The following is a 230,686-nucleotide window of genomic DNA, read 5'->3' on the forward strand; positions in this document are numbered from 1 at the left end:
TCGTTGTCGGGGACAGTGCCGTTGCTTTCCCTCCAGAAGGCGGCCGTCCATACGCTCCTACTGCTCAAAATGCTTGGCAAATGGGTGAGCTTGTTGGTTACAACCTATTTGCAGCCTTTGAAGGCAACAAACTTGAAGCATTTTCGCCTGTAAACTCAGGTACGCTTGCGAGCCTTGGCCGTAAGGATGCGGTGGCAACGGTTGGGGCCAATAACACGTCCCTTAAAGGCCTTCCGGCTACATTGATGAAAGAAGCAAGTAATGTTCGCTATCTATCGCACATCAAAGCCCTATTCAGCTTGGCTTATTAATTTTTAAGATAAAGCACTCATTGAATTTAAAAGGACCATTCATCATTTGGATGAATGGTCCTCTTTTGCAATTAAAGGGCTGTATTTATCAAAATTCAAATGTTAACCTGGTTGATGCTGAATCTAAGGAAAAATCCCTCAGGTAATTTTGCATTTGTCAGGATCCGGGTTTCTTTTAAACGTTTATCATTATATGAGGAGACTTCCATTAATTCTTCATCCATATAAGCAGGGTGTGTCATTATCTCCACGCTCGCCCCATCCATTACCCTCCCCTTCAAGTTTTGAAAGTAATCTTCAACCACCATTTCTCCATAAAAATCATCCAGGAATACATCTGTAACGGTTTGAATCCCAGCAAGGTGCCTTCCGGCATTACGCACTGGCAATCCATATTTATCTGACAGCTTTTTAATAACCGATAGAAATGCTGTGATCCCATGTACATGATGATGGCTGTCAAAATGAGTCGGGAATAGACCAAATTCCAAGAATCTTTCGATTTGTGCTGACCACTCCCTCTCCAATTCGCTCAAGGAAATACCGGCAGGATCCCCATATACCAACCCTTGCTTCTTAAAGAAACCAGCTTCATCAACCAAACTCGGAACATCACTCAACAAAGGTTTCCCCCATGTCAGCACTAAGTGTATACCTACCTTCAACGATGGTGTCTTCTTTGCGATTTCGATCGCATGCTCCGTTGCTTGCGCATTCATCATGATCGTTGCCGAATTGACAATTCCATATTTGTGGCTATCCAAAATCCCATAATTCACCGCTTTAGTTAACCCGAAATCATCTGCATTTACAAGGACTTCAATCATGATAAATTATCCTGCAACTCCTTTTTTTCAAAAAACTGCGGCAGATAATCTTTATGTGCCTCCAGCATTTCGTCTAAGATAAGTTTTGCAACCCGGTCACTTGGAACGAGTGGATTGATCGTCATGGCAAGCAACGCAGTATCATAGTCCCCCGAAATTGCAGCTTCGATGGCTACCCTTTCAAAGGATTTGATTTGCTGAATTAATCCGCGGACAGCGACAGGAAGCTCTCCTACGTTGATTGGCTTAGGTCCATCCTTAGTTATCACGCAACTGGTTTCAATCGCCGAGCCGTAAGGGATGCCTTCTATCGCACCATGGTTGACCGTATTTACCGCTTGAATATCTCGCTTATCCGTATGCATCGAGCAAATCAACCGTACAGCCGCATCGCTGTAGTACGCACCTCCGCGCTCTTCAAGCTGCGGCGGCTTGATAGCCAGATCCTGGTCTTTGTATAGCTCGAATAAACCTGCTTCAAGTCTTTGAACGACCTCTGCACGTGTTTCCCCTTTTTCTGCATCCTTCAATTCTTGGGCCAGCACATCCCCCGTTTTGTAATAGTAGTTGTGGTATGGACACGGAAACAAATTTAACGCTCTAAGGAATTCCGGCTCCCAGCCCATTGCATGGATATTCTTCATCGTGACAGCTTTAGCTGGATCAGTAATCAAATTGATGATTTGATCTTTGACACTCTCCCCATCAACAAATACATCCAATCCGTAAACCATATGGTTCAAGCCGGCAAAGTCGATCCGGACTCTTGATGGCTCTACATCCATTAAATCCGCAACACCTCGTTCCATACCAATCGGCACATTGCAAAGTCCGATGATTTTGGAAATATTACTGTGACGCAGAACTGCTTCAGTTACCATTCCAGCAGGATTCGTGAAGTTAATCAGCCATGCTTCCGGACATAATTCCTCCATTTCATGAGCAATATCCAGAATGACGGGAATCGTTCTAAAAGCCTTGAAAAGCCCACCAGGCCCATTCGTCTCCTGTCCGATCACTCCGTGTTTCAATGGAATCTTTTCATCAAGTGCCCTTGCTGCGAGCTGGCCAACCCGCAGCTGGGTTGTTACATAATCTGCGCCTTTAAGCGCTTTCTTTCTATCTAGCGTGAGGTGGACATCAATATTCACACCAGCCTTTTCAATCATCCTTCTTGCCAGATTCCCGACAATTTCAAGCTTTTCCTTTCCCGCTTCGATGTCAACGAGCCAAATTTCACTCACGGGAAGTTCTTCATGATATTTAATGAATCCTTCGATCAGTTCTGGCGTATAGCTCGATCCTCCACCAATCGTGACAATTTTCAGCCCCTTGCTCATTCGGCAGCCCTCTCCTTCACAACATTTGCATGTAAGAATTCTTCGCGTAGATCGATCATTTCCAGTGCAAGATCCTTTACTGTCATCGCCGTCATTAAATGATCTTGTGCATGCACTAGGATGATGGGAAGATCAAAATGGTCCCCGCCCGCCTCGGCATGAATTAATTGAGTTTGGTATTTATGGGCCTGCAGTAATTCCGTTTCCGCCTCGGCGATTTTCAATCGTGCAGAATCAAAATCCTTTTTCTTTGCTTCCTGCAACGCTTCCATTGCAAAGCTTCTCGCATTCCCACTATATAAAATCAATTGAAAGGATAGCTGGTATAATTCTTCTTTTTCCATTTTTCATCACTACTTTCTTAAAGGCTTAGCGTTTCTGAATCTTTTGTAAGCTTTGTTTCATTTTTGGTGTCTATCTTCACTTGAGCATAAACGAATGGTAAATAAATAGCTGTTGAAATGACTAGATTGATTGCAGCCAAAACCGCTCCAGATACATGTCCGCCTGTGGCCAGGAATCCACCCACAATCGGCGGGGTAACCCATGGAATCTTAGCGACGATCGGGAAAACCATTCCGCTGCTTACCGCGATATAAGAGATCACCGTTGTAATTACCGGGCCGAGAACAAATGGGATGAACCACATTGGATTCAGAACGATAGGCAATCCGAAAAGAATGGGTTCGTTAATCTGGAACACTCCTGGTGCCCCTCCGAGTGCAATCATCTGTTTATACCGTTTCCGGCCGGCAATGATCATTGCAATGATTAGGCCCAATGTTGCACCAGATCCGCCTAAATAAACAAATGCATCCAGGAAAGAACCCGCCAATACCCCGTATTGGTCCATGTCTTTGACGCCTTTTGCATATAAATCGATATTTTTCACTCCTGAACTTTCAAAAAGCGGTGTCGTTATCCCACCAAGGATATTGGGTCCATGCAAACCGATCATCCATAATAAATGAACAAGAAATACTAGTAAAATAGCGAATGGCAATGAATCTACTGCACTTTGTAATGGAGATACGATCACTTTACTCAACCAGTCATTCAATACCTGCCCATCCGTAGCTTTACGGAACAGCAGTCCGAATATACCAGCGATAAAGATCGTTGCCATACCCGGCACTAACTTTGCAAATGAACGGGCAACCGCAGGAGGTACTCCATCAGGAAGCTTGATGACTAAATACTTCACTCGGGAAAGTCTCACAAATATTTCAGTGGCTATCAAGGCAACGACAATTCCTGTAAAGAGGGCTGTAGCATTAAAATAGTTTACGCTTACAAAACCCCAGGCCCCGCCAGTAACATCCTTATCATCGATGGTTAAAGTGACATTTCCGATTTGAGGCAATAGTAAGAAGAAACAGGCTGCGGATACCAGCATCGCTTCAAAACCATCGTCACCGTATGATCGTGCCAATTTATAAGAAATGCCGAATACAGCGAATACCGTCATGAATGCAAAGGTTCCAAACCAAATATCACCGCCGAGCGTATTCCATGCAGGACCGAAGATGGCCTCCATCATTCTTCCGTAAGGCTTGATGACTTGCCCTAGATTATTAAACAGGACGGCGAATGACCCGATCATTGTAATCGCTATCATTCCAATCAATGCGTCACGAATTGCAAGCAAATGCCGGTTATTTCCTACCTTTACCGCCCCAGGCATAATATACTTATCAATAAAAGTCATCATATCCTTATTCTCCTTTTATTAAAGTAGTGGCTTGTTTTAGCACTTCTTCACCATTACATAGTCCATAGAACATCGGATTGATGGTTGCGACTGGAATTCCCTTTTCTTTCCCCGCTTCCTGTAGCTTGGAAAGAAGATATCTAACCTGCGGCCCTAATAAAATAACATCTGCCTTATCTATTTCATTGTTAACTTCTGTAGAACCAACTGCCCATATATGACACTCTACCCCTTGTTTTTTAGCACTTTCCTCCATCTTGGTAACTAATAAACTAGTAGACATCCCTGCAGAACAACATAATAAGATATTCATTGAAATTACCCCCCTTTTTAATGATTGATTATTCAGTATTTTCAAGTAAGTCTAAACCGCATTTTTTATAATCGATGTTACTTTTATCACTTCCCTTGAATATGAAATGGGTATTATTGCCTCCATACATACATTGTAGTTACAAATCAAAAAAATATCAACACAATTTTTAATTTGTTACTACAAATTTGTGAATTAAAGTTGATTATTGAACTTATCCGAGATAATCTATATGTATATATTGGGAATGAGCATAGGAGGAATCACTGTGGAGACCATGAATAAAGAAGCGGCATTGCATTCCATAGTTAAGGAATCAATTATCGATCTCATAAAAAATGGCGAATATCAAACAAATACAAAATTACCGACTGAGGCAGAATTTTGTAAAATATACGGAGTAAGCAGGACAACAGTTCGCACGGCCTTACAGCAATTGAACGTCGAAGGCTACATCTACCGTGTTCAGGGCAAAGGTACTTTCGTTTCGGAAAATAAAGTGAAGCAATTTCTTTCAAGCACGGTTGAAAAGTTCTCTGAGCAAGTCACGATGCAAGGAAAAAACCCTTCTACAAAGGTCATTAGCTTAAAGGTGATCGAAGCAAACGCTACCCTTGCCAAGCTTTTTAAACAAAATATTGGAGACCCCGTAAATAAACTGGAACGGATACGTTACGTAAACGATATCCCCCTTCAATATGAAATTGCCTATCTCCCTTGGTATAAAACACCCGGGCTTAATATCGAAGCCTGCGAAAAATCACTCTTTAAAGTACTTGAGACACAATTCAATTTAAAAGTAAAAAAAACGGTCGAACACTTGGAGTTTTCACTTGCCGACGATTCCATTTCTGACAAATTGGACGTACCGAACGGCTCACCTTGTTTTTCATTGGAAACTTACACATATGAGAATGACGGATCGGTCATTGAATTCTCTAAAACTCTCTTTAGAGGCGATCGCGCGCACTTTGTCATCGAGCGTAACTATTGAATATTATTATATAAAATAAGACGGGCTGCCTTATTAATTAAGGCAGCCCGGACTGTAAACATACTCGATTTTTTTAGGGTTTTGTAAGATTGGAACGTTGAATTCCACTCCAGGCACTCGCCTTCCGCAGGAGGCTCGGAAGACTTTGTTACCCTTCATGTTTTTTACTTTTTTAATGGGTGAAACGTCATTGGATTGAAGAAATTTGCGCCACTCCTCCGAATAACTAGCTAGCCGAGACCCCACAGCCGCTTGCATTGATGAGGCTTTGCAGAAAAAGGGAACGGATTTCTGAAATCAACTGAAACAAACTTCATGCAAACTCGTTTTTCTTCTTGAGAGAGGCAATCATAACGATTGCCTCTCTTTTCGTTGTGTGTCCGGATAATTATTTACATACTTACAAATACACTCATTAAATGAGTGAATTTACAAATATGCATATATTAAACAAATAACGCCAAAGCAATAATCAGGACCGGGGAGGTGTGGTGCTTGTCGTTTAGTCTACATCCCCCCCTTTTTCCGCATACCGGATCCCTTTGCTTCATTGTTTCCAAGACCAAATATTATTCGGTATGAAAATGCCCCCAATTAATTCATTGAGGGCATCTCTACATAATCTTAGAATAACGGGTCCTTTTTCTCATGGCTCAAGCTGAATTTTACTTACTCCCCATTCTGATTAAGCCATTTTTTTGTGACAACTATCATTTCTTCTTGTTGTTTCTTAGCTGAGATAGTCGCTTCATTATCTCCCTTTTGCTTTCCGTATACACCAAATTGACCGTGGTTTCCCCCCGCTATCTTATGCATGTTAGCCTGTTTAGATAGTAAGTGCTTTGTCTTCACAATCTTCTTCACTGTAGATAGCCCATCATGTTCTGCATATAACGATAGCATAGGAACCTTCATTTTTGAAAAGTCATTCGAGTTACTGGGATATGAACCGAGGAGGATAATTCCTTCCACCTCTTTTGGATTTTCATAAGCATATGCGGAGGCGGCTACTCCTCCTAACGAGTGTCCAGCAACGTACCATTTCTCCACATCTGGATATGCATCTTTAGCTTCCACCGCTTTATTTTTATCAAACAAAGCGAAATTGAACCTCACATCCGGGATAACGACTGTATATCCCTCTTTCGATAATTCTTTTGCATAATATCCGTATGCTTCCGGCTCAACCTTGGCACCTGGATACAGGACAATGCCCACTTTCTTAGTTTTTGTTGGTTCGAATGTGACAAACCCATTTTCCTTTTTTATATTCCCCTTTCCAACTAACGCATACAATTCATCTGATGGCTTGTATGTTTGTTTTGACCATATGTAAAAGCCGCCGAAAGCGATAATCATTAATGCAATTATACTAACGAGAATATATTTAATAACTTTTTTCATTTTATACCTCACTATTCATAAAATTTGATGTTATGGACACACACAGCTACTAGTATTGCTTTTCATTCACCCTGTCCTTAAACTTTACATCTAACTTCCTTCTCTTTTGAATATTTTTATGACAAAGGGGGATTATCTCCATCATTTTCAAGTCTCTTGGATTATCACATATTTAATTACTTGCTGTGCTATATCTCACCTTATTAGGCGTAACCACCCTGTACGAATCCTCTCTCTTTGTTTGGATGCCAGCTATCGAACATTGCCACATGTTTTCATCTGAGTCCACATTGAGAGTTATTACGCAATCTGTGCACGTATTTCAGTGGCTGCTTATCAGTAATATCGCTATTTATGGGCATTTTTCATGCAATGCTTCCATCCTTGTTTAAATATAAAGTTTCTTATGTAGACCTTTGATACTTATAAAAACCACATATAAAGCCTACCCATTATATTCTCCGTATAGGTATTTACAATCTTTCCTGAATATGAATTTCACATTAAATTAAAATTATATTTAAAGTTATTTTTTGTGATATGTTTTGTTCTATTATAGTATGGAAAAAAACAATATAGGGGGTGAATTAGTTGGATACTATTTTATATTTTTGTTATTCAATCATTTATATTATTCTTCTTATCATGGGAATGATGTTACTTCGACAGGACCGTAAACTCTTTTCGTATTCAAGCTTTCTTCTTCTAGTTACTTTCGGGCTTATCGTGGATAACTTAATTATTGCCTCTGGAAAGTTCATTGGTAATGGCCCTTTGTTGGAGTCGTTAAATGCATTACGTTTCTGGAGTCATGGATTTATCACTCCCACATTGATTTTGTTTGGATGGGGAATGGCGAAAAGGATACATATTCCTTTTACAAAGAAAATGATAACACCCTACTTTTTCCTTTTCCTTACAGCTGGGCTTATCATCTATGAATTTATTGAAAATATGCATAAGACATTTGTACCAATCTACGAGTATGGTGTTTTAAGATATGTTAGTGAGGAATCTTCAGGCCCACCTTTAATGGTGCTTATTGTTACCTTTATATTATTGGTGATTAGCATCTGCATATTTATAAGAACACGTTGGATTTGGATGCTTTTAGGAGTTATAGTCATGATAGTTGGAAGTGCCATCCCTATTCCCATAGAAAGTTCGGCTGTTACCAATGCATTTGAATTAATTTTTTTATGTTTACTATGGCTTACAAACTATAAACTAGAACCTCGCCCACAAACAAAGTGATTCATCCTTAGAAATAGAAGAGCATAAAACTAAAAGATAAAAAATGGAATAGGAGCATGCAAAAAAGTAAGGATTTTACAATACACTGTAAATTAAGTACCCACCACGGTTCGTTACTCATTGCACCCAAGCATCAATGAAATATCGCTTGGGTGCATTTAATATTTGCTTGATTATCACCAAAAAACGAGTATCCATTCAAATTAACAATTGGTATATGACGAATTTTTCAAAAGGATTAGATTCTGTCAAGCCAGGTAACATCACCTCGTCTTTCAGTTCGAAGGCGGTTTGGTTTTCGAGGAAAAAAATATAATCCTGTGAAGCATAAAATAAAATCAGTTCGATTTGGCGCGGTTCTTTTTCAAAGGAAAGCAATATGTTATTGATGATTTTCATGAAGATCTGTACCGAGAACGGGTTAAAGAAATAAAAGCGATTGTCATTCGTATCAATATCATATTCTTCCGCCAAACAGCAGTGGAATTCTATATTGCCATAGTTGTTGTTCCTTTTCTTCAAGTAGCCATTCAGATTCTCGATCGCTTCTTTATAGAAACTTTCATTCATCTCCACGCCAACCACAGATGATTGATATAAATGATGGATGAAAAAATTCAAGCGTCCTTTACCGCATCCAAAATCCACAATGCGATCATTTCTTTTCAGTGCATATTTTTTGAATAAATGTTCTAATGCGCTATAAGGCGTAGGTTCGTATCGGTGATAATGCAAAGAATCATTGAATTTTTTTTGTTCACCTTCCGTTTTGATGTTCAGCATTTCGTCATAATTCGTTTCTTCCATTGTTAATGCACCTGCTTCATGTTTTTTAAATAAAGGGCTTCCTAACTAAAAACCCCGGATAAGATTGATCTTTTCCAGGGTAAGGTTTTGTTATATGAATGTCCAGAAAATTAATTGGATTTTGCTTTCGTTACATAATCATTAAAATCAGAGATGCTTGGGTTGGCCATATAATGACCGCCTTCCACTTGGATCGTCTGTCCTGTAATGAATTTGGACTCGTCAGATGCAAGGAATAGTACGGTATAACCGATATCATCCGCTTCACCATGATATGGCAATGCATTGAATTTAGCAAAAATATCGAGTACGGCCTGAGGCATATTATTTTTCGCTGCAGGAGTTAAAATAAGACCTGGTGCCACTCCATTACAACGAATATGATCTTTACCATACTGTGCAGCGATATAACGAGTCAAATTCACTACCCCCGCTTTGGACGCGCCATATGCAGATCGTACGGAGTCACCTGTAAATCCAGCCATGGAGGCCGTATTGATTATCGAACCTCCTCCCGCTTTAATCATGTGAGGAATCGCAAACCTGCTGCCCAATAGCACACTTTTTAAATTCACATCCATAAGTCGGTCCCATTCTTCCAAATCTAAATTCACGACATCCAGATCTTTATGCAGGTTAGTTGACCCCACATTATTAACAAGTACCGTAACCGTTCCATATTGTTCAATGGTAAAGTCGACTGCTGCCTGGATGGAATCTGCTTGTCCGGCATCCAAGAACACTCCAGACGCTTCCCCACCTTGTTTTTTAATGTTTTCAGCCGCTTCTTTCGCTCCTGTTTCGTTAAAATCAGCAATCACGACTTTTGCGCCTTCTTTAGCCATTAGTGTGGATATGGATAACCCTATACCTGAAGCTCCACCTGTAACTAATGCTACTTTTCCTTGTACTCTTCCCATAATAATCCACCTGCTCTTCAAAATATGAATATTTTATCCTGACTGACAGTGCAAGAATACAACATATATAAATCAGTTACAAATAATTATACTCAAAGTTCATTTTTGTAAAAATGTAGATTATTAGAATGTCGTAAGCCTGTGAAAATTTTTGATTTCCATCAAATTTAAAACAGAAAAAAGCTGAAGCATCAAAAGAGCTTCAGCTTTTTTCATTTTTTTTCTTCATCATTCCATATGATCCAATCATGAACCTCTAGAATTTCCAGGAATTTCATCAACCTCGGTAAAGCTGGTTCTGCTTCCTCTCCAAAATGTTCACTCATCGCTTCAGAAATCTGATTTACATTTCTTTGGAACTCCATCTGTTTAATGGCATATGCCCCAAACTTATCAAGCTTGATTTTGCGGACTGATGGTTGTTTAAAGAAACGAATTGTAATTCGTTCCACAAAATTGGTCCTTTGAATGACTAAAAAAGTTGCTTCCGAAGATTCTTGTACCATAGTGACGCGTTTTTCCAAAAGGGGAACCATGGTTAACAGGTTCCTCTTTTTTGATTGGCTTTTACGAAGCATCTTCTTTTTTCCCTTTGCTGGATACGAACCATAGCAATCCAGCTAGAGCAAGGAATAATAGGAAAGGTAGCAAATTGCTGGCTAATTTAGCCGCAGCCGGAACTTGGACACCTGCTGCGATCAATATGGCAATAAGAACACCAATCAATGATTCACCCGCTATTAAACCAGATGCAAATAATACACCTCTATCAACCCGTGCTTTAAGCGCTTCTTTTGTTTTCGAGAAAAACTCAACGAAGAAACGAATAAATCCACCGATCATGATTGGGGCACTCGTATGAACCGGCAAGTAAATGCCGACAGCAACAACAAGTGAATTTAGACCGAAAAATTCTAATGTGATCGAAATAGCCGCACCGATAAAGATGAGTGTCCAAGGTAAATCTCCCCCAAGAACACCTTCAGCCAGTATTTTCATTAGTGCCGCTTTAGGTGCAGGCAGTTCTGCAGATCCCATCGTATATGCGTTATCCATCAGAACCAGGATAAAACCAATGACAGAAGCTGACGCAACAACACCGATCATCATGGCAACTTGTTGTTTCCATGGTGTTCCGCCGACGATATATCCTGTTTTTAGATCTTGAGAAACATCACCTGAAACCGCAAGTGCAGTACAAATGATCGCAGCGACGGTTAAAGCGGCTACCATTCCCGTCGTACCAGTAAAACCAGTAGCTTTATAGACAATCGCTACAATCAATAGTGTGGCTATCGTCATTCCTGAAACTGGGGAAGAAGAACTTCCGACGATCCCAACAACCCTTGAAGCCACTGTCACGAATAAAAACCCAAAAATCGCAATTGCAATCGCACCGATGATTCCTACATCCGTGATAGGTGTGAAAGCAATGATTAAAATAACGATGATCGTTCCCAGCCAAACGTATTTAGCCGGTATGTCTTGTTCTGTACGGATCGAACCTGATTTTAGTTGTCCTTTATTGGCTTTAACACCTTTAAGAGTATCGAAAACTGAACTGAAAAGTATTGGTAATGTTTTGATCAATGTGATCAATCCGCCAGTTGCAACGGCACCAGCACCAATGTAGCGTATATAATTATCCCAAATTCCCCATGCATCCAATTCACCGATCGGTACCTCGGAAGGGAAAATGGCTGTTCCATTGCTTCCGCCAAAAAAGCTGATGGCCGGTATTAGAACGACCCAGGCTAATAAACCCCCACCTAGCATTTGTCCTGCAACACGCGGTCCAATAATATAACCTACACCCAAAAGGGAAGGAAAGGCATCAAGACCAACCACTGCATTTTTAAAATTCGTGATTCCTGTTTCAACCTCAGTCTTGAAAAGCTTAAACCCATCACCAAGCCCTTTAACCACACCGCCGATAACCAAGCCGGCTCCGATCAGCTTGGCGCTTGTACCACCCTTTTCTCCTGATTTCAGGACCTCGGCACATGCCGTACCTTCAGGATAAGGTAATGTTTCATGTTCCCTTACAATCAAAAGCTGGCGAAGTGGAACCATCATGAAGACCCCTAAAAAACCCCCAGTTAATACAACGAAAATGATGAATGCTTGACTCACGTCCATGTCCCACATGAATAATGCTGGAATGGTAAATACAGCACCGGCACCAATAGCCTCACCTGCTGTGGTCATCGTTTGCACAATATTGTTTTCTAATATTGAATCCCTGCGAAAAACCCCTCTTAATATAGCCATTGAAATTACCGCCGCGGGTATTGAAGCAGAGACAGTTAAACCAATAAGTAGGCCTAAGTATGCATTTGCCGCCCCGAATACGATTGCAAGAATGATCCCTAGAATGATTGCAGTTGCAGTCAATTCCGGTAAAGATTTAGATGCAGAGACGTACGGGACGAATTTACTCTCTTTTGAATTGTTCGACAATTTAGCCACTTCCTATGTTAAACTTTAAAATCACAGAGAACATTATATCACTGTAATTTAAAGTCATGCAATGGGAAAATTACGCTAATCAAAAGTTTGATTATATCAAAAATTCAGTTTAGTAGTTTCAGTTTTAAAATATATAAAATAATATTGATATAATAACCATAACTATTCGTTACTCTAAGTCACTGCCTATCACAGCATCATCAGCAACCCTTATCAGTTCCATAGGCAATAAACCCACTGGGTTATTGCACATTAAAATGAGATTTTACATATCCTGAAAAATCAAGTCTTAAAAAAAGGAATGATAATTTCATGGTCTCCTATATGGACTATACCTCACCATCCACACAATACTTTTTCGATATTAATAAAAGCAATTTAATGAAAAAAGACAATCAAAACTATATCAATATATTAGGTATCAAACAATTGAACACACTCGAAAATGTTTCATTATTAGATATTTACCTTAGTACAGACAATGTCGTAGAACCGCATTATCACCAAAATGCAGCAGAGCTCGTGTATTGCATTTCTGGAGCGGCAACCGTTTCATTACTGAATCCTTTTACAAAACAAATACAAAATTATCCCATTAAACCCGGTCAAGTAGCCAATGTCCCACAAGGTTGGTGGCATTATGAAGTGGCTAATACGGATAATACTCATTTGCTTGCCATTTTTAATGCACCAACACCTGAGGTGATCCTCGGTTCGGATATCTTGAAATTGACGCCGGCAAATATTATGGCACATACTTATTGCATGGATGAAAACCAATGGAAAAAAGCAATTGCACCGGTTCAGCCATCAACATTCATCGGTCCGCCAGTCAACTGCCATCGAGCCGATGAAGAGATGCAGCAATATCCTCAATATATTAATCACTATGATAACCAACTATATACTGCCCCGGCATACAACTATCAATACCAGCCCAATCCCCCATATTATTATTGAAGATAGATGTTGGGAACATGATTAACGCTGTTCAAGGCCTATACACCCTTCATGGATGACGTCTAAGGGAGAACCTCTCATTACATAAGGGTTCTCCATTGCTTTTTATTACATGACCCGTTTAAAATGTCGAATTCATTTTACTGCGCAACATCTTATATTATGGTGTCCACCCAATGTGGTTTATGGGTATTTAAAAATCCATAACACGCTTGGATACAATTATCAGTTATATAATCCCCATATATTCTACCGAGTTTCTTCTTATAATATAAGAGATTCATATTGAATCCCCTCTATAACAACAAAGCATTCACTTCAATTTTGCGGTTGCCCAGAACTTTTAAAGGAACCTCCCCATATCAAAGTGTTCAATCCTAATACTTTGTATCTTTCTGGAATTTGGTTTTTTATATTTTCATAAGTCCTTTAAACTTCATCAACTGACCGATTTGCAATGGTATTAACTATTTAGTTTTTTTGAAGTGGAGTGACCAAGACCAATACTTGATTCGGGCCGGTACGCTTTAATACAAAATATCCTTTCTCCGCTTTTGTTGCGACTCCATCATCATTTGGCCAGCAATATCCATGAGTTTCACATGTTCCATCATCTCGAACCCGTATTTGACCAATTAGCCCTACAGCCACCCATTCTTGTCGGTTTACACGAGAAACGTATTCTTGGTTAGGGTTCCAATCCGGATTAAGGATGGGTTGCTTTACTGTACTTTCTGGAATAATCACATTCCCTTTTTTGTCTTTTTGGGGTGGAAGAGTGACATCATGGTATTTTTTTCTTCCCCATTCATCGATTTGATATTTCCCTTGCCAGCGCAAACCTCCACTATTCCCCAATACACCAGGTGTTGCACTAGTAATGCCCAAAATAAAAGGGGCGGTTGAAGTGGCTTTCTGAATTTTGTCTTCATTTGATGCTACAACAAAGTAGCCAACATCAATTGGGTTTCCATCAGCAGTTTCAAACATCTCTGCGTAATCACCCGCCGGAGTGCCATATGCCCCATCAATGAACATATTACCGTTATTCAGAAGTTTTCCAACTAGTCCTGTAGTGTCATACGGCTCTGCTCCGAAAGCTACATTCCACGAAAAAGTTGGGTCACCATCTAAATCGTTAACAGCTCCGTTTCTTCCCATAATATGGGCTCCTTCAAAACCATTTGTTGAGGTAAAGTTACCTTCAGCATGGGAGGTATCACCACTGGCGATTGTTCCTACTCCCTCTGCATGTGAAGTAAGGCCGCTGGAGAATGTTGCAACGCCTTCTGCGTGGGAAAAGTTTCCGCTTGCTACCGGTCCTGGTAAAAAGGTTATGTCTGGAGTTCCCCCTTCCGCATGAGACGCAAATCCACTTGCTGTTGTACCAACTCCTTCCGCGTGAGCACTATTCCCACTGGCCAACGTTGGAGCTGGATTACCTACTTGATCAATTGCTCCACCCTCAGCGTGTGAGGCCCTTCCACTAGCCGTTGTACCTTCCCCTTCGGCATGGGCATTCAACCCCAGTGTCGAATCATTTGCATTTCCCGTAGTGGTCAGGAAGCCTTCTGCATGCGAATTTTCCCCAAATGCCCTTGTTTCTCTCCCTTCGGCATGGGAAGCTGATCCAATGGCGTTTGTAGCAACCCCCTCGGAATGAGAAGCTTCTCCACTGGCAGATGTACTTTGCCCTTCCGTGTGAGAACGATTTCCACTGGCTACTGAACCCTCCCCTTCGGCATGGGAAGCATTTCCACTGGCCGTTGTACTTAACCCTTCCGCGTGGGAAGCAAATCCACTCGCAGTTGTATTGACGCTTTCTGCATGAGAACCAATTCCACTGGAAATTGTACTAATTCCTTCAGCATGGGCAGCAGGATTACTGGCAGAGGTTTGGAAGCCTTCTGCGTGTGCAGCAGGTCCACTAGCTGTTGTCCCTATGCCTTCTGCGTGAGCACCATCCCCGCTTGCTAAGGTGGGAACTGGATTACCCATTTGATCTACTCCGCCTCCTTCCGCATGGGAGGCCCTGCCGCTTGCTGTATTTCCTTCTCCTTCCGCATGTGCGTTAACACCGCTGATTGTTGTTTGCGTATTCAAACCTTCTGTATGTGAATTAGCTCCGGCTGCTGTTGTATTGTTACCTTCTGCATGCGAATTATCTCCACTTGCATTTGTTGCAAAACCTTCCGCATGTGAGGCAACTCCGCTTGCTGTCGTAGTAGTTCCCTCTGCGTGTGCCGTATTAGCTGTGGCCGTTGTCCGAAACCCTTCCGCATGGGAGGAGTTTCCCGTCGCAATTGTTTCACTTCCTTCCGCATGGGAAGTATTTGCACTAGCGGTAGTCAGATATCCCTCCGCGTGGGAAGCTACCCCGCTTGCTGTCGTAGTAGTTCCCTCTGCGTGTGCCGTATCAGCTGTTGTTTCGGTATCATACCCTTCTGTGTGTGCAGCATTACCACCTGAAGTTGTGGTACTTCCTTCCGCATGAGAAGCAGTCCCGTTAACAATTGTATTCATTCCTTCAGCATGAGAGGCTGTCCCATTAGCAGTTGTATTGATTCCTTCCGCTTCCGAACAAGTCCCTATCGGATTTTGGTTACATCCATTTGCCATTATCGTTCTCCATTCTTATAAAATTTTTTCATATTAAAAAATCTATATTATGTTATGCATATTCCAAAAAAATGGTATAGACAAGCTTCATTTACTAAATAGCCCATATAGGATTCTGACTTGATAATTGCGTTGTTGTAATAATTAGTGGTCTATCACGGAGATTATATCTTGAATACAGGACTCTTCAGCAGAAAGGTTTTCAAACGCTTTGTTTTAAAGATTATGACCCATAAATGTAATCATTTAACGAAAAAAGCAAGGAGAACTCTATTACTTTAATGTTTATCTATTGCTTTTAATTACATGATCCGTTTTTTACTTCGCCACATCCTTACATTTGGTGTCCACCCAATGTGGTTTATGGGTATTTAAAAATCCATAACACGCTTGGATACAATTATCCGTTATATAATCTAAATATATTCTACCGAGTTTCTTCTTATAATATAAAAAATTCAAATTGCTCCCCCTAATACAGCAACAGATTATTCAGTTTGCGGTTGGCTCAGAAGTACTCCTATCTTTAAAAGAACCTCACCCTATCAAAATGCTCAATCTAGTTCTATAAAATTTAATCATCTGTGGCTTAATAGTGCATCACAGGTTCTATCTAAAAAGGAATTATTGAAATTTTATAAATGCAAATAAATTAAAACATTTTTTTGGATAAATATGAGAAATCACCTTACAATTGAAAAAGCCTATAAATAGTTGAGATTTTACTGTTGGATGATTTATTTGAGAAGAATGAAACTAAGTAATATGGAGAGTGTGATACTTGGAGTCTATTTTTGAAGAATTCGAAGATATGGATTTTGATGAATATAACCTAAATGAATTAACAGAAGGAGATATCCTTGATGCTGAAACAAATTTAAACATTAAACTCCCAAAAGAATATATTGAACTATTAAAAATTCAAAATGGGGGATATTTAAAATACAACGCATTACCAGTGAGTTTTAAAAATTCCTATGCTGATAATCATATTGCTGTAGACTTTCTGTTTGGAATTAAAGAGAATGAAGGAATTTACAAATCAAAATACCTTCTTAATGAATGGGGAATTAAAGAAAAAGATTTTGTAACAATCTCCGGAGATGGACACACGTGGATTGTATTAGATTATAGAAAAAATAAAGATGAACCAGAAATAACTTTTATAGACACTGAAGAGAATAGAACTTCTGTTATCTTTAAGACTTTTAAAGAAATGATTGAAAATTTATATGAACCGCCAACAGAAGATTTGTCCGATTACATTGGTGGATATGAGTTATCCGTTGAACGTGCAAAAGAGTTGTGTAAAAGTATAGATACTGAGGACATTTTAGATGGTATAAGCATATGGGTATGTAGTTATAAAGATTTAACAGAACTCGCATCTACACTGATTATGTTCCTTGAAACTAACTCAGATATATATATTCAAGAAAGCGCATCTCAAAATTTAGTTGAATTAATCAGCGATGAGTTTGTAACTGATGAAATCATAATAAAAAAAGCGTTGCATATTTTAGGCTCTGTAGAAGATAGTGAAATCAATAGTGATATAAAGTATTCACACAAGTTATTACTTGACTTTATAAACAGGAACTAACTCAGTTACTTCGAATATACAGGTCTCTTATGCTGAAAACGTTTCAAAAGCACTAGAAAAAAGAGCATGGACCAATAAATGTGGTCATTTAACTAAAAAAGCAATGGAGAATCCCATTACATAAGGGTTCTCCATTGCTTTTAATTACATGATCCGCTTGAACATTTTCTCCATTTCATAAATGGAATATGAGATGATGATAGGCCTTCCATGAGGGCATGTGAAGGGATCGGTTGTGCGCCTTAGTTCATCCAAAAGTGCTTGGATTTCATCATTGCGCAGATGACGGTTTGCCTTTATGGAGGCTTTACAGCTCATCATGATAGCTGCTTCTTCACGCAATTTCTTGATGTCGACCTTTTTCATCGAGAGCAATTGTTCAATCATTTCTTCAAGGATTTCCTGTTCAATTCCTTTAGGGAACCATTGTGGATGCGATCGGACAATATAGGCGTTGTAGCCAAACTCCTCTAAATAGACGCCGACTTTTTCCAACTCATGCCGATATTCATTTATCCGAATACATTGGTCTGTTGAAAATTCAAGGGTGATGGGAACCAGCATGTCCTGCAGCTCGTTTTCAACACGTCCGACCTTCTCTTTAAAATATTCGTATTTTATTCGTTCCTGGGCAGCATGCTGGTCTATGATATATAAACCTTTTTCGTTTTGAGCGAAAATATATGTTCCATGCATTTGCCCAATCGGGTACATGGGAGGGATGCGGTTAGCCTGTTCATTCGCCTCGATTTCTTCCTCTTGTTCGACAGTGTAGGTTGTATACTTTTCAGCTGACTCGAAATATGGTTTGCTTTCATCATCTTGTAAGACCGGTACATAGACATCTTCCATTTGCTGCTGTTCATTGCTATAGATTATTTCCTTTATTGGTTCAAAATTGAAATCTTCATGCTCCACATAACTCTTTTGTTCCTGCTTTTCCCGAATCAAGGTATCCTTCAAGAGTGAAGCTTCTTTCTTGGCTTCTTCAAGGACCCGCTTGCCGCTTTCCACAACATGGTCCAATTCCAGCGTAGTTTGCTCACTTTTCGCCTGTTCCGGCTTTGGTGTAGGTGTATATCCACTTGGAATTAGAGACATCTTTTTAAACGAAGATTTAATCGTTTCCGATACAAGACTGAACAATTCCTGTTCCTTGCTTAGTCTTACCTCCATTTTGGACGGATGTACATTGACATCGACAAGAATCGGGTCCATTTCAATATTCAACAAAGCAATTGGAAAACGCCCAATTGGTAGAAGTGTATGGTAACCATCCAGGATTGCTTTCACGAGCGCATAGTTTTTAATGAAGCGGCCGTTTATCATGGTCGAAATATAATTCCTTGAAGCCCTGGTGACTTCGGGCATGACGATATATCCGGATAATTTGAAGTCCAGGGAGCTTGCCTGAACCGGAATCATCTTTTTGGCAATATTCGTCCCATAGATAGCGGCTAGCACCTGCCTGACATCGCCGTTACCATTCGTGTGCAGGATACGCTTCTCATTGTGTGTTAACCGTATTGAAACATCCGGGTGCGAAAGTGCGAGCCTGTTAGCGACATCCGTAATATTTCCTAACTCGGTATGAATGGTTTTCATATATTTCAACCTTGCAGGAGTATTGTAAAACAAATCGGAAACAAGGATATCCGTTCCTTTACGGCTGGATGAAGCCTCGAGTTCCTTAACCATGCCGCCTTCAAGAAGTATGCGCGTTCCTACACCTTCGCCAGTGCTGCTTTTCATTTCAAAACGGGAAACTGAAGCAATACTGGGCATTGCTTCACCGCGGAAGCCGAGTGTTCGGATTCGGAAGAGATCATTTTCATCTTTTATTTTACTTGTGGCGTGACGTTTAAATGCCGCCTCTATGTCATCAGCCAAAATCCCATCGCCATTATCCACGATCCTGATGGAACCAAGTCCAGCCTCCACCAATTCAATCTCTATAATGGTACTGTTTGCATCTATTGCGTTTTCCACAAGTTCCTTAACGACTGAGGCTGGGCGTTCAACAACTTCGCCAGCTGCGATTTTATTAGATAAAGCCTCGTCGAGCTGTTTGATTTTCCCCATTTTTATCGCCTCGCTTTATTATCTCATTTAAGTTTCTTTTGTAATTTATAAAGGGTATTCATCGCCTCAAGCGGCGTCATTTCAAGGATATCCAGTGATTTTATGTCATCGAGCACCTTTTTTTCCTTAGGCGAGGAATTCACTTTTCCATTAGGAGCCTCTTCCCCAAAGAAGGAAAGCTGTGCCTCATTGACGGATGTCACCGGGGCTACTCCGGCAATAGGTGCTTTTACAGCAGCAGCCTGTTCAGGCATCGCCTTTGCCTGTCCATTTTCATTTTCCAGCTGCGCTAAAATGGCGGCAGCCCGATCTATTAACTGCTCCGGTAAATCAGCTAGCTTTGCCACGTGAATTCCATAGCTTTTATCTGCTGGACCTTCTTTAATTTTATGAAGGAAAACGACATTTCCATTTTGCTCAATGGCACTGACATGGATATTTTTCAATTTTGGCAGTTCCGCTGCCAGCACTGTCAATTCGTGATAATGAGTCGAAAAGAGAGTCTTTGCCCCAATTTCCTCATGAATATATTCAATTATGGCCTGGGCAAGCGCCATCCCATCGTAAGTTGATGTTCCCCGCCCGATCTCATCAAATAATATCAAACTGTTTTCTGTCGCATTCATGATGGCATTTCTTGCTTCAAGCATCTCGACCATGAATGTACTTTGACCGGAAATCAAATCATCTGCCGCCCCTATCCTAGTAAATACCTTATCAAAAATAGGCAATTCAGCTATACTTGCGGATACGAAGCATCCAATTTGCGCTAGAATCGATGTTAGCGCTATCTGACGCATATACGTACTTTTACCCGACATATTGGGCCCTGTGATCAAGAGTAACTCCCGGTCTCCATCCATGAAGCAGTCATTGGGGACATACTCCTGTGATTGAAGGACTTTCTCGACCACTGGATGTCGGCCTTCCTTCAGTACGATTCTTCGATCATCAGAAAAGACAGGCTTCACATAATGGCGTTCTTCGCTAATCGTCGCAAAGCACTGCAAGACATCCAGTTCACTGACACCTTTCGCTAAATCCTGTAAGCGCGGGATATAGCTTTTGACCTCTTCACGAAGATTGAGGAATAGGTCATATTCCAAACTGATGCTTTTTTCCTCTGCTTGTAAAATCAAAGCTTCCTTCTCTTTCAACTCAGGTGTGATATAACGTTCGGCATTCGTTAAAGTTTGCTTCCGTTCATAACGGCCTTCTTCAAGCAGATGCAAATTGGCTCGTGTGACTTCAATATAATAGCCAAAAACACGATTATATCCGATTTTCAAAGATTTGATCCCTGTGCGTTCCCGCTCTTCCCGTTCAAGCTGTGCAATCCAAGTTTTCCCGTTTCTGCTGGCATCCCTGTATGTATCCAGCTCCTTATGGAAACCGTCCTGAATGATATTTCCTTCCTTCACGGACAATGGCGGGTTTTCTACAAGCGCCGTTTCAAGCAAATCCGTCACTTCTTCGCAAGGATCCAATTTATCGGCCAGAATTGAAATATCCTGATTTGAAGCCATTGACTTCACGATTTCACGAATGATCGGCACCTGTTGCAATGAACGTTTCAGTTGAATCAAGTCCCGAGCATTTACATTACCGAAGGCCACCCTTCCGGCAAGCCGCTCCAAATCGTACACTTCCTTCAGGCGTTCACGTAAGTCCTGCCGTTCGAAGTATTGATTTTTTAGGGTTTCAACAAGGCTTTGTCTCCGCTCGATCTGTTTTTTATTAATGAGCGGTCTATCAATCCATTGTTTCAACATTCTTCCGCCCATGGCTGTTTTCGTTTCATCAAGCAGCCATAATAATGAGCCTTTTTTACCTTTGGAACGAATGGTTTCAGTTAATTCCAAATTACGTTTGCTATAATAATCAATTTTCATATATTGAGATGTTTCATATGCAAGCACTGGCTGTAAATGATCCAGGCTGCGTTTTTGGGTACGGTATAGATAATTCAATAAGCGTGAAGTCGTTGTCGCCAGTTTCTGGTCTTTTAACAAATGAAGCAGTGCAACGAATGACTCGCTTTGATCCGAATTATTCTCTAGGGATAGAGCGGCAGCGCCCCGTTCTTGCAGCTTTTTTTTCCATTCTTCATTGAAATCCTCGGCAATGACCACTTCACTCGCACCGAGGATGGCAAATTCATTCAGAACTTCCTCGAAACTCTCAATCAATGTGACCTTATTTTCCCCTGTCGATAAATCATTGTATCCAAAGCCAAACTGACCATCAGTGAAATAAGTGATCGTGGCAATATAATTATTTTCCTTTTCACGAAGACCCTTACTATCCATTTTCGTTCCCGGAGTAATCAGCTGGACAACTTCCCTGCGTACCACGCCTTTGGCTTGCTTCGGATCTTCGGTTTGTTCACAAATAGCTACTTTAAAACCTTTTTCTATCAATATATCAATATAATTAGCAGCCGAGTGATACGGAATGCCGCACATCGGAATTCGCTCTTCACTACCGCCTTCTCGGCTTGTTAATGTGATTTCGAGCTCTTGAGATGCATTCAGAGCATCGTCAAAAAACATTTCATAAAAATCGCCTAAACGAAAAAATAAAAAGGCATCCTGATACTCTGCCTTAATTTTTAAATATTGCTGTATCATTGGAGTATATCCAGCCATTCCTTCAAAACCTTTCCAAACTATAATCTATTACACATTTATGTCCTTCATTATAACATACGGGAAAGCAACATTGCCTGTATTCGAAATTGCATGGTAAATCAATTATCCTTTAAATTGTGAGCTAGCTGTATCTGCAAAGCCTTACGCACGGATATAGTAACATTGCATTCCTATTTTTTTCATTCCCAGCCCTGCAAGGTACTTGTCCCGCTTCAAATTAAATAAGACCGGATGAAGGGAATGTCATCCGGTATTAATTTCTATATTCTATTCGTCTTCGAATTCATCAAGGAAATCCGGATCTAAATCTTCGAAATCCTCATCATCGAAATCAGAGCCCCAGTCATCCTCACAGCGGCCATCTGGACTTACAGCGACACAAATTTTCGTTTCGCCGACGACTTCCACAAAGAATTCCCTTTCCACATGGACAATGATTTTTTGTCCACATGGGGAGATGCAAGCTTCTAAACAATTCGGCTGTTGGACAGCTTTTGCAACGATTTCATGGTCATCAAGACAATCGGGATCACGGTATTTCAGCGAAATAACGTCGGTATATTGCACTTTTTCAGTTACAACTTCCGTTTTTGAATTTTGGTTATAGGAATACCAGACGTTGATTTCGTAGCTGCCGTGAATTTCTACCTTTTTGCCGACTTTCTTTGCATCGTATTTATGGTTGATGATCCAACAACCTAGAATGCTAGAAGGATGATGAGCCGGGCAAATGGTGTGAGAGGACTTTGTGAATTTGCGTCCTTTTGCCACCACCGCTTTAGTAATTATCTCTCTATATTGTGACATGCTAGCGAACCCTCCTCATACAGTTTCCATTCATCCTATGCGTGGTAAAAGTCTAGTGTGCGTAGAATTTTAATTGTTTGAAAACTGCTGTAATGTTTTAAACCTAGGTTATTTTATGCGCATGTTTTGGGATATGTGTCACGAATGGGCACTGTATAAGGATTTCCGCATCTAAAAAAGCCCTTCTGAAATCAGAAGGGCTTTTTTAATATTTATGAACAGCTTCCGCCGCCTGCTTGTACCTTTGAACCTGTCTCACCGCGAAGGACGTCTCCCTCAGTCGATTCAATAATCAGGTCCGTCACCTTATTCGATACCTGTGATGAAACCATTTGTAAAAGGTCATTTACATCCACTTGGGATTGTTTGAATTCTTGCACGATCGGAAGTTCATCCAATTGTTTTTCCAGTGCATCAATCTTGGCCTGAACTTGACTGTATGCTTTTTCTTTGCCGTAATGCTGGAAGTTTACTGCCTGTTTTTGTAAGCTCTTGATACTGGCGATCATTTCACGGATTTTTTGGTTTTCATTGATGTGTGCTTCTGCCCGTTTAAAGAAATCGACTTCTTCCGTGCTTGCGATCATTTCAGCAAGCTCGGCAGCTTTGTTCAGAATGTCATCTTTAGTATATTTCGTCATATTACTCCACCTCAATCGCCGTTGCTTCTTCAACCATATCCCCATTCAGTGACCATGTTTTCGTTCCGGTGATTTTCACTTTTACGATTTGGCCAATAGCGGATTTTGGTCCTTTGAAGTTCACGAGCTTATTTTTCGTTGTATAACCTGCTAATACTTCCGCATTCTTCTTGCTTTCGCCTTCAACGAGCACTTCAACAATCTGCCCATCATACTCCTTCATTTTCAATGCACACGTTTCATTGACAAGGGCGTTCAAGCGTTGCAGACGTTCCTTTTTCACTTCCATCGGTACATTATCCTGCATTTTCGCAGCCGGTGTTCCCTCACGTGGTGAATAGATGTAAGTATATGCTGCATCGAAACCAACTTCACGGTATAAGGACATCGTTTCTTCAAAGTGCTCTTCCGTTTCATTCGGATAACCTACAATGATGTCAGTGGTTAGCGATACACTTGGGATAGCTTCCTTGATTTTTTTTACTAGCTCTAAATATTGTTCACGTGTATATTTACGGGCCATGATTTTAAGTGTGTCCGTACTACCCGATTGAACTGGAAGATGAATATGGTCAACGAGATTACCGCCCTTAGCCAATACTTCAATCAAGTGATCATCGAAATCACGGGGATGACTTGTCGTAAAACGAATACGCGGAATATCGATTTTGCGGATTTCATCCATCAAATCACCGAAACGGTATTCGATATCCGTAAAATCTTTACCATAAGCATTCACATTCTGTCCAAGCAGAGTTATTTCCTTGTAACCCTGTGCAGCTAAATGACGGACCTCCTGTATAATATCTCCAGGCCTGCGGCTTCTTTCTTTTCCTCTTGTGTACGGTACGATGCAGTATGTACAAAACTTATCGCAGCCATACATGATATTGACCCATGCCTTCGTTTTTCCTTTACGCACTTTCGGAAGGTTCTCGATTACATCACCTTCTTTAGACCAAACCTCAATGACCATTTCCTTGGAAAGATAAGCTTCATTAAGAATTTGCGGCAGGCGGTGGATGTTATGCGTTCCGAAAATCATATCTACAAAATGGTGCTTCTCTAGGATCCGCTTTACAACTGACTCCTCTTGTGACATACAACCGCAAACCCCAAGCAATAGATCCGGCTTTTCCAATTTCAATGATTTTAAATGCCCCAATTCACCGAACACTTTATTCTCTGCGCCTTCCCGAATCGCACAAGTGTTAAGTAAAATGACGTTAGCATCATCCACGGTGTCTGTCGGCCGATAACCAAGTGCCATAAAGATGCCCGCCATGACTTCTGTATCATGTTCGTTCATTTGACAGCCATAAGTACGAATGTAAAACTTTTTACCTTCTCCCATTCCACGGAAACCTTCAGGAATGGCAAAGTCATCATGATATTCTACTTCTTCTTTTCCTCGCTTTTTCGCATCTTTTAAGGAAGGCGGAATATAAACGGCTTGAAAGTATTTACTGAAGTCCTTTTCGGATTTTTTGTCCGCTGGATTCTCAGCCTGTACTTGTTGTGATTCTAATCGTTGTTTCTCGTTCATAGTTAATCTCCTTTCAAAATAGTTAGTTTATTTCTTTCACCAACTATTTCAAGACCTATCTTCTAATGGTTTTATACGGATTCCTTTTTAGGAATTACCAGTAAATATTTGTTTTTAAGTGTGATATATCCACATTATTATAGTATAAAGCTTTTAACAGCAAGAAACAATCATTCTGTCATGGCTTCTTGAATTGTAAGAAATTTTTCACAAATTCGGAAAATAAGAACAGGAAAGAAGAGGCTAATTTCGTCTTAGCCTCTTCTTATCATTTTGTGGATGACGCCTTCCCCTTCAAAATTTTTCAATTGCTGACATTGTAATTTCACTTTTTAAGATGATGTTTAAGGTATCAGGAGTACCTTACCACATTGACCTTTGATCATCAGTTCAAATCCCTTTTCAAAATCGCTTAGTGGAAAACGGTGGGTAATCATTGGTTTTACATCAACCTTGCCACTTTCAAGCAGGCTTGAAACCTGTTGCCAGGTTGAAAACATCTTCCTTCCTGTTATTCCTTGGACAGTAAGGCCCTTGAATACTATATCCTCCGTTATATTAAGGGTGACGGGCTTTGAAGGCAGACTTAAAATTGATATTCTACCACCATTTGTCGCCATCTTAAACCCTTGTTGGATAGCAGCGGGATTACCGCTCATTTCGCAAACGACATCCACCCCATCGGCATTTGTGAGGCTTTTCGTGATTTTCAATGGATCCTGTTTAATTGAATGAATGAGGTCTGTCGCACCCATCTTTTTGGCCAGCTGAAGTCGATAATCATTAATATCAAGAGCGATTACTTTATCAGCACCTGCGGCCTTTGCTACAGCAATCGCCATCAGCCCGATTGGACCACAGCCGATTATTGCCACCGTTTTACCCAGCACCTCGCCAGCTAGCACGGAATGGACCGCATTGCCCATCGGTTCTTGTATGGTAGCCATATCAAGTGGCATATCACTTGGATTTTTCCATAAATTTTTGGCGGGCAGAGCTATATACTCTGCAAAGCATCCTTGTTTATCGACACCGATAATGTTTGTTTTTTTACAAATATGGAATTGCCCGGTTAAGCACTGCCTGCAAGTGCCGCAAACTATATGTGTTTCTGCAGATACGCAATCACCAACCGAAACATTGCTTACACTTGCTCCTATCTCCATTACTTCCCCAGCAAATTCGTGCCCAAATACGTATGGTGGATTCACTCTTCCTTGCGACCATTCATCCCAGGTGAAAATATGAATATCCGTTCCACATATCGAGGTCATCTTCACTCGAATCAATACTTCGTCATCACGGATATCCGGAATATCGACATTTTGTAATTGAGCCCCATAACCTCGGTGGTGTTTGACAACGGCTTTCATTTTCCCTCTCAACATGTACACTCCCCCTGAACTAGGGCTGCTACTTTTATCTTCCTTAATATGTAAAGATATGAAAAACTAAATAAAAAAATACCATAATCGCTTTTGTACCGACCTTTTCACATTAATAATGATGATTTTTAGGGCATTCGTACATTTTTGTTAAATGGGTCATGTTTCTATAGCATCTTGTCCGCTCTCGAATAAGATATCTTGTAAGACAAAATTATGAAGGAGTGACTTATATGTCATGTGGATGCAATAATCACGATCATCATGATCGGGACCGCGATCGGGACAGAGATCGGGACAGAGATCGGGACAGAGATAACGATAGAATCGCAGACGATTTTTGTCGTGCTGTGAGGGGCTGTAATAGGCGCGACCGCGATCGGGACCGCGATCGGGACCGTGATCGGGACCGTGATCGGGACCGCCATCACAATTGTTGTCGTAGAAGGAATCGTTGCAATTTCTTCGGCTGTGGATTCAATAACGGTTGGTGGTAAGCTAATTTAGAGAGTATAGTGATTCTCTCCACTTGAGCTTTCCAATTAATCACAAAAAAAGGTTCACCCCATCTTTAGGGGTGAACCTTTTAACTTTTTACATAAATTCAGCAACAAGCTTATCAAAGTGCGCTTGATCCAGTGTCAGATCTGATTTATTTAACGCTTTTTCAGCATACCCTGGCACTAATTCCTGGTACGAAGGGCGTGAAGAGTCTTGATAAATGATCCCTGTTACAAGGCTGTCATGCTGCATCAAAGTCTGCATGGCCTGTTCTTTATTTGATGAATCATAGCCTTCAATCGTGTTCAATTTAGTTAAGTTTTGTTTAAACCAATCATACGTATTGATTTTATTATATGTTACACAAGGAGAGAAAACATTGATAAAGGAGAACCCTTTATGGTTTATCCCTGCTTCAATGATCGCCGTCAGGTCTTTCAAGTCAGTGGAAAAGCTTTGGGCGACAAACGTAGCGCCAGCTGACAATGCTAATTCCATAGGCGAAACAGCCTGTTCTATTGATCCTTCTGGAGTGGATTTCGTTTTGAATCCAGCAGCGGATCTAGGAGAAGTCTGGCCTTTTGTCAATCCATAAATTTGGTTATCCATAACAATATACGTAATGTCGATATTACGGCGGATCGCATGGATGGTGTGACCCATCCCGATTGCAAAACCATCTCCGTCACCGCCTGAAGCTATAACGGTCAATTCACGGTTGGCCATTTTTACTCCTTGGGCAATTGGCAGTGAGCGGCCATGGATACCATGGAAACCATAGGACTTGATGTAACCGGATATACGACCTGAACAGCCGATACCGGAAACAACGGCCAAATTTTCCGGCTCCAATCCTACATTGGCTGCCGCACGCTGCATGGCAGCCTGAACGGAGAAATCTCCACAGCCAGGACACCAGTTAGGTTTTACATCATTCCGAAACTCTTTAAACGTTGCCATATTCGAACATCTCCTTGCATTGTGTGTGAATTTCATGCGGGAGGAATGGGTTGCCATCATATTTTAGGATGCTTTTAATTTTATTAACATGTCCGACATTCATCTTGATGATATTAGCCAATTGTCCAGTCGCATTATTTTCAATAACTACTACTTTCTTAGCACTTTGCACCAATGATAGGACTTCATCAGCTGGGAAAGGATGAATCAAACGGATTTGCGCATGATTCACTTTCATTCCATCCGTTTCTAACCGGCCGATCGCTTCATCAATCGTCCCGCGTGTTGAGTTAAAGCCAAGAATTAATAAATCCGCTTCTTCATGCGGTGTGTTTTTGTATACTGGTGTTTGGAATGTGTTAGTTAAATTATTCAGCTTACGCATCCGTTTATCCATTTGCAATTTACGATTCAAAGCCGTCTCGGAAGGTCTGCCCGTTTCATCATGTTCTACACCAGTAACATGGTGAATCCCATTTTTCATACCAGGCACTACACGCGGTGAGACTCCGTCTTCCGTTACTTCATAACGCTTGAAGTAAGATTTGTCTTCAGCCTCTTCAATTTCAAAGTCCACCAATTTCCCGCGTCTTATCTCCACTTTGCCGTAATCAAGCGGCTGAACCGTTTGTTTACCTAATGATAGCTGTAAGTCGGATAGAACGATAACTGGACATTGATATTCCTCTGCAAGGTTGAATGCTTCCGCCGTATCATAAAAAGCTTCCTCAACAGTACTCGGAGCCATGACGATTTTAGGTATTTCACCATGTGTACCATAAATCATGGCCATTAAATCGGATTGCTCCTGTTTTGTAGGAAGACCCGTAGATGGACCGCCACGTTGAGTATCGACGATGACAATTGGCGTTTCGGTAATGCCCGCTAAACCAATCGCTTCCATTTTCAAGGAAAGTCCAGGTCCAGCTGAAGCTGTGATGGCACGTACACCGCCATAGTTTGCACCGATTGCCATTGTTGCCGCCGCGATTTCATCTTCAGTCTGGATGACCGTTCCTCCAAATTGAGGAAGTTTTTTAATTAAGTATTCCATAATTTCCGAGGCAGGAGTAATCGGGTAAGCTGCCATAAAGCGGCAACCGCCTGCAACTGCTCCTAAAGCGATAGCATCGTTTCCAATCATGAACATGCGTTTTTGGCCGTCTGCCTTTTCCAGCTCCATTGCGCCCAGTTTTTCTCCAAGCAACACTTCCATTGCCTTATAGCCAGCAGTAATGGCATCCATATTCTTTTTGACGATTTCTTCACCCTTACGGCCGAATATTTCATCAACCACATCGTTGAATACGGAAATTTCCATGCCTAGGACAGCACATGTCGCACCGATGGCGACCATATTTTTCATTAATGATGTTCCTAATTCGGCTGCTATTTCCGTAAAGGGAACAATATATAATTCTGCCTTTGTATCTTCTGGGCAGACAGGTTTGAATTTTGCATCTGCAATTATGATGCCACCCTCATGTAATTCTTTATAATTGACGTCAATTGTTTCTTGGTCAAAAGCAACTAAGATGTCTAAATCATCAGAGATAGCACGAGTTTCCGTAGTACTTACACGAATTTTGTTATTCGTGTGTCCACCCTTGATTCGGGATGAGAAATGACGGTAGCCATACAAGTAATAACCTAAGCGATTGAGGGCAATACAGAATATTTCTCCTGTACTTTCAATACCTTCACCTTGTTGTCCGCCAACTTTCCATGAAAGTTGATTGATCATGTCTTACACTCCTTTAGGACGTTCGTATATAAATGCATTTAACCGCACCTCTCTTCAGAACATTCAACTATGTAAAATTATCGTTCTAATTTAGGAAAGGTGTACTAAACGCTTTCAATTCTATCGGTTAAATCATCAAATTGCAACCTTTTTGCTTTTATTTTTTATATTTTCAGAATATTTATTCATATCTTTATAGTAAGAATTGAAAATCACTTAAGATATTTCCTTTCCAAGCGGAAAATTACGAGTGAAATTATCAAAAAGGAGACCTTTTACAATCTCACTGGAATAAAGCCTGTTCAGTTCATTTATTAAGTTATGATAATCATTATATGACAATAAATTTTCTACCATATGATCGATTCCATCGAAGTCAGACCCTAATCCAATTTGTCTTTCCCCTCCCAAACTGCATATATGCTCAATATGTTTCAGGATATCCTTTATCGTAGCCGATTCACCATTTGCCAGAAATTGTGGGACAAAGGTTACGCCGATCACCCCATTTTTCTGTAAAAGGGCTTTTATCTGCCCGTCTTTTAAATTTCGCGGATGCGGACAAAGATGATAAGCATTCGAATGGGAGGCAATTGGGAATTTAGCCAAATTTAAGGTGTCCCAAAATCCCGCTTCGGATAAATGGGATAAATCGCACCAAATCGACTTCTCATTCAATTGCGCGACCACCTCGGTTCCAAACCCCGTCAAGCCGCCCCCTCTTGTTTCTAATGCCCCATCCGCTACCAAGTTGGCGTAATTCCAAGTTAGGCCTACGGAGGACACGCCAAGATGAATGAGGGTTTTCAGTTTCAACAAATCATTCCCGATGCAATCACACCCCTCCAAAGTAAGCATTGCACCTATTTCCTTTTCTTTTAAAGATTCGATGTCTGCCTTGGTCTTTATAAATTTCATTTCCGGCTCTGATAAAATCTTTTCATGAAAAATATCCACCATCGCCAAAGCCGCTTGAAATCTCATATCAGGGTGGACTTTTTCAGGAATATATATTGCAAAACATTGGACCTTTCCCCCTTCATCCAATAATCCCCGCTTTGTTATATGTAATTTATCACTATTTGCAAATGAAATATCCGGATCGATGAACATCTTCATCAGTACATCACAATGGGCATCAAAAATTGTCAATGTAATCCCCCTTCCTGTGTCTTTTAATGATTCTATATTCCATTATAAAGGGATATGGATTTTTCGTCATTTGGATTTCACGACAAAAAAGAGCCTGCTCGCCTTCCGACAAACAGGGCATCCAAACATGGAGTTATCTTGGTTCAATGATTAGTTTTATTGCCGTTCGTTCTTCGCCATCAATAAGTATATCTGTAAAGGCAGGAATACAAATCAAGTCAACTCCACTAGGTGCGACAAACCCTCTTGCGATTGCTACTGCCTTGACGGCTTGATTTAACGCACCTGCACCGATTGCTTGAATTTCGGCTGCTCCTCTTTCCCTGAGCACTCCCGCTAGTGCGCCTGCTACAGAATTAGGATTAGATTTTGCTGAAACTTTTAATATTTCCATTCCTAGTCCTCCTTGTTTTCCCTGCCGATTCTAACTTGGCTCAATAGTTATAACACTTTCCACTGCTACTATATTCATCAAGTAAAACTTGTATGACAAAGAAAACCGGGATTGTCCACCATTTATTAATGAATGGAAAAAAGGATGGCCAGTTTGACTGTCCATCCGTTCCAATCAATGATAAAAGGGGTGATCTTCGTTAATCAGTATCCTTTCTATTTTTTTAGCCTTGCCAGTTTTATCATCAATTTCAAGGAGTATCCCACTTAATAGGGTCCGCCCCTCTTTTGGCACTTCAAAACGAGCAGGAAGGCTAGTTAGGAACCGATGAATGACTGCATCTCTTCCCATACCAAGGATGCCATCATATGGTCCTGTCATGCCTACATCTGATATGTAAGCGGTGCCTCCAGGCAATATACGGTTATCTGCTGTCTGGACGTGTGTGTGTGTACCGACAACGGCTGTAACCTTCCCATCCAGGAACCACCCCATAGCCTGCTTCTCACTTGTAGCTTCTCCATGAAAATCGACAAAGATGATTGGTGTCTTTTTTTGAGCCTCCGCCACGAGTTCTTCAGCTTTTTTGAACGGACAATCCAAATCCGGCATGAATGTTCTCGCTTGCAAATTGATGACCGCTATTTCATACTGGTTCAATTTTAAAAATTTCATTCCTTCTCCAGGTGCCCCGTCTGGAAAGTTCGCTGGACGGACGAGATATTTCGCTTCATCAATAAAATTGAAGATATCACGATTATCCCATGTATGGTTTCCCATGGTCACCGCCTGTGCTCCCCACTCTAAAAAACTGCGGTAAATCTTTTCTGTAATCCCCCGGCCACTTGCTGCATTCTCGCCATTGATGACCGTGATGTGCGGACGATACTTTTCTTTTAACTTAGGAAGGTATTCTTGGATCATGTCACGACCAGGAGACCCCACCACATCTCCAATAAATAGCAATTTCATTGTAAAACCCTTTCTAGATTCACCTAATTATATGAATTATTCAAGTATGTATTGTAACATAATTTGGGGTAATTATAGGAATTACGCTTAACGATTAATATCCGAAAAAGAAAAAACGAAGTGGTTTGCACCACTTCGTTTTTCATTAACGATTATTTAGCGTATTCGACTGCTCTTGTTTCACGGATGACCGTGACTTTTATATGACCAGGGTAATCGAGCTCTTCTTCAATCCTTTTCCGGATATCACGTGCGAGTCGATGGGCCGAAAGATCATCAATTTGTTCTGGTTTCACTAGAATCCGCACTTCTCGTCCGGCTTGAATCGCAAATGATTTTTCCACTCCATCATAGGATTCGGAAATTTCCTCAAGTTTTTCAAGTCTTCTAATGTAATTTTCAAGCGTTTCACTTCTAGCTCCCGGTCTTGCAGCTGATAATGCATCAGCGGCAGCCACAAGCACTGAAATGATGGAAGTTGGTTCAGTATCGCCATGATGTGAAGCGATGCTGTTAATGACAGTTGGATGCTCTTTATATTTGGTTGCTAATTCAACGCCAATTTCAACGTGACTGCCTTCCACTTCATGATCAATCGCTTTCCCAATATCATGCAGTAAACCTGCACGGCGGGCAAGAACTTCATCCTCTCCAAGCTCAGCGGCCAGTAAACCTGAAAGCTGGGCCACTTCAATTGAATGTTTAAGTACGTTTTGCCCATAACTAGTACGGAACTTCAAACGTCCTAAAATTTTGATGAGATCTGGATGGAGACCGTGAACTCCAACTTCAAAAGTCGTTTGTTCACCAATTTCACGAATATGTTCATCTACCTCACGTCTTGCTTTGTCAACCATTTCTTCAATGCGGGCCGGATGGATCCTTCCGTCCTGAACAAGTTTCTCAAGAGCCAAGCGTGCCGTTTCCCGTCTAATTGGATCGAATCCAGATAAAATGACAGCTTCAGGAGTATCATCGATAATAAGGTCAATACCTGTTAGCGTTTCTAACGTCCGGATATTTCGTCCTTCACGTCCGATTATCCGCCCTTTCATTTCATCGTTTGGAAGATTTACTACAGAAACGGTGGTTTCTGCAACATGATCAGCCGCACAACGCTGAATGGCAAGAGAAAGAACTTCTTTTGCTTTTTTATCAGCTTCTTCTTTGGCACGGGTATCACTTTCTTTAATCATAAGCGCTACATCGTGAGCAAGCTCGTTTTCCATTCGGTCTATAATGATTGCTTTAGCTTCTTCACGAGTTAAACCGGAAACACGTTCAAGCTCTGTTTGCTGCTTACGAACCGTCTCGTCCACTTTGCTTTCCATCTCTTCAATATGCTGTTGTCTTTGGTTTAGAGAATCTTCTTTTTTCTCCAAAAGGCTTTCACGTTTGTCTAACGTTTCATCCTTGCGGTCCAGATTCTCTTCTCTTTGCAATAACCGATTTTCTTGTTTTTGTAATTCGTTCCTTCTTTCACGGGCTTCCCGATCCGAATCGGCACGAACTTTATGAATTTCATCTTTTGCTTCCAACAAGGCTTCTTTCTTAAGTGCTTCCGCTTCACGTTTTGCATCCTCAAGGATGTGTTCAGCAGAGCCCTTTGCCCCTGCTATTTTACTCTCAAATTTTGATTTGTGAATAAAATAACCAACAACTGCACCGACGATTAGGCCAAGCAAAGTGAAGATGATTGTCATGGGTTCCATCGTTTCACCTCCCCTTGCTATGAACTTTTTACATAAAATGTTGAACTGTCGGCAAGTACATTGCACATAAATTCAATATACAGCACTTAATTTTCAAAATTTTAGTTTGAAAAATTGTAAAATATACATATTAATTGTATAGTTGAGAATTTTTATTGTCAAGCGTTTGTCCCTTATGTATCAATGATTATTCAAGTTTTCTCAATATCAACCATCATAATGTACAGCATTCTTTATGGAAAAGTTATTTCAATGCCATTTATTTCGCTGAAAATTTCACACTTTTCTCAAAATATATAGAAAAGGCCTAAGCGAACAAGCTTAGGCCTTTTCCAAATACCATTAATCAAGCAATTCAAAATGCTCTTCTGGTTCATTTTCTTCTGGCGGTAATTCATGCTCTCCATCGAGATTATAGTGATCTCTGATTTTCTGAGAAATTTCCTGAGCGATATCCTGATTTTCTTTCAAGAACAGCTTCGCATTTTCGCGGCCTTGTCCGACACGCTCTTCATTGTATGAATACCACGAGCCGCTTTTAAGGACGATATCAAGATCTGCACCCATATCGATGATTTCACCTTCCTGGGAAATCCCTTGACCATACATGATGTCAACTTCCGCTTGACGGAATGGTGGAGCAACCTTGTTTTTTACAACTTTGATTTTCGTTTTATTACCGACGATTTCATTACCCTGTTTTAATTGTTCCGCACGGCGCACTTCCAGACGAACAGTTGAATAGAACTTCAATGCCCGGCCTCCTGGAGTCGTTTCTGGATTCCCAAACATAACACCGATTTTTTCACGGACTTGGTTAATGAAAATGGCAATGGTATTTGATTTATTAATGGCACCAGACAGTTTTCTAAGCGCCTGGGACATCATCCGCGCTTGAAGACCCATATGGGAATCTCCCATTTCTCCTTCGATTTCAGCTTTAGGAACAAGTGCTGCCACCGAATCAATGACAATGATATCTACAGCTCCACTTCGAACTAATGCTTCAGCGATCTCCAAGGCCTGTTCACCCGTATCAGGCTGTGAAAGCAGTAAATCATCTATATTCACACCAAGTTTTTCTGAATATGCTGGATCTAAAGCATGCTCTGCATCAATGAATGCAGCCGTGCCGCCAGTCTTTTGTACTTCTGCAATAGCATGTAATGCAACAGTCGTTTTACCGGAGCTTTCAGGTCCATATATCTCAATGACCCGGCCTCTTGGATATCCGCCCACTCCCAATGCTACGTCCAATGCTAAAGAACCGCTTGAAATCGTTGAAATCCTACGATCAGACTGTTCCCCAAGTTTCATAATAGAACCTTTACCAAATTGTTTTTCAATTTGTTTTAATGCCATATCTAAAGCCGCTTGACGATCACTCACTCAATTTCCTCCTCTATATTCAAATAATCGGCTGTCCGATTAAAGGTGTACTTACGTTAGCAATTATTCGAGATCAAGGTTTGCATCCTGTCTCAAAACCTATCTTTACTATATACTCTTTTTACAATTTTGCCAAGCAAAAAGTCGAACATTCATTCGTTTTTTTCTTTCGGGGTATTCTCTGTAAAAAAGCGTTTTATCTTAAGGAAATCTCCATTTCCTTTCACTTTCTCCGTAAAAAAACCATTTTCATTGAATTAACTTTTTTCTTTTTTTCCCTATTTTTCAAGAAACAAACTTCTAAAACCAAATAAAAAGCAGAGCTGTAAATAGCTCTGCTTTTAGCGCTTATAAATCCCTTAATAGGTAATGACAGCCGTACTTCACACTCCGAATCCGGTTTTGCGCCCTGCTTCCGGAAAGATTCAACTCCTTGAAATGAGTGTTTCCATCCCGATAGGAAATGCCAATGAATACTGTGCCTACAGGCTTGCCTTCTTGTTCATCCGGACCTGCAACACCCGTGAAGCTTATGCCTACATCCGCATCGAGCTTGCTCCGGACATTAGAGGCCATTTCCATTGCACACTCACCGCTGACCACCCCATGCTCAGATATGGTATCATCGCTGACGCCAAGGACGTTCGACTTCGCATCATTCGTATAGCAGACAATTCCGCCTTTGAAGACTTTACCGGCGCCAGGTATGGTTGTCAGCTGTTCTTGGAACATCCCACCGGTCAAGCTTTCAGCTGCCGCAATTGAAAGCTTGCGGACCGTTAATTCTTTTACAAGTTCCTTTATTAGTGAAGTATTATCACTTCCATAGTGGAACTTACCGACCCTGCTAAGAATTTCTTTTTCCGCTTCTAAAATAAGCTCTTCGCATTTTTCTTTAGAAGAGTCTTTAGCGGTGATCCTTAACGTCACTTCCCCTTCGGCTGCCAGCGGAGCAATTGTCGGATTCGTTTGATTGACAAGAAGATCTTCAATCACCGTTTCCAGTTCGGCTTCACCTATACCGTAGAACCGAAGAACCTTGGAATCGATCCGTTCATGCTTTTCCAATTTATTCATGATCTTTTCATAACCATAACTTAAAAACATCGGCTCCATTTCACTTGGCGGACCAGGAAGAAGCATATATGTAATCCCAGATTTGGACAAGACCATTCCCGGTGCCATGCCATGATCGTTTGCCAACACTTCACTGCCTTCTAAGACAAGGGCCTGTTTTTTGTTGTTTTCCGTCATCGGCCGTTCCCGTTTTTGGAAGTAAGCTTCAATGGAATGCAAAGCTTCATCATTAAAAACGAGCTTTTTCCCTATATGGCGAGCAATCGTTTCTTTCGTTAAATCATCTTTGGTAGGACCGAGTCCACCGGTAAAGACAATCAAGTTCGCCCTAGATTCAGCGATTTCTATAGCTTGTTGTAAACGGCGATCGTTATCCCCGACCACAGTATGGTAAAAAACGTTGATCCCCATTTCCGCAAACTGCTGCGATAAGAACCTTCCATTAGTGTTATTGATTTGTCCTAAAAGAAGCTCTGAGCCCACTGCAATGATTTCTGCATCCATCTTTTCAAAACCACCATTCGTTTTTACTTTGAATTAACAAATACTTCTTTGTTTTTTATAAAATAATCCAAGCCTGACCAGATTGTAAAGATTAATGCAATCCACAATGCGATATTGGCAAATGGAAGTGAAATTAGGGCAAATGGGAGGTTATGCAGCAATAAAGCCGAAATAGAAACAATTTGTGCCCATGTTTTTATTTTACCAAGCTGGTTCGCTGCAACCACTTCCCCTGTACCCGCTAGCACCAAACGCAATCCGGTGACTGCAAACTCGCGACTTATGATCACGATGGCGATCCATGATTGACCGTACATTAAATCTAGATCAACCAAAACGATTAAGGCAGCCGAAACCAGAAGCTTATCAGCCAGTGGATCTAAAAATTTCCCTAAATCAGTAATCATATTATATTTTCTGGCAAAATGGCCATCGATCCAATCCGTAGTGGAAGCGATAATAAAGAGGATGGCTCCAGCTAAGTGCGCCACTGGCAAACTGTATTCTCCCCAAGTCAGCGTCCCCCATGAAAAAGGAACGAGCATGATGATTAAAAATACTGGTATTAAACAGATTCTTGCTACTGTAATCTTATTAGGCAGATTCAAAACTTTTACCTCCAAAATTTACGCCTGCCATTCGGGCCTGCGTCTTAGATCTAAAATACGCTTTTATGTATAATTTAACTCAAAATCCAATCTTATATGCCGGGTAATCCATTTCCCCGTCGCCATACCATTAAATAGAGCAAAAATAGTCATCTATAAGATGACTATTCGGCTTTCGTAAATTGTATCGTAACCAATTGCGTATTCACTTCAGTCGGTGAAATGGAATACTCCAGCTTCTCATCATTCACATAAATCTCAGTTTCATATGCTCTGCCTATATTGATGACAGCTTCTTTTTCATTGGTGAAATCAATTTCCTGGCTTTTGTCCTTGTCGATAGTGCCCTGGAATAGTAATTTACCTTCACCATTTTTTATGCCGACCCATGGCGAGCCTTTTGAGGTCACCTTTAATTTAAAGGTATCGGTATTTTTTAATTCATACGTACTATTTTTACCGCTGGAACTTGTGACGGCAAGTTTTTGCTCTTTCTCTTCATCTTTGACAACTGCATCATCTTCATTCTTCTCATCAGATGACTCAGATTTTTCTTCCTGTTTTTTGTCTGCATTCTCTTTTTCTTCGTTAAACCCATCACTTTTATTGTAGCCCACAGCTTCATTCTCTTTAGCGTTCTTTTTATCATCATTATCAGGGTTACTCATATAATTCGATACCAGTACCCATATCAAAACGGCCGCACCAATTACTAAAACGACAGCCAGGATCTTCGGTAACATTTCAACAACCTTTGAATCTCCTGCCGGTATAGTTTTCCGGGATTGGACCCTTGAAAGCTGTTCTGGCAATTCCTCGCTATAGACTGATGGCACTTCACTTTTATATTGTTCGAAAATCTCTTCTGAGTCCAGTCCGACCGCTTCACAATATTGCTTTATGAATGCCCGTACATAGAACTTTCCAGGCATCATACTGTAATTTCCCTCTTCAATGCCTATAAGGTAACGCTTTTGGATCTTCGTTAATTCCTGCAAATCTTCTAAGCTAAGGCCTTTGGCTTCCCTAGCTTCCTTTAATCGATTACCTAACTCAGTCAAATAAAACACCTGCCATTTTAAAAGTCAAAGGAACCAAAATCGGACCCTGAAAACTGGTCTTTTTGGTCAACAACTTCATATGTTATTTCTTCTTCAGGATTGTTTCGCAATTCAATAATATAATCAAAGTCTTCGAGGGTATACTCTGTATTTTGGACAAAAACATCCGGATGTTCGATTACTTTGACAGCATCAAGCCTCATTATTTCGCGAATCAACTGCCAATGACGCTCATTTGCACGGCGAGTGGAAACAATTCCATCTAAAATGAACAAATTATCATTATTATATTCATCCTCAATAAGCTGACTGCGGATAGTCTGCTTTAAAAGGGTCGATGACACAAACAACCATCTCTTATTAGCACATACACTCGAGGCTACGATGGATTCAGTTTTCCCGACACGAGGCATCCCTCGTATCCCGATCAATTTATGCCCTTCCTGTTTAAACAGCTCGGCCAGGAAATCGACAAGCAAGCCCAGTTCATCACGGACAAACCTAAAGGTGTTTTTCTCATCGGCATCGCGCTGAATATAACGTCCATGCCTGACTGCGAGGCGATCACGCAATTTAGGTTCCCTCAGCTTAATGACCTTTATCGTATCCATCGTACGGAGAATTGACTCGAATCTTTCTATATTACGGCTGTCTTTCGCCAACAAAAGTAAACCACGCCTGCCTTCATCGACCCCGTTAATGGTGATGATATTAATGGAAAGCATCCCCAGAAGGGATGAAATATCCCCTAATAAACCAGGACGGTTGACTTGGATTTCATATTCAAAATACCATTCTTTATTATCCACGATAACACTCCTTAAGCCTAAAAGCTTTTACCCTACTCAGGGGCAAAAAACTTATCCATCGTAAATTTCAAGGTCTGAACACTTTATATTAATTGTCTAGCTTCTATAATATAGCATTTCTTGATAAGTTAAAAGGAAAAACCCTAGAAAAATATTCATTTTTATATAAGAGGATAAATAATCATCCACTTAAATCCAAAAGGCCCTGTTATTTAATAACAGGGCCTTTTGGAGGGATATTTTACTTCGTTCCATTGTTCTCGACTAACTTGACCATGACACTTGCCATAGCGTGTTTTTCTTGATCGCTTGCAACTGACCAAAGATCAGCAAGCACTTTCTCTTGATCATTCTGGGGCTCAACCTGATTAGCCAGGTAATCACCGATTTCGAAAGCCAAGTTGTTAACAGCGCCTTCTGACAAGCCTTGTTGTTCACCTTGATGTAATCTGTCGCCTAAAAAGTTTTTCCATTGATCCCAATTGTCCAGTACAGACATGAATGGTCACCCTTTCCTTCAAAATAGTACATAGATATTTTGTGAAGGAACCGAGAAAATTATACATGCCTTTAAAAAAATCATGTGTACCATCCGCCATTTACGCCTAAAATTTGCCCGGTTATATAGGATGACTTGTCGGAAAGCAAATAGTATACGGCCTCCGCGACTTCTTTGGAATGCCCCATCCTGCCCATCGGGATATCTCCTTTGATGATCTCCAGATCTTCTGCACTGAAAGATTCGAGCATGGAAGTGGAAATCGCTCCGGGGGCAACGGCATTCACCCGGATTCCATTAAGTGAGACTTCTTTGCTAAGCGCCTTGATAAAAGCATTTTGACTGCCCTTGACCATTGAATATAATACTTCACAGGATGCACCTGTCTGCCCCCAAATCGATGTGACCGCAACGATGGCAGCTTGTTCTTGGTACATAAGCTTTGGAAGCAGTTCCTTTGTTAATTGGAAAGGGCTCGTTACATGCAGCTGCACCATTTCATTAACGATTTTCTCATCCATGTCAGATATTAGCCCATAATAGCTGTTGCCACTATTGAGGACGATTGCATGGAGGGCAAAGATATTTTCCGCCAATTGCCTGTATCCATCCGGTGCAGCCAAATCCGCTTGAATCGGAATAAGTTCGACTTGATGGGGCTTCAGTTCTTCAATCAATTCAAGTATCGCTTCTTCATTGCTGTTATAATGTAAATAAAGTGAATAATTTTCCTCGGCGAGCTTTATAGCTATTTCCCGGCCGATTCCTCCACTGGCTCCAGTAATAAGGGCAAAACGTTTCCCCACATTCGAGCCCCCTTTATATTATTTAGGAAGTACCTGACAGACTGTCATCCGTTCATCGGATATTAAGTCCTTGGCGACCTCCCTGATATCTTCGATCGTTAGTTTTTCCAATACTGATACAACATCGAACAAGTTCATATCATTGAATGCATATCTGGTGAATTGATTCGCTATATATTCCGGCGAATTCAGAGAACGAAGGAAAGAACCGATTTTTTTCTTGATTGTCCTTTGCAGGCTTTCTTCATTCAGGCCGGTTCCGGCTTTTGATTTTTGCAGGATACCAAATAAAGACTCCGTCAACTCATCAGGTTTGGCACTATCCCCGCCAATTAACGCAAATCCAAAACCTTGTTCCTGTGTATAATCATATGAGAAGCTTTGATCGATCAACCCTTCCTCATATAGCTCCTCATGCAAAGGTGAACTTTTGCCGAACAGCATTTCCAGATAAATATTGGTTGCCAATTCCCTTTTCAAAAGCTGTGAACCGGATTGATGGACATTGGTCGCCTTGATTCCCAGCATAACTTTTGGTGTCTGGACATTCATTCTTAAGACTTCCTTGTCCTTGGCAACAATTTCAGGCTCTTGGTCAAACTTACGTTCCACCTCAGGTTGTTCGTTGTACCCTTTATTATTTTGATTATCCCGGATCAGCTTCATGGTGCTTTCGACATCAACCGGTCCTACAACGAATAGGAGCATGTTGCTAGGATGATAAAACGTATTATAACATTCGTAAAGCATATCCTTCGTAATATCTGCAATGGATTCCACAGTACCGGCAATATCGATTTTCACGGGATGCTGATGATACATATTGGCTATCGTTCCGAAATATAATCGCCAGTCCGAATTATCATCATACATATTGATTTCCTGCCCAATGATTCCTTTTTCCTTCTCTACCGTCTTTTCCGAAAAATAAGGATCCTGGACAAAGTCGATTAAGGTAGTAAGATTCCTATCGAAGTCGGACGTACTGGAAAATAAATAAGCTGTACGAGTGAAAGAAGTAAAGGCATTTGCAGATGCTCCCTGCTTTGAAAATTGCTGAAAAACATCTCCATCTTCCTTTTCAAAAAGCTTATGTTCAAGAAAATGGGCAATTCCATCAGGTACTTTAGTGAATTCCGTTTCATTCAAAGGTTTGAAATGGTTGTCGATCGAACCATAATTCGTCGTGAAAGTGGCAAATGATTTATTGAAGCCACTTTTCGGAAGAATATACACTTCTAGGCCATTATCCATTTTTTCATGGAAAAGTTCTTCTTTCAATTGAGTGAATGCTATTTTTTCCATTACCCTTGCACCTCCTCTTCCGTTAGGAAATAAATCGTATCAAGCTGAATCTTTTGACCAACTGCAATGATTTCTTCCTTTGTCGTCCGCTCTGTGTTTGCAAACCACTCGTCGAGTGATATATCCTGCCCGGAAACCACATTATGATATAAAATTTCCACAAGCCCTCTCGAAACGTCAATGGTTTCAAGTAGTTGATTCTTAACGACCGCCTTTGTCTGTGCGAGCTCTTCTTCGGAAAAATTCCCTTGCTTCATTTCCTTCATTTGTGCATGAATGATATCCAATGCCTGCTTGTAGTTGGCATTTTCAATGCCGGCCATGACCATTAATAGACCTTTATGACTTTCGAGCCTCGAAGCTGCATAATAAGCAAGGCTGGCTTTCTCCCGGACATTGATGAAAAGTTTTGAATGTGAAAAGCCACCAAAAATCCCATTGAAAAGCTGAAGTGCATAATAATCCGGATCACCGTAGGCAACTTGGGTTCGATAACCGATATTCAATTTCCCTTGCTTCACATCCGAATTCTCAATGATTTCTTTTTCCTTCTCCACTACCTTGCCCGTCTTCCCGGGCAGTCTCACAGGCACTCGTTCTTGCAATGAAACATACTTGTCAGCCAGAGCCTGCACTTCCGATTCATCGATGTCACCGATTACATATAAATCAATTTCATCCTCCGCCAGCACCTTTTTGTAATAAGAGAAAAGGGACTCAGGAGTTATCGTTTCCAAGTCTTGTAGATTACCGCTCGCTTCTAAAGCATATGGTTCGTTTTTGCACATTTCCTCTACAAGGCGTATAGCTGAATATCGCATTTTGTCATCGGAAATGGATTGAATCCGCTGTTTTAAAGAACGGATTTCATTGGAAACCGTTTTAGAGTCAAAGGCCTCGCCATTCTTCTTCGGATTAAAGATCACCTCTGATAATAACCCAAAAGCCTTTTCGAGAAGCGGGGTTGAATCACTAAGGAATTTTTCATTGACGATATCGATAGTAAAACTTATGATTTGATATTCGCCTTTTTTAGCTACATCGACATAAAACCCTGCTCCATATAAATCATCAAGATAAGATCGAAGCTCGGGTGTTGTAGGATATTTACTTGTATTGCTTTGTAACACATATGGCAGCAATGCACGATATGTAACGTCCTCTTTTGTCAACGGGGCTTTCATCTTCAGCACGAGAGTATTCGTTTTATATTTATCCGTCCGGACCACATGAAGCTTGTAGCCGCTTTTTTCCGTAATTGTATCGGAAGCAATAGACATGAATAATCCTCCTCATTATATAAATCACCTTTATTAGCTTATTGTTTGTAGATTGGAACCCTTTTAAACATCTACTTAAAATATACATGTGAAAGGAAAAATCATGCAAGTTACAGCTACTTTTTTTGGTTTTTCACCAGCTCACCATCACTTACGGCTAAATCTCGAAAGAAAAAAAACGGCCAGCATAGTTTGCTGACCGGTTATAACCTTATCTTTTTCCTTTGATGTATGGCTGTCCGGATGCTTTAGGAGCATCTGCACGACCAATGAAACCAGTTAATGCAATGATAGTCAGAACATAAGGAGCGATCAATAGGTAAACCGAAGGAATATCCTTGAAGAAGGGAAGGCTCGAGCCAACGATACTTAAACTTTGAGCCAAACCAAAGAATAACGCTGCACCCATTGCCCCGATCGGGTGCCATTTACCAAAAATCATTGCGGCAATGGCCATGAAACCTTGACCATTAATTGTCGCATGATTGAATTCATTCGAAAAAATGGTAGCATATATCGCTCCGCCGATACCTCCAAAAGCACCTGATAATAAAACGGCGGCATATCGGATTTTCGTAACATTGACACCCATCGTATCAGCTGCCATGGGATGCTCACCCACTGCACGGATCCTTAACCCGAATGGAGTTTTATACAGTACATACCAGACGACAAAGGAAATAAGAATCGCTATATATACGATATAATATCCATTTGCGAAAAAGATGGGTCCTATAAATGGGATATCACTTAGTAAAGGAACATCAATCCTTGGGAATGTTTCCGTGATTCTATCAGTTTGACCTTTGTCAAAAATCAGCTTCACCAAAAACATGGTCAGACCTACCGCCAACAAGTTGATGGCTACCCCACTAACCGTTTGGTCCGCCCTGAAGGTAATGCATGCCACAGCGTGCAGAATGGAAAACAGCAAGCCGGCAATCATTGCCGCTAGCACAGCAAGCCAAGGAGTCCATTCCCCAAAAACATCAGCAAACATTAAGTTAAAAACGATCCCTGTAAAGGCACCGATGACCATCAATCCTTCTAAACCGATGTTTATGACACCTGCCCGTTCAGAAAACACTCCTCCGAGTGAAGTAAAAATAAGTGGTGCAGCTAGAGCAATCATAGATGGAATAATAATTTGTAATACTTGGTAAAAATCCACTTATTTCACCCCTTTCTTAAATCGAGCGGCAATCCAACGAATAAAATAACTGGATGCGACGAAGAAAATGATCAATGCTATGACAATATCTACAATTTCACTAGGTATGCCGGTTTCTAGCGGCATATTTAACGCCCCTGCTTTCAGTCCCCCAAATAATAAGGCTGCCAGCACTACACCAATAGCCGTATTCGCTCCTAGTAAGGCTACTGCAATCCCATCAAAGCCCATACCTGTGAACCCGCCTTTGACTGCGGCATAACCGAAAGTTCCAAGGCCTTCCATCGCACCCGCAAGCCCTGCAAACGCACCTGAAATAACCATCGAAAGTATGATGTTCTTATTTACACTCATTCCTGCATATTCGGACGCGTGCTGATTGAAACCTACCGCTTTCAGTTCAAAGCCGGTTTTTGTCCTTTCAAGAAGGAACCACATGATGATCACGCAAATAATCGCTACCACTATTCCCCAATGCATCCGGGAAAAATCCGTAATGCTTTCAAAAAAAGGAGACCTCAATGATGCTGTATCAGCAACTCTTTCTGTTTTATCCAGCTTGTCAGTCATTACATTCCGAATTAAATAATTCGTCACATATAATGCTGTATAATTCAACATGATCGAAACGATTACTTCATGTACACGGAACTTAGCTTTTAGATAACCAGGGATAAATGCCCACAGGGCACCAGCAGCTGCACCAGCTAATATGGCAAACGGCAAATGGATGATCCTTGGTAGGTCAAAAGCTATTCCGACCCAAACTGCCGCCAGCCAGCCTACAATTAATTGCCCCTCTACACCGATATTGAATAGGCCCGTACGGAAAGCAAAAGCCACTGCCAAACCAGCAAGGATATAAGGAATGATTGTCCTGACGGATTCCCCTACATAATAGGAATCCCCAATAATTCCATTTATCATGGAGCCATAGCCGGCAACAGGGTCATAGCCGCTTACTAACATGATTATGGCCCCAACGACTAAGCCGAGGATAACTGCTATTAACGGACTCGTTAATTTAGATAAATACTTAGACATTTTGTTTTCCCCCTGCTTCCGTCCGTTTACTGCCAGCCATAAGAAGGCCAAGCTCCTGTTCAGTCGTTTCTTTCGGATCGACTATTGCGACGATTTCCCCTTCGTATATAACGGCAATTCTATCGCTCACATTCATGATTTCTTCCAATTCAAATGATATGAGGAGTACCGCTTTTCCTGCATCTCGCTGTTCAATCAGACGTTTATGGATAAACTCGATCGCCCCTACATCAAGGCCGCGTGTCGGCTGTGCGGCAATCAATAAATCCGGGTTCCTATCAACTTCCCGGCCGATGATCGCTTTTTGCTGATTCCCTCCAGAAAGCGCCCTTGCCGGGGTATATTCACTCGGAGTGCGAACATCGTAACTTTTGATCAGTGAACGGGCCTTTTCAAATATTTTCTTTGAGTTCAAGATACCAGCTTTTGAAAAAGGCTTTTGATAATAGGTTTGCAAGACAATATTTTCCCCAATGCTGTAATCGAGAACCAAACCATGCTTATGTCTGTCTTCTGGAATATGTCCGACACCTGCTTCAGTGATTTTACGCGGCTTCAAATTCCTGATTTCTTTTCCATTTAGCTTTATCGAACCTGCGGTTGTCTTCCTTAGGCCAGCCAATGCTTCAATTAGTTCGGATTGTCCATTTCCATCAACTCCGGCGATACCGACAATTTCTCCTGCACGGACAGTTAAATCCAAGTTCCGAACAGCTGAAACGCCCCGGGAATCCTTGACTTCCAGTTCCCGGACCTCGAGAACTACATCCGAAGGAATAGCTGCCGTTTTTTCCGTCTTGAACAGAACTTCCCTACCGACCATTAAGCTGGCCAATTCGTTAGGATTCGTTTCGTTGACATTCACTGTACCAATTCCTTGGCCTTTGCGTATTACCGTTACACGGTCACAAACCTCCATGATTTCCTTAAGTTTGTGTGTAATTAAAATGATGGATTTCCCCTCTTTGATAAGGGCTTTCATAATATAAATCAATTCCTTGATTTCTTGAGGAGTCAATACAGCTGTCGGCTCATCAAAAATCAATATCTCCGCACCACGGTATAGCGTTTTAAGAATCTCGACACGCTGCTGCATCCCTATTGAAATATCGGCAATTTTCGCATAGGGGTCAACACGAAGCTGATATTGTTCCGATAGTTTCCTAACTTCCTCGCTCGCTTCTTTTAAATCGATTTTACCCGCTTTTGATGGTTCTTTTCCTAAAATGATATTTTCTGTTACTGTAAAGGGGTCTACGAGCATAAAATGCTGATGGACCATCCCAATCCCTAAATCATTGGCAATGTTAGGACTGGTAATCTTGACTGGCTTGCCGTTCACTCGGATTTCTCCCTGTTCAGGCTGGTATAAGCCGAATAAAACATTCATCAATGTGGATTTGCCCGCGCCATTTTCACCTAATAATGCGTGAATCTCCCCTTTCTTAACCTGAAGGGTAACGTTATCATTTGCGACGATGCCGGGGAATTCCTTACGGATATTAAGCATCTCAATTACATATTCCACGTATTATCAACTCCTAAAATGAGTGTAAATATTCTTAAAATCATTTAATTGCATCTACTAGCTTATTGATTTTTTTAAAAAAACCAAATGAAAAACTACGATTCTATCATAGTTTTTCATTCGATATTTTTCAGTTGCAAAGACCAATTGGGAAAAGAAAGAATAGAGGGCAATTCGCCTCCCTATTCTTTCTGGCATTAGAGATTATAAATCAAGTTTTTTGAATTCTTCATCCGTTCCCGGAACTACGAATTCACCTGATTTAATTTTTTCTGTCCACTCTTCGACCGCTTTTAAAGATTCTTCTGTTACGTTATCTTTTGTATCGGAAATGCCTACACCATTTTCTTCGATACCGTACTCAATTACTTTTCCGCCTGGGAAGTTTCCTTCTTTCGCTTTCTCGGAAAGGTCTTTAACTGCCACGTCAACACGTTTTAGCATGGAAGTAAGTGTGATGTTGTCGTCAGTTCCAGGAACTGCCCCTAATTTAGCTTGGTCGCTATCTACACCGATAACATAGATTTCCCTCTTAGGATCTTTTTGCTTTTGCTCGACTGCTTCAGTGAATACACCTTTTCCAGTTCCGCCAGCAGCATGATAAATGATATCGATGCCTGAAGAATACATGGAGCCTGCTGTGGATTTACCGATATCAGCTTTATTGAAATCTCCGGCATATTTAACTTCAACTTTCGCATCCGGATTTACAGATAAAACCCCAGCCTTAAAGCCAACTTCGAATTTCTTGATTAATTCAGATTCAACTCCGCCGATAAAACCGACCTTGTTTGTTTTCGTTTGCAGACCGGCAATTACACCTACAAGGAATGAACCTTGCTGCTCTTTAAAATTGATGCTGGCTACATTCTTTTTATCTACAACTGTATCCACGATAGCAAAGTTTGAATCCGGACGTTGGTCGGCCACTTCACCAACAGCTTCGGCTAAAAGAAAACCGATACCATAGATTAGTTGGTAATCTTCACGTACAAGCGTATTCAGGTTTTTAGCGTAATCTGCATCAGATTTAGATTGCAGGTAGTTGTAGCCATCCTTACCTTTTTCCAGACCATTATCCTTACCGAATTCCTGAATGCCCTTCCAAGCGGATTGGTTGAACGACTCGTCATCCACGCCGCCAGTATCAGTTACCATTGCAACAGTGAAGTTATCTTTGTTTTTCCCATTTGAAGATTCTTTATCATCATTCTCTGAATTACCACATGCTCCCAGTAGCGTACCGGCTGCAAGAACAAGTGAAAGAGCTAGTCCTAATTTGCGCTTTTTCAATTTTTATCCCCCTAGTTTTACATAGTTTTTTGAGCAGGAATGTTCTGAAAAGTCATTCATGTTTGCGTTTTCACTTCTCGTTAATTTTTTTTGCATCCGCTTGATCGACTTTTTCGGAATCGAAACAAACGCTTGCATTCACCCGTATGCAGAGTCAAGACCTACACACGTTTACGAAGAACATGAAAGCTGAACATATTGGCTTTAAAGTAGTTTACAGAATACAGGATAGGCTGGTCCCAATCATCCAGATGCATCTGCTTTAGAACGAGTAGTGCGGCTTCTGGCGAGCATTTAAGGATAGGAGAAACTTTCTCATGATATCCAATAGGCTCAATCTCTGCTACGGCATGCGTAATTTTTCGATGCGCATCTCTTTCCAAAATATCTAAAAGAGACTCATCATTACGGTCAAAATTTTCTGATAGTATAGATTCAGGAATTTTGTCAATACAGTAGACAACTGGCTCCCCATTCGCAGTCCTTACTCGTTCGATGATGACGATGCGTTCATCTGTCGAACACGAAAACCTGCGTATATCCTCTTCTGTAGGTTCTTGGGCCGTCGAGCTTAAGAAAATCGTACCCGGTTTCATTCCTGCCTCTTCAATCATGTTCGTGACACTTTTTAATTGCTCGATACCTGAAGTGAAACGAGGTTTCGGATTGACGAAAGTCCCAACTCCATGGCGGCGAATGATGATGTTTTCTTCTTCTAAAATTCGCAGCGCTTCTCGAAGTGTCGCCCTACTAACTCCCAATTTTTTTGCAAGATCGAATTCTGAAGGGAATTTTTCATTTTCCTGATAGACTCCAGCTTCAATATCCTGCTTCAGGTAATCAATGACCTGCAAATATAAATGTCGACTATCTGATTTTATTGACATACAGTTTCCCCCAGCTAATTTCTTAAGACATCAGACCTCTGATGTTGAATCATTCCTACTAATCGAAAATAATATAACATTTTTTTTGACATAAATAAATAGTGTTTTACTATTTACTTTAAAAGAATTTAGGAGAAATTACCCTTCCCTGTGTCTTTTAATCTAGAAAAGGCCCCGGAATTTGTACGATTATTCTCCTAAATCAGATAAATTTTTTTTGAAAATGCAAAATGAATGCAGCTCTGTTCAAGATGCTGTTTTCCTGTATAATAGGATTTATCTTCTTTGAAGGGATGTACACAAGATGTTAAAGATTACAGAATACACGATCGAAAAATTGAATGATCCATTTGGTATTTTGTCCGGGGAACGTTACGAGTTGTTCTTGGATATTGAAGTGCCTGAAGAGGATGAGCTCTTTTCAGAAAATGGTTTATATATCCGGGTGCTTTTTGCAGCGGAAGAGCAAGTAGGAAAATTAATTAAATATGATATTTTTGAAAAAGGTAATGAGGGCGCACTCGAATTCGATTTAGAAGAAGATGAAGAAGCGATGATTACCGACTTCTGCCTTAAACATTTAGACGAGGCGATGAATAATTAAAAAACCGGGCTGCTGCCCGGTTTTTTAATTATGATGAATGCGCTTCATCCTGTTCATCTTTAGTGACCAATACATTTCGTGGTTTACTGCCTTCATATGGACCGACAATTCCCCTCGCTTCCATTTCATCAATCAATCTCGCTGCCCGCGTATAGCCAATCCGGAAACGGCGCTGCAGCATGGAAACCGATGCAGTCTGCATTTCTACGATCAAGGACACGGCATCCCCATATAAATCATCTTCAACTTCACCATTTGAAGTTTCTGCAATTTCATCGGGTATCATCTCTTCGTTGTATTGTGCTTTTTGCTGTGAAATGACATATGTGACAACTTCCTCGACTTCATTGTCGGATAAAAAGGCACCTTGGACGCGAACCGGTTTTGAAGCTCCTGCTGGCAGGAAGAGCATGTCACCCCGGCCTAACAGTTTTTCAGCTCCGCCCATGTCGAGGATCGTTCTCGAATCAGTCATTGATGAGACACTAAAAGCAATCCGAGATGGGATGTTCGCTTTAATGACCCCTGTAATTACATCTACGGATGGCCGCTGAGTGGCAATTATCAAGTGGATGCCCGCGGCACGTGCCATTTGCGCAAGCCGTGTGATGGCATCCTCTACATCATTTGAGGCGACCATCATTAAATCCGCCAGCTCATCGACAATGACTACGATATAAGGCAAGAGCGGTTGTTTGGCATCTTCTTCGATGTTATATCGGTTAATATAATCATTGTAGCCTTCAATATTACGCGTACCGGAATGAGAAAATAGCTCATAGCGCCTTTCCATTTCACTGACCACTTTTTGCAAAGCCTGTGCAGCTTTCTTTGGATTTGTCACTACAGGTGCGAGTAAGTGGGGAATTCCATTATAGACATTCAGCTCCACCATTTTTGGATCGATCATCATCATTTTCACTTCATGCGGTTTTGCCCGCATCAGGATGCTCGTGATAATCCCGTTGATACAAACGGATTTCCCGCTGCCAGTAGCACCAGCCACTAGTAAATGCGGCATTTTATTGAGCTCCGCCTTAACCGCTTCACCGGAAATGTTCCGACCTAGGCCTATTTGCAGTTTTGCGTCAGGCTTGTCAACTTCCTTGGCCTCTAAAACTTCCCTTAATGACACCATCGCCACTTCGGAGTTGGGCACTTCTATTCCGATAGCCGATTTTCCGGGAATCGGAGCTTCGATTCTAATATCCTTTGCGGCCAGTGCAAGGGCCAAGTCATCGGATAGGCTGACAATTTTACTTACCTTCACCCCTACGTCCGGATGAACTTCGTATTTGGTTACGGCTGGGCCTAAATGAACTTGAGTGACCCTAGCTTTCACTCCAAAGCTATGAAAGGTGCGCTCAAGCTTAGCCGCATTTTCATGGATCAATTGGTATTCTCCGCTTTGGTCCGTTTTTTTGGGCTGCAATAATAAAGAAAGAGGCGGTAAAAGATATTCTTTATTCTCCACTTCCGTAAAATTCATAGGCGGAACGGCATCATCCTGTTCCTCTTTATTATCAGCGGCAGGTTCCGTAACGACCGGAATTATTTCGTCTTCGTCGCTATAGGCTTTATCAGCAAAGCTGGAAATGATCCGCTCCGTCGCCATTTGCTGTGTATCCTCTTCTTGCAGAAGGGGCTGATCCGTTTCTTCAACCGGTTCTTTTTCCCGTTTCTTCTTTTTAACCGGATTCTTTTTCTTTTCTTTTTTGTCTTCATTCCACGTTCTCATATCATCAATGAATGCAGACCATTGCTTTTTGAAAAAGCCGCCAAGACCCATGAAAAACTTCCCGAGGGTTTCACCTAACGTTTTCCCGGTCAATAGGACGGCACCTACAATGATAAAAAGGAATGAAACGATTTTCGATCCAGCTTCGTCGAATAAAAAGTATGAGGCTGCAAATAATATCGCCCCAATCATACCGCCCCCAAGGTCCTTTGTGCTGGCCTTGCCGGTCACTTCCATCCAGAATAGCTCCCATGTATTCGAAATGACGCTGGGCTTCGTGAACGGTCCTCCATCTGCAAGCATGTTGAACAGCGTCACATGACTTAGTAGGAGCATGCTCGCAACAAGGAAATACATCCCGACGAATTGCCGTTTTAACAGGTAAGGGACCTCCCTCTTTATCATCAAATAGAACCCAGCTGCGATTGCTCCCAACAAAAAGAGGATATACCATTCCCCCATGAAGAAGCGGATTAAAAAGACCGTCCCATTTCCAACTGCTCCAAGCTTGGCAATGGCAATGATGGCCAAGCCTATTAAAGTGAGGCCAATCAATTCATATTTAAGCGTTAGTTTTAACTTCTCTGTACTATTCTTTTTTCTGCGTTTCTTCTTTGCCATAATATCACCTGATTCTTCATGAAACTATTCTAACTTTCCTATTCAACATCACTACATGATTTCCCTTCAGGAAACAAACGTTCGCTCACTGATTATACCAAAAAAATTTGAGCCTGTCCTTGATATATGTACCATTTATTCTTAGCGGACAATTTGCCACATAATGAATAAAGCAGCCAAGCGGCTGCTGATTTTCATTCCAGTATATCATAATTTGCCTCAGTTAGTCTTTTTTACTAAGGATTCATCTGTTCGAACACATTTATGACAGCTCCTGGCTGAATGTGTACGTTCATATAATCTTCAGGATCCGTGCTCACAATTCGATCAATGCGAAATGTGCGGCCCCCGTCATGCTCAACCATAACATGTACACCATTATAGATCATTTCTATTAAATTTGCCGTCTTCTCATGATGATGAGGAAAAATTATTTCTTCAGGAACGATCGTATATAGCGTCATTGCAGAAGCCCCTCCTCTTCCCCGGCAATTTTGGGCCTTCTTTCTTCCATGAAGCTATTCAGTTTTCTCATGGCCTGGCCAACTCCTCCTACATCATCGATCATACCGATTTCAACTGCCTCGGCCCCAATGACATTCGTACCGATATCTCGAGTTAAATTTCCTTTAGCAAACATTAAATCCTTAAAACTTTCTTCCGTAACATTGGAGTGCCGCGTAACAAACTTGATGACTCTTTCCTGCATTTTATCCAAGTATTCAAAGGTTTGAGGCACGCCAATGACCAGACCTGTCAAACGAATGGGATGAATCGTCATCGTTGCTGTTTCAGCAATATAGCTATGGTCACACGAAACTGCAATCGGCACACCGATCGAGTGACCTCCCCCAAGCACAATCGAAACGGATGGCTTTGAAAGCGAAGCCAGCATTTCTGCGATGGCTAGTCCCGCTTCGACATCTCCTCCGACTGTATTTAAAATGACTAGCAGCCCCTCTATATTGGGATTTTGTTCAATTGCCACAATTTGCGGAATAACATGTTCATATTTGGTCGTTTTATTTTGAGGCGGCAGCTGCATATGTCCTTCAATTTGTCCAATGATCGTCAAACAATGGATTTTTGAGTCCTGAGATAGTTGTGGAACATTGGTAGCTCCCAGCTGCTGAATTTTCTCGATTAAAGTTGAATTCTTACCTTCCTGCTTGCCTTCATTTTCATTTGGTAATGGTGCATTATCCACTATGCCAACCCCTTTCTCTTATAGCCTATAGCTTTATTATGTCTCGAGACTCGGACTTCATTCTTCAAGATATTAGAGGTTTGAAACAGAAAAAGAACCCCTGACTGTTAAATCAGGGGTTCGTTACTTAATATTCCATGATGATCGGTAAAATCATTGGACGGCGTTTCGTTTTTTCATAGAAGAATTGGTTTAACGCATCACGCATTTCCTGCTTCAGCGTGGACCAATCAAATGGTTGGCGCGACCCATTTTTCTTTACGATTTCACTTACTATTTCAGTTGCTTCGCCGATCATTTTCTCTGATTCGCGAACATATACGAAGCCCCTTGAAATGATTTCAGGGCCAGCTGCAATGCTTTTATCCTGACGGTTCAACGTGACCACTACAATCAAAATGCCATCCTGGGATAACAAGCGCCGATCACGAAGAACGATATTACCTACATCTCCAACACCGCTGCCATCTATCAAGATATTTCCTGCAGAGACTTTGCCGGAAAGGCCCATTTTATTGCCCTTAAGTTCGATGACATCACCTTTTTCGGCAATGATGATGTTTTCACGCTTAATCCCCGCTGCAATCCCAACTTTTTGATGGGCATATAAATGGCGGTATTCCCCATGTACAGGGATGAGGAATTTAGGATTCATCAAATTGATCATCATTTTCAGTTCTTCCTGGCTGCCATGACCCGTTACGTGCACTTTATATTTATTAGCAGATACCACTTCCGCACCTACCCTGTATAGCAAATCGACGGTTTTGGATAAAATAAGTTCGCCGCCCTGTAAGGGTGATGCACTGATCAAAACTGTGTCTCCCTTTTTGATGGTCACCTGCTTATGGGTCTGTTTTGCCATTTTTTGAAGTGCCGCGATAGGTTCCCCCTGATGACCAGTCGATAATACGACGATTTCACGGTCGTCATACTGGCTAATTTCATTAATTGGGATTATCAGCTCTTCTTCGACCTTTAAGTAGCCAAGGTTCAAGGCTGTTTCATAAACGCGTTGCAGGCTTTTCCCTACGACTGCCACTTTTCTGCGACTTGCTGCCGCTGCATTGAAAACATGTTGAATCCGGTTGATATTCGAAGCGAAGCACGCAACGATGATCCTTCCGGAGGCAGCATGAAATACCTCTGTAATATCTTTGGCCACAACTGCTTCTGATGTCGTATAACCTGGCCTCTCGGCTCCGGTACTATCCGAAAGCAAGCATAAGACACCTTCTTCACCGATACCGGCCATTTTACCGATTTCCGGTTTATATAGATCTGTTGCTGCTTGATCGAATTTGAAATCCCCTGTATAAACGATTGCACCTTCACGAGTGTGGATCACGACTCCGACGGAATCAGGAATACTATGATTTGTCCGGAAAAAAGACACAGCTGCTTGAGGGAAACTTAAAAGAGAATCCGAATCGATTTCAGTGAATGTCGCCCGGCCGTTAAAGCCATCTTCCTTTAATTTCGTTTTGATTAAAGCAAGAGTAAGCTTTGTTCCATAAACAGGGACCGGCAAATATTTCAAGACATAAGCAAGCGCTCCCATATGGTCTTCATGACCATGGGAAATGAATATTCCCTGCACCCGTTCCTTATTATCCATCAAATACGAAATATCTGGGATAACCGCATCGATTCCGAGCATTTCGTCTTCTGGCAGCATTAACCCTGCATCAAGAAGATAGATGTCCTCGTTCACCTCAATGACGTACATATTTTTACCAAGTTCCCCTTGTCCTCCAAGAGAAATCACTTTTATTCCATTATTTTTATCTTTACCCAATCGAATATCCTCCTTAAAAAATCCCGTTCATAATTTCCCAATGAATTCATTATAACCGATGTTCAAAAAACATGACAACACTTACCATTTTCAGAGGGACTTTTCATTTAATCAAATAAAACATAAAACAACCTATTATGTAAGAGATTCCTTAGTACTTTTATCCAGTTTCGATTGATTATAAAAAAATTCAATTATTTTTTATCCGAAATCGGAAAGTATATCCCATTCATATACATCATTATGTAAAAACAAGCCAATCTTCAACGATCAGCTTGTTCCGTGTCTTTTTATTTTTTTAATACCTTGGTTAATGCAAGGCGCTCCTGCTCAGTCAATGGCACGATTGGAAGTCTCACCGATCCAACGTCAATTCCATATAACTGAAGCGCTGTTTTGACAGGTGCAGGGCTTGGCGCTGCAAACAAACCTTTTATAAGCGGTAACAGTTCCTGATGCAGCCTGGCTGCCTCTTTCAAGTCCCCGCTGATGAAGGCCTCCACTATTTTCTGCAACTCATTACCTGCAATATGTGAAGCAACCGAAACTACACCCACACCACCAATAGCCAATACTGGGAGTGTTAAAGCGTCGTCCCCACTATATAATGCAAAATCTTCATCCGTGCCGGCTATGATTTGGGTCATAGCGTTTAAATCCCCGCTCGCTTCCTTAACGGCAACGATATTAGGAATTTTTGAAAGGCGGATGATCGTTTCCGGTTCAATGTTAACCGAAGCGCGCCCAGGGATATTATATACCATGACAGGAAGGGCCGTACTAGCTGCAATAGCCTTAAAATGCTGGTACAGACCTTCTTGATTAGATTTACTATAATACGGGGCAACCAGCATTATCGCATCGGCGCCATTTTGTTCCGCTTTTTTTGTCAACTCGATGGACGCATACGTATTGTTGCTTCCTGTACCCATGATGATGGGAACACGTTTTTCAACAACCTTTGAAACATGACGCAATAATGCAATTTTCTCCTCCGAAGATAAAGTTGGGGATTCCCCTGTCGTTCCCGAAAGCACAAGCGAATCGGTTCCATTCGCTAATAAGTAATTAACCAATGAAGTCGTCTTTTGAAAATCAACATTTCCCTTGCTATCGAAAGGGGTGACCATTGCGGTTGATACTCTACCAAATATCATTTCTAACACCTCTTTAATTTTTAAAACCTTTATTTATTAAAAAACCTGATTATTGGACTTCCCTTTCATGCAATTGAAACGCATAGTGCAGGGAATTAACAGCTTCTATTAAATCTTCCTCTTTTACGAGTACCCAAATTGTCGTATGGCTGTCCGCTGACTGGAGAATGGCAATTTCCTTTTCGGATAGTGCTGTGACAATCTTCGCTGCAACGCCTGGCACTCCATTGATGCCTGCACCGACTACTGAAACCTTGGCACAATTCCGTTCAATGACCGGTTCATGACCAAGCTCGGCCAAAATCGTGAGGGCAAGTTCAGTCATCTCCTCGGAAACGGTATAAACTACGCCACTTGGATATATATTTATAAAGTCCACTGAAATGGAGGCATTGGCCATTGCTTTAAAAACTTCTGCCTGCAGATTATACTGATCTTTTTTCGCACGGACCTTGATTTGAGTGATCTTAGGTACATGGGCAATCCCGGTCACGAGCCTTTCACGTATGTCACTGCCCTGACTTCCCTTGTTCATGCTAGTAACAAGTGTTCCCAAACCTTCGCTGTACGTTGACCTTATCCGAATCGGGACTTTCGCCTGCATCGCAATTTCAACAGCTCTCGGATGAATGACCTTTGCCCCTTGATATGCCATATTGCAAACTTCCGTATATGAAACGATTGATAATGGACGAGCTTGATCGGCAATACGTGGATCTGCCGTCATGATTCCTTCCACATCCGTAAATATATCGACCCGTTCAGCTTGCAATGCCGCACCTAATGCTGCGGCTGAAGTATCACTTCCACCACGGCCGATGGTCGTGATGTCCCCGTTTTTAGCCGCTCCCTGGAAACCCGCTACAACGACGACATCCTTCACCTCAAGTTCTTTCATGAGACGGTCGCATTTCATTTCGATAATTTTCGCACTTGAATAGTCGGTATTCGTCAAGAATCCCGCTTGAGCTCCAGTATATGCGACCGCATCAATACCATGCTCCAAGAGCATGTTCGTAAATACGACAGATGATATCGTTTCCCCTACTGACATAAGTAAATCCTGTTCTCGTTTTGAAAGGCAGGCTTTCGCTCCATTTACCAGGGAAAGTAAGGTATCCGTTGCATAAGGATCGCCTTTTCTTCCCATTGCTGAAACCACAACCACCACTTTATAGCCTTCTTTAATCGCATTTTCAATATGCCCCTTGGCGAATGAACGGCTTTCCTCATCACGAACGGATGTCCCACCGTATTTCTGGACGATAATTTTCATAATATGCACCCCAAATATAAGCCAGCTTCCCAATCCGGGAAGCTGACAAAAACTCTCTATCCTATTGGAATTTAATTTTCTGTCGAGTTCATTAAGAATAAAATTTTTACTTAACGGTAACCAAACCTAATTTCAAAAGGCTCTCAGCAATTTGAACGGAATTCCAAGCTGCTCCTTTTAATAGATTATCGGAAACCACCCATAAATGGAAGCCTTTATCTTCATCCAAATCTTTGCGAATCCGACCGACGAATACATCATTCTTGCCGACGGATGAAGCAGGCGTAGGGTAAACTTGTTGTTCCGGTTCATCTTCTAACACTATTCCAGGTGCCGTTTTCATTAGCTCTTTGATTTGAGAAGCCGCTATGCCTTCTTTTTCAACTTCAATGTATACAGATTCCGAATGACCTGTTACAACAGGAAGCCTCACGCAAGTTGCAGCCACTGGAAGGTTTTGCATATGCATGATTTTCTTTGTTTCATTAATCATTTTCATCTCTTCGAATGTGTACCCGTTATCTTGGAATTTATCGATTTGGGGAATGACGTTAAATGCGATTTGATAATGCTTTTCGTCCCCTTTTACCGGTAAAATTTTCGGATCTATTTCTTTTTCATCAAGCAAGTCGCGAGCTTGTTCCTTTAATTCATTTATCGCAGCTGCACCTGCACCCGAAACAGCTTGATAGGTAGAAACAACAATTTTTGATAAGCCGTATGTCTTGCGAATAGGTTCCAATGCCACAACCATTTGGATAGTTGAACAATTCGGATTTGCAATGATCCCATTATGCTGTTTCAAGTCTTCTTCATTTACTTCAGGAACGACTAACGGCACATTTTCATCCATGCGGAATGCGCTTGTATTATCCACTACTATCGCACCGCGTTTAACTGCTTCTGGAGCCAATTCCTTAGACACGCTTCCACCAGCACTGAATAAAGCGATATCGATGCCTTCAAAGCTTTCAGGTTTTGCTTCCTGCACTTCGATTTCTTCGCCCTTAAACGTAAGTTTGATTCCTGCGGAACGAGCCGATGATAAAAAGATGATTTTCTTAATCGGTAAGTCCCTTTGTTCGAGTGTTGAAATCATTTGTTGTCCTACTGCCCCAGTTGCTCCCACAACTGCAATACGCAATCCCTGTGTCTCAGTCATTTATACATACTCCTTTTCTATCTCTTAAATTAGTTATTTATTGGATTTACTGCTTCTTTTTCAGAATATCATTTATTTTAACACATTAACATTCCAAAGGGTCGCACTTCAACAAAATATTCTGGTAGTGGAGTGGTTTTTCATAACTTCAACCTACAAATTTATGCATATATGTCAGTCGTTAGAAAGCTGGTTTGAGGCAGTAATACTTGTTCAGACTAAATCATCCTTGAACCTTTCGACGATGACAGGTTGAATCTGTTCCCTTTCCAATGCCGCTATGATCGTATCCCTTATCATGCTCATCCTCGCAACCATGGAACTTGGTTTTCCTTTGGGATTATCCTGGCCATATGGAACGAAATAAATGTCTTTAGCTGCCATCAGCCTCATTAGATTGACACCATTTAACCCAAGTGCATCATTAGTTGATATCGCGACTACGACTGGACGGTGATTTCTCATCGTCGCTTTTGCAGCCATAAGTACTGGCGAATCGGTAAGTGCATTTGCCATTTTACTCATTGAGTTACCCGTTAAAGGAGCGATCACCATGCAATCAAGTGGCAATTTAGGTCCTAAAGGCTCTGCTTTGACGATTGTATCAACGACATGGTTCCCCGTCAATTTTTCTATTCTTTCGACCCAGTCCTCTCCCTTTCCAAAACGGGTTTCCGTGTTTTGGACAGTCGATGTTACGATTGGAATGACTTCCGCACCTTCGTTTACAAGTTTTTCTATTTCCGGAAACACTTCATCATATGTGCAATGTGATCCTGTTAATCCGAAACCAATACGTTTCCCTTTGAGACTCATATCATTTTCCCCTTCCTTTTCAAGAACTCGCCTTGAATCAATAGTCCCAGTGCATTCGCTAATATCTGACCAGCTGTTTTCGGGGCAACTATACCCGGTAGGCTCGGTGCCAACAGCGCCTTAATTCCCCTTTTTTCAGCGTAACGAAAATCCGTTCCCCCCGGTTTTGAAGCAAGGTCGATGATTAATGTATGAACGGGCATATTGGCTATAACTTTTGCGGTAATTATCGGAAAAGGAATCGTATTGATACATATATCAACATCTTTCATTTCTGCAGCGAGTTCATTTAAATGAAAAGGGGCTAATGCCATTTCACTGATCCTCGCAATATCTTCGCTTTTTCTTGCCCCCACCTTCACTTTTGCTCCAAGTGCATGGAATGACCGGGCTACACTCATTCCGACCCTTCCCAGACCGAGAACGGCTACATTCGATCCATGGATAGTAAAATCCGTATGTTGAATGGCCATCATGATTGCACCCTCAACAGTGGGAATCGAATTATAAATAGCCACATCATCACGTTCGAACAATAGAACGAGTTTGCGATCCACTTTCTTGAATATCTCATTAAGGTAGTCGTTACTGATTCCTGCATAAAAAATGCAATGTGCCGGGGTATTTTTTATCATTTCTTCAGTCAAAACAACCTCTTCACTGGAAAAGATCGTTTCTACTTTCCCATCTGAATCCGTTCCCCGGACAGGTAAAATAACTGAATCTAATTCCTTGAAGTTTATATCTTCCATTTTTTCCTTAACCGCTCCGGTAAAAGCATGGTCGAGCTGTTCAAAACCTACCAATAATAGCTTTGCATCCAGCTCCGTCAGTTTACGGACAACTTCAAGCTGACGCGCATCTCCACCAATTACAGCGATTTGCATGCCTGTGAGCATTAAAACCGTCACCTTCTTTATATAAAAGATCCTAAACATTCCTTGCCTCATGATATACAATTCCTTCAGGAAGCAATTCGGTTTTTGCTACATTCTCTAGTTACCCTGCCATCTTATGTTTTCACTTAAAAAACGGTGATAAGAAAAGAAAAAACGCCATAGCTATTGCCAGCTAAGGCGTTTTCGAGCTTGTATTCCGTGAAGTTCAAGGAGCCTGGCGCGAGCGTGATCATCCGTCCATATGCTCTCCGTCTTTAAGTGAAAGTCCCTCCTGAAAGTCAATGATGACCATATCCGCACCGATTTTTTTTATATGTTCCCAAGGAACTCTTATTTCACTGCCATTCCTTAAAAGGCCGAACCATTTGACAGATGGTATGATCAATGAGGTTATTTGTCCAGTTTCATCTATTTCCAAATCGGTCTGACCAAGGATCCCTAATCTTTCCGCCCTATTCACATCGACTATTTCCTTACCGCTCAATTCGCTCAACCTCAAATTTGGTTCCCCCTTTTTGGCCTTCTATTCAATCTATATCCGAAAAAGGTAAACTTAGAAGGCATTTATCCAAATATTGTCCATAACATTGGACCCTCCCGAATTCAAAGAAAAAAAGCCTGACCTCCCATTAATTAAAGGAAGGTGCAGACTTGTCCGTCATTATTTATCCCAGTTTTCCAACGGGCTCACTAATGACAATGAATGTTCCGTAAAGATCTGGTTTGCCAATTCATTGACGGTATCCTCCGTCACCTCGTCAATCTTGATGATGATATCATCAAGGGAACGGTGCTCACCTAACATCAGCTCATTTTTTCCGTTCCGGCTCATGCGGCTATTCGTGCTTTCAAGGCTAAGCATCAAGCTGCCTTTAAGTTGCTCTTTACTATTCCGTAATTCCTTTTCCGTAATGCCATCCCTTTTTAGAGTATCCAGTGTTTCCTGAATGGTTTCATACAGGCTGTCAAGCTGATTTGTGCCTGTCCCCCCATATACCGTCACCATACCGCTATCTTGATAGCTGGAATGATAGGAATATACGGAATAGGCAAGGCCTCGTTGCTCCCTGACGTCCTGGAATAAGCGGCTGCTCATGCTTCCTCCAAGAATATTATTCAAGGTAATCAGGCTGTATGTTTTATCATTGCCAATTTCCAACCCTTTGTAACCAAGGCATAAATGGGCTTGTTCCGTATCTTTTTTACGGGTGATCCTATTTTCATGGAAGGTAGGCTTTACCAATTCAAGACGATCTTCCCCTCCTTGATACGAGCCAAAGTAGCTTTCGACTTCCTTAATCATTTTTTCATCTACATTCCCAGCAATGGATACAACTACTTTATCTGGTGTATACATGTCATGGACGTATTTTTTTAATGTATCACTATTGAACGTTTCAAGCGTATTTTCCGTGCCAAGTATCGGATAGCCAAGGGGATGATTTTCATATACCGCCTTGCTTAAGAGGTCATGGACAATGTCATCTGGTGTGTCTTCGTACATTTTGATTTCTTCGTAGACGACATTTTTTTCTTTTTTCAATTCTTCACCATCAAATGTTGAGTTGAAGAACATATCAGCAAGGATTTCAAGCGCATAGCTTGCATGGTTATCCATTACTTTAGCATAATAGCATGTATACTCTTTTGAAGTGAATGCATTCACTTGTCCGCCAATACTATCGAATGACTCGGCAATTTCACGCGCATTTCTCGTAGCTGTTCCTTTGAAGAACATATGCTCCAAGAAATGTGAGACCCCATTCAATTCCGGTGTTTCATTTCTTGAACCTGTTTTGATCCATACTCCAATTGCTGCAGAGCGTACAGTTGGAATATTTTCCAATACAATTCTAACTCCATTTTGACACGTGTATTTCTTAATCAACTAACATTCCTCCCAATCATTCTATGCTGCTATCGTAACCAATACTTTATGGATTCGATCGCTCTTCATCTACTGCTTCCGAAACGGTAACCACATCTAAATCTTTCTTTTTTATTTCAATTATTAACGTTTCCAATGATTTTGCAGTAGATTCCGTCGGATGCATCAATATAAATGCTCCGGGGTGTACCTTAGAAAGCACTCTTTGTTGAAGGACTTCAGGGCTTGGCTTTTGCCAGTCGATCGTATCCACACTCCACATGACGGTCTCCATATCGAAAGAATCCGCGATTTTCACCGTTTCGTCCCGGTAGCTTCCACTTGGTGGTGCGAACCATTTCATTTTCAAACCCGTCACCGCTTCAATGACTTCGTTCGTTTTTCGAATTTCCTCACGTGTAGCTTGTGCGGAGATGTTTTTCATATCGGGATGTGAATAAGAATGATTTCCAATTTCATGTCCCCCACCCTTAATCATTTTGGCTAAATCTGGGTTTTTCTTGGTCCAATTGCCTTCCAGGAAAAAAGTGGCCTTGACATTATACTTTTTTAACACGGCCAACATATCTTGTAAATATTCATTCCCCCAGGCTACATTGATTAAAAATGAAACGACTGGCTTTTCGGGATGAGCCCGGTAGATCGGAGCCGGATCCAGATCCTCCATATGTATCTTCGCAGGAACCTGCTGAAACACCAGCTTATTCTTATCGAACACGCCCTCCTTCTTCATGGCTTTATACGAATCATCAATATTTACCTTTAGGCCGTTATATGCAGGAACGGTTTTCCAGACAGAATCTATTCGTGCATCCTGTGGTGCAATCTCATATTTTTTTGTTGATTCTTTTATTTGTAAAAGAAGCTCGTCTTCTTGCTTCATTGAAGCAACTGAATCATCGGTTAATTGGGTCAAATAAATTTGTGTATATGGATTTTGCACTAATAACCATGATATACCTGCAATGGCACTTATCGCAACTATCTGCTTCCATTTATTATTCATTTTTTACGCCCCCTTCATACCAAAATGTATGAAGAAAACGGACAAGGTAGAACTTGACATCCTTTTAACGCCATTCACACTATGGATATTCCCATACTTTAAACAAAAAAAGCATGCAGATTCACAAGGAACCGCATGCCGGATTTCATTTTTCATTACGATTGAGACGGGTTGGCTGCCTCTTTTTGCTCTTTCAAGACCGCTTTACGGGAAAGGTTTACCCTTCCTTGCTTATCGATCTCAGTAACTTTGACCAATAATTCATCGCCAAGTGAAACGACATCTTCCACTTTTCCGACTCTTTCTTCAGCCAGTTCAGAAATATGTACCAAACCGTCTTTACCGTTGAAGATTTCAACGAAGGCACCGAACTTTTCGATACGTTTAACTTTACCTAAGTATAGTTCGCCCACTACGACTTCACGTACGATATCCTCAATGATTTTCTTCGCTTTTTGAATCATTGGTTCATCAGTAGAAGATATGAATACCGTTCCATCTTGTTCGATGTCGATTTTCACGCCAGTTTCTTCAATGATTTTGTTGATATGTTTTCCGCTCGGTCCAATCACATCACGGATCTTATCCGGATTTATGGACATTGTAACGATTTTTGGAGCATATTTGGATAACTGCTCACGCGGTTGATTGATTGTTGACATCATTGATTCCAAAATATGCATCCGGCCATGTTTGGCTTGAAGTAAAGCTTCTTCAAGGATCTCTCTTGAAAGACCCTCAATCTTAATATCCATTTGCAGTGCAGTAACACCTTTTGAGGTACCTGCGACTTTAAAGTCCATGTCTCCCAGATGGTCTTCCATGCCTTGAATATCCGTTAAGATTGTATAGTGCTCACCTGATTTGACAAGACCCATGGCAATACCGGCAACTGGAGCCTTCAATGGAACGCCAGCATCCATCATTGCCAACGTGCTTGCACAAATACTTGCTTGTGATGTTGAACCGTTTGATTCAAGCACTTCAGAAACAAGTCTGATTGTATAAGGGAAGTCTTTATCGTTTGGAATAACAGGCTCCAATGCCCTTTCACCAAGTGCACCATGACCGATTTCACGGCGTCCTGCCCCACGGATAGGGCCAGTTTCACCGACACTGAAATGCGGGAAGTTATAGTGGTGCATAAAACGTTTTGACTCTTCGGTTCCAAGTCCGTCCAGAATCTGCACATCACCAAGCGCACCTAATGTACAGATGGATAGAGCTTGGGTTTGTCCGCGTGTGAACAATCCGGAACCATGTGTACGAGGCAGAATCGTAACTTCTGATGATAATGGTCTGATTTCGTCAGGATTACGGCCATCCGGACGCACTTTTTCTTCCGTGATTAAACGGCGGACTTCGGATTTGACCAATTTATTCAGGATTTCTTTGATTTGCTTTAATTTTTCTTCATCAGTTTCTTCCTCATAATGACCCAATACACGATCTTTTACTTCTTTGATCGCGTCTTCACGAGCATGCTTTTCCTGAACTTGTACAGCTTTGTTCAAGTCTGCTTCACATAAGCCTTTCACTTCTGCTTCCAGTTCTGCATCCACTTGATATAAAGTGACCTGCATTTTTTCCTTGCCGATTTCAGCAACGATTTTCTCTTGGAATGCAATGATCTTCTTGATTTCATCATGTCCAAACATGATTGCTTCAAGCATCGTTTCCTCTGGTACTTCATTTGCTCCGGCTTCAACCATGTTGATAGCATCTTTAGTGCCGGCAACCGTCAGATTGATGTCACTTTTAGCTAGTTGGTCGACAGTAGGGTTAATAATGAATTCATTATTGATCCTCCCCACTACAACTCCGGCAATTGGACCTTCAAACGGAATATCGGAAACTGAAAGTGCAAGTGAAGAACCTAGCATAGCTGCCATTTCCGTAGAACAATCCTGATCGACACTCATGACCATGCTGATGATCTGAACATCATTCCTGAAGCCATCGGCGAAAAGCGGACGGATTGGACGGTCAATCAAGCGGCTTGCAAGAATTGCCCTTTCACTCGGTCGTCCTTCACGTTTAATGAAGCCTCCCGGAATTTTACCGACTGCATATAGTCTTTCTTCGTAGTTGACTGTTAAAGGGAAAAAGTCGACATTTCTAGGTTCCTTTGAAGCCGTCGCTGTACTTAATACAGCAGTTTCTCCATAACGGACTAAAACTGCCCCGTTCGCTTGTTTGGCCAATTGCCCTATCTCTACCGTTACATTACGGCCGGCCCAGTCAAATGAATACGTATGTTTTTCCTGTCCCATTTATTAAACCCCTCTCTGAATCTTCACTTAGAGGCTTAGTTTACCTAAACCTGTATTGGATAAATCATTTATATGTGAAAAGTAACTGAACTCGAGTTAAAACCAAACTATTCCTATTATGCACGAAAAAAACAAGCATTAACAGTAAAATGAATAAAAATTTCATTCATTTGATTATGTATATCCCGATCATTTATAAATGGAAAAGGACCCGGCTCCTGCCGAGTCCCAAGGACGAAGGCCCAGCCTTAAGTAGAATACGTCCAAATCATTTGATTAACATCAAAAAAGCGGGAAATTTCCCGCCTTCCTGAAAAAATTATCTACGTAGACCTAATTTGTTAATTAGTGTACGGTAACGAGTAACGTCTTTGTTACGTAGGTAAGTTAAAAGATTACGACGTTTACCTACCATTTTTAGAAGACCGCGACGTGAATGGTGGTCTTTTTTGTGTGTGCGTAAGTGACCGTTCAAGTTGTTGATTTCTTCTGTTAATACTGCGATTTGAACTTCTGGAGACCCAGTGTCAGTATCGTGAGTTCTGAATTCTGCGATAAGTTCGTTTTTGCGTACTTGTGTAATTGCCATGTTATTATTCCTCCTAAAATTCTGTAAAATCACCTATTACCGAGCCAGCGTCGGAGTCTCGACTAGCCAAGCAATGGTTATTTTCATACATACAATAGAATACATGTTTTTCATTAAAATTGCAAGTCTTGTCTTTTATCCTTCAAGCTTTGCAAAATAGGCTATGGCATTTTGCTTATCCGTTTCGATCTGAGCGACCAATGCTTCAAGCCCGGAAAATTTCTGCTCACTCCGAAGTCTTATATGCCACTCAACCGAGACTTGGTTGCCATAAATATCTCCCGAGAACTCCAAGGCATGAACCTCTACAGTCGGATATTTAGGTTTTTCTTCGTGGAATGTAGGTTTGTAACCGACATTGCAAACCCCTTTATACCATTTACCGCTTATTTTGATCCTGACGGCATATACGCCGGCAGCAGGAAAAATATAATCATCACCCACATCAATATTAGCGGTGGGGAAACCCAATTTCCTGCCCCGCTTTTCACCGTGAACGACATGACCTTTCGTTAAATAGCGGCGGCCAGCCAAATGATAAAAGTCGGTAAAGCTGCCGTTACCGAGAGTTTCCCTGATTCTCGTCGAGCTAACCTTTTCATCTTCAATTGTCTGTTTTGCGACGACTGTCTGTGAAAATCTGCCCTGTGCATAAACAGGCAAATCTTCCATCGATCCTTGTCCATAGCGACCGTAGGAATAATCAAAGCCTGCAACTACGTGACGGACATTCAGCCCGGCAATGTATTCGTCAACGAACCGCTGCGGCAGAACCGAAGCAAATTCCTTGCTGAAATGGACAATGAATAAATAATCTATCTCCATCGACTCTATGATATCCACCTTATCTTCAAGTGGAGTGATATAGCGGATATTTTCCGTTTTCCTACCCAGTACTGCAGAAGGATGCGGGTCAAATGTCATTACTGCTGACTTAAGATTCATTTCATCGGCTTTTTGCTTGGCGGTCTGAATAACAATCTGATGACCTTTATGTATACCATCAAAAAATCCAAGCGCCATTACAAGCTCGGGAAAATCATCCGAATTAAATTGATGAGGATGCTCTATTGCGATCACTTTCACCTTTCAATCTCCTCTTTCCGACGGTAAAACGGTCTATAATTCTTGTGCCAATACTTTTACAGGTTTAATTAATCCCTCTTTTGTCGGATGTATTTGATAAATGGCAATGGCCTTATCTGCTGGGTCGACCATAACAAAAGGCATCCCTTTATCAACAACAACATCCTTTGTTTGTTCCAATACCGCACCGTTAAGTACTTTCTTTGCTACTTTATCACTAATCTGAAATTTGGGCAAATGAAATAATCCCCGTTCCAAAGGCAGCAGAAATTTATCCGTTTGTCCACTTTCCATGAAGTCTTCCACTTCAGCAAATGTGAAACAATCCTCCTGCTTAAAACCTGCTGATTCAATACGTGTCAAGTCTGACATATGGGCAGGAAACCCCAATTCTTCCCCCATCATGACTGCAAGCGTCCGAATATACGTTCCTTTGCTGCATTTGACGCGAAACCGAAAAGAGATGGTTTCCCCTTTAAATTCAGAACGATCATCGAGAAGACTAATATCATAAATGGTGACCTCCCTTGTCGGCCTCTCCACTTCCACCCCTGCACGGGCATATTCATATAACTTCTTCCCGTTTACCTTTACTGCTGAATACATTGGCGGCGTCTGTTCAATCTTTCCAGTCAGTGATTCCAGCACTTCCAGAATCCGTTTACGCTGAATCACTTGATCAACCTTTTTCTCTTCCACTTTTTCACCGCTTACGTCTTCAGTTGTCGTGGAAAAACCAAGGGTCACTTCCCCTTCATACGCTTTACCGGCTTCTGTCAAATATTCGGCTATCTTGGTTGCCCTGCCAATACAAATAGGTAAAACCCCTGTTACATCAGGATCTAAAGTACCTGTGTGCCCAACCTTTTTAGTCTTTAGGATCTTTCTTAATTTAAAAACACAATCATGGGATGTCAATCCCTTGGGTTTCCATAATGGAAGAATACCGTTCACGCTTTCACCTCATCATTTATAAAACACCCTAAATTACTATCATAAAGCAAAATGAATTCCAATTTCGATAGGTGTTTTTCGCTTTTTTACATATCCATTTTTCAAAAAAAAGAGACCGACTTCAAGAAGTGCAAAGCACTTATTGAGTCGGCCTCCTTTTACTGCTTGCTTATTCCTCGTCTTTTTCAGCCGGTTTATTGATTTGGGAAATCAACGACTCGATACGATTACCATAATCGACCGATTCATCAAATTCAAAAAACAGCTCAGGGGTTTTGCGAAGGCGGATCCGCTGCCCAATTTCTGAACGCATGAATCCTTTCGCCTTAGCTAGACCTTGCAGGGTTTTCTCCCTTTGTTCCTGGTCACCCAAAACGGAAATATAAACTGTTGCCTGTTGTAAATCGCCTGTAACCGCGACATCCGTCACAGTAACAAATCCGATTCTTGGATCTTTAATTTTTCGGCCGATAATTTCACTCAGCTCTTTTTTCATTTGTTCGCCAACACGATTTGAACGAAGGCTCATAATATCACCTCGATAGCCTAAAGCCAGTCTATATCTGTTATTGTTCGCTCTAGTTCCGGAAAAGAATCTAGAAATTTAAGGGCATTTTGAAGTTCCCGTTCAGTAGCCTTCCGTGAGGATGTTACGGTAACGATAGTAATCGTTGTCCGCTGCCATAAATCCTGAAAATCGGTTTCTGCTACAGAAATATTGAACTTCTGCTTAAGCCGTGTCATGACACGCTGAAGCACGGCCCGTTTTTCTTTCAAAGAATGGGTGTCATGGATGATGCATTCACATTGGACAGAGCCAACGATCATTTACGTTCAATCTCTTCCATAACATACGCTTCAATTACATCGCCTTCTTTAAGGTCGTTGTAATTTTTAATCGTAATACCGCACTCATAGTTCGTTGCCACTTCTTTTACATCATCTTTAAAACGTTTCAATGCATCAATTTCACCTTCGAAAATGACGACACCTTGACGAATTAAGCGAATTCCGCTGTCACGAGTGATTTTTCCTTCTGTAACGTAAGAACCGGCAATCGTACCAACCTTGGATACTTTGAAAGTCGTACGGACTTCAGCCTGACCGATAATTTTTTCTTCGAATTCAGGGTCAAGCATCCCTTTCATAGCTGACTCGATCTCTTCGATCGCTTTATAGATGATGCGGTGAAGGCGGACATCAACATTTTCTGATTCAGCTGCACGCTTCGCATTTACGTCAGGACGGACGTTGAATCCGATGACGATTGCATTCGAAGCTGTAGCAAGGATGATGTCAGACTCTGTGATAGCACCGACGCCAGTGTGTATGATTTTTACTTTAGCGCCTTCCACTTCTATTTTATTCAGGGAAGCGGCTACTGCTTCCGCAGAACCTTGAACATCAGCCTTTAAAATGATGTTCAATTCTTTAATTTCCCCTTCTTTCATTTGTTCGAACAATGTATCCAGGGTTACACGGGATTTTTCATTACGTTGTGAAGCAAGTTGCCTTTGTGCACGCACTTCCCCAACTTGACGGGCCGTTTTCTCATCTTCAAAGACGATGAAACGATCGCCGGCCTGTGGCACTTCGTTCAATCCTGTGATTTCAACCGGTGTTGATGGACCTGCATCCTTAACACGGCGTCCAAGATCGTTAACCATAGCACGGACACGTCCGAATGTATTACCGATAACAATCGGATCGCCGATTTTCAACGTTCCGTTTTGAACTAGCAAAGTGGCAACCGATCCGCGCCCTTTATCCAAACGTGCTTCGATGACAGTTCCATTTGCTTTACGAGATGGATTAGCTTTATACTCTTCCACTTCACTGACAAGAAGAATCATTTCAAGCAAGCTGTCGATGCCTTCACCGTTTTTAGCTGAAATTGGTACGAAGATCGTATCTCCTCCCCATGCTTCAGAAACTAAACCGTGCTCTGTCAATTCTTGCATGACACGGTCCGGATTGGCAGCTTCTTTATCCATCTTATTGACAGCGACGATGATTGGAACTTCTGCCGCTTTAGCATGGTTGATCGCTTCAATCGTTTGAGGCATAACGCCATCATCCGCAGCGACGACAAGGATGGTGATATCGGTAACTTGTGCACCGCGGGCACGCATTGTTGTAAACGCAGCATGGCCTGGTGTATCCAGGAATGTTATTTTCTTATCGTTAACTTTAACTTGATAAGCACCGATATGCTGAGTGATTCCGCCTGCTTCGCCTTCAGTTACTTTTGTATGGCGTATAGAATCAAGCAATGTCGTTTTACCATGGTCGACGTGACCCATGATCGTCACGACAGCCGGACGTTCAATCAAATCTTCAGAAGCATCCTCAGTTACAAGTGATTCCAGGTCTGTTAGGTCGATACGAATCTCTTCTTCGGCCACTACACCGTATTCCGCACAAATCAATTCAATTGCATCTTTATCCAAAGTCTGGTTGATTGTTGCCATAACACCAAGCATAAAGAGCTTTTTAATGATTTCAGAAGGTTCACGGTGAAGTTTTTTTCCAAGTTCCATAACCGTCAAAGACTCATAAAACGTAATTTTCTCTGGAAGTTCCCTTTCTTTACGTTTTGTTACAGGTGCCTGAGGCGCTTGTTGTCTTTGTTTATTATTTTTATTCTTGTTATTGCGACCTTTGTTGAACTGACCTGTTGGTTTTTTCGTCCCTACAGGTTTAACTGGTGGTTTCTTCTTCAGTTTTTCTTTATTGACTGTGCTCTTTTCATCCGCCTCAGCTTCGTACTTCGCAACCGTAGCGTTAGCTTTTGGTTCTTGGCTTTTATCTTCGTTTTTAGGTTTGATTGAATCGTTTAATTTATTTACAGTTGAATCGTCTAATGCTGTCATATGGTTTGTTACCTCTATATTCATTTCTTTAAGTTTATTTATTACATCCTTGCTTGAAACGTTCTTTTGTTTTGCATATTCATATACACGCAATTTTGTCATACGTTCACCCCCGTAAAATTTAATCGAGCAGCGTTCGGAGTTTTTGTGCAAAACCTTCATCCAGAACTGCGACGGCAACTCTAGCATCCTTGCCTATCGCATGGCCGAGCAATGACCTGCTTTCGACTCTTTTTAAAGGAACCTGATAAAATGCGCACTTATCAGATATTTTTTTTTCAGTGTTTTTTGAAGCGTCCGCGGATAAAATAACAACTTTGGCATTACCGCTTCTAATCTCTTTAACCACTAATTCTTCACCCGAAATTAGCTTGCGTGCTCGATTGGCCAAACCTAATAGAGACATCCATTGTTGTTGTTGGGTCATGGTGTTAGTTTTTCTCCTTATTCACTAATTCAAGCAATTGTTCATAAAGGGAAGAATCGATTTGGGTACTAAGGTGATTAGCCAGCACATTTTTCTTTTTGGCCAGCTCGATAACATCCCGATCAAGAGTCAAATAAGCTCCCCTTCCAGATTTCTTTCCGGTAGGATCAAGGCTGACTTCCCCTTCTTTAGATCGAACGATGCGAATGAGTTCTTTCTTCGGCTTCATTTCGCCTGTAGCCACACATTTACGCATCGGGATTTTTTTTCGGCTATTCATCTTTTTTCACCTCGAATTACTCGTTATCCTCTTCGAAATCTGTTTCCTCTTCAGTAACATAACTATCTCTGCTCAAAAGGAATTCCTGTTCTTCCACAGGATAAATACCAGCTTCGCGGGCTTCCGTTTCACTCTTGATATCAATTTTCCAGCCTGTAAGCTTGGCAGCTAAACGGGCATTTTGTCCACGCTTACCAATTGCCAGGGAAAGTTGATAATCCGGAACGATTACAGTCGTCGCCTTTTCCTCTTCTTTAACAATAACTTCAAGTACTTTTGAAGGGCTTAAAGCATTCGCAACGAAAATGACCGGATTCTCCGACCATTTAACGATATCGATTTTTTCACCTTTCAATTCATTGACGATGGCCTGGACACGCTGTCCTTTTTGGCCTACACAAGAACCGACTGGATCTACTTCTTCGTTATCGGAGTGCACGGAGATTTTTGAACGGTCGCCTGCTTCGCGGGCAACTGACTTAATTTCTACTGTTCCATCAAAAATTTCAGGCACTTCGATTTCGAATAAACGTTTTAAAAGGCCAGGATGTGAACGGGATACAAAAATTTGCGGGCCCTTGGAAGTCTTTTCAACTTTAGTGATGAAAACTTTAATGCGATCATGTGGCTTATACTGTTCATTCGGCATTTGCTCATTCACCGGGAGCAAAGCTTCGATTTTACCTAGGCTCACATAAATGAATCGGGAATCCTGGCGTTGAACGATACCAGTCATGATATCCTCTTCACGATCGATGAATTCGGCATAAATGATGCCCCGTTCCGCTTCACGCACCCTTTGAGTGACGACTTGTTTTGCTGTTTGTGCAGCAATACGGCCGAAATCCTTAGGTGTTACTTCCATTTCGACAATATCCTCTAACTGATAGTTGGGATCAATTGCTCTTGCTTCTTCAACAGAAATTTCCAGACGTGAATCGAACACTTCGTCAACAACGTCTTTTCTGGCAAATACACGCATAGTCCCTTTACCAAGATTCAAGTCGATACGAACATTTTGTGCTTGGTTAAAGTTACGGCGATATGCCGATATAAGGGCAGATTCGATCGCGTCGATCAAAACCTCCCTGGAAATTCCTTTTTCGTTTTCTAAAATATAGAGAGCATCCAATAACTCATTGCCCATGGTGATCCCCCTTACGGATATTTAAATTAATGATTTGCTTGACTTAAGCGAAGGTAATCGCCAATCTTGCTTTCGCTACCTTTTCGAATGGTATGACGATCGTTTTCTTTCTTGTCTTGATTCTGACTTCGAGTGTCACTTCTTCACCATCGAAACTGGTTAAGATTCCTTCGAATTCTTTTTCATCTAAAATGGGCTCGTATGTTTTTATGTAAACATTTTTACCGATAGCATTAAGGAAATCCTTCTCTTTTTTCAGAGGCCTTTCAGCTCCGGGTGATGAAACTTCGAGAAAATAATTTTGTGGAATCGGATCAACCTCATCAAGCTTTTCACTGAGTTTTTCACTCACATTTCCGCAATCATCAATATCTACGCCTGTTTCTTTATCAATGTACACTCGAAGGAACCAGCTTTTACCTTCCTTCACATACTCCACTTCGACTAATTCAAGCTGCAATTCTTCAAGAACTGGTAATGCTAATTCCTCTACGACTTCCGTTACCTTTTTACTCATTTGTTTCCTCCATACGTGCGTTGTATGCGCTTGGTTTCGGATTCAAAATTAAATGGTCAATACAACACGAAAGAGTGGGTTTCCCCACTCTTTCCATTGGTTCCTCTTAGTATTTCCAATAAAAATATACCATAATCAAGATATTTATGCAAATATCATGTCTGTTTCTTCCTTTTTGAAATCAGTTTCTCCTTTAAAATAATGATAACTGATTTTGTTCAGGCAATGATTCCAGACAGCCTTGTTTATCAAGGTATTCAAGGATGGTCTTCGAAACCTTCCCACGTTGCTGAAGATCTTCTTTGGAGAGGAATTCACCATTTTTCCGTGCATTGACAATATTGATCGCCGCATTCGTCCCAAGACCCGGTATCGAATTAAAAGGCGGTATCAAAGTATTTCCTTCAATTAAGAATTGATCTGCACTGGATTTGTACAAGTCAACTTTAGCGAAGGAATATCCGCGTTCACACATTTCCAAAGCAAGTTCGAGAACCGTCAATGTATTCTTTTCCTTGGTGGATGCATCCAATCCCTTTACCATGATTTCTTCCATTTTTGCTTTGATGGCCTGCGATCCCCGTGTCATGGCGTCGATTTCAAAATCATCGGCACGCACTGTGAAATAGGCTGCATAATACAATAAAGGCAGATGGACTTTAAAGTAGGCAATCCGGACAGCCATCAAGACGTAAGCTGCAGCATGGGCTTTCGGGAACATGTATTTAATCTTCTTACATGAATCGATATACCATTCCGGTACCTCATTTTTCCTCATTTCCTCTTCGAATTCCTCAGAGAGCCCTTTCCCTTTACGAACAGATTCCATGATTTTAAACGCCAGGGAAGGATCAAGACCTTGATAAATCAAATAGACCATAATATCATCCCGGCAGCCTATAACCTCACTTAGTGTACATATCCGGTTGTGAATCAGTTCTTGTGCATTGCTCAGCCATACATCCGTACCGTGGGAAAGCCCTGAAATCTGAACAAGTTCGGAAAATGTCGTAGGTTTCGTATCTTCAAGCATTTGCCGGACAAAACGCGTACCAAATTCCGGGATGCCAAGCGTACCCGTTTTACACATGATCTGTTCCTCGGTAACTCCTAAAGATTCAGTGCTGCTGAATATTTTCATTACTTCCGGATCATCGGTAGGAACGGTCTTTGGATCGATGCCGCTTAAATCTTGAAGCATCCGGATTACAGTCGGATCATCGTGTCCAAGTATATCAAGTTTCAAAATATTATCGTGAATGGAATGGAAATCAAAGTGAGTAGTTTTCCACTCGGAATTCCTGTCATCCGCAGGGAACTGAATAGGTGTGAAATCATAGATATCCATATAATCCGGAACAACGATGATTCCGCCCGGATGCTGTCCTGTCGTCCGTTTCACACCAGTACAGCCGGCAACAAGGCGATCAGTCTCGGCTCCACGCATATGGATGTTATTATCGGAGGAATACCCCTTTACATATCCATAAGCCGTTTTTTCGGCGACCGTACCAATCGTCCCTGCACGATATACATATTCTTCACCGAATAAGACCTTCGTATAGTTATGGGCCTTCGGCTGATATTCACCGGAGAAGTTCAAGTCGATATCGGGAACCTTATCCCCTTTAAACCCAAGGAAAGTTTCAAACGGGATATCATGCCCGTCTTTTGTATAAGCAATGCCGCAATCGGGACAGTCTTTATCGGGCAGGTCAAACCCGGAACCTACAGAACCGTCATTGAAGAATTCGGATTTCTTGCACTCCGGACATACATAATGCGGCGGAAGCGGATTTACCTCTGTAATTTCAGTCATGGTGGCAACGAAAGATGATCCAACCGATCCCCTTGAACCAACTAGATAACCATCATTCAATGATTTTTTAACAAGTTTGTGAGAAATTAAATAAATAACGGCAAAACCGTGGCCAATGATGCTTTTCAATTCTTTTTCAAGACGGGCTTCCACGATTTCAGGCAGGTTCTCTCCATAAATCTTCCTTGCCATGCCATAACTCATTTCACGCATCTCTTCATCTGCACCTTCAATTTTAGGTGTGTATAGCTCATCCTTGATTGGCTTGATTTCTTCAATCATATCAGCGATTTTATTCGTGTTGGTCACCACGACCTCTTTGGCTTTCTCGGAACCGAGGAAGGAGAATTCCCGCAGCATTTCATCTGTTGTCCGAAAATGTACGTCAGGCAGCTTATGACGATTCAGCGGATTGGCGCCGCCTTGTGAATTCACAAGGATTTTGCGGTAAATTTTATCATTAGGCTCCAAATAATGCACATTTCCCGTGGCTACGACTGGCTTATTCAATTTTTCACCAAGCTTGACGATATTGGAGATGATCGTTTCTAATGATTTATCATCCCGTACATATTCAAGCTCAATCAAATGCTGATACACTTCCTTCGGATGAATTTCAAGATAATCGTAGAATTCGGCGATATCGACGACTTCCTCAAAACCCTTCTGCATCATCCCTTCAAAAACTTCCCCTTTATCGCAACCCGATCCCACCAAGATTCCTTCACGATACTTTTTAAGTTGTGAGCGCGGTAACCGGGGCACACGATAGAAATAATCGATGTGTGATATTGAAATTAATTTGAATAGGTTTTTTAACCCAGCCTGTGTTTGCGCAATCAGTGTACAATGTGACGGGCGGGAACGCTGATAAGCATTTCCTTTACCCATATTGTCATTAAGTTGATCATGATGGGTAATCTCCTTTTCCATTGCATCCTTCAGCATCTTTAGCATAAGGTAACCAGTAGCTTCGGCGTCATAAATGGCCCTATGATGCTGGGTCAAATCAATATCGAACTTTTTACATAATGTATTTAACCGGTGATTTTTAAACTCTGGATATAGGAAACGAGCAAGTTCTAATGTATCAAGAACTGGATTGGAAGCTTTAGGGTAACCCAAGTTTTTATAACCTATATTCAAAAAGCCCATATCGAAGGCTGCGTTGTGGGCAACCAGGATTGCATCGCCTGCCCAGTCCTTGAACTTTTCCAGTACTTCCGAGACTTCTGGAGCATTTTCAACAAGATCATCAGTGATTCCAGTCAATTCTATCGTCGTATTGGATAGTGGGTGATGCGGATTCGCAAATGACTCGAATCGATCAATGATGTCACCGCCACGAATTTTCACTGCAGCAAATTCAATGATCGTATCATAAACGGCTGACAGGCCTGTCGTCTCTACGTCAAACACAACATAGGTGGCATCTGCCAAAGCGATATGCGCCTCATTATAAACAATTGGTACACCATCATTTACAAGATTCACTTCTACGCCATAAAGGATTTTGATACCATTCTTTTTCCCGGCACTATAAGCTTCAGGAAATGATTGTGCTCCCGCATGATCTGTAATGGCCACAGCCTTATGTCCCCACTTTGCAGCCTGGGCAACAAGCGCAGAAGTAGGTGTCACTGCATCCATCGAGCTCATTGGGGTATGCATATGCAGTTCGACACGCTTTTCCCCTTCTGGAGCCTTATCCTGCCGTCCTTGTTTAGAAATTTCATTTATATCATTTGCGATCATTACAAGGTCACGTACGAATGTATCATTTTGAATGCTGCCTTGGGCACGTACCCACATCCCTTTTTTCACTCGGGCAAGTATGGCCGCATCTTCTTTATCACGCGAAAACATTTTGACCAATATCGAGCTCGTATAATCGGTGACTTTAAAGGTCAGCAGGCTTCGTCCGCTGCGTAACTCACGCACTTCTGCATCAAATACGAAGCCTTCGATTGCAATCCTGCGCTCTTCATCGATAATCTGTTCGATTCTGCGGAAATCCGCATCTTCTTTAATCGTATAGCCAATTTTAACCGGTCCTTCGTAGACGCCATCGTCGCCGCCTTTTTCCGATTCTTTCTTCTGCATTTCCACTAGGGCGGCAAGTCCCTTTTCCGCGTCTTCCTTTTGTTTCTCTTCTAAAAACTTCTGGTAATCAGGATTCGAAACCGTTTCCTTCACTTCCGCTTCAAGTGTCAACGGAGGAAAACCGAATGTTTGGTAGATATTCGAAATGATGCCGGAGTATTTGCGTTTTAACTGACCAGCCTCCGTATCATTTCGGGCGCTTACGATAAGCTTATATCCATTCACCGTTGGCACTTGTTCATTCAGAAGTGATAAAAGTGCTGGAGACATGCCTTCAAGCTCGCCAATGCAGTTTTTCCAATACTCTATCACCAATTGTTCCGTCACCTGCGGATTGGCCACATTCAAGTTGAATGTGACCTTTGCAATATGGGAAAACGTACTTGCTAGATGAGTAGCAAGTCTTGTATGAACACTGCAAGGAATTAATGCAGGTATATTAAAGGCAAAATGCCATGTTTTGGACTCCCTCTCGATCGAGAGTTTATCAATTTCGGCACCTATGAAATAATTCACAAAGGCATCCTCAGTCAAGTCCATTTGCTGGAGCAAGAGTTGAAATCTCTCTCTACCGCTATTTGGATTTTGATCCATTCCCTCTCTCCCCTATCTTCTATCTCTTTAGATATTATTCACTATCATTTTCGTTTTGATATCAGAGGCTATTATAACATATCATGAATGTTTCACTAGTATCCAAATCCATGAAAAGGAAAGGCATCATCCAATTGAATGATGCCTAATTCCCCTATTTTTATATTACCCCAATATTTCGTGAAGCTTTTGAGTTAATTCAGCTCTTTCAATTTCAAGAACCTCACCCGTTTTACGGATTTTCACTTCGACGATTCCATCGGATGCCTTTTTACCTACAGTCACCCTGACAGGAAGACCAATCAAGTCGGAGTCTGCGAATTTCACGCCCGCACGTTCTTGACGATCATCCATTAGAACTTCCATGCCTTGTGCCTTTAACTCATTATATAAATCTTCTCCCAGGGCAGCCTGAGACTCATCCTTCATATTGATTGGAATCAAATGGACTTGGTATGGCGCTAAATTCGCTGGCCAGACCAATCCTTTTTCATCGTTGAATTGTTCAGCAACAGCTGCAAGTGTACGGGAAACCCCAATACCATAACATCCCATGATCATTGGCTGCGACCGTCCATTTTCATCTAGGAATGTCGCATTCATAGCTTCGGAATATTTAGTTCCTAGTTTGAATACGTGGCCTACCTCAATCCCTTTGGCAAATTTGATTTTTCCGTTTCCGTCCGGTGATGGGTCACCCTCTTGGATGAAACGTAGATCTATATAATTGGCCACGTTAAAATCACGAGCGGGATTTACGTTCACATAATGGTGGTCTTCCTCATTGGCACCACAAACTCCATTAGCCATGGCTTCGACGGCAAAATCCGCAATCACTTCAACCTCAGAAGTGACATTGATTGGTCCGAGAGATCCAATTGTACATCCTAAGACTTCCTTCGTCTCATTTGGATCGACCAAATCAACGATTGAAGCGTTATAGAAATTCTTCAGCTTGATATCATTGACCTCATGATCTCCTCGTACCAAAACAAGCACATACTTTTCATCCACTTTAAACAATAACGATTTTATTAGTTTCTCTGCATCGGTATTCAAGAATGATGCAACTTCTTCAATCGATTTTTGGCCAGGTGTATGAATTTTTTCAAGTGCAATTTGTTCTTCGGAGCTTTTTTCATAGTTTACACTCACAGGTGCCATTTCAATATTAGCTGCATAATCGGAAGTATCCGAATATGCGATGGTATCCTCCCCTATGTCAGACAGGACCATGAATTCATGTGTATCTTTACCACCCATCGCCCCAGAATCGGCAATGACGGCACGGAAGTTCAACCCACAACGGCTAAATATATTGGAATATGCCGCATATAAATTTTTATAAACAGCATCCAGGCTTTCTTGATTGGCATGGAAAGAATAAGCATCCTTCATGATGAACTCACGTCCACGCAGCAATCCGAAACGCGGTCTTTTTTCATCACGGAATTTGGTTTGGATTTGGTAAACCGTTAATGGAAGACGCTTGTAGGACTTCACCTCATCACGAACTAAGCTGGTTATCACTTCTTCATGTGTGGCACCAAGCGCAAATTCACGGTTGTTACGATCCTTAAGACGCATCAACTCTGGACCATAGGTATACCAGCGTCCAGATTCCTGCCAGAATTCGGCTTGTTGTAAAGCCGGCATCAACAATTCTACTGCACCAGCATTCTCCAGCTCTTCCCGAACGATCGCCTCAACCTTTTGAAGCACCTTTTTTCCAAGCGGCATAAAACTATAAACACCGCTGGAGTTTTGTCTCATAAATCCTGCACGTAATAGCAGCTGATGGCTTTTGATTTCAGCATCTGCAGGCACTTCCCTCAATGTAGGGATCAACGTCATACTTTGTTTCATATCTGCACCTCTTCAATATTTCCTATAAATTACTTGCAGCTACGGTAAATTTAATACCGCAACATTAATACGGTCATTTCATACAAAAAAGACTTTCCGCGTTATTCAGAAAAGCTAATTTAATATACTCATTCTCGATTATACTTACGATTTCCCTAGAAAACAAACAATTTCCCCAAAACGGTTAAAAAACTAGGAAATCCTTCAGATAAGAAAACGGCCAACAGATAATTCTGCTGGCCTGTTTTGCGTTATCCAAACATGTCTTACAGGAAGAAGCGCTGGATGTCATTCCAGGTAACGACAATCATCAATAACATCAGCAAAGCAAAGCCGATGAAGTGGACCATTCCTTCTTTTTGACGATCGATCGGTTTCCCTCTCAAGAATTCGACCACAAAGAATAACAGTCTTCCTCCATCCAATGCCGGTAGCGGAAGCAGGTTCATGATTCCCAGGTTAATGCTGAGCAGCCCTGCCCATTTCATTAACGTGAATAAACCTTGTTTCGCCACTTCCTCAGTTGATTTATATATTCCTACAGGACCAGATAAACTGTCGATCGTAAACCCACCCGTTACGAGGTCACCAAGGATGATGAAGATTTGTTTTGTCCAAAAATACGTTTCTGTAAAACCATATTGTATAGCTTTAATCGGTGCTTTTTCAACTGGAGGGTAGACACCGATAATCCCGATTTTCTTCCCTTCCCTCTCCACTTCTTGCGGAACAACCGGAACTTCTAATGTTTTCCCGTCCCTATCAACGACGAACTCGATCTCTTGCCCAGGGTTCTTTTGAATGCTTTCCTGAACATCTCCCCAAGTGGAGACTTCCGTCCCTTCTATGGATTGAATGACATCCCCCGATTTTAAACCGGCATTTACTGCCGAGCCGTCCGGTGTTAATTCACCAAGTTTCGCTTCATCCACCACGACTCCTTGAAACAGGCCGATCAATACAAAAATGACAAAAGCCAAAACGAAATTCATTGCCGGTCCAGCTACAATCGTTAGAAAACGGTGCCCAAGCGACTTTGAGGCAAATTGCCGGTCAAAAGGAGCTATCTGGTTCTCTACACCATTTTCAACAATCACCGCTTCTTTATGAATGGCAAACGTTTTTAATGTTTCTTCCTCGCCCTCTTCATAACCAGTAAGGATCAGTTTATGATCAAGGTCGATCACTTCAACTTCCACAAGACGAATATCAGGATATTTATCTTTATTGTTCAAAATGATTTTTGTAACATTCTCTTCATTATCAAACATTAATCCCACTCGATAGCCGGGCTTCAATTCTATATTCTCTGCATCTTCACCAGCCATACGGACGTACCCGCCAAGAGGAAGCAATCGAATGGTATAAACGGTTTCCTTCTTTTTATATGTGAATACTTTTGGCCCGAAACCGATTGCGAACTCACGGCATAAAATTCCTGCTCGCTTAGCAAACACTAAGTGCCCAAGCTCATGGAAAAATACTAGAGCTCCAAAAATGATGATGAACGCTATAATCGTTTCTAAAGTCTGCATGTTCCGGTCACCTATCTTTCACTAAAGATTCTATATACTGCCTTGTCATATGATCGACTTCCTGAATCGTTTCTAAATCTGGAAGGGCTATGACGGAATGCTGATTCAGCGCTTTTTCAATCAATGTTTCAATATCAAGGAAGGTTACCTTTCCAGATAAGAATGCAGATACTGCGGCTTCATTGGCGGCATTCAGCACAGTAGTCATCGTTCCGCCCATTTTACCCGCTTTATAAGCGAATTGCAAACAAGGATATCTGGTGAAATCCATATCGCTAAAATGCAGTTTGCCTGCTTCAGCAAGGTTAAGCCGTTTGCGCCCTGCCAGCGGAATACGGTCTGGATAAGTAAGCGCATATTGTATAGGCACCCTCATATCCGGTGTCCCCAGTTGTGCTATCACGCTGGAGTCATGAAACTCAACCATGGAATGGATGATGCTCTCCTTATGTAGCAATACATCAATTTTATCGTAGGGGAGATCGAATAGCCAGTGGGCCTCAATTACTTCCAATCCTTTATTCATCATTGATGCCGAATCGATCGTGATTTTGGCTCCCATTGACCAGTTCGGATGGTTCAATGCCTCTTCCACCGTTACATCCTTCAATTCTTCCCTGGTTCGATCTCGAAAACTGCCTCCTGAAGCAGTAATGACAAGTCGTTCTATATTTTTTTCCTTTTCACCTTGCAATGCCTGAAAAATAGCGGAATGCTCACTGTCAACCGGCAGCAGTCTAACCCCCGCTTTTTTTGCTTCACTTATGACCAAATGACCTGCCGTCACCAAAGTCTCCTTGTTGGCGATCGCAATATCCTTTTTAGCCTTTATTGCTTGAAGTGTAGGATATAGACCCACGCTTCCGATTACAGCATTGACCAATATCGTCGCTTGACCATAAACGGCAACAGCAGTCAAACCCTCATCCCCATACATGAACTCGATATCTTTGCGGCTGGAGAATTCACTTTTCAAAACATGATAATCTTCTTCCGTCTGGACTGAAACCAGTTTCGGTTCAAACTCTTTTATATAAGTCCTGACCAATTCTATATTCTTTCCAGCAGAAAGCGCCACGATCTTGAATTGATCTGGATGGGACCTTACTACATCCGCTGTTTGTTGACCAATCGATCCTGTCGCGCCCAAAAGGCTGATATTTTTCAAATTGTTCATCTCCTAATTCAGATAACACTTGCCTATATTTATATTATAAAACGTGCAATAAATGCAGAATCGGTAAAATGAATATCACGCTATCAAGCCTGTCCAAAATCCCACCATGTCCCGGGAGAAGCGTTCCTGAATCCTTGACGCCATAATGACGTTTATACGCCGATTGGATGAGATCGCCCAATTGGCCGAATACCCCAATGATTAATGAAATCAATAATAATTGTAATAACGTGTAATCCAGGCTGGAGAAGGCGTAAAATAGAACCCCCACTACCATCGCGGAAAATAACCCGCCGATAAACCCTTCCACCGTCTTGTTTGGACTTATTTCTGGCCATAGCTTTCTTTTACCAAGTGATTTACCTATGAAGTATGCCCCGGAATCGGTTGCCCAGATCGTAAATAGGGTAAGCAGGATATAGATCAGCCCCAACCCCAATGAGTCACGTGTTTCAAATAGGTAATAGAAGCCTATCCCCAAGTATAGGATTGAAATCACTAGAAAGCCTGCGTCATCAAAAGTAAAACGGTTTTTTGAAACGACTGTATAAAGCAATAGCAGCAAAACCCCGATTAAGAAGACTTGAACTTTATCGTAATTTATTTCTGCTAAAAAAGCAGTATGCTCATTAGGCAATAAAAGCACCCACAATAATATGTAGGAAAGAAATGCTTCAAAAGACAGTACACGTAACTTTTTCATTTTCATCAGTTCATACAAACCAATTGACCCTAACAGATATACCGTCAGTAAAAAGGGAGTGCCCCCTAAAATGACTAGTGGAATGAAGATAGCGGCAACTACGACCGCCGTAATAATTCGTTGTTTCATTATTCCATTTTCCTCGCCTTCTACATTAAACGCCACCGAATCTTCGTGAACGCTTTTGATACTCCTCAACTGCCTGCAATAAATGCTCTTCACTAAAATCCGGCCATAGCACCTCAGTAAACCACAGCTCAGTATAAGCCGACTGCCAAAGCATGAAATTACTTAAACGGATTTCACCGCTTGTACGGATCAGTAAATCAGGATCCGACAAATGTTTGGTCATCAGGTAACTGGATAGCATTTCCTCAGTTACATTTTCCTTTATTATACCATTCTTAGCATCTTCAATGATGCTATTCACTGCAGATACAATCTCCCCACGGCTTCCATAGTTCAGGGCAAAATTCAGAATCATCCCATCATTGTCTTTCGTGTCCTCCATGGCCCGTTTAACGGCACCTTGAGTATGTGACGGAATGAGTGACAAGTCCCCTATCGTTTCAACTCTTACATTTTCTGAAATGAGCTCTGGTAAAAATGTCCCCAGAAATTCCTGGGGAAGCTTCATCAAAAAGTCGACTTCACTTTTCGGACGTTTCCAATTTTCAGTGGAAAACGCATAGACTGTCAAAGTTTTGACCCCTAATTTATTGGCAACTTTCGTAATTCTACGAACGGTTTTCATTCCTTCATGATGACCCGCCACACGTGGCAATGCACGCTTTTTGGCCCAACGGCCGTTTCCATCCATAATGATGGCGATATGCTGAGGAACATCAAACTGTTTAATATGCTGAATCCTATTTGTTACATCGGAAGAAGCATCTTTTTTAACGAAACGCTTCCAAAGTGAATACATATGTTAGTCCCCCATCAGGTTGTACTTATCTCTCTACAAAGGCAAAGTTTTCGTGCACTATGTATATCAAGCTTTCTGCCGCTTAAAAAGAATCTATATTATAATATCAAAAAAAAACTGGTTCTCATATTATTTATATGAAAATTATTTCTTCATTAGAAGCTAGAAAGGGAGAAATCATTACTTCTTTTTTTCTAAAACCGGTTATGATTACCATGAAAAATGCAAAAAAAGGACCACCTCCAACGTTTGCATGCAACATACTAACTCAAGGAGTAATCATTATCGGAGAAACCTTATTATAACAGTTTTCTCCTTTAAGCACACCTATATGTTAGAACCAAGACATGACCCAGTATGGATTCGGCCCTCTTTATTTAATCAATTCTTCAGTGGGAATTATACTTCCATAATTTCTTTTTCTTTATCTTTTGTAATTTCATCAATTTTCGTGATGTTGCCATCTGTCATCTTTTGGATGTCATCTGCATAGCCACGTAAATCATCTTCAGTGATTTCACCACTTTTTTCAAGCTTTTTCAAATCATCATTAGCATCGCGACGAACATTACGGACAGCTATTTTCGCTTCTTCCGCTTCTTTTTTAACGACTTTCACAAGCTCTTTTCTGCGCTCTTCCGTTAGAGCTGGGATGGCAATCCTGATGACCGATCCATCATTTGAAGGATTTAATCCCAAGTCTGATTTCAAAATCGCCTTTTCGATTTCACCCAAAACCGTTTTATCATATGGTTGAATGACTAATAGTCTAGCTTCCGGGACAGAAATTCCTGCCACCTGATTGACTGGTGTCGGCGATCCATAATAATCGATCGAGATTCTATCAAGCAATGAGGCATTTGCCCTTCCGGCACGGATGCTTGCTAATTCACGTGTGTACGCTCCAATGGCTTTTTCCATTTTCGTTTTCGCATTCGAAATAACTTGTTTCGGCATCTTTTATTTCCCCCTTACAATAGTACCAAGCGTTTCGCCTAATACGGCCCGTTTAATATTACCTTTTTCCATGATCGAGAAGACGATCAATGGAATATCATTGTCCATGCATAGTGAGGACGCAGTTGAATCCATTACTTCTAACCCTTCTTTAATCACATCAAGGTAGGAAAGTTTATCATACTTCACCGCATTTTTGTCCTTAACCGGATCTGCATTGTATACGCCATCCACATTATTCTTCGCCATCAAGATGACATCAGCTTCAATTTCAGCAGCACGCAGGGCGGCAGTGGTATCCGTTGAGAAGTATGGATTACCTGTACCAGCTGCAAAAATCACCACTCTCTTTTTCTCTAGATGCCTGATAGCACGGCGTCTAATGTATGGCTCAGCGACTTGCCTCATCTCAATGGAAGTTTGCACGCGCGTTTCAATTCCAAGCTGATCAAGGCTGTCTTGTAATGCCAATGAGTTCATGACTGTAGCCAGCATCCCCATATAATCGGCATTAGCACGATCCATGCCCATTTCACTGCCTATTTTCCCGCGCCAAATGTTTCCGCCGCCGACAACAACAGCCACTTCTACATCAAGCTCAGCCACTTCCTTGACTTGTTCAGCAATAGATTTAATTACTGCAGGGTTAATTCCAAATCCTTCTTCACCGGCTAATGCTTCGCCACTTAGTTTTAAAACGACACGTTTATATTTAGCGTTACTCATGAGAACCTCCAACTATGTAATCTTTTCATTCGTTCATCATGCTTTCTTGCAATACTACCAAAAATTCATGACATTTCAAAAAATAGGGAACACCAGAGTGTTCCCCATTATTAATTATCTGACAATTAGTCTTTTTTAACTTGGTTCATTACTTCTTCAGCAAAGTTTTCTTGACGTTTTTCAAGACCTTCCCCTACTTCATAACGAACGAATGATAGGATTTTTCCGCCTTTTGATTCAACGAATTGTCCCACTTTTTGATCTGGGTTCTTAACGAAAGCTTGTTCGTTTACGCAGATTTCTTCGTAGAATTTATTGATACGTCCTTCAACCATTTTTGCAACGATTTTTTCAGGTTTGCCTTCATTAAGCGCTTGTTGAGTAAGAACTTCGCGTTCGCGTTCTAATTCGCTAGCATCTACTTGGTCGCGAGAGATATATTTAGGGTTGATTGCAGCGATATGCATTGAAACGCCTTTAGCTGCCTCTTCGTCAGTTGTACCTTCAAGAACTGATAGTACGCTGATACGTCCACCCATGTGAAGGTATGCACCAAATGCGTCGTTATCTGTTTTAGAAACAACTTGGAAACGGCGTAGAGTTAATTTTTCCCCAATTTTAGCAACTGCAGCATTGATATGATCTGCTACTTTTACTCCATTTTCCATTGTTTGCTCAAGAGCTGCTTCAACGCTTTCAGGTTTGTTAGCAAGAAGGAATCCAGCCAATTCTTTAACAAGAGTTTGGAATCCTTCGTTTTTAGCAACGAAATCAGTTTCTGAGTTCACTTCAAGGATTACCGCTTGGTTTCCTTCCACAACGATTGAAGTTAGACCTTCAGCAGCAATACGGTCGCCTTTATTAGCAGCTTTTGCAATTCCTTTTTCACGTAGGAAATCGATTGCCTTTTCCATATCGCCTTCTGTTTGTACAAGTGCCTTTTTACAGTCCATCATACCGGCACCAGTTTTTTCACGCAATTCTTTAACTAATTGTGCAGTGATTGCCATAATATATATCCTCCTCAAATTAAATGCAGTTTATTCAATCTTTACCCATTATTGCCAAAAAATACTTGTTATCATCAAACAAAATAACGAGTCTTGACAATATTTCTGAAAAAACATCCACTTACTCAGTCAATATGACGGAACATTTTCATCCCTGAAAAATCGCCCATACCTTTTTAAAAAGTCATTACGTACAGTGATTTTATGTATGCTTATTTAGTGCAAAAAAAAGGGATAAAAGGCATTATCCTCTTATCACCTTTTTTCTTACTGAATAAGCAACCTTTTTTACTTATTAAGCAGTAGTTGTTTCAGTTGCTGTTTCTTCGCCTTGTTTAGCTTCTAAGATAGCATCTGCCATTTTACCTGTTAATAATTTAACAGCACGGATTGCATCGTCATTCGCAGGAATAACTACATCGATTTCATCCGGATCACAGTTTGTATCAACGATACCAACAAGTGGAATGTGTAATTTGTGTGCTTCCGCAACAGCGATACGCTCTTTGCGAGGGTCGATAACGAAGATCGCATCTGGAAGAGTCTTCATATCTTTAATACCGCCTAAGAATTTCTCTAAGCGATCCCATTCTTTTTTAAGTTGGATAACTTCTTTTTTAGGAAGTACTTCGAAAGTTCCGTTTTCTTCCATTTTTTCGATATCTTTAAGACGAGCGATACGTTTTTGGATTGTTTCAAAGTTTGTTAAAGTTCCACCTAACCAACGTTGGTTTACATAGTACATACCAGAACGGATAGCTTCTTCTTTAACAGATTCTTGAGCTTGTTTTTTAGTTCCAACGAAAAGAACAGTACCACCGTTAGCAGCTAGTTCTTTCACGAAGTTATAAGCTTCTTCAACCTTTTTAACTGTTTTTTGAAGGTCGATGATGTAGATGCCGTTACGCTCAGTGAAGATATATTTCTTCATTTTTGGGTTCCAGCGACGTGTTTGGTGTCCGAAATGTACACCAGCTTCAAGCAATTGTTTCATAGAAATGACTGACATTTTAGTTCCTCCTAAATGGTTTTGTTTTTCCTCCGCACCGATCATTTTCATACAGAAACTGTCATAACAGCACCATCTGCAAGAATCACGGGGCGTGTGTATTAACACCATTTCATAATATATCATAATGGCTCTGCACAATCAAGAGATAACTTTATCTATTCATGCGAAACTTTAGTAATAGCTCTATCTCGGTTTGACCGCAACCTAACTTTTTGGCGATTTCCTCTACTGAATGTCCTTGATCCGCTAACATATCCACTTTTGCATTTAATGATCGTTCATTTAACGAAGCCTGCAGCATGTCCGAAAATTCCATGCCAGCCGGCTTCCCTTCGTTTTTTGGAGAAGCGACTGCCGATGAAAGCTCCAATTTGTCCTCGACTTTTACTGGTAAAGCATTGGTTTCATTTTTTTCAGGCATAATTTTATAGGCGTTGATTGCCTGCTTTTTAGCACCGGCACGGCTTCCCTCTTTATACTCTAGCAGCATGTTTTGTTCCTGTTTTTCTTCTTTATCTTCCTTTGTTTCTTTGATTGAGCCATGTACTTGACCTTTTTGACCATGCTCGTGATTCATTGCCACCGAATTGGTGAATGCCTTTACCAATGCCTCATTATCCTCTTTCATCTCCATTAAATAACCAGACAAAAGTTGTTCCATTTCTCCAATGATGGCTTTTTGGTCTTTTTCCAACTTACTTAAACGATTTTGCCGAAGATATAAAACGATGATGGCGAAAATGGTGAATATGTTTAATACAAACAACAGAAATATAAAAAATGCTGTCATGTTGCCTCCTAATTAACCGGAATAGTCAATCTGTTGTTTTGCTCTTATTGACTAAGTACAGTTCGTACATTCTGTGATTTCGAAGCATTTATCGATGCAGGTACCTTATCAATTCTTTCAAGCTTGCAGGGGGCTTCTTCGTTCAATTGGGATTTTATGCTTCCCAAACTCCGTAGCCCTCTTCATTAAAATATCATGATTAATTTTTTTGATCTTGCATCGTGTTTCTTAATTTATATATCGCTTTTGAATGAATTTGGGATATCCGGGACGTAGATAGGCTCATCACTTGCCCGATTTCGGTCAATGTTAGTTCTTCTTTATAAAAAAGCTGTAAAACCAACTGTTCTTTTTCATTAAGGGTTTCTATGACTTTGGCCAATTCAACATACAGTTCATCCCTTAACACATGTTCCTCGGGTAAATCCGCCTTTTCATCTTTAATATGAAAATTCGCGCTTTCTTTATCGTCTTCTTGGGGATTTTCATCCATTGATAGTACATTGGCAAAGAAGTTCTCATTTAATGCAGCATATACTTCATCTTCCGGAATATTCAATTCAGCGGCAATCTCGTTTGGCGAAAGGTTCCTCATGTATTGCTGCTCCAGCTTTTCTATTGCAGCTTCAATTTTCTTGGCTTTATCTCTTGCGCTCCGCGGAAGCCAATCCTCTTTTCTTAATCCATCTAAAATAGCACCACGTATTCTAAATGATGCATATGTGTCAAACTTCAGGTCACGCTTCGTGTCAAAACGTTCCAGGGCATCGAATAACCCCATCATTCCTAAACTCCTTATATCATCCCGGCTCACATTTTTAGGAAGACTTACTGAAATACGTTGAACATGATACGATACGAGAGGTATGTATTTCTTCACCAAAATGTCCCCGGCTAGCGGATCTCTGCGATCCACCCAATTCTTCCAACATAACTGCTCTTCTTCGATGGTCAGATGAGACATTGGACATCCTCCTAACATTGTTATACGATTTGTGATCGATACGGCCCCTAAAGCCATAAATGCAATAATAATTCGATTGCAAGTGTACCTGTCATATTTTTGGCTTTTCAAAAGCCAAATCCGATCCTATATGTTTTTAGTCCCTTTTGTAACGGTCCGTATATTTAGCAAACAATCACTTAAATTGAAATCAATCGTTCTTCCGCTATTCCCGCCAACATCTTCAGCGACGACTCTAATGCGCAAGTCAGATAACACCTTTCGAACAGCTTCCACATTCCGTGGTCCTATTCTCATTAAATCCCCTCCGGAGGCAAATTGGAACATTTGTGCTCCGCCTGCCAACTTCGCTTTTAGGAATGGCATTCTTGCGCCTTCTTTTACTAAGAGCTGCACCAATTCCTTTATCGCCGTATCTGCAAATTTGGCAACGTTGATCGGCCCCGATTTAGCTAATGAAGAGTCAGGCAGCATAATATGTGCCAAACCCGCAATCTCTTTTTTCTCATCATAAATTACAACACCAACACACGACCCCAGCCCGGAAGTGCGAATCGTATAAGGAGGTTTTATAATATTCATATCCGCTATTCCAACCTTAACAACCTGGACCTTTAACAATTCAGTCATTAGGTGGACACTCCTAAAGCGGAAAAAATGATATCAAAAAATTCGGGATCAGGTAATAAAAAGAAATGACCATTAATGGATTCAGCGAAAAGCTGGTCTTTTTCAAGCACAGTATCAATGACGATGGCTGCGTCACTTACTATTGATAATTCCAATAATCCGTAACTGATCGTTGCCCCTACCATATCGATGCTCAAGGATGGAACGGATGGATAGATATTCAATCGGGTGAAATCAGAAAGAGAAGAGAGGTAGGATCCCGATAAGATATTCCCTAATTCCTGAAGGCAAGAAAGCGCCAATTCAGTATGGGGTGCGGATTCCATCAAAAAGGTCTCATCACCAGTCATCTTACGAATCAAGTATTGGGCTACAGGAAGCGAAAGGATAAAAAACATACTCCCTGAAGCATCACCTTCCATTCTAAGGAAAACGCTGGCAACGACTTGATCGGCCCCGCCAGCCATTTCCATCATTTCATCAAAGGAAACGATTCTGACATTAGGAACATTCATATCAATTTTCCTATTAAGGATGGCAGAAAACGCAGTTGCTGCGTTCCCTGCACCTATATTGCCGATTTCCTTCAAAATCGAGTTGAAAAGGGTTGATTTTCTCAATGAACGACATATGATTATCCTTCTCTTAACATATTTTCAGTCCTTTCCAGACTTAGAGCCTTCTCCAAATTGATTAGGACGAGCAGTCGCTTGTCAATTTTAGCCACTCCGCTAATGTATTCTGAAGCCAAATGTCCCACAACTTCAGGCTGAGGTTCGATACTCTCCACTGGAATATCCAAAACATCATTGGCAGAGTCCACTATTAACCCAACTTCCATATCATCCAGAATGACGATGATAATCCTTGTTGATTCATCGTATTCCATCTCTTCGAAACCAAAACGCACCCGCAAATCAATAATTGGAGTGATTACACCCCTTAGATTTATGACTCCCTTAACAAACTTTACAGCCTTTGGAACTCTGGTAATATGCAGAATCTTTTCGATACCGCTGACTTTATCCACTGGTATTGCATATTCTTTATCTTTAATTTGAAATACGATTACTTTCATATCCTCCGACATCTATTCCCCTCCTTTTAAATAAACTCCTGATTGTTGTGCAGTCTTAACGAAAACTTGAATCGAAACGGTTGAACCAACGTCCCATTCCCCTGCCCCGCTTATCTATCATTCAATGAATCAATGTGTTGCAATCTATAATTAAAGCAACTTGACCATCACCAAGGATCGTTGCCCCCGATATTGCAAAAGCGCTATTTAAATAATTACCTAGTGATTTCAGAACGATTTCCAGCTGCCCGATGAATGAATCAACGACTAATCCAGCTAATTTATCACCTTTTCTTACAATGACCACAGAGAGGGACTCTTCTTCTTCCAGACTGATTGGCACTTCAAATATATCTTTCAAGAACAGAAGCGGCAGGATCTTTCCCCTGAAGTCAATAACCTGTTGATTATGGGCATTCAAGATATCTGCTTTTTTTATGATCGCTGTTTCTATTATCGAAGAAAGAGGTATGGCATATTTTTCGTTTTGGATTGCAACCAGCATGACAGAGATAATGGACAATGTAAGCGGAAGCTGAATAAGGAAGATGGATCCATCATTCTCTTTGGAATCGATCGTGACAGTTCCACCGAGAGACTCAATAGTATTTTTAACCACATCCAGTCCAACACCGCGCCCCGATACATCTGAAATGGTTTCCGCTGTTGAGAAACCAGAAGCGAATATCAATTCATAGATTTGCTTATCCGTTAGGGTGTCGGCAGCTTCCTTGGTTAATATCCCATTGGAGAGCGCCTTGTTCAAGACTCGATCTTTATTGATTCCTGCACCGTCATCCTCAATTTCAATGAAAACATGATTGCCGCCGTGGTAGGCTTTTAACAGGATTTTACCTTCTTCTTTCTTTCCTTTCGCCAAACGTTCTTCAGGTGTTTCAATTCCATGATCCATGGCGTTTCTTAATAAATGGACGAGAGGATCACCGATTTCATCAATGACTGTACGGTCTAGTTCCGTTTCTGCACCGTTGATTTCCAAATTGACTTTCTTGTTTAAATCCCTTGCTAATTGACGAACCATTTTAGGAAAACGATTGAATACAGTTTCAACGGGCACCATCCGCATATTCAAAACGATTGTTTGTAAATCACTTGTTATACGGGACATTCTTTCTACTGTTTCATGCAATTCTTGATTATTCAAATCACTGGAAATTTGGTCAAGTCTGCCTCTATCGATTACTAGTTCCTCGAATAGGTTCATTAATATATCAAGCCGCTCAATGTTCACCCGAATGGTCTTGCTTGATGCCGGCTTAACGAGTGCCTGTTTTTTCTTATCATCATTATCAGTTGGAAGCACGGCTTTAATTGTCGCTTGTTCCGGTACTTCAGCAACTTGATCCTCTATAGAATTGGCTGCATGCCTCAAGCCCTCAAGATCAAGGGCATTTACCACAACTTGATCCACTTCGGAAACCTTCATGATTTTTTCCTTTATCTCATCACTCGATTCTGTTGTTACCATCGTGACCGTAAATTGCTGATCGAATTGTTCTTCTTCCAAAAGTTCGACCGGTGGGTGTGACTTGATTACTTCACCTGACTTTTCAAGCACCTCGAAAACCATAAACACCCGGGCAGCTTTTAAAAGACAGTTCTCTCGCAACCCTATCGAGATTTCGAAGCTGTTGAAGCCTTGATCTTTGGACTGCTTAAGCACTGTCCATTCAAATTCATCGTACTCTCCCACAGTCATTTCCTCTTTTTCAAGGACGGCAGAAGCTGCTGCAATCTCTGCAATGGTGGAAGAAACGGGCGACTCCCCTTTTTCAATCACTTCCAGCTGATGGACAACCTCTTCCACATTTCTTTTTCCATCTCCACCTTCTGCAATGGACATGACCATCGCTTCTAAATCATCAACCGCTAAAAATATCACATCAAATAATTCTGGAGAGAGGGCGATTTTACTATTTCGGATTGCATCCAACACATTCTCCATTTTATGGGTTAAATTGGTTAAATCCACATACCCCATAGTCGCCGACATCCCTTTTAAGGTATGGGCGGAACGAAAGATTTCGTTTACGATTGAGAGGTCTTCCGGGTTCTTTTCGAGTACCAGCAACTGTTCGCTGCACGTTTGAAGATGTTCTTTACTTTCTTCTATAAAAACCTCTAAATACTGATTCATATCCATACAATCTCACACCTCCACGTGTTAACAATAGCTCATTATCGCTTTAGCTATTTTTTCTACATCCTCTATGCTATCTATTAACTTGGTATTGATTGCCGCCTTAGGCATACCAAAAACGATTGATGTCTCCTGTGATTCGGCTATCGCTTTTAAAGGACCCTCTTGTTTAAGCTTCATGAGTCCCATCGACCCGTCCATTCCCATCCCGGTCATGATAACGGCTATTTTCGCAGAATCATTCATTTCACTTACCGATTCAAATAGCACATCAACCGACGGGCGATGTCCATTACGCAATTCGGATTGATCCAAAAGGATTGCCCAGCTCATTCCGACTTTCCTCACTTTCAAGTGAAAACCTCCCGGTGCGATATAGGCGACACCTTTTTGAATCAGTTCCCCCTCTTCAGCTTCCTTCACTTTAATCTTGCACAATGAATTCAGGCGTGTTGCCAAGGATTTTGTGAAACCGGGGGGCATATGCTGGACAATGAGTATGGGAGCATCAACTTCTTCCGGGAGTCCTGCCAAGACGGTCTGCAGAGCTCTCGGCCCTCCTGTTGATGTACCAATGACTATTATTTTTTTGTACCTATAGGACCATTTTTTTTGATTTTTTTTAATTTTTGACGATTCTTTTGAATCTATTTTACTATATTTTTCCCAAACGGATGGGCTTCTTTCAATATTCATCGCATTTTTTTCTAGTTTGTGAACATTTGCCCTGCTGGCAGCCATAACTTTTTCATGGAGTTCTTTCTTGATTTTATGTAAATCCAATGAAATGGCACCAGAGGGTTTAGCCACAAAGTCAAAGGCTCCACTGTTCATGGCGGCAAATGTATTTTCCGTTCCCTTTTTCGTTGTGCTTGATAACATGACAACAGCAGTTGGACATTCATTCATGATCCGGCTTAATGCTTCCAATCCGTCCATAATAGGCATTTCCACATCCAAAGTCACGACATCGGGTTTTAAAGCCTTTATTTTGTCTATGGCATCTCTACCATTCCTCGCAGTCCCGATGACTTCCATCCTGCTATCTTCTGCTAAAAACTCTGAAATTAACTTTCTCATAAACGCAGAATCGTCCACTATCAGCACTTTTACTTTACTCATATAAGGAGACCTACTTTCCAAAAAAATATCTCTTCATATTTTGGAGGAAATGGCTTTTTTGCAAAGTCAATTCTTCCCCAAATGAATGATTTGCATATCTCGAAGCAATGTCCATAATAGCTTTGGATATATCGGCTTCAGAATCGAAAAGAAGAAAGGGCATTTGTTTGTTAACAGAATTGGGTACGGTTCTATCATCTGGCAAGTACCCAAGAGCTACAGTTTCCAATCCCAAAAATTCCACTAGTGCATTTTGGAGCCGCTTAATCGTATCTTTGCCGTCCTTACTCGTGAAAACCCGATTGCAAACCAGGAACAATGATATCTCTTTATTTACTGAATGGATATATTTCATTGCGGAATATGCATCCATGATAGAAGTGGGTTCAGGTGTCGTTATAACGACTAATTCATCCACACATAACAGGAATTTCATGGAATCCTGAGTGATGCCAGCACCCATATCAAATAAGATATAATCGTAATTCGCCAACAATAAACCGAACTCCTCATTAAACCGGGTATATTTTTCCTCATCAAGTGAAAAGAGAGCCGTCAACCCCGTTCCACCTGTAATGATTGAAATGTTTCCCGGTCCTGCCATGATGATATCCTTCAAACTACAATCGTTTTCAAAAAAATCAATTATGCTGCAGGGAGATTGTTCCCCGATCAAAATATCAATATTCCCCATACCGATATCCATGTCGAACAACAGTACTTTTTTGCCTCTTTGGGATAAGGCAATCGAAAAATTCAAGGAAAAGTTTGATTTTCCCACTCCACCTTTCCCGCTTAAAACTGCAATCGTTTTGGCCATTGATCGATTTTGGCGGGCTTCCAATCTTCTTCGTAAATTCTCAGCTTGATCTTTCATATTTATTAGCCCCAATAGCCATTTTCAATAGCTGTGATGATGTAGCTATTTCAATATCGTCTGGCACATTTTGTCCATCTGTTATATAGGCGGCTCCTAATTTATGAGTATGTATAAAATTGAATATTTGCCCGAAAGTGGAGGTTTCGTCCGCTTTTGTAAAAATAACCTGTTTAATAGGTATGGCAGCAAACTGTCGATAAATATCTTCCATATCCTTTTGTTTAGAGGTCAATGACAATACTAAATAGGTTTCCATCTCATCTGTAAAATGGATGATTTCATTAAGATCCTTGACATATTGCGGGTTACGGAAATTCCTTCCGGCAGTATCAATAAAAACAAAATCATAATGGGAGAAGCGTTCAGCAGCCCTTTTGAAGTCTTCCAAATTATAAGCGACTTCAATTGGAACGTTTAAAATCTTGGCATATGTCTTAAGTTGATCTATTGCAGCAATCCTGTACGTATCCGTCGTAATGAAGGCCACCTTTTTATCATGCTTTAACATGGTTTCCGCAGCTACTTTTGCTAAGGTCGTTGTCTTTCCCACACCTGTTGGGCCAACAATATTAATATATTTTTTTTGCAGCCCGGGTTTTCCGTTTCCAACTTCTTCTAAAATCCCGAGCATGGCTTCTTCCAACCAAACTTGAACCTCTTCATCAGTGGATTGCTGTTTAAAAACGAACCATTTTTCAAGCAATTCATCCATGATTTGGGATCGAAGTGATATATCCACTTCCTGCTCGGTTAGGTATTCGTGGATTTTCTCCAGCTTCCCCGGATATTTTTTATCAGTTGAATAGATTTGCAAACTCTTTATCATATCTTTCAAACCTTCGATTTCTTTTAATAAGTCAGCACTTTCCCCATTCCCTTCATTAGGTTCAGGGGCATGACTTGCCATTTCCAGCTTTGATGGCAACTTCTTCGATTTTTGCTTGGTTACGGCTTGGATAGGCTGGGACACAGGGTCTATGGCTGCAATGACTTCAATATTCCTCTTTTTGAATAATCCTAAGAAACCACCATTATATACAGCCTTCGAACTTAAGATTACTGCATCACTGCCTAGTTCCGTCCTTATTCGCTTCATTGCCTCGTTCATTGATGGCGCCAAATATTTCTTTACCTTCAATCGATATTCACCACCCCTACACTTTGTACTTCCACATTCGATTCGAGTTCATTGTATGAAAGAATCGGTACATTAGGAAAATAACGTTCAGTTAATTGCCGGGCATACATCCTTACTGCCGGAGAGCAGAGTAGGATCGGTTGGTGATCCATTAGGGTCAGCTCTTCCAATTTGGCTGCAACTGCCTCCAATATGGATTGCGATAGAGTTGGATCCAATGATAAAAAATTACCATGTTCAGTTTGCTGTATACCATCAGCGATGGTCTTTTCAACTTTCCCCGATAATGTTATGACTTTAATTCTATTTTCATCCGCAATAAAAGAATTTGTTATTTGTCTCGCTAAGTTCTGCCTTACATATTCGGTAAGCAAATCTGTGTCAGTCGATAACTTGCCATAATCAGCAAGCGTTTCGAAAATGATCGGTAAATTCCTTATCGAAACCTTTTCCTTCAATAGTTTTGCCAATACCTTTTGTACATCTCCTATAGACAAGGGATTCGGAGTGACTTCCTCTACTAGTATAGGTGCCGATTCGTGAAGATGATCGATCAATTGTTTCGTTTCCTGCCTGCCCAATAATTCCTGCGCATTGGACTTTATGACTTCCGTCAAGTGGGTGGATACAACACTTGGCGGGTCCACAACTGTATAACCCAGAATCTCGGCATGTTCTTTCATATCATCCGTAATCCACTTGGCCGGTAAACCGAAAGACGGTTCTATCGTATCGATTCCTTCTATTGAATCATCTTCCATCCCTGGACTCATGGCCAAGAAATGATTTAGGAGCAATTCCCCCTTTGCCATGACACTTCCCTTAATCTTCAGCCGATACTCATTAGGATTCAACTGAATATTATCACGTATTCTGACGACAGGGATCACGAGTCCCAACTCAATTGCAAGCTGCCGGCGGATCATGACGACCCGGTCCAGTAGGTCTCCCCCTTGATTGGCATCCGCAAGCGGAATCAGTCCATATCCAAACTCAAATTCGATCGGGTCGACACTTAAAAGGTTAACGACGCTTTCTGGGCTTTTCATTTCATCGGTTTCCAGCACTTCCTCCATTTCTTGTATTTCACTTTCGTCCTGCTTCGGTATCCTTGAAATTGTATACCCTCCAACGACTAATAAAGCAGCGATCGGAATGGTGAACAAGTCGGAAATGGGAGTGAATAACCCTAAAAGGAAAATGGTTGCTGCTGTTAGGTAAAGCATTTTGGGAAATTGAAATAACTGTTCAACAATATCCGCTCCAAGGTTTCCATTCGAGGCTGCCCGGGTTACGACAATTCCCGTAGCTGTAGAAATCAATAAAGCTGGTACCTGACTCACGATTCCGTCACCAACCGATAACATGGAAAAATGGACGGCTGCTTCTCCAAAGCTCATGTCCAATTGCATGACGCCAATGATCATACCGAAAATCAAGTTAATGATGACAATGATGATGCCCGCTATGGCGTCCCCTTTAACAAACTTACTAGCCCCATCCATGGATCCATAAAAGTCTGCTTCGTTACTAATTTTTTCCCTTCTGGCACGTGCTTCGTTTTCGGAGATCATCCCAGCATTTAAATCTGCATCGATGGCCATCTGTTTCCCTGGCATCGCATCCAGCGTAAACCTTGCCGCTACCTCCGAGACCCGTTCGGAACCTTTCGTGATGACGATGAAATTGATGATGACCAAAATGATGAATACAACTAATCCTACAAGCACGTTACCGCCGACTACAAACGACCCAAAGGTTTCTACAACTCCCCCAGCATCACCATAGGTCAAAATGGCACGAGTCGTCGAAACATTCAACCCCAGCCTGAACAATGTCAGTAAAAGGAGCAAGGAAGGAAAGATTGAAAATTCGAGAGGTTCTTTCATATTCATCGTAGTCAATAGAACCAGCAGCGCAAGAGAGATATTTAAAAGGAGTAAAATACTTAACAACCATGTTGGCAATGGAATGACCAACATGGCAACGATCATGATGACGCTCGATATAACAACTAAATCTCTTGCTCGCATGTTTTTTCTCTCCTAACTAGCGGGTTACCCTATTACTTCTTTACAGTTTACCTTTGGTTTTATATACAAAGGCCAGTATTTCAGCGACCGCCTTAAAGAACTCTTCAGGTATCGCTTGGCCTAATTCAGCTTGATCATATAAAGACCTCGCCAAAGGCCGATTTTCCACCATGATCACATCATTTTCTTTGGCAATGAATTTAATTTTCTGGGCAACAAAATCAACGCCCTTTGCCACTACATACGGAGCCTCAGCTTTTTCTTCATCATATTTTAAAGCAATAGCAAAATGCGTCGGGTTAGTGATGACGACATCCGCATTGGGAATTTCCTGCATCATTCTTTGAGCGGCCATCTGCCTCTGCTTTTGCTTTATCTTGGATTTGATGAGCGGGTCCCCTTCGGAATTTTTATATTCATCCTTAATATCCTGTTTGGACATCCGGATGTTTTTTTCAAAGTCATATTTTTGATACAAATAGTCTAATAGAGCAATGAACAATAAAGCCACGGCAGCATAAAATCCTACTTTAATCGTAATATCCGCCAATGTTGCCATCGCTTCTTCCACAGAAATCTGTGATAAAATCATAATCTCGTCCATGCGCTGCCATAGTACATAAAAGGCAACAAAACCAACAAATGATATTTTAAGAATGGATTTCAATAACTCAACAATGGCCCTCATTGAAAAAATACGTTTGAATCCTTTAATGGGATCCAATTTATCAAGTTTGAACTGTATGGATTCAGTCGAAAACAGAAACCCGACTTGCATGACATTAGCCAATATCCCAGCGACTATCGCTGCTGCAAAAACGGGTCCTAGGATAAGGCCCATCTCCTTTAAAACCTCTATCATGATAATTTGCATATTCTCCTCACTGAATCCAGCCAAGGTAAAATGTTGCAGATATTCTTTCGTAAGACCGAGCAAATGATTATACATGTACGGTCCCATAAGCAATAACACAGAAAACACGGCAATTAAATTCACAGAGGTATTTACATCCTGACTCTTTGCCACCTGACCTTTTTTCTTCGAATCCTGACGTTTTTTGGGAGTCGCCTTTTCGGTCTTTTCACCAGCGAAAAACTGCAAATCCAGCTGAAACCTCACCATATCAAGCGCCTCCAATCAACTGCATTAGGTGACGCATGGTCAAAAGCAAGAAATTGAAGAGTTGGGTGACAACCGTCATCATCATCCCCATTACCAGTATGATAACCGCTAAGCCGGCAATGATTTTCACTGGAATCCCAACAACGAATACATTTAATTGAGGAACTGTCCTGGCAAGTATCCCTAACGTGACATCCACTAAGAAAATACTTCCCACCACAGGTATGGACATTTGAAAAGCAATCATGAAAGCTTTGCTGAAAGCTTTGGCCACGTATTCTATCAGCGCATGATCTCCGAATGGTACAAATAATTGGTCAATCGGGATGAACTGATAACTATAAAAAATTCCATCCAAAAGCAAATGATGGCCATTAGTACTCAATAGGAATAATAGAGCGATTGTATAAAGATATTGTCCCATCAACGGGCTTTGTGCCCCCGTTTGGGGATCGATGACATTCGCTATTGAAAAACCCATTTGAAAATCAATCAATCCGCCAGCTATTTGAACGGCCGATAAAATCATATACGCTGCAAACCCAATGAAAAGGCCAACAAGCGCTTCCTTCATGATCAATAAATAAAATGTGACATCCAATTCCAGAACCGGAGCATCAATGGTGTAGTACATGATCCAGGCAAGGAAGATTCCAAGCCCGACCCGATGTTGTACCGGTATAGAACGGTACGAAAAAATCGGCATGGCCACGAAAAACGTAGTGACCCGTACCACAATTAATAAAAAGGCGGGAAAGTGCGGAAATAATTCCTCCATGCCCTACCCTACAAATCGATTCAGATTACCGAATATTTCATTTGCATATGATAATAGGTGGCTCAACATCCATGGAGCCAATAAAATGAGTCCCAATAAGACTGCGACGATTTTCGGAACAAATGCCAAGGTTTGTTCCTGAATCTGTGTAGTTGCCTGAAAGATGCTTACTAATAGTCCTACAATAAGAGCGATTACCATCAATGGGCCAGCGATAATCAATACCATATAAATTCCTTTTTCTGCTATATCAATAACAAAATCTGCACTCATTTTTACTCACCTGCTTAAAAACTCTGTAATAAAGACTTCACCACTAAATACCATCCGTCTACAAGAATGAAAAGGAGGATTTTAAATGGCAGGGAAATCATGACTGGCGGCAACATCATCATCCCCATCGACATCAGGACACTTGCAATGACCATATCAATAACCAAAAAGGGAATGAAAATCATGAAACCTATTTGAAAAGCTGTTTTGATTTCACTGATTGCAAAAGCAGGTACAAAGGCCGTCAAGGGAATGTCCTGTATCGTTTCAGGCTTATCCACCTTGGCATATTCCAAGAATAGCTCAAGGTCCTTCTGTCTTGTATGGGCACTCATGAATTCCTTAAATGGTATCGAGGCCTGTACATATGCTTCTTCTAAATCTATCTCTTCATTAAATAACGGGGTTAATGCCTTTTCATTCACTTCCTGAAAAGTCGGTGCCATTATGAAAAATGTCATGAAAAGTGCCAGGCCGATCAACACCTGATTCGGCGGCATCTGCTGTGTAGCTAGCGATGTTCTCACAAAGCTCAGGACAATGATGATTCTAGTAAAACAGGTCATCAGGATCAATATGCTTGGAGCCAGCGATAAGACAGTCATCAGTAGAACAAGTTTGACGGAAGTAGAGACATTAGTGGGATCACTGTTATTAAAAAACTCCATGAACTCATTCATTCATTGTCTCTTCCTTTCCTATCAAGCTCCTTTAACAGCTTTTTCCTGCTAGCAGACAATTGATCAAGTTGATTTTTGAACTCTGCAGAGAAACTGGCGGTTTCGGATCCGCTTTTCTTCAACCAATTATTTTTTAACTTCATTGCAAGTTCCCCTGGCTGGATCATTTGATCGATCTTATCGTTGTGATCTTTCAAAAGCTGTTCATATTCCTCTGGATCATCTATTTCTTTCAAGAGCTGAATATTTTCACCGACCCCGATCACCAATATTCTCCCGCCGACTTTAACAAGCTGGACAGAACGATTTGCGCCAAGGCCCGTACCGCCTAAATTCTCCACTGAATTTGCCTTTTGATACGATTTACTTTTTTTATTGATGAACTTTAATAGGATATATAGAAGGGCCACTACAAAAATAGTAGCAAATATCATCCTCAGAAACTCCCAAACGGTTATCCCCACTTTGTCAGGATTCGTTGTCTGTTTGGTAGATTTCGAGCCTTTTGATTCACCTTTATCCACCTTTAAATCATCTGGCTGTTCATAAACATCCTTCACTGTTTTTTCAAGATCTTCCGCATGGGCCTGTATCGCCCCAGAGAATAATACTGCTATCATCAGTGAGACCTGAAGCCATTTTTTAATTAAAAACAATATGAAGACACCCTCTTAACTTAATGCTTTATTTATGGCTTCCAAAACACGGTCTGCCTGGAATGGCTTCACGATAAAGTCCTTTGCACCCGCCTGGATTGCATCAATGACCATTGCTTGCTGTCCCATCGCTGAACACATGATGACCTTAGCTTGAGGATTTACCTTTTTAATTTCCTTTAATGCTGTAATTCCATCCATTTCAGGCATGGTAATATCCATCGTTACAAGATCCGGATGAGTTTCTTTATATTTTTCCACCGCTTGGGCGCCATCTGCTGCTTCCCCGACTATTTCAAAGCCATTTTTTGAAAGGATATCCTTAATCATCATTCTCATAAATGCTGCATCGTCCACAATTAAAATTCTATTAGCCATAATTTTCGTCCCCCAAATTATCTTATTTTATTTAATCGGTCACTCTGACTCATGATATCCGTAACACGCACTCCAAAGTTTTCATCAATAACCACTACCTCGCCTTTTGCTATCAAGCGGCTGTTTACCAGGATATCCACTGGCTCTCCCGCTAATTTATCCAATTCGATGATCGATCCGGAGGACAGCTCCAAAATATCCTTGACGGAGCGTTTCGTTCTTCCAAGCTCCACAGTTACCTGCAAAGGGATATCCATCAGCATGCTGAGATTTTTCGTTTCAGACTCCTGAAGCTGATAAGGCTGAAAACTGGTGAAACTGGCAGGCTGAACATTTACCGGCTGTCCTGTTGGTACGGATGAAACACCAAAATGTTGTGGTACATTCGGTATTTGGTTCATAGGTTGGGTTTGGTGATCGCCTTGTCCATAAGTTTCTTTTGCCGATCGATCAGACCGGCTGTCCTGTAATGGTGCCCGCTCCTGAGTTGGAATGTTTGTTACTGGTTCACTTAGTACTTTTTGCGTTTTCATCTCGGTAGGATCGCTTTCGCCCGTTCCATTTAATAATTCGGAAACTAACCCTTTAGCAAACTCTAACGGCAGCAATTGCATGATACTGGAATCAATTAAGCTGCCGACACGGAGACGGAATGAGATTTTTGCAAATAAATCCTCGTCCGGTATCGCATTTTCACCTTCACCATTTAAAAAGTTAAGTAAATCTATGCTAGGTGGAGAAATATCCACTTTTTTACTGAAAATGGTCGACATGGAAGTCGCAGCAGAACCCATCATTTGGTTCATGGCTTCCTGAACAGCACTCAATTGAATTTCCCCAAGCAGGTCTGAAGGATTCTCCCCATCTCCCCCAAGCATCAAATCCGCAATGATAGCAGCATCGCTCTGCTTGATGACCAGCATATTTATACCTGAAAAACCTTCAGTATATTGCACTTGTATCGCTACATACGGATGCGGGAATTCTTCCGCGATCTGTCCCCTTTCAATCAATGTAACCGTCGGAGTGGTGATATCCACTTTCTGATTCAACAAAGTGGATAGGGCAGTGGCCGAACTTCCGAAGGAGATATTACCGATTTCACCGAGGGCGTCGAGTTCCATCATCGATAAATAATCGTCAATCGAGAGAGGGAACACCTCATCTTCTATATCACTTGTACCTTTTAAAAGGGCATCTATCTCGTCTTGCGAAAGCATTCCATCACTTACCATCCTCGTCTCCCCCTTTCAAAATATCAAGAATCTGGATAGCATGTTTTTTTCCTACTTTTCCTGGCTGCCCGCTGTATTTTGGAATCCCTCCAATGGTAATCGTCAAAGGTTCATCGATTGCCTTATTTAAATCGATGACATCGCCAACATCAAGCAGCAAAAAATCCTCGATGGTGATGTCCGTGGAACCAAGTTCGGAAATAATGGGAAGATCTGCGTTTCGGATACACTTTTCCAAAATCATGATTTCCTCCGGGATTTTTTCCTTTTGGGAATTTTCCATCCAATAATGAGCGGATAACTTTGGTATGATCGGTTCCAATACGACGTGAGGAATGCAAACATTAATCATTCCACTCGTTTCGCCGATTTGTGTATTCAAGGAAATGACCACAACAGTATCGTTGGGTGAAACCAGTTGTAAAAATTGTGGATTCACCTCGAACTCTGTCATCACTGGCTCGATTTCAACAATCGTTCCCCAAGCCTCCTGTAAATTTTCAAAAGCTTTCTCGAATAAATTCGACATGATCTTCGTTTCTATTTCCGTTAAACTATCCACCTTATTCTCGCTTATGCCCCGCCCGCCCAAAACGCGATCCATCATGGAATAAGCGATATTCGGGTTGACCTCAAGAATGATCCGGCCATCCAAGGGCGGCACCTCAAAAACATTCATGATGGTCATTTTAGGAATCGATCGGATAAACTCTTCGTAAGGTATTTGATCTGCCGAAGCAACGGATATTTGGACATATGTTCTAAGCTGAGCAGAAAAGTATGTGGTCAGCAGCCTTGCAAAGTTCTCGTGTATCCTGGTCAAACTCCGGATTTGATCCTTAGAAAACCGAAGCGCCCTTTTAAAGTCGTATACTTTCACTCTTTTTTCTACTTCTTCTTTTTTTAAATCATCTGCATCCATTTCACCTGTGGAAATGGCCGATAACAAAGCATCGATTTCATTTTGCGATAATATTTCCCCGGACATTAACACTCACCTCCAAAGCTTCTCCTTCTTAATTTAATGAAGCAAGGATGTTCTTATTGCAGAATCGAGGAGGTTATATAAACCTTTTCAACTTTTCCTTCTTCCATTAATTCATTCATTCTAGTCTTTAACGCTTCTTGAAGCTTTTCCTTGCCTTTTTTACCGGTTAACTCTTCCGCTTTCATTTCTGATAGTTCGGTAATGATGATATTTTTCACTTGAAAATTTCTTTTTTCCAACTCTTCTTTTGCTTTTTTATTTTCTGTTTGGACCGTAAATGAGATTTTGATATAATCATTGCCGGCAAGATTCGTAGTAATTTCAGGAATCTCAACTGATGATTTGATAATTTCGTCAATGCTAGGTTTATCTTCGGCAGATGTGGGCTCAGATAACTTTGTCACAACTACGACCGCTATGACACCAACAAGCGTTATAGCCACGAGTATAATCAACATAATGGTCAATAGATTTTTTTTCATGAACTTTCCTCCACATCCTTACGAAAACCGAGAATATTAACAGTACGATAAAATTGTATAATACCTTCAACCAGTTCCTCTTCCTTCTCTAGCACAACGATTTTCTTACCATTTGTAAAGGTAATGGTCGTATCTGGCAATGACTCGACTGTGTCTATGTACAATGCATTGATATAAAAGCATTTTCCATTTAGCCTTGTGACTTTGATAATGATATTTAGGAGCTAGGGCAAAAAGCACCTGGCTCCTCCCTCCCTTAACCTAGCGTTTTAAGTTAACCAATTCCTGTAGAATTTCATCCGACGTCGTGATGATCCTCGAATTTGACTGGAAACCACGTTGAGCAACGATCATTTCAGTAAACTCTTCGGATAAATCCACATTGGACATTTCCAAAGAACCTGATGCAATCACACCGCGCCCCTCACCTGCGATATTGATATTTGCAGTACCTGAATTTATTGATTCCTGAAAAGTATTGCCACCGGTTTTCGTCAAGCCAGATGCATTGGAAAACTTGGCGACGGCAAGTTGGCCTAAGGTAGTGATCAGACCGTTGGAATAAACGCCATTTATTTCCCCTGATGAACCAATATTAAAACTTTCCAGTTTACCTTCTTTATTACCATTCGGATTTACAAGAGCAGTGGTGGAACCTTTAACTTGAGTAAGATTCGAGAAATCAAAATCCAAATTAACTTTTTGTACGCTTTCATCGACTGCAGTATCCGAGTCATCCTCTTTGCCGCTTGAAATGTTTATGGTTTGACCTGCCTGGGTTTTATCTGCTGCCACTATCTGACCATTAGCGTCGAAATTTACCGTAGTGAACGGTTTTGGTTTAGTTGCTGATGTATCCCCCAAAGGAGCAGGTTCTTCATCAAAAACCTCCCATTTATCATCACCGTTTTTTTGGAAAAAGATAGTTGCCGTTTGTTCTTTACCCTTGTCATCCACAACTTTCATTTGCTGGCTAAATACGGTACCATCAATTGCGTCAGCAGCTAGATTTCCACTTACTGATATTTTAGTGGTGGTAATGGAAGGTAAAATCGCATTGACGTTAACAGCAACATCGCCAATCGTTTTTGATCGTTTCCCGTTTTCATCAACCTTGTAAGCCTGCACTTTCAAACCATTCGCGTTGACAAGGGTACCATTATCATCCAGGTAAAAGTTTCCTGCGCGTGTATATGAAAGAGAATCGCCTTGCTTGACGACGAAATAGCCATCACCGGATATTCCTAAATCAAGATCGCGGCCGGTGGTTTGCAGGCTTGACTGTGTATGGATCGTATCGATTGTAGCAATCGTGGAGCCCAATCCAATTTGTTTAGAATTGGTTCCTCCTTTATTGGCTGTTGCTGCACTTGCACCAGATACCGTTTGGTTCATTGCATCACTGAATGTCACACGGCTTTTTTTGAAACCATATGTATTGACATTGGCGACGTTATTACCGATAACATCCAATTTTGTTTGTAAGTTTTTTAATCCGCTTATTCCCGAATACATTGAACGAAGCATGGTAAAGCTCCCCTTTCATATATAGACTGCTTCCGTCATTCCACAGTCCAGGCTTCCTCTTTCAGGTCCAGCCTATTTATCTAAAATTATGGTTCCGTTGATGTTCGTGAAAATTTGTGATGTTGCTTCTTCCCTGTTCATGACTGTGATGACCATATTGTTTTTCGGGCTTACTATCAGTGCCGCATTCTTTGTAATGATAAGAGATTCGTTTACACCCATTTTTTTGGCCTCATTGGCTTTAAGAGCTATTTGTCCCAGGTTTATGAAGCTATTTCTCCTTTGACTCATCCGAAATTGAGCATGTTTACTGATGGTCAATTTTTGATTTTGTGCAGACAGCAGCTTGAAAATGCTGTTGGAAGCCTTGCTGGATCATCCGCCTTTGCCTTAACGGCAATTTTCTTTTTGGCATCAGCTGAGAGGAATTTGCTTGAAAGCCAAGTTTATTCATATTCCCGCCCCTTAAGCTTCAGCGATTTTTATCAATTGCTCTGATGATAACTTGGTTTTGTTTTCATCATCCACTTCAATTTGCAGTTTGCCATTACTCATGGATACCGAGATTACTACAGCTGATGTCTCTCCATTTTTTTCATCCATCCAGGAAACGCGCTTGCCTATTAATTCACTTGCCGCCGTCAAGCTATTCGACGTGGAACTTGTTTGTTTCATTGCCGAGATATTTGCGGGTTCAAGCTTTGTGCCATCTTCTAAAAGAAAATAAACGCCATCACCCTTATATTGGATCGATTTAACCATGCCTGTTCCTTCTTCTATCGCAAGGTCATCATCGCCTTCATCCAGTTTATGCCAAGTGACTTCCTTTCCGACAAAAGAGTTATAGTTCATTAAACTATTTTGTTGATTGATCCCGATTATTTCTTCCATTTGGGCTCCCATATTCATCATCTGTTCCAGAGAAGAAAAAGTGGCCATTTGGGCGATGAATTCCGTATTGTCCATCGGGCTTGACGGATCTTGGTTTTGAAGCTGGGTAAGCAGCAATTTCAAGAAATCATCTTTTCCCAATGCATCCCCGGTTTTTCTGTTTTCAGTTTGAGATTTTGATAATAATAGTGACGTATCGATGGTCGTCATTTTTTCACCTACACTTCCAGATTTAACAAAGCATCGGCAAGGGATCCCGTAAATTCGCTTTCCGTCTCATCATTGCTTTCTTCCTTACTCTCCTGTTGTTCATTATGTTCATCCGCATCTTTCTGGCTGAATTTCTCAGAAAAAGCATTGAAGGTCTGTGATATTTCAATTCTTTCAATTTGAATGTTTTGTCCGCTAAACGCTTGTTTTAAACCATGAATCTGATTCTCCAGCATATCTTTGGCCTGTGCAGTAGTAGCTAGAATCTTGGCTGAAAGCATACCATCCTTTTGAATCAGCTCGATTCTTAGGGACCCTAAATGTTCAGGATTCAATCTGATCAACAGTTTATTTACACCGTTAATTACGCTAAAGTTCGCCTTACTTAGAATATTTTCAAATAGCTTAACGAACTCTCCTTGACTGGCAGTTTGCTCAACTTTGGGAGCTGCCAAGACGAATTGCTCCAGCTTTGTCATGAAAAAAGGCATACCAGACCCTTGATGTTTACCGCTATCCAGGCTTTGCAAAGTCACACTGCTAGCGACTGCTCCGTCTTTATTTACCTTGTCACTCCCAGATGAATGAGGGAATGCGCTTTTAAATGTTTCTATTGCTTTAGTTTGCCCTGTCTCCAAAGTGTTGGATTGGTCAGGTTCTGTTTTTGATTTTGGTTGAATGGACCCTTCAAGCAGGTGTTTCATTTGTTTCTGCATGGCCGCTTCATCTTGTGTCATGTGCTTATTCTCCGAGAGAAGATCTTGAACTTTCACCAATTTCAAGAGATTCACCACACCAGATAATGGTAGGTCATGCCATTCTTCTTCGCTCAATAAAGTAATTTTTTTCAGGGTGGTATACAGTTCCATCACATTGGCTGATAACAAACTTTGTGGATTCAGGCTGAAGTCATCACCTTCTTGTTCTAAATCCAGTTCCTCGATGCTCGCAAAGAAATCATCCAGCGCACCCTCATCATTTCCAACTATATTTTTTAGGGCCTGTAAAATAAGGTTGCTGTCTTGTTTGTTTACTGAAGGGTCAACGGCTGGACTCTCTTCCCCTGTATCACTTAACCTTTCAAGCTTCAAAAAACCAAGCAAATCGTTTATTTCAGACATTCGTCCTTCAGGGTTGCCGCCTATATCCGATGGAATGGGAGGTTCTGCCACTATCGCTGATTGAAGGACTGATCCAAACCCTGAATTAGTTTGCTGATTTGGCTTAATTGGTACCTTTAGACTTAATGATGCCAAGGGAAGTAAAGAATTAATGGCAGAATTCATATATTCACCTCCTAACTCTTTCCACTTAAGGACTTTGTTCCGTTAGTTTCTTCGTTAACCTTGCAGCATCAGCCGTTGTCATTTGCTCCAAAACCTTAGCTAAAGTGGCTGCTTTCATACTTGAGAGAATCTCCAATGCATCTTCATCATTCATTTCGGTAATGATAGGTGCAGCCTTCTTCGGAGCCATGGTTTCATAAGTACGAATTATATCCTTGAACGCTTGTTTACTATTATTCTGACTATCTTTAAGTTGATTCATTTCTGTTTGAAGCTGCTGTTTTTCTGCTTCTGCCTTTTCAATGGCCTTGTCGCGTGTATCGATGATGCTCTCAAGCTTGTCCATCTCTTTTTCCTTGTTTTCAATCTCGGTTTCTAATTTTTCGATCTTCATGGAATCTTTCTCATCACTCTTGGCTGGTTTATCTTTCTCTTCATCCTTTTGATCCGATTCAATGAAGGGTATTTTCGCAGACATATCCTTTGCCTTTTCCATTACATTCACCCCTGCAACTGTAAAAACGATCAACGCTACAGTTACCGCAAAGATTAATGGAATGAAGATGACAAGAAACCATTGAAACTTACTTATCTTGCTTTCTTCCAATTCTTCCAATCCATTGGATTCACTTTTTTTACGCATTCCATCACCTTACGCCTTTGCTTAAGAATTGCCGGATTGATATTTCATCCATTTGTTTGTTCTCAGCTTCCTTAATGACATCGAGGAATTTAAGAAAATCATTTTCTTTCATTTTCTCGTACTTTTTAACCTCGATATTTCTTTCCATTAATATATCCCGTTGAATATTCATCTTGTATCGCGCTTCAATGACTTCCTGTTGACAGTGGTTTAAGAGTTTTTCCAAGTTGTCCATAAATAACTGATGATGACGAATTTCCTGTATGGATAATCCATTTCGCAGCTTTTCCTGTTGAAACTCAAGCAACTCTTCCTTTTTCTTTAAAAGCTTATATAACTTTTCTGCCACTTCTTCAAATTTTTTTAAAGCAGCATTATATTTAGCTAGTGCATCGTTTTTTTCTTTTTCTTTGATGGTCAGGATCTTCTCGAATTTATATTGATAAATCATTATTAATCACCTTTCTCCATCAATTCGACAAGGGCATTGATACTATTATCTTTGGTAGCTTTTTCATGGGTTCCTTGCTTCAAAAATGAAATGATTTCCGGATAGCGTGTAATCGAGTTATCAATTTGTTTGGAAGAACCCTTCTTATAAGCTCCTATATTAATCAAATCTTCCGACTCCATATAGGTTGATAAACTTGCCCGTAATTTTTCCGCGGCGTTTTTATGCTTGTCACCAACTATATTATTCATTACACGACTAATGCTCTTTAATACATTGAGCGCTGGAAACTGTCCTTTATTGGCTAAATTTCGGTCCAGTATGAAGTGACCATCCAAAATTCCCCTGACAGCATCAGCAATCGGTTCATTCATATCATCACCGTCGACGAGTACCGTATAAAAAGCTGTAATGGTACCGAGCTGATTTGTACCCGTTCTTTCGAGTAACCTTGGCAGGATGGCGAAAACGGAGGGGGTATACCCTTTTGTCGTCGGCGGTTCCCCGATGGCAAGTCCAATTTCCCTCTGGGCCATCGCAACCCTCGTGACCGAATCCATCATCAGCATCACATTCAATCCCTTATCACGAAAATATTCCGCGATGGCAGTTGCCGTCAAAGCACCCTTTATCCTCATCAACGCTGGCTGATCAGATGTCGCCACTACAACGATTGATCGTGCCAGTCCTTCCGGTCCAAGATCTTTCTCAATGAATTCACGAACTTCACGGCCACGTTCTCCAATAAGACCGATTACGTTTAAGTCAGCCGTCGTATTCCTTGCTACCATACCAAGCAACGTGCTTTTCCCGACGCCGCTTCCTGCAAAGATACCAACACGCTGTCCTTTACCAACTGTTAATAAACTATCAATCACCCGGACTCCTACATCTATCGGTTCATTAATGGGAGGTCGTTTCATCGGATTCGGCGGATCTTGATCCACAGAAATTGTCGCCAGACCTTTTGGAAGGAGTGAGTCATCAATGGGATGTCCCAATGGATCGACTACTTTGCCAATGAGCCCGCTTCCGGCCTTTATCTCAAGGCTCCGTCCGCTCCCTTCCACGATACAGCCCGGAGCAATATCACTAACTGCTGTAAATGGCATTAAAATAACCATTTCATCACGGAAACCGACCACTTCGGCTAAGATTCGATTTTTCTTTTTTTGTATGCCTGTATGGATATAACAAACATCACCTACAGAGCTTTCAGGGCCTTGAGATTCTATCATTAACCCCACGACACGTTTGACCCGTCCATAATGTTTGAATGGATCAACTTCATCAACCAAGGGCAATAGGTCTCTAGTTTTCATCTTTATTCCCCTTCCAGCAATTCAGTTAGTTTCACTTTTATTTCATGCAGCTGACTGTCGACACTCGCATCCATCCTTCCGTTATCGGATTCGATGATACAGCTGCTTTCTTCAAGCTCATCATCCGGAAAGATATACAGCTCAGTATCTTTCGGAAAGATTGCCATCAACTCATCTTTATGAGAAAGAATCGATTGATATCGGATCGGATGGATATGCAATTGCACTTCACGGCAATCCCTCACTTCTTTGATGGCTCTTTTGACTATGGATAAAAAAGACTCTTCATCTCTTTCAAGCTGTTGCCCGATAATTTTCTCTGCCACCTTCAGGGCAAGATTTAAAATAACGGTTTCAGATGATTCGATATGGTGCCGATAATCTTTTTTAGAGGACTCCACCACTTCTTTTGCGAAAGCTATTTCCGCGGCAATCTCGCTATAACCCTTTTGGATCCCATCTTCGACTCCCTGCTGATACCCTTCTTTTTGAGCTTGTTCGATAACCATTGCTTTTTCTTGATTCTCCCATTGTTCTCGGTCTTGCTGGATTTCAGCAGCAATCGCTTGGGCTTTTTGCTTAGCATCGAGCAATAACGTTTCCGCTTCCTGTTTGGCATCTTTGAGAAATTCATCAGATTGAATATAATGAAGTTTTTTTCGCTCATCTGCATCATCATTTTGAAGAAAGTCAAAAGGGCGAACTTTTATCGCTATCTTTTTGCTTTTCTCCTGGTTAGCCTGCTGGGATTTGATAATCCTAGACAATGATATCATCCCCTCCGCCGCGGGCAATCACGATGTCTCCAGTTTCCTCCAGTCGGCGAATGACGGCAACAATTCTTGATTGCGCTTCTTCTACATCACGCAAACGTACCGGCCCCATATATTCCATTTCTTCCTGGAACGTTTCAACCATACGTTTTGACATGTTTCGGAAAACAATTTCCTTCACTTCATCACTAGCCACTTTAAGCGATAGCTTAAGATCTTCGTTATCGGATTCCCTGACAACACGCTGAATCGCTCTGCCATCAAGGGTCACGATATCCTCAAAAACAAACATTCGTTTCTTTATTTCCTCAGCAAGCTCCGGATCTTGGATTTCAAGTGCATCCAAGATCGTTCTTTCCGTTGAGCGATCAACACCATTCAACACATCTACAACGGCTTCCACTCCACCAGTCTGTGTATAATCTTGGGTTACAGTCGCTGAAAGTTTTCTTTCGAGTATTTGCTCCACTTCATTGATGATTTCCGGAGAAGTGCTATCCATTAAAGCAATCCTTCTTGCAATATCGGCCTGCACCTCTTGCGGAAGCTCAGACAATATTTGTCCAGCCTGTGTGGGATCAAGATAGGACAAGATTAATGCAATGGTCTGCGGATGCTCGTTCTGAATGAAATTCAAGATCTGTCCAGGATCTGCCTTTCGAGCAAAGTCGAATGGACGAACCTGCAAGGAAGATGTTAAACGGTTAATGATGGCGGTTGCCTGGTCAGTCCCTAATGCCTTTTCAAGTACCTGTTTGGCATATCCTATCCCTCCCTGGGAGATGTAATCCTGTGCTAAAGCAATATTATGGAATTCTTCCAGAATTTCCTCTTTATCTCGGGAGTCCACTTTCCTCACTCCCGAAATTTCAAGTGTCAATCTCTCAATTTCCTCTTCGGAAAGATGCTTATAAACGGACGCAGAAACATCCGGGCCTAAGGAAATAAGGAGGATGGCAGCTTTCTGTTTGCCAGTCAATCCGGCTTTTTTTTTTCTATCTGTCATTTTCTTAAGCCTCCTAGTCTTCTGCTATCCAGCTTCTTAATAATTTTGCAAATTCATCCGGCTTTTCTTTTGCCAGCTTCTCCAGTTGTTTTCTTTTTAAAGATGCTTCTGTTTCCTTCTCTTTGTTCAGATCCGGAACATCGAATACGACTTCTTCCTCTTCAACCACGTACTCCTCTTCCATTTCAGCTTGCTTTCGGGAACGGAGGAATAAGATTAAGAGAATGATAATGGCAAGTATTAGCACTCCACCGACTATGTATGCCCATATTGGTAACGAAGGTTTCGTTTCATCTTTTTGCAACTTCATTTTTCCATTAAACGGCTGAACGGAAATCGCAATTTTATTATTAAGCTCCTCGTCCGTCAGCTCTTCCCCTTCAGCTTTTTTCTCGATTGTCGTGCGGATTATCGTACCAAGGATTTGTGTAATATCATCCATACTCTGTTGAGATAAAGAATTTGGATCGTCAGCAGTGGGCGGTTCGACCATGACCTGAATACCTAAATCTTTGACTTTATATGGGCTTTCGACTATTTCTTTCTTGATTCGATTCACTTCACTATTTATCGTTTCATCCACTTTTTCATACTCACCGGATCCGTTTGTGCCTTCAATGTAACTCGATCCCAATGAATCTGAGGAATCCTCACTTTGCGGAACGCCTCCTGCACCTGCTGCGTCCCCGCTATACGATTCATTGATCCTTTGCGCAGAAATCTCAATTCCAGCCATATTTTCTTCATCGACCGGTTCCACTAAATTCTCTTCCCGATTTTCTTGAGTGAAATCAATGTCTGTCGTGACTGAAACAACCACCTTGTCTCTCCCCATTATCGTTCCAAGCATATTTTGTACCTGTCTTTGAATATCGCGTTCTATTTCTTTTTTTATTTCGTTTTGGGTAGCAAATGCGGATGCGAAAGAAGAATTTTCATTTTCATAATCGAAGTACTCAAACTCTTGGTTCATAATGACGATATTATCTGTAGGGAGATTCGGAACACTTTTTGAGACCAGATGATAAAGGGAATTGATTTGACTTTCTTCAAATTTATAACCGGGGTTCGTATTCAATACAATGGATGCTGACGCTTCCCCAGCTGAATCACTGACAAAAACTCCTTTATCAGGAAGGGTGATCATAACACTGGCATCTTCTACTCCATCAATCTTTTTTATTAAACTTGCCAATTCCGTTTGCATCGAGTCCAGTTTAATGACATTGAATTCATTTTCAGTCATTCCGATACCGGCACTTTGACTAAAAAAGGAATAGTCGATACTGCCTGATTCCGGAATTCCTTCAGCTGCCAGTTCCACTTTAAGTGAATCCAGTTTTTCTTCTGGAACTTTTATGGTCGTCCCATTTTCAGAAACTTCATTCATAATCCCTTGACTGTCTAAATTTTCTTTAATGCTCCCCGTTTCCGAAGGAGTTAAGTTGGAATATAAGGGCACCAGCGTCGTACGCGTGGTTAAAATTGAAACTGCCGTAATGATGATGATAATTAATGCCGCTGAACCAATCATCATGAATTTTTGTTTTTTACTGCGGCTCGTCCAGTAAGCAGTTATTTTGTTTTTATAGTTCACTAGTACTTCATTCATTTAAATCCCCCGGTCAGTCTATGAATTTATGATTGGGGGACTTCTTTTCCCCCTGGTCATTTTTCTCTATATAATGAGGTAAAAAAATGAATGCTATATACTCATTCTCATCATTTCCTGGTAGGCTTCCACAACCTTATTCCGAACCTCTAATGTAGCCTGCATGGTAACACTGGCTTTTTGTGAAGCTATCATCACCGAATGAAGCTCAACATTCTCCCCATTAACCAATTTGGTTGTAAGATCATCAGATGCCACTTGTGTTTCGTTAACTTTATTCATTGATTCTTTTAATACCGACGCAAAATCTTGCTGCGATTCGTATGGTGTATTAGTATTGTTTTGCTCTTTTTTCAGAACATTACTTGCATTGTTCACTGCTGAAAGAGAAATCCCCTCCATATCAACAATCCCCTTTCAAACTTTCATTTCCCGATTTCCAAAGCTTTCATCATCATTCCCTTTGATGCATTTAAAACTGTCACATTTGCTTCGTATGAGCGTGTGACACTCATTAAATCAACCATTTCCCGAAGTGGGTCGACATTTGGCATTTCAACATAACCATCTTCATTGGCATCAGGATGTTCAGGATTGTAATCCAGTTCAAAAGGTGTTTTATCTTTTACTATTCCAGTCACCTTCACTCCATTCCCTACCTCGCTCGTTTTTCCTGATGCCGCGTTTAAGAAACTCGAAAAACCGTTTTCCTTACTTTGCAGCACAACTGATTTTCTTGTATATGGCTTCCATGTTTTTGATTCGGCGTCATATTCCGCCCTGGCAGTATCGGCATTAGCCATATTAGCTGAGATTACATCCATCCTTACCCTTTGACTCGTCAGGCTAGATCCGGTCATGTTTATACTTTGGAAGACTCCCATCACTTACCTCCTCTAATTACATTCTGCAATGATTGAAACTTACCTGAAAGCCTGTCGGTTACTGCATTATAATAAATCTGGTTGGCAGCAAGATCAGTCATTTCCTTATCAACGTCCACGCTATTGCCATTATTGTTATATCGGACATTTTTCTGCGTCACGATGTTAGAAGCATTACTCCCCTCTGATTTGAAGGTGAAATGTCGTTCATCGGTACGATATGACTCCAGGGAAGATTCCAGTTCTCCCTTAAAGGATTGTGTTTTGTCGACTTCTTTAGCTTTATAATTAGGCGTATCCGAATTGGCTATGTTCTGTGAAATGACTTTTTGTTTGACATTAGAATAATCAAGGGCATTTTCAAGCGATTGAAAAGTATTCGAAAATAATTCCACATCGATCACCTCTTTCTATAATTAACAAATAATTACTTTATCAATAAATTAACCCAGCGCATTTACGTTTTAATTTTAAAGAAACATTATAACTATGTCCATAAACAATACATAGACTTTAGACCTATTATCGTCGAAAATTGTCATAAATTGCTCAAATTTGTCGTTTTTATTAGTAAAATTACAGGGTTAATATGACGTTATATTACATTTTATTATGATATTCTACATATTAACCAAATTTTACTTCTATTAGCTTATATATCATATCGAAAAACAAATCTATATACCTGATACTTTTGAACTATTTTTCGATTTTACTTTAAATTTTTTTTTTCATTTTAGTTGATTTAACCCTTTTAAATAAAGGATTCTTAAGAAAAATAAATGATTACTGCATTTTTTCTTTTTTTGAAAAAAAGCGGTTTTTTTAACGTACCGATCCATTCGACAAAATCCCCAACTGACTGTACCCCGTTATCCATAGTATTTTTAAAATCTAAAAGTACATCATCATTCATTTCCATCATATCGACAGTTATAATAATATAATTACCCTTTCAAGAAATATTCAACTATCTTTACTGCTTCTAATAGAAAACATGCCTATATTCACATTTCCATTTAATCCTTATTACCTTTTTTCCTTTCTACACCTGCCATTCACCTGCGTTTGCCTGTTAGTCCCAGAACAGCAACAGATCCAAATATCACAAAAAAAGGCAGCCCTTTTTAAGGACTGCCTTTTTAGTATGTTAATTATTTTTAAGCTTCTCTAATTCAAGTAGGAATTTATCGTTCAATACTTTGATATAAGTACCTTTCATTCCAAGAGAGCGTGATTCAATGACTCCTGCACTTTCCAGTTTCCTTAGTGCATTTACGATAACGGAACGCGTGATGCCGACACGGTCTGCAATTTTGGATGCTACAAGCAGACCTTCATTACCTTTAAGCTCCTCAAAGATGTGCTCAATTGCTTCCAATTCACTGTAAGATAACGAGGATATCGCCATTTGAACGACAGCTTTACTACGAGCTTCTTCTTCTATCTCTTCTGATTTTTCACGCAGGATTTCCATGCCGACTACAGTCGCACCATATTCAGCCAAAATTAAATCATCATCGTGAAATTTTTCTTGTAATCGGGCAAGTACTAATGTTCCTAAACGTTCTCCCCCACCCATAATCGGTACGATCGTTGTTAATCCAGTTGCGAAAAGCTCTTTATTTTCGACTGGGAAAGCAGTATATTCGCTTTCGATATCAAGGTTCGAAGAGGTTTCAGGAATATTGAAAAGGTTTTTTGTGTACTCTTCAGGGAATTGTTTATCTTCCAACATTTTGTACATGCGTTCGTTTTCAATTTGCTGGCTCACCGCTATGCCAAGTAATTTCCCGCGGCGGCTGACGACGAATACATTCGCTTCGATAACTTCACTTAAACTTTCAGCCATTTCCTTGAAGTTAACTGCTTTACCTGCTGCTTTTTGGAGCATTGCATTGATTTTTCTTGTTTTTGCTAATAAGTTCATTTGATTTGTTCCTCCTAAAAATACCATGGTTCACAATAACTATGAAGTTGTATTTCCGTAATTTTATGTTCATTGCGTAGGCAAATCATTGCCAAATTGTTTCTTAATTAAAGGATAAACTGGCTTAAATCTTTGTTCCGGGCGATAGAACCAAGCTTACCTTCGACATATTGGGGGGTAATTGTAATCTTCTCCATCGTTATTTCCGGAGCTTCAAACGATAAGTCTTCAAGCAACCGTTCCAAAATGGTATGAAGTCTTCTTGCACCAATATTGTCAGTGTTTTGATTTACTTCGAAGGCCACTTCAGCTATCTTACGAACAGCATCGTCAGAAAATTCAATTTCTATACCTTCAGTTTCTAATAAAGCAACATATTGTTTTAACAAGGCGTTATCCGGTTCATGAAGAATCCGTACAAAGTCGTCTACAGTCAGTTTGTTCAATTCAACACGAATCGGGAATCTACCTTGTAATTCAGGGATAAGGTCGGATGGCTTAGCCATATGAAAGGCCCCTGCAGCAATAAATAGGACATGATCCGTTTTAACTGACCCATATTTAGTCACTACTGTCGAACCTTCAACAATTGGCAGGATATCCCTTTGGACACCCTCTCTTGATACATCCGCTGATGAACTTCCAGATTGCTTACTTGCAATTTTGTCTATTTCATCAATAAAGATAATCCCATTTTGCTCAGCCCCGTATACTGCATCGGAAGTGACCTCATCCATATCAATCAATTTTGCCGCTTCTTCATTTGTTAAAACGGTTCTCGCTTCACTTACTTTCAATTTGCGCTTCTTGCTTTTTTTCGGCATCAAGCTTCCTAAAGCGTCCTGCATGTTCATCCCCATTTGTTCCATTCCCGAACCTTGGAGCATATCAAACATCGAAGCAGCCTGTTCTTCCACTTCGACCGTTATCATTTCACTTTCCAACTCACCATTAGCCAGCTTTTCAGCGACGATTTTTCTTTTTTCCTGCAAACTTAAATCTTCGGAATTTTCTTCCGGGTCCTGTTCGTCTTGATTGTTATTGCCTCCAAAAAAGACTTCAAGAGGATTCTTGAAATTACTCTGTTTTTTAGTGGATGGCACTAATAGCTCTATTAAACGGCGATTTGCATTTTCTTCTGCCCGTTCCTTTACACTGGCCATCTTTTCTTCCTTCACGAGGCGGACGGAAGTCTCCACCAAGTCACGGACCATGGACTCTACATCCCGGCCGACATACCCGACTTCCGTAAATTTCGTTGCTTCAACTTTTACAAAAGGAGCACCTACCAATTTAGCCATTCTCCGAGCTATTTCTGTTTTCCCAACACCTGTCGGTCCAATCATTAATATATTCTTCGGAACGACTTCGTCACGAAGTTGATCCGAGAGAAGGGAACGTCGGTAGCGATTCCGAAGAGCCACTGCCACTGCCCGTTTTGCCTCACGCTGCCCTACGATATACTGATCCAGTTTTTCAACGATTTGCCTCGGTGTTAAATTAGCTTTTTTTGACATTTGCGCTCCTCCTTACAACTCTTCCACGATTATATTCGTATTTGTAAATACACAAATTTCCGCTGCAATTTGTAAAGATGATTGAGCGATTTCCTTTGCCGATAAGTGGTCGCTGGAAAACCGCATTAATGCCCTGCCGGCAGCCAATGCATAATTCCCTCCAGATCCTATGGCGAGAATCCCGTCATCCGGTTCAATTACTTCCCCGGTGCCAGAAACGAGCAGTAAATGGTTCTTATCCATCACGACTAGCATGGCTTCAAGCTTTCTCAATACATTGTCACTTCTCCATTGCTTTGCCATTTCAACGGCAGCGCGCTGAAGATTGCCATTATACTCTTCAAGTTTAGCTTCGAACATCTCAAATAAAGTGAAAGCATCTGCAACGGAACCTGCAAAACCTGCAAGGACATTACCATTAAAGATTTTTCTTACTTTCCTCGCTGTATGCTTCATCACTACTGAATTTCCTAAAGTAACCTGCCCATCACCGGACATGGCACATTCACCTTTATGATGCACTGCAAATATCGTTGTCATAAAGTGTCCCCTTTCAACATTTAAGGCCGCGGATGTGATGCATTGTAGACTTTTTTCAATTGGTCTTTTGTAACATGCGTATACACTTGCGTTGATGAAATTTTTGAATGACCAAGCAATTCCTGAACCGTGCGAATGTCCGCCCCATTATTCAATAGGTGTGTAGCAAACGAATGCCTTAGCATATGGGGATGAAGACTTCCATCTGCGGCTGACTTTTTAATCAATTCATTCAATATATAGCGAACTCCCCTAGGTGTCAGAGGGTCTCCACGAAAATTAACAAATAAATAAACATGCGCCTTGGCGTCAGACGAAGTCAATTCCATCCTGGCTGTACGTATGTATAAATCTATCGCTTCCTGTGCATATCTACCAACCGGAACGTAGCGATCCTTTTTTCCTTTTCCATGGATCAGTACCGTCCCTAAGGAAAGATCGATATCCTGCAGTTTAATATCACAACATTCACTTACGCGAATGCCTGTAGCATACAATAATTCCAGTAAGGCATTGTTCCTTATTCCTATCGGTGAATCTTTCTTTAAAGAAGAAAACAACTGATCCATTTCCTTCTCATAGAGAAAACGTGGCAGTCTTTGATCCTTTTTAGGTAAAGAAGCAAGGGAAAAAGGATTATCCTTCACATCACCTTCACGTAGTAAAAATTTATAAAGGCTCCGCAAACAAGAAGTTTTTCTTGCTACAGTGCGCTTAGAAAGTTTTTTCTCATATAAATTCGTTAAATATAACCGGACATCAAGATATTCAACGGACGTGATGTCCTCAATGCCCTGTTCATTAAGGAACAGAAAAAATTCGTGAATATCACGTTTGTAATTTTCAATGGTGTAATGTGAACTGTTCTTTTCAATTTGTAAATATTCGATGAAGGATGATAATGCCTTTTTTTGATTAATCATGGAAACACCTCGCAAAGGCTAATAAATAGTATCATACTTTAAAACAGCAGGCAAATATTTTACAAATTTTTCACAAAGTTCTGAATTGTGTCTAAAGCGCGTTTAGCATGCGTTTCATTCCGCTCTTTTTTGGATTTGATTCTCACTTCAAGGTCTGGAAGCAATCCAAAGTTGGCATTCATCGGCTGGAAGCCCTTACCATTCGTCGAAGTTATGTACCTTGCCATGCTGCCCATCGTCGTCTCTGCAGGGAAAATGATAGGATCCAATCCTTGGACGATCCTAGCAGCATTGATACCAGCAACCAAGCCCGATGCAGCCGATTCTACATATCCTTCGACGCCAGTCATCTGACCGGCAAAGAATAAATCATCCCGATTCTTGAATTGGTACGTAGGCTTCAAAACATTAGGTGAGTTTATGAAAGTGTTTCGATGCATAACTCCATAACGGACAATTTCCGCATTTTCCAATCCAGGTATGAGCTGCAATACTTCTTTTTGCGGCCCCCATTTCAAATGTGTCTGAAAACCAACAATATTATAAAGTGTTCCTGCCGCATCATCTTGACGCAATTGAACTACAGCAAAAGGACGTTTTCCCGTTTTTGGATCTTCTAAGCCAACTGGCTTCAATGGACCAAATAACATCGTTTTCTTCCCGCGTGAGGCCATTACTTCAATGGGCATGCAGCCTTCAAAAAAGATTTCTTTTTCGAATTCTTTAAGTGGAACTGTTTCAGCAGCAATCAAGGCTTCATAAAAGCGGTCAAACTCTTCTTCCGTCATCGGACAGTTCAGATAAGCTGCTTCACCTTTATCATAGCGGGATTTCAAATATACTTTATCCATGTTGATGCTGTCTTTTTCAAGAATTGGTGCGGCAGCATCATAGAAGTACAAGTATTCTTCATCCATGATTTGCTTTAAGCTGTCAGATAGTGACTGACTTGTAAGCGGACCGGTTGCAATGACGGTAGGACCTTCTGGAATTTCCGTCACTTCTTCATTGATGACCGTTACATTTGGATGATTTTTGACCCTTTCCGTAACAAGACCGGCAAATTCATGACGATCAACAGCTAAAGCACCGCCAGCCGGCACAGCACAAGCATCTGCTGCGGACATGATGACCGAATCCAGAATACGCATTTCTTCTTTTAATACACCAACTGCATTTGTTAACGTATTTGCCCGAAGTGAATTGGAACAAACAAGTTCAGCGAATTTATCGGTATGATGGGCTGGCGTTTGTTTTACAGGGCGCATTTCATATAGATCGACTTTAATTCCTCTTTTTGCTAACTGCCACGCCGCTTCACTTCCAGCAAGCCCAGCACCGATTACACTTACTTTTGTTTCTTTCATTTTTCGAACCTCCATGTATAGATATGATAAGACAGGATCATTTATCATTAAAACTGCTTTCATAAAAGTTTCATTTTTAACGATATCTATGTATTTATACCCGAAATACTCATTCCTGCTAAAGATAATTTAAAGAATATGCCAGATAGCGGCATTCTTCCTGCAATCCATTTCTTCTAAAAAGGATAGCGGACACAAATAGGAATTATATCTTTAAAAGAATGTACTTGTCCACTGAATTTTACATCACATGGCTTAAATAAAAAAGTTTCAAGCTTTATCCATTTTCTTCTTGGAAGTAAGTCCACATACTATCATGATATCATACTTTCCTGAACATAAAGAAACTCGGCAGATGCCGAGTCAATTTATATTTAGAACAGTAAACGATTTCACGGTCTTTTCTATGCTTGGGGCAATTCTTTGAAATCACAATCCATGCACTGTACCTGGACGCCTTTTTTGAGTTTTTTCTCAACAAGTGTACCTTCACATTTTGGACAACTCCGCGGCAGCGGTTTATCCCAAGATATGAAGTCACATCCAGGATAGGTATCACACCCGTAAAATATGCGGCGTTTTTTACTTTTCCTTTCAATGATGTTTCCTTCTTTACATTTTGGACATTTAACACCGATTTCTTTAACGATTGGCTTTGTGTTACGGCAATCCGGGAAATTACTGCATGCCATGAACTTTCCATAACGCCCCATCTTAAAGACCATCCCATGTCCGCATTCCACGCAATCTTCACCTGCAGGTTCATCTTTGATTTCAATTTTCTCCATCTCGACTTCGGCTTTAGCCAAATGAACTGCAAATTCCTTATAAAATTCATCGATGACCTTTATCCATTCGATACTGCCTTCCTCGACGCTGTCGAATTCCTGTTCCATCTTGGCAGTGAACTCTGCATCAAGAATATCCGGGAAGAATTCGCGTATCAATTCAAGAACGATCTCACCAAGCTCTGTCGGGATGAACCGTTTATTATCCAAGGTAACATAGCCCCGTTTTTGAATCGTATCCAAGGTAGGAGCATATGTAGAAGGACGGCCTATTCCCAGTTCCTCTAGGGTTTTGACAAGACGGGCTTCAGTATATCGGGGCGGAGGCTGTGTGAAATGCTGCTTCGGCTCGATATCTTTTGAAAAGAATTGATCCCCTGTTTTCACATCCGGAAGTGCATTTTCCTTTTCTTCCACCGAGTCATCGGACCCTTCAACATATACCTTCATGAAACCCGGGAATTTAATTTTTGAACCATTTGCCCTGAAGATGACATCCCCGTTATGCAGGTCGATGCTCATCGTATCCATGACCGCCGAAGACATTTGACTAGAAACGAATCGTTCCCAAATCAATTTATAAAGACGGAATTGATCTCTGGATAAGAACTCCTTGACTACACCCGGTTCACGTAATGTGCTTGTTGGCCTGACCGCTTCATGGGCGTCCTGGGCATTGGTCTGTTTTTTCTCTTTGCGCTGTTCAACCTGAACATACTCTTTACCATAATTATTTTGGATGAAGGTATGGACTTCCTCTTTCGCAACATCGGAAATCCGGGTCGAATCGGTTCTCATATAAGTGATTAACCCGACTGTGCCTTCCTTGCCAAGCTCGATTCCTTCATAAAGCTGCTGAGCAAGCATCATGGTTTTCTTTGCACGGAAATTCAATTTACGTGCCGCTTCCTGTTGCAAGGAAGAAGTCGTAAAAGGAGCGGCTGGATTGCGCCTTCTTTCTTTTTTAGCTACAGCTCCTATCGTAAATTCGCCGCCATTTAAAGAAGCGAGCACTTTTTTGACGTCCTCTTCGTTATTCAACTCCTTCTTCTCACCGCCAATGCTGAAGAAGGAACCTTCAAATTGTTCTTTTCCTTTTACAAAATCAGCCTTGATTGTCCAATACTCTTCAGGGATAAAATCTTTGATCTCCTTCTCCCGGTCAATGATCATCCGTACAGCAACCGATTGGACCCGTCCCGCGCTTAATCCTTTTTTCACCTTTTTCCACAAAAGCGGACTTATATTGTATCCGACCAAACGATCCAATACCCTTCTTGCCTGCTGGGCATCAACCAATTTCATATTTATTGGCCTCGGTGATTTAAATGATTCTTTGATAGCCTCTTTCGTGATCTCATTGAAAACCACGCGGCAATCTGAGTTAACGTCAACATCAAGACTGTGAGCCAAGTGCCAGGCAATGGCTTCCCCTTCCCTGTCGGGGTCAGCCGCGAGATATATTTTTTTCGCTTTTTTTGCAGCGGTTTTCAATTCTTTTAAAACCGGGCCTTTGCCGCGGATAGTTATATATTTAGGTTCATATTCATGTTCAACATCGACACCCATTTGACTTTTAGGCAAATCGCGTACATGCCCCATGGAAGCCTTTACTTTATATTTTTTTCCCAAGTAACGTTCTATTGTTTTCGCCTTTGCCGGCGATTCCACAATCACTAAGTATTCTGACATCCAATAAATCCTCCTCAAAGAGGTAATATAAATCTTCACTATTATTAATCATTCAAAATTCATTTGTCAACACCTCTTTACTTTTCAAAGCAGGCTGATTCATTTATTTATAGGTATTTTGACAAGAGGTGCCATTTGCAAAACTTATAACAGTTTTACAATATTTTCAACCTTTTTGTCTAATAATTCAACCCATCCTTTTAAAAAACCACCTTTTTTTCTTTATTTTCCCTTTTGATTCTCCGTCTATCTTCTATATTATATTGTTCAAAACTCTTCCTCGATCTGCCTTGCACTCAAAACAAGTTTGGCACCATCAGAAATCAATTGATTGGTCCCCAGCGATTCAGGGCTCGTAACATTACCAGGAAGCGCAAACACATCCCTGCCGTGTTCCAAAGCAGCTTGTGCCGTAATAAGGGATCCGCTTCTTTCTTTTGCCTCGACCACGAATACTCCTTGTGATAATCCACTGATGATTCGATTCCGAAGCGGAAACATCCAAGGTTCCGCCCTCATTTCCGGTGGAGTCTCAGATATAAGCAAGCCTTTTTTGATGATTTCTTCAGCAAGGGGTACATTGGATTTTGGATATATTTGCATAAGCCCCCCTCCTAAAATCCCAATCGTATCTCCGCATTCGCTTAATGTGATCTTATGTGACTCTGCATCGATTCCAGCCGCCACTCCACTTATGATCACGAACTTTTTCTTTACAAGCGGTAATAGAATCGTTTTTAAGGCCTCCAGACCATACGAGGTTGGCTTACGTGTTCCAACAACACCTAGCGTATTCTTCCTTGTTAAAAGCCTCTTATCGCCTTTAAAATAAAGAACCCACGGAGGATCGAATATTTGCTTCAGCAAAAAAGGGTATTCATCATCGAAGATCGTCAAACAATGAATTTGACTATCTTTGTATATTTTAAGTTTATCGATGGTATTGAGTGAATGTAAATCTTTGAGAAAGAGGTTGAGCTTATTTGAAGGGATAGGGAGCATTTTTGCCCATTCAGCGTGATTCGTCGTGAACAGGGAAGATAATGATGGGTCATTGGACATGATTATTTGGATTGTTTTCCATCCTGCTCCGCGGCAATGATGGAGATGGATTAACTTTTCTTTTTTATTCAATTGGAAACGCCCCTAATCGGATATTTTTTTAAGTAGGTTAATAGTTATGTACTTGGAGTCTCCCGAGGAAATTGGAGGGGAAAAAAGGCCGACCCAAAAAAGGTCGGCCCAGCTTGAATCAATGTGTTTTACAAGGTTCGTAAATATCTTTTTCTTTCAAGACGGAGATCAATGTTTCACCCATTACGGATGGAGTTTCGGCAACTTTAATTCCACATTCGTTCATAACGCGGATTTTCTCGTCAGCAGTCCCTTTTCCTCCTGAGATAATGGCACCAGCATGACCCATGCGTTTACCGGCTGGAGCCGTACGGCCACCAATGAAACCAACAACTGGCTTAGTCATATTTTCCTTCACCCAGATTGCTGCTTCTTCCTCTGCCGTTCCACCGATTTCCCCGATCATGATTACAGCATGTGTTTCCGGATCTTCGTTGAACGCTTTCAAAACATCAATGAAATCCGTTCCGTTAACCGGATCTCCACCGATACCGACAGCCGAAGATTGCCCAATGCCTGCTTGCGATAATTGGTGAACGGCTTCATACGTCAAAGTTCCAGAACGTGAAACTACACCTACATGGCCTTTTTTGTGGATATACCCTGGCATGATACCAATCTTACACTCTTCAGGAGTAATGACACCTGGGCAGTTCGGTCCGATCAAGCGAGTTTTTTTGCCTTCCATGTAGCGCTTAACCTTGACCATATCCAAGACAGGAATATGTTCCGTGATACAAATGACAAGATCAAGTTCTGCGTCCACTGCTTCTAGAATTGCATCGGCAGCAAATGGAGCCGGTACATAGATAACAGATGCATTCGCTCCGGTTTCAGTGACAGCTTCGGAAACTGTATTGTATACAGGTACCCCTTCCACTTCTGTTCCACCTTTACCCGGAGTGACTCCTCCAACGATTTTCGTGCCGTATTCCAACATTTGTTTTGTATGAAATAATGCTGTTGCACCAGTGATTCCCTGAACGATCACTTTCGTATCTTTATTAATATAAACGCTCATTATGTTCCCCCCTGCCTATTATCCTACAAGTGATACTATTTTTTGTGCTCCATCTGCCATTGATTCAGCAGACGTAATATTTAAACCTGACTCTTTTAGAATCTTTTTGCCAAGGTCCACATTCGTTCCTTCAAGACGAACAACAAGAGGGACATCCAGGCCAAGCTCTTTAGCAGCAGCCACGACGCCTGTAGCGATGATGTCACATTTCATGATTCCTCCGAAGATATTAACGAAGATGCCTTTAACATTTTGATCGGAAAGGATGATTTTGAAAGCCTCTTTCACTTTTTCCTCAGTGGCGCCGCCACCAACGTCAAGGAAGTTAGCCGGATCTCCCATATAATGTTTAATGATGTCCATCGTCGCCATAGCAAGACCGGCACCATTAACCATGCATCCGATATTTCCGTCAAGCGATATGTAACTAAGGCCATGTTTTGATGCTTCAATCTCTTTCGCATCCTCTTCATCCAAATCACGGTACTCCGCGATGTCTTTATGGCGGTAAATCGCATTATCATCAAAGTTCAATTTAGCATCAAGCGCCATTACATCGCCGTCGCCAGTTACCACTAATGGGTTGATTTCTGCGATTGAGCAATCTTTATCAACGAAAGCTGTATATAAGTTAACCATCAGTTTGGAAGCTTTATTTATAAGTGAAGCCGGAATATTGATATTGAATGCAATCCTCCGTGCCTGGAAACCAGTCAGGCCGACAACCGGATCGATTACTTCTTTGAAAATTTTCTCTGGTGTCTTTTCAGCCACTTCCTCAATTTCAGTTCCGCCTTCTTCAGAAGCCATCAATACGACACTGTCCGTAGCACGGTCAAGGACCAGCCCGATATAATATTCTTTTGTAATGTCGCAGCCTTCTTCGATAAGTAAACGCTTAACTTCCTTGCCTGCAGGACCTGTTTGATGGGTCACCAATGTCTTGCCAAGAATCTCTTCTGCATATGTACGCGCTTCATCAAGATTCTTCGCTACCTTGACTCCGCCGGCTTTCCCGCGGCCACCCGCATGAATTTGAGCTTTGACGACAACAACTTCCGTACCTAACTCCTTCGCTGCTTCCACTGCTTCTTCAACAGTAAAGGCAACCCGGCCATTTGGAACGGATACCCCGTATTGTCGCAATATCTCTTTCCCCTGATACTCATGGATATTCATTTCCCATCCTCCTTATCTACTAAAAAACAACTTTGAAATTTAATGCGTGTTTTCTCTACCATATTACAACAAAATTCTCCTTCGTGCATAATTTTCTTTCACATAATTTTTAAAATATTATTATAATATACTTCTATATCCAGGTTTAAAATGGAGAAAACCTTCTTCTCCGTTGTGTTTTTTCCTTATTAAATTCATATATTTTGGATCTGTAAATCTATTTTCAAAAAAGTCATTACCGTTATAAATCTTCTAAAAATGCCTTCATGAAAGCCTTTTCACTATATTAACCCAGAGGTCGATTCATTGATAAATTACTATTACCCTTGAGTTGATTCAAAGGAAAAGCAAAAGGACAAAGCCATGGCCTTGTCCTTTTGCAAATACATTAGTATTTTTTTAATATAATGAAAATTCATCAGTGATTTCCCTAATATTCTACATAAACCAACAGTAATCCATTTAGCGATATCATCTGGATAATTTAGGAAACTACCGATTCATGTCCTTGTCAACTTTATAAATGAATGCGAATACCTCTGCAACAGCTCCATACAATTCTTCTGGAATCGTTTGATTTATATCCAATTGACCTAAAAGTGCAGCAAGCGATTCGTCCCTTTGGATTGGTATATCCAGTTTCATCGCCTTTTCCAGAATAATATCAGCGGTTTTACCTTTTCCCTTCGCCAATATGACGGGCGCTTTAGATGTCTTTTGATCATACTTTAAGGCAATCGCTTCTTTTCGTTTATCATTCATCATATTCGAATATCCACTCCACTATACGAACCGGTTTCTGAAAAAGGAATCGGTTTCCCCCCTTGGTCCCGCTCTTTTTCATTCACGGGATATACAAAGGAAACCCCTGACAATCTGTAATCCATTTTTTCGAGATTCTCTCTCAGGATGTCAAGATATTGACCGGCTGCCTCTTCAAGGACCGCACCATTCCCATTTATGACCGTCACTTTGATGATTCGGTTTTGAACCTGCATGTCGATGACCGTCTCTTTAAGGCGTTCCAATTCTAAATAAAATAGGACACGGCAGTAATCCGGGTCAATTTTGCCATCTTTTGTTTTTCTTCCGCTCCATTGTAAAGTCAGATCCGTTTGAGCAGATCCCAGATTGAGTGGAACTGTAAGAAGTAAATTCTGAATCGTCCATTTTCCTGTGAAAGGATCTGTTGCGCAGTAATCCGATTTAGGATTTGCTCCGCCATCTCCTTCATAGATGCCGGAATTTGTTCATTCAGCAATTTAAGCAGCAGCGGTTTAAGTGTCTCCAAATCCTTCGGGAAATCCGCCATATCTTCTCCAGAAAGGTTAATGAGTGCATGTTCCAGCTGAAGACCAAGGATCTTGGTCATTTCTTTCAGCTGATGTGCAACAGAAGGTCCATCGGTGAAATCGATTGTTTGAAACTCAGCTTCCAATATAAGTGAAAGGACTAGCTTCTCATTATTCCTAGCGTATTGGGCCTCAGGAAGCCTATTAAGCGACTGGAACAATAATTCAGCCGCCTTACCCTTCGACTCAGCTATTTGATCTGTGTCCTTATTCAAGTAGCCTATAAGGTCATTCACTTCCATTTTTCCTCCTAGTGCCTTTTCTTCGGTAAAAGAACTCTGGAGTAAATGAAAGGCATGAGAGGAAAGTTTTTCTGCAGTAATGTTTTTTCTCGGCATCGAGTGGATATCATGTGGCAGTTTTGCCCCCTCATGTTCATAACCGTTCAATATGGGATTAATAGCAGTATCGATCTCTTCAACTTTTGCAAATGCTCCGCTTTTTGCCTCGGAAAGCAGCTGCAATCCTTGATGTAATTTATCAACCGCTGAATTCTTAGCAATACCTGACCTAGTCTCAGATCCATCAATTAAATTCTCCAGAAAGACAGATTCCGTCATTCCCTTTGGAATGAAACCCGTCTTTTGGAGAAGGGAAAATGCACCGGATTTCATTTCTGGTGTTGAATCGGAATCCAGCCAAGTGGTAACTAGTTTTTGCAAACCGATTTGTTGAAACTGGTTCTGTTTAGCAACGTGTAAGGAGTCCAATACTTCCATCAGCTTGCCGGCAGTCCTCGTTTCTGCTTCACCATCCTCCAGCTTTTGCCTGAAGCAACTGAGAAGTTTATGGAAAGGTTCACTTTTGGACTGTGTAAATAAAGCATCAAATACATCTTTTACAAAAGGCAGTTGCTGAATGAACATCGTTTTTATTACAGGCAGACCGGCTTCTGCAGCATCAGCAGCTTTTAACCATTGCATGGCGGGCTGAAAAGTATCCTTGGTTATCGGGAGGCGATTTGTCAGGAGATATTCGGCAAGCTTCAATGCGGACGGTTCGGGCGTTATGCCGAGATGAGCGATTAATTTTGCAGCCGTTCCCTTTATGCCGGAATCGTTCAAATCGGGGGAATTTAAAGCTTTTAACACGAGCCGCCCCTCAATTGGGTGCTGCACTTGAAACCAATGCCTTTCTCCTGTCCGCAGCGGGATATCGAGAGTGGCAATCATTTTTTGGTGGCCAATCTGTACCTCGGCCGTTTGGTTAGGAAAAACTTTATTCACCTTCCCGAAAAGGATTTGCCCGTTTTTCCAACTAACAATTCCTTTTATTTCAATAGGTGAAGATAACGGTTGACCGATTGTTATGGATTGCACCACTCACCCCCCCTTAATCCTTCGTTCTTGCAGCTATTTCCTTAACTGGTGCAAAACTTCTTCTATGCCAAGGTGTAAGCCCGTGCGTGTCGAGCGCTTCTAAATGTTGGCTTGTCCCGTAACCCATGTGCTTTTCAAAACCATATTCCGGATATTTCTCACCATATTCCTTCATCATTCTATCACGGGTCACTTTCGCTATTATGGAGGCCGCAGAGATGCTAATGCTTCTTGCGTCCCCCTTTATGAGCGAAAGCTGCGGAATCGGCACATCCAGTTCCATTGCATCGATCAACAAATGATCAGGAAGTTCCGACAGATCGTTCAATGCGGCCACCATTGCCTTTTTCGTAGCTTGATATATATTGATTTCATCAATTACTTCGCTATGTACAACACCTACACCTATGGATAGTGCTTCCTTAAAAATCATTTCATAAAACAGTTCCCTTTTTGCCTCTGGAATCTTTTTGGAATCATTAAGCCCAGGCAAATAAAAAGATTCAGGCAAGATGACTGCACTGGTCACAACTGGTCCTGCCAGAGGTCCTCTTCCCACTTCATCGATACCAGCCAGAATGGAAAACCCCTGTTTTCTCAATTGACGCTCAAACTCCGTCATTTCCGTGAAAGCATCCCTTACCTGTTGTTCTTTTTCATAAGCTCTTTGCCATTTGCTTACTAAGTCGGTTACTCCCTTTCGTCCGTCCTCCCGGCATTTCTGTAAAAATAAATCTTCAGGCTCTCTTATTGTCTTTAACTTTGAGGAGATTTCCTTAATGCTCATTTCGGTTATCATCTTTATCACCCATCATATTAATTATCGGCAGCCTTGCTCCCTTTCTACAGTTCAAACAAAAATACGGAGCGGAAAAGAGACATCAAAAAGAGTAAGCCTTTTCGACATCCAATACTCCAGCTCCGTATCAATCCTTTTCACTGATTGTCTTCAACAATCAGGTCATTGTTAATGTTATTCGGGATATCATTCTCTTCATAATCCAAAGGGACCTCAAACGTAAGCGGACCCATCTTTTCTGAACGGATTTCACGTACGACCAACTCTGCGGTCTTGTCATAATCGATGAACCCTCCAGATGCTAAACAGCCCCTGAACTTTCCGACCGCATCGAACAATTCGAGTGTTTCCTGCGGAATTACATCCAGATTATAACGGGATTTCAATCTATCCGGATATTCTTTTTCCAAAAAGCGAAGGCCGTATAATGAGACTTCATGCAAGTTTAAAATCGTATCTTTGATCGCACCTGTCAACGCAAGCTTCAAGCCTACTTCTTGATCCTCGAATTTCGGCCAGAGAATCCCCGGCGTGTCGAGCAATTCCAATTCCTTGCCAACTTTTATCCATTGCTGCGCTTTCGTGACGCCAGGCGTATTCCCTGTTTTGGCAATGTTCTTTTTGGCAAGCCGATTGATTAAAGTCGATTTCCCCACGTTCGGAATGCCGACTATCATGGCACGGATCGCTCTCGGCTTTATTCCTCTTGATTCCATCCGCTCATACTTCTCTTTTAAAAGTTTTTTGGAAGCAGCTGTAATCTGGTTTAAACCGTTTCCAGCCTGTGAGTTAATGGCAATCGCCGTTTTCCCCTGCGATTTATAATGTTCAAGCCACATATTCGTTTTTACCGGATCGGCCATATCAGCTTTATTCAAAAGGATGACCCTCGGTTTATGCTGAATGATTTCATCGATCATCGGATTTCGTGAAGATGCCGGTATACGGGCATCCACAAGTTCAAAGATGATGTCGATCAGTTTTAATTTCTCTGTTACTTCCCGTCTTGCTTTGGCCATATGGCCAGGGAACCACTGTATTGTCAATGGAATGCACCTTCCTACTATTCCGCCAATCGAAAGTCTTCGATCGGCCAATAAACTAATTTAGTTTTTCCTAACACTTTATCGTAAGGAACGACACCTACGCCAAAATGGCGGCTATCCTTACTAAAACGGCGATTATCCCCCAGGACAAATAGGTGGCCTTCAGGCACCGTTTCTTGTTCTATGACATCACTTAATGTAAAAGGTTCCGTCAAGTCCCCGCCATCAATCAATTGTTCTTTATATTCATCCAAGTATGGCTCATCATAAGCTTTTCCATTCACGTAAAGAGTATCATTTTTATATTCGACTTTTTCCCCAGGCAATCCAATGACCCGCTTTATGTAATCCTTGCCTTCTGGAGCTTCGAAAACGATAATGTCGAATCTTTTCGGTTCACCGATCGAATAGGAAATTTTATTAACGATCATGCGGTCCGTATCCTTTAATGTCGGCATCATGGAATTACCGTCCACAACAATAGGAGCCAGAAGGAAATAACGAATCAGCGTCGCCGCTATAACCGCGATTATGACCGCCTTTGTCCATTCCCACAATTCATTTTTCTTTTTCGCCATCCTTACACACCCTTTTTGAAGCATATCAACAATTATTTTAACATGTTGCGGACGCTATAGCGAGCAGGATTCTATATAGTTTTCACCGTAAGTGTATTCATCGTTTCTTAAAGTGCAAAAAGGGAGCCTGATAAACAAGCTCCCTTTTTGCATGATACTGTTTGGTTATTCACCTTATGTGGATCATGGTAAACCCGCATGAAGATATTCGAAGAATTAACGACGAATTTCTTTAATACGTGCTTTTTTACCACGAAGTTCGCGTAGGTAATAAAGTTTCGCACGACGTACTTTACCGTGACGGATAACTTCTAGTTTCGCAATTTTTGGTGTGTGAACAGGGAAAGCACGTTCTACTCCAACGCCGTAAGAGATCTTACGTACTGTGAAAGTTTCACTAACTCCGCCGCCACGACGTTTGATTACAACGCCTTCAAACAACTGGATACGTTCGCGAGTTCCTTCAATAACCTTTACGTGTACACGTACTGTGTCACCAGGTCTGAATGATGGAAGATCTGAGCGAAGTTGTTCTTTTGTGATTTCGTTAATAAGATTTTGCATCGATTTCAACTCCTCCTGGACGCTCTTGCAAATACTTATTGTTTGCAGCGGAACATCGTTATAAGACTGAGCATTTCGCCCAAGTCACAAGGTATATCCTATCATACTATAAACGTCGATGCAATAGAGATCAGTCTTCTTTTTTAATCTCGGACAATAATTTTTCTTCAACTTCCGATAGTTCATAACTATCGAGCAAATCCGGACGCCGAATCCAAGTTCTGCGCAGGGATTCCTTCATCCGCCATTCATCGATTTTTTTATGATTCCCGGATATAAGCGGATCGGGAACTTTCATCCCCCGGAAATCTGCAGGTCTAGTATAATGTGGATGCTCTAACAAACCAGAAGAATAGGAATCAAGAATCGGGGAGTCAACATTTCCAAGAACGCCAGGCAGCAAGCGCACAACGCTGTCAATAATGACCATTGCGCCCAATTCCCCGCCTGTAAGCACAAAGTCGCCTATCGATATTTCATCAGTGACGACATGCTCCCGGATCCGCTCATCATACCCTTCATAATGCCCGCAAATGAAAATGAGATGTTCCTCTTCAGCTAACTCTTCGGCTTTTTTCTGCGTGTAACGCTCTCCCTGGGGGCAAAGCAGGACTACCCTTGGGGTTAGCTCAGCTTGCCCTTTAAGAGCTTCCACGGCATCAAAGATCGGTTGTGCCTTCAATACCATTCCGGCACCGCCGCCATACGGATAATCATCAACCGTCGAATGCTTATTATCTGCATAATCTCGGAAATTGGTCACCTTATAGCTGACAGCCTGCTTTTCCGCAGCCTTTTTTAAGATTGACGAACCAAATACCCCTTCGAACATTTCTGGAAAAAGCGAAAGCACATCGATTTTCATCAGTCTAAAAGTCCTTCCATCGGTGTAATGATGACCTTTTTAGCGGAAATATTCACTTCTTTAACAATTTGTTCAATATACGGAATCAAAATGTCCTTACTGCCAGCTTTCTTAATGACCCAAACATCATTTGCACCAGGCGTAAGAACCTCAATGATTTCCCCAACTTCAATGCCTTCATCCGTAAATACCGAACAGCCGATGATTTCATGGAAGTAGAACTCACCTTCGTCCAATTTACCAAGCTGTGCTTCCTTGACTTTCAGGACCCCGTTTTTAAAAGCCTCGACTTGTCCGACGTTATAATAGTTCTCGAACGTCAATAGGTTAAAGTTTTTATGGGTGCGATGCGACCTGATGACAAGCGGCAAAGGTTTTTTCTCAGTGTCCCTGAACAAATACAGAGTATTTCCCACTTTGTATCGTTTTTCCGGAAAGTCTGTTGAAGAAATAACACGGACTTCTCCTAAAAGACCATGTGTGTTGACAATTTTACCTACATTAAACCATTTTTCCATTCTTTCACCTCTAACGAATTTCCGAGACGATTCCATCTTTAATGACAATGGTCTTCGTTGCCATGATTTCGTCCCAATCTGCCCCAATTTCCACATCAATGATACTTTGAACTTCCCGTTCCTTCAATTCACTTCCGGCGGGAAGGATCTCCAACTGCTCCATTTGAAATTCAAGCAGTTTAATTTTTTCTTGCCTCTGGTTTATTTCTTTTTCGAAATGAGCACGGAGACTAGCAGGTTGGAGAGTTCTTGTTTTTTCAAGTTTTTTCAGTTCAAAGCGAAGCTGTTCACTCTCTTTTTGAAGCTGAAGGCGTTTTGACTTGTATTTCTCGAGGAGCTGATTCTTGCTGGATTCCGTTAATACTTGGTTAACGATTACATTTTGGAGAATTTTCATTCCAGCACCTCCTATTATCTATGATTTCGTATTTCCTTCTAAAAATATGTATGATGGGGTAATCTTTTTGAAATGGGGGTCATTCTCTTAAGTATAACGTAAATCGGTAAAAGATGCGTCTTAAAAGGCGTAAAGTTTAAAGCCCGAATTTGATCAATTGGGATCTAAGCTTTCTTGAAGTACAAAAAAAGGAGGGGAATTAACCCTCCTTATTCGGAAATCTCCAAATAGATTTTCTTCTGCTGTGAAGATCCTGCTGCATATACCACAGTCCGAATCGCCTTAGCAACACGCCCTTGTTTACCGATCACCTTGCCCATATCCTCTTTATGAACGGAGAGGATATAAACAATCCGGTCGGATTCTTCCTTGGAGGTCACGATGACCTCTTCCGGATAATCCACAAGTGCTGAAACAATCGTTTCAATCAGTGCTTTCATCAACTACCGTCGATTACTTGCTGTTTTTTGCAACATGGAATTTTTCCATGATGCCTTGTGTTGAGAATAAGTTACGAACTGTATCAGATGGTTTAGCTCCATCTTGTAACCATTTAAGAGCAAGCTCTTCGTTGATATCAACTTTTGCTGGTTGAGCCACCGGGTTATAAGTTCCTACCACTTCAATGTAACGTCCGTCACGTGGTGAACGAGAATCTGCAACTACAATACGATAGAAAGGAGATTTTTTAGCTCCCATACGTTTTAAGCGAATTTTTACTGCCATTTTAAATAAGCACCTCCGAATAGTTTCACACAAGATAGTATAATATCAAATGTCTTGCATGTTTGTAAAGGTTTTTTTCTTAACAGGTAAAAAAAGTGTTGAAATACATGGCTTCGACCCGTATTTCACCTTAGTTCCGAGCTGAAATAAACCTTACATGAACGGGAATTTAAATCCCTTTTTCTTTCCTTTTTGCATGTTCGTAACCTGTTTCATCATCTTTTTCATTTCTTCGAATTGCTTCAGTAGACGGTTCACTTCTTGAATCGATCTGCCGCTTCCTTTGGCAATCCGTTTCTTGCGGGATGCATTCATGGTTTCCGGATGTTCCTTTTCATGCGTTGTCATTGATCGGATGATAGCTTCAACATGACCGATTTGTTTTTCATCGATCTGAAGGTTGTCCATCCCTTTCATTTTATTCGCACCTGGAATCATTTTCAGAATATCATCAAGCGGTCCCATATTCCGCACCTGACCGAGCTGATCAAGGAAATCATCAAAGGTAAAAGTGGCTGTACGCATCTTTTTCTCTAATTCTTTCGCTTTTTCTTCATCAACATTGGCCTGTGCTTTTTCGATAAGGGTCAACACATCACCCATGCCGAGGATCCTTGACGCCATCCGTTCTGGATGGAACGCTTCAAGTGCATCCAATTTTTCACCCATACCGACGAATTTAATAGGCGTGTTGGTGACTGAACGAATTGAAAGTGCCGCACCACCACGTGTATCCCCATCAAGTTTCGTTAATACGGCTCCTGTCAGGCCCAGCTGTTCATTGAAACTTTGGGCTACATTGACCGCATCCTGACCGGTCATCGCATCGACAACCAGGAAGATTTCATCTGGTTTTGTCAACTCTTTGATATCCTTCAGTTCGCCCATCAAGTTTTCATCAACATGAAGGCGACCTGCGGTATCAATCAACACATAATCATGATGTTCTTCCTTAGCTTTTTCAATTGCCTGTTTAGCAATTTCAACAGGACTGACCTGGTCCCCAAGGGAGAAAACAGGCATGCTTAATTGTTTGCCAAGTGTTTCAAGCTGCTTAATCGCCGCCGGACGGTAAATATCAGCCGCAACGAGCAATGGCTTGCGGTTGTATTTTTTCCTTAGAAGATTGGCAAGCTTTCCGGTGGTCGTCGTTTTACCTGCACCTTGAAGACCTACCATCATGATGACAGTCGGTGGTTTCGAGGCAACGGCAATCTTGCTTTGTTCGCCGCCCATCAGCTCCGTCAATTCTTCCTTGACTACCTTTATTACCTGTTGACCGGGGGTTAAGCTTTTCAGCACTTCCTGACCTACCGAACGTTCACTGACACGTTTTACAAAATCCTTCACGACTTTAAAGTTAACATCCGCTTCAAGCAGGGCCAATCGAACTTCACGCATCATTTCTTTAACGTCCGCTTCGTTGACTTTCCCTTTTCCACGGATCTTTTGCATCGTGCTCTGCAGTCGGTCGGCCAATCCTTCAAATGCCATATTGCCGCCTCCTAATCCAACTTCTCAAGCGTTGTGATTGCTTCTAGCAGCTTCTCTTTTGAAAAGGAATCCTTTTCTATGAGTCCCTTCATATTCGCAATCCACTGGTTACGCTCTTGAAATTTTTGAAATAACAACAGCTTTGCTTCATATTCCTCAAGCATCGCTTCTGTTCTTTTTATATTATCATAGACTGCCTGCCTACTGACTTCGTATTCATCGGCAATCTCGCCAAGAGAGTAATCATCCAGATAGTAGAGGGACATATAGCTCTGCTGCTTCTCTGTTAACAACGATTGGTAAAAGTCATACAAATAATTAATCCGCGTTGTCTTTTCAAGCATCTTAGCAAGCCTCCCTGCTGTTAAGTGAAAACCCTTTACAAGTTTATATTGTAAAGCCTTGTTTATTTGATGTCAAGTTAAACTCCTTACCACTTGTTTGCAAAGCATTATTTTTTTCTTTATTCCGCTTTTTTAGACCTTTATGCAATTGTTTCCCTAATTTGCACAGTGAACGAAAAACCAGAAGAGAATTATCTCTTCCGGCTTACAATTTTTCTTAAACCTCTTCTTTATCGATGATATCAGCAAAAAGGCCATAAACATATTTCTCAGCATCGAATTCCTGTAGATCGTCCATTTTTTCACCTAGCCCGACAAATTTAACGGGTATGGCCAATTCATTGCGAATTGCCAAAACAATTCCGCCTTTTGCGGTGCCATCAAGCTTTGTTAAAACAATACCGGAAACATTGGTCGCTTCCTTGAATGTTTTTGCCTGAATGAGGGCATTTTGTCCAGTTGTTGCGTCAAGGGCAAGCAACACCTCATGTGGTGCACCAGGTACTTCACGTTCAATTACACGTTTCACCTTTTCCAATTCCTTCATTAAGTTCACTTTATTCTGTAAGCGACCGGCAGTATCACAGATCAGGATATCCGCTTTTCGTGCCTTGGCGGCCTGAATGGCGTCGAACATGACCGCTGCAGGGTCAGAGCCTTCACCCTGTTTGATTACACTGACGCCGACACGCTCTCCCCAAACCTCAAGCTGTTCAATCGCACCGGCACGGAAGGTATCCCCTGCAGCCAATACGACTGATTTACCTTCCATTTTGAATTTATGGGCAAGTTTACCAATGGTCGTCGTTTTACCTACCCCATTAACCCCTACAAACAAAATGACCGTCAAACCCTCTTCTTGTATATTCAGGCTTGAAGTCGCTTCATCATCACCTTGGTAGATTTCCACTAGCTTTTCGGAAATAACGGACTGCACTTCCCTCGTATCAGAGATATTACGAAGCTTGACTTCCCTTTTCAATTGATCAATCAGTTCCATCACAGTATCAAAGCCTACATCTGCCTGTATCAGGATTTCTTCAAGTTCTTCAAAAAAGTCCTCATCCACTTTCCGATAACGGGCAACAAGTTCATTAACCCTTCCAGTAAAGGAATTCCTCGTCTTTGTCAAACCTTGCTTGAATTTTTCCCCTATGGATACTTCTGCTTCGACTGATTTTTCTTTTTCTTGTTCTTCCTGGGTCGTAAATTTCTCTTTTAGCTTTTTGAAAAAACTCATTGTCCCACTTCCTCTAATTCATGAATTTTAAACTTCAATAAAGTTTTCTGATTCTTCCATCCGGACGGAAACAAGTTTGGAGACGCCTGACTCTTGCATCGTAATGCCATATAGGACATCTGCTTCTTCCATCGTGCCTTTGCGGTGAGTAATCACGATGAACTGCGTTTCCCTGCTGAACTTCCTTAAAAATTGACTGAACCGGACAACATTCGCCTCATCAAGCGCTGCCTCGACTTCATCAAGGATACAGAAAGGCACCGGACGCACTTTTAGAATGGAGAATAAAAGGGCGATGGCTGTCAATGCTCGTTCTCCCCCGGATAAGAGACTCAAGTTTTGCAGTTTTTTCCCGGGAGGCTGTGCAATGATATCCACACCTGTATTTAGTAAATCATCCGGATTTGTCAGTTTCAGCTCGGCTCTGCCTCCGCCAAATAAAGCTTTGAAGACTTGTTCGAATTCTTCACGGATCGAATAGAAGGTATCCGCAAAGCGCCGCTTCATTTCATCATCCATTTCATCGATGACCTGGAATAATGTATCCTTCGCCTGTTGAAGGTCTTCCTTTTGACTTAGAAGGAATTCATAGCGTTCAGCTACACGTGCGTATTCATCAATTGCACCTAGATTCACCGTTCCCAGTTCCTCGATTGCAAGCTTGATGAGCTTCACCCTTTTTTGAGCTTCTTCTGCAGGCATCATCAATGGATACTGTTCTTTAGCACCTTCAAAGGAAAGGGTATATTCTTCTCTCAAGTGCTCGAGACGATTTTCCAGTTCGACATCCAGACGAGTTAATTTCACTTCTTCATCCTTTATCACTTCGACAATGCCTCTATAAAGTCGATTTTCTTCTTTCAAGGACAATTCAAGCGATTCAACTTCCTTTAGAAGCTCGTTTTTTTCCTGTTTTTTTATGGTGATTCCTTCAATTGCCCCATTTTTGTCAAGCAATTTCTGCTGAGCCATATCTTCCAGTGACTCTTCCCCGCTTGAACTGTCTGTCATTTCATTGGTAAGGAGGCCTAAATCATCTTTGTTTTCGGCAAGCCTGCTTGTTTCCTTTGAAAGATCCGATTCAATGCGTTCCATCTTCTCTTTTTGGTTTTGCAGCTGGCCACGCTTGGAGGCAAGCATTACCCTCAGTTCATTCGTTTCTTCAGCAAGGTTCTCCTTTGAGGATTGTTGGGATTGCTTTTGTTCCGTCATTTCGGAAATCAACTTGTCAAGCCCCTCAATTTCCGATTTACATGAGTCCAAAAGTTCTTCCAGCTCTTCAAGTCTTGCTGTTTTTTGCTGCTGTTCTTCTAAATATGAATTTTTATCCAAATCATAAAGATGCAGCCGTTCATTCACATTTCTTTCCTGCAGCTCCACTTCACGGAGTTCACCCTTAAGGGTTTGTTCTTGTAAACGAAGTCTCTCTCCTGTTTTTCTGGTTTGTTCAAGCGTTTGCTCTTGAAGACCCACATCCACTTTGAGCTGTTTGACTTGCTTTTCTAGCTGATTCGTTTTAGCTTCCATGGCAGCAAGTTTTTGTTGGAGCTCTTCCAATTCCGTTTTCCTTGAAAGCAGGGAGGTCGTTTTTTGCTTTAAGGCTCCGCCTGTCATTGAACCGCCTGGATTGACGATATCCCCCTCAAGCGTTACGAAGCGGAAACGGTGCTGCATCATTTTCGCCAGGTCATTTGCGCCTTTTAAATCAGTGGTGATGATCACGGTTCCCAATAGGTTTTCAGCAATCGCTGCATGCCTATCATCATATTGGATCAATGAGGAACCAGTCCCTACAAAAGCGGAATGGCTCTTCAGCATCGATAATTGGTTAGCTGATATCTCTCTTGCCTTTATGACTGATAAAGGCAAGAACGTCGCACGCCCATACCTATTTTTCTTCAAGAAGGAAATGGCTTCCCGTGCATGCTCCTCGCGTTCCACGACAACATGCTGCATGGCTCCGCCCAGAGCCGTTTCGATGGCCGTTTCATATTCCTTTGGAACCTTTATCAATTCCGCAACTGCCCCTTCAATGCCTGGAAGGGTTTCTTTCGCTTTCAAAACCTCTTTTACACCCTGAAAGAAGCCTGCATAATCATCTTCCATTTCTTCAAGCAGTTCCTTACGTGATTTTGCCTGTTGAAGGAATTGATAGGCCTTATAAAGGGTGGTTTCTTGTTTTTGATACGTATCTTTTGCCGCATTCAATTTATTCTGCTGATTTCGGAAATAAGTGACATGCTCTTCAAGTTGCTTGGTCATATTGTCCATCAGCTTTGAATATTCCACTTTTTTAGCAGTGATATCCATTCTTTCGGTTAAGAACTTTTCATTTTCCATGTCAAGTTTAGCATTTTTATGTTCCTGCTGTGTTAGCTGCTGGAGCAGGTATTGTTTTTCGTTTTTAGCCGATGCCTGCTTGTTCAACCACTCGATATAGTCACTCTTTTTCGCTTCGATCATCGCTTCGATATCACTATTGAATAGGCCCAGGCTTTTTTGTTTTTCATGTAAGGTTTCAGAAATCCCCTTCACTTCCAAGTTCAGTGCATTCAGGATTTCCGTTTCTCTTTCCTTTTGCAAAGACAGACGCTCGACAGCAGCCTCACCTTCCACAATCGCTTTTTCCAGCTGTGACTTGTTTTGGGCGGCATTCTTTTTCCGTTCTTTCAAAACTTCTTTACGGCCTTCAAGCTTTTCAAGTTCTTCGCTGGCATTCAGGAGAATTTCCTGAAGACCATTGATCGATGTCTCAAGCGTCGCAAGACTATCCCTTAGCTTTTTGAGATGCGCTTCCCTATCATGAAGCTGTCCTGCCATTTGCTGTTCCATTTCATTATGTTTTTCAAGTTCCTGTGATAGTTTTTCCCATTTTTCATAAAGTTCTTCTATTTCAAAAACGGTTAAAGCCACTTCTATTTGCTCAAGCTCGTCTTTCTTCGCCAAAAATTCCTTGGCGAGGGAAGACTGAATTTTTAACGGCTCCACCTGCCCCTCCAATTCATGGAGGATATCATGGACACGGTTTAAGTTATCCTGTGTTTCCGTCAGCTTCGATTCCGCTTTTCGTTTTCTCGTTTTATACTTCAGGACACCGGCTGCTTCTTCAAAAATCACTCGTCTTTCTTCAGACTTACTGCTAAGGATTTCTTCCACTTTCCCTTGGCTGATGATGGAAAACGCTTCTCTCCCAAGACCAGAATCCATGAAAAGGTCTATGATGTCTTTCAGACGGCAACCTTGATTATTAATGAAAAATTCACTTTCTCCCGATCGATATACACGTCTTGTCACACTGACTTCATGAAAGTCAATCGGCAGGGAATTGGTCTCGTTATCAAGGGTCAATGATACTTCCGCAAAATTCAACGCTTTCCTCGTGTCACTTCCCGAAAAGATGATATCTTCCATTTTTGCTCCACGCAGTGATTTCGCAGACTGCTCTCCAAGTACCCATCGGACTGCATCGGTCACATTACTTTTACCGCTTCCGTTTGGTCCAACCACTGCCGTGACACCAGGTACAAAATCAATCGAAATTTTCTCTGCGAAAGATTTAAATCCTACAACGTCCAAACGTTTGAGGAACATGACCTTTCCCCCTCTACTGTTCAACTATCTTGTTGATTTTTTTTCTTTTAAAACGATCAATGCATGCTCGGCAGCATGCTGCTCCGCTTCTTTTTTGGACTTTCCTATTCCAGAGCCCAGCTCTTCCCCATTCAAGGAGACGGTCGAAACAAACTCCCGATTATGAGCCGGTCCTTTTTCCTGCAAGATCTTATATTGCAGGACACCGATGGCATCACGCTGGATCAGCTCCTGAAGCTGGCTCTTATAATCCATCACATGAGAAAAAGCACCCTCGTCTATCTTCGGAAACACGACATTCGTCAAAAACTGAACAACTGGCTCTAATCCTTGATCAAGGTACAAAGCACCAATATAGGCTTCGAATACATCCGCAAGCATGGCAGGGCGTTCTCTTCCGCCTGTCATTTCTTCCCCTTTTCCGAGCAATACATATTCCCCGTAAGAAAGACTATTGGCAAAAGCAACAAGTGAAGGCTCACATACAATGGCTGCCCTCAGTTTGGTAAGTTCACCTTCGCTCATCATCGGATATTTTTGATATAAGTATTTAGAGATGGTCAGTTCAAGTACAGCGTCTCCCAAAAATTCAAGCCTTTCATTATCTTCATAAGGCTTACGGCGATGCTCATTCACATAAGATGAATGTGTAAAAGCTTGTTTCAATAAATTTTCATCTTTAAAATGAAAACCCAGATTTTCTTGCAACTGTTTAAATTTATTATCCTTGATTGATGGTTTACGATTATTTCCGTTCCTACGCATCACACAAAACCCTCCACAACGGTTCAAAAAGCATATTTTTCCAATATATAAAAAGAAACCTGGCAGGAATTCCTGTCAAGCTTTCCTATGTACCATCATACATTATTATCCGCTTAAAGAAAACCAATGGCAAAAGACCACTGCCATGCAGGCGGTGCTTACCCGCGTACATGCTCATTCCCTTATCTGACGCGGCATCAAACTTCTTTAGCAATAAGAGAAAGCCCCGTTAAAAAACGGAGCTTTTAGTCAAATGACAATTCATTACATAGTGCTTTGTATGTAATTCACAGCATCACCTACTGTGGCGATTTTTTCAGCGTCATCGTCCGAAATTTCCATATCAAACTCGTCTTCGAATTCCATGACTAGTTCAACTACATCCAGGGAATCGGCACCAAGATCTTCTTTGAAAGAAGCTTCAAGTTTTACCTCTGATTCTTCTACGTTCAAACGATCTACAACGATTTTGGTTACTCTTTCTAATACATCTGCCAATGTGTTCACCTCCCCTCAAGACATTATAAATTAATTTCGAAAAAAATCAAAGAAAACTTACATGACCATTCCGCCATCTACATGAAGTGTTTGCCCAGTCATATATTTGCTGGCATCGGAAGCGAGGAAAGACGCCACTGCAGCAATATCTTTAGGGTCACCGAACCGTGCAAGCGGAATTTGGTCCAGCATGGCTTTTTGGACGTCTTCAGGCAATTCCCCGGTCATATCCGTTGAGATGAAACCTGGGGCAATCGCATTGACCGTAATGCCTCTTGAAGCAAGTTCCTTTGCCGTGGTTTTAGTCAAACCGATCACACCAGCTTTAGCCGCTACATAATTAGCCTGCCCTGCATTTCCACTGACGCCGACGATCGATGCCATATTGATGATCCTGCCGCTGCGCTGCTTCATCATTTGCCTTGTAACCGCCTTTGTGCATAGGAACACGCCTTTAAGATTCGTATTGATCACAGAATCCCATTCATCTTCTTTCATACGCATCAATAGGTTATCACGTGTGATACCTGCATTATTAACCAGGATATCCACTCTGTCAAACTGTTCGATGACCTCTTTGATCATGCTTGTCACCGATTCACTATTTGCAACATCGCATTGGATGGCAAATGCTTTACGGCCCAATGCCTTGATTTCATCAACCACTTCATTCGCTTTAGCTTCACTGCCGGAATAGTTGATGGCAACGTCTGCTCCCTGACGGGCAAGTTCCAATGCAACTTCCCTCCCAATACCTCGTGAAGCTCCCGTTACAAGTGCTTTTTTACCTTCGAGGATCATGCTTGTACCCCCTTCAATGTTTCAATTGTTTTAGTTAGAGTATCTATATCGGAAACCGAATGAATTTGAACGGAACGATCGATTTTCTTTATCAATCCGCCCAATACTTTCCCCGGGCCCACCTCGATGAACGTATCCACGCCCAATTCAAGCAGATTTTTCACGCTGTCTTCCCAAAGGACCGGTGAATACAGCTGTTCGATTAATTTTTCTTTAATTTCAGCAGGTGCTGTAATGGGCTTAGCCGTTACGTTTGAAATGACAGGAATTTCAGCCTGTTTGAAGCTTACTTCATCGAGGACACCCTGTAACTTTTCTGCTGCCGGTTTCATTAATTCCGAATGGAACGGTCCACTCACTTCAAGAGGAAGAGCACGTTTAGCCCCATTTTCCTTGGCTTTTGCACTTGCAAGTTTAACACCTTCGGAGGTGCCTGAAATGACGATTTGCCCTGGACAATTGATATTGGCCAATTGAACGGATTCACCAGTGGCCGTAATTTCAGAAGTGACTTCAGATAGAGCTTCACGGTCCATTCCCAATATCGCAGCCATTGAGCCTTGGCCATTCGGTACCGCAGCTTCCATGAATTCACCACGTTTACGCACTGTATATACGGCATCTTCAAAAGAAATTGCGCCAGATGCCACTAATGCCGTATATTCACCTAAGCTGTGCCCGGCTGTATAATCTGGTTTGATCCCCGCTTCTTCCAGCTCCTTGACAAAAGCATAACTCGTGGTCAATAAAGCAGGCTGTGCATTATAAGTCACCGTTAATTCTTGTTGTGTGCCATTAAAGATCAATTCGGAAAGTGGGAAATCAAGTTTTTCATCTGCTGATCGAAAAATTTGCTGAGCACGCTCGTTTTCCTGAAATAAGCCATGCCCCATTCCTATTGATTGTGATCCTTGTCCTGGAAAGACAAAAGCAATTTTACCCATATGTTACTCCCCTGCCTCTATGATTTATTATTGTTTTTCTATCGTCTCCGCAATTGTCGATATGACGTCATTTCTAACCATATCGCGAGTCTGACGTATTGCATTATAGACTGCATTCGCATCTGAAGAACCATGAGCCTTAATGACAGGGGCCTTCAAACCGAAGAGGCCGGCACCGCCATACTCCGAGTAATCCATTTTATTTTTTATGCCTTTTAGTTCAGGCTTTACCATTGCTGCGGCCAGCTTACTCTTTAGGTTGCTCATCAAGGCCGCTTTCACCATTTTAAATACACCCATAGCAGTACCTTCAAGCGTCTTTAACACCATATTTCCCGTGAAGCCGTCGGTCACGACAACATCTGCCGGCCCGCTTAGGAGGTCCCTTGCCTCTACATTGCCTATAAAGGATATCTCCGATGATTGCTGCAGTAACGTAAAGGCTTGCTTAGTCAGTTCATTCCCTTTTTTTTCTTCTGTTCCGATATTAAGTAATCCGACACGGGGCTTTTCGATTCCCCGAACTTTTTGAGCATAAACAGACCCCATTATGGCGAATTGAAGGAGATGCTCCGGTTTCGCATCGGAGTTCGCGCCTACATCCAGTAGTACAAAACCTTTGCCATCGATTGTCGGAAGGGTTGGAGCCAACGCCGGACGTTCAATGCCTTCTATCCTTCCGACCACAAACAAGCCTGCAGCCATTAGCGCCCCTGTATTGCCTGAAGAAATGCATGCATCCGATTCTCCGTCAGCCACTTGCTGTGCAGCCAAGACCATCGAGGCGCTTTTCTTGCGGCGAACCGCACGAACAGGTTCATCGGTGCTTAATATTTTTTCATCAGTATGTATAACCTTTATACGGCCATGTTTCGCTAAGTATTGGTTAATCTCCGATTCATTGCCTATCAAGGTGATTTCCACATCGGAAAAAGCCTCGACAGCTTTCATCGCTCCCAAAACCTGTGCCTTGGGAGCATTATCGCCACCCATTGCATCTATCGTTATCTTCATTATCTTTCATCCTTTACTAGCAAGTTAAGAGCGATACATTTCGAACTCGCCTTTAAAAACCAGTTCATTACCCACGTAGCTTCTAACCTCCACCACGGAACGATCGTTGGTGTGGTCCACGTTTTTAACCCTAGCTTTAGCTACCACTCTTTCATTTTCCTTTACAGAACGAGTAAATAAAATGGATGCTTTCGCAGTTAATGCCAATTCATCATTTATGACTGCTACAGCCAATGAATTTGCTTGGGCAAAAAGGTGATGTCCCCTCGCAATTCCATTCCGCTTAAAGACATGCTCCTTATTTATATCCAAAATCGAAATTGCATTGTCATCTAAATTAAGATCAATTACTTCCCCGATGATTTCATCCAAAGGCAATGCCCTGATTTCGTCACTGAATTTTTTCTCGGCCACGCTTTTAATACGTTCACGCAGTTCCGGTATCGATAATTCAAGACGGTCAAGCCTAATGGTCTGGACGCTCACCGAATATTTTTCAGCCAGCTCCTCATCCGTTACAAAAGGATTCTGTTTAATCGTTTCGATTAATAATTGCTGGCGTTCCTTCTTATTTCTTCGCATTTGAAGGTCACCATCCGTAGTATTATGACTAGGTACTAATAGTAGTATATATATTTTAAAAACAGATTGCAAGATATTGAGTAAAATCTCACAATCTGCTATTGGGTTTTTGATTCAGTTCAGTCCAGCTTTTCTCCCGTGAATACTCCCGTTCCCGCTAAATAGTTCCGCAGCGGTGCATACTCAGGGGAATGCCAAAAGCTTTGGGAGGCAATCAATTTTGCAGCATCTTCCCTTGCCACTTCCAAAGTCCTGTAATCATGGACCATGTCGGCTACCTTGAACTCGGGAAGGCCGCTTTGTTTTTTACCGAAGAAGTCCCCGGGGCCGCGTAGTTCCAAATCTTTTTCGGAAAGGGCGAATCCATCGTTTGTCTCGGTCATGATTTTCATCCGTTCTTTGCCGACTTCCGTTTTCGGATCAGCCAGCAGGATGCAAAAGGACTGATCGCTTCCCCGTCCAACCCTTCCGCGCAACTGATGCAACTGTGAAAGCCCAAAGCGCTCCGCATCATAAATGACCATTACCGTTGCATTTGGAACATTCACCCCAACCTCGACAACCGTCGTGGAAACAAGGATTTGTGCTTCATTGGCACTAAACTGCTGCATCACTTCGTCTTTTTCATCCGCGGGCAGCCGGCCATGCATAAGACCAACTTTGTACCTGTTCGCAAAGTATTGAGTCAGCATTGCATGAACATCGAGAACATTCTGTAAAGAATCGAGTTTCTCCGACTCCTCAATCAATGGACAGATAACGTAAGCCTGTCTCCCTTTCTTTAGTTCCTTTTCGACGAATGTTAAGATCCGATCAAGCATTTGGTGTTTTGCCCAATAGGTTTCTATTGCTTTACGCCCGGCAGGCATTTCATCGATCGTCGAGACGTCCATTTCCCCAAACACTGTAATTGCAAGCGTTCGCGGAATCGGGGTAGCCGTCATGAAAAGTACATCTGGATTTGTACCCTTTTCACGAAGGATCCTGCGCTGCTCCACGCCGAAACGATGTTGTTCATCCGTTATGACAAGTCCGAGATTCCGAAAATTCACTTCATCCTGAATCAATGCATGTGTTCCTATCAAAAGATCTAGCTCCCCGGATTCCAGCATTTGCAATAGTTCCTTGCGCTTTTTGCCTTTTACCGAACTTGTCAACAATGCGACCTTCACTCCACTTGGTTCCAACATCGCCTTTAGCGATTGAGTATGCTGCTCAGCCAAGATTTCCGTCGGGACCATTAATGCACCTTGGAAACCTGCTGTAATCGTCGCCTTCAGGCATATCGCGGCAACCACCGTTTTTCCAGACCCGACATCCCCTTGAAGCAGGCGATTCATCCTGTAGGGAGATTTCATGTCATTCATTATTTCCTCGACGACCCTATTCTGAGCGTTCGTCAAAGGAAAAGGGAGAGTTCCAACAAAGGCTTCCAGCTGCTCCATGTCAAACTCCTGGCCAATTCCTTTTGACTGCTCCCGCTGCACTTTACGAAGTGCCTGCATTTTAAGTTGAAACAATAAAAATTCTTCATACACAAAACGGCGGCGAGCCTTTTTCACCTCATTGGCCGATTGAGGGAAATGCATGGTACGAAGAGCGTCGTTACGCGGCATCAGCTTGTATGCGGACAATAATTGCGGAGGCAGATTTTCTTCTATCATTGCCCCATATTCAGAAAATGCATTGGAGATAAAACGGCGGAGCCCTTTGACAGTAATGCTGCCCTTCACAGAGTATACCGGTTCGAACTCTTTCTCCCGGCTACGATCGCCAACGTGGCATTCCGAGCCTGTAATGGTTTGGCGATGACGATCCCACTTTCCTGTTACCGTTACGGTTTCGCCTATCGCAAGCTTCGGCTTCAGATATGGCTGGTTAAAAAAAATCACATTTATTAAATATCTCCCAGTTAACACTTTAATCGTAAGCCTGGATTTTTTCTTTCCGAAGTACCCTAATGTAGGCACCGTATGAACTTTGCCTTCTATGGTAACCCGCTCATCATGCTCGACCGTTTCTAAATCCCTCAATCGGTAATCTTCATAGCGATATGGGAGGTGTTCAAGGAGATCCGCGACGGTATGGATCTCCATTTCCCCCAAAGTTGCCGCCGTTTCGGCCCCAATGCCCTTTACTGCTGTTATGGGTTCCTGTAAAGCGGGACTCACTTCTTATTCAGCGGCAAGCCAAAGATTTTGGCTTCCAACTCCCGTCCAGTCGGTGTAGCCGCTAAACCTCCTTGTGCAGTTTCCCTAAGAGCCGATGGCATCGTTTGCCCGATTTTGTACATCGCATCAATCACTTCATCACACGGTATGCGGCTTGTGATCCCCGCTAGCGCCATATCTGCGGCAACCATAGCATTGGCTGCCCCCATGGCATTACGCTTCACACAAGGCACCTCCACAAGCCCAGCAACAGGGTCACACACAAGGCCAAGCATGTTCTTTAATGTGATTGCCATCGCTTCTGCACTTTGTGCAGGTGTCCCTCCTGCCATTTCAACGATGGCTGCCGCCGCCATGCCCGAAGCAGAACCGACTTCAGCCTGACAGCCTCCTGCGGCTCCTGAGATAGAAGCATTATTCGCTACAACAAAACCAAACGCCCCTGCTGTAAATAGAAACTCAATTTTCTGTTCCCGATTCGGCTTTAACTTATTTTGCAAAGCAAAAAGGGTCCCAGGCACAACACCGGCAGATCCGGCTGTAGGTGTCGCACAAATCGTTCCCATGGCTGCGTTCACTTCGTTTGTTGCCACCGCTTTGCTTACCGCATCCAGCAGCAGTTCACCGGATAAGGAATTTCCTGATTTAATGTAAGTCTGAAGAAGGACTGCGTCCCCTCCCGTCAAGCCGGAAACGGACCGGACACCTTGAAGTCCTTTTTCAACTGCCTGTTCCATTACATCCAGGTTGACTCCCATCTGGCGGATGATTTCTTCACGGCTTTTTCCCGTTACTTCCATTTCCTGTTCTATCATCAGCGTTGAAATTTTTTTTTGCTTTGATTCAGCTAATTCTACTAATTCCGCTACATTACGAAACATGATTTCTTCTCCTTCCTAAGTGGAAACGATTGCCCTATTAATCCACAATCCTCGCTACTTGAGTGATGTCGGGGAGTGCTGTAATTTCAGCGATGACGTGATCCTCCAAGTTTTGGTCCACTTCAATCGTCATCAAGGCCATCTTCCCTTTTTCTTTTCGGGAGACTTCCATCTGGCCAATATTGATTTGATGCTTGGCTAATATGTTTGAAACATTTGCGATGGCACCGAACCGATCATCATGAACGACGAGTATGGCAGGGTTGTGCCCGGAGAGCCTCAATTTAAACCCGTTCAGTTCGACGATTTCGATTTTTCCCCCGCCTATCGATATTCCGACAAGTTCCAGTTCACCATCATCATCACCAACCGTTATTTTTGCTGTATTGGGATGCTCCGGTACGGCTTCTTCTTCCCGAAAAGTAATTTTCATCTTTTTTTTACGGGCTATTTCCAGCGATTCTTTGATTCTCTCATCAAATGTATCAAAATCAAGTAAGCCTCCTACAATGGCTACATCCGTTCCATGGCCTTTATAGGTTTTGGCAAATGATCCGTAAAAAGAAATGTGGGCCCATTTTGGTTCCCGGTCGAATAAATTCCTGGCAACCCTGCCAATCCTTGCAGCTCCTGCTGTATGGGAACTAGAGGGGCCGATCATAACAGGACCAATTATATCGAATACACTTCTAAATTTCATGACTTGCTCCTCCTTCTATACACTGGGAGTCAGTTTAATAATAAAGCGTGATACATTGTAATTACAATTAAGCTGTCCGTAATCCTTCTTTTCATAAAAAATAAAACTGCATAGCCTAATGACATATGCAGTTTATTGCCTTTTATTTTTTTCAGGACCCTCAAACATTGTGACGATTAAGTCTCCCTCATCTTCATTGATCTCTACTTATTCAATTGAAAAAATGAAAGAATATAAAGGTTGTTTCCCATTATGCACTTCAACTTCAACGTCTTCGAAATTCTCATTACAAAACGCAACAAGACTTTCGACATTTTCAGCAGTGGCATCTTCTCCATATAAAATGGTAAGGATTTCTGAATCTTCGTCAATCATATCGGAAAGAAGATCTTTTGCCGCTTGGGTCATGTCTTTATCCTTCACTTTGATGGTGCCTTCAGCAATTCCCATGAAGTCCCCGGTCTCGATTGCAAGACCGTCAATGTTGGTATCCCGGACAGCATAAGTAATCTGGCCCGTTTTCACATGCGAAAGGGCTTCGATCATCGCTTTTTTATTCTCTTCAGCATCAAGTGAAGGGTTGAAAGCCAGCAATGCAGCCATTCCCTGTGGTACTGTTTTCGTTGGGATGACAGTCACATGATCCCCAAGTACATCTGCAGCCTGATTGGCCGCCATGATGATATTTTTATTGTTAGGCAAGATGATCACATGATCTGCATATGCCTCTTCGACAGCTTTAACGATATCTTCCGTGCTAGGATTCATCGTTTGTCCGCCTTCGATGACGGACTTAGCGCCGATGCTTTTGAATAATTCGCTGATGCCAGCACCCATCGCCACTGACACTACAGCGTACTTCTCTTTGGTGGACGGTTTAGTTTGAAGCGGTGTTTTCGTCTCACCTACAATCGCAGTATGCTGTTCACGCATATTATCGATTTTCATTTTTATTAAGCTACCATATTGCTGTCCATAATTCAGGCACGTGCCAGGCTGTTCAGAGTGAATATGTACCTTGACGACTTCATCATCTGAGATGACTAATAAAGAATCTCCGTATTCACTTAAATCATTTCTGAATTTTTCTTCATCAAATGATTTATTGACAAGTTTTTCATTTTCCAATCGGACCATGAATTCCGTGCAGTAGCCATACACGATATCTTCCGTGTTCATATGCCCTTGAACATTCATGTGATGTTCGGCATTGATCATGTCATCCATGCTTGGGCCATTTGCAGGTCGGACTGGAAGTGCCTCACCTTTCAGCTCAGCAAGGAAACCTTCATAAACGAATACCAACCCTTGCCCGCCGCTATCAACGACTCCCACTTCTTTTAAGACTGGAAGTAGATCTGGTGTACGTTTTAATGAGGCATTGGCCTCCGTAACGATTTCTTCCATCACCTGAATAAGGTCTATATGCTTTGCTGCTGATGAAACCGCTTGCTTGGCTGCATCTTTTGCAACCGTTAAAATGGTTCCTTCAACAGGTTTCATAACGGCTTTATAAGCTGTCTGAACCCCCGCTTCAAAAGCTTGGGCAAATTCTTCACTATTGATTTCCGATTTATGTTCAATCGCTTTAGCAAAACCGCGGAACAGTTGCGAAAGGATAACTCCCGAATTGCCGCGTGCTCCCATTAGCAATCCTCTTGAAAGTGAGGCACCCACTTTCCCGATGTGTTCCTGGACGTTATTTTGCACTTCCTTCGCACCCGAAGTCATCGATAAATTCATATTCGTTCCTGTATCCCCATCTGGAACAGGGAAAACATTCAACGCATCAACCATTTGGGCATTAGCCGCTAAATGGTTGGCACCTTGAATGATCATTTCTGCAAAGCGCTTTCCGTTCAAACTTGTAATTGACACAAAACTTTCCTCCTATACTTAAGGGTTCGTCACACGAACTCCCTGTACAAAAATGTTGACGGAATCAACAGCTAATCCTACAGTTTTGTCCAGGGTGTACTTTACCTTTGATTGCACATTATGTGCAACTTCCGAGATTTTCGTTCCATAACTTACGATAATATACATATCGATATGAACTTCTTCCTCTTCTTGTCGGACAATTACACCTTTAGTAAAGTTTTCTTTTCTTAAAATTTCGGCAATGCCGTCTTTAAATTGTTTTTTGGAAGACATTCCTATAATTCCGTAGCAATCCACGGCTGCGCCGCCTGCTACAGTAGCGATAACCTCATTAGAGATATCAATTTGTCCATACTTCGTTTGTAATTCGATAGACATTTTCTTTTCCCTCCCAAAAATCAAATCAACTAAAGACATTTTACTATAATGTCTATGGTTTTAAAAGTAAATGTCTTACGGTACTATATATAATTCAATTTTGAAGTATGTATGTCAAGGTTTTTTTCTTGAAAGTAATTAACTGAAGTATTGCATTCTAACGGTAGGTATGATAAATTATTAAAGTATTTTACAAAGACTTAAGACGACTGCGAAAAACTTAAGCTTGTTGTAGTTAGGAGGGAATTTGACATGGCACGTAAATGTGTAATCACTGGAAGAAGAACTCGTTCTGGTAACAGCCGCTCTCACGCAATGAACGCTAGCAAGCGTACATGGGGCGCTAACCTTCAAAAAGTACGTATTTTAGTTGACGGTAAACCTAAACGTGTATACGTTTCTGCAAGAGCTCTTAAATCGGGCAAAGTAGAACGCGTATAATGTTACGGCATCCTCTTAGGATGCCTTTTTACTTGTAATGGCCAGTATTTAATGGGGATGGTTTCAATTCGTTGATCAGGTCTTTCCTGCATCAAGGAGGGAGCCTTCACCCATTAATGGATGGCCGCCCCTTTTTACCGAAAAAATAACACCTCCCTTAATTTGAGAGGTGTCATGGAGATAAGTATCAGCCTTTTTTAAACGCTCCGAGCATAGCCCTTACCAAACTGCCCAGAACTTTTGGCAATTTAATCGTATAAAATTTCATCATGCCCCTCCTCTTTGCATCCCACAATTAAAGATGAAGTGGAATTTTTCTATTACAACATAAGCTTTTAAGCGGATATAGGATGATCGTAATTATATCCGAATCTGCTCTAAGCATGAATTTTAATCACTGCTTCTTATCACCATTAATATGCCTTTCTCAAATGAAACATTCCCAGATTCGGAAATTAGTTCATTGCTGATGCAAAGCGTCGAACCTATTTCCAAGCTTGCATCATCCAGCGGGTATTTGAAACCCGAAAGTGTAATGCCGGTGACTTCAGCCGTTACGGGGAGCAATGACAAGTATTTCTTATCTTTTAAAACAGTGACCTCATATGAACCTGCTGTCTTTACCGTGAATATATTTTGCCGATCGACTATGTATATATCCATATCGCCATGATGAGGGAGGACACTTTCTTTTTGGAGCAGCTGGATATTCCCAAGAAAATGGTCCATTCTTCCCCCTGTTGCGCCCAGAATGTGAATTTCACTTGGCTTTTGCCCTATTGCCCATTTAAATGCGATCTCTAAATCCGTTTCATCCTTTTCCGAAGAATATAGATTGATTTGTTCCAGCCTTTGCTCAATTTTCCTGTATTCACCTTCCGAAACTGAATCAAAATCCCCAAAACCGAATCTAGGTTCGATACCTTTTTCAAGCAAAGACCATACTCCCCTGTCAACCCCGACCCAAAGGTCAGTCTTCTCCTTATACCATGTCAGATCCGGCCAAAAACATTCCGGACCTCCAGCCATAATACTAATAATCATCGAAATCATCCTTTTCTTTACATATTCATATCAAAGATCCCTATGTTTGATTGATAAAAAAAGCCGATCACCATCATACGAATATGATAGTGTCGGCTTATATCACTTTCCCCGAATCTTTTGAATCGCTGCGTTTCGATCTTCTTGATTATATATTGCCGAGCCAGCCACAAGGATTGTCGCCCCTTGTTCAATACATAGTTTAGCCGTTTCTTCATTTACTCCACCATCAATCTCTATTTCCAGATTTTGATTATACATTTCCGCCATCGCCTTCACTTCGGCAATTTTGGGAAGAACGGATTTAATGAACTTTTGTCCGCCAAAACCAGGATTGACCGTCATCAACAATACCATGTCAATATCTTCGATTATAGGTTGGATCAATGAAGCTGGAGTGGCTGGATTAAGCACCACGCCTGCCTTTACACCAAAAGATTTAATCAATTGGATCGTCCGATGCAAGTGTGTGCATGCCTCTACATGAACAGTTATATAATCGGCTCCTGCTTTCGCAAAGGCCTCGATATAACGATCTGGTTGTTCGATCATTAAATGAACATCAAGCGGGAGCTTTGTTATGGGACGGATAGCATCGACAATTAGTGAGCCTATCGTTATATTCGGCACGAAATGCCCATCCATGACATCTACATGGATTAAATCCGCTCCGCCCCTTTCCACATCAAGAATTTCTTCTCCCAATTTTGCAAAGTCAGCTGATAAAATGGATGGTGCGATTTTAACCATTTTAATACCTCGGCTTTCTATCTCTGATTTCTTCTAGGAATTGCATATAATGTTCATATCGATAACGTGGAATTTCCCCGGCATCAACCGCTTCCTTCACTGCACACTTTGGTTCTTTATCGTGCAGGCAGGCCCTGAATTTACAGTCTTCCCCATGCTTATGCATTTCCGGGAAGCAATAGGATAATCTTTCAGCTTCCATTTCCATGAATTCAAGTGAACTGAACCCTGGAGTATCCGCGACAAGTCCAGAGCCGATATGAATCAATTCAACGTGGCGGGTGGTATGCTTCCCACGTCCCAAGTGTGAAGAAATATCATCCGTCTTTAAAGCCAATTCAGGATTGATTGCATTCAGCAAAGACGATTTCCCAACACCTGACTGCCCGGCAAATACACTGGTTTTTCCTTCTAAATACGGCACTAGTTCTTCAATTCCTCCAGCGGTAACAGAAGATGTTTCCAGGACAGTATAGCCAAGTTTCTGATAGTCCTTGATATACTGAGACAATTTCTTTTGGTTTTCAGCTGTAACCAAGTCCAGTTTCGTCACCACGATAATCGGTTCAATTTCGTTATCTTCAATCAGTACGAGGAATCGATCAAGCAATGCCGGACTGAAATCAGGTTCTACTGCCGAAAAGACAAGGATTGCCTGGTCTACATTCGAGATTTGCGGACGTATCAATTCATTCTTTCGCGGTTTTATTTCGGTCACGGTCCCGTCCGTTTTATTTTCCGCTTCAAAAACAACATAATCACCCACGAGCGGGGTTACCTTATTCTTCCTGAACAGGCCTCTTCCACGGCATTGATAGACCTCTTCACCATCAAGGACATAATAAAATCCACTTAATGCTTTGATAATTTTTCCTTCGGGCATAACCACACTCCTAATTAATAAAATTATTCTGGATATGAGACGGATTCGTCAATGATGACCTGATTGTCCCGCATGACTTTATATCCTGCTTTCTTATCTGGGGTAACCATTAATTCGATCGTTCTCTTCGCTTCATGCAATATATAGAATGTTTCTTGTGGCTCCGTCATGCTATTGTCGATATCCTCGATGAAAATTTGTATTTTTTGTGTTTTGCCTGGCTCAACAGGATCATACTCGATTTTGATTTCCTCCGTTACACTCTTGGGAGGAATTTCTTCTTTCCCTTTTGAAATGACCACTTTCACAGTACTGCCCTTTTCCACCTTCGTAGCAGGTTCCGGTGACTGGGAAATGACAAGCCCCTCCGCTACGGAATCATCATAGATTTCTTCTTCGACATCGATCTTTATACCACTTTCACTGGAATAATCATCCAGGCCAGCTTTATTGAATCCAGTTAAGTTCTTCAAGCTCAGGAGATCTGCCCCTTTACTGACCGTTAGCTCAAGCTCCGTTTCGGATGGTACGACCTCAGTGGCACCCGAGGGTGTTTGTTCAATGATCGTGCCGGCTGCACTGTCATCATATTTTTCGGTCACGCTTATGTTTTTGAATCCCATTTTCTCAAGCAGGGATTTAACATCAGAGTAGTCTCGACCTTCATAGCTTGACAATGAAATCGTCTCTTTACCAATGCTTTGATAAATATCGATGACTGCACCTTCCTTGACCGTCTTACCTTCCTTAGGGTTGGTTTTGATCACAAGACCAGCTTCAACCTCTTCATCTTCAATCTCGATCGTATCTCCAACTTTCAAATCCAATTCAAGCAATTCAGTAATGGCATCATCCAATTCTTCCCCTTTAAGGTCTGGGATCGTCACTTCCTTCGAGACAAGGAGGGGGGGTACAACAGTGACAGATAAAACAGCAAGCAGGGCGAGAACTAAAAAGGTGGTCACCAGGATTGCAGGCATGTTTCTTCGTTTTTTACCTTTATGATCCGACTTGTTTTTTTGTTTTTTCTGTTTCTTTTGTTTCTTCTGTTTCTTTTTCGATTTACTCTCAGCTTCAGAATCAGTTTCCACATCATCCACATAAACTAAAGTGTTTTTTTCAGGACCCCTTATGATTGTCTCATCGACGCTGGAAAGCTGATCGTCCGTTATGACGGGGATGGCTTTTGTTGCATCATGGTCTTCGGGAATGGCAAAAGGCAGTTCATTTGAACGCTCAGGATTAAGCGACGTCCGTATATCATCTTCCATCGAGTCTACGCTCTCATAGCGGTAATATGAATCTTTGGCTGTCGCTTTCAAGATAATATTTTCCACACTCTGGGGTATTTCAGAGTTCCAGCGTTTTGGCGACGGAGTTTCCGATTGTAAATGTTTAAGAGCAATCGACACGGCTGATTCACCCGAAAATGGCAATCTTCCCGTCAACAATTCAAACATGACGATGCCAAGTGAATAAATGTCCGACTTCTTATTGGCCATACCGCCTCTGGCCTGTTCAGGAGATAAATAATGAACCGAGCCCAAGACTGCGTTGGTCTGCGTTATGTTTGTTGCACTTAGTGCCAATGCTATGCCGAAGTCCGTAATCTTGACGGTTCCTTCTTTATCAATCAAAATGTTCTGTGGCTTGATATCACGATGAATGATCCCATTATGATGGGCATGGGAAATCGCTGCCGTAATTTGCCTCATGATATCCAAGGCCTCATCAACTGGAATTGGATAATATTTTTGTATGTATTGCTTAAGTGTAAATCCGTCAACGTATTCCATTACAATATAATAGATGGAATCTTCTTCACCAACATCATAAATGCTTACGATATTGGGATGGGCCAAACTGGTTGCCGATTGGGCTTCCCGATTGAAGCGCTTGATGAACTCTTCGTCATTATTAAAATCCATGCGAAGGATTTTCAATGCGACATCCCTATCTAAGATCATATCCCTTGCTAGGTAAACATTCGCCATACCGCCGCCGCCTACCATCTCGAGCAGCTTATAACGGCCGTTGATTCTTCTACCAATCAACATTCAATTCACCTGCTTTCACTTTCTTCAGTAAATTGAACAAGCACAAGTGTGATATTATCTTCCCCACCATAGTGATTGGCCTTATCTATTAATGAATTCGCCTTTTCTTCAAGTGACTGTCCATTGGTTACCGTTTCTTCCAGTTCCTGTTCACTCACTTTATTCGTCAATCCATCCGAGCAAAGCAACAGTAAATCATTTTCTTCGAAGATGACCGTCATAATGTCCATTTCCACTTGCATTTCTGTCCCCAAGGCTCGTAATAAAACATTTTTCCGTGGATGGTTTTCGGCATCTTCCTTCGAAATCTGACCGGAACGGACCAATTCGTTAACGAGTGAATGATCTTCCGTGACCTGCTTAAAACCGCTCTCATTATACAAATAACACCGGCTGTCCCCGATGTTGGCAATCGTAGCAAACTTGTCGGTGCAAATGGCTGCAACAATGGTGGTACCCATGCCCTTACATTCCGTATTCGCTTCTGCATGTTCAAAAAGCAACTGATTGACCGAAAAGATTTGCTGCTTCAGCCAATCCTCGGCCTCATTTGCCGTTTCGATTCCGGTTGATGCTTCCCAGCCCTTTTTCAGAAGGTCTATCGTCATTGCACTGGCTACATCCCCGGCGCGGTGGCCGCCCATGCCATCTGCAACGATGGCAAGGCGTACGCCTTCCGAGTTCTTAAAGATTCCGCCATTATCTTCATTATGCTGGCGGACTTTTCCACGGTCTGTCCTAAATATTGCCCTCATAGGGTCACCTCGTCTCTTCTTTGCGCTCCTTGGCCCGAAGCTGGCCGCAGGCTGCGTCAATATCACTGCCTTGTTCCCTTCGGATCGTTACATTAATGCCGCGCTTCTTCAATGTTTTTTCAAACTCAAAAATTTGGTCCCGAGGTGTTCGTACATAGTTGCGTTCAGGCACATAGTTAACCGGTATTAAGTTGACATGGCATTTTATCCCTTTTATTAAAGCTGCTAATTCTTCAGCGTGCTCCACTGTATCATTCTCGCCACCGAATAGACCATATTCAAAACTTACACGGCGACCTGTTTTTTCTGTATAGTACTTGATTGCTTCGATCAAGTCTGGAAGTTTGTAGGCCTTATTGATCGGCATCAATTTACTTCTCAATTCCGTATTCGGTGCATGAAGGGAAACAGCAAAGTTTATTTGCATGCTTTCTTCGGCAAACTTATAGATCTTAGGAATGATCCCACTTGTGGAAACGGTAATATGACGGGCCCCGATGTTCAAGCCCTTTTCATGGTTTATATTCTTCAAGAATGACATCATATTATCGTAGTTATCAAACGGTTCACCTATACCCATGATTACTACAGAACTAACACGTTCTTCCGATTCGTCAAGTGCTTGCTGAACTTTTACGACTTGGGCAACTATTTCCCCTGATTCAAGATTCCGCTTTAAACCGCCTAATGTCGACGCACAGAATGTACAGCCAATTCTACATCCTACCTGTGTTGTCACGCAAATGGAGTTTCCGTATTCATGGCGCATCAGCACCGTTTCTATCGAATAACCATCTTGGAGTTCAAATAAAAACTTCATCGTTCCGTCATTGGACGTTTGCTGAATCAAAGTTTTCAAAGTTGTGAAGGTGAATTGCGCTTCCAGCTTATCCCGTAATGATTTCGAAAGGTTGGACATATCTTCAAAACTGGAGACACGTTTTTTATAAAGCCAGTCATATACTTGCTCGGCCCGGAATGCCTTTTCTCCATTTTGAACAAGCCAATCTTTAATTTGGTGTAGCTCCAATGAGTAAATCGATGGTTTTTCTGGTGTCGTATCTTTTCTTACTCTAGATGATTTAGTGATTTCTGCCATTACAGCACCTTCTTTCTAAAACTCGCAATAAAGAATCCGTCACTGCTAAAATATTGCGGAAAAACTTGCAGCGTATGACCCTCGATGAATGGCTGAACGCTTTCAGGCATTCTTGCGGACAAGGTTGCATCGCTTTCAAAATCCGGGTGGCTTTCCAAAAATGCTGCAGCGACTTTGTCATTTTCTTCTTTATCCACCGTACAGGTACTATATACTAACCGTCCGCCTTGCTTAACAAGCGGGGCAGCCGATTCCAATAATTGTTTTTGTATACTTGAGAGTTTCATTATATCATCTTTTGTTTTAGTGTACTTTACATCAGGCTTCCGGCGCATGACTCCCAACCCGGAACATGGTGCATCGATCAGGACCCTGTCAAAACCTTCCTTATTGAAGTGTTCTTGCACTTTTCTGCTATCAAGGGCCATTGTCTTAATATTGTTTCTGAGCTTTAGGCGCTCCGCCTGCTCTTTAATGAGCTTGACCTTATGCTCATGAAGGTCGAGAGCATATACTTGTCCAGTGGTCAAGCCTTCTGCGATATGGGTCGTTTTCCCTCCAGGTGCGGCACAGCAATCGAGTACAGCATCATTTTCATTCGCACCCAATGCATGGGCAACAAGCATTGAACTCTCGTCCTGAATCGATAAATAACCCAATTTATAGCTTTCCGAATGAGCAAGATTCCCTTTGTAGCTGACAATTGCTTCGGGAATGACTTCACTTGCTTCAACATCATATCCTTCTTCCGTTAATATGCTGATCAGTTCACGGCGTGAAATCTTTTTTAAATTAACCCGACCCGTCTGTAATGGCGCAGTTAAATTGATTTCACACATTTCCTTGGTTTTTTCATAGCCAAATTGCTCTACCCAACGCTTTACAAGCCAAATTGGATGACTTACTTCTATGGAAAGCCGTTCCAGATCATCTTTAATTTCATCTAAAGAAGGAACACCATTCCTTTGGATGTTACGGAGGACGCCATTGACCATTGAAGATGTACCCTTGTGTCCGCGTTTTTTGGAAATTTCGACAGCCTCGAAAATGATTGCATGATCAGGCACTTTATCTAAATAGACCATTTGATAAACGGAAAGCCTAAGTAAATTAATGACCCAGCTTTGCGTTTTTTTAGGCTGTTTAATATATGGGCTCAAATAATAATCCAAAGTCATCTTACGCTGTATGGTACCGTAACTTATTTCTGTAAGCAAACCGCTGTCCACGACGGATAACTGGTGCTTTTTAATCAAGTTGTTCAATAATAGGTTACTGTAGGATTGGTTTTTCTCTACAGATTCCAAAATATCGAGAGCGATTTCACGTACTCCCTTTTTAGTTTGCTTCATTCTGTTCTCCTAACTTCATGCCTGCTTTAATGAACGATCCGGCTCCGCGCAAGTAATCTTTCGCCGGCATTTTTTTCTTTCCTGAAGGCTGCAGTTCTGTAACCAGTATTGCCGTCTCATTGCCTGTCGAAACGATGAAACCATCATTTTGTACATCAATGACCGTGCCCGGCGCAGCCTGATTGCCATCTTCCAGTTTCTTTACCTGCCAAATCTTCAAAATGGACCCTTCTAAAGTTGTATAAGCAACAGGCCAAGGATTCAGGCCGCGTACATGGTTATAGATGTCTTCTCCTGATTTCGACCAGTCGATTCTTTCCTCTGACCGCTTGACGTTAGGTGCAAAAGACGCTCTAAACTCATCCTGCTTGATCGGCTGTAACTCCTCATTAATAAGTTTCGGAAGTGTCTCTGCAAGTAAATCCGACCCTATCTTGCTTAATTTATCATGCAGCGTTCCGACATTATCTTGTTCTTCGATAGCAACTTCCGCCTGAGTCAATATATCACCGGCATCCAATTTTTCCGCCATATACATGATGGTTATCCCAGTCTTTTCTTTCCCCTGTAAAATGGAATAATGAATGGGCGCCCCACCACGCAGTTCTGGAAGCAGGGAGGCATGTACATTAATACATCCGTACTTAGGGGCATCCAGCAATTCATTCGGAAGGATTTGTCCGAAAGCCGCCGTCACCACCAAGTCAGCATTCAAGGAGATGATCTTTTCAAGTTCTTCTTTTTCACGGATTTTTTCGGGTTGATAAACGGGAATCCCATGCTTTTCGGCTTCGACCTTAACTGGAGGCGGCGTCAGCACTTTTTTGCGGCCTACTGGACGATCGGGCTGTGTGACAACAGCGATCACATCATACCCTTCATCAATGATTCTTTTCAATACCGGCACTGAAAAGTCCGGTGTACCCATAAATATTATTTTCGTCATTCTTCTCCATACCTTTCTAACTCTTCTTCCGAAATATACCGGGAAACCTTACTTGTAAATAAAACTCCTTGCAGATGGTCGATTTCGTGTTGAAGGGCCCTTGCAAGGAAATCTTCCGCTTCTATCTCGAAAAAAGATCCTTTTCGGTCTTGTGCCCGGACTTTGACACGGTATGGACGCGTTACTTCGCCATATAAACTTGGGAAGCTCAAGCATCCTTCAACACCTGTCTGTTCGCCTTCCATTTCCAGCACTTCCGGATTAATCAGTTCGATTGCACCTGATCCTTCCTCTATTTCAACGACGGCCACTTGCTTTTTCACGCCAACCTGAGGTGCTGCAAGTCCAACGCCATCCGCCTCCACCATCGTTTCATACATGTTATTTAACAGCTTTGCCAACTTTTTATCAAAACTTGTTACTTTATCGCATTTTTGTTGTAAAATTTTTTCAGGAAACAAGACAATCGGTAAAATAGCCAAAATTAATGGTAACCTCCTAGATATGAAAAACAGCACTTCATTATATAAAAACGCAAGCTGTGACAGCTCGCGGTAATCATCCATCTCTTAAACAATTACATCATGATCTGTGGATTTAAATCTATTGAAATCTGCAGCTGATTCTGAGCGGTTTCTTTTTGGTAATGCTCCAAAAGTGTGCGTAAATGCTGATTCAGGTCCGGCTCTCGTTTGTATTTTATCAGACATTGGTAGCGATATCTATTGTTGATTCGACTAATGGGGGAAGCAACCGGACCTAGTACGATAGAATCCCGATTCAATCGTGAGCCTAGATAATTCGTGATCTTCTCAGTGACACTCACTGTCTTCATTAAATCTTCATGTGAAACGGTAATAAGGACAACATAATAATACGGAGGGTAATGACTTTGCCTCCTTAGATGCATCTCCCGTTCATAAAAAGCATCATAATCCTGAAAGGCAGAAAGCTCGATGCTGTAGTGCTCAGGTGTATAGGTTTGGATGACCACTTCTCCCGGAAGCTGATGACGTCCTGCCCTTCCGCTGACCTGTGTCAGCAGCTGGAATGTCTTTTCCGAAGAACGGAAATCCGGCAGATGCAGCATCGTATCAGCTGAAAGGACTCCAACAAGGGTGATATTAGGAAAATCAAGGCCCTTGGCAATCATTTGGGTGCCTAACAATATATCGGCCTTCCCTTCACCAAAGGCATTCAGCAACCGCTCATGTGAACCCTTCTTACTCGTCGTGTCGACATCCATCCGTATGACCCGTGCTTCAGGGAGGATTTTCGCAAGCTCTTCTTCAACCTTTTGAGTGCCTGTACCGAAGAACCTTATATGTTCACTTTCACATTCAGGGCATGCGGAAGGCATTCCCTCTTCAAAACCGCAATAATGGCATTTCATTATATCATTAAAGCGATGATATGTGAGTGAAATGTCACAATTAGGGCAGTTGATGACCAATCCGCAGCTTCGGCACATCACAAAGGAAGAATGTCCCCTTTTATTTAGCATCAGAACTGTTTGCTCCCCCTTCTCAAGCCGGTCTTTCAGCTTGGTAAAGAGCAGCTCCGAAAACATGGAACGATTTCCGGTTCTTAGTTCTTCTCGCATATCTACAATATCCACTGCTGGCAACGCACTTTTATTCATCCTCTGGCTAAGTGTCAATAATTTATAGACATTTTTCTTGGCTCGTGCAAAAGATTCAAGTGTAGGTGTCGCGCTGCCAAGAATAACCGGACACCTATATGATTTTGCTCTTTCAATGGCTACGTCCCTGGCGTGGTACCTTGGCGTTTCTTCTTGCTTATAGCTGGATTCATGCTCTTCATCAATGATGACCAGCCCCAGGTTTTCAAAAGGAGCAAACACGGCGGAGCGCGCGCCCACCACCACTTTTACTTCTTTACGGTGAATTTTCCGCCATTCATCATATTTTTCACCTACGGATAAACCGCTATGCATGACAGCTACCTGCTCCCCAAACCTTTCCTTAAACCTCTTCACCGTCTGTGGAGTTAAGGAGATTTCAGGTACAAGCATGATGGCTTCCTTCCCTTTTTCAATGACAGATGCAATAGCCTGTAGATACACTTCCGTCTTCCCGCTTCCGGTTACACCATATAAAAGGAAAACATCATGTTCATCATGGTGTATTTTCTCTTGGATAGGCTTCAACGCAGTTGTTTGTTCAGCTGTAAGTGTAAAGGGAGTGGATTTTTCGAAAACACGGTTTTCATAAGGATCACGGTATATTTCTTGATCTATTTCCGCCAAGGCCCCTTTTGACACTAGGGATTTGACGGTACCGCTTGATGTGTTCATCAATTCAAGCAATTCTTTTAACGGAATGGGTTCTTGATGTTCAATAAAGTATTGAAGGAGTTCCTGTTGTTTTTTTGCATTGCTTGACATGGCTGATGCCATTTCTTTCAGTTCCTCAGGGGAAAGTAAAGATTTTATGACACGGACTGTCTTCTTATTAAGTCGGTTTTTCACATTATATACGAGCTCAAGATTGCCATTTTGCATTTCCTTTTGGAAAAGTGAAGCGTTCTCCCCTTCAATCACGTCTTTCCAAGATATTGAATCATTTTTCCCGAAAAGGTTTTGAATGAATGGAGGCAGCTGATTCTTTTTATCTTCAACGACTTTGATCACTTTTTCATACTTTGCTTTCATCGCTGCCGGAAGCATGGCCTGTAGCGCTGAAATTTTAAAACACATCGCCTCTTTGGTCAACCAGTCACCCAGCTGAAGCAATTCATCATTAAGGATGGGCTCCAAATCCATTGGTTCTTTTATATTGCGTAATTTCGCAAAGTCGCTTTTAGCTTTTAAGCCTGTGACGAATCCCTGAACCATTCTTGGACCGAACGGGACGATGACCCGCATTCCGGGTTTGATGACTTGGCTCCACTTTTCAGGTATGCGATAGTCGAATTCTCGATCCGTTTGTTTAGCAGGTACATCCACGATGACGGATGCTATATCCATATGACATCATTCCTTTTGCATGCGAGATACTTCTGCCAGGATGCTTTTAGCTATATCCGCTTTACTCATTTTTGGAAGTTCGGTCGCACTTCCATCTTTATTGTAAATAGTCACGATGTTCGTATCCGTTCCAAATCCTGCCCCTGGGGCGGTAACATTATTGGCAACGATCATATCTGCATTCTTTTTGGCTAATTTCCCTCTTGCGTATTCTTCAACATTGTTCGTTTCAGCCGCAAAGCCTACCAAGAACTGATGAGTTTTATTTTCACCGAGTTCCATGAGGATATCCTTTGTCCGTTCAAATTCCATCACATTTTCCCCTGGCTGCTTTTTCATCTTTTGATCATGATAAATTTTCGGTTTATAGTCAGCCACTGCAGCGGTCATGATTACGACGTCACTGGAATCGAACTGATCGAATACCGCATCATACATATCTGCTGCTGATACCACTGGTATTACTTTGGCCTTGGAGGGCGGTGTCAAGTTCACTGGGCCAGTGATCAATGTCACCTCAGCGCCCATTCCAATTGCCTTTTCGGCTAGGGCATAGCCCATTTTGCCGCTGGAATGATTCGTTACGTAACGCACGGGATCGATTGCTTCGCGAGTCGGTCCTGCCGTTATCAAATATTTCTTTCCTTTAAGAGGCTGTTGGTGTGATTTACGTTCATCGAAATATCGATTAAGATGTTCCACGATTGTTTCCGGTTCCTCCAATCGCCCTTTCCCTACATACCCGCAGGCCAAATACCCTTCACCCGGTTCAATGAATTGATATCCAAACGAACGAAGTGTCTCCATATTTTTCTGAACCGCTGGGTGGGCGTACATGTGCACGTTCATTGCCGGCGCAACCCAGACAGGCGCTTCCGTTGCCAGAAGTGTGGTCGTAATCATATCATCCGCGATTCCATTGGCTACCTTTCCGATGACATTCGCTGTAGCTGGAGCCAACAGGATGATATCTGCCCAATCAGCCAAGTCGATGTGGGCAATGACTGATGAATCCTTCTCATCAAAAGTATCTGTATACACATCATTTCTCGAAAGTGCTTGAAAGGTGAGCGGCGTCACGAATTCACGTGCCGATTCACTCATGATCACTTTAACATGTGCACCTTCCTGAGTTAATTTACTTGTCAGGGCAGCAGCCTTATATACAGCAATCCCGCCGGTGACACAAAGAAGTACTTTTTTATCGATAAGCATGCAAATTTCCCCTAACTATACATTCTATTTTCTTCTAATTATGACGGAAAACCGAAGAAATTTCATTTGAAATGCGCAATAACATATGGATCTTCCTAAACATTCCATACCTCTGCCTCCTTCATCAATGACTTCCGGACTTTATTAAAACCAAAACAAACAGGCCTGACACCTTGGCCGCAGGAAGGAAGCAATTTCCAAATGTAACGCTCCTGTTTGCTTTAGGGTGTCAGGCCCGATAGGTCAAGCTATGTGTTCTTTTAGTTTTCCTCGTAAGAATTATCGTAAGTCAATTTACCGGAATGAATCTCTTCAAGGGCACGACCTACTGATTTATGGGATACCGGTTTCGTTACGAGGCAATTATCTTTAATTTGCATTTCCCTGGCACGCTTAGCTGCCACTGATACAAGTGAGTATTTTGAATCGATTTTAAGTAATAGAGAATCAATTGATGGATATAACATAATTTATTCCGCCTCCAGCATTTTTTTATATAAAACAGCAACTCTTTCCCGACGGCAATGCTCGGCTATTACAATTGCATTAATTCTAGCACATGCGGCATCCACATGATCATTTTCAACAACATAATCATACAGATCCATAAGTTCTATTTCTTCCTTGGCCACTTTCATCCGTCCTTTTATAGCTTCCTCCGTCTCGGTTCCGCGAGTAACGATGCGGCTTTCGAGTTCGGTCAAACTCGGAGGAGCAAGGAAAATGAAAAGTCCTTCAGGGAATTTCTCCCGGACCTGTTTAGCTCCTTGAACTTCAATTTCCAGAAATACATCTTTTCCGGAATCGATTGTTTCACGGACATAATCCACGGGTGTTCCATAATAATTACCGACGAACTCAGCATATTCCAGCAATTTGCCTTCCTCGATCAGTGCTTCGAATTCCTCGCGTTTTTTGAAGAAATAATCCACTCCGTCCACTTCACCATGGCGAGGCAGCCGTGTGGTCATCGAAATCGAATATTCGAATGCCGTTCCTGGCTGAGAAAAAATCGCCTTTCTTACAGTTCCTTTACCAACACCGGATGGACCGGACAAAACGATTAATAAACCTTTTTCTCTCATATTGTTTCAGTTACCCCTCTTCTACGCTGTCATCTCTATCTTGAAGCCGTGCGGCAACCGTTTCCGGTTGAACGGCAGATAAGATAACATGGTCGCTGTCTGTAATTATAACGGCCCTAGTCCTTCTACCATATGTAGCATCTATTAAGGATCCGCGGTCTCGGGCATCTTGGATGATCCTTTTGATCGGAGCCGATTCAGGGCTCACGATGGATACGATCCGGTTTGCGGAAACGATATTCCCAAAACCAATATTAATGAGCTTAATTGACATTTTTGTCCCCCATTCATACCTATTGTCACCTTGTTAGGTTCATCATAAACCGACTACTCGATATTTTGAACCTGTTCTTTTAATTTTTCAAGCAGACTTTTCATTTCCACCACTTCTTTGGTAATGGCCGAATCATTTGCCTTTGATCCAATCGTATTGACTTCCCTATTCATTTCCTGGACAAGGAAGTCGAGTTTCCTTCCAATTGGTTCACTATGGGTAAGCGTCCTTGAAAATTGCTGTACATGGCTATCGAGTCTGGTCAGTTCTTCATTTATATCACATTTATCTGCAAAAATGGCCGCTTCTGTCACAATGCGGCTATCTTCGATCAATCCTTCAGTCAATTCTGCCAGTTTGATTTCCAAGCGGGCTTTATATTTTTCGACGACTGAAGGTGCATGCATTTTGACCCCTGCTACAACCTCACCAAACTTTTCAAGCTGGTGTTTCATGTCCAAGGCCAGTTCCTGACCTTCCAGATTCCGCATTGTTTTCAGATTTTCCAATGCCCCCGTGACAGCCTTCAATAACAGGGATTCCAAATCGGCAGGAACCGCAGGTACTTCCTCCGTTATGAAAATCGATTCAAGTTGCAGCATATCCTGTAATGTAATGGAACTTTCCAGATTGTATTTTCCCTTGACTTCTTCCATCAACCCCACATACTGATCAGCAAGATCCCAATCGATCTTCACCTTTTTGGAAACCAGGCTCTCACCTTCAACTGTAATGAAGATTTCCACCCGTCCCCTTCTTATGTATTGGTTCGCCTTCTTCTTCACCTTTTCTTCCAAAACCAAAAGCTGGCGCGGCATTCGAATCGTATATTCACAAAAACGATGGTTCACGGTCTTAATTTCAGCAAAAACCTTGACCTGTTCGTTTTCCGCTTCTTCTCTTCCATAGCCCGTCATACTGGTAACCATGGTTCCACATCCTATCAAACATAATGTAGTAATTTAGCCTTTAATATTCATTATATATTAGCTACAGCACGAAAACTTTAGCTCACAAATAAAATACTACAAAAATAAAAAGGCAATAGAGCAAGACTCTACCACCTTAAAGATTATATCATATATCATTGTGCTTTTCTTGCTAAAAAGGTTCCAGCCAGTAAAAAAGTTGGTATGGATGCCATTCCTATTACTAATAGCCAATCCCTTCCCGAAATCGGTACCGTATGAAAGATTGTTTGTAAAGGCTGCACATACATGACGGCTACCATCAATAATAGGGAGGATAATACCGCCCCCACTAGATAAAGGTTACCGAATGGATTTCTCGAGAAGATCGAACGTTCACTTCGGCAATCGAATACATGTATAAGCTGAGCCAATACCAAGGTAGCGAACGCAATCGTTTGTGCATATGCAAGGTTTTCGGGATTTGCACGATATACAACATAAAATGCGATCAATGTTGAAACCCCGATCAGAAAACCGCGTGAAATGATCTTCCAGCCAAGCCCTCTTCCAAAAACACCTTCATTGGCATTTCTTGGATTTCTTTTCATTACATCTTCTTCGGCGGCATCCAGACCCAACGCCATCGCGGGCAGTCCGTCAGTCACAAGGTTCACGAATAAGATCTGGATTGGTATCAAAGGTAAAGGCAATGCACATAGCATCGCAAAAAACATGACCAAGATCTCCCCCACATTGGAAGCAAGCAGATAACGGATGAACTTCCTGATGTTTTCATAAATATTCCTGCCTTCTTTGATGGCCGATTTAATTGTGGCAAAATTATCATCAACCAATATCAAGGAAGAAGCTTCCTTCGCGACATCAGTACCCGTGATGCCCATGGATATACCAATATCCGCTGATTTTATTGCAGGGGCATCATTGACTCCATCCCCTGTCATTGCAACGACATGTCCTTTATTTTGCAAGGCTTTTACGATTTTCAACTTATGTTCCGGGGAAACGCGGGCAAATACCGAAACACTTTCAACAACTTCCTCAAGTTCCCCGACATCCATGTCCGCCAATTGCCGTCCTTCAAGTACACGGTCTTTTCCTTTTAAAATACCAAGTTCTTTAGCTATTGCCTTTGCGGTTATTACATGGTCGCCAGTAATCATGACAGTTTTGATCCCGGCATCCCTGCATTCCTTAACAGCCTGCTTCACCTCCGGACGCGGGGGATCGATCATGCCCTGCAGCCCCATGAAGGTCAAATTGCGCTCAGCTTCGGTTTCATGAAGCAAAATCGTTCCTTTCGGAAGGGGTTTATATCCAACGGCAATCATTCGAAGTGCCTGTGAGGCAAGCTCATTCATATCCTGCTGTACCCTTTCCTTACTCTCCCGATTTAATATTTCCGACCTGCCTTCCCAAAGAATCGTATCGGACTGGGCGATCAATACGTCAGGGGCCCCTTTTGCAATTACAAAATGATTATCCTTATCATCCTTCACTATAACACTCATCATTTTGCGGCTCGAGTCAAATGGAAACTCCTTCACTATCGTAAACCCCTTAGACAGGTGTTCCCTGGTCAACCCTGCTTTCATTGCCGCGACCAACATCGCCCCTTCTGTCGGATCACCGTCTAAAATATATTGTTTACCATTCTCCTTTAACTCAGCTTTGTTACAGAGCATGCCGAATGTAATTATTTGCAGCAATGCATTATGGTTTCTCGGGGCAACTGAAACTCCCTCTAAAGAAAACTCTCCGACAGGTTTATAACCAGTACCGCTGACATCCCAAGTTTTCCCTCCACTCCAAACCTTCGTCACCGTCATTTTGTTTTGGGTCAGTGTTCCTGTCTTATCTGAGCAAATCACCGTTGCGCAGCCTAGCGTTTCTACAGCAGGAAGCTTGCGGACAATCGCTTTTTGTTTGATCATACGCTGAACGCCTAAAGACAAGGCTACGGTCACAATGGCTGGCAAGCCTTCGGGAATCGCTGCAACAGCCAATGATACCCCGGCCAAAAACATCGTATAGAGGTCATGCCCTTGAATGACACCAGTCAGGACTACAATTACAGTTAATATTAAAGCCGTGACGATCAAAATTTTGCCTAACTGCTCCAACCTCCGCTGAAGCGGTGTTTCTTTTGTTTCTGCAGTCTGCAGGAGATCCGCAATCTTGCCCATCGCCGTATTCATACCCGTAGCGGTTACGATTCCGACTCCATTTCCTCTTGTCACCATCGTTCCCATAAAAGCCATATTTTCCTGATCACCGATACCTTCGACTTCATTCATCAATGGATCGGAACATTTAACGGCCGGGAGTGACTCTCCGGTAAGTGCAGACTCTTCTATTTCAAGGCTTGAATGGTCGACGATCCGTAAATCGGCACCAATTCGGTCACCGCTCGAAAACTTCAGGATATCCCCCACAACGACTTCCTTCGATGGGATCTTCAGCCACTGTCCACCTCGAAGCACGTAAACTTGCGGCGCTGCCATTTCCTTTAGGGCATCCAAGGATTTTTCTGCCTTCCGTTCTTGAAAAAAACCAAGTAATCCATTCAAAAAAACAATCGCCATGATGGCAATCGCATCGATATATTCACCCAATATCCCGGAGACCAATGTCGCGGCAAGTAAAACGATGACCATGAAATCTTTGAATTGGGCGAAGAATAAAAGAATGGCAGACTGTTTTTCCCCTTCCTTCAATTCGTTAAAGCCATGCTTTCGCAGCCTGTCCTTTACTTCATCATCGTCCAAACCGTGTGTAACGTTTGTTTGAAGCGCTTTCTCCATTTCTTGATTATTCATTTCCTTGAACTCCATCAAGTATCACACATCCCTTTGAATAGAATGAAATAGGCTCCTGTATACATCTCAACAGGCGCTTTTTGCTTTACCCATCCAACACCTGCCTGCTTACCGATACATAAAACAACCTGCTCTTCTTCCATGATTATTCAGACTCGTCCAAAATAATGCTATAATTAAACAGAATTGCGGAAAGAAGAACGATGCGGATAATTTAATGAATGAACGAAAGCTAATCATGATGGATGGTCTAATTTAGGATTTATCTCAGGAACCTATAAAAATAGCATCCATTCAATATTCCCGAACGGCAGCTACAGCTTTCCACCCAGTTCGCTTAAATTTGTGATTAGCTAAAATGGGCAGTCCAATGCACTGATAACGCTTAGCAAAATGAGTATCTTAGAAAATCTTATGTAAAGGAAGTAAAAATAGAATGTCATTTGATGGATTATTTACGAAAGCGATGACGGAAGAAATCGCTTCTATATTAAAAGGTGGACGAATCAATAAGGTACATCAGCCTTATAAAAATGAAGTAATACTGGTTGTTCGTGCTGGAGGTAAGAACCATAAGCTCTTATTGTCAGCCCACCCAAGTTATTCGAGGGTGCAAATGACCGAAGAAAGCTATGAAAACCCCAAGGAAGCACCCATGTTCTGCATGCTTCTTAGGAAGCACCTCGAAGGCTACACGATAGAAAATATTTATCAATATGAACTTGATAGAATGATCATTTTTGAAGTGAAGGGCCGCAATGAGCTTGGTGATGTCTCCCAAAAGCAGTTAATCATCGAAATCATGGGACGTCACAGCAACATTGTTTTAGTTGATAAAGAACGGAATATGATTTTGGACAGCATTAAGCATGTTTCACATGCAGTTAACAGTTATCGGGCGATACTGCCTGGCCAAGAATATAAGGCTCCACCAGCACAAGAAAAGAATAATCCCTTCGATGCTACGGAGGACGATATCAGGAAGAATATCGACTTCAATGCAGGAAAGCTGGATCGACAGCTTGTTGCCCATTTTTCCGGAGTTTCACCATTAGTTGCAAAGGAAGCCGTCTACCGGGCTGGGCTTGCCAACAGCACGACCCTTCCTTCAGCATTTTTAAGTATTATCCAGGAAATCTCGGAGGAAAAATATGCCGCCACGATCAAACAAGATGGAAATAAAGAAGTTTTTTATATGCTTTCACTAGAGCATCTGACTGGCAATCAACGTACGTTTCCTTCATTGAGCGAGATGCTCGACCGCTATTACTTCGGAAAGGCAGAAAGAGATCGGGTTAAGCAAAAGAGCCAGGATGTAGAACGTTTCATTACGAATGAAATCGAAAAGAACACAAAAAAAATCGGGAAGCTCGAACGTACATTAAAAGATACGGAACGCGGGGAACAGTATCAGTTGTTCGGTGAGCTGCTTACAGCTAATCTATATCAAATGAAAAAAGGCATGAAGGAAATAGAAGTCGTCAATTATTATGATGAAGATCAAAATATGGTCACCATCCCGCTTGACCCTTTAAAAAATCCATCAGATAATGCACAAAAGTACTTCTCCAGATACCAAAAGTCCAAAAATGCAGTCGGAGTAGTGCAAGAACAAATCGAAAAAACAAAATTGGAATTGGCCTATTTTGAAGCCTTGCACCAGCAGCTTCAATCAGCGTCACCCAGAGATATAGAGGAAATTCGCGAAGAACTTCAAGAAGAAGGATACATTCGGCAAAAAAAGAAAAAAGGCATGAAAAAGCCTGCAAATGCAAAACCGCAGCTTGAAACATATTATGCTACAGATGGAGATCAGATTTTTGTCGGGAAGAATAATAAACAAAATGATTACCTAACAAATAAGTTTGCACGCCGTGATGAAATATGGCTTCATACCAAAGATATACCTGGCTCACATGTTGTCATTCGAAATGAATCGCCAAGTGAAGAAACGATAAAAGAGGCAGCCGTATTAGCAGCTTTCTTCAGTAAAGCCAAGCAATCGAGTTCAGTGCCCGTTGACTTCACACAAGTTCGCCATGTTAAGAAACCGAATGGTTCCAAGCCCGGGTTCGTGATCTATGAGCAGCAGCAGACCGTATATATTACACCTGATGCCGATACCGTCATACGCTTAAAGGAAGCGGTAAAGGAGTAAAAAAATAGAGTTGGCCCAATCCTCCGTGATTGGGTCAACTCTATTTTCATGCTGAAATCCAAGCTGTATCAGCCGGATTCTCGCGCCATTTTTTTAACTTTTCCAATTCATCTGCCGTGATGTACCCTTTTTCATTAGCGACCTTTATCAAAGTCGAGTAGTCACTCAACGAATGGTTAATAATGCCCTCAGCATCGAATTTTTCTTTTCCCTTTTCCAATTCATAAGTAAAGATCGAAACGACTCCTAGAACATCACAGCCTGCTTCCTTCAGCGCGTTAACAGCAGTTATTACACTTCCGCCGGTTGAAATCAAGTCTTCCACAACCACCACTTTTTGTCCTGGAACAGCACGGCCTTCGATTTGATTGCCCTTTCCGTGCTCCTTGGCTTTGGATCGAACATAGCACATCGGTGCATTTAATTTTTCACTTACCCAAGCTGCATGCGGAATGCCGGCAGTTGCTGTTCCTGCAATTAGTTCAGCCTCAGGGAAGTGCTGTTCAATCAATCCTTTCAATCCTTCCGCTATTTCATTACGAACCTCTGGGTACGAAAGGGTTAAACGGTTGTCACAATAAATGGGTGATTGAATTCCAGATGCCCAAGTGAATGGGTCATTCGGCTGTAGGTACACTGCTTTTATTTCCAAAAGATGTTCAGCTATCTTATTATTTAACATGATATTCCCTCCCAAGCTGCTTTCATATCCAAATACGCCCTTAATGGATCTTCCGCTCCTGTTATGGCTCTTCCTACAACGATGGCATCCGCTCCAAATTCCCTAGCCTGTTCAGGCGTGGCAATTCTCTTTTGATCATGCGTCTGTCCTCCTGCATTTCGGATTCCAGGTGTGACCGTTAAAAATTCATGACCGATGCGTTCATGTATGGTCTTTACTTCATGGGTGGAACATACGACTCCATCCAACCCTGCCTCTTTAGTAAGTTTTGCATAATGGAGGACCGAATCCTCCAGAGATCCGGCAATGTTTTGCTCAACATTCATTTGTTCTTGTGACGTGCTCGTCAGTTGGGTAACCCCTATGCATAATGGACGCTTTTTACCAGCGGACGTTCCCTTATCCAGGCCTTCGATGGCTGCTTCCATCATTTTTTGGCCACCCGCCGCATGTACATTGACCATGTCGGCACCTAAAGTTGCCAATCCTGTCATGGCCATTTTGACCGTATTTGGAATATCATGAAGCTTCAAGTCCAAAAACACATCGTGACCTTGCTCTTTTACGAAAGAGATTATTGATGGCCCATTCTGATAAAATAATTCCATCCCCACTTTTACAGCCAGTTTTTCCGAGTGGAACTGTTTTAGGAATTTCTCCGTTTGAATGAAGTCAGGGAAATCAAGAGCGATAATTAGTGACTGTTTCATTCTGCTTCCAGCTCCTTCCAGTACATTCTGAAATATGGTCAAATCCCAGCTCATCCAACAATTTCGGCAATTCTTCAATGATGGTCGGGCAAACAAAGGGATCCACGAAGTTCGCGGTTCCTACCGCAACAGCACTGGCACCCGCATAGAAAAATTCAATGACGTCTTCCGCTGTAGCGATGCCGCCCATTCCGATTATTGGAATCGACACTTGCTGGCTTACCTCATAAATCATCCGGAGAGCAACAGGTTTTATTGCAGGACCAGATAAACCTCCCGTTCTGTTCGATAGAATCGGTTTACCAGTCTTTAAATCCAACCGCATGCCGACTAATGTATTTATCATTGTCAGCCCGTCGGCCCCGCCTTCTTCTACAGCTTTGGCCATTTCCACAATATCACTGACATTCGGTGAAAGCTTCACATATACAGGAACGGAAGATACTTCCTTGACCGCCTTTGTTACCTCTTTGGCAACTTCCGGTACCGTACCGAAAGCTATGCCTCCTTCTTTTACATTCGGACAAGAGATATTCAATTCAAGTGCTTTTACATTCCCTACCTTGCTTATTTCCCTGGCAACCTTTACATAGTCAGCTATTTGAGAACCTGCAACGTTGGCGATGATGGGAACATCATACCCACCTAGCCAGGCCAGTTCTTCACTGATGACCTTTTCTAAACCTGGATTCTGCAGACCGATGGCGTTCAGCATTCCCGAAGAGGTTTCCGCAACACGCGGAGTAGGGTTACCGAACCTCGGCTCAGGAGTGGTCGCTTTGATCATGATCGCCCCAAGAATATCCAAGTCGAAAAATTGACTGTATTCACGGCCAAATCCAAAGCATCCAGATGCTGGCATGACTGGGTTTTTCAAATGTAATCCTGGTAATTCAACTGAAAGCCTGCTCATAGTACCACCTCTCCTGCCCGGAACACGGGTCCATCGCTGCATACCTTTTTATAACTGAAACCAGTTGGATCATCCCCTGTATGACACACGCAGGCAAAGCATGCACCGATGCCGCAGCCCATCCTTTCCTCAAGGGACAGGTAAAGCTTTTTCTCACGATAGCCCGCTTCCAACGCTCTTAACATTGGTGTAGGCCCGCAGGAAAAGATTGTTGCAAACTCTTGCTCAAGGTTGTCTATTACAGTCGTAACAAATCCTTTTGTCCCATATGAACCATCCACCGTGGCTATATGGGTATCACCTAATTCACTGAATTCTTTTTCGTAAAAGATGGCGGACTTGGTCTGGAAGCCCAATACATGGATTACATTTACACCTTTCGCAACCAACATCTGTGATAGTTGATACAGGGGCGGGACACCAATCCCGCCGCCAACCAATAATGCCGTTTCTCCCTTTTTGGCCTCATGAACGGGAAATCCGTTGCCAAGCGGTCCAAGAATATCGACCGCTTCCGCCTCTTTACGCTGTGATAACAGCGTCGTCCCTTTCCCTTCAGCCCGGTATATCATCGTGAACTGTTTTTCACTGCTGTTGTAAGAAGAAATTGAAATCGGGCGTCTTAACAATGGCTCAGTGCCTTCTGTTGTCTTGACTTGGACAAACTGGCCTGGTTGCTTCATCTCTGAAACCAATTCACCTTGCAAGGTAAGTTCAAAGATGGATGGGGCCAGCTCCTTATGATTTAACACCTTCATTCTTTCCTTCTTGATCATATATAGCTCACCTCACGACTTTTTTCCGTTTTTCCCATTGCTTCTGCCGAGAAGGTCATGGATTCTATCACTCTTAAAATAGCTTCTGCCGTATCAAGTGATGTTAAGCATGTCACTCCATTTTCAACCGATTCACGTCGGATTCTGAAACCATCCCGGGCCGGCTGCTTGCCTTTTGTCAAAGTATTTATGACAAATTGCGCTTCCCCGTTCCGGATAACATCCAGCAGGTTTGTACCTTCTTCGCCAATTTTACCGACAATCGCAGTCGGGATGCCCGATTGCTGCAATAGGGCCGCAGTTCCGCTGGTGGCTATCAGCTTGAATCCGATATTATGGAAACGTCTTGCTAAAAGTAACGCTTCTTGCTTATCTTTGTCCGATATCGTCAATAACACCGAACCATGCCCCTTAATTTTGAAGCCGGAAGCGACCAACCCTTTATATAAAGCCTTTTCGAGGGTGCTATCTTTCCCCATTACTTCACCAGTCGATTTCATTTCAGGTCCGAGAGAAATGTCCACGCCTCTTAATTTTGCAAAAGAGAAGACCGGCACTTTCACAAAGACCCCAGTTTGTTCTGGCACTAACCCAGATCTGTAACCTTGGCTTTCTAGTGTGTGGCCCAAGATGACCTTCGTGGCTAAGTTAGCCATCGGCACATTCGTAATTTTACTTAAGAATGGAACGGTCCGGCTCGAACGTGGATTTACTTCAATTACATACACTTCTTCATTGCTGATGACATATTGAATGTTCAAGAGACCAATTATATTCAAGCCTTTTGCCAATCGGGTCGTATAGTCGATGATTACTTCTTTTTGTTTTTCCGTTAAATTTTGCGGCGGATAAACTGCAATCGAATCACCTGAATGGACGCCGGCACGTTCGATATGCTCCATGATCCCAGGGATAACCACCGTTTCACCATCGGAAATACCATCGACTTCTATTTCCTTACCCGTTAAGTAGCGGTCTATCAGGACAGGATGATCCGGATTTATTTTCACGGCATTTTTCATGTAATGCAGCAATTCTTCTTGTTTATAGACGATTTCCATCGCTCTTCCTCCGAGAACATACGATGGCCTTACTAAAACAGGGTAACCAATATCTTCAGCGATGACGATCGCTTCATCAACCGATGTTGCGGTTTTACCCTTTGGCTGAGGAATGCCTAAATCCTTCAGTGCTTTTTCAAATTTATTGCGATTTTCCGCCCTATCCAGGTCTTCAAGTGAAGTACCAAGGATTTTCACTCCTCTTTCAACAAGACCATCTGCAAGGTTGATTGCTGTCTGTCCGCCAAACTGGACGATGACGCCTTCCGGTTTTTCCAAATCGATGACATGCATGACATCTTCAATAGTCAATGGTTCGAAATAAAGTTTGTCGGAGATACTGAAATCCGTCGAAACTGTTTCTGGATTGTTGTTGATGATGATCGCTTCATATCCAGCTTCTTTAATGGCCCATACCGAATGTACGGTCGCATAATCAAACTCTACTCCTTGCCCGATCCGAATTGGACCTGATCCCAGGACAATGACACTTTTCTTGTCGGTCACGATGGATTCATTCTCATCTTCATATGTCCCATAAAAATACGGTGTTTCCGATTCGAATTCTGCAGCACATGTATCAACCATTTTGTAAACAGGGATGATTCCTTGCTGTTTCCGGTACTCATAAACGTCAATTTCGGGAACTTCCCATATTTCCGCGATCGTTTTGTCAGAAAACCCTAGTTCTTTAGCCTTTTGCAATACTTCACAATCAAATGAATGTTCTTTAAGCTGCTTTTCAAAGTCGATTATCTTTTTCAACTTATGCAAGAAGAATAAATCGATCTGGCTCCATTCGTGGATGGTTTCGATCGTTTTGCCCCTTCTTAAAGCTTCACCGATATAGAATAACCGTTCATCTCCGGCTTTTCGGATCCGTTTCTCTATTTTTCCATCCTCAAACTCGTCATTCAAGTTAAGATGGTATATACCCGCTTCAAGGGAACGGACAGCTTTTAAGATGGATTCCTCGAATGTACGGCCGATTGCCATGACTTCTCCGGTCGCTTTCATTTGGGTCCCGAGTCTACGGTTGGCGCTTTCGAACTTATCGAAAGGCCAGCGCGGAATTTTCGTAACGACATAGTCCAGTGCCGGTTCAAAGCTGGCATAGGTTTTGCCAGTGACAGGGTTCATCATTTCATCAAGTGTCAAACCAACGGCTATCTTTGCTGCCAGCTTTGCAATTGGATACCCAGTCGCTTTTGAAGCAAGTGCCGAAGAACGGCTGACCCTTGGGTTCACTTCAATGACATAATATTGATAGCTGTTTGGATCTAGCGCAAGCTGAACATTACATCCACCTTCAATTTTCAAAGCGCGGATAATCTTCAAAGAAGTATTCCGAAGCATTTGATACTCTCTGTCACTTAATGTTTGGCTTGGTGCCGCAACTATTGAATCTCCTGTATGGACACCGACAGGATCGAAGTTTTCCATATTACAAACGACTATTGCATTATCATTGGAATCACGCATCACTTCATATTCCACTTCTTTGAAACCGGCAATGCTCTTCTCAAGCAAACATTGGTGAACCGGGCTGCTTTTCAGGCCACCCTCAACGATCTCGATAAGCTGCTCTTCGTTATCACAAATCCCACCGCCTGTTCCGCCAAGCGTGAAGGCTGGACGAACAATGACCGGATAGCCGACTCGTTCAACGAATGTATAGGCTTCTTCCAAGTTATGAATAATGTCGCTGTCAGGTACTGGTTCCCCAAGATCGTTCATTAGCGTACGGAAAAGGTCACGGTCTTCCGCTTGTTGGATAGCCGAAAGTTTGGTACCAAGAATCTGTACATTGCATTCTTCCAGGATTCCTGATTCGGCAAGCTCAACGGCCATGTTCAAGCCAGTCTGTCCGCCCAAGGTAGGTAACAGTGCATCCGGGCGCTCTTTACGAATGATTTTGCTGACAAATTCCAATGTGATCGGTTCAATATAAACCGCGTCAGCCATTTCAGTGTCTGTCATGATTGTAGCAGGGTTAGAGTTAATCAGGATCACTCGATAACCTTCTTCTTTTAAGGCTATACACGCTTGGGTTCCTGCATAATCGAACTCGGCGGCCTGTCCGATGACGATCGGACCGGAACCAATTACTAGGATGCTTTTTATATCAGTGCGTTTTGGCATGTTTTTTCCCCCTTGTTGGTTGCAGCTTCAATCATTTGTAAGAATTCATTGAATAAGTAGTTGGCATCTTCCGGACCTGGTGATGCTTCCGGGTGATATTGCACGGTGAAAGCCGGATACTTTTTATGGCGCAGTCCTTCAATCGTATCGTCATTCAATGCTGTATGTGTCACAATAAGATCTGTACTTTCTATGGAAAGCTCTTCAACTGTATATCCATGATTTTGAGATGTGATGGATACTTTTCCGGTACGAAGGTCCCTGACCGGATGATTCGAACCTCGATGGCCGAATTTTAATTTTGCTGTATCCGCCCCGTTTGCAAGTGCGAATAATTGATGTCCTAAACAGATTCCGAATAACGGCACTTGCGTTTGGATTGTCCGGATCATTTCGAGCGTCTCAAGAACACTTTTCGGATCTCCAGGACCGTTTGAAAGCATCACGCCATCCGGATGATATTGCATCACTTCTTCGGCCGTGACGTTATAAGGCACAACCACGACATCACAGCCGCGCTTCGTCAACTCACGTAAAATCCCATGCTTCATGCCGTAATCTACAAGAACTACCCGCGGGCCTCTGCCCGGGCTGGAATAAGGTGCTGTTGTTGAAACCTGTTTTACCTGATTAGAAGGAATCACCGTTGCTTTCAATTGGGAAACCACTTCATTTGCATCTTTATTGATATTGCAAAGTGCCCCTTTAAGTGCACCTGATTTCCTGATGATTCTTGTCAGCTTTCTCGTATCGATTCCGCTAATTCCAGGTATGTTCTTCATTTTCAAATATTCATCTAGTGATAATTGGTTTCGCCAGTTGGAAGGATGTTCTGCTGTTTCCTTAACGACGAATCCTGCTATGGCTGGATTGATGGATTCAAAGTCATCCCGGTTTATCCCGTAGTTCCCGATTAATGGATACGTAAGTGTAACGATTTGACCGCAATACGATGGATCGGATAGAATCTCTTGGTATCCCGTCATTCCTGTGTTAAAAACGACTTCACCTATTTTTTCTACGTACCCTCCGAATGCTTCCCCAAGGAATACTGTCCCATCTTCTAAAATTAGCTGTCTTTTCATCCTTGAACACGTCCTTTTTCCCAAGCTATTTTTCCTTGTGCAATCGTCATGACTGGCCAGCCATAACATTTCTTTTCATTAAAAGGTGTATTTTTCCCTTTTGAAGCAAACTCTTCAGCATTGATTTCTTTTTCCGTTTCCAAATCGATGAGTACGATATCCGCAGTAGCACCTTCTTTTAGCTCTCCATAAGGAAGGGAGAAACTTTCAGATGGTTTGATTGTCATGAAATCGATCAATTGCTTTAATGTTATGATGCCCTTTTTAACCAATTCGGTGTAAAGCAGCGGGAAGGCGGTTTCCAATCCTACTATTCCGAAAGGAGCCAGCTGCATTCCCTGCGCCTTTTCCTCTGCCGTATGCGGGGCATGGTCTGTTGCTATGAAATCGATGGTTCCGTCAAGCAGTCCTTCAATCAACGCGTCCCGATCTTCACGGCCCCTTAATGGCGGGTTCATTTTATAATTCGCATCAAGTCCCGGTATATCATCTTCACACAATAATAAGTGATGCGGTGTAACTTCGGCTGTAACTCGAATACCTGCACGTTTTGCATCCCTTACCGTCCTTACCGATTCCTTAGTGGATATATGGCACACGTGATAATGGCAGTTAGCCGCTTCGGCAAGAAGGATATCCCGGGCGATATGTACCGCTTCACATGCCGACGGAATTCCATTGATTCCCTGTTCTTTTGAGAATCTTCCTTCATGGACGGAGCCTTTATTGATTAAGCTATTGTCTTCACAATGAGCTACTATGGCCATATCTTGAGCGGCTGCCCGTTTCATCGCTTCCAGCATCATCCCGGCTTCTTGAATTCCTACGCCGTCGTCCGTAAAGGCGAAAGCACCCGTTTGTTTTAATGAAGCAAAGTCGGTCAGCTCCTTGCCTGCTTCCCTTATCGTAATGGATGCATATGGGAGTACCCTGACATGAGCCGTTTCTTCAATCTTCCTGTTAAGCGCCTCAAGGTTCTCCACTGTATCAGGAACTGGCCTTGTATTCGGCATCGCCGCTACCGTAGTGAAACCGCCTCTTGCCGCTGCAAGCGTCCCGCTTGCGATCGTTTCTTTATGTTCACCGCCAGGTTCGCGTAAATGGACATGCAGGTCAACGAATCCTGATGTAATAAGTAACCCTTCAGCGTCAACTACCTTACAATTTTCCGTTGCCAGGTTTTCGCCGATTTTTGTGATGACCTTGCCTTCCATTTCAATGTCCGCTTTTTTGAATGAGTTTTGATTATCTAGCAATACTCCATTTTTGATTACTGTTTTCATGAGTGTTTCCCCCTTCGGATTGTTCAAGCACATTTTTTAATACGGCCATTCTAATGAACACGCCATTCTCCATTTGTTTAAAAATTCTTGAGCGGCTGCATTCGACTAAATCACTGTCTATTTCAACACCGCGGTTTATTGGTGCAGGATGCATGATGATCGCACCCGGTTTCATATTTTCTTCACGTTGTTTGGTCAGGCCGAAACTTTCCAGATAATCTCCATTTGCCTGATCGTATTTTTCAATATGCCTTTCATGCTGTATTCTGAGCAGCATGACCACATCCGAGGTAGCTACCGCATGATCGATGTCCTCATACCTTCCTAAACTGTTTGTTCTGTCAAACCATTCAGGCGGGCCCGAAAATACGACATTCGCTCCTAAGCGGGTCAATGCTTCTGCATTCGATTTCGCAACCCGACTATGCCTCACATCACCAATTATGGCAATCTTCAGACCTTTGAAACTTTTAAACTCTTGTTTTATCGTCAATAGGTCCAGTAATGATTGGGTTGGATGATTTCCGCAGCCATCCCCTGCATTGATTATTGGAATCCCGATCTTCTCATTCAATTCGTCAAAATAATTATCCTGTTCATGACGGATGATCAAGGCATTTACACCTATTGCTTCTAGTGTTTTAACAGTGTCATATAAGGTTTCACCTTTTAACACGGAGGATGTACCCGCATCAAAAGGAATGACCTCAAGTCCCAATTTTCTTTCAGCCATTTCAAAGCTTGATTTTGTACGTGTACTTGGTTCAAAGAAGAGATTGGCAACTGTGGTCTGCTGCTTTGGATTCCAGCTAGATCCGTTGGCAAAACACTCTGCCTCATGTAAAATTCTTTCAATATCGGTTAAAGTCAATTCATTCATGGTCAATAATTTTTTCATCGAACCTGCTCCTTTCACATTTGTGATGCGGGGCATAAAAAACACCCCGCCATTAAGGACAGGGTGTAGGTCATAAAGAGTGTGAGGTCACGGAATGGTTTACACTTTATCCCGTTCTCATTCTTTACAGCAACACCCTTTTAAGCCTCTCTGGACTTCTTTTAAAAGGTGATTTATTGTTTTGATGCAGTATCTTATTTTTCAAATATATCTCCGGATATTTTTTCACGGTCCGGAAGAATCAAGTTAAGAAGGATTCCGACGATGGCTGAAAGTGCCATTCCGGAAAGCGATACCGTTTCCGATAGTTGTACGAACGCTCCTCCGATTCCTAACACCAGGATGACTGAAGCTATCATCAGGTTTCTTTTCTTGTCAAAATCGACCTTATTATCAATCAGCATCCTTAACCCGCTTGATGCGATGATACCGAAGAGCAAGATGGAAATGCCGCCCATCACCGCGCTGGGTATCGAGCTGATCACTGCTGAAATCTTACCGTTAAAGCCAAAGATGATTGCTGTTAATGCTGCCCCGCCGATGATATACACACTGTACGCCTTTGTCATCGTCAGGACCCCAATATTTTCACCATATGATGTCAGCGGCGGACCACCGATGAAGGAACCAATCATGATTCCTGCTCCATCCCCTAAAATCGAGCGATGCAAACCGGGCTTTTCCAAAAAGTTTCTGCCGACTACTTTGCTCAGAACCATTTGGTGACCAATATGTTCTGATAAAGTTACGATGGCGACGGGTACCATGATGGCAATGACCTCCCATGAGAAGGTCGGTGTATAGGTTACATATGGCAACATGAAGTCAGGCATTTCCCACCATTGTGCTGATTTGATCGGTTCATAATCTATTATTCCTGCAACAGCCGAACAGGCGTAGCCCACTATGATTCCCATTAAAATCGGGATCAAGTTAATGAATCCTTTAAAGAACACGTTACAGATGATGGTTACCGCTAAAGTGATCAGCGCTATAACTATATATGTGACGCTGTATTTATCTTGTGGATCATACATTGCCATGTCCACGGCCGTTCCGGCAAGGCTTAATCCGATTACGATGATGACTGGGCCCACCACAACCGGAGGAAGTATATTCATTAACCAGCGCAATCCGACTTTTTGGATAATCAATGCTACTATCCCATATATGAACCCTGCTGCAAAACAGCCGATCATGGCCGCCTCCGGACCACCTAATGCCTTTGCCGCGATGATCGGCGTAATGAAAGCGAAAGATGACCCGAGATAAGCTGGTATCTGACCTTTGGTTATCAATAAGTATGAAAGTGTGCCCAACCCGCTTGAAACCAGCGCTACCGCTGGGCTTAACCCTACCAAGAATGGCACCAGCACCGTTGCACCGAACATGGCGAACAAATGCTGGATGCTTAACGTAATCCACTGGCCAGCCTTTGGTACGTCCTCAACATCCAGTACGATGTCTCTTTTCGTTTCTTCCATTTCCGTATCCCCCTATGAAAATTCCATCAAAACTGCAAAAACCCTCTTTGCAGGTATACAAAGAGGGTTTCTCAGAAGGCGAATGCCTTTGCATAGGCATAGCTCTCCCGATTGACTCCCCTTTGCCAGCCTCTCTGGACTGTCTTTAAAAGGGTAATATGAAATTTTCATGTTGTTTAGTTTTCTAATATAGTAACTTGATCTATTTCATCTACTTCTGTTAATGTAACGGTAATTTTTTCAGATTGGGAAGTCGGAACGTTTTTGCCGACGAAATCCGCTCGAATCGGCAATTCCCTATGTCCCCTATCCACTAATACGGCAAGCTGGATCTGCGAAGGTCTTCCCAAATCCACCAGAGCATCCATTGCCGCTCTAACGGTTCTGCCTGTGAAAAGAACATCATCCACTAAAATCACTTTCTTGTCAGTGATATTGACCGGAATGTCTGAACCTTTTACGATGGGTTCCCCATCATTGGTCTTTTTCGAAAGGTCATCGCGATAAAGCGTAATATCCAGTTCACCCAGTTCTATTTCCTTGCCTTCTATTTGATTGATGCGCTTTGCAAGTCGGTCAGCGAGGAAAATCCCGCGTGTACGTATCCCGATTAAGACGCAATCTTCTATACCCTTATTTTTCTCAATAATTTCATGGGCAATTCTCGTCAAGGCTCTGCTAATGGCCTTCTCATCAAGTACTATGGCTTTCTCATTCAACACGTCGGCCACCCCGATTCCATTTTTCTGATAGGTCAATTTCAACAAAAAATCCTCATGCCAAGAAGGCATGAGGATTTTATCGCCATGGGCATAATTATCCCATTTTGCGTATCCGTTTCCTTCTCAGTCTCTCTGAACTGTGTTAAAGGTTCTTATTAAGTTGTTATTATAATATATCAGAAAAACGAATTTGTCAATCCTTACTTCTACGCAATTGATTAATTAGATTTTCTAACTCTTCCGGAGTCGGAGCTTCGAATTCCATATACTCATTTGTACGAGGGTGAATGAAACCTAGAAGTCCGGCGTGCAATGCTTGTCCATCTAATTTCAGGGTCTTTTTCGGACCATATTTAGGATCACCCGCTAGAGGGAAGCCAATGTATTTCATGTGAACACGAATTTGATGTGTCCTTCCTGTTTCAAGCTGGCATTCCACTAAAGTGAAATCCTTGAAGCGTTCGATGACCCGGAAATGCGTGACAGCATTTTTGGCATTCGAATCTGTGACAGTCATGCTTTGGCGATCTTTTTTATCGCGGCCTATCGGTGCATCGATCGTTCCGAAGTCATGTGGGATCACACCATGAACTACAGCTTGATACTTACGGGTAACCGTTTTGTCCACAAGCTGCTGTACCAGTTTTTCATGTGCCATATCATTTTTGGCAACCATCAATAGACCTGAAGTATCTTTATCGATTCGATGGACGATTCCAGGCCGCATGACACCGTTGATTCCAGAAAGGTCCTTGCAGTGTGCCATCAATCCATTTACAAGCGTACCGGATACATGTCCAGGTGCAGGATGGACGACCATACCGCTCGGTTTATTAACCACAAGTACATCTGCATCTTCATAATAGATATCCAAATCCATTTCCTCTGCTACCGCATCCAATTCCTCAAGTTCAGGAATCGTCACTTCGATTGTATCGCCAGGAACAGCTTTGTAATTCGTCTTTATCGCCGTGCCATTTACCAAAACATGATCATCCTTAATCCATTGCTGGACCTGAGTACGTGACCATTCCTCATTCAAAGTGGAAAGAGCCTTATCAATCCTGACTCCTTTTAGTGTTTCATCGATGCTGTATAACCTTTTATCCATTATCTTTCTCCTTAGCGTTTTTTTCTTCTAAAAACATATGAATCACGAGCAGTCCGACACCAATTGAAAGCGCAGCATCAGCAACATTAAATACCGGGAAACTGTAGCTGAAAATATAGGTATGAACGAAATCCACCACTTCCTGACGAACAACACGATCGATGAAATTACCAATCGCACCGCCTAGCATGAGAGCAAGTGCAGCTCCAAGCAAAACGCTTTCCTTCGCCATTTTCTGAATATAATAGACAAGTCCAATAATGACAGCGATGGTGATGATGTAGAAAAACCACATTTGACCTTGTAGAATTCCCCATGCTGCCCCACGATTACGATGCGAGGTGATATATAGAAGGTTTTCAATAATTTCAATGCTTTCTCCGTACTCCATTTTTTTCACAATCATCCATTTTGTCAGCTGATCGAGAGCTATGACCAAAAGGGCAATCAAATAATAAAACACATTTTTTCCCCCAAACTAATCAAATCTTCACTTTTGAATTGTAGCATAAACTAGAAATAATGACTAATCCGAAAAGCAGAATCTGCTGTCGGTACCTGAAGAATATAGGGCAGATTGAATAAAGGCAATTCCCTATGGAGGTTAAACACAAAAAAGCCGGTCCCTTCATGAAGGGACCGGCTTTCCTTTTTTGAATTATTGATTCACATAATGCTCTTTCACGACTGTAGCACAACGCGGGCAAAGTGTCGGATGTTCTTCCACTTGACCTACTTCCTTCGAAACATTCCAGCAACGTTCACACGTTTCACCTTCTGCTTTTGTAACAAGGATCGCTATATCCTCAAGTTTAACCGCTTCTGCCGGGGCACTTGCCACATCACCAGCGATTTCGAATTCGGATACGATGAATAGCTGTTCAAAGCTTTCCTTGATGCCATCAAGCAGATTCTTCGTCTCTTCATTAACATAGACCATCACTTTAGCGTTCAGTGATTTTCCGATGACCTTCTGGTTACGGGCTTCTTCTAATGCTTTAAGTACATTATCACGGACATCCATGAACGCCGTCCATTTTTCTTCAATGACTTCAGCATCATCAATTGAAATTTCTTCAGGCATCAATGTCAGCTGTACACTTTCTTCCGTTACACCCGGAATGAACGCCCATACTTCATCAGCTGTATGCGAAAGGATCGGTGACACCAATTTCGTTAAGCTGACCAATGATTCGTAAAGGACCGTTTGAATGGCCAAACGCTCTTTACCATTTGGTGCTTCACAATAAAGAATGTCTTTTGCATAATCAAGGTAGAATGAACTTAAATCCTGTGTACAGAAATTATTGACCATATTATAAATTGTAGCAAACTCATAATTTTCATAACTTAACTTCGACTGTTTGATCAGTTTATTCAATTTAACCAGCATGTATCGATCGACTTCAGGCAATTCTTGAACTGCCACTTTATCGGTTTTTGGATTGAATCCATCCAAGTTCCCTAACAGGAAGCGGAATGTATTACGGATTTTACGGTAAACTTCCGAAACTTGTTTTAAAATAGGATCGGAAACCCTGACATCCGATTGGTAATCCACCGAAGCTACCCAAAGGCGTAAGATATCTGCTCCAAGTTGGTTCATGACCTTTGATGGCAGCACAACGTTCCCAATTGACTTACTCATTTTACGGCCTTCTCCATCCAATGCGAACCCGTGGCTAAGTACACCTTTATATGGCGCTTTGCCTGTAACCGCAACACTTGTAGAAAGTGATGAGTTAAACCAGCCGCGATATTGATCGGAACCTTCTAAATAAAGGTCAGCAGGACGCTGCAAGTCATCTCTTTCTTCAAGTACCGCTTGATGGGAAGAACCGGAATCGAACCATACGTCCATGATATCCGTTTCTTTCGTGAAAATACCATTCGGGCTGCCTTCATGTGTATAGCCTTCAGGCAGAAGTTCTTTCGCTTCACGCTCAAACCAGATGTTTGAACCGTGTTCGCGGAATAGGTTTGAAATATGGTCGATGGTTTCATCCGTAATAATCGGCTCGCCATTTTCTGCATAAAACACTGGAATTGGCACGCCCCAAGCGCGTTGGCGGGAAATACACCAATCCCCGCGGTCACGAACCATATTGAATAGGCGCGTTTCGCCCCAAGCCGGTACCCATTTGGTTTCTTCAATCGCTTCCAGAAGCTCACTGCGGAAGTCTTTGATTGAAGCGAACCATTGTGCTGTTGCTCGGAAGATCGTCGGCTTCTTCGTCCGCCAGTCATGTGGGTAAGAGTGCGTAATGAACGTCAAGTTCAATAACGCGCCTGCTTCAGTTAATTTTTCGGTAATTGGTTTATTCGCTTGATCATAAAATAATCCGGCAAATTCCCCTGCCTCTTCCGTCATGACTCCTTTTTCATCTACAGGACAAAGTACGTCCAAGCCATATTTTTGCCCAATGCTAAAGTCATCTTCACCATGGCCAGGCGCCGTATGAACACAGCCCGTTCCAGCTTCAGTCGTTACGTGCTCACCTAACATCACTAAAGATTCGCGGTCATAAAGAGGATGTTTGGCAACAGCGCGGTCCAACTCGCTACCTTTTACCGTTTTTTCGATAGACGGGTTTTCCCAGCCTAATGTTTCCGTTACCGATTCAAGCAGTGCCTCAGCAAGTAAGAATTTTTCATTTTCGACAGCCACTACTACGTAATTTAATTGCGGATGCAATGAGATACCAAGATTGGCAGGAATCGTCCATGGAGTTGTCGTCCAGATGATGATTTTGACGCCTTCATCGATTACACCTTTGCCATCCGTGACTTCAAAAGCAACATAGATCGACGCAGAGCGTTTGTCTTGATATTCAATTTCAGCTTCGGCTAGCGCTGATTCACTTGAAGGGGACCAGTAAACAGGTTTTTTCCCTTTATAAATGTAGCCCTTTTTCGCCATTTCACCGAATACCTTGATTTGCTGCGCTTCATATTCAGGCTTTAATGTGATATAAGGATTATCCCAATCACCACGGACCCCTATTCTCTTAAACTGCTCACGTTGATTGTCAATCTGACCATAAGCATACTCTTCACAAAGCTTTCTGAATTCGGCAACGCTCATTTCTTTCCGTTTCACGCCTTTTTTCGTCAATGCCGTTTCGATTGGAAGCCCATGCGTATCCCAGCCAGGTACATATGGTGCTTGAAAACCGCTCATCGATTTAAATCGGACAATGAAATCCTTTAAAACCTTATTCATTGCATGGCCCATATGGATATCGCCATTGGCATATGGAGGTCCATCATGCAAAATGAATAAAGGACGTCCTTCCGTTTGTTCTTGCACTTTTTTATAGATGTTCATTTCTTTCCATTTTTCTTGGATTTCCGGTTCACGTTTCGGTAAATTCCCCCGCATTGGAAATTCAGTTTTAGGCATCAATAAGGTATCTTTGTATTCCATCATAAAATCCTCCATCCGTCTTTTAAAAAAATTCATTCGAACCGATGACTTGATATCCGGCCAAAATAAAAAGCCCTCTCATCCCTGAAAAAGGGACGAGAAAGCTTTGCTTCCCGCGGTACCACCCTGGCTAGAAAGATCCACATAGTGAATCCAACCTCTCGAGCATTCGTAACGTGAATGAAACGCTTCATTTACTTGCTGCCTAGGCAGTTTCAACTCAGAACTCAAGGGTGATCTTCAATATCTTCGCTTATTCCGGGCTTTCACCATCCCCGGTTCGCTAAAAATAAGTGTGTGAAGAATTTACTTTCCCTGTCATCGTCTAATTTCATAATGAATAGTATTGTTAAAAAATTATATGCGAAAAAAGTGTTCAAAGTCAAGGAATCGTTTAAATTTCCTCTTCCACTCTCTCATTTAATTCTATTTCAGTCGCATCCACTTCATAATCCAGAAGATGATCCCAATCGTCATTATCCAGCAAATCCAGCTGTGCACCGACAAGCATTTTGAAACGTGTCCTGAATACTTTGGATTGCTTTTTCAAATCCTCAATATCCATCGCTATTTTCCTTGCTTTCACAAGTGACTCATTGACGATCCTGTCAGCATTTTTCTCTGCTTCCTTTATGATCAGTTTCGCTTCTTTTTGGGCATTGCGCCTTAATTCTTCGGCTGCTTCCTGAGCGACAATAATCGACTTGTTAAGTGTACCCTCAATTGTCGTAAAATGTCCCAAACGATCAAAAGTCTCGTTCAGTTTATCTTCAAGTTCTTTCTTCTCCCTCAAAATCAGTTCATAATCTTTAATGACCTGGTCGAGAAATTCATTTACTTCATCTTCATCATACCCACGAAATACTTTGTTAAATTCCTTGTTATGTATATCTATCGGGGTTAAGGGCATTACGGCACCTCCAGAACGGTTTCTACTCTAGTATGTTAAAACTCTATATTCGACAATAAATTTATAAATCCTGCTTTTTTTTGAATTATTTTTGTCTGCCTAACGAGATTCTCCACTTATCCTTCTTGGTTTTCCCATCGATTGAAGCTATTTTACACCTGCCAAAACCTCTGATGGAAAGTGTGTCACCTTCACGGCATTCTTCCGAAACGTTTTCCGTTTGCTTGAAATTCACCTTTACTTTTCCTGACGTTATCAAGGCCTGCGTCTTTTGACGGGACATATTCAGGACGGACGATAGCACACTGTCAAGTCTAAGGGAACTGACGGTGGTTACTTGCTCTTCCCATTTTTCCTTAACTTGAACGATATTCTCGATTGGAAGCCGTTTGATGGAAACGGAAGCGTTACCTATTTTCTCAAGATTTCCAGTGAGATATGAATCCATCTCTTCGGCAGCTATAAATTGAATATGCTCCTCCGTCACTATTATATCACCAAATTTTTCACGCTTTACCCCAAGTGACATCAAGGTTCCAAGTATTTGCCTATGTTCAAGCGTTACAAATTTTTTTGGATAGGAGATATCGTATAAGGAGATATTGAAATCCGATGGATCAGGAGAGTAATAATCAGGATAGATAAGCACACGTTTTCGCTCTACGAAATCGCTTCCGCCATTGAATTGCAGTTTCACATCCGGATCATTCCCAATTAAGGAAGTAAGGATTTCCTGCTGACGCGGATCAAGAAAATCAGATAGTTTCGGAGCGTAGGAATTTTTAACCTGATCAATCCAATTCATAGCCTGGTCAATAAAATCTTTTTCCTCCGGCCTGAAATGCTGATAAATACTCATGATTGAATAAATGCTCCTTAGTTATCAAATTAATGGTCGATCATAAGGAATGAATTAAATTCATTCTGCGTTGCTACTACACAGCGGAGGATCTTCCGACTGTGTAGTAAGATGCATGTCAGGTTAATTGTCGATCATCCTATCAAAGTCTGTAAGTAATAGATCCCATAACCGCTGGCAAAATTAAGAACCAGCAAGGCCACAAGTGGTGAAAGATCGATCATGCCAAGCGTCGGAATGAACTTTCTGAACGGTTCTAAATATGGTTCGCAAATCTTTTCCAGAAATTGACCAATCGACGTCTCCCTTGCATTGGGGAACCATGACATCAATATGTAAACGATTAATGCCATTGAATAAATTTCAATTAAATAATATAAACCCTGAAGCACTAAACCCATTAACCATTACCACCTCGCTTCTTCGTACTCCTCTTCGGCGGCGAAGCCGGTAATATTACCGGAAACATCGACGTTGTCCGGGGTACATAAGAATATATCTGTTCCGATTTTTTGGATATCCCCGCTGATTGCATAGACAGTCCCACTTAGAAAATCGATGATTCGCTTTCCTTGGTCATGCTGGATTCGTTGAAGGTTCACGACTACAGCACGCCTGTTTTTTAAATGGTCAGCTACCTCCTGGGCTTCTGCATAAGCACGAGGCTCCAATAATACTACTTTAGAAGATTTCTGTACGCTTTGCAAACTTACGATATTCTGATTTGTATTATTCCCTGCAGAAGCTGACTGCTGCTGTTTAGCTGACTTCACGACTTTTGGTTCAGCCTCCTCTTCTTCCACTACTTCATCCCTGTACTCATACTCATCATCCAGCGCGAAATAAGATTTAAATTTTGATACGAACGACATCTATTGCGTACCTCCTTAAAATTATTCGCCTACAAGTGCTGTACCAATCCTGACCATTGTAGCGCCTTCTTCAATGGCAATCATGAAATCATTGGACATTCCCATGGACAATTCAGTGCAGGGGGCATGCTTCAACGCTAAATTTTGTATTTCAACCTGGATGCCCTTCAGTTTCCGGAAGCATTCCCGCAAAACCTGTTCATCATCGGTCAATGGAGCCATCGTCATCAATCCTGCAACATTCACCTTATCAAAGTCGGATAACCCTTTTATGAAATCCATTGTCGCGTCAGGATCCAGACCATGTTTTGATTCCTCACCAGAAACATTCACCTGCACTAAACAGTTTATCGGCTCTTTTGCGCGCTTTTGAATTTCTTCTGCCAAAGAAATGCGATCCAATGAATGGATATACGAGATTTTATCGATGACATTCTTTACTTTGCGTGTTTGCATGGAACCAATATAATGCCAGGTGGGCTTGTCCTTGAGCACTTCATATTTAGTCAAAAGCCCTTCGTCACGGTTTTCACCCAAATCGAGTATTCCCGCTTCCAAAGCTTCATTCGCTCTCTCGACCGAAACATATTTCGTTACTGCGATCAACTTTATCGCTTCGCGGTCCCTTCCACTATTTTCACATGCTCTATTTATTTTTTCTTCGATGTTTTTTAAATTGTCCACTACTTTCACTATTACTCTAAATCCTCCTTCCAACCGATAAAGCTCATCAATCTGCCTGTCTTCCCGTTATCACGGCGATGTGAAAAAAACAATTCATGATCACAGCTTGTACAGTATGATGTAACGTCGATCTGACTTTTTGGAATTCCTGATTTTTGAAGAATCAATGCATTAAGTTGCTTAAGGTCTAACTGATATTGTCCTTCACTGATTAAATTATAGGGCTTTTCGTCAATATCTACCAGCAAATTCTGCACTAAATCCATGACATAATCATCAACTACATAGCATTTCGAACAAATCGACGGTCCAATAACAGCAAATATCTCACTTGCTTTTATACCCTCACTAAGCCAAGCCTCAACCATTTTTCGTGCAATTCCATTAACGGTACCCTTCCAGCCTGCATGTGCCACCCCAATCATACCATGCGCCGGAGCAAGAAAGTATAAGGGCACGCAGTCTGCATAGCATAGGGTCAATAGAGCGTTTTGGTCCTTCGTATAGAAGCCGTCAGTCGCTTTAAAGGCAGAATCATAATCCATAGCACCTCTCCCGCCATCACGGCTGGTAACTTGACGGATTTTCGTTTCATGTGTCTGCTCGGCACCTATCCATTCATTAAGCGGAAACATCAGCTTATCGGCTATGATCCTGCGGTTTCCCTGGACATCTTCAAGTTTATCACCGACATGAAAACCGGTATTCAATGTTTGAAAATCCCCTGTACTGACTCCCCCATTTTTTGTGGTGAAGCCCGCTACGAGCTGGAGATTTTTTTGTCTCCAGCTGTCAATGAGCATATATTGATCTTTTATTAAAACAAATGGCTCTTTCATGCTATAAACCTCTTTATTTTTAGTCTAGTGTATCATATATTTGCGCCATGCACCTTAAAACCGTTCATCTTTCAGTTCTGCTTGAAATACCGTCTGATGTTCAACAAGTATGACATCTGCACCGATTTTTTTTATTTTGCGCCACGGAATCACAATATCCTGATCCCTGCCAAAAAAACCCATCAATCTGGTTCCATTCGAAACGACGATGGCCTCTATTTTCCCCGTGGCCGTATTGATTTCAAGATCTGACATATTACCTAATTTCTTACCATCCGCTATATTGACGATATCCTTAATTTGAAATTCGGAAATCCTGGTCACATCACTCAGCTCCTCAAAATTTCATCATAGATGAAGGTCCTATTCCTATGTATATGACATGATGCGCTCAAGGATGAAGAATACGATAAATAAACGTCCATTCGATTCACGGAAGGGCTTTTCTACAAAATAAAAAAGCCGCTATGGATAAGTAGCTGATAAGCGGGTATCGACATTTTTGCCCTACCCGCTTCAGCTAACTACTTCTCATGCTCAGCTTCTACTGTTGGATATTTTTATTCATTTGCTTGATTGCCGCTTTTTCCAATCGGGAGACCTGTGCTTGTGAAATGCCGATTTCCTCGGCTACCTCCATTTGCGTCTTCCCTTGGAAAAACCGTTTACGAAGGATCATTTTTTCCCGGTCATTCAACCGTCTCATGCCTTCATTTATAGCTATTTCATCAATCCAGGTACTATCTTTATTTTTTTCATCACTCAGTTGGTCGAGTACATAAATCGGATCCCCGCCATCATTATAAATAGGTTCAAAAAGTGAAACTGGATCTTGTATAGCATCTAGTGCAAAAACAATTTCTTCATGAGGTACTTCCAACACCTTGGCGATTTCTTCAGCTGTCGGCTCACGAAGGGTCTGGCTTATGAGCTTCTCTTTTACCTGCAAAGCTTTGTAAGCGATGTCTCTTAAAGAACGGGATACCCGAATTGGATTATTGTCACGAAGATATCTTCTGATTTCTCCAATAATCATCGGTACAGCATACGTTGAAAACTTAACATTTTGACCTAGGTCAAAGTTATCTATCGACTTCATCAACCCTATACAGCCTACCTGAAATAGATCATCTACATACTCTCCCCGATTGTTGAAGCGTTGAATGACGCTTAGAACGAGTCGAAGATTCCCGTTTACCAGTTTCTCTCTTGCTGAAATATCGCCATCTTGCAGTTCTTTAAAGAGTTTTCTCATTTCTTCATTCTTTAAAACCGGTAATTTTGATGTATCCACACCGCAGATTTCAACCTTATTACGAGACAAAATTATTCCCTCCTCACAGGAGCGCTGTACAAAAAACAGTATCTCCGCGGGAGGAAAAAATATGCACATGGCTAGAATAGAAATCCGCCATTATTTTTCAATATAGCTACCAAAGTATTGATTTGATTGACATTTAAGCGAAATTATTTTTTTACACCATTTTATTAAATTCTTTACGAAGCCTCTTAATAATCCTTTTTTCCAAACGCGAAATGTAAGATTGGGAAATCCCCAGCATGTCGGCAACGTCCTTTTGGGTTTTTTCTTCTCCGCCCGCAAGTCCAAAACGGAGTTCCATTATCTGTTTTTCACGTTCGGATAACTGTGTAAGTGCTTTTGTCAGCAGCTTACGGTCAACGTTTGCCTCAAGATCTTTCGTGATAATGTCATCGTCCGTTCCAAGTACATCGGATAACAGAAGTTCATTCCCATCCCAATCAATATTCAGAGGTTCATCAAAAGAAACTTCAGAACGGATTTTGTTATTTCTGCGTAAATACATTAATATTTCATTCTCGATGCATCTCGAAGCATATGTAGCCAGTTTTATTTTCTTCTCAGGATTGAATGTATTCACAGCTTTGATTAAACCTATGGTACCAATGCTGATTAAATCTTCAATATTGATGCCGGTGTTTTCGAATTTCCTGGCAATATAAACCACCAGCCTTAAATTACGTTCAATCAAGATCGAGCGTGCAGCTTCATCGCCATTGGGTAATTTATTGATCAGTATTGCCTCTTCTTCCTTTGAAAGGGGAGGCGGCAGTGCCTCACTCCCTCCTATATAAAATATTTCGTCCGTTTTCAATCCGAGCTTGAACAATAGTTTGTACCAAAAATAAGTGAGCCGAAGAATGAATTTCTTCAAAATAATTCTCCCTTCTAATAAACGGATTATGGGTCAAATTTAAGAGTGAATCGATGGTTCAGGAGGCATTTTGCACCGGTATCCCGGTTAACATTTTCGGGTGAACGATAGATTGATAGCTATTGTCTGGAGAGAGTTGCTGAAAGGTAAACGAAACGAGACCCTGCTTGACGTGAAATTCCTTTTCTCCTTGAACGATTTTGATGTAATCCGGTTTGATTGCGGTTAACAGCTGATGTTCATGACCCACGACTTTATAAGGGATGACACGCATTCTTCCTGTCCATGAATATTCGGGCTGCTCTTCCTGACTAATCAGGTTATCAGGGTTTTTAAAAAGTTCCAGCATATCGTCCGGAATTCCTGCTTCCCCGCCAGAAAGAGAGATGATCATTACTGGGGAACGTGTAATCGGGTCATATAGTTGATTGCCGCTATCCACCAATCCATGAAATTTTCCTTCGAAGTCAGAAATTTTAACCGAGACCGAAACCATTTGTTCATGTGTAAGTTTTGTCATCTCCATTCCTTCAAGTGTTCGCTTGGAAAATTGCCATGCGAGCGGGAACCCGATCATTACGAATATCCAGCTGACAGGATCCCCAAAACGGTTGATTCCTGTATATTGACCAGGGTCCTTTGACACGATTTGGAATTCAAATAGGTAATGTAGTCCCAGAAGGATTCCTCCCGATAAAAACGTCACGAAATATAAAGTGGCCACCGATTTCATGAAAAGTTTTAACCTATTAAACCCAAAGGTTGCCAGCACCATGACCAGGGATACTAAAATCTTCATATACACTCGGTCGGCAATTGCATAAAAAGGAGTGAATGCCAATACGATAATGAAGGAACCAATCAGCCCGCCGATGCATACCCGCCAAAGAGCTACCCTTCGTTTGAGAATAATTGCGGTCCAATATAAAAGGAGGCAGTCAAATAACCAATTCAACAACCAGATCACATCTAAATATAAAGTCAAACACCCTCCCCTCCTTTTATGAACTAACCTTCCACTAGCAAAAAGTATAGCGTACCTGCCCTTAGAAAGTGTGTCACTTTTTGTACTGAAAACTTAAGAGTTTTTCAGTCATTTTTACCCTTTTTGTAGAAAAACAGCTATTGATATTTTCATTACAGTCATGGAGACTATCCTGCTCCCTTTTACTTCTGTCGATTTATGTTATAAAAGTTTAATAATTTATTGCTCTCATCTTTTTGGATTCCTTCTGCCAAGGCGAACCGTCAGATACCGCTGAGGGACATGCAGGCAAGAACAAAGATACTATTATGCAGATTGCGTCCTGCACTTCGGTCAGAGTGATAAAGCTGAAGAATGCCCCCATTATGATTGGACACTACTGCTTTTAAGGAATTCATTTAAACGACAAAAAACCGTCCCCAAATGGGGACGGCATGTGACGTCGATATTAACGGCGTCTATTACGGTTACGGAGGAATGTTGGAATATCCAAGGCCTCGTCACCTTGATTGGCATTACGTGCAGGCTGTTCATTGACTTCTTCCCTTTTCACTTCCCGCTTCACGTTTTGCTGTGGCGTTTGTTGTTGTGTCTGAGGTCTTGATTGCTGCTGTTGTCCGAGTGTTGGACGTCCAGTAGGCCGTATTGAAGCTTCAACCTCGTTAAAGCCTGTTGCAATTACCGTAACGACGATTTCATCTTTTAAGTTTTCATTGATAACCGAACCAAAGATCATGTTTACGTCTTGATCGGATGCAGTAGCCACGATATCGGCCGCTTCCTGGACTTCAAATAGACTTAGGTTCGTACCACCGGTAATATTCATCAGTACGCCTTGGGCACCATCAATCGATGTTTCAAGCAACGGACTGGAAATGGCTTTTTTCGCCGCTTCCGCCGCACGGTTTTCCCCTGAGGAGATCCCGATTCCCATAAGTGCGGAACCTTTGTTGGACATGATCGTCTTCACATCGGCAAAGTCCAAGTTAATTAGACCTGGAACAGCAATTAGATCTGAAATCCCTTGTACACCTTGACGAAGCACATTATCCGCTTCACGGAATGCTTCAAGCATTGGCGTGCTTTTATCGACGATTTCAAGGAGGCGGTCGTTTGGAATGACGATCAGTGTGTCAACCGATTCCTTCATGGATGAAATGCCGCCTTGTGCCTGTGTTGCACGTTTTCGGCCTTCGAAGGTAAATGGACGCGTAACTACGCCCACTGTAAGTGCTCCTAGATCTTTAGCAATGCCCGCTATGACAGGAGCAGCCCCCGTTCCCGTACCGCCGCCCATTCCAGCCGTTACGAATACCATATCGGCACCTTTAAGCGCTTCTTCGATCTGCTCTTTGCTTTCTTCTGCAGCTTTTTTTCCTACCTCGGGATTGGCACCTGCACCCAAACCGCGTGTAAGCTTTCCACCGATTTGCATTTTGATTTCTGCTTTTGATAGATTAAGAGCCTGTGCATCAGTATTGACAGAAATAAACTCAACACCCTGTACTCCATGCTCGATCATTCTGTTTACCGCATTGTTTCCGCCGCCGCCAACACCTATTACTTTTATCGTTGCTAATTGTTCTAGATTAGAATCAAACTCCAACATGACAATCCTCCTATTTTGACGAAATTCCCGATTCTTAATGATTGTTATTCAAAAAAGTAACCTAGGATTTTTTTGAATTTAGATTCACCTTTTTCACCTTGTTTTTTAGCCGTGTTCTCTTTGTTTTTCTGAGAAACCTTCTGGCTGCGCTGGTCGTTATCTTCTTGTGCTTGTCCAGCTGCTACAGGAGTTTTATTAGCGGTGTTTTTTTGCATTCTCTCTTTCTTGCATGCGTGTTTAATCAAACCAACAGCCGTGGTGTATTGGGGTTCCCTAACACCGATGTAATTGGGTTCAGCTGTCCTTACTCGGTTTTGGAATACATATTGAGCTAGCTCCAGGACACCCGGCATCTTGACGACGCCCCCGGTCAACACGAAACCACCCGGTATATCCTGGAAGCCAAGTCTCTTCAAATCATCTTGAATCAACTCGAATATTTCGGTCACCCGCGCTTCAATGATATCCGAAAGCATTAACTGGTTGCAGGTCTGTTGCTGATCACTGCCGATGATCGGTATTTGGAATACTTCATCTTCAGACGCGTCATCATAAAAGGCATGTCCATGCTTCACTTTTATTTTCTCAGCTTCTTCCATCGTCGTCCTTAGAACGATGGAAAGGTCTTTCGTAAGTGTTTCCCCGCCTATAGGTATCACAGACGTATATTGTAAATAGCCTTGTTCGAAAATTGCCAGAGTCGTGGAACCTCCGCCAATATCGACAAGTGCCACACCAAGTTCTTTTTCATCCTTGGATAAAACAAGGGAACCTGCGGCTAAAGGCTGAAGGGCGATATCGGTTATTTCCAATCCTGCCCTTTCCACACAGCGCAGCGTATTATGTAAAATTGTCCGAAGACCTGTGATTAAAATCCCTCTCATTTCCAACCGGACACCTATCATGCCCCGTGGATCACTGATTTCATCAAGTTCATCAACTTTGTAGTGAATCGGCACCACGTCGATGATTTCCCTGTCGGATGGTATCGTTATTAACTCCGCTGCTTCCCTGACACGGAAAACGTCATGCTCGGTAATCTCTTTATTGTCACTGGATACCGCTACTACCCCATGACACGGCTGAAGCGTCACATGATTTCCACTTATGCCGACGATTACCTTTGTTATCTCCATCCCTATCATCCGTTCTGCTTGCTCTATAGCCTTTTGAATGGATTGGACGGTTTCATCTATACCGACGATCGAACCCTTTTTGAGCCCTTCTGATTTAACATTTCCTACACCGATTATATTTAATGTGTCATTGACCATTTCCCCAATGATAACTTTTACACTGGATGTACCGATGTCAAGACTTACGTATATTTCGTTGCTGTTCATTCCATGGCACCTCCTTCAGTTTTATACATGTATTAGTAGAATAACATTTTTATATCGAAGACTTATACATTATAGAATAACAGAACTGTTTACAACAACTGACGAATTACATAGATAAGCGTTTCATTTTGTATTTCCCGAACAAAACTCGTACTTTATGGTGCATATTGTTCGCTTCTCTACGAGACTGATTTACTAAAAAAACTAGATACTGCCATAAACTATTCGTCATTTATAACTTAATTCCCTTTAAAATTATAGATTTTTTTTCTGCTTTTTCCGGGAAATGGACCATTTTTCAATCAGGATCCTTCTAATCAGGGCAATATTTTGAAAGAGCCTGACACCGAATACAAAGATTGCGGCTAAATATAAGTCTACACCAAGATGTACACCTAGAAAAGCCAAACCTGCGGCTAAAATAATATTAAAGAAGAATCCTGTTACAAATACAACTTCATCATAAAGATTTTGCAAATGAGCCCGTATTCCCCCAAATAAGGTATCAAAAGCAGCAAGCACGGCTATGGAGAGATAATTTGAATATTCATGGGGAATATCAAAATCCACCAAAAAACCAAGGGTGATTCCAATCAACAGACCAAAAACTGAAAGCCACATCACGATTCCCCCCCATCCATAATGGGTTCCATATGTTCCACGTTAATAGCATTTTGGTAAGCCGGCAATGTCAACTCGCCGGAAGGCACCTTAATCTGCACTTCAAAATTGTCTATAAAGAAATCATCCATAAGTTCGGAACCTTCAATGCGCTGCTTCAGTCTCTTTGGATTCACGGTTATTGCCTGCATTTCGACCGGGTAATGAACCAGAGGATATCCGTCCATTTTCGGCTGCCCATTAATATCACGAATAACCGATGTTGATATATACCTTTGTCCTGAAATGGAAATTTCGTCAGCGCCATACCTATACATTTCATTAATGAGCCGAATGATCAATACTGGTGAAATATACTCGACCTTCTCACCAAGAAGGATATCGGCTTTGATAGGCTGTATAGCTACGATTACCCCATTACCTCTTATTTCGGTCAAACCTGCATCAGTCTTCAATTCGGTCAGGGTGTCACGCAAGACTTCTTCCTTACTCTCATTTTTCTTTGTTTCATAAGATGCTATTTTTCCCTCAAGCTTACTGATACCCTCTATTAATTCCGCCTGGGTCTGCTGTTCTTTCAATAAATCATTTTTCAGTTCCCACATATCCCTTGTATCGGATACGACAGGCTGATTCACCAAATTGAATTGAATAGCGAGCATGAAGCCAGCAATCAACGTAACCAAACTAAAAGAAAGCTTTTTTTTCATTTCCAGTTTCTCACCAATCTTTCATCGAATCCGGCGGTCACGATCACCCTCCAATAATTGGATCAAAAATGATATTCTTTTGCTTTTCCACTGTAAAGATAATATTCTCATTAACCAGCTGTTCCTTGATGCCACCCGGTAAATCCAGTGAAGCACCCAGGACTTCCGGGTCCCCTATCGCAGATATGATGAAGGGAGCAGGATGCTGATGGCCATCGATTGTAATCACAGGCCCATTACAGATTATGTATGAATCATGATTTAACCTTTGACCGTTAATCGCAACAGCCTCTGCACCTGATATGTATAGTTCATTAACGACCTTGAAGACATGCTGTTCATGGACGAGGTAATTATTAACATTGGCTTCCGATTCCATATCTGTACCATCTTCAAGCGTCACCTGAAGGCCTGAGCCTTTCACTTTCACTTTTCCGAGAAACATTCGGTATTTTTCCGTTTCCTTTGCCAAATTGAAAAAAAGCTGCTTTTCCTGAGCTAGGTCTTTTTCTATTTGGGATACATTTTCTTGCTTCTGGAGGAGTTCCTTCTGAAGTTCGCGGTTCTGCTTCTCTTGTTCGATCAGCTGCTGCCTGAGCTCATATTCCTGATCCCAGGCTTTGTCCTTCCCTGCACCTTCACCTTCTTTGGTCAGATTGTAAGAGAAGGCAATCATGAATCCGAGAACCACGCAAACCAGGGGTAAAACCACCCGTTTGCCATTAATTTTCCTCATTGGTGTCTTCCTTTTGTTCAGCGTCTTCATATGCTTTAAAATAAGAACCAACTTCCAGATCGATGACTCCCTTTACATTTGGATCCAACTGGCTGACTATCGATGGATAGTGAATCATTTTCTCGTATAAAGTCCGGCTTGTCGCACTTACTTCAAACCCATCGTTCATGAACATGACGATATGATAGTCATCGGTTTTGGTTGGAGAATAATGAATTTCTGAAATGGCATTCTGAATCTCGACAGGAAGCTTGTCCAGCTCTTCTAAAAGCAACTTTAATGCTTTACCCTCTTTGAAACCAATTAAAACAGGGGCAAATACTGGAATTTCGCCTGTTGCTAGCTCCTCTAAAACGGACCCGTTTTCCAAAATGGGTGCAAACTTCCCATTATTGGACAGATATGCCATCCTGTTATGTTCCGAAACCGTGATTTTAATGGAATTGGGAAATACCGGAGTCACCTTAACGCTTTTTATTTCTTGATTTTTTTTGATATTGGCTGCTGCTTCCCCTGTATCAACCTTCCAGATGCTTCGATCCTTCTTCACCTTACTCAATTTAATGATCTGTTTGGAAGTAATATAACGATTCCCCTCTACCTGCACGGATTTCACATAGCTCAACGGGGATAAGAAATATAGCACACAAGCAACCAGAATGAAGAAAAGGGAAAGCAAAAGAACAAGCCGCCTGTTTGCTTTGCTTTTTCTTAATTGTTTTAATTTCGGGATGCGGTCCTCAATGGAAACGATTTTCCCCTTTTCCATCCCCTTCACCTCTTCCTGAAAAAATGGATGGTTCTTGAAAGTGTGAAATCAAGACAAACTCAATATTTGGCTATTTACAAACTTTAAAAGGTAACACATTATATCACAATATTTGGATATAATGAATCCATTATTTTCTGCCGATAATTTCCACTTCTGTTTCCATTTCAATTTCAAATTTATCATACACAGTATCCTTCACATGCTGTATCAAGGCTTGAACATCAGCTGCACTTCCATTACCTGTGTTAACGATAAAGTTCCCGTGCATTGGTGAAATCTGGGCTCCTCCAATAGAATGTCCCTTCAGGTCTGCATTCTCGACCAATTTACCTGCATGATGTGGAAGTGGATTCCTAAATATGCTCCCGGCACATGGAAGATTATACGGCTGGGTATCTTTACGGTAATTCTTGTTATTCTGCATTCTTTCGACGATTTCGGTTTTATCGCCCTCTGTCAATTGAAATATTGCTTCCAGTACGATACCCGGTCTTTTCTTCTGAAGCAGAGAAGTTCGATAAGAAAACTCCATTTCTTCCTTCGAAAGCCATGCTAAAGTTCCATCTTCGAAAAGAACATGTGCCTCCTTGAGAATTTCACTCATATCGGAACCGTGTGCACCAGCGTTCATATAGACTGCTCCGCCGACGGAACCAGGAATTCCACTGGCAAATTCCAATCCTGCATACCCTTTTTTACTGATTTGCACGGACAGGCTGACAAGTGATACCCCAGCTCCTGCTTTTATCTCCGTCCCATTTATCTCGAGATGATCAAGTCCTTTACCCAATTTAAGAACGGCACCTTCAATTCCGCCATCACTGACAAGTAGGTTCGAGCCCCTGCCGATTACCCTCCATGGCATCCCATGATCTTTAATGACCTGCATCGTTTTTTCTATATTTTCAATGGATGACGGCACGATGAATAAATCAGCCGGCCCCCCAATTTTCATAGTTGTATGATTCGCAAGCGGTTCCTGTTCAAGAACTTTGCCGATTTTCATTTCAGTTAATTGCTTTATCACATTATCCATGATAAACCTCCTTGTTGTTCCAAAAATTCCAAGTTATAAATTTTCATTTCCTCTTCCATGAGGTCCCTTATATTACAAGATTAATAACGCCTTTTAGCAGAAAAATGAACAGAAGCAAGCCCCAGTACGGCCTAACCCTCTTATACTATAGTCTAAACAAAGCCGTATTGCCAATATTTATTGTGGATTCCTCAACATTCATACATGGTAATATTTAAGCGACATTTCATTTATTTCTAAATTTCGGCAAGGCTCCCTCCAAAATCGTTTTCCGGCAAGGGTTTTCAATGTAAAAAAAGGGAAGCCCTGCGTTTAACAGGACTTCCCTTTTGCTCAACCATATATTTTTCTTATTTCAGAACCTTGAATAACGGCTAATATTCAGGAGCACCCCAATCGCCATCAACATGAGCGTCAGTGATGAACCGCCATAGCTTAAGAGGGGCAAGGTGATCCCCGTAACTGGCATCAGTCCCGTTACCACCCCTATATTGATCATCACTTGTATGGCGACCATCGCAATGATTCCCACCGCTACAAGGCTCCCATATAAATCAGGGGCACCAAGTGCGATCCGAATTCCCCGCCAAAGCATGAGCGCAAATAATAAAATGACAAGAGAGCCCCCGATGAAGCCAAGTTCCTCTGAAAGGATGGCAAAAATGAAATCAGTCTGCGGTTCTGGTAAATAGAAAAACTTTTGGCGACTTTGCCCGAGTCCCAGGCCGAACAATCCACCGGGCCCGATTGCATAAAACGATTGAATCATTTGAAACCCGCTGCCTAAAGGGTCTTCCCAAGGATCCAGGAAAGACGTGATCCTCTTTATCCGGTAGGGCGCCGACAAAATCAAACCGATAAAACCTGCTACCCCGATTAGCCCCAACCCGACAAAGTGACTGATCTTTGCCCCGGAAATAAAAATCATGACGATGCACGTTCCAACCATTACCGTTCCCGTTCCAAGGTCCGGCTGTAACATGATCAATCCAAATGCCAAAAACACTAAACCCAAGGATGGAAGCATCCCTTTTTTAAAGGAGGTGATCAGCTTTTGCCGTTCTGATAAAAACTTAGCTAAAAAAGCGATCATTGCCAGCTTCATGAACTCAGAAGGTTGGACCGAAAAGGCACCTACACCAATCCAGCTCCTCGAACCATTTCTCGCCATCCCTATACCCGGTACAAGTACAGCCAGTAACATAATGAAACAAATGATGATAAGGATCTTGGCCCATGTCCGCCACGTCCAGTAATCCACATTCATGATGAAAAACATGGCTATGACACCAACGCAGGCAAACAGCAACTGTCTTTTAGCAAAATAAAACGAATCATCAAATTTATATGTTGCCCATATGGCACTCGCGCTGTAAACCATGATTAATCCAACAGTCAAAAGACTTAAGGTGACGATAATGAGAATGAGATCAGGATTCGATTTTTTTAATGGCACGGACATCCACCTCTAGGAAGTTTTTCGAGCCTGCGAATATAAACATCTATGCTGATTGCTTGTCAGCACTTTAGTCAAAAAAAAAGCGATAACGGCTCATTATCGCTTTTTTCCAAGGTGTCAACGTAGAAGTAGGTTCACTTCTCTTTTGCGTAAGCTCTTACTTAAGTTTATGCACGGCCTCCATAAACATGTCTCCTCTTTGCTCAAAAGTTTTATATTGATCCCAGCTTGCACAAGCCGGGGAGAGAAGAATGCAGTCGCCTTCATTTGATAATTCAAATGCAGCCGGCACGGCCTTTTCTACATTATCGACACGTTTTATATTCGCTATTCCTATTTCTTTTGCTATCCGTTCAATTTTTTCTGCAGTTTCACCAAAAGTTATCACGGCTTTGACATTTTTCATCGCCGGTTTCAACTCATCGAATTCATTTCCGCGATCCAAACCGCCTGCCAATAAGATGACAGGTTCCGTAAAGGATGTTAATGCTTTGGAAGCTGCAAGAATGTTCGTCGCTTTCGAATCATTATAAAATTTACGGTTATCAATCGTTGCGACAAACTGCAGACGGTGCTCCACACCATAAAATGTTTTCAGTACAGTCTGAATGGCTTCATTAGCTACACCCTTCAGTTTTGCCGCCGAGATGGCCGCGAGCACATTTTCCAAATTATGCTTTCCGGGAAGGGCTATCTCTGAAACTTCAATGATTTTTTCTCCTCGGAAACAGGCGGCGCCATTTTCCACATAGGCTCCATTTTCATGTTTCACTTCAGCTGAAAAAGGAACAAGTTCAGCCTTGGTCTTTTTCGCCATGGATAAAACAAGATCTTGATCTGCATTATAAATCATGAAATCTGAGGCTATTTGATTTTTTGTAATGGCAGCTTTTGCTTCGACATATTCCTGTTTGGAACTGTGATAATCCAAATGTGCATCATACAAATTTGTCACGATTGAAATTTCAGGACGAAATTCGTCTATTCCCATTAGCTGAAACGACGACAATTCAATGACGATCGAGTCATCGGGTTTTGCTTTTTGGGCAACACCAGAAGCCACTGTCCCGATATTACCGGCAATCAGCGGGGATTTTTCACCGGTTTTCAACATTTCGTATATCAATGTTGTCGTGGTCGTTTTCCCATTTGTACCAGTGATTCCTATGAAAGGTGCCTCACTTATCTGATAGGCCAGTTCAACTTCCGTTATAACTGGAATCCCTTTTTCCAATGCCCCTTTTATAATAGGGTTCCGATAAGGGATTCCCGGGTTTTTCACGATCAGCTCGAAACCTTCATCAAGGAGCTCGATCGGATGACTGCCGCAGATGACTTTGATTCCCTGTTCAAGAAGTCCTTGAGCCTCAGGATTTTCCGATAATGGCTTCATGTCATTGACTGTCACGAATGCACCTAATTTATGTAGAAGCGAAGCTGCCATCACTCCGCTTTTTGCCAAACCCAATACTAATATCTTTTTCTCTGAATACTTTGCAGTCTCTTTCAATTATATCCACACCTCTAAATAGATTCCGAGTACCGCACACAGCAGCCCCACTGTCCAGAAAGTCACGACGACGCGCCATTCCGACCAGCCGGAAAGCTCATAATGGTGGTGAAGCGGACTCATTTTAAAAATACGTTTACCAGTCGTTTTAAAAGATCCTACCTGCAGGATGACCGAGAGCGTCTCTATGACGAAGACTCCGCCAATGATTACCAGGAGGATTTCAAGCTTCGTTAACAAAGCGATGGTTGCGATCGCTCCTCCAAGGGCCAAGGAACCCGTATCCCCCATGAAAACCTTTGCTGGGTGTGCATTGAATACCAAGAATCCAAGTACTGCACCGACAACCGCCACCGAAAAAATAGCGACATCATATTGTGACTGACTCCAGGCCAAAATGGCAAAAGCACCAAAGGCAATGGCTGATGTTCCTGAGACAAGTCCATCAAGCCCATCCGTCAAATTGACGGCATTCGAAAAACCTACAAGCCAGAAAATAACGATAAACAGATAAAACCAGCCAAAATCAAAAGCAAAGTCAGTGCCTGGAATCGTCAATTCAGGATTAAAACGGTCTGTCTGCTTAAAGACGAAGTAAAAGATGACCGAAATCACAATTTGTCCAAGCAGTTTTTGCTTGGAGGTCAGTCCCAGGTTTCGCTTCATGACCACTTTGATGAAATCATCCAGGAAACCTAATAAACCAAAACCTAAAGTAACGAATAGTAATAAATACGTTTCGGTTGAAGGTGCCGAGAATTTCAAAGTCATGATCAGTGTAGCGATGGTAACAGATAATAATATGACCAAACCGCCCATGGTAGGTGTTCCCGTTTTCTTCAGATGCGATTGTGGGCCTTCTTCCCTGATACTTTGCCCGAATTTCAATCTTCTTAAAAACGGGATGAAAATCGGCGAAAGAAGAACGGTTACTAAAAACGCCACCAAAATCGTATAAAAAATCACTTGTTCCAACATTCCTTACTCCCTCATTCCTAACACAATTCAAATATAAAATTCTGCTTGATGTCTTTTCTTATTTGCTCCAGGGCAATTTAGCGCCGGTTCAAACTGAACCTAAACGACTTTGAATCGCCTTTTCCGCTTCTTCACGGTCATCGAAGTGAAGCACTTCGTCACCGACCAATTGATATGTTTCATGACCCTTTCCAGCTATTAATATAACGTCGCCCTCTTCCGCCTTGGAAACAGCGTAAGCTATCGCCTGCCTGCGGTCTTCGATAACCGTATATTCTTTGCCTGCTACACCAGCTTCCATATCCCGGAGGATCTGGGCAGCATCTTCACTTCGCGGATTATCCGAAGTGAAGATCGGGTCAGTCGCCAAGCTGCATGCAATTTCGGCCATGATGGGACGCTTTGTCTTGTCTCGGTCCCCGCCGCAGCCAACTATCACAAAGATTTTCTTTCTAGCAAACTCACCAACAGTCTTGAGTACATTTTCTAAGCTGTCCGGAGTATGAGCATAATCAACAATGACCGGGAAGTCCTGATTCGCTGTAATGAGCTCAAAACGGCCTGCAACACCTTTTATTTCCTCGATGGATTTAATTGTCTCATCCAGATCGTTACCGGCGCACAGAGCGGCAGAGATGGCAGATAGTACATTATAAACACTGAATTTACCAATTAGCTTCAGCTGAATGTAACGCTCTTCTTTACCTGCTGTCAAGGTGAAAGATGTGCCATTTGCATCAATTTTTATATCCGTGGCCCTGATATCCGCTTCTTTGTCTATGCCGTATGTAACCACTGTCGCAGCAGTCGCTTTAATGAAATCGGCTGTTGCCTCATCATCAGCATTAAGCACAGCATATTTAGGACGATTTTCTATGTAAGCATTGCCGAGCTGTGAGAAAAACAAGGATTTTGCTTGCCTGTATCTGTCCATGGTCTTATGAAAATCCAAATGATCCTGTGTAAGATTCGTAAAGACGGCAATATCATAATCACAGCCATGGACGCGTCCAAGCTCAAGTGCATGAGATGAAACTTCCATAATGGCCGTGGTAACTGATGCTTCGGTCATTTCATGAAAAGCCTTCTGCAGCGTAACGCTATCTGGCGTCGTATTCTTGGTTTCATATACCGTATCGGCAATTTTTGTATACATCGTGCCAATCAAGCCTGTTTTTTCTTGTCGATCCTCGAAAATCTTTTCCAATAAGTGACTGGTCGTCGTCTTTCCATTCGTACCTGTTATTCCGATCAAGCGCATCTTTTGAGTCGGATGGCCATAAAATGCATCGGCAAGCACCGCCATCGCCCTGCTCGAATCCCTGACTACGATCACGGGAACATCGAGGTCAAGCGGCCTTTCGGCAATGACTGCTGCAGCTCCATGTTCTACAGCAAGTTGGGCAAAATCATGACCATCGACTGTATAACCTTTTATACAAACAAATAAACTTCCGTCTATGACTTTACGGTTATCATTTTCAATGGAGGTGATTTCAGGATTCTCTCCTTCATACGGAAATAAGGAGTGTAAATAAGATAGTAATTTGTGAAGCTTCATTTTTCCATCCCTCTCAACTTAATTTGAGGATTCATTATATGTGATTAGCCTCGGCTTGTCGAGAAAACCAATTTCAATTATACGGGGTTATCCCGACTCCGTAAACAAAGCGGCTGATGATTCTTCAGCCGCTTTAACTATTCATATATTATATTATACTTATTCTGTATTTTCGCCAAGATAAATTCTTATTGTAGAGCCTTGTTTTACTTTAACGCCTGGATCCGGGGCTTGATTTATGACTTTATCCCCATTTCCGGCAATATCCAGCTTAAGGTCGATGAGCTGGGTTTGCAACTCTTTTTTGCTGAGGCCCACAACGTCAGGTACCTCGACCATTACGGGATCCGTCCAGACCGTTTCCTTCTCAATCTGGTTTTTCCTTGGCTTGACGCCCATGGCCCTAAGTGAATCCTCCATGATGTTCCCAACGATCGGTGCGGCTACTACCCCGCCGAATTGTACCGTCCCTTTCGGATTATCCACAGCTATATAAACGACGATTTGCGGATCATCCGCTGGAGCGACACCTATGAATGAGAGAATATAATTATTTTCAAGGTATCGGCCATTTTCAGCTTTTTGGGCAGTACCCGTTTTCCCGCCGACCCGGTACGACTCCACGAAAGCTCCTTTACCGCTACCTTGGGCTACAACGGATTCAAGTGCTTGACGGACTTTCTTAGAGGTTGCTTCTGAAATCACCTTTTTCTTCGCCTGTGGGGTCTTTCGCATCAGCACTTCCCCATTTTTTGGGTTCACTAGTTCCTTCGCGATATAAGGTGTATACAAAGTTCCGCCATTCACAGCAGCCGATACCGCTGTCACCTGCTGAATGGGCGTTACGGCAACACCTTGTCCAAACGCAGTCGTTGCCTGCTCAACCGGACCCACTTGATCCATGTTGAACATGATTCCTTTTCCTTCTCCGGTTAAATCTATCCCCGTCTTTTGCCCAAACCCGAAATCATTTATATATTTAAACAGCTTGTCTTTACCAAGCCGGTTCCCTAATTCAACAAACCCCGGGTTACATGAATTCTCGACGACTTCAAGAAAAGTTTGGTCACCATGGCCTCCGCTTTTCCAGCAGTGCAGTGTAGACCCTGACACTTCCACATGACCGGAATCATAAAAATGTTCCTTTTCTAAGTCGACCTTCCCTTCCTCAAGCGCCGCAGCAAGCGTGATGATCTTAAAAGTCGAACCTGGTTCATATATACTCCAAACTGGTAAATTACGATTATACACTTCTGAAGGTACATTTTGGAAATTGGCTGGGTCGAAGGTCGGCCTGCTGGACATTGCCAATATTTCCCCGGTATTCGGGTTCATTGCAATGGCAATTATCCCATCGGGATCATATGTCGCCTCCGCATTATCGAGCTCCCTCTCCACGATTGTCTGGATTTTGCTATCGATTGTTAGCTTCAGGTTATCGCCATCAACAGGAGGCTTATAGTCATCTGCCATATTCTCAAGCCTTTTCCCTTTCGCATCCGAGTAAAATTTAACGAATCCTTTTTCCCCGCTTAGTTCCTTATCATAAGACAATTCAATACCCATCAACCCTTGATTATCGGAGCCCGTAAAGCCAAGAACATGCGAAAGGTATTCACCAAATGGGTAATGCCGCTTTGAATCTTCAGCGATATAAACACCCTTTATCCCTAATGCTTTAATTTCCTTCGCCTTTTCATGAGATATCTTTCTGCCTTCCGGAATCCTGACGCTCATCGCCTGTTTCGTTAACCATTGATAAGCCTTTTCCTTTGTCATATCCAATATTGAAGCAAGCTGTTCCGCCGTCTCCCCTGGATTCTCAATCTGCCTTGGGATGACATAGACCGTTGGCGCAGATATATTCGTTGCCAGCTCGACACCATTCCGATCGAGAATTTCTCCTCGTTTGGCTTCAAAAGGAATATTCCTGCTCCAGGAATCTTTAGCCAGCCCCGTCAACTTATCCCCAAGATAAAACTGTACAATTCCCAATCGGATATCAATGATAAAAAAAACAACGATACCGATCGCCAATGCGATTGCCAGCCGTTTTCGGACAGTAACATTCGAAACACGCAAAAACAGGCACCTCCATTTCATACATGCTTCAATATATGCTTGTCTAATCGATGCTAGACTAGAAACCTTGAAAGAAATAAAGAGGGAATCCATTTGGGATCCCCTCTTTATCTTCACTCTGTTTTCTCTTTAGTCGGTATATCTACACCAGCCCCTTCAGGCTGGGATAATTCAATATTGATGGTTTCTCCTTCCTTTACTTTTTTCCCGGCCTCAAGACTTTGTTTACTCACATATCCAGCACCTTCAGTTTTCAGATCCAGTTTTGCAACCTTAGCCAATTTCATAACATCGCGCAGGGACCATCCTTTCATGTCAGGAACATTCATTTCTCCTTCAGTCCGAAGTATTATCTTTTCACCCTGTAAGAGTATACTCCCGGCTTTTGGGGATTGATCGAGTACTTTACGCCCACTTCCGATCGTACTTACATCATAGCCAAGTTCCTTCAGTTCTTTGACAGCTGAACTCTCGGTTTGATTCGTATAGTCTTTGATTTTATTTGCTTTTTGTTTTTTAACATCAGAAGGTTTGATGTTTAGATATTGCAGGCTATTTTGCATGACAGGATTAAATATCTCTGACAATGGATCAGCCCCAACATAAGATGCACCTAACTTCGGCTGCTTGACCGCCACATACATGACCAACTGTGGATCATCTTTTGGAGCCATGCCTAAAAAGGAGAATACATAGTTATTTTTCCCTTCTAAATATCTACCTGTCGGACCTGGAATTTGTGCGGTACCGGTTTTTCCCGCTACTTCATAACCATCAATGGCATATTTTTTCCCAGTTCCTTTTTTCGCAGAAATTACCGTTTCCAAATAATCACGTACCTGTTTTGCAGTTTCTTCCGAAATCGGTTGCCCTGTCACTTTCGGCTTTGTCGTTTTCAAAGTTTTTCCGGTATCTTGATCGGAGATGCTTTTTATTACGTATGGCCGCATCATTTTTCCGTCATTGGCAATTGCGGATGCAGCTTGGATTTGTTGAATCGGTGTAACGGTCGAACCCTGTCCAAAGGCAGTAGTCACTTTTTCAAGCTTATACTTGTATTGAATTTTACCGGTTATCTCGTTCGGCAGGTCAATTCCCGTTTTTTTATCAAATCCGAACTTAGTCAAATACTCACGAAAAGTATCCGCTCCTATCTTATCCATTGCAAGTGTTGCGAAAGCTACGTTAGAGGAACGCTGAACCCCTTCAAGAAAGGTCATGCTCTTCCCTCTTTCGATTCCGCTATGATCTCCGATTTTCCCCGATCCGGCTTTGTAGGTACCTGCCACAAAACTTTCATTCGGATTAAAGACCCCTTCCTCAACAGCAGCGGCAAGGGTGAATGTTTTCATGGTTGAACCCGGTTCGAATGTTTCTTCAATAGCTAGGTTACGCCATGTATCCGTAAGCCCGACTTTCGTTGTCGGATGGAAGGTAGGCCTTTGCCCCATCGCCACTATCTCCCCCGTTTTTGGATTGGAGACAATCGCTATGATTTGTTCGGGATCGTATTTTTCCTGCACTTTGCTCATCGAATCTTCCAAGAACGTTTGTATTTTCTTATCGATGGTCAGCATGACATCATTTCCATTATCCGGGGCAACCACCTTTTCCTCCTTATCTGGTAAAAGGAAGCCCCATGAGTCACTGTCATATGTCAGCTTCCCATCCGTTTCCTGCAATTCTTTATTGAGGTATCTTTCAATGCCGAACTTACCAGCCATTTCTTCCGTTTCTTCATCCTTTTCTACATAGCCAATCAGATGGGAGGCGAAAATCCCATTAGGATAGAAACGTTTATTGGTTCTTCCGAATGTAATTCCCGGCAGTTCCAATTTTTCTATTTTCTGCTTGACGACCTGAGTCAAGTCCTTGCCGGCACTGCCAAATTCCACCTGGTATGCCCCGTTCGTAAGTCTTTCATAAATGTCCTGTTCATCCATGTCGATATATTTTGCAAGCTTACTAGCGGTCATCTCCGGATCCTTGACATGCTCGGGCTCCTTTTCACTGAGTACAGCCCTTAAGATATAGGAGGAAGTATCCTCGGCGATGACTTCCCCCTTTGTATCGAGTATGCTTCCCCTTTTGGCTTCTATGACCTGTTTTTTTTCATATTTCTTGTCGATTTTTGAAGCCAGTACCTCCCCGCCTGCTGTTCCCGTCACCTGAATATACAAAAAGCGGCAGACTAATACAAAAAAGAGCAGGCCGAATAAGAAGAATAATCCGGCTGCCCCATGCTTCATATTTTTTTGTTTCTGCATTATCACTGCACACCCTTCACATTATTCTCATTTAACTTGAACCCTAGCGCTGCAGCTTTTTTCCAAATTCTTTCGTATGTACTAAGTTCAGCAACCTGCACTTTCAAATCATCATTCACTTTACCCTGTTCTTCAATCGACGTTTCCACTAGCTGGATCTCTTTATTCGTTTCATAGATGGCCGCTTGATTTGAGACAATTTTCACTCCCATGAAGGTAACCATTATAGCAAGGGCACATAGTAAGAAAACTTCACCAATGGATATCTTCGCTTTACGGATGACCACCGTTTGATGTGTCTGTTGCTGCTGTTGGTCTTCATATTGCTGTTCTTGTATTTTTTTGGCTATGGAACTCATTAATGTTCCCCCTTACTGTTTTTTTCTGTAATTATTGCTTTTCGGCGATTCTTAGCTTGGCCGACCGGGAACGATTATTCCCTTCCAATTCTTCTTCCGAAGGTAAAATCGGTTTTCTCGTAATTATTTTCATGGTTGGCTTGAATTCATCCGGGATAACTGGAAGTCCAGGCGGAAGGTCAGGAATGCTACTGGCCTTTTTAAATACCGTTTTACAAATTCTATCTTCAAGAGAATGAAATGTAATGACAGATATTCTTCCCTCTTTATCCAAAAGCGATATGGCCTGCTCCAAGGAGTCTTCAAAAACACCAAGTTCGTCATTCACAGCGATTCTTATTGCTTGGAACACTCGTTTCGCAGGGTGTCCGCCTTTACGTCTTGCCGGTGCCGGTATCCCATCCTTTATTAACTCCACAAGCTCGAACGTCGTTTCAATCGGCTTTATTTCACGTGCCGCTTCAATTTTCCTGGCAATTTGTTTCGAAAACTTTTCTTCTCCATATTGGAAGAAAATTCTCAGTAAATCATGGAATGACCAAGTATTCACGACATCATAGGCAGAAATGGCAGCACTTTGGTCCATCCTCATATCCAAGGGTGCATCATGGTTATAGCTGAAACCACGCTCTGGTGTATCCAATTGTGGGGATGACACGCCTAAATCATAAAGGATCCCGTCCACTTTCTCGATTCCCCGGGCATTCAACTCTTCTTTTAAGTATTTAAAATTATTAGGAACAAGAACAATACGTTCGCCATAGCTTTCCAATTTTTCCTTAGCATTCCGAATTGCCGTTTCGTCCTGATCAAAAGCATAAAGCCTGCCTTTATCAGAGAGCTGTGAAAGCAAGTATTCGCTGTGACCGGCTCCTCCTAAAGTACAATCCACATAAATTCCATCAGGTTTGATGTTCAATCCATCAACCGTCTCTTTTAATAACACTGTTGTATGTTGAAACATGCTAGACATCCTTCCAATCGGTTATTGAGTGACTCTATTTCTGAGGGCAGCCTTAAATATCAAAGCCAATCATATTTTCTGCTATCTCAGCGAAAGAATCCTCCGAAGCTGAAAAATAGTTTTCCCAAAGGGATTTGCTCCAAATCTCAATACGATTGGTAACACCAAGAATTACACATTCTTTTTCCAATTGGCCATATGAAGTAAGCGGCGTGGGGATATTAATTCGCCCTTGTTTATCAATTTCGCATTCTGTAGCTGCAGAAAAGAAAAAACGGGTAAAGGCTCGGGCATCTTTTTTTGTTAAGGGCAGGGCTTTCAGCTTTTCTTCAAGCAGCTTCCACTCTTCCATAGGATAACCAAATAAACATTGATCGAGTCCGCGGGTAAGAACAAATTGCTCCCCGAGATTTTCCCTGAATTTCACCGGGACTATCAAACGGCCCTTAATATCGATGTTATGATGGTACTCTCCCATGAACATACCCACTACCCCCACATTCTAATCTCAATGTACCACATTCCCCCACCTTTCTCCACTTGTTTTTACTTTCTCCTTCCAAGTAAAAATTCCCTTCTTTTCTTCTTAAGTTTATTTAGGCAAATTATTCAAAGAACCGCGCGTTTCCCTCGAATGGACTCAGACTAAGACGCAGACCCTCTATTACTGTCGAAGGACTACCGGACAAGTGCCCAGGAAACAAAAAAAAAGACAGGCTTTAGCACCTGTCTTTTTTTTACTTTTTAATCCCTCCGTCAGGATTGGTAAGTCGCAACCCATTAAAAAAATGATTAGTCCGCCACTTTTCCCCAAAACGGATGATTTTCTAAATGAAAATCAATTTATGCTGATTATTGAACCGGTATTCCAGTTTCATCATATCCCGAACGAACTCTGGCCCATATTGATTCAAGTAATAAAACACATTCCAAATCCGCTCCTGGGGTGATTCAAGAGGGTAAAGTGAATTTGCTATCCGTTCATATTTCTTCAATATGACCGAATGCCGTTCCTTTGTACGGTCACCGATTTTGCCATACATGAAATTCAATTGCTTTTGGATGAATTCGATGTTTTTGTTCAACATCGGCTCAAGTCCTCTATCTAAAGAGACAGCATGGACAAATAGCTTTTCATGGTTCTCTTCAAGCTGCGATTTCAGCGTCCCAAACAGATTGTCAATCGTCTCATCCTTTACGGAATCAAGGTAACTTTTCACCGCATTAGCGGTTCCTTCAGTCAGAACAGTTTCCAAACTGAGTTCCATTTCTTCAAGATCGCTATGGATACTGCGCTCCACCAGCGTGATGTTTAACCTAGGAATGATTGGCGGCATCTTCATGGAAAACAACTCAAATACCTTTTTCAATTCGGCCCAATAAGCTATTTCCCCTGGCCCCGAAACGAAAGCCAATACAGGGAAAAGCATTTCCTGCATAAGCGGGCGTGTAATGACATTGTTGCTTAATCGTTCCGGATGGTTTTTGGCTATCTGCAAGAGTTCCAGCTCGGTAAATGATACCTCACCGTTTTTTCCGCTGAAACCGCCTTCTACACGCTCGAGTAAACATCGATCTTTTTTTTCTGGATCATAATAAAATAAATTAGCAGCCTGTTTATCCATTTCAATCATTTTTGCATACCCTTTCGCATGCATGAATGATTGCTGTTCCTCGACCATTTCAGCAATCCGTCCACTTTCATTGACCATCGATTCAAAATATGCCTTCTCAATTCGCCTTAATTCCGGATCTCCGGCATCGACTAGTAAAAGTCCATATTCTTTGAACCATTCATGAATCAGCCTGGCGAAGAATTCGACGAAGGTATTCGATTGCTTAATGGTTTCCTTCATATCAATCAGGAGTTTATTCGTAAAGGCCGTTTCCCCATATGTTTCAATGATTTCCTCAAGCCATTTCTCTGCCTTTTCCGTTTCCAGCTCCACGTCAGAAACCATTGTTTTATACGGTTGATAGGAAGGATAGGTTTTTTTATCGGGTTTACCATTTTTCATGACATAAACATGATTGACTTCAGCTAAATCATGATCTTCTCCAGCTATCCAAAAAACCGGAATGACTGGCTGCCCCAATTCTTTTTCCTGTTCTTCCGCAAGCTTAATGATCGAAATCACTTTATGAATGGTATACAGCGGCCCTGATAATAACCCAGCCTGCTGTCCTCCAATCACAACCACGGAATCATCCCTGCGCAACCTTTCAATATTCCCATTAACTGCCTCACTGAATGAAAGACGAGACATGTATTGTTGTATGTAATCCGACAATTCATCACGTGAAAAAGAGCGGTTCATCAATTCACTATATCTATTGTGATAAATGTCAGGCTTTGCTAAGTCATAGTGAAAATAATCCTCCGTTTCAAGACGGTTTTGTAAATAGTCCGATGCAAAACGGTTTAAAGATGGTAACGCGAGATCTTTCATCTCCATTTCTGTTCTCCCTTTCTCTGCAACTACAATTCTTTTTAGAGTATAACATTCCGGTTTAAGAAAACAAAAGAAGTTGCCCAGCAGCAGAAAATTGATGCGATGTTCTATGTTATGTAGTCAATATCTTCGTAATACTTGTTATTATACCAATGGAAAATAATAGAAGGTAAGCCACAAAAAAGAAGGCGAAGTTCACTCTCCAAAAACCCTTTAATACCTTATGGAAAATGATTTCTTCTTTTACCTTGTAATGGACAAGGACCACCAAGAATGCGTTAACGATCATGATGAGCATGATCACCCAAAGAATTTGCTTATCCCAAATCGTAATGATCAAATAATGGACGGATAGTACGAACAGCAGCGTACTCATGTCCATTGCAAATTGAACGGAGCGCCTATGGTTCCCAGTGAATTGTTTGGCACTAATAAAAAAAAGTATATACCCTGCGAAAGGCAAGGTAATAAATATCGCGGCAAGGTTTGAAACTACGTACGGCACATCCTCATCCCCCCTGAGACTCTTTTCCTTTGACCATCTTATATAGAGAAGACGTCAGGCAATAACTTTTCCCTTTGCTCTTTGCCTCCGAGAGGATATGACCCAAAATGGCATCAATTTCCGTTTGACGGCCATTTTCTAAATCTTTTAGCATCGATGATCGATTTCCAGCTGTTGCCATACAAACGGACCTCACATTTTCGAATGACTCATCCTTATTTTGAACTTCCAAAATACCGGAAACTTCTTCAAAAAGGTCTTGAAACAATTGGTAATAAAAAGGATTGGTGATCAAACCTCCATTTTCCACGCCAAGTATCGCTGTTAATGGATTTATCACTGCATTGACGACAAGCTTATCCATCAGCATCGAGTGAAAATCCTCACTCTTCGCAAAAGGAAAATGATCGATCCTTTCATCCACTAACGATAGTTGCTCAAGTTCCCCTTTAAAGGAAGCGATCCTTGTTATGCCGAGCCCTGTATGCTCGACGGTATTCCCGTCATGTTTCAATGCCCCATGCTCCACTACCCCCACATATATGCTCGGGGATTGAAGCTGCTTCAAATAAGAAATATGCCCATAGCCATTCTGCAAGAATAGCAATGGAACCTGAATACCTTTGATTCTAGGCAATATTTGCGGCAGGTGATATTGCTTGACGGCCAATATAAGAAAATCCACATCCGATATCCCTTCATCCAGACCCATAGAAATGATGCTTGTCAGCAGCCGGCTTTCACCACCCGCAATAAGGCGGATTCCATCACGTTGGATGATGGACGCCTGATCCGCAGTATGAGTATAGAGAGTCACACTATGTTTCTCACTTAAATGAGACGCAAACAGCAGCCCGATGGCCCCTCCCCCAATGATTCCAATTCTCATAATACCCTTCCTTACTTTTTGAAATATATTTACTATTTTATCACATTATCTTTTTTATCCTGCATCAATTTCACATCAACAACTTTGGAAACGCCGTCAACCTGATTGCATGGAGTTTACCCGCCATCAACAAGGCTCGCCATAAAATATCAATGGAAAGAATTATTAATAAGCCATTGAAGATATATTCTCTTCTTTAAGCGTTAATTTAATGGTATATTAGATACGAAAAGCTTAGCCATTTTGAAGACTTTATAGGAACAAAAGATAACTCCAATCTCTACCCACGAATTTTGAAGGGAAAAGGGCGGGGGATAAAAGGCTATAAGCATTTATCAGCTAGGATAAATCGATGATGTCATACTAGATATAACCTAAGCTGGAATTCCACATGGTAAAGGTCAGTGGGATGACTTTCAAAGGGTACTATCGGAAGAGGTTTATCAGAATTAAGGGGGAGCTTTTTTATGGAATACAAGGTTGAACGATTACTTGTAAATTTTAAAACGCTTGAGGAATTCAAAAAATTCAAAGAATACGGGATACAGGAACTGTCCATGCTCGATGATTTAGAGGCTAACATCATTGAAAATGACAGCCAATCACCTTTTTACGGAATCTTTTATGGCGACAAACTTGTAGCCCGCATGAGCCTGTATAAAAGAAGCGCTAAATTTGACCGGTACTTTGACAATTCTAGGGACTTCCTTGTTCTCTGGAAACTTGAAGTCCTGCCTAACTATCAGAAAAAAGGTTATGGAAGAGCTTTGGTTGAATTCGCCAAAAGCCTGAACATGCCTATCAAAACCAACCCAAGAGTTCATTCACAAGACTTTTGGAAAAAGATGGGCTTTTCTGCTGTTTCCTATGATTTGGACAGGGACCTTGGAGAAAACCCGCTGATTTGGAGCCCATTTGACATACAAGATAAAAAAGAAATAGATACGCAGGAATAGGAATACCAAGAAAAATGCGGGCGGATTTTCCCACCCGCATTTTTCATTTATTGACCCTTTCCAAATTACCATTCTTATCCATTTGGAAACTTACCTTCGGATTCGTCTTTTCGTCCTCTTGTACACTAAGCTTTCTTGCACGCTCCATGATCTGCATTAACGCACGATAATCTTCCTCAACAGCTTTCAGGTTTTCTTGGAGCAAAGCATTCTCTTCCAGCAATCGGACATTTTCCTGTTCAAGAAATAGGGACCGCTCAGAAATCCGTTCTTTTTCCTTATTATCAACCTGAAAGAATTCATCCATTTTGGTTAAATATAATATAACTTCCTGAAGGGTGATAGATTCTTTATCTTCATGCCGGGGGGGCTTTTCTTCAATCGTGACATTTTCCACCGCCGCTACCGAATCCCTTTCCATTTCAGGATTATTGACCACCTGTTCTTTCCTTTGTTTTTTCGCCAGCTCTATCCCTGATTTATATTGCTTCCTTACAAATGAGTTCCAACGGAACCCACAAGCAGCAGATGTTCTCGATAGCTGTTTCCCCACTTCTTCAAACGCCTTTAATTGTGTACTGCCTTCTCGTATATGCCTTAGCACCACTTCAGCCAACAACAGATCCTCATCATGAGTCCATGCATCTTGTCTCGCAATCGTCATCTCTCTACCTCCTTAGCAAGTTTTAATTCATAATATGCACATGCTAGGGAAGATAGAAGATATATAGAGCGTGTAATATTTATTTTTTCTTATTTAAAAAACGATCGACTGCAGCGTGATGCTCATCACTCGCCCACAGTTTAGAACATTCCCGGATTTCCGCATCCATTCTCCCTCTAAGCCCGCTACCCTGCCATTTATGGACCAGCAATCGCTTATAGGCCATCAATACCCCTGTCTCATGGCGAAGAAAATCTTCTGCGAACCTTTCCCATCCATCCGCACCTTCTCCGACTATCTCATCTACGAAACCCAATTCCTTTGCTTCCTCGGCTTTATGTATTTTTGCATCCAATAATAGCTTTAGCGCTTTTTGCCCTGATATTTTTTCAAGTAAAAGTGAAGCTCCGCCCCAGCCTGTCGTTATTCCCAGAGTACCTTGTACAAACCCCAGCTTAACTTCCCTCTTTGCTAATCTGAAATCACAAGCAGTCGCAATTTCGCATCCACCGCCTAAAGCACTTCCATTGATGAGCGCTATTGTTGGTTTTGGGAAAACTGCTAGTTTATATAGAATTTCACCCATTTTCGATAACATAGCAAAGGCCTCTTCTTCTGTACGCAAATCCTGAAATTCCCTTAGATCCCCGCCTGAACAGAATGCCTCGGAGCCCGCCCCTGTCAGGACCAGCAACTTAACTTCATCATCGCATGCAGCTTCTGACAATATCGACTCGAGTTCGTCCATCAATTGATAATTCACGGCGTTCCTTTTCTCCGGTCTATTAAACAGGAGCTTCATGAAACCGCGTTCATCCTTTTCAACATTAATTACTTGATCCACGTAAACACCATCTCCGAAACCATCGGCAAACATAGATGATTCAAAATATTCTGCCAAATATATTTGTAAAAAAAGCACAGAGAAAAATCCCTGCGCTTTGATTAGCGTGTTGCATCAAGAAAGCAAAGCTCTCAAGTAGGTCAAGAAATTATTTTGCGACAACTTCTTTTCCTTTATATGTTCCACATTCTTTACAAACGTGATGTGAAAGAGTCATTCCACCACAGCTCGGGCATTCTACCATACCAGGTACTTGAAGCTTGAAGTGTGTACGACGTTTTCTTTTTACAGTTTTCGACGTTCTTCTAAAAGGTACAGCCATTATTCCCACCTCCTTAAAAAATATAAAAAAGCTGGAAAAATCGGATTAACGATTTTTCGTTCCAATCAAGATTCTTTATTGTTGTCAAAAAAGTCGGCAAGCTTTGCAAATCTCGGATCAACCTTATGCTCATTTTCCTCTTCAGAAATAACAGCCCAGTCTTTTCCGGATTGAGGAGCAGCTTCATTCGAATCGACATCCTCACAAAAAACCTGCATCGGAATTTCTAGCAATAAATTTTCTTTAATTACCGGTATTAAGTCTACAACGTCACCTTCCACAACAGTGACATCGTCTCCGTAGAAATCGGCGCCATCTGCCTTTAAAAGAAAGGTTTCCTTTGTATCAATATCAATCGGATATTTAACGTCTACCAGTGTACGGGAGCAAGGTAATGTTAATTCACCTGAAAGATGCAAGTGAAAAGTAATCTCGGTCGAGCTGATATCAGCTCTTCCTGCTACTCTGATCGGAGAAACATCGCGAATTTGCGGGTCTCTTTCTCTAATGTCCAAGACATCCACCAGTTCATCAAACCGTAAATCTTTGTCCCGAATTTTTTGAAGTTGACTAATCGTCCATTTCAATTGAAATCACCTCAAGGCAACAAAAATAATTATAGCTTTCAATTATAAGTTTGTCAATATTTTTTCTTTACACTATAATGTAGTCATCCTAACTGATTGTCTAGGTTTAAGAATCATTACAAACAAAAAAATCCGGACGAATACTTATAGTTATTTTACTTGAAATACTATTTTAGCACTAAGTTGATAAAATACAAAGTTTTTCTCTGAGGTGATCAAATGAAAGCTTGCGGTTTAGTAGTCGAATATAACCCTTTTCATAATGGACATGTTTTACATGCAAGAGAAAGTAGAGAAAAAACAGGGGCAGATGTAGTGGTGGCTGTCATGAGCGGGCCCTTTTTACAGCGCGGCGAGCCCGCTATCGTCAGCAAGTGGACCCGTGCCGAAATGGCCTTGAATGGCGGCATAGATCTTGTCATTGAACTTCCCTATGCTTTCGCGACACAGAAGGCGGAGATATTTGCAAAAGGATCTATTTCCCTTTTGGAATCCCTTGGCTGTGAATCCTTTTGCTTCGGAAGCGAGGATGGCCGAATTGAACCATTCATCACCGCACACAGAATTCTTTCGGATAATTCCGATGCATTCGATGCTGCAATTAAATCGGCTATGGATGCCGGTAATAGTTATCCGGCCAGTGCTGCCCAGGCTTATCGTTCGATCATCAATGATGAGGCGGCATTGGATTTGACGAAGCCAAATAATATTCTTGGAAAGGAATATGTAAGTGCTGCCCTATCAAATGGCTACTCCATCCGCCCTTATACGATTCAAAGGGTCGCTGCCGGATACCATGAAACAAAGTTGTCCAAAGACCCTATTGCCAGCGCAACGGGGATACGTAAAGCCATTCATGAACACAGGGAATTAAATCCTGTTTCCAGTTATATTCCTCAGCCGACAATGTATGGTCTTGAGCAATATTTAACGCGCTACCAAGCCTTGCATGACTGGGAAATGTATTGGCCCCTTTTGAAATACCGAATCCTTTCTTCCTCTTTAATCGAATTGGCAGGGATATACGAAATCGAGGAAGGCATAGAACACCGAATAAAGGAGATGGCCAAACAATCTTCGAGCTTTTCTGGATTCATGGCAGATCTGAAGACAAAACGCTACACATGGACACGACTACAGCGGATGTGCGTCCACATACTGACCCATACATTAAAAGAACAGATGATTCACAATGAACAACCAGCCTATATCAGACTTCTTGGCATGAATGGCCGGGGACAAGAATACCTTCGCACTGTAAAAAAAGGCTTACCCCTCCCGCTCATCTCTAAACTTTCGTCCTATCAGAAGCAGGACATCGATACGGACTTGCGAGCGGCACAGGTGTATGCACTTGGCTTGTCCGAACCGTATCAGGCTGCCTTGATGAAACGGGAATATGAATCCCCCATCATTTTCAAATGAAGAAAGGTTTAAGCTTGGCCCTTCCATCCTTAATAGTAAAAAAAAAGCGCAAACAGTAGTTGACTGCCTGCGCTTTTTTTCATTTTTCCTTTCCTTTCAGCTTCGTTAAATAGGCTATTGCATCATCAAAGTTGTCAACCGGTACGATCTTCATATCCGTGTCGATATCCTTTGCTGCAATGAGTGCATCTTCATAATTCGAACCTGCTGCTCCGTTTTCATTTGGGGCAAAGAATATTTCCGCTCCAGATTTATCGGCTGCAACTATTTTCTGTTGAATTCCGCCAATTGGACCGACTGTCCCATCATCAGACATCGTTCCCGTACCCGCTATGTCATAGCCACTTGTAAGATCGCCTTTTGTTAATTGATTATAAATCTCCAATGAAAACATTAAACCAGCCGAAGGACCGCCTATTTGTTCTGAATCTATGGCAATCGCCGGTTTTGTGATCACTTTTCGATTGTCATCCAGCGAAATGCCTATTCCGACCCTATTTGGGTCATTTTTAAAAGGCTGCAATGAAAGAACGGCCGTTTTCTCCGTCTCTTCCCGCTTATACACTATTTTCACTTCATCTCCAGCCTTTTTTCCGTTAATGTAGTCCATGAATTCCTGTGCAGACTTGAATTTAACGTCATCGACCTGTATGATTTGATCGCCCGCTTTCAGTTCTTTAGCTGCCGGCATTCCTTTTAGCACGTCCAAAACATATACACCCAGGTACTCGTAATCGACTTCTTTCCCTGCTTTTTCATATGCGATCTGAATGGCATTATTTTTAGAACCATCCATTAAGTGCAGCTGCCTGATATTATATTCTTCATCTGTTTCATCTTCGCTTCGAATGGAGGTTTCCGGATAAAGCTCCTGATATTTGCTCCATTTCGCCAGCATGTAGGAATATATATTCGCCCGGCCCATCCTTACAGTGGTTAACATAAAGCTTCCTTTTGCTTCATCTCCTCCGGATACCTCAATGATTGGCTCCAATTCTTTAGCCATTCCTGGTTTTGATACATAAAAAGGTAGGGAATAAAGGGCTGATGCTATGAGAAGTATAGCCACCACCAGGAAAGTGCGTACATATATTTTACGGCTCATCTTCAAAGGACTCCTTCCAAGTAACAATACACTGCTTAATTTGATCTATCTTACCTCTTGCAGCTTCTTCTCCAATACTAATTATTTCCTGAACGTTTGTAAATGATTTAGAGCTGTATTTCTCAACCCTGGGGCGTATCATGACGTCTGAAGCAAACTCCCTGCTTTTAACAAGTTCCATTTGCAGGATATCGAGGCTTTGCATGATTACATCATAGATGGAGTTTATCTCCATATCCTGTTTCACGTGGGCTACATCCACACCAATTATGATGTCTGCTCCCATATCCTTCACGACTGAAACAGGAACCCTGTCAACAACGCCGCCATCAACAAGCAGTCTGTTTCCGATTTTTTCGGGAATGAAAATGCCGGGAATGGAAATGCTTGCCCTTACAGCCGGTGCGATTGGGCCTTCCTGAAAAATGACTTTTTCCCCAGTTTTTATATCAGTGGCGACGACCGCCACAGGAATATCAAGTTCTTCAAATTTCTTGCCATATGTAAATACCCTGATTAAATCCTTTGTCCGTTTACCCGAAATGAAGCCCATTTTAGGTATGGTGAAGTCTAAATAATACTTTCGCTTAAATGCACGGGACAACTTATACAGCCTCTCGATATCCGAACCCGCTCCATAAAAGGCTGCAACCATAGCTCCCATGCTGCTTCCAGCAATCATATCTATCGGAATGCCTTCTTGCTGTAATACCTTTATCACGCCAATATGTGCAAACCCCCTAGCTCCTCCTGACCCAAGTGCAAGCCCGACTTTTGGTTTCGACAAAGATATCCCTCCCGCTATAACTAGTTCAAAATATTGAAATAACACTCATTCAAAGTTATGGTCTTAAACGGATTTATAGAAGCATATTATTTATATTGACAGTGAAACAAGCATGGCAGATATAAACTATGCCAGCCAATAAAGTGCAGGGTTTCATTGAAATTCCATTGTGAGGGACATCCTCATTTATACATGTCGGAACAATCCACATTTCATCATGCGCTTACTTTTCGAGAAAAGGAAGTTCATATTTTATTATATACGAAACGAACTGCCCTTATTTAGTAACCTTCAAGAGGAGGCTGAATTTTGCTAAAATCAAAATCTAAAACAGTACTGTTAGCTACCTCCGTCACGATGATGGCAGTTGGCTTGATCATCTTCCCCCAAGAATCCTTTGAAGCTTCCAAAGGCGGACTCAATATTTGGTGGACAATTGTGTTTCCTTCGCTTCTACCTTTCTTGATTTTCTCGGAGTTATTAATCAGTTTTGGGGTTGTCAGGTTCATTGGTGTCATGCTAGAACCATTTATGCGTCCCTTATTCCGTGTACCAGGAGTGGGCGGTTTCGTTTGGGCGATGGGACTTGCATCAGGATTTCCAGCTGGAGCGAAATACACCGTGAGGCTTCGTCAGGAAGAACAATTGACACGCATTGAAGCCGAAAGACTCGTTTGTTTTACTAATTCATCTAATCCATTGTTCTTGTTCGTTGCCGTTGCCGTAGGGTTTTTCCACAATCCTCATTTAGGGATCATCCTTGCACTTTCCCACTACCTAGGAAATTTTTGTGTAGGCATCATCATGCGTTTTTACCGTTGGAAAGAAGAAAAATCGCATACTAAAGTAATGACCAAGCTCCCCTCCATAAGACAAGCTTTTAGCCAAATGCATCAAACCAGAATAAAAGAAACAAGACCATTTGGCAGTTTACTTGGAGATGCGGTACTTTCATCCATCCAAACCCTATTAATGATCGGGGGATTCATCATTCTCTTTTCGGTGGTGAACAAGCTTTTATTTCACATGAACATTACCGGATTGCTAGCATCGTGGGTCGGAGGAATTTTACATATTTTTAATTTCCCGGATTCCTTAAGCCTCCCCTTCATATCAGGCATGTTCGAAATGACTCTTGGTTCAAAATTAACCAGTACGGTCGAAGATGCGACACTCTTTCAGCAAACTGTGATGACTAGTTTCATCTTAGCTTTCAACGGTTTCAGCATTCAAGCGCAGGTTGCCAGCATCATAGCCGCAACAGACATTCGTTTCACTCCCTTTTTTCTTGCTAGGATAGCACATGGCCTTTTGGCATCCATTATTACCATCTTGCTTTGGGAGCCATTCTATAAAGGCAATATGTACAGCGGCAGCCCGTTAAACGCATTCCCAGTCAGCGGATCCGGTGAACACGTGAATTCCCTATATCAGAACATGCTTGATTTCGGCCCCATTTTAACACTCTTGTTCTTGATCCTATACATCATCATATTTACCAAAAGGCTATTCAAAGGCCTTTCTTAAACCAAAAAAAAGAGCATTGCGCGTAGGCAATGCTCTTTTTTCTATCCTTTCAGTTCCTCGTACTTTTTGGCCAGGGCTTTCTGGACGACGTTTGGCACTAGTTCGGAGATATCTCCACCATACTTCGCTACCTCTTTTACGATACTTGAACTCAAGAAAGAATATTGATTTTTCGTCATGATAAAGAATGACTCTATTTTATTGTTTAGGAATCGGTTCATCGAAGTTCCCTGCATTTCATATTCAAAGTCGGAAGTCGCCCTCAATCCCCTGATAATGGCATTCGCGGAAACGCTTTCAGCATAGTCGACCGTCAATCCCTGATAGAAATCCACTTTAACATTCGGCATATGGGCAGTCGCCTCAGTAATCAATTCCAGTCTCTCCTCCACTGTAAAAAGTGAATTTTTCGCTGAATTGTTCACGATGACCACATATACCTCATCAAAAACATTCGCTCCCCTTTGAATGATATCAAGATGACCAAATGTTATTGGATCAAAACTCCCCGGACAAATCGCTATTTTGGACATTCATAGTTCCCCCTGTTCGTGTACATTTCCCCATTGATAAATCGTAACGGCAATGACGCCATAAACTTCTTTTCTCTTAACGGTAAAGTCACCAACTTTTTCTGGCAATGTAACATCATGGCCATGCTCACAAACAATGTATCCCATATCGTTCAGCAATCGGTATTTATGTATTTCTTCAAGAATCTCGACTAGCTTTTGTTTCTTATAAGGTGGATCAAGAAAAATCAATTCAAAAGTCATTTCCCTTTTCACCAAAGCCTTCAGTGCACGCTCTGAATCATTTTTATAAACTTCTGCACGGTCTGAAAACTTGCATAGTTCCAAATTGGCCTTAACCGTTTGATTTGCTTTAAAATCCCGGTCGACAAATATGGCTTTATCCATGCCTCTGCTTAACGCTTCAATTCCCAGTCCACCGCTCCCGGCAAACAAGTCGAGGACTAGCCCTCCTTCGAAATAAGGACCAATCATATTGAAAATGGATTCCTTGACTTTATCAGTAGTCGGCCGGGTTCCTGTACCCGGTACAGCCTTAAGTGGTCTTCCTTTGCAAATTCCGGAAACGACCCTCATAATCCTCACCACATTTTATGACAAATTTCTGTTACTTTCCTATCCTAACATATTAGAAAAAGCTAGCCAATATTTAAACCCATTTGGCTTCATTTCCAAGATGAAAATCAACGTATCATTTTGGACCATGGATTCTTATTATAAATCTTTTACATTTTGAATAATAATGTGGTTTTTGGCAATAATGTGAATAACAACATTCCTTTTTAGGTGTTGTTGCCAACCGCGGAGAAGGCTTACGTTTCCCCATAAGCTCTTCCTCCGGTTTCTCCTCTCCCTTTGCCTTCTGGTCCTTAGTTAGACATAGAAGGACCCTGCATATTTTTGCAGGGCTTTTTTTTGTTAAATCTCTGATATCTAAGTGTCTTTGTCATGCTTCATCAATGAAGTTGTCCTTCTCTTTTATGAGGGATAATGATAAAGTAATGAATAATAAGTTAGTTAGGAGAGGTTTAATTGATTCAACGTTTTATTGAAATTGGACAAGGATATTCCGATATATATGAGTTGCTGGAAGTAGGACGCAATCAGAAACATCGAGTTGCAAGGCTTTTGGCCATGCATACTACTATAAATGATAAAAAGGTAACGTCATTGGTAATCGTCATGCACCCAACAGATCCCGGGAAATTCCAGCCGCTTTACATTTGCCGCGAAGGTATACCGAACCCTCATGCCACCAAAAACAAACGCTATGAGCTTTTTGAGAGCTTGGCGGAGGAACTGGATAGACCGATTATTGAAATCGACGTGAAACCTTCGGTGCTCTTTGCAGAAATCGAGTTGTACTACCAACACTTAATCGGCATTTTGCGAATGAATAGATATCTGCCCCCATTAGGTTGAGAAATGTTGATGCCCTGAAATGAAAAAGGCTGACTCCGCATGAGTCAGCTTTTTTTAAATTCCCATTTTATAATCATATTCTTTCGCTTTATCCGGTTTGGAGTTTTCGAACTCCACCTTCAAAAAAGGCTTGTAAGAAAGGTCCACTTTTTTAACGAACGAATAATTATTCAGCTTTTCCACTAGTGGCTCCACTTCATCCATATTCGTATAAAGCACCACATATTTCAACTTTTTTGAAACATAATGGATATTTCCAAATTTCCTAAGCATTTTGGCTTGTTTTAATGTATGTAAATAGACGATGATTCCCTGTCTCGCTCCAAGCATATCAATAACTCCCTTTTATAAAGGTTTTAACTAAGTGTAGCATAGCAGAATCTTTACTTTCAACCAAGAAAAAAGATTATAAACGAAATTCTCTCACTATTATGAATATAAACACTGTGAAGGGAGCCTAACAAACGATGGATTTAAACCAAATTTGGCATCAATTTATTGATCATCTATTAGATAATGAAGAAATTACCCAAGCTTCGATAAAAAAGTTCACAGGTATACCATTTTTATATATCCATTATCATCCGGCTCAAAATAATAATAGT

The 230,686-nt window shown here is 41.8% G+C and carries 221 protein-coding genes and 1 pseudogene (1 of these 222 cut by a window edge); 13 read left to right on the plus strand and 209 right to left on the minus strand.

What is annotated here, in order from left to right; all coding sequences use genetic code 11:
* Nucleotides 1–311: pseudogene (locus LQ188_RS16190) on the plus strand (pyridine nucleotide-disulfide oxidoreductase); the annotation flags it as partial.
* A 95-nt stretch (nt 312–406) separates the two neighbouring features.
* On the opposite strand, the gene chbG reads toward LQ188_RS16190, so the two are convergent.
* Genes chbG through LQ188_RS16215 form a run of 5 tightly spaced genes read right to left on the minus strand, consistent with a single transcriptional unit; the run spans nt 407 to nt 4,502 of the window.
* Entirely contained in the window at nt 407–1,138 is a 732-nt protein-coding gene (gene chbG / locus LQ188_RS16195; protein WP_230177451.1) for a chitin disaccharide deacetylase, read from the minus strand.
* A complete protein-coding gene (locus LQ188_RS16200; RefSeq protein ID WP_101224721.1) occupies nt 1,135–2,478 on the minus strand; it encodes a 6-phospho-beta-glucosidase in 1,344 nt (447 codons plus the stop codon). Before LQ188_RS16200 ends, chbG begins: the two co-directional genes overlap by 4 nt.
* On the minus strand, nt 2,475–2,822 hold the full coding sequence (locus LQ188_RS16205) for a PTS lactose/cellobiose transporter subunit IIA (protein ID WP_230177452.1): 348 nt from the start codon (nt 2,820–2,822) through the stop codon (nt 2,475–2,477). The genes LQ188_RS16200 and LQ188_RS16205 overlap by 4 nt, the downstream gene beginning before the upstream one ends.
* A gap of 17 nt (nt 2,823–2,839) precedes the next feature.
* Complete coding sequence (locus LQ188_RS16210) at nt 2,840–4,189, minus strand: PTS transporter subunit EIIC (RefSeq protein WP_034313464.1); 1,350 nt, start codon at nt 4,187–4,189, stop codon at nt 2,840–2,842.
* 4 nt (nt 4,190–4,193) lie between these two features.
* Entirely contained in the window at nt 4,194–4,502 is a 309-nt protein-coding gene (locus LQ188_RS16215) for a PTS sugar transporter subunit IIB (protein ID WP_048684685.1), read from the minus strand.
* Nucleotides 4,503–4,779: 277 nt separating this feature from the next.
* Here LQ188_RS16215 and LQ188_RS16220 point away from each other — a divergent pair, with 277 nt between their 5' ends.
* Entirely contained in the window at nt 4,780–5,496 is a 717-nt protein-coding gene (locus tag LQ188_RS16220; protein ID WP_101224747.1) for a GntR family transcriptional regulator, read from the plus strand.
* A gap of 669 nt (nt 5,497–6,165) precedes the next feature.
* Here LQ188_RS16220 and LQ188_RS16225 read toward each other — a convergent pair.
* Nucleotides 6,166–6,900: an alpha/beta fold hydrolase gene (locus tag LQ188_RS16225; RefSeq protein ID WP_230177453.1), complete on the minus strand. Its 735-nt coding sequence runs from the start codon at nt 6,898–6,900 to the stop codon at nt 6,166–6,168.
* Nucleotides 6,901–7,491: 591 nt separating this feature from the next.
* Between LQ188_RS16225 and LQ188_RS16230 the strand changes: the two genes are divergently transcribed.
* The gene (locus tag LQ188_RS16230) at nt 7,492–8,154 is read left to right on the plus strand and encodes a hypothetical protein (RefSeq protein ID WP_230177454.1); all 663 of its coding nucleotides are present in this window, start codon (nt 7,492–7,494) and stop codon (nt 8,152–8,154) included.
* A 198-nt stretch (nt 8,155–8,352) separates the two neighbouring features.
* Here the strand turns inward: LQ188_RS16230 and LQ188_RS16235 are convergent, their stop codons facing one another.
* The 4 genes from LQ188_RS16235 to LQ188_RS16250 form a co-directional block, all read right to left on the minus strand.
* Nucleotides 8,353–8,961 carry a methyltransferase domain-containing protein gene (locus LQ188_RS16235; RefSeq protein WP_230177455.1) on the minus strand — a complete coding sequence of 203 codons (609 nt, stop codon included), beginning with the start codon at nt 8,959–8,961 and terminating at the stop codon, nt 8,353–8,355.
* Nucleotides 8,962–9,071: 110 nt separating this feature from the next.
* Complete coding sequence (locus LQ188_RS16240; protein ID WP_230177456.1) at nt 9,072–9,881, minus strand: SDR family NAD(P)-dependent oxidoreductase; 810 nt, start codon at nt 9,879–9,881, stop codon at nt 9,072–9,074.
* 212 nt (nt 9,882–10,093) lie between these two features.
* A complete protein-coding gene (locus tag LQ188_RS16245) occupies nt 10,094–10,459 on the minus strand; it encodes a PqqD family protein (protein WP_101224716.1) in 366 nt (121 codons plus the stop codon).
* Entirely contained in the window at nt 10,449–12,341 is a 1,893-nt protein-coding gene (locus tag LQ188_RS16250) for an oligopeptide transporter, OPT family (protein WP_230177458.1), read from the minus strand. Before LQ188_RS16250 ends, LQ188_RS16245 begins: the two co-directional genes overlap by 11 nt.
* Nucleotides 12,342–12,662: 321 nt before the next feature.
* On the opposite strand from LQ188_RS16250, the gene LQ188_RS16255 reads away from it, so the two are divergent.
* Nucleotides 12,663–13,310 (plus strand): cupin domain-containing protein, encoded by a 648-nt coding sequence (locus LQ188_RS16255; protein WP_230177460.1) that lies wholly within the window; start codon nt 12,663–12,665, stop codon nt 13,308–13,310.
* Nucleotides 13,311–13,781: 471 nt separating this feature from the next.
* Here LQ188_RS16255 and LQ188_RS16260 read toward each other — a convergent pair whose 3' ends face one another.
* Nucleotides 13,782–15,929, minus strand: coding sequence for a peptidase G2 autoproteolytic cleavage domain-containing protein (locus LQ188_RS16260; protein ID WP_230177461.1), 2,148 nt, complete (start codon nt 15,927–15,929; stop codon nt 13,782–13,784).
* A 781-nt stretch (nt 15,930–16,710) separates the two neighbouring features.
* Between LQ188_RS16260 and LQ188_RS16265 the strand changes: the two genes are divergently transcribed.
* Complete coding sequence (locus LQ188_RS16265; protein ID WP_230177463.1) at nt 16,711–17,532, plus strand: SMI1/KNR4 family protein; 822 nt, start codon at nt 16,711–16,713, stop codon at nt 17,530–17,532.
* A 144-nt stretch (nt 17,533–17,676) separates the two neighbouring features.
* On the opposite strand, the gene mutL is transcribed toward LQ188_RS16265, so the two are convergent.
* The 26 genes from mutL to LQ188_RS16395 form a co-directional block, all read right to left on the minus strand.
* Nucleotides 17,677–19,614 (minus strand): DNA mismatch repair endonuclease MutL, encoded by a 1,938-nt coding sequence (gene mutL, locus LQ188_RS16270; protein ID WP_101224711.1) that lies wholly within the window; start codon nt 19,612–19,614, stop codon nt 17,677–17,679.
* 23 nt (nt 19,615–19,637) lie between these two features.
* Nucleotides 19,638–22,262, minus strand: a complete 2,625-nt coding sequence (gene mutS / locus LQ188_RS16275; protein ID WP_230177464.1) for a DNA mismatch repair protein MutS — start codon at nt 22,260–22,262, stop codon at nt 19,638–19,640.
* Between the two features lie 270 nt (nt 22,263–22,532).
* A complete protein-coding gene (locus LQ188_RS16280) occupies nt 22,533–23,072 on the minus strand; it encodes an outer spore coat protein CotE (RefSeq protein WP_034313495.1) in 540 nt (179 codons plus the stop codon).
* Between the two features lie 212 nt (nt 23,073–23,284).
* Complete coding sequence (locus LQ188_RS16285; RefSeq protein ID WP_101224709.1) at nt 23,285–23,713, minus strand: RicAFT regulatory complex protein RicA family protein; 429 nt, start codon at nt 23,711–23,713, stop codon at nt 23,285–23,287.
* Nucleotide 23,714: 1 nt separating this feature from the next.
* Complete coding sequence (gene miaB, locus LQ188_RS16290; protein WP_101224708.1) at nt 23,715–25,259, minus strand: tRNA (N6-isopentenyl adenosine(37)-C2)-methylthiotransferase MiaB; 1,545 nt, start codon at nt 25,257–25,259, stop codon at nt 23,715–23,717.
* A 344-nt stretch (nt 25,260–25,603) separates the two neighbouring features.
* Nucleotides 25,604–26,644, minus strand: a complete 1,041-nt coding sequence (gene tdh, locus LQ188_RS16295; RefSeq protein ID WP_230177684.1) for an L-threonine 3-dehydrogenase — start codon at nt 26,642–26,644, stop codon at nt 25,604–25,606.
* 594 nt (nt 26,645–27,238) lie between these two features.
* Nucleotides 27,239–28,105, minus strand: a complete 867-nt coding sequence (locus LQ188_RS16300) for a 2-oxoacid:ferredoxin oxidoreductase subunit beta (protein WP_057278380.1) — start codon at nt 28,103–28,105, stop codon at nt 27,239–27,241.
* A complete protein-coding gene (locus tag LQ188_RS16305; protein ID WP_101224707.1) occupies nt 28,092–29,849 on the minus strand; it encodes a 2-oxoacid:acceptor oxidoreductase subunit alpha in 1,758 nt (585 codons plus the stop codon). The genes LQ188_RS16300 and LQ188_RS16305 overlap by 14 nt, the downstream gene beginning before the upstream one ends.
* A 216-nt stretch (nt 29,850–30,065) precedes the next feature.
* Entirely contained in the window at nt 30,066–30,968 is a 903-nt protein-coding gene (locus LQ188_RS16310; RefSeq protein WP_230177686.1) for a dipeptidase, read from the minus strand.
* Between the two features lie 166 nt (nt 30,969–31,134).
* Nucleotides 31,135–31,395, minus strand: a complete 261-nt coding sequence (spoVS, locus tag LQ188_RS16315) for a stage V sporulation protein SpoVS (protein WP_029281188.1) — start codon at nt 31,393–31,395, stop codon at nt 31,135–31,137.
* A 174-nt stretch (nt 31,396–31,569) separates the two neighbouring features.
* Nucleotides 31,570–32,367, minus strand: a complete 798-nt coding sequence (locus tag LQ188_RS16320; protein ID WP_101224705.1) for a TIGR00282 family metallophosphoesterase — start codon at nt 32,365–32,367, stop codon at nt 31,570–31,572.
* A 152-nt stretch (nt 32,368–32,519) separates the two neighbouring features.
* Nucleotides 32,520–34,079 carry a ribonuclease Y gene (rny, locus tag LQ188_RS16325; protein WP_063231807.1) on the minus strand — a complete coding sequence of 520 codons (1,560 nt, stop codon included), beginning with the start codon at nt 34,077–34,079 and terminating at the stop codon, nt 32,520–32,522.
* A gap of 342 nt (nt 34,080–34,421) precedes the next feature.
* Entirely contained in the window at nt 34,422–35,468 is a 1,047-nt protein-coding gene (recA, locus tag LQ188_RS16330; RefSeq protein ID WP_101224704.1) for a recombinase RecA, read from the minus strand.
* Between the two features lie 348 nt (nt 35,469–35,816).
* Nucleotides 35,817–37,049, minus strand: a complete 1,233-nt coding sequence (locus LQ188_RS16335) for a competence/damage-inducible protein A (protein ID WP_101224703.1) — start codon at nt 37,047–37,049, stop codon at nt 35,817–35,819.
* 23 nt (nt 37,050–37,072) lie between these two features.
* Nucleotides 37,073–37,657, minus strand: a complete 585-nt coding sequence (gene pgsA, locus LQ188_RS16340; protein WP_034313524.1) for a CDP-diacylglycerol--glycerol-3-phosphate 3-phosphatidyltransferase — start codon at nt 37,655–37,657, stop codon at nt 37,073–37,075.
* 164 nt (nt 37,658–37,821) lie between these two features.
* Nucleotides 37,822–38,727, minus strand: a complete 906-nt coding sequence (locus LQ188_RS16345) for a RodZ domain-containing protein (protein WP_230177467.1) — start codon at nt 38,725–38,727, stop codon at nt 37,822–37,824.
* An 8-nt stretch (nt 38,728–38,735) separates the two neighbouring features.
* Nucleotides 38,736–39,527, minus strand: coding sequence for a DUF3388 domain-containing protein (locus LQ188_RS16350; RefSeq protein WP_034313530.1), 792 nt, complete (start codon nt 39,525–39,527; stop codon nt 38,736–38,738).
* A 241-nt stretch (nt 39,528–39,768) separates the two neighbouring features.
* Complete coding sequence (locus LQ188_RS16355; protein ID WP_101224701.1) at nt 39,769–40,026, minus strand: DUF3243 domain-containing protein; 258 nt, start codon at nt 40,024–40,026, stop codon at nt 39,769–39,771.
* A gap of 80 nt (nt 40,027–40,106) precedes the next feature.
* The gene (locus LQ188_RS16360; protein WP_230177469.1) at nt 40,107–40,832 is read right to left on the minus strand and encodes an SDR family oxidoreductase; all 726 of its coding nucleotides are present in this window, start codon (nt 40,830–40,832) and stop codon (nt 40,107–40,109) included.
* Nucleotides 40,833–40,850: 18 nt separating this feature from the next.
* Nucleotides 40,851–42,137, minus strand: coding sequence for a pitrilysin family protein (locus LQ188_RS16365; RefSeq protein ID WP_101224699.1), 1,287 nt, complete (start codon nt 42,135–42,137; stop codon nt 40,851–40,853).
* Nucleotides 42,137–43,417, minus strand: coding sequence for a pitrilysin family protein (locus LQ188_RS16370; RefSeq protein WP_101224698.1), 1,281 nt, complete (start codon nt 43,415–43,417; stop codon nt 42,137–42,139). Before LQ188_RS16370 ends, LQ188_RS16365 begins: the two co-directional genes overlap by 1 nt.
* 211 nt (nt 43,418–43,628) lie before the next feature.
* Nucleotides 43,629–44,588, minus strand: a complete 960-nt coding sequence (locus LQ188_RS16375) for an ABC transporter permease (protein WP_094246576.1) — start codon at nt 44,586–44,588, stop codon at nt 43,629–43,631.
* Complete coding sequence (locus tag LQ188_RS16380) at nt 44,589–45,632, minus strand: ABC transporter permease (RefSeq protein ID WP_101224696.1); 1,044 nt, start codon at nt 45,630–45,632, stop codon at nt 44,589–44,591.
* The gene (locus LQ188_RS16385; protein WP_101224695.1) at nt 45,625–47,160 is read right to left on the minus strand and encodes an ABC transporter ATP-binding protein; all 1,536 of its coding nucleotides are present in this window, start codon (nt 47,158–47,160) and stop codon (nt 45,625–45,627) included. The genes LQ188_RS16380 and LQ188_RS16385 overlap by 8 nt, the downstream gene beginning before the upstream one ends.
* Nucleotides 47,161–47,364: 204 nt before the next feature.
* Nucleotides 47,365–48,453 (minus strand): BMP family protein, encoded by a 1,089-nt coding sequence (locus tag LQ188_RS16390; protein ID WP_095678836.1) that lies wholly within the window; start codon nt 48,451–48,453, stop codon nt 47,365–47,367.
* 161 nt (nt 48,454–48,614) lie between these two features.
* Nucleotides 48,615–49,340, minus strand: a complete 726-nt coding sequence (locus tag LQ188_RS16395; protein ID WP_101224693.1) for a GntR family transcriptional regulator — start codon at nt 49,338–49,340, stop codon at nt 48,615–48,617.
* A gap of 304 nt (nt 49,341–49,644) precedes the next feature.
* Here LQ188_RS16395 and LQ188_RS16400 point away from each other — a divergent pair, with 304 nt between their 5' ends.
* Nucleotides 49,645–49,944: a DUF6509 family protein gene (locus LQ188_RS16400; protein ID WP_101224692.1), complete on the plus strand. Its 300-nt coding sequence runs from the start codon at nt 49,645–49,647 to the stop codon at nt 49,942–49,944.
* 28 nt (nt 49,945–49,972) lie between these two features.
* On the opposite strand, the gene LQ188_RS16405 is transcribed toward LQ188_RS16400, so the two are convergent.
* From LQ188_RS16405 to LQ188_RS16915, 103 genes are all read right to left on the minus strand, one after another.
* A complete protein-coding gene (locus tag LQ188_RS16405) occupies nt 49,973–52,303 on the minus strand; it encodes a DNA translocase FtsK (protein ID WP_230177471.1) in 2,331 nt (776 codons plus the stop codon).
* A gap of 236 nt (nt 52,304–52,539) precedes the next feature.
* Nucleotides 52,540–52,767 carry a YlzJ-like family protein gene (locus tag LQ188_RS16410; protein ID WP_063231821.1) on the minus strand — a complete coding sequence of 76 codons (228 nt, stop codon included), beginning with the start codon at nt 52,765–52,767 and terminating at the stop codon, nt 52,540–52,542.
* Entirely contained in the window at nt 52,764–53,510 is a 747-nt protein-coding gene (locus LQ188_RS16415) for an ATP-dependent Clp protease proteolytic subunit (RefSeq protein WP_034313566.1), read from the minus strand. The genes LQ188_RS16410 and LQ188_RS16415 overlap by 4 nt, the downstream gene beginning before the upstream one ends.
* Before the next feature lie 127 nt (nt 53,511–53,637).
* The gene (locus LQ188_RS16420; RefSeq protein WP_101224690.1) at nt 53,638–55,308 is read right to left on the minus strand and encodes a ribonuclease J; all 1,671 of its coding nucleotides are present in this window, start codon (nt 55,306–55,308) and stop codon (nt 53,638–53,640) included.
* 290 nt (nt 55,309–55,598) lie between these two features.
* Nucleotides 55,599–56,465 (minus strand): 4-hydroxy-tetrahydrodipicolinate synthase, encoded by an 867-nt coding sequence (gene dapA, locus LQ188_RS16425; RefSeq protein ID WP_101224689.1) that lies wholly within the window; start codon nt 56,463–56,465, stop codon nt 55,599–55,601.
* Nucleotides 56,466–56,514: 49 nt separating this feature from the next.
* Nucleotides 56,515–57,741: an aspartate kinase gene (dapG, locus tag LQ188_RS16430; RefSeq protein ID WP_230177473.1), complete on the minus strand. Its 1,227-nt coding sequence runs from the start codon at nt 57,739–57,741 to the stop codon at nt 56,515–56,517.
* Between the two features lie 106 nt (nt 57,742–57,847).
* Complete coding sequence (asd, locus tag LQ188_RS16435; protein ID WP_101224687.1) at nt 57,848–58,903, minus strand: aspartate-semialdehyde dehydrogenase; 1,056 nt, start codon at nt 58,901–58,903, stop codon at nt 57,848–57,850.
* A 213-nt stretch (nt 58,904–59,116) separates the two neighbouring features.
* Nucleotides 59,117–59,719 (minus strand): dipicolinate synthase subunit B, encoded by a 603-nt coding sequence (locus LQ188_RS16440; protein WP_101224686.1) that lies wholly within the window; start codon nt 59,717–59,719, stop codon nt 59,117–59,119.
* Entirely contained in the window at nt 59,716–60,618 is a 903-nt protein-coding gene (gene dpaA / locus LQ188_RS16445; RefSeq protein WP_230177688.1) for a dipicolinic acid synthetase subunit A, read from the minus strand. The genes LQ188_RS16440 and dpaA overlap by 4 nt, the downstream gene beginning before the upstream one ends.
* A 229-nt stretch (nt 60,619–60,847) precedes the next feature.
* Nucleotides 60,848–61,117: a YlmC/YmxH family sporulation protein gene (locus tag LQ188_RS16450; RefSeq protein WP_048684753.1), complete on the minus strand. Its 270-nt coding sequence runs from the start codon at nt 61,115–61,117 to the stop codon at nt 60,848–60,850.
* Nucleotides 61,118–61,279: 162 nt separating this feature from the next.
* Entirely contained in the window at nt 61,280–62,506 is a 1,227-nt protein-coding gene (locus LQ188_RS16455; RefSeq protein ID WP_230177475.1) for a pitrilysin family protein, read from the minus strand.
* Nucleotides 62,507–62,552: 46 nt separating this feature from the next.
* Entirely contained in the window at nt 62,553–63,512 is a 960-nt protein-coding gene (locus LQ188_RS16460) for a polysaccharide deacetylase family protein (protein ID WP_230177477.1), read from the minus strand.
* 155 nt (nt 63,513–63,667) lie between these two features.
* Complete coding sequence (gene pnp / locus LQ188_RS16465) at nt 63,668–65,785, minus strand: polyribonucleotide nucleotidyltransferase (RefSeq protein ID WP_230177479.1); 2,118 nt, start codon at nt 65,783–65,785, stop codon at nt 63,668–63,670.
* A gap of 319 nt (nt 65,786–66,104) precedes the next feature.
* The gene (rpsO, locus tag LQ188_RS16470) at nt 66,105–66,374 is read right to left on the minus strand and encodes a 30S ribosomal protein S15 (RefSeq protein WP_053345367.1); all 270 of its coding nucleotides are present in this window, start codon (nt 66,372–66,374) and stop codon (nt 66,105–66,107) included.
* A gap of 135 nt (nt 66,375–66,509) precedes the next feature.
* Nucleotides 66,510–67,460, minus strand: a complete 951-nt coding sequence (gene ribF, locus LQ188_RS16475) for a bifunctional riboflavin kinase/FAD synthetase (protein ID WP_101224682.1) — start codon at nt 67,458–67,460, stop codon at nt 66,510–66,512.
* Between the two features lie 33 nt (nt 67,461–67,493).
* A complete protein-coding gene (truB, locus tag LQ188_RS16480; RefSeq protein WP_230177481.1) occupies nt 67,494–68,414 on the minus strand; it encodes a tRNA pseudouridine(55) synthase TruB in 921 nt (306 codons plus the stop codon).
* Between the two features lie 169 nt (nt 68,415–68,583).
* A complete protein-coding gene (gene rbfA, locus LQ188_RS16485) occupies nt 68,584–68,943 on the minus strand; it encodes a 30S ribosome-binding factor RbfA (RefSeq protein ID WP_101224680.1) in 360 nt (119 codons plus the stop codon).
* Between the two features lie 17 nt (nt 68,944–68,960).
* Nucleotides 68,961–69,242 (minus strand): DUF503 family protein, encoded by a 282-nt coding sequence (locus tag LQ188_RS16490; RefSeq protein WP_101224679.1) that lies wholly within the window; start codon nt 69,240–69,242, stop codon nt 68,961–68,963.
* Complete coding sequence (gene infB, locus LQ188_RS16495) at nt 69,239–71,389, minus strand: translation initiation factor IF-2 (RefSeq protein WP_101224678.1); 2,151 nt, start codon at nt 71,387–71,389, stop codon at nt 69,239–69,241. Before infB ends, LQ188_RS16490 begins: the two co-directional genes overlap by 4 nt.
* Nucleotides 71,390–71,408: 19 nt before the next feature.
* On the minus strand, nt 71,409–71,714 hold the full coding sequence (locus LQ188_RS16500; RefSeq protein WP_034313614.1) for a YlxQ family RNA-binding protein: 306 nt from the start codon (nt 71,712–71,714) through the stop codon (nt 71,409–71,411).
* A 4-nt stretch (nt 71,715–71,718) separates the two neighbouring features.
* Nucleotides 71,719–71,994, minus strand: a complete 276-nt coding sequence (locus LQ188_RS16505) for a YlxR family protein (protein WP_061462443.1) — start codon at nt 71,992–71,994, stop codon at nt 71,719–71,721.
* A 16-nt stretch (nt 71,995–72,010) separates the two neighbouring features.
* Complete coding sequence (gene nusA, locus LQ188_RS16510; protein WP_076366463.1) at nt 72,011–73,141, minus strand: transcription termination factor NusA; 1,131 nt, start codon at nt 73,139–73,141, stop codon at nt 72,011–72,013.
* 43 nt (nt 73,142–73,184) lie between these two features.
* Nucleotides 73,185–73,658, minus strand: coding sequence for a ribosome maturation factor RimP (gene rimP, locus LQ188_RS16515; protein WP_101224677.1), 474 nt, complete (start codon nt 73,656–73,658; stop codon nt 73,185–73,187).
* A 193-nt stretch (nt 73,659–73,851) separates the two neighbouring features.
* Nucleotides 73,852–78,174, minus strand: a complete 4,323-nt coding sequence (locus LQ188_RS16520) for a PolC-type DNA polymerase III (RefSeq protein WP_230177483.1) — start codon at nt 78,172–78,174, stop codon at nt 73,852–73,854.
* Nucleotides 78,175–78,339: 165 nt separating this feature from the next.
* Nucleotides 78,340–80,040, minus strand: coding sequence for a proline--tRNA ligase (locus LQ188_RS16525; RefSeq protein WP_230177485.1), 1,701 nt, complete (start codon nt 80,038–80,040; stop codon nt 78,340–78,342).
* 266 nt (nt 80,041–80,306) lie between these two features.
* Complete coding sequence (rseP, locus tag LQ188_RS16530; RefSeq protein ID WP_101224674.1) at nt 80,307–81,575, minus strand: RIP metalloprotease RseP; 1,269 nt, start codon at nt 81,573–81,575, stop codon at nt 80,307–80,309.
* Nucleotides 81,576–81,582: 7 nt separating this feature from the next.
* Nucleotides 81,583–82,743, minus strand: coding sequence for a 1-deoxy-D-xylulose-5-phosphate reductoisomerase (dxr, locus tag LQ188_RS16535; RefSeq protein WP_101224673.1), 1,161 nt, complete (start codon nt 82,741–82,743; stop codon nt 81,583–81,585).
* A 43-nt stretch (nt 82,744–82,786) separates the two neighbouring features.
* On the minus strand, nt 82,787–83,584 hold the full coding sequence (locus tag LQ188_RS16540; RefSeq protein WP_230177487.1) for a phosphatidate cytidylyltransferase: 798 nt from the start codon (nt 83,582–83,584) through the stop codon (nt 82,787–82,789).
* Nucleotides 83,585–83,609: 25 nt separating this feature from the next.
* Nucleotides 83,610–84,383 (minus strand): isoprenyl transferase, encoded by a 774-nt coding sequence (locus LQ188_RS16545; RefSeq protein ID WP_101224672.1) that lies wholly within the window; start codon nt 84,381–84,383, stop codon nt 83,610–83,612.
* 399 nt (nt 84,384–84,782) lie between these two features.
* Nucleotides 84,783–85,340, minus strand: a complete 558-nt coding sequence (gene frr, locus LQ188_RS16550) for a ribosome recycling factor (RefSeq protein WP_101224671.1) — start codon at nt 85,338–85,340, stop codon at nt 84,783–84,785.
* Between the two features lie 3 nt (nt 85,341–85,343).
* Nucleotides 85,344–86,066 (minus strand): UMP kinase, encoded by a 723-nt coding sequence (pyrH, locus tag LQ188_RS16555; protein ID WP_034313639.1) that lies wholly within the window; start codon nt 86,064–86,066, stop codon nt 85,344–85,346.
* Nucleotides 86,067–86,191: 125 nt separating this feature from the next.
* Nucleotides 86,192–87,076 carry a translation elongation factor Ts gene (gene tsf, locus LQ188_RS16560; protein WP_101224670.1) on the minus strand — a complete coding sequence of 295 codons (885 nt, stop codon included), beginning with the start codon at nt 87,074–87,076 and terminating at the stop codon, nt 86,192–86,194.
* A gap of 295 nt (nt 87,077–87,371) precedes the next feature.
* Nucleotides 87,372–88,085, minus strand: a complete 714-nt coding sequence (gene rpsB, locus LQ188_RS16565; RefSeq protein ID WP_034313644.1) for a 30S ribosomal protein S2 — start codon at nt 88,083–88,085, stop codon at nt 87,372–87,374.
* A gap of 154 nt (nt 88,086–88,239) precedes the next feature.
* Nucleotides 88,240–88,878, minus strand: a complete 639-nt coding sequence (locus LQ188_RS16570; protein ID WP_101224669.1) for a hypothetical protein — start codon at nt 88,876–88,878, stop codon at nt 88,240–88,242.
* Nucleotides 88,879–89,077: 199 nt separating this feature from the next.
* The gene (locus LQ188_RS16575; RefSeq protein ID WP_101224668.1) at nt 89,078–89,842 is read right to left on the minus strand and encodes a FliA/WhiG family RNA polymerase sigma factor; all 765 of its coding nucleotides are present in this window, start codon (nt 89,840–89,842) and stop codon (nt 89,078–89,080) included.
* Between the two features lie 126 nt (nt 89,843–89,968).
* Nucleotides 89,969–90,472, minus strand: coding sequence for a chemotaxis protein CheD (locus LQ188_RS16580; protein ID WP_101224667.1), 504 nt, complete (start codon nt 90,470–90,472; stop codon nt 89,969–89,971).
* Complete coding sequence (locus tag LQ188_RS16585) at nt 90,472–91,092, minus strand: chemotaxis protein CheC (protein WP_230177488.1); 621 nt, start codon at nt 91,090–91,092, stop codon at nt 90,472–90,474. Before LQ188_RS16585 ends, LQ188_RS16580 begins: the two co-directional genes overlap by 1 nt.
* A gap of 14 nt (nt 91,093–91,106) precedes the next feature.
* Nucleotides 91,107–91,562 carry a chemotaxis protein CheW gene (locus LQ188_RS16590; protein WP_101224665.1) on the minus strand — a complete coding sequence of 152 codons (456 nt, stop codon included), beginning with the start codon at nt 91,560–91,562 and terminating at the stop codon, nt 91,107–91,109.
* Nucleotides 91,563–91,671: 109 nt separating this feature from the next.
* A complete protein-coding gene (locus tag LQ188_RS16595) occupies nt 91,672–93,714 on the minus strand; it encodes a chemotaxis protein CheA (RefSeq protein WP_230177489.1) in 2,043 nt (680 codons plus the stop codon).
* A 21-nt stretch (nt 93,715–93,735) separates the two neighbouring features.
* Nucleotides 93,736–94,833 carry a chemotaxis response regulator protein-glutamate methylesterase gene (locus LQ188_RS16600; RefSeq protein ID WP_230177490.1) on the minus strand — a complete coding sequence of 366 codons (1,098 nt, stop codon included), beginning with the start codon at nt 94,831–94,833 and terminating at the stop codon, nt 93,736–93,738.
* A gap of 10 nt (nt 94,834–94,843) precedes the next feature.
* A complete protein-coding gene (locus LQ188_RS16605; RefSeq protein ID WP_101224663.1) occupies nt 94,844–95,710 on the minus strand; it encodes a MinD/ParA family protein in 867 nt (288 codons plus the stop codon).
* On the minus strand, nt 95,694–96,851 hold the full coding sequence (gene flhF, locus LQ188_RS16610; RefSeq protein WP_101224662.1) for a flagellar biosynthesis protein FlhF: 1,158 nt from the start codon (nt 96,849–96,851) through the stop codon (nt 95,694–95,696). The genes LQ188_RS16605 and flhF overlap by 17 nt, the downstream gene beginning before the upstream one ends.
* A complete protein-coding gene (gene flhA / locus LQ188_RS16615) occupies nt 96,848–98,884 on the minus strand; it encodes a flagellar biosynthesis protein FlhA (protein WP_101224661.1) in 2,037 nt (678 codons plus the stop codon). The genes flhF and flhA overlap by 4 nt, the downstream gene beginning before the upstream one ends.
* Nucleotides 98,885–98,924: 40 nt before the next feature.
* Nucleotides 98,925–100,004 carry a flagellar biosynthesis protein FlhB gene (gene flhB, locus LQ188_RS16620; protein ID WP_230177689.1) on the minus strand — a complete coding sequence of 360 codons (1,080 nt, stop codon included), beginning with the start codon at nt 100,002–100,004 and terminating at the stop codon, nt 98,925–98,927.
* A gap of 4 nt (nt 100,005–100,008) precedes the next feature.
* Nucleotides 100,009–100,785 carry a flagellar biosynthetic protein FliR gene (gene fliR, locus LQ188_RS16625; RefSeq protein WP_101224659.1) on the minus strand — a complete coding sequence of 259 codons (777 nt, stop codon included), beginning with the start codon at nt 100,783–100,785 and terminating at the stop codon, nt 100,009–100,011.
* 3 nt (nt 100,786–100,788) lie between these two features.
* A complete protein-coding gene (gene fliQ / locus LQ188_RS16630) occupies nt 100,789–101,058 on the minus strand; it encodes a flagellar biosynthesis protein FliQ (RefSeq protein WP_101224658.1) in 270 nt (89 codons plus the stop codon).
* 14 nt (nt 101,059–101,072) lie between these two features.
* Nucleotides 101,073–101,738 (minus strand): flagellar type III secretion system pore protein FliP, encoded by a 666-nt coding sequence (gene fliP / locus LQ188_RS16635; protein WP_101224657.1) that lies wholly within the window; start codon nt 101,736–101,738, stop codon nt 101,073–101,075.
* Nucleotides 101,735–102,394: a flagellar biosynthetic protein FliO gene (locus LQ188_RS16640; RefSeq protein ID WP_230177491.1), complete on the minus strand. Its 660-nt coding sequence runs from the start codon at nt 102,392–102,394 to the stop codon at nt 101,735–101,737. Before LQ188_RS16640 ends, fliP begins: the two co-directional genes overlap by 4 nt.
* Nucleotides 102,395–102,409: 15 nt before the next feature.
* Entirely contained in the window at nt 102,410–102,772 is a 363-nt protein-coding gene (locus LQ188_RS16645; RefSeq protein ID WP_063231856.1) for a response regulator, read from the minus strand.
* A gap of 17 nt (nt 102,773–102,789) precedes the next feature.
* Nucleotides 102,790–104,007, minus strand: coding sequence for a flagellar motor switch phosphatase FliY (gene fliY, locus LQ188_RS16650; RefSeq protein ID WP_230177492.1), 1,218 nt, complete (start codon nt 104,005–104,007; stop codon nt 102,790–102,792).
* Complete coding sequence (fliM, locus tag LQ188_RS16655) at nt 103,997–104,995, minus strand: flagellar motor switch protein FliM (RefSeq protein ID WP_230177493.1); 999 nt, start codon at nt 104,993–104,995, stop codon at nt 103,997–103,999. Before fliM ends, fliY begins: the two co-directional genes overlap by 11 nt.
* A gap of 53 nt (nt 104,996–105,048) precedes the next feature.
* Nucleotides 105,049–105,477: a flagellar basal body-associated protein FliL gene (gene fliL / locus LQ188_RS16660; protein WP_101224653.1), complete on the minus strand. Its 429-nt coding sequence runs from the start codon at nt 105,475–105,477 to the stop codon at nt 105,049–105,051.
* Nucleotides 105,474–105,689: a flagellar FlbD family protein gene (locus LQ188_RS16665; protein WP_101224652.1), complete on the minus strand. Its 216-nt coding sequence runs from the start codon at nt 105,687–105,689 to the stop codon at nt 105,474–105,476. The genes fliL and LQ188_RS16665 overlap by 4 nt, the downstream gene beginning before the upstream one ends.
* 49 nt (nt 105,690–105,738) lie before the next feature.
* A complete protein-coding gene (locus LQ188_RS16670; RefSeq protein ID WP_230177495.1) occupies nt 105,739–107,004 on the minus strand; it encodes a flagellar hook protein FlgE in 1,266 nt (421 codons plus the stop codon).
* 72 nt (nt 107,005–107,076) lie between these two features.
* Nucleotides 107,077–107,226: a hypothetical protein gene (locus LQ188_RS16675; RefSeq protein ID WP_230177497.1), complete on the minus strand. Its 150-nt coding sequence runs from the start codon at nt 107,224–107,226 to the stop codon at nt 107,077–107,079.
* Nucleotides 107,227–107,311: 85 nt separating this feature from the next.
* Nucleotides 107,312–107,458 carry a hypothetical protein gene (locus LQ188_RS16680; protein ID WP_230177499.1) on the minus strand — a complete coding sequence of 49 codons (147 nt, stop codon included), beginning with the start codon at nt 107,456–107,458 and terminating at the stop codon, nt 107,312–107,314.
* Nucleotides 107,459–107,469: 11 nt separating this feature from the next.
* A complete protein-coding gene (gene flgD, locus LQ188_RS16685; RefSeq protein ID WP_101224649.1) occupies nt 107,470–108,105 on the minus strand; it encodes a flagellar hook assembly protein FlgD in 636 nt (211 codons plus the stop codon).
* Between the two features lie 8 nt (nt 108,106–108,113).
* Nucleotides 108,114–109,391, minus strand: a complete 1,278-nt coding sequence (locus LQ188_RS16690) for a flagellar hook-length control protein FliK (RefSeq protein WP_230177500.1) — start codon at nt 109,389–109,391, stop codon at nt 108,114–108,116.
* Nucleotides 109,392–109,416: 25 nt separating this feature from the next.
* The gene (locus LQ188_RS16695) at nt 109,417–110,034 is read right to left on the minus strand and encodes a hypothetical protein (protein ID WP_230177502.1); all 618 of its coding nucleotides are present in this window, start codon (nt 110,032–110,034) and stop codon (nt 109,417–109,419) included.
* A 4-nt stretch (nt 110,035–110,038) separates the two neighbouring features.
* On the minus strand, nt 110,039–110,485 hold the full coding sequence (gene fliJ, locus LQ188_RS16700) for a flagellar export protein FliJ (protein WP_230177503.1): 447 nt from the start codon (nt 110,483–110,485) through the stop codon (nt 110,039–110,041).
* Between the two features lie 2 nt (nt 110,486–110,487).
* Nucleotides 110,488–111,807, minus strand: coding sequence for a flagellar protein export ATPase FliI (gene fliI / locus LQ188_RS16705; protein WP_230177504.1), 1,320 nt, complete (start codon nt 111,805–111,807; stop codon nt 110,488–110,490).
* Between the two features lie 2 nt (nt 111,808–111,809).
* Entirely contained in the window at nt 111,810–112,583 is a 774-nt protein-coding gene (gene fliH / locus LQ188_RS16710; protein ID WP_230177505.1) for a flagellar assembly protein FliH, read from the minus strand.
* The gene (gene fliG / locus LQ188_RS16715; protein WP_230177506.1) at nt 112,567–113,586 is read right to left on the minus strand and encodes a flagellar motor switch protein FliG; all 1,020 of its coding nucleotides are present in this window, start codon (nt 113,584–113,586) and stop codon (nt 112,567–112,569) included. The genes fliH and fliG overlap by 17 nt, the downstream gene beginning before the upstream one ends.
* A 13-nt stretch (nt 113,587–113,599) precedes the next feature.
* On the minus strand, nt 113,600–115,198 hold the full coding sequence (gene fliF, locus LQ188_RS16720; protein WP_230177507.1) for a flagellar basal-body MS-ring/collar protein FliF: 1,599 nt from the start codon (nt 115,196–115,198) through the stop codon (nt 113,600–113,602).
* 93 nt (nt 115,199–115,291) lie between these two features.
* On the minus strand, nt 115,292–115,600 hold the full coding sequence (gene fliE / locus LQ188_RS16725) for a flagellar hook-basal body complex protein FliE (RefSeq protein ID WP_230177508.1): 309 nt from the start codon (nt 115,598–115,600) through the stop codon (nt 115,292–115,294).
* 23 nt (nt 115,601–115,623) lie between these two features.
* Nucleotides 115,624–116,082 carry a flagellar basal body rod protein FlgC gene (flgC, locus tag LQ188_RS16730; RefSeq protein WP_230177509.1) on the minus strand — a complete coding sequence of 153 codons (459 nt, stop codon included), beginning with the start codon at nt 116,080–116,082 and terminating at the stop codon, nt 115,624–115,626.
* Complete coding sequence (gene flgB, locus LQ188_RS16735) at nt 116,082–116,477, minus strand: flagellar basal body rod protein FlgB (protein ID WP_230177511.1); 396 nt, start codon at nt 116,475–116,477, stop codon at nt 116,082–116,084. Before flgB ends, flgC begins: the two co-directional genes overlap by 1 nt.
* A 755-nt stretch (nt 116,478–117,232) precedes the next feature.
* Nucleotides 117,233–118,012, minus strand: coding sequence for a GTP-sensing pleiotropic transcriptional regulator CodY (gene codY, locus LQ188_RS16740; protein ID WP_057278408.1), 780 nt, complete (start codon nt 118,010–118,012; stop codon nt 117,233–117,235).
* 107 nt (nt 118,013–118,119) lie between these two features.
* Nucleotides 118,120–119,529, minus strand: coding sequence for an HslU--HslV peptidase ATPase subunit (hslU, locus tag LQ188_RS16745; RefSeq protein ID WP_048684871.1), 1,410 nt, complete (start codon nt 119,527–119,529; stop codon nt 118,120–118,122).
* A 12-nt stretch (nt 119,530–119,541) separates the two neighbouring features.
* Nucleotides 119,542–120,069 carry an HslVU peptidase proteolytic subunit gene (gene hslV, locus LQ188_RS16750; RefSeq protein ID WP_048684874.1) on the minus strand — a complete coding sequence of 176 codons (528 nt, stop codon included), beginning with the start codon at nt 120,067–120,069 and terminating at the stop codon, nt 119,542–119,544.
* Nucleotides 120,070–120,089: 20 nt separating this feature from the next.
* Nucleotides 120,090–120,992 (minus strand): tyrosine recombinase XerC, encoded by a 903-nt coding sequence (gene xerC, locus LQ188_RS16755; protein WP_048684877.1) that lies wholly within the window; start codon nt 120,990–120,992, stop codon nt 120,090–120,092.
* A gap of 59 nt (nt 120,993–121,051) precedes the next feature.
* A complete protein-coding gene (gene trmFO / locus LQ188_RS16760; protein WP_230177513.1) occupies nt 121,052–122,359 on the minus strand; it encodes an FADH(2)-oxidizing methylenetetrahydrofolate--tRNA-(uracil(54)-C(5))-methyltransferase TrmFO in 1,308 nt (435 codons plus the stop codon).
* A 404-nt stretch (nt 122,360–122,763) separates the two neighbouring features.
* Nucleotides 122,764–124,839, minus strand: a complete 2,076-nt coding sequence (gene topA, locus LQ188_RS16765; protein ID WP_230177515.1) for a type I DNA topoisomerase — start codon at nt 124,837–124,839, stop codon at nt 122,764–122,766.
* 267 nt (nt 124,840–125,106) lie between these two features.
* On the minus strand, nt 125,107–125,973 hold the full coding sequence (gene dprA / locus LQ188_RS16770; protein WP_230177517.1) for a DNA-processing protein DprA: 867 nt from the start codon (nt 125,971–125,973) through the stop codon (nt 125,107–125,109).
* 118 nt (nt 125,974–126,091) lie between these two features.
* Nucleotides 126,092–126,994 carry a succinate--CoA ligase subunit alpha gene (sucD, locus tag LQ188_RS16775; protein ID WP_101224637.1) on the minus strand — a complete coding sequence of 301 codons (903 nt, stop codon included), beginning with the start codon at nt 126,992–126,994 and terminating at the stop codon, nt 126,092–126,094.
* Nucleotides 126,995–127,012: 18 nt separating this feature from the next.
* Complete coding sequence (gene sucC, locus LQ188_RS16780; protein ID WP_230177519.1) at nt 127,013–128,173, minus strand: ADP-forming succinate--CoA ligase subunit beta; 1,161 nt, start codon at nt 128,171–128,173, stop codon at nt 127,013–127,015.
* 492 nt (nt 128,174–128,665) lie between these two features.
* A complete protein-coding gene (locus LQ188_RS16785; RefSeq protein WP_230177690.1) occupies nt 128,666–128,935 on the minus strand; it encodes an EscU/YscU/HrcU family type III secretion system export apparatus switch protein in 270 nt (89 codons plus the stop codon).
* Entirely contained in the window at nt 128,935–129,171 is a 237-nt protein-coding gene (locus tag LQ188_RS16790) for a hypothetical protein (protein WP_230177521.1), read from the minus strand. Before LQ188_RS16790 ends, LQ188_RS16785 begins: the two co-directional genes overlap by 1 nt.
* Nucleotides 129,172–129,278: 107 nt before the next feature.
* Nucleotides 129,279–130,844, minus strand: coding sequence for a hypothetical protein (locus LQ188_RS16795; RefSeq protein WP_230177523.1), 1,566 nt, complete (start codon nt 130,842–130,844; stop codon nt 129,279–129,281).
* A 13-nt stretch (nt 130,845–130,857) separates the two neighbouring features.
* Nucleotides 130,858–131,640 (minus strand): ribonuclease HII, encoded by a 783-nt coding sequence (locus LQ188_RS16800; RefSeq protein ID WP_230177691.1) that lies wholly within the window; start codon nt 131,638–131,640, stop codon nt 130,858–130,860.
* Nucleotides 131,641–131,780: 140 nt separating this feature from the next.
* On the minus strand, nt 131,781–132,689 hold the full coding sequence (gene ylqF, locus LQ188_RS16805; protein WP_101224634.1) for a ribosome biogenesis GTPase YlqF: 909 nt from the start codon (nt 132,687–132,689) through the stop codon (nt 131,781–131,783).
* A 17-nt stretch (nt 132,690–132,706) separates the two neighbouring features.
* Entirely contained in the window at nt 132,707–133,267 is a 561-nt protein-coding gene (gene lepB, locus LQ188_RS16810) for a signal peptidase I (protein WP_101224633.1), read from the minus strand.
* Nucleotides 133,268–133,483: 216 nt separating this feature from the next.
* Nucleotides 133,484–133,831 carry a 50S ribosomal protein L19 gene (gene rplS / locus LQ188_RS16815; protein WP_034313702.1) on the minus strand — a complete coding sequence of 116 codons (348 nt, stop codon included), beginning with the start codon at nt 133,829–133,831 and terminating at the stop codon, nt 133,484–133,486.
* Nucleotides 133,832–133,961: 130 nt separating this feature from the next.
* Complete coding sequence (trmD, locus tag LQ188_RS16820; protein ID WP_101224632.1) at nt 133,962–134,696, minus strand: tRNA (guanosine(37)-N1)-methyltransferase TrmD; 735 nt, start codon at nt 134,694–134,696, stop codon at nt 133,962–133,964.
* Entirely contained in the window at nt 134,696–135,214 is a 519-nt protein-coding gene (gene rimM, locus LQ188_RS16825) for a ribosome maturation factor RimM (RefSeq protein ID WP_101224631.1), read from the minus strand. The genes trmD and rimM overlap by 1 nt, the downstream gene beginning before the upstream one ends.
* Nucleotides 135,215–135,224: 10 nt before the next feature.
* The gene (locus LQ188_RS16830) at nt 135,225–135,611 is read right to left on the minus strand and encodes a YlqD family protein (RefSeq protein ID WP_034313711.1); all 387 of its coding nucleotides are present in this window, start codon (nt 135,609–135,611) and stop codon (nt 135,225–135,227) included.
* A gap of 209 nt (nt 135,612–135,820) precedes the next feature.
* Nucleotides 135,821–136,051, minus strand: coding sequence for a KH domain-containing protein (locus LQ188_RS16835; RefSeq protein ID WP_048684915.1), 231 nt, complete (start codon nt 136,049–136,051; stop codon nt 135,821–135,823).
* Nucleotides 136,052–136,064: 13 nt separating this feature from the next.
* Nucleotides 136,065–136,337 carry a 30S ribosomal protein S16 gene (gene rpsP / locus LQ188_RS16840; protein WP_057913437.1) on the minus strand — a complete coding sequence of 91 codons (273 nt, stop codon included), beginning with the start codon at nt 136,335–136,337 and terminating at the stop codon, nt 136,065–136,067.
* Between the two features lie 153 nt (nt 136,338–136,490).
* Nucleotides 136,491–137,831, minus strand: coding sequence for a signal recognition particle protein (gene ffh / locus LQ188_RS16845; RefSeq protein WP_101224630.1), 1,341 nt, complete (start codon nt 137,829–137,831; stop codon nt 136,491–136,493).
* An 11-nt stretch (nt 137,832–137,842) separates the two neighbouring features.
* The gene (locus tag LQ188_RS16850; protein WP_101224629.1) at nt 137,843–138,175 is read right to left on the minus strand and encodes a putative DNA-binding protein; all 333 of its coding nucleotides are present in this window, start codon (nt 138,173–138,175) and stop codon (nt 137,843–137,845) included.
* 217 nt (nt 138,176–138,392) lie between these two features.
* Nucleotides 138,393–139,415, minus strand: coding sequence for a signal recognition particle-docking protein FtsY (gene ftsY / locus LQ188_RS16855; protein WP_230177524.1), 1,023 nt, complete (start codon nt 139,413–139,415; stop codon nt 138,393–138,395).
* A gap of 27 nt (nt 139,416–139,442) precedes the next feature.
* Nucleotides 139,443–143,006: a chromosome segregation protein SMC gene (gene smc / locus LQ188_RS16860; protein WP_230177526.1), complete on the minus strand. Its 3,564-nt coding sequence runs from the start codon at nt 143,004–143,006 to the stop codon at nt 139,443–139,445.
* Nucleotides 143,007–143,030: 24 nt separating this feature from the next.
* A complete protein-coding gene (gene rnc / locus LQ188_RS16865) occupies nt 143,031–143,771 on the minus strand; it encodes a ribonuclease III (RefSeq protein WP_101224626.1) in 741 nt (246 codons plus the stop codon).
* A 264-nt stretch (nt 143,772–144,035) separates the two neighbouring features.
* On the minus strand, nt 144,036–144,269 hold the full coding sequence (locus tag LQ188_RS16870) for an acyl carrier protein (protein ID WP_034313729.1): 234 nt from the start codon (nt 144,267–144,269) through the stop codon (nt 144,036–144,038).
* Nucleotides 144,270–144,326: 57 nt separating this feature from the next.
* On the minus strand, nt 144,327–145,070 hold the full coding sequence (fabG, locus tag LQ188_RS16875; protein ID WP_101224625.1) for a 3-oxoacyl-[acyl-carrier-protein] reductase: 744 nt from the start codon (nt 145,068–145,070) through the stop codon (nt 144,327–144,329).
* Nucleotides 145,067–146,014 (minus strand): ACP S-malonyltransferase, encoded by a 948-nt coding sequence (gene fabD, locus LQ188_RS16880; RefSeq protein ID WP_101224624.1) that lies wholly within the window; start codon nt 146,012–146,014, stop codon nt 145,067–145,069. Before fabD ends, fabG begins: the two co-directional genes overlap by 4 nt.
* A 27-nt stretch (nt 146,015–146,041) precedes the next feature.
* The gene (gene plsX / locus LQ188_RS16885; protein ID WP_230177528.1) at nt 146,042–147,028 is read right to left on the minus strand and encodes a phosphate acyltransferase PlsX; all 987 of its coding nucleotides are present in this window, start codon (nt 147,026–147,028) and stop codon (nt 146,042–146,044) included.
* Nucleotides 147,029–147,052: 24 nt separating this feature from the next.
* Nucleotides 147,053–147,610 (minus strand): transcription factor FapR, encoded by a 558-nt coding sequence (fapR, locus tag LQ188_RS16890; protein WP_034313744.1) that lies wholly within the window; start codon nt 147,608–147,610, stop codon nt 147,053–147,055.
* A gap of 119 nt (nt 147,611–147,729) precedes the next feature.
* A complete protein-coding gene (gene recG, locus LQ188_RS16895; RefSeq protein WP_101224622.1) occupies nt 147,730–149,781 on the minus strand; it encodes an ATP-dependent DNA helicase RecG in 2,052 nt (683 codons plus the stop codon).
* A complete protein-coding gene (gene sdaAA / locus LQ188_RS16900; protein WP_101224621.1) occupies nt 149,778–150,662 on the minus strand; it encodes an L-serine ammonia-lyase, iron-sulfur-dependent, subunit alpha in 885 nt (294 codons plus the stop codon). Before sdaAA ends, recG begins: the two co-directional genes overlap by 4 nt.
* 37 nt (nt 150,663–150,699) lie before the next feature.
* Nucleotides 150,700–151,362 (minus strand): L-serine ammonia-lyase, iron-sulfur-dependent subunit beta, encoded by a 663-nt coding sequence (sdaAB, locus tag LQ188_RS16905; RefSeq protein ID WP_101224620.1) that lies wholly within the window; start codon nt 151,360–151,362, stop codon nt 150,700–150,702.
* Nucleotides 151,363–151,569: 207 nt separating this feature from the next.
* Nucleotides 151,570–153,240, minus strand: a complete 1,671-nt coding sequence (locus LQ188_RS16910) for a DAK2 domain-containing protein (protein ID WP_230177530.1) — start codon at nt 153,238–153,240, stop codon at nt 151,570–151,572.
* Between the two features lie 18 nt (nt 153,241–153,258).
* On the minus strand, nt 153,259–153,621 hold the full coding sequence (locus LQ188_RS16915) for an Asp23/Gls24 family envelope stress response protein (RefSeq protein ID WP_034313762.1): 363 nt from the start codon (nt 153,619–153,621) through the stop codon (nt 153,259–153,261).
* Between the two features lie 252 nt (nt 153,622–153,873).
* On the opposite strand from LQ188_RS16915, the gene rpmB reads away from it, so the two are divergent.
* Nucleotides 153,874–154,062 carry a 50S ribosomal protein L28 gene (rpmB, locus tag LQ188_RS16920; RefSeq protein ID WP_034313767.1) on the plus strand — a complete coding sequence of 63 codons (189 nt, stop codon included), beginning with the start codon at nt 153,874–153,876 and terminating at the stop codon, nt 154,060–154,062.
* Between the two features lie 187 nt (nt 154,063–154,249).
* Here the strand turns inward: rpmB and spoVM are convergent, their stop codons facing one another.
* From spoVM to LQ188_RS26845, 18 genes are all read right to left on the minus strand, one after another.
* The gene (spoVM, locus tag LQ188_RS16925; RefSeq protein ID WP_034313769.1) at nt 154,250–154,330 is read right to left on the minus strand and encodes a stage V sporulation protein SpoVM; all 81 of its coding nucleotides are present in this window, start codon (nt 154,328–154,330) and stop codon (nt 154,250–154,252) included.
* A 122-nt stretch (nt 154,331–154,452) separates the two neighbouring features.
* Complete coding sequence (locus LQ188_RS16930) at nt 154,453–155,106, minus strand: thiamine diphosphokinase (RefSeq protein WP_230177532.1); 654 nt, start codon at nt 155,104–155,106, stop codon at nt 154,453–154,455.
* Nucleotides 155,107–155,208: 102 nt separating this feature from the next.
* Complete coding sequence (gene rpe, locus LQ188_RS16935) at nt 155,209–155,856, minus strand: ribulose-phosphate 3-epimerase (protein WP_101224617.1); 648 nt, start codon at nt 155,854–155,856, stop codon at nt 155,209–155,211.
* A 1-nt stretch (nt 155,857) separates the two neighbouring features.
* Entirely contained in the window at nt 155,858–156,739 is an 882-nt protein-coding gene (rsgA, locus tag LQ188_RS16940; protein ID WP_230177534.1) for a ribosome small subunit-dependent GTPase A, read from the minus strand.
* Nucleotides 156,740–156,762: 23 nt separating this feature from the next.
* Nucleotides 156,763–158,796: a Stk1 family PASTA domain-containing Ser/Thr kinase gene (gene pknB, locus LQ188_RS16945; protein WP_230177535.1), complete on the minus strand. Its 2,034-nt coding sequence runs from the start codon at nt 158,794–158,796 to the stop codon at nt 156,763–156,765.
* A gap of 5 nt (nt 158,797–158,801) precedes the next feature.
* Nucleotides 158,802–159,551, minus strand: a complete 750-nt coding sequence (locus LQ188_RS16950; protein WP_101224614.1) for a Stp1/IreP family PP2C-type Ser/Thr phosphatase — start codon at nt 159,549–159,551, stop codon at nt 158,802–158,804.
* A 4-nt stretch (nt 159,552–159,555) separates the two neighbouring features.
* Nucleotides 159,556–160,650, minus strand: a complete 1,095-nt coding sequence (rlmN, locus tag LQ188_RS16955; protein WP_230177536.1) for a 23S rRNA (adenine(2503)-C(2))-methyltransferase RlmN — start codon at nt 160,648–160,650, stop codon at nt 159,556–159,558.
* Nucleotides 160,650–162,002 (minus strand): 16S rRNA (cytosine(967)-C(5))-methyltransferase RsmB, encoded by a 1,353-nt coding sequence (gene rsmB / locus LQ188_RS16960; RefSeq protein ID WP_101224612.1) that lies wholly within the window; start codon nt 162,000–162,002, stop codon nt 160,650–160,652. Before rsmB ends, rlmN begins: the two co-directional genes overlap by 1 nt.
* Nucleotides 161,989–162,948, minus strand: a complete 960-nt coding sequence (gene fmt / locus LQ188_RS16965) for a methionyl-tRNA formyltransferase (protein ID WP_230177537.1) — start codon at nt 162,946–162,948, stop codon at nt 161,989–161,991. The genes rsmB and fmt overlap by 14 nt, the downstream gene beginning before the upstream one ends.
* A complete protein-coding gene (def, locus tag LQ188_RS16970) occupies nt 162,945–163,430 on the minus strand; it encodes a peptide deformylase (RefSeq protein WP_101224610.1) in 486 nt (161 codons plus the stop codon). Before def ends, fmt begins: the two co-directional genes overlap by 4 nt.
* A 95-nt stretch (nt 163,431–163,525) precedes the next feature.
* On the minus strand, nt 163,526–165,937 hold the full coding sequence (gene priA, locus LQ188_RS16975; protein ID WP_230177538.1) for a primosomal protein N': 2,412 nt from the start codon (nt 165,935–165,937) through the stop codon (nt 163,526–163,528).
* 6 nt (nt 165,938–165,943) lie between these two features.
* The gene (gene coaBC, locus LQ188_RS16980; RefSeq protein WP_230177539.1) at nt 165,944–167,152 is read right to left on the minus strand and encodes a bifunctional phosphopantothenoylcysteine decarboxylase/phosphopantothenate--cysteine ligase CoaBC; all 1,209 of its coding nucleotides are present in this window, start codon (nt 167,150–167,152) and stop codon (nt 165,944–165,946) included.
* A 260-nt stretch (nt 167,153–167,412) separates the two neighbouring features.
* Nucleotides 167,413–167,619, minus strand: coding sequence for a DNA-directed RNA polymerase subunit omega (gene rpoZ, locus LQ188_RS16985; protein WP_098371057.1), 207 nt, complete (start codon nt 167,617–167,619; stop codon nt 167,413–167,415).
* A 3-nt stretch (nt 167,620–167,622) separates the two neighbouring features.
* Complete coding sequence (gene gmk, locus LQ188_RS16990) at nt 167,623–168,237, minus strand: guanylate kinase (RefSeq protein WP_034313809.1); 615 nt, start codon at nt 168,235–168,237, stop codon at nt 167,623–167,625.
* Nucleotides 168,238–168,247: 10 nt separating this feature from the next.
* A complete protein-coding gene (gene remA, locus LQ188_RS16995) occupies nt 168,248–168,511 on the minus strand; it encodes an extracellular matrix/biofilm regulator RemA (RefSeq protein ID WP_034313813.1) in 264 nt (87 codons plus the stop codon).
* Nucleotides 168,512–168,564: 53 nt separating this feature from the next.
* A complete protein-coding gene (locus tag LQ188_RS17000; protein ID WP_230177541.1) occupies nt 168,565–169,440 on the minus strand; it encodes a YicC/YloC family endoribonuclease in 876 nt (291 codons plus the stop codon).
* A 155-nt stretch (nt 169,441–169,595) separates the two neighbouring features.
* Nucleotides 169,596–172,274 carry a calcium-translocating P-type ATPase, SERCA-type gene (locus LQ188_RS17005; RefSeq protein ID WP_230177692.1) on the minus strand — a complete coding sequence of 893 codons (2,679 nt, stop codon included), beginning with the start codon at nt 172,272–172,274 and terminating at the stop codon, nt 169,596–169,598.
* Complete coding sequence (locus tag LQ188_RS26845) at nt 172,274–172,402, minus strand: hypothetical protein (RefSeq protein WP_260357047.1); 129 nt, start codon at nt 172,400–172,402, stop codon at nt 172,274–172,276. The genes LQ188_RS17005 and LQ188_RS26845 overlap by 1 nt, the downstream gene beginning before the upstream one ends.
* Nucleotides 172,403–172,695: 293 nt before the next feature.
* Between LQ188_RS26845 and LQ188_RS17010 the strand changes: the two genes are divergently transcribed.
* The gene (locus LQ188_RS17010; protein WP_101224605.1) at nt 172,696–174,417 is read left to right on the plus strand and encodes an NFACT RNA binding domain-containing protein; all 1,722 of its coding nucleotides are present in this window, start codon (nt 172,696–172,698) and stop codon (nt 174,415–174,417) included.
* Nucleotides 174,418–174,463: 46 nt separating this feature from the next.
* Here the strand turns inward: LQ188_RS17010 and pyrE are convergent, their stop codons facing one another.
* The 42 genes from pyrE to LQ188_RS17220 form a co-directional block, all read right to left on the minus strand.
* Nucleotides 174,464–175,099 carry an orotate phosphoribosyltransferase gene (gene pyrE / locus LQ188_RS17015; RefSeq protein WP_101224604.1) on the minus strand — a complete coding sequence of 212 codons (636 nt, stop codon included), beginning with the start codon at nt 175,097–175,099 and terminating at the stop codon, nt 174,464–174,466.
* Nucleotides 175,093–175,809 carry an orotidine-5'-phosphate decarboxylase gene (gene pyrF, locus LQ188_RS17020; RefSeq protein WP_230177543.1) on the minus strand — a complete coding sequence of 239 codons (717 nt, stop codon included), beginning with the start codon at nt 175,807–175,809 and terminating at the stop codon, nt 175,093–175,095. Before pyrF ends, pyrE begins: the two co-directional genes overlap by 7 nt.
* A complete protein-coding gene (locus LQ188_RS17025) occupies nt 175,781–176,722 on the minus strand; it encodes a dihydroorotate dehydrogenase (RefSeq protein WP_101224602.1) in 942 nt (313 codons plus the stop codon). The genes pyrF and LQ188_RS17025 overlap by 29 nt, the downstream gene beginning before the upstream one ends.
* A complete protein-coding gene (locus LQ188_RS17030) occupies nt 176,719–177,498 on the minus strand; it encodes a dihydroorotate dehydrogenase electron transfer subunit (protein ID WP_101224601.1) in 780 nt (259 codons plus the stop codon). The genes LQ188_RS17025 and LQ188_RS17030 overlap by 4 nt, the downstream gene beginning before the upstream one ends.
* The gene (gene carB, locus LQ188_RS17035) at nt 177,495–180,701 is read right to left on the minus strand and encodes a carbamoyl-phosphate synthase large subunit (RefSeq protein WP_101224600.1); all 3,207 of its coding nucleotides are present in this window, start codon (nt 180,699–180,701) and stop codon (nt 177,495–177,497) included. The genes LQ188_RS17030 and carB overlap by 4 nt, the downstream gene beginning before the upstream one ends.
* Complete coding sequence (locus LQ188_RS17040) at nt 180,680–181,786, minus strand: carbamoyl phosphate synthase small subunit (RefSeq protein WP_230177545.1); 1,107 nt, start codon at nt 181,784–181,786, stop codon at nt 180,680–180,682. Before LQ188_RS17040 ends, carB begins: the two co-directional genes overlap by 22 nt.
* On the minus strand, nt 181,783–183,069 hold the full coding sequence (locus tag LQ188_RS17045) for a dihydroorotase (protein ID WP_230177546.1): 1,287 nt from the start codon (nt 183,067–183,069) through the stop codon (nt 181,783–181,785). The genes LQ188_RS17040 and LQ188_RS17045 overlap by 4 nt, the downstream gene beginning before the upstream one ends.
* Nucleotides 183,032–183,967 carry an aspartate carbamoyltransferase catalytic subunit gene (locus LQ188_RS17050; RefSeq protein WP_101224736.1) on the minus strand — a complete coding sequence of 312 codons (936 nt, stop codon included), beginning with the start codon at nt 183,965–183,967 and terminating at the stop codon, nt 183,032–183,034. Before LQ188_RS17050 ends, LQ188_RS17045 begins: the two co-directional genes overlap by 38 nt.
* A gap of 194 nt (nt 183,968–184,161) precedes the next feature.
* Complete coding sequence (locus LQ188_RS17055; protein WP_101224597.1) at nt 184,162–185,451, minus strand: solute carrier family 23 protein; 1,290 nt, start codon at nt 185,449–185,451, stop codon at nt 184,162–184,164.
* 176 nt (nt 185,452–185,627) lie between these two features.
* Nucleotides 185,628–186,170 (minus strand): bifunctional pyr operon transcriptional regulator/uracil phosphoribosyltransferase PyrR, encoded by a 543-nt coding sequence (gene pyrR / locus LQ188_RS17060; RefSeq protein ID WP_230177693.1) that lies wholly within the window; start codon nt 186,168–186,170, stop codon nt 185,628–185,630.
* A gap of 196 nt (nt 186,171–186,366) precedes the next feature.
* Complete coding sequence (locus tag LQ188_RS17065; RefSeq protein WP_101224595.1) at nt 186,367–187,284, minus strand: RluA family pseudouridine synthase; 918 nt, start codon at nt 187,282–187,284, stop codon at nt 186,367–186,369.
* Complete coding sequence (gene lspA, locus LQ188_RS17070; RefSeq protein WP_101224594.1) at nt 187,277–187,747, minus strand: signal peptidase II; 471 nt, start codon at nt 187,745–187,747, stop codon at nt 187,277–187,279. The genes LQ188_RS17065 and lspA overlap by 8 nt, the downstream gene beginning before the upstream one ends.
* Before the next feature lie 195 nt (nt 187,748–187,942).
* Nucleotides 187,943–190,711, minus strand: a complete 2,769-nt coding sequence (gene ileS / locus LQ188_RS17075) for an isoleucine--tRNA ligase (RefSeq protein WP_230177695.1) — start codon at nt 190,709–190,711, stop codon at nt 187,943–187,945.
* 394 nt (nt 190,712–191,105) lie between these two features.
* Nucleotides 191,106–191,621: a DivIVA domain-containing protein gene (locus LQ188_RS17080; RefSeq protein ID WP_034313857.1), complete on the minus strand. Its 516-nt coding sequence runs from the start codon at nt 191,619–191,621 to the stop codon at nt 191,106–191,108.
* 85 nt (nt 191,622–191,706) lie between these two features.
* Entirely contained in the window at nt 191,707–192,480 is a 774-nt protein-coding gene (locus tag LQ188_RS17085; protein ID WP_101224592.1) for an RNA-binding protein, read from the minus strand.
* A gap of 134 nt (nt 192,481–192,614) precedes the next feature.
* Complete coding sequence (locus LQ188_RS17090; RefSeq protein ID WP_101224591.1) at nt 192,615–192,881, minus strand: YggT family protein; 267 nt, start codon at nt 192,879–192,881, stop codon at nt 192,615–192,617.
* A 6-nt stretch (nt 192,882–192,887) separates the two neighbouring features.
* Entirely contained in the window at nt 192,888–193,352 is a 465-nt protein-coding gene (locus tag LQ188_RS17095; RefSeq protein WP_034313864.1) for a cell division protein SepF, read from the minus strand.
* Nucleotides 193,353–193,373: 21 nt separating this feature from the next.
* On the minus strand, nt 193,374–194,045 hold the full coding sequence (locus LQ188_RS17100) for a YggS family pyridoxal phosphate-dependent enzyme (RefSeq protein WP_101224590.1): 672 nt from the start codon (nt 194,043–194,045) through the stop codon (nt 193,374–193,376).
* 2 nt (nt 194,046–194,047) lie between these two features.
* Entirely contained in the window at nt 194,048–194,875 is an 828-nt protein-coding gene (gene pgeF, locus LQ188_RS17105; protein ID WP_230177547.1) for a peptidoglycan editing factor PgeF, read from the minus strand.
* Between the two features lie 54 nt (nt 194,876–194,929).
* Complete coding sequence (locus LQ188_RS17110) at nt 194,930–195,199, minus strand: YlmC/YmxH family sporulation protein (RefSeq protein ID WP_101224588.1); 270 nt, start codon at nt 195,197–195,199, stop codon at nt 194,930–194,932.
* A gap of 220 nt (nt 195,200–195,419) precedes the next feature.
* On the minus strand, nt 195,420–196,199 hold the full coding sequence (gene sigG, locus LQ188_RS17115; protein WP_034313871.1) for an RNA polymerase sporulation sigma factor SigG: 780 nt from the start codon (nt 196,197–196,199) through the stop codon (nt 195,420–195,422).
* 151 nt (nt 196,200–196,350) lie between these two features.
* Nucleotides 196,351–197,070 (minus strand): RNA polymerase sporulation sigma factor SigE, encoded by a 720-nt coding sequence (sigE, locus tag LQ188_RS17120; RefSeq protein WP_034313874.1) that lies wholly within the window; start codon nt 197,068–197,070, stop codon nt 196,351–196,353.
* A 58-nt stretch (nt 197,071–197,128) separates the two neighbouring features.
* Complete coding sequence (spoIIGA, locus tag LQ188_RS17125) at nt 197,129–198,055, minus strand: sigma-E processing peptidase SpoIIGA (RefSeq protein WP_230177548.1); 927 nt, start codon at nt 198,053–198,055, stop codon at nt 197,129–197,131.
* Nucleotides 198,056–198,503: 448 nt separating this feature from the next.
* Nucleotides 198,504–199,664, minus strand: a complete 1,161-nt coding sequence (gene ftsZ, locus LQ188_RS17130) for a cell division protein FtsZ (protein ID WP_230177549.1) — start codon at nt 199,662–199,664, stop codon at nt 198,504–198,506.
* A gap of 44 nt (nt 199,665–199,708) precedes the next feature.
* A complete protein-coding gene (ftsA, locus tag LQ188_RS17135) occupies nt 199,709–201,007 on the minus strand; it encodes a cell division protein FtsA (protein ID WP_034313882.1) in 1,299 nt (432 codons plus the stop codon).
* A gap of 255 nt (nt 201,008–201,262) precedes the next feature.
* Nucleotides 201,263–201,628: a small basic family protein gene (locus LQ188_RS17140; protein ID WP_034313884.1), complete on the minus strand. Its 366-nt coding sequence runs from the start codon at nt 201,626–201,628 to the stop codon at nt 201,263–201,265.
* A complete protein-coding gene (locus LQ188_RS17145; protein ID WP_101224584.1) occupies nt 201,628–202,338 on the minus strand; it encodes a DUF881 domain-containing protein in 711 nt (236 codons plus the stop codon). The genes LQ188_RS17140 and LQ188_RS17145 overlap by 1 nt, the downstream gene beginning before the upstream one ends.
* Nucleotides 202,339–202,381: 43 nt before the next feature.
* Complete coding sequence (locus tag LQ188_RS17150; RefSeq protein ID WP_048684595.1) at nt 202,382–203,074, minus strand: DUF881 domain-containing protein; 693 nt, start codon at nt 203,072–203,074, stop codon at nt 202,382–202,384.
* Nucleotides 203,061–203,843, minus strand: a complete 783-nt coding sequence (locus LQ188_RS17155) for an FtsQ-type POTRA domain-containing protein (RefSeq protein ID WP_230177550.1) — start codon at nt 203,841–203,843, stop codon at nt 203,061–203,063. The genes LQ188_RS17150 and LQ188_RS17155 overlap by 14 nt, the downstream gene beginning before the upstream one ends.
* Before the next feature lie 130 nt (nt 203,844–203,973).
* A complete protein-coding gene (murB, locus tag LQ188_RS17160) occupies nt 203,974–204,882 on the minus strand; it encodes a UDP-N-acetylmuramate dehydrogenase (RefSeq protein ID WP_230177552.1) in 909 nt (302 codons plus the stop codon).
* Between the two features lie 355 nt (nt 204,883–205,237).
* Nucleotides 205,238–206,338 (minus strand): stage V sporulation protein E, encoded by a 1,101-nt coding sequence (gene spoVE, locus LQ188_RS17165; protein ID WP_098371083.1) that lies wholly within the window; start codon nt 206,336–206,338, stop codon nt 205,238–205,240.
* 160 nt (nt 206,339–206,498) lie between these two features.
* Nucleotides 206,499–207,851, minus strand: coding sequence for a UDP-N-acetylmuramoyl-L-alanine--D-glutamate ligase (gene murD / locus LQ188_RS17170; RefSeq protein ID WP_230177553.1), 1,353 nt, complete (start codon nt 207,849–207,851; stop codon nt 206,499–206,501).
* The gene (mraY, locus tag LQ188_RS17175) at nt 207,852–208,829 is read right to left on the minus strand and encodes a phospho-N-acetylmuramoyl-pentapeptide-transferase (RefSeq protein WP_101224579.1); all 978 of its coding nucleotides are present in this window, start codon (nt 208,827–208,829) and stop codon (nt 207,852–207,854) included. It abuts the gene before it with no gap.
* An 88-nt stretch (nt 208,830–208,917) separates the two neighbouring features.
* Nucleotides 208,918–210,390, minus strand: coding sequence for a UDP-N-acetylmuramoyl-L-alanyl-D-glutamate--2,6-diaminopimelate ligase (locus LQ188_RS17180; RefSeq protein WP_101224578.1), 1,473 nt, complete (start codon nt 210,388–210,390; stop codon nt 208,918–208,920).
* A gap of 159 nt (nt 210,391–210,549) precedes the next feature.
* On the minus strand, nt 210,550–212,472 hold the full coding sequence (locus LQ188_RS17185; RefSeq protein WP_230177554.1) for a stage V sporulation protein D: 1,923 nt from the start codon (nt 212,470–212,472) through the stop codon (nt 210,550–210,552).
* A gap of 113 nt (nt 212,473–212,585) precedes the next feature.
* Nucleotides 212,586–214,739: a penicillin-binding transpeptidase domain-containing protein gene (locus LQ188_RS17190; RefSeq protein ID WP_230177555.1), complete on the minus strand. Its 2,154-nt coding sequence runs from the start codon at nt 214,737–214,739 to the stop codon at nt 212,586–212,588.
* Between the two features lie 2 nt (nt 214,740–214,741).
* Nucleotides 214,742–215,098, minus strand: coding sequence for a cell division protein FtsL (gene ftsL / locus LQ188_RS17195; protein ID WP_101224576.1), 357 nt, complete (start codon nt 215,096–215,098; stop codon nt 214,742–214,744).
* A 31-nt stretch (nt 215,099–215,129) separates the two neighbouring features.
* Entirely contained in the window at nt 215,130–216,062 is a 933-nt protein-coding gene (gene rsmH / locus LQ188_RS17200) for a 16S rRNA (cytosine(1402)-N(4))-methyltransferase RsmH (protein WP_101224575.1), read from the minus strand.
* A 52-nt stretch (nt 216,063–216,114) separates the two neighbouring features.
* Nucleotides 216,115–216,546 (minus strand): division/cell wall cluster transcriptional repressor MraZ, encoded by a 432-nt coding sequence (mraZ, locus tag LQ188_RS17205; protein ID WP_034313914.1) that lies wholly within the window; start codon nt 216,544–216,546, stop codon nt 216,115–216,117.
* A 343-nt stretch (nt 216,547–216,889) separates the two neighbouring features.
* A complete protein-coding gene (gene bshC / locus LQ188_RS17210; protein WP_230177556.1) occupies nt 216,890–218,518 on the minus strand; it encodes a bacillithiol biosynthesis cysteine-adding enzyme BshC in 1,629 nt (542 codons plus the stop codon).
* A gap of 109 nt (nt 218,519–218,627) precedes the next feature.
* Nucleotides 218,628–219,020, minus strand: a complete 393-nt coding sequence (locus tag LQ188_RS17215; RefSeq protein WP_101224573.1) for a DUF3397 domain-containing protein — start codon at nt 219,018–219,020, stop codon at nt 218,628–218,630.
* 4 nt (nt 219,021–219,024) lie between these two features.
* Nucleotides 219,025–219,909, minus strand: a complete 885-nt coding sequence (locus LQ188_RS17220) for a 2-dehydropantoate 2-reductase (protein ID WP_230177557.1) — start codon at nt 219,907–219,909, stop codon at nt 219,025–219,027.
* A gap of 467 nt (nt 219,910–220,376) precedes the next feature.
* On the opposite strand from LQ188_RS17220, the gene LQ188_RS17225 reads away from it, so the two are divergent.
* Nucleotides 220,377–220,865, plus strand: coding sequence for an N-acetyltransferase (locus LQ188_RS17225; RefSeq protein ID WP_101224571.1), 489 nt, complete (start codon nt 220,377–220,379; stop codon nt 220,863–220,865).
* Between the two features lie 43 nt (nt 220,866–220,908).
* On the opposite strand, the gene LQ188_RS17230 is transcribed toward LQ188_RS17225, so the two are convergent.
* The 4 genes from LQ188_RS17230 to LQ188_RS17245 all read right to left on the minus strand — a co-directional run bounded on the left by LQ188_RS17230 (nt 220,909) and on the right by LQ188_RS17245 (nt 223,282).
* Nucleotides 220,909–221,529, minus strand: a complete 621-nt coding sequence (locus tag LQ188_RS17230) for an RsfA family transcriptional regulator (protein ID WP_230177558.1) — start codon at nt 221,527–221,529, stop codon at nt 220,909–220,911.
* Between the two features lie 79 nt (nt 221,530–221,608).
* Entirely contained in the window at nt 221,609–222,451 is an 843-nt protein-coding gene (locus LQ188_RS17235) for an enoyl-CoA hydratase/isomerase family protein (RefSeq protein ID WP_230177560.1), read from the minus strand.
* 70 nt (nt 222,452–222,521) lie between these two features.
* Nucleotides 222,522–222,695, minus strand: coding sequence for a 50S ribosomal protein L32 (gene rpmF / locus LQ188_RS17240; protein WP_034313929.1), 174 nt, complete (start codon nt 222,693–222,695; stop codon nt 222,522–222,524).
* A 65-nt stretch (nt 222,696–222,760) separates the two neighbouring features.
* Complete coding sequence (locus LQ188_RS17245) at nt 222,761–223,282, minus strand: DUF177 domain-containing protein (RefSeq protein ID WP_098371093.1); 522 nt, start codon at nt 223,280–223,282, stop codon at nt 222,761–222,763.
* Nucleotides 223,283–223,501: 219 nt separating this feature from the next.
* Between LQ188_RS17245 and LQ188_RS17250 the strand changes: the two genes are divergently transcribed.
* Nucleotides 223,502–224,707, plus strand: a complete 1,206-nt coding sequence (locus tag LQ188_RS17250) for a nucleotidyltransferase (protein ID WP_230177562.1) — start codon at nt 223,502–223,504, stop codon at nt 224,705–224,707.
* Nucleotides 224,708–224,786: 79 nt separating this feature from the next.
* Here LQ188_RS17250 and LQ188_RS17255 read toward each other — a convergent pair whose 3' ends face one another.
* Together LQ188_RS17255 and LQ188_RS17260 are read right to left on the minus strand one after the other, a co-directional pair.
* The gene (locus LQ188_RS17255) at nt 224,787–225,812 is read right to left on the minus strand and encodes a SepM family pheromone-processing serine protease (protein WP_230177563.1); all 1,026 of its coding nucleotides are present in this window, start codon (nt 225,810–225,812) and stop codon (nt 224,787–224,789) included.
* Nucleotides 225,802–226,599, minus strand: coding sequence for a patatin-like phospholipase family protein (locus LQ188_RS17260; RefSeq protein WP_101224567.1), 798 nt, complete (start codon nt 226,597–226,599; stop codon nt 225,802–225,804). Before LQ188_RS17260 ends, LQ188_RS17255 begins: the two co-directional genes overlap by 11 nt.
* 309 nt (nt 226,600–226,908) lie before the next feature.
* Between LQ188_RS17260 and ylbJ the strand changes: the two genes are divergently transcribed.
* A complete protein-coding gene (gene ylbJ, locus LQ188_RS17265; RefSeq protein ID WP_230177565.1) occupies nt 226,909–228,126 on the plus strand; it encodes a sporulation integral membrane protein YlbJ in 1,218 nt (405 codons plus the stop codon).
* Between the two features lie 41 nt (nt 228,127–228,167).
* Here the strand turns inward: ylbJ and coaD are convergent, their stop codons facing one another.
* Both coaD and rsmD read right to left on the minus strand, forming a co-directional pair.
* Entirely contained in the window at nt 228,168–228,659 is a 492-nt protein-coding gene (coaD, locus tag LQ188_RS17270; RefSeq protein ID WP_098865200.1) for a pantetheine-phosphate adenylyltransferase, read from the minus strand.
* Nucleotides 228,660–229,235: a 16S rRNA (guanine(966)-N(2))-methyltransferase RsmD gene (gene rsmD / locus LQ188_RS17275; protein ID WP_034313946.1), complete on the minus strand. Its 576-nt coding sequence runs from the start codon at nt 229,233–229,235 to the stop codon at nt 228,660–228,662.
* Between the two features lie 456 nt (nt 229,236–229,691).
* On the opposite strand from rsmD, the gene LQ188_RS17280 reads away from it, so the two are divergent.
* Complete coding sequence (locus tag LQ188_RS17280; RefSeq protein WP_230177567.1) at nt 229,692–230,081, plus strand: methylthioribose kinase; 390 nt, start codon at nt 229,692–229,694, stop codon at nt 230,079–230,081.
* A 54-nt stretch (nt 230,082–230,135) separates the two neighbouring features.
* Here the strand turns inward: LQ188_RS17280 and LQ188_RS17285 are convergent, their stop codons facing one another.
* Nucleotides 230,136–230,411 (minus strand): YlbG family protein, encoded by a 276-nt coding sequence (locus LQ188_RS17285; protein ID WP_048684554.1) that lies wholly within the window; start codon nt 230,409–230,411, stop codon nt 230,136–230,138.
* Between the two features lie 137 nt (nt 230,412–230,548).
* Here LQ188_RS17285 and LQ188_RS17290 point away from each other — a divergent pair, with 137 nt between their 5' ends.
* Nucleotides 230,549–230,686 carry the beginning of a hypothetical protein gene (locus LQ188_RS17290; protein WP_101224564.1) on the plus strand. The gene runs 186 nt beyond the window's last position, so 138 of the gene's 324 nt are visible here — the first part of the coding sequence; its start codon is at nt 230,549–230,551; the stop codon falls past the right edge of the window.

The sequence above is a fragment of the Peribacillus sp. Bi134 genome (assembly GCF_918698065.1).
Lineage (GTDB): Bacteria > Bacillota > Bacilli > Bacillales > DSM-1321 > Peribacillus.

Excerpts from the sequence above, each read along its gene's own strand:
- rpsB (WP_034313644.1), bottom strand. The coding sequence starts at position 88,085 with ATGTCAGTCATTTCTATGAAACAATTGCTTGAAGCTGGTGTACATTTC.
- rlmN (WP_230177536.1), bottom strand. The coding sequence starts at position 160,650 with ATGGCAGAAATCACTAAATCATCTAGAGTAAGAAAAGATACGACACCA.
- flgC (WP_230177509.1), bottom strand. The coding sequence starts at position 116,082 with ATGGGAGTCTTCCAAAGTATAAACATGACCGGATCTAGCCTGACGAGT.
- carB (WP_101224600.1), bottom strand. The coding sequence starts at position 180,701 with ATGCCAAAACGCACTGATATAAAAAGCATCCTAGTAATTGGTTCCGGT.
- dpaA (WP_230177688.1), bottom strand. The coding sequence starts at position 60,618 with ATGCTCACAGGCATGCAAATCGCTGTAATTGGTGGAGATGCGCGTCAG.
- ftsL (WP_101224576.1), bottom strand. The coding sequence starts at position 215,098 with ATGAGTTCCATAGCCAAAAAAATACAAGAACAGCAATATGAAGACCAA.
- sucC (WP_230177519.1), bottom strand. The coding sequence starts at position 128,173 with ATGAATATCCATGAGTATCAGGGGAAAGAGATATTGCGACAATACGGG.
- rpoZ (WP_098371057.1), bottom strand. The coding sequence starts at position 167,619 with ATGTTATATCCATCAATTGATTCTCTATTACTTAAAATCGATTCAAAA.
- LQ188_RS16320 (WP_101224705.1), bottom strand. The coding sequence starts at position 32,367 with ATGAAATTGCTATTTATTGGAGATGTGGTGGGGTCTCCTGGTCGTGAC.
- murB (WP_230177552.1), bottom strand. The coding sequence starts at position 204,882 with ATGGATAATGTGATAAAGCAATTAACTGAAATGAAAATCGGCAAAGTT.
- chbG (WP_230177451.1), bottom strand. The coding sequence starts at position 1,138 with ATGATTGAAGTCCTTGTAAATGCAGATGATTTCGGGTTAACTAAAGCG.
- rplS (WP_034313702.1), bottom strand. The coding sequence starts at position 133,831 with ATGCAAAATCTTATTAACGAAATCACAAAAGAACAACTTCGCTCAGAT.
- LQ188_RS17285 (WP_048684554.1), bottom strand. The coding sequence starts at position 230,411 with ATGCTTGGAGCGAGACAGGGAATCATCGTCTATTTACATACATTAAAA.
- fmt (WP_230177537.1), bottom strand. The coding sequence starts at position 162,948 with ATGACGAAAATAATATTTATGGGTACACCGGACTTTTCAGTGCCGGTA.
- fliF (WP_230177507.1), bottom strand. The coding sequence starts at position 115,198 with ATGAATGAAGTACTAGTGAACTATAAAAACAAAATAACTGCTTACTGG.
- LQ188_RS16540 (WP_230177487.1), bottom strand. The coding sequence starts at position 83,584 with ATGAAACAACGAATTATTACGGCGGTCGTAGTTGCCGCTATCTTCATT.
- rsmD (WP_034313946.1), bottom strand. The coding sequence starts at position 229,235 with ATGAGGGTCGTTTCCGGAATTTGCAAAGGAAGACCACTTAAGGCTGTA.
- fliG (WP_230177506.1), bottom strand. The coding sequence starts at position 113,586 with ATGACAGATAGAAAAAAAAAAGCCGGATTGACTGGCAAACAGAAAGCT.
- gmk (WP_034313809.1), bottom strand. The coding sequence starts at position 168,237 with ATGAGAGAAAAAGGTTTATTAATCGTTTTGTCCGGTCCATCCGGTGTT.
- fliR (WP_101224659.1), bottom strand. The coding sequence starts at position 100,785 with ATGGAGGAATTATTTCCGCACTTTCCCGCCTTTTTATTAATTGTGGTA.
- LQ188_RS26845 (WP_260357047.1), bottom strand. The coding sequence starts at position 172,402 with ATGGAAGAAGAGCAGGTTGTTTTATGTATCGGTAAGCAGGCAGGTGTT.
- LQ188_RS16695 (WP_230177502.1), bottom strand. The coding sequence starts at position 110,034 with ATGCGTAAAAAAAGTGAATCCAATGGATTGGAAGAATTGGAAGAAAGC.
- nusA (WP_076366463.1), bottom strand. The coding sequence starts at position 73,141 with ATGGGCAATGAGTTATTGGATGCTCTCTATATTTTAGAAAACGAAAAA.
- rpmB (WP_034313767.1), top strand. The coding sequence starts at position 153,874 with ATGGCACGTAAATGTGTAATCACTGGAAGAAGAACTCGTTCTGGTAAC.
- spoVM (WP_034313769.1), bottom strand. The coding sequence starts at position 154,330 with ATGAAATTTTATACGATTAAATTGCCAAAAGTTCTGGGCAGTTTGGTA.
- LQ188_RS16210 (WP_034313464.1), bottom strand. The coding sequence starts at position 4,189 with ATGATGACTTTTATTGATAAGTATATTATGCCTGGGGCGGTAAAGGTA.
- LQ188_RS16850 (WP_101224629.1), bottom strand. The coding sequence starts at position 138,175 with ATGCTTGAAAAGACAACGCGGATTAATTATTTGTATGACTTTTACCAA.
- pyrH (WP_034313639.1), bottom strand. The coding sequence starts at position 86,066 with ATGAGTAACGCTAAATATAAACGTGTCGTTTTAAAACTAAGTGGCGAA.
- LQ188_RS16645 (WP_063231856.1), bottom strand. The coding sequence starts at position 102,772 with ATGGCTAATAGAATTTTAATTGTGGACGATGCAGCATTTATGAGAATG.
- LQ188_RS17050 (WP_101224736.1), bottom strand. The coding sequence starts at position 183,967 with ATGAAAAAATTATTGACCATGAATGAATTGACTTTAACCGATATTGAA.
- fliE (WP_230177508.1), bottom strand. The coding sequence starts at position 115,600 with ATGGAGGGGATTTCTCTTTCAGCAGTGAACAATGCAAGTAATGTTCTG.
- fliH (WP_230177505.1), bottom strand. The coding sequence starts at position 112,583 with ATGATATCATTGTCTAGGATTATCAAATCCCAGCAGGCTAACCAGGAG.
- LQ188_RS16500 (WP_034313614.1), bottom strand. The coding sequence starts at position 71,714 with ATGACCCAACAACAACAATGGATGTCTCTATTAGGTTTGGCCAATCGA.
- sdaAA (WP_101224621.1), bottom strand. The coding sequence starts at position 150,662 with ATGTTTCGTAATGTAGCGGAATTAGTAGAATTAGCTGAATCAAAGCAA.
- rny (WP_063231807.1), bottom strand. The coding sequence starts at position 34,079 with ATGGAACCCATGACAATCATCTTCACTTTGCTTGGCCTAATCGTCGGT.
- LQ188_RS16335 (WP_101224703.1), bottom strand. The coding sequence starts at position 37,049 with ATGGATGCAGAAATCATTGCAGTGGGCTCAGAGCTTCTTTTAGGACAA.
- LQ188_RS16605 (WP_101224663.1), bottom strand. The coding sequence starts at position 95,710 with ATGAAAGATCAAGCTGAGAATTTACGAAGAAGATTGGAAGCCCGCCAA.
- priA (WP_230177538.1), bottom strand. The coding sequence starts at position 165,937 with ATGGATATAGCATCCGTCATCGTGGATGTACCTGCTAAACAAACGGAT.
- fliI (WP_230177504.1), bottom strand. The coding sequence starts at position 111,807 with ATGAAAACTAGAGACCTATTGCCCTTGGTTGATGAAGTTGATCCATTC.
- LQ188_RS17065 (WP_101224595.1), bottom strand. The coding sequence starts at position 187,284 with ATGGATAAAAGGTTATACAGCATCGATGAAACACTAAAAGGAGTCAGG.
- LQ188_RS17025 (WP_101224602.1), bottom strand. The coding sequence starts at position 176,722 with ATGAGCAGGCTTTCAGTTGAATTACCAGGATTACATTTGAAAAACCCA.
- LQ188_RS17140 (WP_034313884.1), bottom strand. The coding sequence starts at position 201,628 with ATGTGGCTTTCAGTTTTTGGTCTGTTGATTGGAATCACCCTTGGTTTT.
- LQ188_RS16260 (WP_230177461.1), bottom strand. The coding sequence starts at position 15,929 with ATGGCAAATGGATGTAACCAAAATCCGATAGGGACTTGTTCGGAAGCG.
- LQ188_RS16440 (WP_101224686.1), bottom strand. The coding sequence starts at position 59,719 with ATGAGTCTCAAAGGGAAACGTATTGGTTTCGGATTAACAGGATCACAT.
- LQ188_RS16690 (WP_230177500.1), bottom strand. The coding sequence starts at position 109,391 with ATGAATTCTGCCATTAATTCTTTACTTCCCTTGGCATCATTAAGTCTA.
- rpe (WP_101224617.1), bottom strand. The coding sequence starts at position 155,856 with ATGGTTAAAATCGCACCATCCATTTTATCAGCTGACTTTGCAAAATTG.
- LQ188_RS17250 (WP_230177562.1), top strand. The coding sequence starts at position 223,502 with ATGAAAGCTTGCGGTTTAGTAGTCGAATATAACCCTTTTCATAATGGA.
- LQ188_RS17145 (WP_101224584.1), bottom strand. The coding sequence starts at position 202,338 with ATGAAAAAAAAGCTTTCTTTTAGTTTGGTTACGTTGATTGCTGGCTTC.
- topA (WP_230177515.1), bottom strand. The coding sequence starts at position 124,839 with ATGTCAGAATACTTAGTGATTGTGGAATCGCCGGCAAAGGCGAAAACA.
- coaD (WP_098865200.1), bottom strand. The coding sequence starts at position 228,659 with ATGTCCAAAATAGCGATTTGTCCGGGGAGTTTTGATCCAATAACATTT.
- trmD (WP_101224632.1), bottom strand. The coding sequence starts at position 134,696 with ATGAAAATCGATGTGCTTTCGCTTTTTCCAGAAATGTTCGAAGGGGTA.
- rbfA (WP_101224680.1), bottom strand. The coding sequence starts at position 68,943 with ATGAGCCTTCGTTCAAATCGTGTTGGCGAACAAATGAAAAAAGAGCTG.
- LQ188_RS16835 (WP_048684915.1), bottom strand. The coding sequence starts at position 136,051 with ATGAAAGCACTGATTGAAACGATTGTTTCAGCACTTGTGGATTATCCG.
- LQ188_RS17085 (WP_101224592.1), bottom strand. The coding sequence starts at position 192,480 with ATGAGTATTTATCAGCATTTCAGGCCGGAGGAAAAAGATTTTATTGAC.
- plsX (WP_230177528.1), bottom strand. The coding sequence starts at position 147,028 with ATGAAGATAACGATAGATGCAATGGGTGGCGATAATGCTCCCAAGGCA.
- LQ188_RS17010 (WP_101224605.1), top strand. The coding sequence starts at position 172,696 with ATGTCATTTGATGGATTATTTACGAAAGCGATGACGGAAGAAATCGCT.
- LQ188_RS16380 (WP_101224696.1), bottom strand. The coding sequence starts at position 45,632 with ATGTCTAAGTATTTATCTAAATTAACGAGTCCGTTAATAGCAGTTATC.
- LQ188_RS17190 (WP_230177555.1), bottom strand. The coding sequence starts at position 214,739 with ATGCAGAAACAAAAAAATATGAAGCATGGGGCAGCCGGATTATTCTTC.
- LQ188_RS16830 (WP_034313711.1), bottom strand. The coding sequence starts at position 135,611 with ATGAAAATTCTCCAAAATGTAATCGTTAACCAAGTATTAACGGAATCC.
- LQ188_RS17030 (WP_101224601.1), bottom strand. The coding sequence starts at position 177,498 with ATGATCAAGAAGGAAAGAATGAAGGTGTTAAATCATAAGGAGCTGGCC.
- fabG (WP_101224625.1), bottom strand. The coding sequence starts at position 145,070 with ATGATCCTCGAAGGTAAAAAAGCACTTGTAACGGGAGCTTCACGAGGT.
- rnc (WP_101224626.1), bottom strand. The coding sequence starts at position 143,771 with ATGCGTAGGAACGGAAATAATCGTAAACCATCAATCAAGGATAATAAA.
- ftsY (WP_230177524.1), bottom strand. The coding sequence starts at position 139,415 with ATGAGTTTTTTCAAAAAGCTAAAAGAGAAATTTACGACCCAGGAAGAA.
- LQ188_RS16410 (WP_063231821.1), bottom strand. The coding sequence starts at position 52,767 with ATGACGCTATATACGATCGTTCCTGAAGAAATAATTTTTCCTCATCAT.
- pgeF (WP_230177547.1), bottom strand. The coding sequence starts at position 194,875 with ATGAAAGAGCCATTTGTTTTAATAAAAGATCAATATATGCTCATTGAC.
- LQ188_RS16490 (WP_101224679.1), bottom strand. The coding sequence starts at position 69,242 with ATGATCGTTGGCTCTGTCCAATGTGAATGCATCATCCATGACACCCAT.
- LQ188_RS17040 (WP_230177545.1), bottom strand. The coding sequence starts at position 181,786 with ATGAAAAGACAGCTAATTTTAGAAGATGGGACAGTATTCCTTGGGGAA.
- LQ188_RS16790 (WP_230177521.1), bottom strand. The coding sequence starts at position 129,171 with ATGCAGGTTCAAAACCGAATCATCAAAGTGACGGTCATAAATGGGAAT.
- LQ188_RS16400 (WP_101224692.1), top strand. The coding sequence starts at position 49,645 with ATGTTAAAGATTACAGAATACACGATCGAAAAATTGAATGATCCATTT.
- LQ188_RS16305 (WP_101224707.1), bottom strand. The coding sequence starts at position 29,849 with ATGATCAATCAACTTTCATGGAAAGTTGGCGGACAACAAGGTGAAGGT.
- fliY (WP_230177492.1), bottom strand. The coding sequence starts at position 104,007 with ATGGTAAGTGATGGAATGCTTTCGCAAGACGAGATAGATGCCCTTTTA.
- dapA (WP_101224689.1), bottom strand. The coding sequence starts at position 56,465 with ATGATATTTGGTAGAGTATCAACCGCAATGGTCACCCCTTTCGATAGC.
- fliJ (WP_230177503.1), bottom strand. The coding sequence starts at position 110,485 with ATGATTTATCAATATAAATTCGAGAAGATCCTGACCATCAAAGAAAAA.
- smc (WP_230177526.1), bottom strand. The coding sequence starts at position 143,006 with ATGTTCCTCAAACGTTTGGACGTTGTAGGATTTAAATCTTTCGCAGAG.
- LQ188_RS16680 (WP_230177499.1), bottom strand. The coding sequence starts at position 107,458 with ATGAATAAACTTGGCTTTCAAGCAAATTCCTCTCAGCTGATGCCAAAA.
- LQ188_RS16240 (WP_230177456.1), bottom strand. The coding sequence starts at position 9,881 with ATGGGAAGAGTACAAGGAAAAGTAGCATTAGTTACAGGTGGAGCTTCA.
- LQ188_RS16395 (WP_101224693.1), bottom strand. The coding sequence starts at position 49,340 with ATGTCAATAAAATCAGATAGTCGACATTTATATTTGCAGGTCATTGAT.
- rseP (WP_101224674.1), bottom strand. The coding sequence starts at position 81,575 with ATGCAGACTTTAGAAACGATTATAGCGTTCATCATCATTTTTGGAGCT.
- LQ188_RS16595 (WP_230177489.1), bottom strand. The coding sequence starts at position 93,714 with ATGGATATGAATCAGTATTTAGAGGTTTTTATAGAAGAAAGTAAAGAA.
- coaBC (WP_230177539.1), bottom strand. The coding sequence starts at position 167,152 with ATGCTTATCGATAAAAAAGTACTTCTTTGTGTCACCGGCGGGATTGCT.
- LQ188_RS16460 (WP_230177477.1), bottom strand. The coding sequence starts at position 63,512 with ATGAATAATAAATGGAAGCAGATAGTTGCGATAAGTGCCATTGCAGGT.
- hslV (WP_048684874.1), bottom strand. The coding sequence starts at position 120,069 with ATGACAACGATATTTGCAGTGCATCATAAAGGTGAATGTGCCATGTCC.
- fliM (WP_230177493.1), bottom strand. The coding sequence starts at position 104,995 with ATGTCCGGGGAAATATTATCGCAAAATGAAATCGATGCTTTGTTATCG.
- fliP (WP_101224657.1), bottom strand. The coding sequence starts at position 101,738 with ATGAATGAGTTCATGGAGTTTTTTAATAACAGTGATCCCACTAATGTC.
- pknB (WP_230177535.1), bottom strand. The coding sequence starts at position 158,796 with ATGTTGATTGGTAGAAGAATCAACGGCCGTTATAAGCTGCTCGAGATG.
- dapG (WP_230177473.1), bottom strand. The coding sequence starts at position 57,741 with ATGAAAATTATCGTCCAGAAATACGGTGGGACATCCGTTCGTGATGAG.
- rpmF (WP_034313929.1), bottom strand. The coding sequence starts at position 222,695 with ATGGCTGTACCTTTTAGAAGAACGTCGAAAACTGTAAAAAGAAAACGT.
- LQ188_RS16505 (WP_061462443.1), bottom strand. The coding sequence starts at position 71,994 with ATGAATAGCCGAAAAAAAATCCCGATGCGTAAATGTGTGGCTACAGGC.
- flhA (WP_101224661.1), bottom strand. The coding sequence starts at position 98,884 with ATGCGAGCAAGAGATTTAGTTGTTATATCGAGCGTCATCATGATCGTT.
- LQ188_RS17005 (WP_230177692.1), bottom strand. The coding sequence starts at position 172,274 with ATGGAGTTCAAGGAAATGAATAATCAAGAAATGGAGAAAGCGCTTCAA.
- rimP (WP_101224677.1), bottom strand. The coding sequence starts at position 73,658 with ATGAGTAAAAAGGTAACGGAAGTCGTAGAGGAATTAGCATTACCAGTT.
- LQ188_RS16785 (WP_230177690.1), bottom strand. The coding sequence starts at position 128,935 with ATGAATGATAAACGAAAAGAAGCGATTGCCTTAAAGTATGATCAAAAG.
- mraZ (WP_034313914.1), bottom strand. The coding sequence starts at position 216,546 with ATGTTCATGGGAGAGTACCATCATAACATCGATATTAAGGGCCGTTTG.
- LQ188_RS17080 (WP_034313857.1), bottom strand. The coding sequence starts at position 191,621 with ATGCCCTTAACCCCGATAGATATACATAACAAGGAATTTAACAAAGTA.
- flgD (WP_101224649.1), bottom strand. The coding sequence starts at position 108,105 with ATGACGACCATCGATACGTCACTATTATTATCAAAATCTCAAACTGAA.
- LQ188_RS16245 (WP_101224716.1), bottom strand. The coding sequence starts at position 10,459 with ATGCTTCGTAAAAGCCAATCAAAAAAGAGGAACCTGTTAACCATGGTT.
- fabD (WP_101224624.1), bottom strand. The coding sequence starts at position 146,014 with ATGGGTAAAATTGCTTTTGTCTTTCCAGGACAAGGATCACAATCAATA.
- xerC (WP_048684877.1), bottom strand. The coding sequence starts at position 120,992 with ATGATTAATCAAAAAAAGGCATTATCATCCTTCATCGAATATTTACAA.
- LQ188_RS16580 (WP_101224667.1), bottom strand. The coding sequence starts at position 90,472 with ATGACTGAATTGTTAAAGGTCCAGGTTGTTAAGGTTGGAATAGCGGAT.
- remA (WP_034313813.1), bottom strand. The coding sequence starts at position 168,511 with ATGTCAATTAAGCTCATTAATATTGGTTTTGGGAATATCGTTTCCGCA.
- LQ188_RS16675 (WP_230177497.1), bottom strand. The coding sequence starts at position 107,226 with ATGGGTGTAAACGAATCTCTTATCATTACAAAGAATGCGGCACTGATA.
- trmFO (WP_230177513.1), bottom strand. The coding sequence starts at position 122,359 with ATGAAAGAAACAAAAGTAAGTGTAATCGGTGCTGGGCTTGCTGGAAGT.
- LQ188_RS16670 (WP_230177495.1), bottom strand. The coding sequence starts at position 107,004 with ATGCTTCGTTCAATGTATTCGGGAATAAGCGGATTAAAAAACTTACAA.
- sdaAB (WP_101224620.1), bottom strand. The coding sequence starts at position 151,362 with ATGAAATTTAGAAGTGTATTCGATATAATTGGTCCTGTTATGATCGGC.
- LQ188_RS17095 (WP_034313864.1), bottom strand. The coding sequence starts at position 193,352 with ATGTCGTTCGTATCAAAATTTAAATCTTATTTCGCGCTGGATGATGAG.
- LQ188_RS17045 (WP_230177546.1), bottom strand. The coding sequence starts at position 183,069 with ATGAAAACAGTAATCAAAAATGGAGTATTGCTAGATAATCAAAACTCA.
- pnp (WP_230177479.1), bottom strand. The coding sequence starts at position 65,785 with ATGGGACAGGAAAAACATACGTATTCATTTGACTGGGCCGGCCGTAAT.
- LQ188_RS16200 (WP_101224721.1), bottom strand. The coding sequence starts at position 2,478 with ATGAGCAAGGGGCTGAAAATTGTCACGATTGGTGGAGGATCGAGCTAT.
- LQ188_RS17055 (WP_101224597.1), bottom strand. The coding sequence starts at position 185,451 with ATGGAAGAAACGAAAAGAGACATCGTACTGGATGTTGAGGACGTACCA.
- LQ188_RS17220 (WP_230177557.1), bottom strand. The coding sequence starts at position 219,909 with ATGAGAATTGGAATCATTGGGGGAGGGGCCATCGGGCTGCTGTTTGCG.
- LQ188_RS16255 (WP_230177460.1), top strand. The coding sequence starts at position 12,663 with ATGGTCTCCTATATGGACTATACCTCACCATCCACACAATACTTTTTC.
- LQ188_RS17230 (WP_230177558.1), bottom strand. The coding sequence starts at position 221,529 with ATGACGATTGCGAGACAAGATGCATGGACTCATGATGAGGATCTGTTG.
- hslU (WP_048684871.1), bottom strand. The coding sequence starts at position 119,529 with ATGTCAAAAAAAGCTAATTTAACACCGAGGCAAATCGTTGAAAAACTG.
- LQ188_RS17225 (WP_101224571.1), top strand. The coding sequence starts at position 220,377 with ATGGAATACAAGGTTGAACGATTACTTGTAAATTTTAAAACGCTTGAG.
- rsgA (WP_230177534.1), bottom strand. The coding sequence starts at position 156,739 with ATGCCCGAAGGAAAAATTATCAAAGCATTAAGTGGATTTTATTATGTC.
- LQ188_RS16300 (WP_057278380.1), bottom strand. The coding sequence starts at position 28,105 with ATGGCAACGTTTAAAGAGTTTCGGAATGATGTAAAACCTAACTGGTGT.
- LQ188_RS16285 (WP_101224709.1), bottom strand. The coding sequence starts at position 23,713 with ATGACGAAATATACTAAAGATGACATTCTGAACAAAGCTGCCGAGCTT.
- LQ188_RS16930 (WP_230177532.1), bottom strand. The coding sequence starts at position 155,106 with ATGATTATTAGTATTATGGCTGGAGGTCCGGAATGTTTTTGGCCGGAT.
- LQ188_RS16205 (WP_230177452.1), bottom strand. The coding sequence starts at position 2,822 with ATGGAAAAAGAAGAATTATACCAGCTATCCTTTCAATTGATTTTATAT.
- rsmB (WP_101224612.1), bottom strand. The coding sequence starts at position 162,002 with ATGAAGCAAACTAAAAAGGGAGTACGTGAAATCGCTCTCGATATTTTG.
- LQ188_RS16525 (WP_230177485.1), bottom strand. The coding sequence starts at position 80,040 with ATGAAACAAAGTATGACGTTGATCCCTACATTGAGGGAAGTGCCTGCA.
- fliQ (WP_101224658.1), bottom strand. The coding sequence starts at position 101,058 with ATGAGTGCAGATTTTGTTATTGATATAGCAGAAAAAGGAATTTATATG.
- ftsA (WP_034313882.1), bottom strand. The coding sequence starts at position 201,007 with ATGAACAGCAACGAAATATACGTAAGTCTTGACATCGGTACATCCAGT.
- rpsP (WP_057913437.1), bottom strand. The coding sequence starts at position 136,337 with ATGGCAGTAAAAATTCGCTTAAAACGTATGGGAGCTAAAAAATCTCCT.
- mutS (WP_230177464.1), bottom strand. The coding sequence starts at position 22,262 with ATGGCTGGATATACTCCAATGATACAGCAATATTTAAAAATTAAGGCA.
- bshC (WP_230177556.1), bottom strand. The coding sequence starts at position 218,518 with ATGGAGATGAAAGATCTCGCGTTACCATCTTTAAACCGTTTTGCATCG.
- ffh (WP_101224630.1), bottom strand. The coding sequence starts at position 137,831 with ATGGCATTTGAAGGATTGGCCGACCGACTGCAGAGCACGATGCAAAAG.
- mraY (WP_101224579.1), bottom strand. The coding sequence starts at position 208,829 with ATGTTGGAACAAGTGATTTTTTATACGATTTTGGTGGCGTTTTTAGTA.
- miaB (WP_101224708.1), bottom strand. The coding sequence starts at position 25,259 with ATGAACGAGAAACAACGATTAGAATCACAACAAGTACAGGCTGAGAAT.
- LQ188_RS16575 (WP_101224668.1), bottom strand. The coding sequence starts at position 89,842 with ATGTCTCATCTGACCATCGAAGAAGAGCAGTTATGTTGGAAGAATTGG.
- LQ188_RS17090 (WP_101224591.1), bottom strand. The coding sequence starts at position 192,881 with ATGGGTTTAGTGCTTCAGGGTTTATATTATTTAATTGAAATTTATTCA.
- frr (WP_101224671.1), bottom strand. The coding sequence starts at position 85,340 with ATGCCGAAACAAGTTATTTCGAATGCGAAAACGAAAATGGAAAAAGCC.
- LQ188_RS16215 (WP_048684685.1), bottom strand. The coding sequence starts at position 4,502 with ATGAATATCTTATTATGTTGTTCTGCAGGGATGTCTACTAGTTTATTA.
- LQ188_RS16570 (WP_101224669.1), bottom strand. The coding sequence starts at position 88,878 with ATGACAGCATTTTTTATATTTCTGTTGTTTGTATTAAACATATTCACC.
- pyrE (WP_101224604.1), bottom strand. The coding sequence starts at position 175,099 with ATGTTAAATAATAAGATAGCTGAACATCTTTTGGAAATAAAAGCAGTG.
- rpsO (WP_053345367.1), bottom strand. The coding sequence starts at position 66,374 with ATGGCAATTACACAAGTACGCAAAAACGAACTTATCGCAGAATTCAGA.
- infB (WP_101224678.1), bottom strand. The coding sequence starts at position 71,389 with ATGACAAAATTGCGTGTATATGAATATGCAAAACAAAAGAACGTTTCA.
- LQ188_RS17255 (WP_230177563.1), bottom strand. The coding sequence starts at position 225,812 with ATGAGCCGTAAAATATATGTACGCACTTTCCTGGTGGTGGCTATACTT.
- LQ188_RS16225 (WP_230177453.1), bottom strand. The coding sequence starts at position 6,900 with ATGAAAAAAGTTATTAAATATATTCTCGTTAGTATAATTGCATTAATG.
- rsmH (WP_101224575.1), bottom strand. The coding sequence starts at position 216,062 with ATGTTTCAACATACAACAGTGTTATTAAAAGAGACGGTTGATGGATTG.
- LQ188_RS16600 (WP_230177490.1), bottom strand. The coding sequence starts at position 94,833 with ATGAGTAAAGTAAAAGTGCTGATAGTGGACGATTCTGCGTTTATGAGA.
- LQ188_RS16220 (WP_101224747.1), top strand. The coding sequence starts at position 4,780 with ATGAATAAAGAAGCGGCATTGCATTCCATAGTTAAGGAATCAATTATC.
- LQ188_RS16355 (WP_101224701.1), bottom strand. The coding sequence starts at position 40,026 with ATGTCTGTACTGGACAATTGGGATCAATGGAAAAACTTTTTAGGCGAC.
- LQ188_RS16280 (WP_034313495.1), bottom strand. The coding sequence starts at position 23,072 with ATGTCACAATATAGAGAGATAATTACTAAAGCGGTGGTGGCAAAAGGA.
- LQ188_RS16365 (WP_101224699.1), bottom strand. The coding sequence starts at position 42,137 with ATGGAAAAAATAGCATTCACTCAATTGAAAGAAGAACTTTTCCATGAA.
- fliL (WP_101224653.1), bottom strand. The coding sequence starts at position 105,477 with ATGAAAAAAAATCTATTGACCATTATGTTGATTATACTCGTGGCTATA.
- LQ188_RS16915 (WP_034313762.1), bottom strand. The coding sequence starts at position 153,621 with ATGTCTATCGAATTACAAACGAAGTATGGACAAATTGATATCTCTAAT.
- rimM (WP_101224631.1), bottom strand. The coding sequence starts at position 135,214 with ATGGAAAAATGGTTTAATGTAGGTAAAATTGTCAACACACATGGTCTT.
- tsf (WP_101224670.1), bottom strand. The coding sequence starts at position 87,076 with ATGGCAATCACTGCACAATTAGTTAAAGAATTGCGTGAAAAAACTGGT.
- LQ188_RS16370 (WP_101224698.1), bottom strand. The coding sequence starts at position 43,417 with ATGTCTATTGCTTCCGATACAATTACGGAAAAAAGCGGCTACAAGCTT.
- asd (WP_101224687.1), bottom strand. The coding sequence starts at position 58,903 with ATGACTGAGACACAGGGATTGCGTATTGCAGTTGTGGGAGCAACTGGG.
- LQ188_RS16590 (WP_101224665.1), bottom strand. The coding sequence starts at position 91,562 with ATGTCGGAGGATATGAAAGTAATCGTATTTCAAATTAAAGATAAAGAA.
- ftsZ (WP_230177549.1), bottom strand. The coding sequence starts at position 199,664 with ATGTTGGAGTTTGATTCTAATCTAGAACAATTAGCAACGATAAAAGTA.
- LQ188_RS17000 (WP_230177541.1), bottom strand. The coding sequence starts at position 169,440 with ATGGTTACCAGTATGACGGGCTATGGAAGAGAAGAAGCGGAAAACGAA.
- codY (WP_057278408.1), bottom strand. The coding sequence starts at position 118,012 with ATGAACTTATTAGCAAAAACAAGAAAAATCAATGCAATGCTCCAAAAA.
- LQ188_RS17150 (WP_048684595.1), bottom strand. The coding sequence starts at position 203,074 with ATGAGGAAAATTAATGGCAAACGGGTGGTTTTACCCCTGGTTTGCGTG.
- pyrF (WP_230177543.1), bottom strand. The coding sequence starts at position 175,809 with ATGAAACAGTCACTAATTATCGCTCTTGATTTCCCTGACTTCATTCAA.
- LQ188_RS16235 (WP_230177455.1), bottom strand. The coding sequence starts at position 8,961 with ATGGAAGAAACGAATTATGACGAAATGCTGAACATCAAAACGGAAGGT.
- LQ188_RS16950 (WP_101224614.1), bottom strand. The coding sequence starts at position 159,551 with ATGAGGGCAATATTTAGGACAGACCGTGGAAAAGTCCGCCAGCATAAT.
- LQ188_RS16310 (WP_230177686.1), bottom strand. The coding sequence starts at position 30,968 with ATGAAGATGTTCATCGATCCGGATATTTCATTTGCAAATAGTGATAAA.
- LQ188_RS16405 (WP_230177471.1), bottom strand. The coding sequence starts at position 52,303 with ATGGCAAAGAAGAAACGCAGAAAAAAGAATAGTACAGAGAAGTTAAAA.
- lepB (WP_101224633.1), bottom strand. The coding sequence starts at position 133,267 with ATGGCGAAAAAGAAAAATGAATTGTGGGAATGGACAAAGGCGGTCATA.
- LQ188_RS17180 (WP_101224578.1), bottom strand. The coding sequence starts at position 210,390 with ATGAAGCTTCACAAATTACTATCTTATTTACACTCCTTATTTCCGTAT.
- spoVS (WP_029281188.1), bottom strand. The coding sequence starts at position 31,395 with ATGGAAATATTAAAAGTTTCAGCAAAATCTAATCCTAATTCTGTAGCA.
- LQ188_RS16520 (WP_230177483.1), bottom strand. The coding sequence starts at position 78,174 with ATGGATCAAAATCCAAATAGCGGTAGAGAGAGATTTCAACTCTTGCTC.
- sucD (WP_101224637.1), bottom strand. The coding sequence starts at position 126,994 with ATGAGCGTTTATATTAATAAAGATACGAAAGTGATCGTTCAGGGAATC.
- LQ188_RS17155 (WP_230177550.1), bottom strand. The coding sequence starts at position 203,843 with ATGGAAAAGGGGAAAATCGTTTCCATTGAGGACCGCATCCCGAAATTA.
- fapR (WP_034313744.1), bottom strand. The coding sequence starts at position 147,610 with ATGCGAAGAAATAAGAAGGAACGCCAGCAATTATTAATCGAAACGATT.
- LQ188_RS16545 (WP_101224672.1), bottom strand. The coding sequence starts at position 84,383 with ATGTATTCACTTTGGAAGCGTTTCGTTAAAAAAGATGCTTCTTCCGAT.
- mutL (WP_101224711.1), bottom strand. The coding sequence starts at position 19,614 with ATGGGGAAAATCAAACAGCTCGACGAGGCTTTATCTAATAAAATCGCA.
- ileS (WP_230177695.1), bottom strand. The coding sequence starts at position 190,711 with ATGGAATACAAAGATACCTTATTGATGCCTAAAACTGAATTTCCAATG.